The organism is Cupriavidus basilensis (genome assembly GCF_008801925.2).
GTDB classification, from domain to species: domain Bacteria; phylum Pseudomonadota; class Gammaproteobacteria; order Burkholderiales; family Burkholderiaceae; genus Cupriavidus; species Cupriavidus basilensis.
This window is the reverse complement of sequence record NZ_CP062805.1, coordinates 230,250-425,364: the sequence shown is the minus strand read 5'-3', so window position 1 is coordinate 425,364 and position 195,115 is coordinate 230,250. Positions and strand designations below refer to the sequence as shown.

The 195,115-nt window shown below is 61.1% G+C and carries 190 protein-coding genes, 8 pseudogenes and 1 other annotated feature (1 of these 199 running past the window's edge); of the genes and pseudogenes, 112 read left to right on the top strand and 86 right to left on the bottom strand.

Annotated features, from left to right (window positions below; all coding sequences use genetic code 11):
* Positions 1-363: 363 nt before the first annotated feature.
* The 13 genes from F7R26_RS37550 to F7R26_RS37490 form a co-directional block, all read right to left on the bottom strand.
* Positions 364-2,091, bottom strand: a complete 1,728-nt coding sequence (locus F7R26_RS37550; RefSeq protein WP_058698213.1) for an ATP-dependent helicase — start codon at positions 2,089-2,091, stop codon at positions 364-366.
* Positions 2,092-2,346: 255 nt separating this feature from the next.
* Positions 2,347-3,192: a hypothetical protein gene (locus tag F7R26_RS37545; protein WP_058698212.1), complete on the bottom strand. Its 846-nt coding sequence runs from the start codon at positions 3,190-3,192 to the stop codon at positions 2,347-2,349.
* A gap of 57 nt (positions 3,193-3,249) precedes the next feature.
* Positions 3,250-3,867 carry an IncC plasmid conjugative DNA transfer DtrJ family protein gene (locus F7R26_RS37540; RefSeq protein WP_058698211.1) on the bottom strand — a complete coding sequence of 206 codons (618 nt, stop codon included), beginning with the start codon at positions 3,865-3,867 and terminating at the stop codon, positions 3,250-3,252.
* A gap of 3 nt (positions 3,868-3,870) precedes the next feature.
* Entirely contained in the window at positions 3,871-4,164 is a 294-nt protein-coding gene (locus F7R26_RS41285) for a hypothetical protein (RefSeq protein WP_233528063.1), read from the bottom strand.
* Positions 4,139-4,645: a hypothetical protein gene (locus F7R26_RS37530; protein ID WP_058698210.1), complete on the bottom strand. Its 507-nt coding sequence runs from the start codon at positions 4,643-4,645 to the stop codon at positions 4,139-4,141. Before F7R26_RS37530 ends, F7R26_RS41285 begins: the two co-directional genes overlap by 26 nt.
* A gap of 7 nt (positions 4,646-4,652) precedes the next feature.
* Positions 4,653-6,509, bottom strand: a complete 1,857-nt coding sequence (gene traD, locus F7R26_RS37525; RefSeq protein WP_058698209.1) for a conjugative transfer system coupling protein TraD — start codon at positions 6,507-6,509, stop codon at positions 4,653-4,655.
* Complete coding sequence (locus F7R26_RS37520; RefSeq protein ID WP_058698256.1) at positions 6,509-7,768, bottom strand: TraI domain-containing protein; 1,260 nt, start codon at positions 7,766-7,768, stop codon at positions 6,509-6,511. The genes traD and F7R26_RS37520 overlap by 1 nt, the downstream gene beginning before the upstream one ends.
* On the bottom strand, positions 7,768-8,817 hold the full coding sequence (locus F7R26_RS37515) for a type IV secretion system protein (RefSeq protein ID WP_058698208.1): 1,050 nt from the start codon (positions 8,815-8,817) through the stop codon (positions 7,768-7,770). The genes F7R26_RS37520 and F7R26_RS37515 overlap by 1 nt, the downstream gene beginning before the upstream one ends.
* Entirely contained in the window at positions 8,814-9,551 is a 738-nt protein-coding gene (locus F7R26_RS37510; protein ID WP_070940838.1) for a TrbJ/VirB5 family protein, read from the bottom strand. The genes F7R26_RS37515 and F7R26_RS37510 overlap by 4 nt, the downstream gene beginning before the upstream one ends.
* A gap of 11 nt (positions 9,552-9,562) precedes the next feature.
* The gene (locus F7R26_RS37505; RefSeq protein WP_058698206.1) at positions 9,563-12,016 is read right to left on the bottom strand and encodes a VirB4 family type IV secretion system protein; all 2,454 of its coding nucleotides are present in this window, start codon (positions 12,014-12,016) and stop codon (positions 9,563-9,565) included.
* Entirely contained in the window at positions 12,010-12,339 is a 330-nt protein-coding gene (locus tag F7R26_RS37500) for a VirB3 family type IV secretion system protein (protein WP_058698205.1), read from the bottom strand. Before F7R26_RS37500 ends, F7R26_RS37505 begins: the two co-directional genes overlap by 7 nt.
* 1 nt (position 12,340) lies before the next feature.
* Complete coding sequence (locus F7R26_RS37495; protein WP_058698204.1) at positions 12,341-12,688, bottom strand: hypothetical protein; 348 nt, start codon at positions 12,686-12,688, stop codon at positions 12,341-12,343.
* 17 nt (positions 12,689-12,705) lie between these two features.
* Positions 12,706-13,758, bottom strand: coding sequence for a CpaF family protein (locus F7R26_RS37490; protein WP_058698203.1), 1,053 nt, complete (start codon positions 13,756-13,758; stop codon positions 12,706-12,708).
* A 442-nt stretch (positions 13,759-14,200) separates the two neighbouring features.
* On the opposite strand from F7R26_RS37490, the gene F7R26_RS37485 reads away from it, so the two are divergent.
* The 16 genes from F7R26_RS37485 (at position 14,201) to pilV (ending at position 29,372) form a co-directional block, all read left to right on the top strand.
* Positions 14,201-14,908 carry a VirB8/TrbF family protein gene (locus F7R26_RS37485; RefSeq protein ID WP_058698202.1) on the top strand — a complete coding sequence of 236 codons (708 nt, stop codon included), beginning with the start codon at positions 14,201-14,203 and terminating at the stop codon, positions 14,906-14,908.
* Between the two features lie 16 nt (positions 14,909-14,924).
* A complete protein-coding gene (locus F7R26_RS37480) occupies positions 14,925-15,824 on the top strand; it encodes a TrbG/VirB9 family P-type conjugative transfer protein (protein ID WP_058698201.1) in 900 nt (299 codons plus the stop codon).
* Positions 15,824-17,053: a TraB/TrbI/VirB10 family type IV secretion system protein gene (locus F7R26_RS37475; protein WP_058698200.1), complete on the top strand. Its 1,230-nt coding sequence runs from the start codon at positions 15,824-15,826 to the stop codon at positions 17,051-17,053. The genes F7R26_RS37480 and F7R26_RS37475 overlap by 1 nt, the downstream gene beginning before the upstream one ends.
* 4 nt (positions 17,054-17,057) lie before the next feature.
* Positions 17,058-17,840: a transglycosylase SLT domain-containing protein gene (locus F7R26_RS37470; protein WP_058698199.1), complete on the top strand. Its 783-nt coding sequence runs from the start codon at positions 17,058-17,060 to the stop codon at positions 17,838-17,840.
* Positions 17,837-19,102: a TrbG/VirB9 family P-type conjugative transfer protein gene (locus tag F7R26_RS37465; RefSeq protein ID WP_058698198.1), complete on the top strand. Its 1,266-nt coding sequence runs from the start codon at positions 17,837-17,839 to the stop codon at positions 19,100-19,102. The genes F7R26_RS37470 and F7R26_RS37465 overlap by 4 nt, the downstream gene beginning before the upstream one ends.
* Positions 19,102-19,536 (top strand): lytic transglycosylase domain-containing protein, encoded by a 435-nt coding sequence (locus F7R26_RS37460; RefSeq protein WP_058698197.1) that lies wholly within the window; start codon positions 19,102-19,104, stop codon positions 19,534-19,536. Before F7R26_RS37465 ends, F7R26_RS37460 begins: the two co-directional genes overlap by 1 nt.
* A gap of 28 nt (positions 19,537-19,564) precedes the next feature.
* Complete coding sequence (locus tag F7R26_RS37455; RefSeq protein ID WP_058698196.1) at positions 19,565-20,107, top strand: toxin co-regulated pilus biosynthesis Q family protein; 543 nt, start codon at positions 19,565-19,567, stop codon at positions 20,105-20,107.
* A gap of 2 nt (positions 20,108-20,109) precedes the next feature.
* Positions 20,110-21,765, top strand: a complete 1,656-nt coding sequence (locus F7R26_RS37450; protein ID WP_241754816.1) for a type II secretion system protein GspD — start codon at positions 20,110-20,112, stop codon at positions 21,763-21,765.
* Between the two features lie 15 nt (positions 21,766-21,780).
* Entirely contained in the window at positions 21,781-22,449 is a 669-nt protein-coding gene (pilP, locus tag F7R26_RS37445) for a type IV pilus biogenesis protein PilP (RefSeq protein WP_081050309.1), read from the top strand.
* Positions 22,450-22,452: 3 nt separating this feature from the next.
* On the top strand, positions 22,453-23,715 hold the full coding sequence (pilO2, locus tag F7R26_RS37440; protein WP_058698194.1) for a type 4b pilus protein PilO2: 1,263 nt from the start codon (positions 22,453-22,455) through the stop codon (positions 23,713-23,715).
* Entirely contained in the window at positions 23,712-25,514 is a 1,803-nt protein-coding gene (locus F7R26_RS37435; protein WP_058698193.1) for a GspE/PulE family protein, read from the top strand. The genes pilO2 and F7R26_RS37435 overlap by 4 nt, the downstream gene beginning before the upstream one ends.
* The gene (locus F7R26_RS37430) at positions 25,511-26,551 is read left to right on the top strand and encodes a type II secretion system F family protein (protein ID WP_058698192.1); all 1,041 of its coding nucleotides are present in this window, start codon (positions 25,511-25,513) and stop codon (positions 26,549-26,551) included. The genes F7R26_RS37435 and F7R26_RS37430 overlap by 4 nt, the downstream gene beginning before the upstream one ends.
* 36 nt (positions 26,552-26,587) lie before the next feature.
* Positions 26,588-27,088, top strand: coding sequence for a prepilin type IV pili (locus tag F7R26_RS37425; protein ID WP_058698191.1), 501 nt, complete (start codon positions 26,588-26,590; stop codon positions 27,086-27,088).
* Positions 27,089-27,294: 206 nt separating this feature from the next.
* Positions 27,295-27,468, top strand: a complete 174-nt coding sequence (locus F7R26_RS41280; RefSeq protein WP_234788237.1) for a hypothetical protein — start codon at positions 27,295-27,297, stop codon at positions 27,466-27,468.
* Between the two features lie 169 nt (positions 27,469-27,637).
* Positions 27,638-28,117 carry a hypothetical protein gene (locus F7R26_RS37415; RefSeq protein WP_058698190.1) on the top strand — a complete coding sequence of 160 codons (480 nt, stop codon included), beginning with the start codon at positions 27,638-27,640 and terminating at the stop codon, positions 28,115-28,117.
* 7 nt (positions 28,118-28,124) lie between these two features.
* On the top strand, positions 28,125-29,372 hold the full coding sequence (gene pilV / locus F7R26_RS37410; protein WP_058698189.1) for a shufflon system plasmid conjugative transfer pilus tip adhesin PilV: 1,248 nt from the start codon (positions 28,125-28,127) through the stop codon (positions 29,370-29,372).
* 701 nt (positions 29,373-30,073) lie between these two features.
* On the opposite strand, the gene F7R26_RS37405 is transcribed toward pilV, so the two are convergent.
* From F7R26_RS37405 to F7R26_RS37395, 3 genes are all read right to left on the bottom strand, one after another.
* Positions 30,074-31,087 (bottom strand): CAP domain-containing protein, encoded by a 1,014-nt coding sequence (locus tag F7R26_RS37405; protein WP_058698188.1) that lies wholly within the window; start codon positions 31,085-31,087, stop codon positions 30,074-30,076.
* Between the two features lie 530 nt (positions 31,088-31,617).
* The gene (locus tag F7R26_RS37400) at positions 31,618-32,793 is read right to left on the bottom strand and encodes a FlhC family transcriptional regulator (protein ID WP_058698187.1); all 1,176 of its coding nucleotides are present in this window, start codon (positions 32,791-32,793) and stop codon (positions 31,618-31,620) included.
* 12 nt (positions 32,794-32,805) lie between these two features.
* Positions 32,806-34,014 (bottom strand): coiled-coil domain-containing protein, encoded by a 1,209-nt coding sequence (locus F7R26_RS37395; protein ID WP_058698186.1) that lies wholly within the window; start codon positions 34,012-34,014, stop codon positions 32,806-32,808.
* A 597-nt stretch (positions 34,015-34,611) separates the two neighbouring features.
* On the opposite strand from F7R26_RS37395, the gene F7R26_RS37390 reads away from it, so the two are divergent.
* The 8 genes from F7R26_RS37390 (at position 34,612) to F7R26_RS37355 (ending at position 41,146) form a co-directional block, all read left to right on the top strand.
* Positions 34,612-34,920, top strand: a complete 309-nt coding sequence (locus tag F7R26_RS37390; RefSeq protein ID WP_058698185.1) for a hypothetical protein — start codon at positions 34,612-34,614, stop codon at positions 34,918-34,920.
* A 96-nt stretch (positions 34,921-35,016) separates the two neighbouring features.
* Positions 35,017-35,445 carry a hypothetical protein gene (locus F7R26_RS37385; RefSeq protein ID WP_058698184.1) on the top strand — a complete coding sequence of 143 codons (429 nt, stop codon included), beginning with the start codon at positions 35,017-35,019 and terminating at the stop codon, positions 35,443-35,445.
* A 3-nt stretch (positions 35,446-35,448) separates the two neighbouring features.
* Complete coding sequence (locus F7R26_RS37380; RefSeq protein ID WP_058698183.1) at positions 35,449-36,249, top strand: hypothetical protein; 801 nt, start codon at positions 35,449-35,451, stop codon at positions 36,247-36,249.
* Between the two features lie 12 nt (positions 36,250-36,261).
* The gene (locus F7R26_RS37375; protein WP_058698182.1) at positions 36,262-36,831 is read left to right on the top strand and encodes a single-stranded DNA-binding protein; all 570 of its coding nucleotides are present in this window, start codon (positions 36,262-36,264) and stop codon (positions 36,829-36,831) included.
* Positions 36,832-37,043: 212 nt separating this feature from the next.
* Positions 37,044-38,120: a primase-helicase zinc-binding domain-containing protein gene (locus F7R26_RS37370; protein WP_058698181.1), complete on the top strand. Its 1,077-nt coding sequence runs from the start codon at positions 37,044-37,046 to the stop codon at positions 38,118-38,120.
* 103 nt (positions 38,121-38,223) lie between these two features.
* The gene (locus F7R26_RS37365; RefSeq protein WP_058698180.1) at positions 38,224-38,433 is read left to right on the top strand and encodes a hypothetical protein; all 210 of its coding nucleotides are present in this window, start codon (positions 38,224-38,226) and stop codon (positions 38,431-38,433) included.
* A gap of 153 nt (positions 38,434-38,586) precedes the next feature.
* Positions 38,587-39,810, top strand: a complete 1,224-nt coding sequence (locus F7R26_RS37360; protein WP_116318649.1) for an ISL3 family transposase — start codon at positions 38,587-38,589, stop codon at positions 39,808-39,810.
* 1,000 nt (positions 39,811-40,810) lie between these two features.
* Positions 40,811-41,146: a reverse transcriptase family protein gene (locus tag F7R26_RS37355; protein WP_176844252.1), complete on the top strand. Its 336-nt coding sequence runs from the start codon at positions 40,811-40,813 to the stop codon at positions 41,144-41,146.
* 8 nt (positions 41,147-41,154) lie between these two features.
* On the opposite strand, the gene F7R26_RS37350 is transcribed toward F7R26_RS37355, so the two are convergent.
* The 3 genes from F7R26_RS37350 to F7R26_RS37340 all read right to left on the bottom strand — a co-directional run bounded on the left by F7R26_RS37350 (position 41,155) and on the right by F7R26_RS37340 (position 44,036).
* Positions 41,155-43,227, bottom strand: a complete 2,073-nt coding sequence (locus F7R26_RS37350) for a recombinase family protein (RefSeq protein WP_058698177.1) — start codon at positions 43,225-43,227, stop codon at positions 41,155-41,157.
* A 136-nt stretch (positions 43,228-43,363) separates the two neighbouring features.
* Entirely contained in the window at positions 43,364-43,696 is a 333-nt protein-coding gene (locus F7R26_RS37345) for a DUF6788 family protein (RefSeq protein WP_058698176.1), read from the bottom strand.
* 52 nt (positions 43,697-43,748) lie between these two features.
* Positions 43,749-44,036 (bottom strand): DUF5372 family protein, encoded by a 288-nt coding sequence (locus F7R26_RS37340; protein ID WP_058698175.1) that lies wholly within the window; start codon positions 44,034-44,036, stop codon positions 43,749-43,751.
* A gap of 29 nt (positions 44,037-44,065) precedes the next feature.
* Here F7R26_RS37340 and ltrA point away from each other — a divergent pair.
* Positions 44,066-45,088: pseudogene (gene ltrA / locus F7R26_RS37335) on the top strand (group II intron reverse transcriptase/maturase); the annotation flags it as partial.
* Between the two features lie 83 nt (positions 45,089-45,171).
* Here ltrA and F7R26_RS41555 read toward each other — a convergent pair.
* The 3 genes from F7R26_RS41555 to F7R26_RS37325 all read right to left on the bottom strand — a co-directional run bounded on the left by F7R26_RS41555 (position 45,172) and on the right by F7R26_RS37325 (position 46,883).
* Positions 45,172-45,297, bottom strand: a complete 126-nt coding sequence (locus tag F7R26_RS41555; protein ID WP_256333827.1) for a hypothetical protein — start codon at positions 45,295-45,297, stop codon at positions 45,172-45,174.
* A gap of 90 nt (positions 45,298-45,387) precedes the next feature.
* Positions 45,388-45,870, bottom strand: coding sequence for a hypothetical protein (locus F7R26_RS37330; protein ID WP_143010732.1), 483 nt, complete (start codon positions 45,868-45,870; stop codon positions 45,388-45,390).
* 11 nt (positions 45,871-45,881) lie between these two features.
* A complete protein-coding gene (locus F7R26_RS37325) occupies positions 45,882-46,883 on the bottom strand; it encodes a PRTRC system protein D (RefSeq protein ID WP_058698174.1) in 1,002 nt (333 codons plus the stop codon).
* Positions 46,884-47,995: 1,112 nt separating this feature from the next.
* On the opposite strand from F7R26_RS37325, the gene F7R26_RS37320 reads away from it, so the two are divergent.
* Positions 47,996-49,147, top strand: a complete 1,152-nt coding sequence (locus F7R26_RS37320) for an integrase domain-containing protein (RefSeq protein WP_058698173.1) — start codon at positions 47,996-47,998, stop codon at positions 49,145-49,147.
* Positions 49,148-50,275: 1,128 nt separating this feature from the next.
* On the opposite strand, the gene F7R26_RS37315 is transcribed toward F7R26_RS37320, so the two are convergent.
* The 7 genes and pseudogenes from F7R26_RS37315 to F7R26_RS37285 form a co-directional block, all read right to left on the bottom strand.
* A complete protein-coding gene (locus F7R26_RS37315) occupies positions 50,276-50,428 on the bottom strand; it encodes a hypothetical protein (protein WP_158577659.1) in 153 nt (50 codons plus the stop codon).
* Positions 50,429-50,480: 52 nt separating this feature from the next.
* Positions 50,481-51,071, bottom strand: coding sequence for a hypothetical protein (locus tag F7R26_RS37310; RefSeq protein WP_058698171.1), 591 nt, complete (start codon positions 51,069-51,071; stop codon positions 50,481-50,483).
* Positions 51,072-51,125: 54 nt separating this feature from the next.
* On the bottom strand, positions 51,126-51,398 hold the full coding sequence (locus F7R26_RS37305; protein ID WP_058698170.1) for a hypothetical protein: 273 nt from the start codon (positions 51,396-51,398) through the stop codon (positions 51,126-51,128).
* A 485-nt stretch (positions 51,399-51,883) separates the two neighbouring features.
* Positions 51,884-51,997: pseudogene (locus F7R26_RS37300) on the bottom strand (DUF5131 family protein); the annotation flags it as partial.
* Positions 51,998-52,590: 593 nt separating this feature from the next.
* Complete coding sequence (locus F7R26_RS37295) at positions 52,591-53,034, bottom strand: DNA translocase FtsK (RefSeq protein WP_058698168.1); 444 nt, start codon at positions 53,032-53,034, stop codon at positions 52,591-52,593.
* Complete coding sequence (locus tag F7R26_RS37290) at positions 53,024-53,641, bottom strand: DUF1173 family protein (RefSeq protein ID WP_081050304.1); 618 nt, start codon at positions 53,639-53,641, stop codon at positions 53,024-53,026. Before F7R26_RS37290 ends, F7R26_RS37295 begins: the two co-directional genes overlap by 11 nt.
* Complete coding sequence (locus F7R26_RS37285; protein ID WP_058698167.1) at positions 53,641-54,090, bottom strand: hypothetical protein; 450 nt, start codon at positions 54,088-54,090, stop codon at positions 53,641-53,643. The genes F7R26_RS37290 and F7R26_RS37285 overlap by 1 nt, the downstream gene beginning before the upstream one ends.
* Before the next feature lie 158 nt (positions 54,091-54,248).
* Here F7R26_RS37285 and F7R26_RS37280 point away from each other — a divergent pair, with 158 nt between their 5' ends.
* The 26 genes from F7R26_RS37280 (at position 54,249) to F7R26_RS37160 (ending at position 77,179) form a co-directional block, all read left to right on the top strand.
* Positions 54,249-54,764 (top strand): hypothetical protein, encoded by a 516-nt coding sequence (locus F7R26_RS37280; protein ID WP_058698166.1) that lies wholly within the window; start codon positions 54,249-54,251, stop codon positions 54,762-54,764.
* Between the two features lie 165 nt (positions 54,765-54,929).
* A complete protein-coding gene (locus F7R26_RS37275; protein WP_058698165.1) occupies positions 54,930-55,139 on the top strand; it encodes a hypothetical protein in 210 nt (69 codons plus the stop codon).
* A gap of 88 nt (positions 55,140-55,227) precedes the next feature.
* Positions 55,228-55,710, top strand: a complete 483-nt coding sequence (locus F7R26_RS37270; protein ID WP_058698164.1) for a hypothetical protein — start codon at positions 55,228-55,230, stop codon at positions 55,708-55,710.
* Between the two features lie 12 nt (positions 55,711-55,722).
* Positions 55,723-56,508, top strand: coding sequence for a hypothetical protein (locus F7R26_RS37265; protein WP_058698163.1), 786 nt, complete (start codon positions 55,723-55,725; stop codon positions 56,506-56,508).
* Positions 56,509-56,825: 317 nt separating this feature from the next.
* Positions 56,826-57,062, top strand: a complete 237-nt coding sequence (locus F7R26_RS40810; protein WP_058698162.1) for a hypothetical protein — start codon at positions 56,826-56,828, stop codon at positions 57,060-57,062.
* A gap of 70 nt (positions 57,063-57,132) precedes the next feature.
* Complete coding sequence (locus F7R26_RS37260) at positions 57,133-60,237, top strand: DEAD/DEAH box helicase (protein WP_058698253.1); 3,105 nt, start codon at positions 57,133-57,135, stop codon at positions 60,235-60,237.
* The gene (locus F7R26_RS37255; RefSeq protein ID WP_058698161.1) at positions 60,234-60,479 is read left to right on the top strand and encodes a hypothetical protein; all 246 of its coding nucleotides are present in this window, start codon (positions 60,234-60,236) and stop codon (positions 60,477-60,479) included. Before F7R26_RS37260 ends, F7R26_RS37255 begins: the two co-directional genes overlap by 4 nt.
* 644 nt (positions 60,480-61,123) lie before the next feature.
* Complete coding sequence (locus F7R26_RS37250) at positions 61,124-61,441, top strand: DUF5983 family protein (protein WP_143010731.1); 318 nt, start codon at positions 61,124-61,126, stop codon at positions 61,439-61,441.
* 391 nt (positions 61,442-61,832) lie between these two features.
* On the top strand, positions 61,833-63,500 hold the full coding sequence (locus F7R26_RS37245; protein ID WP_058698159.1) for a PRTRC system ParB family protein: 1,668 nt from the start codon (positions 61,833-61,835) through the stop codon (positions 63,498-63,500).
* A gap of 62 nt (positions 63,501-63,562) precedes the next feature.
* Entirely contained in the window at positions 63,563-64,003 is a 441-nt protein-coding gene (locus tag F7R26_RS37240) for a PRTRC system protein E (RefSeq protein ID WP_058698158.1), read from the top strand.
* 11 nt (positions 64,004-64,014) lie between these two features.
* A complete protein-coding gene (locus F7R26_RS37235) occupies positions 64,015-64,239 on the top strand; it encodes a PRTRC system protein C (RefSeq protein ID WP_058698157.1) in 225 nt (74 codons plus the stop codon).
* A gap of 93 nt (positions 64,240-64,332) precedes the next feature.
* Positions 64,333-65,475: a PRTRC system protein F gene (locus F7R26_RS37230; protein WP_081050303.1), complete on the top strand. Its 1,143-nt coding sequence runs from the start codon at positions 64,333-64,335 to the stop codon at positions 65,473-65,475.
* A gap of 9 nt (positions 65,476-65,484) precedes the next feature.
* Complete coding sequence (locus F7R26_RS37225) at positions 65,485-66,207, top strand: PRTRC system protein B (RefSeq protein ID WP_058698155.1); 723 nt, start codon at positions 65,485-65,487, stop codon at positions 66,205-66,207.
* A gap of 2 nt (positions 66,208-66,209) precedes the next feature.
* On the top strand, positions 66,210-66,851 hold the full coding sequence (locus tag F7R26_RS37220) for a PRTRC system protein A (RefSeq protein ID WP_058698154.1): 642 nt from the start codon (positions 66,210-66,212) through the stop codon (positions 66,849-66,851).
* Complete coding sequence (locus F7R26_RS37215) at positions 66,848-67,648, top strand: PRTRC system ThiF family protein (protein ID WP_058698153.1); 801 nt, start codon at positions 66,848-66,850, stop codon at positions 67,646-67,648. Before F7R26_RS37220 ends, F7R26_RS37215 begins: the two co-directional genes overlap by 4 nt.
* A gap of 173 nt (positions 67,649-67,821) precedes the next feature.
* Entirely contained in the window at positions 67,822-68,547 is a 726-nt protein-coding gene (locus tag F7R26_RS37210; RefSeq protein ID WP_116318648.1) for a hypothetical protein, read from the top strand.
* A 159-nt stretch (positions 68,548-68,706) separates the two neighbouring features.
* Positions 68,707-69,180, top strand: coding sequence for an outer membrane lipoprotein (locus F7R26_RS37205; RefSeq protein WP_070940837.1), 474 nt, complete (start codon positions 68,707-68,709; stop codon positions 69,178-69,180).
* Positions 69,181-69,265: 85 nt separating this feature from the next.
* Positions 69,266-69,670, top strand: a complete 405-nt coding sequence (locus F7R26_RS37200) for a hypothetical protein (protein WP_058698151.1) — start codon at positions 69,266-69,268, stop codon at positions 69,668-69,670.
* Positions 69,671-69,850: 180 nt separating this feature from the next.
* Positions 69,851-70,231, top strand: a complete 381-nt coding sequence (locus F7R26_RS37195) for a hypothetical protein (protein ID WP_058698150.1) — start codon at positions 69,851-69,853, stop codon at positions 70,229-70,231.
* A 9-nt stretch (positions 70,232-70,240) separates the two neighbouring features.
* Positions 70,241-70,711 carry a hypothetical protein gene (locus F7R26_RS37190; RefSeq protein WP_081050302.1) on the top strand — a complete coding sequence of 157 codons (471 nt, stop codon included), beginning with the start codon at positions 70,241-70,243 and terminating at the stop codon, positions 70,709-70,711.
* Between the two features lie 265 nt (positions 70,712-70,976).
* Positions 70,977-71,369 carry a hypothetical protein gene (locus F7R26_RS37185; RefSeq protein ID WP_058698149.1) on the top strand — a complete coding sequence of 131 codons (393 nt, stop codon included), beginning with the start codon at positions 70,977-70,979 and terminating at the stop codon, positions 71,367-71,369.
* Positions 71,370-71,437: 68 nt separating this feature from the next.
* On the top strand, positions 71,438-72,997 hold the full coding sequence (locus F7R26_RS37180; RefSeq protein WP_058698148.1) for a hypothetical protein: 1,560 nt from the start codon (positions 71,438-71,440) through the stop codon (positions 72,995-72,997).
* A 266-nt stretch (positions 72,998-73,263) separates the two neighbouring features.
* Positions 73,264-74,289 (top strand): ATP-binding protein, encoded by a 1,026-nt coding sequence (locus F7R26_RS37175; RefSeq protein ID WP_058698147.1) that lies wholly within the window; start codon positions 73,264-73,266, stop codon positions 74,287-74,289.
* Between the two features lie 107 nt (positions 74,290-74,396).
* Positions 74,397-75,314, top strand: coding sequence for a DUF3150 domain-containing protein (locus F7R26_RS37170; RefSeq protein WP_058698146.1), 918 nt, complete (start codon positions 74,397-74,399; stop codon positions 75,312-75,314).
* A gap of 7 nt (positions 75,315-75,321) precedes the next feature.
* Complete coding sequence (locus F7R26_RS37165; RefSeq protein ID WP_058698250.1) at positions 75,322-76,488, top strand: vWA domain-containing protein; 1,167 nt, start codon at positions 75,322-75,324, stop codon at positions 76,486-76,488.
* A 328-nt stretch (positions 76,489-76,816) separates the two neighbouring features.
* Complete coding sequence (locus F7R26_RS37160) at positions 76,817-77,179, top strand: hypothetical protein (RefSeq protein ID WP_058698145.1); 363 nt, start codon at positions 76,817-76,819, stop codon at positions 77,177-77,179.
* Between the two features lie 109 nt (positions 77,180-77,288).
* Here the strand turns inward: F7R26_RS37160 and F7R26_RS37155 are convergent, their stop codons facing one another.
* The 3 genes from F7R26_RS37155 to F7R26_RS37145 are packed head-to-tail and all read right to left on the bottom strand — an operon-like array spanning position 77,289 to position 78,925.
* The gene (locus F7R26_RS37155; RefSeq protein WP_058698144.1) at positions 77,289-77,696 is read right to left on the bottom strand and encodes a bactofilin family protein; all 408 of its coding nucleotides are present in this window, start codon (positions 77,694-77,696) and stop codon (positions 77,289-77,291) included.
* Positions 77,697-77,704: 8 nt separating this feature from the next.
* Positions 77,705-78,304, bottom strand: coding sequence for a hypothetical protein (locus F7R26_RS37150; RefSeq protein WP_058698143.1), 600 nt, complete (start codon positions 78,302-78,304; stop codon positions 77,705-77,707).
* Between the two features lie 15 nt (positions 78,305-78,319).
* Positions 78,320-78,925, bottom strand: coding sequence for a hypothetical protein (locus tag F7R26_RS37145; RefSeq protein ID WP_143010730.1), 606 nt, complete (start codon positions 78,923-78,925; stop codon positions 78,320-78,322).
* Positions 78,926-79,417: 492 nt separating this feature from the next.
* On the opposite strand from F7R26_RS37145, the gene F7R26_RS42030 reads away from it, so the two are divergent.
* The 10 genes from F7R26_RS42030 (at position 79,418) to F7R26_RS37100 (ending at position 87,505) form a co-directional block, all read left to right on the top strand.
* Entirely contained in the window at positions 79,418-79,879 is a 462-nt protein-coding gene (locus F7R26_RS42030) for a DUF7696 family protein (protein ID WP_423766619.1), read from the top strand.
* Positions 79,828-81,120 (top strand): recombination directionality factor, encoded by a 1,293-nt coding sequence (locus tag F7R26_RS37140; RefSeq protein ID WP_058698141.1) that lies wholly within the window; start codon positions 79,828-79,830, stop codon positions 81,118-81,120. The genes F7R26_RS42030 and F7R26_RS37140 overlap by 52 nt, the downstream gene beginning before the upstream one ends.
* 106 nt (positions 81,121-81,226) lie before the next feature.
* Entirely contained in the window at positions 81,227-82,639 is a 1,413-nt protein-coding gene (locus tag F7R26_RS37135; protein WP_058698140.1) for a metallophosphoesterase family protein, read from the top strand.
* 164 nt (positions 82,640-82,803) lie between these two features.
* Positions 82,804-83,316 (top strand): hypothetical protein, encoded by a 513-nt coding sequence (locus F7R26_RS37130; RefSeq protein WP_058698139.1) that lies wholly within the window; start codon positions 82,804-82,806, stop codon positions 83,314-83,316.
* On the top strand, positions 83,304-85,631 hold the full coding sequence (locus tag F7R26_RS37125; protein ID WP_058698138.1) for an AAA family ATPase: 2,328 nt from the start codon (positions 83,304-83,306) through the stop codon (positions 85,629-85,631). The genes F7R26_RS37130 and F7R26_RS37125 overlap by 13 nt, the downstream gene beginning before the upstream one ends.
* A gap of 181 nt (positions 85,632-85,812) precedes the next feature.
* Positions 85,813-86,046, top strand: coding sequence for a hypothetical protein (locus tag F7R26_RS37120; protein WP_058698137.1), 234 nt, complete (start codon positions 85,813-85,815; stop codon positions 86,044-86,046).
* A gap of 49 nt (positions 86,047-86,095) precedes the next feature.
* A complete protein-coding gene (locus tag F7R26_RS37115) occupies positions 86,096-86,533 on the top strand; it encodes a DUF29 domain-containing protein (RefSeq protein ID WP_058698136.1) in 438 nt (145 codons plus the stop codon).
* 14 nt (positions 86,534-86,547) lie between these two features.
* Positions 86,548-86,727: a hypothetical protein gene (locus tag F7R26_RS37110; protein WP_058698135.1), complete on the top strand. Its 180-nt coding sequence runs from the start codon at positions 86,548-86,550 to the stop codon at positions 86,725-86,727.
* Positions 86,728-86,740: 13 nt separating this feature from the next.
* Positions 86,741-87,211: a hypothetical protein gene (locus F7R26_RS37105; RefSeq protein WP_081050300.1), complete on the top strand. Its 471-nt coding sequence runs from the start codon at positions 86,741-86,743 to the stop codon at positions 87,209-87,211.
* A 15-nt stretch (positions 87,212-87,226) separates the two neighbouring features.
* On the top strand, positions 87,227-87,505 hold the full coding sequence (locus tag F7R26_RS37100; protein WP_058698133.1) for a hypothetical protein: 279 nt from the start codon (positions 87,227-87,229) through the stop codon (positions 87,503-87,505).
* Positions 87,506-88,145: 640 nt separating this feature from the next.
* Here the strand turns inward: F7R26_RS37100 and F7R26_RS37095 are convergent.
* The 5 genes from F7R26_RS37095 to F7R26_RS37075 form a co-directional block, all read right to left on the bottom strand.
* Complete coding sequence (locus F7R26_RS37095; RefSeq protein ID WP_143010729.1) at positions 88,146-88,700, bottom strand: DUF6283 family protein; 555 nt, start codon at positions 88,698-88,700, stop codon at positions 88,146-88,148.
* A 16-nt stretch (positions 88,701-88,716) separates the two neighbouring features.
* On the bottom strand, positions 88,717-89,322 hold the full coding sequence (locus tag F7R26_RS37090) for a hypothetical protein (protein WP_201025223.1): 606 nt from the start codon (positions 89,320-89,322) through the stop codon (positions 88,717-88,719).
* An 844-nt stretch (positions 89,323-90,166) separates the two neighbouring features.
* Positions 90,167-90,598, bottom strand: a complete 432-nt coding sequence (locus tag F7R26_RS37085) for an HU family DNA-binding protein (RefSeq protein WP_058698129.1) — start codon at positions 90,596-90,598, stop codon at positions 90,167-90,169.
* A gap of 131 nt (positions 90,599-90,729) precedes the next feature.
* A complete protein-coding gene (locus F7R26_RS37080; RefSeq protein WP_058698128.1) occupies positions 90,730-90,981 on the bottom strand; it encodes a hypothetical protein in 252 nt (83 codons plus the stop codon).
* An 8-nt stretch (positions 90,982-90,989) separates the two neighbouring features.
* Positions 90,990-91,952, bottom strand: coding sequence for a tyrosine-type recombinase/integrase (locus F7R26_RS37075; RefSeq protein ID WP_070940836.1), 963 nt, complete (start codon positions 91,950-91,952; stop codon positions 90,990-90,992).
* Between the two features lie 576 nt (positions 91,953-92,528).
* Here F7R26_RS37075 and F7R26_RS37070 point away from each other — a divergent pair.
* The 3 genes from F7R26_RS37070 to F7R26_RS37060 all read left to right on the top strand — a co-directional run bounded on the left by F7R26_RS37070 (position 92,529) and on the right by F7R26_RS37060 (position 93,424).
* On the top strand, positions 92,529-92,759 hold the full coding sequence (locus F7R26_RS37070) for an XRE family transcriptional regulator (protein WP_233528059.1): 231 nt from the start codon (positions 92,529-92,531) through the stop codon (positions 92,757-92,759).
* Positions 92,760-92,782: 23 nt separating this feature from the next.
* A complete protein-coding gene (locus F7R26_RS41550) occupies positions 92,783-93,136 on the top strand; it encodes a DUF2188 domain-containing protein (RefSeq protein WP_327077464.1) in 354 nt (117 codons plus the stop codon).
* Positions 93,137-93,202: 66 nt separating this feature from the next.
* Positions 93,203-93,424 (top strand): DUF2188 domain-containing protein, encoded by a 222-nt coding sequence (locus F7R26_RS37060; protein WP_081050298.1) that lies wholly within the window; start codon positions 93,203-93,205, stop codon positions 93,422-93,424.
* Between the two features lie 84 nt (positions 93,425-93,508).
* Here F7R26_RS37060 and F7R26_RS37055 read toward each other — a convergent pair whose 3' ends face one another.
* Positions 93,509-93,841 carry a hypothetical protein gene (locus F7R26_RS37055; protein WP_233528058.1) on the bottom strand — a complete coding sequence of 111 codons (333 nt, stop codon included), beginning with the start codon at positions 93,839-93,841 and terminating at the stop codon, positions 93,509-93,511.
* Positions 93,838-94,611, bottom strand: a complete 774-nt coding sequence (locus tag F7R26_RS37050) for a DUF6884 domain-containing protein (RefSeq protein WP_058698126.1) — start codon at positions 94,609-94,611, stop codon at positions 93,838-93,840. Before F7R26_RS37050 ends, F7R26_RS37055 begins: the two co-directional genes overlap by 4 nt.
* Before the next feature lie 281 nt (positions 94,612-94,892).
* Here F7R26_RS37050 and F7R26_RS37045 point away from each other — a divergent pair, with 281 nt between their 5' ends.
* The 3 genes from F7R26_RS37045 (at position 94,893) to F7R26_RS37035 (ending at position 96,677) form a co-directional block, all read left to right on the top strand.
* The gene (locus tag F7R26_RS37045; protein WP_233528056.1) at positions 94,893-95,879 is read left to right on the top strand and encodes a DNA-binding protein; all 987 of its coding nucleotides are present in this window, start codon (positions 94,893-94,895) and stop codon (positions 95,877-95,879) included.
* Between the two features lie 305 nt (positions 95,880-96,184).
* Positions 96,185-96,358, top strand: a complete 174-nt coding sequence (locus F7R26_RS37040; protein WP_233528055.1) for a toxin HicA — start codon at positions 96,185-96,187, stop codon at positions 96,356-96,358.
* Positions 96,348-96,677 carry a type II toxin-antitoxin system HicB family antitoxin gene (locus F7R26_RS37035; protein ID WP_058698124.1) on the top strand — a complete coding sequence of 110 codons (330 nt, stop codon included), beginning with the start codon at positions 96,348-96,350 and terminating at the stop codon, positions 96,675-96,677. The genes F7R26_RS37040 and F7R26_RS37035 overlap by 11 nt, the downstream gene beginning before the upstream one ends.
* A 352-nt stretch (positions 96,678-97,029) precedes the next feature.
* Here the strand turns inward: F7R26_RS37035 and F7R26_RS37030 are convergent, their stop codons facing one another.
* Positions 97,030-98,559, bottom strand: coding sequence for an IS3 family transposase (locus F7R26_RS37030; RefSeq protein WP_058698951.1), 1,530 nt, complete (start codon positions 98,557-98,559; stop codon positions 97,030-97,032).
* A 728-nt stretch (positions 98,560-99,287) separates the two neighbouring features.
* On the opposite strand from F7R26_RS37030, the gene F7R26_RS37025 reads away from it, so the two are divergent.
* From F7R26_RS37025 to F7R26_RS37005, 5 genes are all read left to right on the top strand, one after another.
* Entirely contained in the window at positions 99,288-99,437 is a 150-nt protein-coding gene (locus F7R26_RS37025) for a hypothetical protein (protein WP_158577658.1), read from the top strand.
* Positions 99,438-99,540: 103 nt separating this feature from the next.
* Positions 99,541-100,320 carry a DUF3800 domain-containing protein gene (locus tag F7R26_RS37020; protein WP_058697666.1) on the top strand — a complete coding sequence of 260 codons (780 nt, stop codon included), beginning with the start codon at positions 99,541-99,543 and terminating at the stop codon, positions 100,318-100,320.
* Positions 100,321-100,562: 242 nt separating this feature from the next.
* Positions 100,563-101,267, top strand: coding sequence for a translesion DNA synthesis-associated protein ImuA (gene imuA / locus F7R26_RS37015; protein WP_058697665.1), 705 nt, complete (start codon positions 100,563-100,565; stop codon positions 101,265-101,267).
* Positions 101,194-102,657, top strand: coding sequence for a Y-family DNA polymerase (locus F7R26_RS37010; protein WP_058697664.1), 1,464 nt, complete (start codon positions 101,194-101,196; stop codon positions 102,655-102,657). Before imuA ends, F7R26_RS37010 begins: the two co-directional genes overlap by 74 nt.
* Positions 102,658-102,662: 5 nt before the next feature.
* Positions 102,663-105,812: an error-prone DNA polymerase gene (locus F7R26_RS37005; RefSeq protein ID WP_058697663.1), complete on the top strand. Its 3,150-nt coding sequence runs from the start codon at positions 102,663-102,665 to the stop codon at positions 105,810-105,812.
* Between the two features lie 20 nt (positions 105,813-105,832).
* Here F7R26_RS37005 and F7R26_RS37000 read toward each other — a convergent pair whose 3' ends face one another.
* Together F7R26_RS37000 and F7R26_RS36995 are read right to left on the bottom strand one after the other, a co-directional pair.
* Positions 105,833-106,285: a zinc-finger-containing protein gene (locus F7R26_RS37000; RefSeq protein WP_058697662.1), complete on the bottom strand. Its 453-nt coding sequence runs from the start codon at positions 106,283-106,285 to the stop codon at positions 105,833-105,835.
* A gap of 63 nt (positions 106,286-106,348) precedes the next feature.
* Positions 106,349-106,780: pseudogene (locus tag F7R26_RS36995) on the bottom strand (SOS response-associated peptidase family protein); the annotation flags it as partial.
* Positions 106,781-107,165: 385 nt separating this feature from the next.
* Between F7R26_RS36995 and F7R26_RS36990 the strand changes: the two are divergent.
* Genes F7R26_RS36990 through F7R26_RS36975 form a run of 4 tightly spaced genes read left to right on the top strand, consistent with a single transcriptional unit; the run spans position 107,166 to position 112,276 of the window.
* Positions 107,166-108,329 carry a tyrosine-type recombinase/integrase gene (locus F7R26_RS36990; RefSeq protein ID WP_058697660.1) on the top strand — a complete coding sequence of 388 codons (1,164 nt, stop codon included), beginning with the start codon at positions 107,166-107,168 and terminating at the stop codon, positions 108,327-108,329.
* Positions 108,316-109,992 (top strand): hypothetical protein, encoded by a 1,677-nt coding sequence (locus F7R26_RS36985; protein WP_058697659.1) that lies wholly within the window; start codon positions 108,316-108,318, stop codon positions 109,990-109,992. Before F7R26_RS36990 ends, F7R26_RS36985 begins: the two co-directional genes overlap by 14 nt.
* A complete protein-coding gene (locus tag F7R26_RS36980; protein WP_143010704.1) occupies positions 109,989-111,866 on the top strand; it encodes a site-specific integrase in 1,878 nt (625 codons plus the stop codon). The genes F7R26_RS36985 and F7R26_RS36980 overlap by 4 nt, the downstream gene beginning before the upstream one ends.
* A complete protein-coding gene (locus tag F7R26_RS36975) occupies positions 111,863-112,276 on the top strand; it encodes a hypothetical protein (RefSeq protein ID WP_058697657.1) in 414 nt (137 codons plus the stop codon). Before F7R26_RS36980 ends, F7R26_RS36975 begins: the two co-directional genes overlap by 4 nt.
* A 302-nt stretch (positions 112,277-112,578) precedes the next feature.
* On the opposite strand, the gene panP is transcribed toward F7R26_RS36975, so the two are convergent.
* Entirely contained in the window at positions 112,579-114,228 is a 1,650-nt protein-coding gene (gene panP, locus F7R26_RS36970; protein ID WP_058697656.1) for a pyridoxal-dependent aspartate 1-decarboxylase PanP, read from the bottom strand.
* Positions 114,229-114,278: 50 nt separating this feature from the next.
* Positions 114,279-115,208 (bottom strand): LysR family transcriptional regulator, encoded by a 930-nt coding sequence (locus F7R26_RS36965; protein ID WP_058697655.1) that lies wholly within the window; start codon positions 115,206-115,208, stop codon positions 114,279-114,281.
* 190 nt (positions 115,209-115,398) lie between these two features.
* Between F7R26_RS36965 and F7R26_RS36960 the strand changes: the two genes are divergently transcribed.
* The 7 genes from F7R26_RS36960 (at position 115,399) to F7R26_RS36935 (ending at position 122,420) form a co-directional block, all read left to right on the top strand.
* On the top strand, positions 115,399-116,322 hold the full coding sequence (locus F7R26_RS36960; protein WP_058697654.1) for a dihydrodipicolinate synthase family protein: 924 nt from the start codon (positions 115,399-115,401) through the stop codon (positions 116,320-116,322).
* Positions 116,323-116,601: 279 nt separating this feature from the next.
* A complete protein-coding gene (locus F7R26_RS36955; RefSeq protein WP_233528069.1) occupies positions 116,602-118,020 on the top strand; it encodes an MFS transporter in 1,419 nt (472 codons plus the stop codon).
* Positions 118,021-118,200: 180 nt separating this feature from the next.
* Positions 118,201-119,301, top strand: coding sequence for a porin (locus F7R26_RS36950; RefSeq protein ID WP_058697652.1), 1,101 nt, complete (start codon positions 118,201-118,203; stop codon positions 119,299-119,301).
* A gap of 130 nt (positions 119,302-119,431) precedes the next feature.
* Positions 119,432-120,397, top strand: coding sequence for a Bug family tripartite tricarboxylate transporter substrate binding protein (locus tag F7R26_RS36945; protein ID WP_058697651.1), 966 nt, complete (start codon positions 119,432-119,434; stop codon positions 120,395-120,397).
* Positions 120,398-120,417: 20 nt separating this feature from the next.
* Positions 120,418-120,567, top strand: a complete 150-nt coding sequence (locus F7R26_RS41665; protein WP_327077297.1) for a hypothetical protein — start codon at positions 120,418-120,420, stop codon at positions 120,565-120,567.
* Positions 120,568-120,591: 24 nt separating this feature from the next.
* Complete coding sequence (locus F7R26_RS41660) at positions 120,592-120,789, top strand: hypothetical protein (protein ID WP_327077295.1); 198 nt, start codon at positions 120,592-120,594, stop codon at positions 120,787-120,789.
* A gap of 185 nt (positions 120,790-120,974) precedes the next feature.
* A complete protein-coding gene (locus F7R26_RS36935) occupies positions 120,975-122,420 on the top strand; it encodes an IS1182 family transposase (protein WP_058697650.1) in 1,446 nt (481 codons plus the stop codon).
* Between the two features lie 335 nt (positions 122,421-122,755).
* Here F7R26_RS36935 and F7R26_RS36930 read toward each other — a convergent pair whose 3' ends face one another.
* Complete coding sequence (locus tag F7R26_RS36930) at positions 122,756-123,223, bottom strand: hypothetical protein (protein WP_234788184.1); 468 nt, start codon at positions 123,221-123,223, stop codon at positions 122,756-122,758.
* Positions 123,224-123,730: 507 nt separating this feature from the next.
* Here F7R26_RS36930 and ligD point away from each other — a divergent pair.
* The 3 genes from ligD to F7R26_RS36915 are packed head-to-tail and all read left to right on the top strand — an operon-like array spanning position 123,731 to position 127,987.
* Entirely contained in the window at positions 123,731-126,253 is a 2,523-nt protein-coding gene (gene ligD, locus F7R26_RS36925; RefSeq protein ID WP_058697649.1) for a DNA ligase D, read from the top strand.
* Positions 126,254-126,284: 31 nt separating this feature from the next.
* On the top strand, positions 126,285-127,175 hold the full coding sequence (ku, locus tag F7R26_RS36920) for a non-homologous end joining protein Ku (protein ID WP_058697648.1): 891 nt from the start codon (positions 126,285-126,287) through the stop codon (positions 127,173-127,175).
* Positions 127,172-127,987, top strand: coding sequence for a tetratricopeptide repeat protein (locus F7R26_RS36915; protein ID WP_058697647.1), 816 nt, complete (start codon positions 127,172-127,174; stop codon positions 127,985-127,987). Before ku ends, F7R26_RS36915 begins: the two co-directional genes overlap by 4 nt.
* 526 nt (positions 127,988-128,513) lie before the next feature.
* Here the strand turns inward: F7R26_RS36915 and F7R26_RS36910 are convergent.
* From F7R26_RS36910 to F7R26_RS36900, 3 genes are all read right to left on the bottom strand, one after another.
* A complete protein-coding gene (locus tag F7R26_RS36910) occupies positions 128,514-128,828 on the bottom strand; it encodes an H-NS histone family protein (protein WP_058697646.1) in 315 nt (104 codons plus the stop codon).
* Positions 128,829-129,357: 529 nt separating this feature from the next.
* On the bottom strand, positions 129,358-129,828 hold the full coding sequence (locus F7R26_RS36905) for a hypothetical protein (RefSeq protein ID WP_058697645.1): 471 nt from the start codon (positions 129,826-129,828) through the stop codon (positions 129,358-129,360).
* 299 nt (positions 129,829-130,127) lie between these two features.
* The gene (locus F7R26_RS36900) at positions 130,128-130,298 is read right to left on the bottom strand and encodes a hypothetical protein (protein WP_158577657.1); all 171 of its coding nucleotides are present in this window, start codon (positions 130,296-130,298) and stop codon (positions 130,128-130,130) included.
* 201 nt (positions 130,299-130,499) lie between these two features.
* Here F7R26_RS36900 and F7R26_RS36895 point away from each other — a divergent pair, with 201 nt between their 5' ends.
* The 3 genes from F7R26_RS36895 (at position 130,500) to rpoD (ending at position 134,112) form a co-directional block, all read left to right on the top strand.
* Positions 130,500-130,700: a hypothetical protein gene (locus F7R26_RS36895; protein WP_081050240.1), complete on the top strand. Its 201-nt coding sequence runs from the start codon at positions 130,500-130,502 to the stop codon at positions 130,698-130,700.
* A gap of 364 nt (positions 130,701-131,064) precedes the next feature.
* Positions 131,065-131,439: a hypothetical protein gene (locus tag F7R26_RS36890; RefSeq protein ID WP_058697644.1), complete on the top strand. Its 375-nt coding sequence runs from the start codon at positions 131,065-131,067 to the stop codon at positions 131,437-131,439.
* A gap of 642 nt (positions 131,440-132,081) precedes the next feature.
* Positions 132,082-134,112 carry an RNA polymerase sigma factor RpoD gene (gene rpoD, locus F7R26_RS36885; RefSeq protein ID WP_171514463.1) on the top strand — a complete coding sequence of 677 codons (2,031 nt, stop codon included), beginning with the start codon at positions 132,082-132,084 and terminating at the stop codon, positions 134,110-134,112.
* A 109-nt stretch (positions 134,113-134,221) separates the two neighbouring features.
* On the opposite strand, the gene F7R26_RS36880 is transcribed toward rpoD, so the two are convergent.
* Both F7R26_RS36880 and F7R26_RS36875 read right to left on the bottom strand, forming a co-directional pair.
* Complete coding sequence (locus F7R26_RS36880; protein WP_013954359.1) at positions 134,222-134,425, bottom strand: cold-shock protein; 204 nt, start codon at positions 134,423-134,425, stop codon at positions 134,222-134,224.
* 73 nt (positions 134,426-134,498) lie between these two features.
* Positions 134,499-134,783, bottom strand: coding sequence for a hypothetical protein (locus F7R26_RS36875; RefSeq protein WP_143010703.1), 285 nt, complete (start codon positions 134,781-134,783; stop codon positions 134,499-134,501).
* Between the two features lie 715 nt (positions 134,784-135,498).
* Here F7R26_RS36875 and yfcF (F7R26_RS36870) point away from each other — a divergent pair.
* Positions 135,499-136,131 carry a glutathione transferase gene (gene yfcF / locus F7R26_RS36870; RefSeq protein WP_081050239.1) on the top strand — a complete coding sequence of 211 codons (633 nt, stop codon included), beginning with the start codon at positions 135,499-135,501 and terminating at the stop codon, positions 136,129-136,131.
* Between the two features lie 233 nt (positions 136,132-136,364).
* On the opposite strand, the gene F7R26_RS36865 is transcribed toward yfcF (F7R26_RS36870), so the two are convergent.
* From F7R26_RS36865 to F7R26_RS36855, 3 genes are all read right to left on the bottom strand, one after another.
* Complete coding sequence (locus F7R26_RS36865) at positions 136,365-137,393, bottom strand: ComEC/Rec2 family competence protein (protein ID WP_058697642.1); 1,029 nt, start codon at positions 137,391-137,393, stop codon at positions 136,365-136,367.
* Between the two features lie 17 nt (positions 137,394-137,410).
* Positions 137,411-139,996, bottom strand: a complete 2,586-nt coding sequence (locus F7R26_RS36860; RefSeq protein WP_058697641.1) for a hypothetical protein — start codon at positions 139,994-139,996, stop codon at positions 137,411-137,413.
* Positions 139,997-140,244: 248 nt separating this feature from the next.
* The gene (locus tag F7R26_RS36855; protein WP_058697640.1) at positions 140,245-140,610 is read right to left on the bottom strand and encodes a hypothetical protein; all 366 of its coding nucleotides are present in this window, start codon (positions 140,608-140,610) and stop codon (positions 140,245-140,247) included.
* 392 nt (positions 140,611-141,002) lie between these two features.
* On the opposite strand from F7R26_RS36855, the gene F7R26_RS36850 reads away from it, so the two are divergent.
* Positions 141,003-141,152, top strand: coding sequence for a hypothetical protein (locus F7R26_RS36850; protein WP_158577656.1), 150 nt, complete (start codon positions 141,003-141,005; stop codon positions 141,150-141,152).
* Positions 141,153-141,405: 253 nt separating this feature from the next.
* Positions 141,406-142,589 (top strand): IS3 family transposase gene (locus tag F7R26_RS36845; RefSeq protein WP_412459403.1). Its coding sequence is split into 2 segments (ribosomal slippage): positions 141,406-141,646 and positions 141,646-142,589, totalling 1,185 coding nucleotides; the frame shifts between segments, so codons are not numbered across the junction.
* Positions 141,633-141,749: a sequence feature (AL1L pseudoknot), on the top strand. (Overlaps the previous gene by 117 nt.)
* Before the next feature lie 319 nt (positions 142,590-142,908).
* On the opposite strand, the gene F7R26_RS36840 is transcribed toward F7R26_RS36845, so the two are convergent.
* Positions 142,909-143,049 (bottom strand): hypothetical protein, encoded by a 141-nt coding sequence (locus tag F7R26_RS36840; RefSeq protein WP_158577655.1) that lies wholly within the window; start codon positions 143,047-143,049, stop codon positions 142,909-142,911.
* A 142-nt stretch (positions 143,050-143,191) separates the two neighbouring features.
* Here F7R26_RS36840 and F7R26_RS36835 point away from each other — a divergent pair, with 142 nt between their 5' ends.
* Both F7R26_RS36835 and F7R26_RS36830 read left to right on the top strand, forming a co-directional pair.
* Positions 143,192-144,343 (top strand): PIN domain-containing protein, encoded by a 1,152-nt coding sequence (locus F7R26_RS36835; protein ID WP_058697637.1) that lies wholly within the window; start codon positions 143,192-143,194, stop codon positions 144,341-144,343.
* A 603-nt stretch (positions 144,344-144,946) separates the two neighbouring features.
* Positions 144,947-145,342: a hypothetical protein gene (locus F7R26_RS36830; protein WP_058697685.1), complete on the top strand. Its 396-nt coding sequence runs from the start codon at positions 144,947-144,949 to the stop codon at positions 145,340-145,342.
* 4 nt (positions 145,343-145,346) lie between these two features.
* On the opposite strand, the gene F7R26_RS36825 is transcribed toward F7R26_RS36830, so the two are convergent.
* The 9 genes from F7R26_RS36825 to F7R26_RS41895 form a co-directional block, all read right to left on the bottom strand.
* On the bottom strand, positions 145,347-146,270 hold the full coding sequence (locus F7R26_RS36825; protein ID WP_058697636.1) for a hypothetical protein: 924 nt from the start codon (positions 146,268-146,270) through the stop codon (positions 145,347-145,349).
* Positions 146,267-148,222, bottom strand: coding sequence for an ORC-CDC6 family AAA ATPase (locus F7R26_RS36820; RefSeq protein WP_070940829.1), 1,956 nt, complete (start codon positions 148,220-148,222; stop codon positions 146,267-146,269). The genes F7R26_RS36825 and F7R26_RS36820 overlap by 4 nt, the downstream gene beginning before the upstream one ends.
* Positions 148,223-148,230: 8 nt before the next feature.
* On the bottom strand, positions 148,231-149,124 hold the full coding sequence (locus tag F7R26_RS36815; protein ID WP_058697634.1) for a phosphoribosyltransferase-like protein: 894 nt from the start codon (positions 149,122-149,124) through the stop codon (positions 148,231-148,233).
* 11 nt (positions 149,125-149,135) lie between these two features.
* Positions 149,136-150,395, bottom strand: coding sequence for an HsdM family class I SAM-dependent methyltransferase (locus F7R26_RS36810; protein WP_158577654.1), 1,260 nt, complete (start codon positions 150,393-150,395; stop codon positions 149,136-149,138).
* Between the two features lie 339 nt (positions 150,396-150,734).
* Entirely contained in the window at positions 150,735-150,932 is a 198-nt protein-coding gene (locus F7R26_RS36805) for an H-NS family nucleoid-associated regulatory protein (RefSeq protein WP_233528051.1), read from the bottom strand.
* Positions 150,933-151,163: 231 nt separating this feature from the next.
* Complete coding sequence (locus F7R26_RS36800) at positions 151,164-153,638, bottom strand: DEAD/DEAH box helicase (RefSeq protein WP_058697632.1); 2,475 nt, start codon at positions 153,636-153,638, stop codon at positions 151,164-151,166.
* A gap of 155 nt (positions 153,639-153,793) precedes the next feature.
* Positions 153,794-154,507 (bottom strand): RES domain-containing protein, encoded by a 714-nt coding sequence (locus tag F7R26_RS36795; protein WP_116318646.1) that lies wholly within the window; start codon positions 154,505-154,507, stop codon positions 153,794-153,796.
* Positions 154,507-155,127, bottom strand: a complete 621-nt coding sequence (locus F7R26_RS36790; RefSeq protein WP_058697631.1) for a hypothetical protein — start codon at positions 155,125-155,127, stop codon at positions 154,507-154,509. The genes F7R26_RS36795 and F7R26_RS36790 overlap by 1 nt, the downstream gene beginning before the upstream one ends.
* A gap of 11 nt (positions 155,128-155,138) precedes the next feature.
* Positions 155,139-155,783, bottom strand: a complete 645-nt coding sequence (locus F7R26_RS41895; protein WP_081050237.1) for a single-stranded DNA-binding protein — start codon at positions 155,781-155,783, stop codon at positions 155,139-155,141.
* 656 nt (positions 155,784-156,439) lie between these two features.
* Here F7R26_RS41895 and F7R26_RS36780 point away from each other — a divergent pair.
* Positions 156,440-156,631 (top strand): hypothetical protein, encoded by a 192-nt coding sequence (locus F7R26_RS36780; RefSeq protein ID WP_081050236.1) that lies wholly within the window; start codon positions 156,440-156,442, stop codon positions 156,629-156,631.
* Between the two features lie 319 nt (positions 156,632-156,950).
* Here the strand turns inward: F7R26_RS36780 and F7R26_RS36775 are convergent, their stop codons facing one another.
* From F7R26_RS36775 to F7R26_RS36750, 6 genes are all read right to left on the bottom strand, one after another.
* Positions 156,951-157,943: a hypothetical protein gene (locus F7R26_RS36775; RefSeq protein ID WP_150984231.1), complete on the bottom strand. Its 993-nt coding sequence runs from the start codon at positions 157,941-157,943 to the stop codon at positions 156,951-156,953.
* A 410-nt stretch (positions 157,944-158,353) separates the two neighbouring features.
* Positions 158,354-158,608 (bottom strand): H-NS histone family protein, encoded by a 255-nt coding sequence (locus F7R26_RS36770; RefSeq protein ID WP_058697629.1) that lies wholly within the window; start codon positions 158,606-158,608, stop codon positions 158,354-158,356.
* On the bottom strand, positions 158,592-159,770 hold the full coding sequence (locus tag F7R26_RS36765; RefSeq protein ID WP_058697628.1) for a DNA-binding protein: 1,179 nt from the start codon (positions 159,768-159,770) through the stop codon (positions 158,592-158,594). The genes F7R26_RS36770 and F7R26_RS36765 overlap by 17 nt, the downstream gene beginning before the upstream one ends.
* 258 nt (positions 159,771-160,028) lie before the next feature.
* Positions 160,029-161,471 (bottom strand): hypothetical protein, encoded by a 1,443-nt coding sequence (locus tag F7R26_RS36760; protein WP_058697627.1) that lies wholly within the window; start codon positions 161,469-161,471, stop codon positions 160,029-160,031.
* Between the two features lies 1 nt (position 161,472).
* Positions 161,473-162,453, bottom strand: coding sequence for an ATP-binding protein (locus F7R26_RS36755; RefSeq protein WP_150984232.1), 981 nt, complete (start codon positions 162,451-162,453; stop codon positions 161,473-161,475).
* 3 nt (positions 162,454-162,456) lie between these two features.
* On the bottom strand, positions 162,457-164,502 hold the full coding sequence (locus tag F7R26_RS36750) for a hypothetical protein (RefSeq protein ID WP_058697625.1): 2,046 nt from the start codon (positions 164,500-164,502) through the stop codon (positions 162,457-162,459).
* 224 nt (positions 164,503-164,726) lie between these two features.
* Between F7R26_RS36750 and F7R26_RS36745 the strand changes: the two genes are divergently transcribed.
* Positions 164,727-165,977: a tyrosine-type recombinase/integrase gene (locus tag F7R26_RS36745; RefSeq protein ID WP_416351388.1), complete on the top strand. Its 1,251-nt coding sequence runs from the start codon at positions 164,727-164,729 to the stop codon at positions 165,975-165,977.
* Between the two features lie 791 nt (positions 165,978-166,768).
* Positions 166,769-167,029, top strand: coding sequence for a hypothetical protein (locus F7R26_RS36740; protein ID WP_058697623.1), 261 nt, complete (start codon positions 166,769-166,771; stop codon positions 167,027-167,029).
* A 225-nt stretch (positions 167,030-167,254) separates the two neighbouring features.
* Here F7R26_RS36740 and tnpC read toward each other — a convergent pair whose 3' ends face one another.
* The 3 genes from tnpC to tnpA are packed head-to-tail and all read right to left on the bottom strand — an operon-like array spanning position 167,255 to position 169,749.
* Positions 167,255-168,862: an IS66 family transposase gene (gene tnpC / locus F7R26_RS36735; protein WP_058697683.1), complete on the bottom strand. Its 1,608-nt coding sequence runs from the start codon at positions 168,860-168,862 to the stop codon at positions 167,255-167,257.
* 57 nt (positions 168,863-168,919) lie between these two features.
* Positions 168,920-169,273, bottom strand: a complete 354-nt coding sequence (gene tnpB, locus F7R26_RS36730) for an IS66 family insertion sequence element accessory protein TnpB (protein ID WP_058697622.1) — start codon at positions 169,271-169,273, stop codon at positions 168,920-168,922.
* Positions 169,273-169,749 carry an IS66-like element accessory protein TnpA gene (tnpA, locus tag F7R26_RS36725; protein WP_058697621.1) on the bottom strand — a complete coding sequence of 159 codons (477 nt, stop codon included), beginning with the start codon at positions 169,747-169,749 and terminating at the stop codon, positions 169,273-169,275. Before tnpA ends, tnpB begins: the two co-directional genes overlap by 1 nt.
* A gap of 102 nt (positions 169,750-169,851) precedes the next feature.
* Here tnpA and F7R26_RS36720 point away from each other — a divergent pair.
* Positions 169,852-170,091: pseudogene (locus tag F7R26_RS36720) on the top strand (DUF3307 domain-containing protein); the annotation flags it as partial.
* Between the two features lie 388 nt (positions 170,092-170,479).
* On the opposite strand, the pseudogene F7R26_RS41265 reads toward F7R26_RS36720, so the two are convergent.
* A pseudogene (locus F7R26_RS41265) lies at positions 170,480-170,732 on the bottom strand (aminotransferase class V-fold PLP-dependent enzyme); the annotation flags it as partial.
* A 129-nt stretch (positions 170,733-170,861) separates the two neighbouring features.
* Positions 170,862-171,728 carry an alpha/beta fold hydrolase gene (locus tag F7R26_RS36715; protein WP_058697620.1) on the bottom strand — a complete coding sequence of 289 codons (867 nt, stop codon included), beginning with the start codon at positions 171,726-171,728 and terminating at the stop codon, positions 170,862-170,864.
* 105 nt (positions 171,729-171,833) lie between these two features.
* On the opposite strand from F7R26_RS36715, the gene F7R26_RS36710 reads away from it, so the two are divergent.
* The 4 genes and pseudogenes from F7R26_RS36710 to F7R26_RS36700 all read left to right on the top strand — a co-directional run bounded on the left by F7R26_RS36710 (position 171,834) and on the right by F7R26_RS36700 (position 174,235).
* Complete coding sequence (locus F7R26_RS36710; RefSeq protein ID WP_058697619.1) at positions 171,834-172,697, top strand: LysR substrate-binding domain-containing protein; 864 nt, start codon at positions 171,834-171,836, stop codon at positions 172,695-172,697.
* A gap of 72 nt (positions 172,698-172,769) precedes the next feature.
* Positions 172,770-172,944 (top strand): annotated as a pseudogene (locus tag F7R26_RS41260) (tyrosine-type recombinase/integrase); the annotation flags it as partial.
* 314 nt (positions 172,945-173,258) lie between these two features.
* Positions 173,259-173,610 (top strand): annotated as a pseudogene (locus tag F7R26_RS42025) (transposase); the annotation flags it as partial.
* A gap of 316 nt (positions 173,611-173,926) precedes the next feature.
* Positions 173,927-174,235, top strand: coding sequence for an EthD family reductase (locus F7R26_RS36700; protein WP_058697618.1), 309 nt, complete (start codon positions 173,927-173,929; stop codon positions 174,233-174,235).
* Positions 174,236-174,637: 402 nt separating this feature from the next.
* Here F7R26_RS36700 and F7R26_RS36695 read toward each other — a convergent pair whose 3' ends face one another.
* The 3 genes from F7R26_RS36695 to F7R26_RS36685 all read right to left on the bottom strand — a co-directional run bounded on the left by F7R26_RS36695 (position 174,638) and on the right by F7R26_RS36685 (position 177,096).
* Entirely contained in the window at positions 174,638-175,294 is a 657-nt protein-coding gene (locus F7R26_RS36695) for a 3-oxoacid CoA-transferase subunit B (protein WP_058697617.1), read from the bottom strand.
* On the bottom strand, positions 175,278-176,009 hold the full coding sequence (locus F7R26_RS36690; RefSeq protein ID WP_058697682.1) for a CoA transferase subunit A: 732 nt from the start codon (positions 176,007-176,009) through the stop codon (positions 175,278-175,280). The genes F7R26_RS36695 and F7R26_RS36690 overlap by 17 nt, the downstream gene beginning before the upstream one ends.
* Before the next feature lie 187 nt (positions 176,010-176,196).
* Complete coding sequence (locus F7R26_RS36685) at positions 176,197-177,096, bottom strand: LysR family transcriptional regulator (protein WP_058697616.1); 900 nt, start codon at positions 177,094-177,096, stop codon at positions 176,197-176,199.
* Between the two features lie 182 nt (positions 177,097-177,278).
* On the opposite strand from F7R26_RS36685, the gene F7R26_RS36680 reads away from it, so the two are divergent.
* From F7R26_RS36680 to F7R26_RS36670, 3 genes are read left to right on the top strand one after another with little or no spacing between them, the layout of a single operon-like run.
* Positions 177,279-178,670 (top strand): GntP family permease, encoded by a 1,392-nt coding sequence (locus F7R26_RS36680; protein WP_058697615.1) that lies wholly within the window; start codon positions 177,279-177,281, stop codon positions 178,668-178,670.
* A 54-nt stretch (positions 178,671-178,724) separates the two neighbouring features.
* The gene (locus F7R26_RS36675; protein ID WP_058697614.1) at positions 178,725-179,540 is read left to right on the top strand and encodes an enoyl-CoA hydratase/isomerase family protein; all 816 of its coding nucleotides are present in this window, start codon (positions 178,725-178,727) and stop codon (positions 179,538-179,540) included.
* A 10-nt stretch (positions 179,541-179,550) separates the two neighbouring features.
* The gene (locus tag F7R26_RS36670) at positions 179,551-180,435 is read left to right on the top strand and encodes an NAD(P)-dependent oxidoreductase (RefSeq protein WP_058697613.1); all 885 of its coding nucleotides are present in this window, start codon (positions 179,551-179,553) and stop codon (positions 180,433-180,435) included.
* A gap of 328 nt (positions 180,436-180,763) precedes the next feature.
* On the opposite strand, the gene F7R26_RS36665 is transcribed toward F7R26_RS36670, so the two are convergent.
* Positions 180,764-181,258, bottom strand: a complete 495-nt coding sequence (locus F7R26_RS36665) for a LysR substrate-binding domain-containing protein (protein WP_233528047.1) — start codon at positions 181,256-181,258, stop codon at positions 180,764-180,766.
* 214 nt (positions 181,259-181,472) lie between these two features.
* On the opposite strand from F7R26_RS36665, the gene F7R26_RS36660 reads away from it, so the two are divergent.
* From F7R26_RS36660 to F7R26_RS36645, 4 genes are all read left to right on the top strand, one after another.
* Positions 181,473-182,672 carry an MFS transporter gene (locus tag F7R26_RS36660; RefSeq protein ID WP_058697681.1) on the top strand — a complete coding sequence of 400 codons (1,200 nt, stop codon included), beginning with the start codon at positions 181,473-181,475 and terminating at the stop codon, positions 182,670-182,672.
* Between the two features lie 27 nt (positions 182,673-182,699).
* The gene (locus tag F7R26_RS36655) at positions 182,700-182,843 is read left to right on the top strand and encodes a hypothetical protein (RefSeq protein ID WP_176844242.1); all 144 of its coding nucleotides are present in this window, start codon (positions 182,700-182,702) and stop codon (positions 182,841-182,843) included.
* A 493-nt stretch (positions 182,844-183,336) separates the two neighbouring features.
* The gene (locus F7R26_RS36650) at positions 183,337-183,468 is read left to right on the top strand and encodes an Lrp/AsnC ligand binding domain-containing protein (RefSeq protein WP_327077274.1); all 132 of its coding nucleotides are present in this window, start codon (positions 183,337-183,339) and stop codon (positions 183,466-183,468) included.
* 370 nt (positions 183,469-183,838) lie between these two features.
* On the top strand, positions 183,839-184,990 hold the full coding sequence (locus tag F7R26_RS36645) for an NADH:flavin oxidoreductase/NADH oxidase (protein ID WP_058697611.1): 1,152 nt from the start codon (positions 183,839-183,841) through the stop codon (positions 184,988-184,990).
* Between the two features lie 149 nt (positions 184,991-185,139).
* Here the strand turns inward: F7R26_RS36645 and yghU are convergent, their stop codons facing one another.
* From yghU to F7R26_RS36620, 6 genes and pseudogenes are all read right to left on the bottom strand, one after another.
* A complete protein-coding gene (gene yghU / locus F7R26_RS36640) occupies positions 185,140-186,003 on the bottom strand; it encodes a glutathione-dependent disulfide-bond oxidoreductase (protein WP_058697610.1) in 864 nt (287 codons plus the stop codon).
* 48 nt (positions 186,004-186,051) lie between these two features.
* Positions 186,052-186,708 (bottom strand): glutathione transferase, encoded by a 657-nt coding sequence (yfcF, locus tag F7R26_RS36635; protein WP_058697609.1) that lies wholly within the window; start codon positions 186,706-186,708, stop codon positions 186,052-186,054.
* Positions 186,709-186,748: 40 nt separating this feature from the next.
* Positions 186,749-187,849 (bottom strand): Gfo/Idh/MocA family protein, encoded by a 1,101-nt coding sequence (locus F7R26_RS36630; RefSeq protein WP_058697608.1) that lies wholly within the window; start codon positions 187,847-187,849, stop codon positions 186,749-186,751.
* Positions 187,850-188,088: 239 nt separating this feature from the next.
* Complete coding sequence (locus tag F7R26_RS36625) at positions 188,089-189,309, bottom strand: MFS transporter (RefSeq protein ID WP_058697607.1); 1,221 nt, start codon at positions 189,307-189,309, stop codon at positions 188,089-188,091.
* Between the two features lie 164 nt (positions 189,310-189,473).
* Positions 189,474-189,662: pseudogene (locus tag F7R26_RS41890) on the bottom strand (PLP-dependent aminotransferase family protein); the annotation flags it as partial.
* Positions 189,647-190,660: a transcriptional regulator GcvA gene (locus tag F7R26_RS36620; protein WP_233528046.1), complete on the bottom strand. Its 1,014-nt coding sequence runs from the start codon at positions 190,658-190,660 to the stop codon at positions 189,647-189,649. The gene F7R26_RS36620 and the pseudogene F7R26_RS41890, both read right to left, overlap by 16 nt.
* Positions 190,661-190,950: 290 nt before the next feature.
* Between F7R26_RS36620 and F7R26_RS36615 the strand changes: the two genes are divergently transcribed.
* Positions 190,951-192,630, top strand: a complete 1,680-nt coding sequence (locus F7R26_RS36615; RefSeq protein ID WP_058697606.1) for a sigma-54 interaction domain-containing protein — start codon at positions 190,951-190,953, stop codon at positions 192,628-192,630.
* 195 nt (positions 192,631-192,825) lie between these two features.
* Here F7R26_RS36615 and F7R26_RS36610 read toward each other — a convergent pair whose 3' ends face one another.
* Both F7R26_RS36610 and F7R26_RS36605 read right to left on the bottom strand, forming a co-directional pair.
* Positions 192,826-193,479, bottom strand: a complete 654-nt coding sequence (locus F7R26_RS36610; protein WP_058697605.1) for a DsbA family protein — start codon at positions 193,477-193,479, stop codon at positions 192,826-192,828.
* A gap of 15 nt (positions 193,480-193,494) precedes the next feature.
* Positions 193,495-194,163: a DsbA family oxidoreductase gene (locus F7R26_RS36605; protein ID WP_058697604.1), complete on the bottom strand. Its 669-nt coding sequence runs from the start codon at positions 194,161-194,163 to the stop codon at positions 193,495-193,497.
* Positions 194,164-194,403: 240 nt separating this feature from the next.
* Between F7R26_RS36605 and F7R26_RS36600 the strand changes: the two genes are divergently transcribed.
* Positions 194,404-195,115, top strand: partial view of an FAD binding domain-containing protein gene (locus F7R26_RS36600; RefSeq protein WP_081050232.1) — the 5' portion only. It continues 491 nt past the right edge of the window; the window shows 712 of its 1,203 coding nt (coding positions 1-712); it begins with the start codon at positions 194,404-194,406; its stop codon lies off the right edge, out of view.

The window sequence follows — 195,115 nt, the reverse complement described above, 5'->3', positions numbered from 1 at the left end:
CTTCTTCTTCGGGCAATAGGAAGCCCGTCGAAGCGATATCTCATCTTCTTCGATCAATGCGCAAACTTGTGGGGAGCATTGACAACGAAGGGTGGGCTTCATAAACTCAGACTGTCTTGTTGTTGGACGAGTCAAGAGGGTTTTGAAGCCCGCTACGCCTTTTGTCAATGCCGATTAAAAGCCTGGAGCATGCGGACTCCAGGCTTTTTTCGCTTATGAGGATGCCTACGGGCTCAACAACCCCTCCTTGAAATCCGAGTGCCACCGCTACGCACAAAAATGAAGTGCCGGACGGCTATGGCACGCGCGATGGCAGGGAGCTCGCAACCATCAGACGCCACGAACGATCGGTTGCTTAATAAATCAAGTTAGCCCGGCTTCAACAACGAACCGGGACGTGGGGTTCTTCTTTGCCGTAGAAATCTGCAGCCAGTCGCGGGCGCGCGTGAGGGCAACGTAGAAAAGTCGCCGCTCCTCACTCTCCGGACTGGCTTCGTCCGGAACGATGGTTTCCTCGGCCCGGATCACAACAACAGCCGACCATTCGCGCCCCTTGGAGGCATGCATGGTCGTCAGCACCAAGGCGTCGTCGGCCGGCTCGTTATTCTTTTGGCGCAGAAACAGCACGCGTTCCGAGAATGGACCGTTCAGCCGCGTCAGGACGTCATATGCGGTATTGATAGCGCGCTTGCCCGGCTCGTCCGCCACAAACTTGAGCATCCATTCGCGCACGCCATCGAGAACGAGGGAAAGGAACTCGCGTTCACAGAGCGCTTGCCATTCCGCCAGCTTCTTCAGGAAATCGCGATACTTGTCGACTGTTGGTTCTGCGATCCCGGCCTGCACCAGGTCCTTTTTTCGCGGAATCGATCCCTCCGGCTTCGCCGTAGTCTGCGTGTGTAGCAGCTGCAGCTCATGCGAGCTGATTCCGGCGAAACCTAGCAGGGCATCGATGCCAGAGCTCTTGGACTTCTGAATCAGTTCCAGCAGGTCCCCCATCAACGCTGCCTCCGGGCGATCGAGGATAGAGCGGCCGGTTGCCCGGTAGTACTTGATACCGTGCGAGCGGCAGACGGCCTCCAATGGATCGAGAATGCGGTTCGTCCGCGCCAGCACGGCCGCCGTTTTGCCAGCCCGCAAAACCGGTGTCAGCGCCTCAACGGCTGAAACGGCTTCCTTGTACTCGTCCTCAAATCGCTTGAACTCGATAGCGCCGCCAGGCCCGCGATGGGCTACCAGCTCCTTCAGGATACGGTCCTTGTTGTTTCGAATGACACGATCCGCGATGTCCAGGATCTCAGTGTGTGAGCGGTAGTTCTTCCCGAGGATGACGGACCGTGCGTCGAACTCTTTGATGAATACCTCCATGCCCCGAAATCCGAGCGCACTTCGAAATCCGTAGATCGATTGATCATCGTCCCCGACCACCGTCACTATCGAACCGGCCTCCGCGTGCAGCGCCGTCCAGCGTGATTGCAAGCTGTCGCAATCCTGGTACTCATCGACCAGCAGGTACGTCATACGGTAGGGCGCAATGGTTCCGCTTTGCATCCCAGCTACAGCCAACCGCAGCATGTCCTGAAAGTCGATCTTGCCGTTCCGGGCCAGGGCGCTCTGATAGGCCTCATACAATTGAGCCTCCACAGTTCCTGAAGGCGGGTCGGCCAGTTGCATCTTGGCGCGCTCAATCGCAGCGATCGCATCCTCGACCTTCCCATCAAATCCCCCTTCCTGCAGGATCTGCCCGACGATAGCGAATCGAACGCCGTCGTGGACGATATCGGTGAGCTTGCCGGTTCCCTTCCCGAGTTGCTTATAGGCCAGCGAATGGAAGGTGCCCGCGAGCAGTCGCTTCTTGGCATCGGCCCCGGCTAGCGCCAGGATACGGTCACGCAATTCGACCGCAGCGTCCTTGCTGAACGTTACCGCGCCCACCGTCACGTCTGGGTTGGCGAGCAGCACGGCTGCCTTCGCCGCAATCGTCGCCGTCTTTCCGGCGCCTGGCACGGCCACGGCGACGCAGTGCTGACGCAGGTCGACCACCTCGCGCTGGGCGGGGTTCAGTCCTTCCAATACCTTTTCGAGCGACATGGCGATCGCAGTGTGGCAGTAAGTGGCACTTGGTGCCGGTTCAAAACAGCAAGTACCCCGAAGTGGTACCTCGGGGCAGATGTCGACGTCTGTTGATACGTTCGAAAGTGAGATCATGTCTCACGTGGTCCCACTAGCCATCACCAAGTGGCACTGCGTCCCACAGAGTGCCAATCCTCTTACTTCTAAACGGAGGGTAGAAACTAGGGCTTGGTGGGACTTGGTGTGACTGAGCGGGACCGTGCAGGCGGACAGTCAGACGCCGCGAACGGTGGTCATCAGCTTCAGGTGTGTCGTATAGCAGCGGAGGCCGAGCGGCTGGAACTTTCGCAGGAACCTCGTGACCTCGTCATTGACGTCCGTCATGTCGCGGATCCCGTTCCAGACCATGAAATCGAACTGGTCCATGGTTTGGTCGAACTTGATGAGGACCTGAAGCGCTCGGACGGCAAAGCGAGAGTAGGCCTGGACCTCCAGCTCGACGGACGGCCGCGTAATCGTCGGTTCGAAAACGATGTCGTCCTTGGCCCGCATCTCCTGCTCGCGTTGCTGGCGGTAGGCGGTTGCGACGCGCAGCTGCTCGTCGACATAGTCCTCGAGCTTTGCCAACTCACGCTCCAGGAACGTTTCGATGGTCGATAATTCGCTGCGCGAGAAGGTCGACTGACCGAAGCGCTGCAGGTTGAGCGACATGCGGTTCATGTACGGCCACCATTGCTCGAACAGCGGCCGCAGTCGGGTGTGATTCAACTTCAGTCCGACGGCCACGACAGCCGCGCCAGCGAGCTCGCGCTCGAGAATTTGACGACCCAGTTCGCGACGCCGGCGAACGATGGCTTGGCGGTCTGCCGGCGAGAGTTCGCGGAACAGCTTGCGGGTGCGCTCGACCTCTGCCTTCTTCTTCTCCAGGTCAGCCGTTGAAATGATGCCTTCCTTCCGCAGGGCGTCGGCAGACGCCTCCATCTCAAGCAGCTCCGACTCGACGTCATCGGGCCGATCCGCGGTGCCGGCAACGTCGACCGCAACAGCGGCCAGTGGCTGATCAAGCAGTTCGCTGACCGTAGCGGGCAGCTCGGCAGGGATTAGATCGGTAGTGGTCATAATTTCTCCTTGGATGGCCAGCCACTTGGCCTTTGGCATTCAGAAAGATGGTGTCGACTACTTGCCGACATGAAATGACGCCGCAAGGCGCCAGCTGAGCAAGCCGACCAGGCAGACGCCTAAGGTCCACCAGTAGGCCAGCAGGGAAATCGGAAGCAGCAGGGCGGATGCACCGAAGCCGAAGCACAGCAGCAAGCCATGTGCGGCGACATGGAACGTCACCGGGTTCGCGAACCCAGCGCCGGCGGCTCGGATCCTTCTCGACACGGCGCCGTCGTTGAGCAGCGCAGCAAGCAGCACCATGCCGCCAAACAGCCAGTAATGCGCAACCGCCGACCGATAGACCGCTCGATAGATGGTCAACCAGAAGTGCCGCATCCAACCACGCCCAAATTCGGATGCGCCGGCATCGGGTAGCGCCGTGTTCGCATCCGAGCCGGAGAACGATGCGCGCAACGCACCAGACCGGACAAACCATCGATCAAAGCGGTCGTTAGCCAACATCGTTGCCTTGTCCGCCTTGGGCTGTCCGAGCACATGTTCAACCGAACCCTGTTCCGCTTCACTCACTTCGAATACGGCATCGTCCTGTATGAACGGAGCGATGGCACATATCATCAGCGGCGCGGCTAGCATCCACATCCGAACATGGGAGACGAATCGACTGTTGGCCATGGCTCAGATCCAGTGCAGAGCGAGCAGAACAGGCAGCGCAGGGATCGCAGCGAGCGCGCCCCAGAACAATGCCGGCTTACGCGCCGCAATGCCAATCAGCGCGAAGCACGGGGCCGCGTTGCCGAGCAGGAATGCGCTTGGTATCGGGGTATCCGCATTCCCTGCGGAAATCCACGCCTGCATTTCGAACGCGAGTGCCTCGTCGACGCGAAAGAGCCGTGCGGCGATCCGCGGCTGGGTCTTGCGCAGCGAAGCGAGCGATTGCCTCGCCTTAGTATGCAAAGTCTCGAGCGACATCGTAGTTCTCGAAGTAGCGGGTAAAGCTGTACCCGGTCAGCACGCGTGCGGCCAACTGGAATGCTGCGCATCGCTGCGTCACATTCCCGGGAACTGGTTCGTCTACCACCTGGCAGACGTAGCCGATGGGCTGGCGTTGCTCGAAAGAGGGGATCGACTCGTGATAGGGATACCAAACGTTGTACTTCTCGCCCTTGAATGCGGCGTAGCGCTTGGCGTAGAGATCGTGGGCACGGCCGAACAGACCTTTCATGAAGGCCGCGTTGGCGTCACCATGCTTTCGAGCGGCGCGCCAGGCGGCGATAGCGTCTGTTAGCATCTCCTTGACCAACGGGTCTTCACGCACGCGGAAGTTCACGCCGATGTATTCGACTACCCGCGTGCATACGTCGTCCAGGTCTGGCGAGACGATGAAAACGGGCGAGAGCTTCGCGGAGAGTTTGTATTCCTTGGCGATTTGTCGGAACAGGCTGGTGCGCATTGACCTTTTAACCTTGGATAATTGGAATTCGACCCTGGTAGACGGAGCCACCGGAGATACGCAGGAAGTACTGCAGGTTGGGCAACTGCATGATCAACTCATGCGGAATCAATGGCGCTTTCTCAAGCTGGGTCGAACGTGACACGGAACCGCTGAACTCCCCGACATGCGCCTCGGTGCCAGTGCTTGTGCTGCTCGACACCACGACATTCCGGATGGCCGTGGTGCCAGCCTTCTCGCAGAACCACTCGGCCGTGTCGATATCTTCCAATCGTAAGACGAGCTGGTTGTTCAGATTGCCTAAAACCTGCTGCATCTTCGCCACGTTTCCCAGTTTGGCGGTGAAGTCCGAGCGTGTCTGGTAGGCGACGAATGCCTTGAAGCCTGCGCCACGGCCCTTGTTCAGGATCTGCAGCATCTGCTCGTTGATCGCCTCGGCTGCCTCGTCGACGATCAGGACGATCTCTGGAGGCTTCTTGTAGAAGTTGTAAATGGAACCGGCGACGGAAGCGATGTCGGCTAGCAGCATCGACATGACAGCCTGGGCCACCATAGAGTTGGAGAGCGAATCCGCACCGACATAGAGCACCGCCTTCTGCTTGATGACCTTATCGATGTCCCAGATCTCACGGTCATCGTCGAAGTCGTCTGCCTTTGGCGCCAGCATGAGGCCCGTCTCGCCGGTGGCCAGCATCTGGAGCAACGGCAGGGCAGAGGCGATGATGCGGCCGTAGTGGTCCCGATCGTGCTGGAACGTGGCGATGAGGCCATCGATAGCCTCGTGGCCATTCCCCTTGTCGGAGAAGCGCTCGATGTAGAGCCGGGCCATCCCGTCCAAGCGCGTGCCGCCTGGGCGCTGGCCGGCCTGTTGCATGTAGCCCATCACCTCCTCTTCCCAATCCGGCTTGCCGGCTTCAGGGAAGAAGCGCTGCAGGGCCCGATCCAGAAGATTGTTAATGCCGTTCTGGGCGTATTGAAGGATTGACCGCAGGTTCGGCTTGTCGCCGACGTAGAGTTCGCCCTTTACCGCGCGGTCGATGAACAAGAATGCGAACTGGCGGAAGGGTCCTTCCTCCATCAGCTGGGCGATGCGAGTTGGGATTTCCGAGGGTTGAGACCAATTTTCTAACGGGTTCAGGCGGATGGACTGCGAGGGAGCGGCCTGCTTCCAGTAGAGAAATTTGCGCCCAGTGCGCTCACACTCGCGCTTGACACGTGCGACCCACTCGCCGTCATTTTTCGGGTCGATGACGATTAAAACGTCGTTGGGATTGTGGATGACCTGGGTCGAAATGACCTCGTAGGTCCGGGTCTTGCCTGAGCCGGTCGTCCCGCTTACCGATGTATGGCCGGGCATCGCCTTGTAGTGAAAGGGCACCTGGATCTTCTTCGGCTCCATGCCGTGTATCCATGATTTGCCCTGGGGCGAATGGTCGGCAATGCTGCCCGCAGGCGCGAGCAGTTTCTCGACGCGCTCCACTATAGGCTGCGGCAGCCACCGCGGCAAGCCGGGAATATCGCTTGACGGCATGCGAAGGATGTCGTGCGCGATCTGGCAATGCTTCTGTGTCCACTCAAAGCCAGTGCCAAGATACATGGCATCGTCGGTCTTTCGTATGCGAGCGCTCAGCGCGAGGAGCGCCTCGATCGGAAGGACCGCAAGCCACTTGGTGGAGATGGCCAGCCGAAACTTCAGCGCGCGCCAAACCTGTGTAGACCGGAACAGCAGCATGCCAACGCAGAACAGGGAAAAATACCCGGCGCTCGGCATATCGCTTAGCAACATCAAAGCTGCGGCAAGAAGCCACCCGATCGCGGCCCGGAATTCATAAATGGGCCGAAAGTGATTGATGTAGTGGTGCATCACTCGCTGCTCTCTGGGGATTGCGGAGGGGACGCAATGAGGTTCGCCACCTTGTCAACCAGAAGGATGTCTTGGCCGACGATCTTGTAGAGCAGCTGGAACTTGCGAAGGTTGTCGATGAGCGTCTCGGACGCGATGCCGTAATTGCCGAGCATGCGCTTGCTAATTGCCAGCTTGTTATCGACCCACGATACTTTCACCTTTCCCGCTGACACGTCCTGTGCTAGCGCCCTGAAGAACTCGCGCATCAGGTTGGACGCACCCTCCAAGGCTTCCTTGAAGGGGTCGGCAGCCTGATCGGGGCGCAGCGACTTGGTGCCGTCGAGTTGTACGATGCTTCGCGCTACCTCGCGTTGCGTGCCTTCGGCTGTCTCGGCTTGAGACTGGGCTTCGCCAGTTCCAGGGCCTGCTTCCTTCTCCATCTGCGACACCACCACGGTGCTCGCGTTCTCCGGGCCGGGTGTCGAATCGGCTTGCGCCGGTGCTGGTGGGGCGGGTGCCTTGATCTGGGTCGAATCTACCGCGGCGGCTAGCGCTTCGACACTCGGTGCAGGCGTCCTGTCGGGCGCAAAGGCGGCGCGGCGGGCTTTGATCTCGAACTGTGTCACTGTGTCGATGGCCTGCCGGACAACCTTTTGAAGCAAGGTCTCGAGTCCGGTCGGTCGAGGCTCGGGGTTGATGGCGCCAAAAAGATCAGCGAGGACCTGGCCGTCGAACTGTGCGAGCCGGTCCGCACCAAGAATCTCGCGCGCCAGCAACGCGGTGCGCATGCGCTCCAGTGGGAGCACCGCATCGCGACGGGTGACGCGATACGTGTCATCGCTTAGCCACGGACCGAAAGCTCCATGCACGGCGGGGATCCACTCCGCCCCATCCCTATCCCGAAAGAATTTGAAGTGTCGGCATGACTCATCAAGGCGGGAGCAGCAGGCGGCGAGAAACAGCGCATACAGGTATTGCGGTTCCAACTGCCTGCGCCGTTCGGACGTCTGATTGGCCGCGAACTTTTGTGCGCCAGACAGGCGCATGGCGAAGTAGGCCGCCTCAACCGTTGCCCGGAACGCACCACCGGCCTCGGCGTGCTCGTTGTGGCGCAGCGGCATGCTGGAGAACCACGTCGCACAACGCTCCAGCACATCAAGCCACTTGCTGTTGAAGTCCGCGCCATCCGCTTCGTTGGCGTACTGTCGGATGAGCGCGACGCGGTCTGCCTGGGAGGAAAGGAGATCGGAAGCGGAAAGGTGAATGTGAGGGGTCATCATTTCCCTGCCAACTTCCTGCCGAGGTTCCAGGCTCCGCGCCCAAACATCTTCATGCCACCGGTGCCACTCACCCCGCCACCAGTTCCGAAGAGAGATCCGGCGATCTTCGGAATCTCCAGCGCGACAAAGCCCAATAGGATGGCAATACTGAGTGCGTAGCTTGCAGCAAGAAGCGTGTCCGTGCCGATGTTGCCAACGTCTGAGACGATGCTGAGCAGTGTGGCGCTCACCAGCTGAGAGATGATGGCGGCGACCACCATATACATCGATCCTGTAACCATGTAGTCCAGCCACGCTGTGAAGTATTTTCGGGAGACGTCCGCCATGCCAAATGCGACGGCTAGTGGGCCCACCACGATGCCTACGGCTACCTGCAGGTGACCCACCAGAATGAACCACGAGTAGATCAAGGCCGCAATCAGCACCGCAATGAATGCCAAGCCGAACAGAATCGCTGAGACGACGGCATCAATCAGTTTGAGTGGGTTGGCGAACCCCGCGAGTAGTGTCCTCAGCACGGAGTCGTAGAAGCTACCTCCGGTCCTTGCCAACGAGATTGGGACGTTGTAGATGTCTACCCCCCCGTTGATAGCTTGGGCGAGATCGTTGAACCAAACAAACAGCCCGGGCGCAAAGCTGGTGTAGCTGGCGTAGAGAGACGCGAAGATGCCAACTACCAGAAAGGTCTCAAAGAGATCCGTCCACGCGGATACTGCGTCGCTCGTTGCCGCGAATCGTAGGCCGGCGAAGACGAGGGTGATTACCCCGAGTCCGAATGCGATCTTGTTGGCGTCAGGTCGCGTCCGCTCGCTGAGCCAAACTGCAGCCTGGATGAGCCCGCTTCGCAGGCCGTTCATCTTGTCCAGCGCCTTCTTGATGCCTTGACCGACCTCACCAGGTGCGCCAGCACTTGCAGCCGTGGCGCTATCCCCACTGCTGATCGCTTCCTGCGCGACGGCAACGCAGGAAAAGAGGGTGAGGAAGCTGAAGACGAGCGCGGTGAGCATCGCACAGAGGCTGTGTCGGATCAGCGAGGCGTGGCTCATTTCAGGTTCAGGATGCGCTGACGTTGCTGTTCGCGTTCTGCCTGCAGCCGGCGCGCGACGTCTACCGACTCGGCCTCGACGGCCAGTGCCTTTTGATCCTTGTCGGCGTCTGACTGCGTCTTGGCGCTCATGATCTGCAGCAGATCGGAGTTCTGGTTTGCGAGGACATCCAGCATCTCATTCGTCGCTTCGGCAGCAGCTTGTGCCGTTCCAGTCAGCTTCATTTCCTTCTGGATCTTCTGGCGTCGCTTCGCCTGGGTCTGCACGTTCTTGACGACGCTGTTGCCCAGGTTGAACAGGTTCTTCGCGGTCTTGTCGCCGTTGGTGAGAAGCGTGCGCTGATCTTCAAGCCACTGACCGCTGGATTTGCCGGATGCGGCCACCATGCTCTGAACCTTGCTCAGGTAGTCGGCATTCTCGGAAACCGTGCCATAGAGATCCTTCAGCGTCACGCCGTAGACGTCGTATTTGCCGATGTCGTCCTTGATGGCGTCCAGCTGTTCAGCCAGGTGCACGGGGTCCATGCCGGTGGCCTGCAGCAGCTGGTTGGCCATCATCCGGTATTGATAGGCAATGTTTGTGTTCTCGTAGATCTCCGTTTTCAGCGATTGCAGGGCGGTCCGCGTCGTCTGGACCAGATTGGCCACATCGATAACGGGAAGCCCGCTGGCGTGGGCCACCGACGAAACAAGAAGGGATGCCGCGACCGCGGCCTTGATGAACCACTTGTTCACTGGAACTTTCCTTAGACGGATCGCGCGAGCATTTCGCGCACGTAGCTTTGCTGCCAGTCGGGTGCACCCGACGCGTAATGACGATCAAGAATCGATTGCGCGACACCATCCGAGCGCAACATCGCCACCATCTCGTCGGAGAACGGGCTTTGCAGCATCCGGGTCTGGGAGCGCGTGATCCACAGATAGTCGCGATTCGGTACTGCATCGTTGACCATCTGGATCTGGTCATCGGTCAGGCCGAACTTCTCCTTGTAAAGGTCCTTGCTGGTGTTCGCCTGGCTGTTCGGTAGGTAGATGAAGTTGCCGACGTTCTCTTTCAGGATCTCGAAGTCGGCAACCCGGGCCAGTTGTTTGAGCGATTGCGTCGCACCCCAGAGCGCCGCATTGAGCTTGCGGATGGTCACGATCCACATTTCGAACCGCTCGTAGAACCGTTTGTTGGTGAAGAAGAAGCCCAGCTCTTCCACCTCGATGATCGTGTATCGCGTGCCGAGGCTCTGGCTGATGCGATAAAACGCATAGTCCATGAACAGCGCGCCCGCCCGCGGATAGTTCAGGAACAGATCCCCCATCTCGATGGACAGGTTGTCGCTGATCTCGAACGCGTCTTCGGCATGGTCGAAGAAATGCCCGTACTGTCCGCCTTGCAGCCAGATTTGCAGACGTTCCCGCAAGCTGTCGTGCAGCAGCGTTGCGAGCCGGCCCAGGGTCCAGCTCTCTCGCCCATATCCGGCAAGGATTTTCACTGCCTCGAAGATATCCTGGCGTTGCTGGGGTGAAAGCGTGAAGGAGTCGTCCTCAATGGCCAGCGTCACCCACTCGGAGACGTAGGTGAAGTTCATAGGATCGGCCAACAACGACAGCGGATTGACCCGAGTCGCCGCTTCGAACTTGCCGGTGATGTCGATGAACTTCCCGCCACTCAGGAGCGCCGTGATGCGAGTGGATCTGTCCTTGTCGAATCGGATGCGGCGAGCTTCGTGCCTGCCAGCCTGGGAAACCAGGAAGTTCAGGAACACGGACTTACCCGCACCGATTGGGCCAATGACGATCAGGTGGGCATTTCCACCGGGCTGGTGCAGGTCGACACGCTGCGCGGTGCGATGGCGGGTGGGCAGGCAGGTCAGCGGTGGCACTTCCTTGCCTGCCTTGTCCGAGAGCCAGTCGTTGCGCGAGGGGCCGGGCATGACCGATCGGACCGGGGCGAGGTCGGAAACCGCGGGCGTCTCGACGAACTGCAGTCGGCGCTGCTTGTCCCAGCGGCCGGGCAGGGTAGAGTTCCAGGCGGCCATCAGATTGGCTTTCTCGCGGATTGCCCCGAAGCCAGCGTTGGTGAGCGCCCCAACCACCTCGCTGACCGAGTCCTCGACGGCCGCCTCGGAATCACCGTAGACGATGATGGAGATGTTGGCAAAGCCGTGCTGCGTGTTCTTGGCCGTTAGCCGCTGGAGCGCTTTGCCAGCTTCCTTGGCCAGTTCCTCGCGGCCCTCGTCGTTCTCGGCCTCTTCCTTGGCGAAGTACTGCTTCAGGATGGAGCGGATGTTGAGCGCTGCCATCTTGTAGAAGCGCCTCACCTTTTCGATGTAGGCCGCAGCGCGAGCCGTGTCGAGGAATCGATACATGATGCAGACATCGAGCTCGGCGTCGAGCTGCATCAGGCTGTCCAGTGCCGCTTCCTGAAAGCTCATCCATTCCTTAACGGCGACGATTGCCGCGTACCGCTTGCCATGGGCGGACTCGAACAACAGGCGCTCGGCGCCGACGGTCACTTCGGATTCGGTCAGGTGGGTGTCGAGCAGCGTCACCGGGTAGCGAATGCGCCTCGGCGGAACGCTCGGATTGGCAGCCTGGTGCAGGGCGGCGTAGCTTTCCTGCATGACAAGGCGGCGCGTGCGCAGACGCGGCACGCCGCCGGTGAAGGCGTCGAGCATCGACTCGAAGCGACGCGCATCGGTCGAGATCTTCTCCAGATCAAAGGCAAAGGCGCTGCGCGCGAAGAGCGTGTCCTTCGTCGCCTCGAAGATCGCCGCGTAGATGGACTTGCCACCGACCGTCATGTGGAAACCGGCCTTGTCGAAGAACTTCGCGATGCCGCTCTCCGGCGTGTAAGCGAGTGCCAGCGAGTGGGCATTGTGGAAGTACTTGCCGGTCGTCATGTGCGCCCGGTTAAGGGCGTCCAGACGCTCGTCGGCCTGCGAGGCGAACTCTCCTTCAACGTAGTCGCGAGCGCGCCGATGGCTGATCTTCCACCACGCGGTAATCCGGTTGTCGAACGTACGGCATGCCTGGTCCAGCTGATTGCGCGCAGACGTGATGTCATTGCTGTCGGGGCTGTCGGCGTCCACACCCTGAAACGCGTAGGAAGCGAGTAGCGACCCATCCTTGTTGAGGACGAGTTCCGGCGTAATCGATGTCAGCCACGGCACCAACTCATAGAGGGGACGGCGCTTTAACTTCAGCATGGCAGGTCGCTGTCAAAGCCGTAGGGACGGCGAAAGAGGGTATGCAGCTTGCCGTGCCACGGGGTGGACTCGTACAGATCGCCGTAATGGTTATAGACGTTCAGAATTTGGTTCCACCATGGATCCCGGGTCGTGAGCCAGCGCAAGAGCGCATGAAACGCCATGCCCATCAGCACCACCGCGACGGGGATCTTCCAGCCGCTGCGGAACGTCACGTACACCAGCAGAGCGACCACCGTGCCGTTGGCGATGGCCAGTCCGCGCACGGCCCCGCCGATTTGGCGAGGGCGGGATAGCCCAATGCTGACGTGGTGTTCGCGCATATCAGAATCCGGAGCACTGGGCAGCAACGCCGAGCGTCTTCATGATCGCCGGGGCTGCAGCGGCAAGACCGATACCGATACAGATCACCGAGACGAACTTCATGATGGTCGACTCGGAGTTGGCGATACCGATAGCGCCCAGGACGATCAGGATCAGACCGGCGACAAAGAGGTACTTCGTGTTGATGAACGTGGCGATGCCGCAGATGAATTCGCCGAGGTTGCCGAGGAACCCGTAGTCGGCCGCGACGGCGGATGTGGCCACGCTCAGCATGCCGACCAGGACCAGCATCGACGGGGCGTACTTGCGCGCCGTCTTGGCGGCACATTGAACAAACGGGGAAGACATTGGAGAGACTCCTTGGTTTAGAAAACGCGTTCGATGTCGTAGTCGTTGTTGCGGAAGCCCTTGATCTCGATGATTTCCGAGACGTGCCGCATTTCGCCGGTGCGGCGCATATGCACCACGTAGTTAAAGCACTCAGCGATGAGCTTGCGCATGTCATCCAGTTCCCAACGAGAGCCTGGCGGGATGCCAAGCATCGCCAGGCTTTCCATGCGGGAGAGGGCCGAGCGGGCGTTGTTCGCGTGTAGCGACGCCATGCCGCCGTCGTGACCCGTGTTCAGCGCTTGCAGCAGGTCGAACGCCTCCCCGCCGCGGACTTCGCCAACGAGGATGCGGTCGGGGCGGAATCGCAGGGCGAGCGCGACCAGCTGTTGGGTGGTCACGTTCTTGTCGGTGTTGGAGAGCAGGCGGACCGTATTGGGTACCCGCGTTTTGAGTTCCATCGTGTCCTCGATGGTCAGGACACGCTCGCCGTCGGGAATGTTCTCGACCAGTGCGTTCAAGAATGTGGTCTTGCCGGAAGATGTGCCGCCGGCGACTAGGATGTTCTTCCGCTGCAGGACAAGCTCAATGAGGGCATCCTTGAGCGCTTCATCTTCGACAGAGCCCGTGAATATGGGCTGATCGGTGTGTTTGCTGCAGGCGTGCCGGGACGAGAAGGCCCCCGCCTTCACATAGTCGCTAAGAGAGAGATTGGTCTCGCGGTGCCGGCGGATGCTCAGCGCATGGCCGTCAATGGCTGTGGGCTGCATGACGGCGGCGATCCGAAGCCCTTTGTGGCCCGCATTGATGATGCCTTGTGCGGTGCCCCGCACCGCAGACTTCTGCACCGAGGAAGCCAGGGAGCGAACAGCACCTTCCAACTTTGCGGGCTCGATCCTCACGTCCAATCGCGTCATCTCGCCGCGCCGCTCCACCCAGATGCTGTCGTGCCTGTTGACCATGACCTCGGCCACATCGGACGCATCGATGTAGGCGCGTATTGGCGCGAGCGATTCAAAGAACATCGCGACCGCGCTTTCTTCGAGCTGGCTGAGTTGCAATATGGGGTGGTTGGAGACTGAGGATTCCATGCCCGCTATTGTTGGCGGGCGATGTATCGTGTGGCGCGTTGAAAGATATACGACTTTTGCCAGCTTTCTACGGTTCTTCGGCACGGCTCTGATCTGAGCCAACGCCTTGGTGTGGTGCGAAGAGGAAAGTCTGAGCATGCTCATGCTGTTTTCGCGGAAAGGGATACCAAAACCATCGGCTTTCCGGGTAATCCTCCTTCGGGGCAGTTGGATATAGGGTGCGACGGGAGAGGCAGCATCAAACGACGCCTCTAGCCGGCTCCCAAAGCCCGTCGCAGGATCCAGGCGTCGCTACAGCGTCCGGAGGTCTCTCAAGTGTCCTGCGTGATCTGGCGAGATCGCGGAGATTCTCGGAAAGCCGCGCAAAATCGCATGGCTTTCTGCGACCTGAAGGGGTGACTTCACTGCTTAAATTGGCGGCATCCCAAAGGACTGCCGCAGCATGCGCTTCTTCCGCAAAGATTCCGACAATGCCAAGCCCCTCGCCGTTGCGCCAGGGATGTATGGCAATGAAAGCCCCGAGCAGCTGATCTTCGATCGCACCACAAGAATCTCCGTGGAGCGCAACCATTGGAAGGTCGCAACCCTCGGCCTGGGCTGCATTGCGTTGGCGGCGATCATGACGCGTGAACCGCCGCCTTCGGTCGTGAAGGCTGTAGGCGTGTCGGCGGATGCGAGCGGCAAGCCGATCGTGCGAGAGCTTGAGGCGTTCCAGCCGGAAGGCATTCAGTTGCAATGGGCCCTCAAGGATCTCGTGACGCGCTGGTTCACCATCGAACCGATCCTGACAACCCAGGTCGAGGACTCACGGATGGCGCGCAACCTGCGTTCTGTCCGCGAACAGATGATCGGATCCTCTCGCAAGCAGTTCGAGGATTGGGTGGCAGAGGATGAACCGTTTCGGCAAGTCGGTGCGTCGGCAACCCTTGTCCGCGAAGTCAAGGTAACCAATGTGGCCGTCCTGCCCGACAGTACCGTCGCGGTGGAATTCATTACCACCACGACGGAGGACGGCTACAAGCCGCGCAAGATGCGGTACGCGATGACGTTCCGCTACCAGGTAAAACCGCCGACGAGCGACGCCGTGCTTGGCACGAATCCATTCGGTGTCCATCCCGTTTTCTTCAGCCTCCAGAAATCGCCGGCATGAAGCCGGGTCTACGCTCATGGATATCCGCAAGTCATCCCCGCTGAGTTCCCTGGTTGCCGCCGCTGTGATGGCGCTGACTCTTGCCATACCGGACGCGCACGCCGCCGATAAGCCGGTGCGCCGGGTCGGCGCCAGTGTCGCGGGCCTCGGCATCGGCGACATTAGCGACGCCATGAACCCGGCCAACCCCTTTAACGGCGGCGTAGAGCCGATCGCGCTGCCGGGTGACTCCCGCCTCGTCGTCTTTACCTACAACCGCGACCAGATCTTTCGTGTGCTGAGCGCGCCGCTGAAGATGACCACGATCGAGTTCCCCGAGGACGAGCAGATCGTTGGCGAGCCGGCGTGGGGTGAGAGCGTTCGTTGGGACTACGAAACCGATGGCCTGAACCATCTGTACGTGAAGCCCCAAGCGGCGGGTCTGGTGAATACCCTTTCAGTGAACACCAACAAGCGCAGCTACGAGTTCACGCTCGTATCGTCGCCGTTGGGCGGCATCTTCTACCAGAAAGTGCGCTTTCGTATCCCCACGACGTTTGCGGCCAAGGCCAAGGCGCGTAGTGATGCGAGAGGCGAGCGGGGCGAGGGGAGAGCTGATCTGGAGGGCGTTCGCAATCCGGATGCCCTTGCCGTAGGGCCTGAGCAGCTCAATTTCGAGTATTCCATCTCGGGCAGCGCCAGCTTCAAGCCGGAGGCAGCCTTTGATGATGGCAAGGCGGTGTGGCTGCGGATACCGAAGGGCGCGGACTGGCCGGTGCCGCTGGCCAAGGACGGCAGCGACTATGTGGTCGTGAACTTCATACGCCGTGGCGACTTTCTGGTCGTACAGCGGCTGGCGGAAGCCATCGCCCTGCGCTCCGGGAGCGAGGAGGTCAAGGTCGAGCGCGGTCGCCGGCGCATCCTGGGGCTGTTCTGATGCGCGATCGCACATCGTCCACCGGTGTCTCCGATGTGACGGATGCGCAGGAGCGCACCGTCAAGGGAAAGCTGCCGCGCAACATCGTCATGGCGCTGGGCGTGATCGCCGCCTTGCTGGTGGGCGGGCTCGGCTACTACTTCCAGTCGGTCAGCGAAGAGCAGTCCGATGCCAAGGCCGAGCAGGATCGGGCGGAGCAGCTGCGCCAACGGGCCAGCAGCGGCGACAACGGGCAGACGCTCGAGGCCACGATTCGTGATCAGGCGGCCAAGGCGCGTGCTGAAGCGGAGCGCCAACGCGCACTGGCAGTGAAGCCGGACACAGGCAGCGCGCCAGTGATGACGGCGAAGGATCTTGCCGCCCCGGCCAAAGCTGCAGCATCCGATGCGAAGAAGAACGAAGAAGACGATATCTTCACGGCCTCGATCTTCAAGAAGGGCATGCGCAAGTCCCAACTCGGGCAGGCCAAGGTGCCGGCCGGGCTTGCTGATCTGACCGATCCCGCGCAGATGCGGGCGCTGCAGCAAGCCGCCGTGGCCCGTGCCAGCACTGCCAACGGGGCGCCGGAAGCGCCGGAACTGGCCGTCTCGCCGGACAAGCAGTTTCTCCGCGAAGCAGGTGCCATGACGACCTTGCGCACCGGCTTCGACGGCAAGCTCCCGAAGTGCACGCTGAGCCGAGGCTTCGTCATCCCGGCAACGTTCGCGGGCGGCCTCAATTCGGACAAGCCGGGCGAATTCCGCGCGACCGTCTCGCAGGACGTCTACGACACGGTGAATGGGCGGTGCAAGGTGATCCCAGCCGGCAGCACCCTGGTAGGTGCCTACAGCGCCGAGGTCACGATCGGCCAGGAGCGCATCCTCGCCGCGTTCGTCCGTATGCAGTTGCCCAATGGGAAGACGGTGCCCCTCATGGGTATGCAAGGGGCGGACCCAAACGGGCACTCCGGCATCAGTGGAGACGTCAACAACCATTTCTGGAAGATCTTCAGTGGCGCCCTGGTTATCGGTGTCCTTCAGCAACGCTTTAATGACAGCAACACAGCCACAACCGTGGGACCGTCTGGCCTGACGACGTACGGCAATGCTGCCGGCCAGATTGCAGCGCAAACCGCATCCACCATCCTGAACCGCAACCAGAGCATCCGTCCGACGATCACGACCGAGCCGGGCCAGAAGATGATGGTGCAAGTCAAGCACGACATGGTGCTGGAGGCATATCGTGACTAAGACCATGCTCGCCCTGACCACGCTGGTACTCGCCGGCGCGGCACAGGCCGCAATGATTCAGGCTGTGATCAGCCCGAACGCCTTGGTAGTGCATGCCGATGGAAAAGACCGGCTGCACACCATCGCCGGAAAACCGGTCCTGTATTGCGGCCTCGACGCGTTTCTAGGCTGGTCGGCCAGGCTGGTTGGCGCATTGATCGAGCCCGGGGCCGAGGAAGGTCCAGTCGTCCAACTCGGCGGGAAGGCCGTGCCGATCGCTGTCCTCCTCGCACGCGAAGGCTGGCTGCGGCCGCCCATCCTCACCGAAGCAGCCCAAGAAGCGCTCGCGGAGCGCCGTGGCGGGTGGGGTTGCGCGCCGAAGACCGAGCCGTTTTCTCAGATGGGCCAACGAGTCGATCCCAAGATTACGGCTGGCATCGCGATGAATGAATCGGCATACCGCGGCCGCCCTTGGCCGTGGACCTTGAACGTCGCGGGGCGCGGCATGTTCTTCGCCACGCGCGAGGAAGCGTACGCGGCGGTCAACCGCCTGCTGGCCAGCCAGCGCTGCGATTTTGATGTCGGTCTTATGCAGGTGAACTGGTGCTATCACGGCAAGCGCTTCTCGTCGCCTTGGGAAGCGCTCGCACCGGCGACCAATATCCGCGTAGCGGAGGACATCCTGGCCGAAAACCTGCGGCGCAGCGGCTCCCCGATGAAGGCCGTGGCCTGGTACCACAGCGCCAATCCGGAGCGCGGCGGGCCGTACTTCGCTCGTTTCATGAACCACGTCGCCCAATTCCGATGATCAGGTCGCTTCTTCTCTCCGCGCTGGTGTTGATGGCGAGCGCTCACGCAGCGACCGACACCGAGCCGCTGGACTTCGATTACCAGGTCGTTGCGCGGGCTGCGGATCGGCCTGCCCTGATCTTCAATGACGGGCTCTCGACGTATATCCAACCGCGGCCGGGCCAAGTGGTGCAGGCTGACGGTGCCGCGCAGAACGGCCCGTACTGGGTGGTCGATGGTGTTCCCGATGTGGTGCGCTATTCGGCCAACGGCCAGGCGGTCGTGGCGCGTTGGAAGCGAGCCAACGGCTTTACGTCCGAGCCGGCCAATCCGCTGGGCGATCTGCCGCGCGCGGCGATCTCGGGCAGGCTGGCTTTGATCGGCAGCTATACGGGCTTGCCACTGGTGCGCGCGGGACGGTCGTCCCTGCCATTGGCGCAAATGGTCAAGTCTATTGCGCCTGCCGGTTGGACCGGCACGGCGCAGAAGGACATTCCGCTGACGGATGACGTCTCGATTGAGCTGCAGGGTGGCGAGAACTGGCTCCAGGCGCTCGCGCGGGTCCTCGATCGCCGCGATCTTTACGCCGAAGTGGATTTCACTCGCCGCAACATCGCACTGCGCGTTGCGCCTCCGAAGAGCTTCTCGGTGATGGGTGAAGCGTCGGCCGCGGGGACGGGTGGGCTGGTGCAAGCTTCTGCGACAGCAGCCCATATGGAGCCGGGCGGCCCAACAGAAGCCGCAGCGTCGGTGCCGGTGGCCGGAACGCCTTTGCCGGAGGGCCCGACCCTGGCATCGGCCTTCGGTGCCGTCGCAATCCGCGACAACAAGCAGGGTCGCATCGAGATTCGGCTCGAGCAGGAGCCCAGGGACCTGGTGTTGCGCGACGAGACCGATAGCAAGATCTGGACGAAGTGGGATGAGGCCCAGCGCGTGCTGTCCTTTGCCACCGTCGACCGGTTTACGGCGATAGCGGACGGAAAGTCCGTGAGTGTGCAGCGCGTGCCGGAGATTGACTACGTCTTCCCGCGAGAGAACGGCGCCGGGTTGGAAATGGCTTTCGAAAAGGACGGCACGACCTACCTGAGCTTCGCCAAATCGATGGTCAGCGTGTCGGTCTTCGGCGATGACCACCAGCGCAACGGTGAGCAAAAGGACCGCTACTACAAATTCAACGGCATTGCGGCGCGATTGACGGTGATCGCCGACGGAAACGTGGTCTACGTGGATCGCGTGCCGCAAGTGCGGTTCAAAGAGCAACCCGGGAAGGTGGCGCTGTGATGATTCGCAGGATCGGAGCGCTGATCGTCACCTCACTGCTGGCTGGGACTGCCTATGCCGACTGCCTGGACGATGCCGCCGTATTCCACGGTGTCAGCCCGCCGCTGCTGCGGAGCATCGCCATCCAAGAGTCCGGCATGAGGCCGTGGGTGACTAACCGAAATACGAACGGCTCAGAGGATATTGGGCTCTTGCAAATCAACTCGATTCACTTGCCGCGGCTGAGCAAGTACGGCATTACGCGGGCCCACCTCTTCGATGGCTGCGTGAATGCCTACGTCGGCGCCTGGATTCTGCGCGAGAACATCCAGCGCTTCGGCCCGACATGGAAGGCGGTTGGCGCATACAACGCCGCGTCGCCCGACAAGCAGTTGCGGTACGCCAACCAGATCCATGCCCGGTGGCAGGCGCTGCAACGTGCCGCATTGCGGTAGTCCATTCCGTTCATTCGAAAGCATAGCTATGCGCCAATCCAACCGAACCATCCGCATCGCCGGGGCTATTGCCTCGCTGGTCACCAGTCTGTGCGTCACGCCGGCCGCCAACGCTTCCAAGGCACCCAGCGCGCATCCAGCACAACAACTGTCGAGCGATGGGTGGCAGTCGTTGCAGCCCGAGCGCACCAGCAAGGCCGCCGGCGGGGAGGCACTGCTGGCCGCTGTGTCGCCCATGAGGACCACTGTAACAGGCAGCGCCGTGTTGGGCTCCGGTGACACCTCGCCCGCTGCGGCGGCCGTCGCGCCGGTGGCTCATGAGTTCAGACTCCTCAAAGGGGAGCCCCTCCAACAACAGCTTCAAGGCTGGGCTACCCGGGCTGGCTGGACAGTGGCATGGAACGTCCCGGACGGTTGGATCGTCCCCGGCGACAAAGCTTACGGCAGTGACTTCGAAACGGCCGTCAAGCGTGTCGTCGAAGAGCTCGCGAGCAATGGTGCGGACGTGGTCGGCGATAGCTGGCGCGGCAACCGCACGGTGATCATCAGCCAAAACGGAATAGTGCAATGAGTATGCGAAGGAAACGCTTTACGGCGGCTGCCGTGGCGGCCGCCACGTTGATGTCCGGCTGCGGCGTGATCGAAACACGCAATGTACAAACTGCGATCGGCAGTGAGGCCAACGCGCACTATGCCGATGCGCCGCGCAGCCGGCCGGTGTTCCGTGTGCATGAGGGCGCATGGCTGATGGGAGAGAAGGTTCGCGCAAGCAAGCCACAACCGGACATTTACAGCAAGCATGTGGTGTTCAAAGGCAGCATCGGCTCGCTGACCGAGGCCGCCAACTGGATCGCGCAAAGCGTCGGTGTGCGCGCCACCGTGGACGCGTCGGCGCTGCCAGTCATCCCGGCTCAAGTACAACCGGCATCCGGGCCACGACCAAGTGGGCCTATCCCGATGGGTGGGGCTCCGCGTGTGGTGGACCTGGGTGCTCCGCTGGCCGGCGGAGCCTCGGTATCGGCGAATGGCGCAAGCATGGCGCCGGCATTGCCGTTGACCCTGCGCTATGAAGGCAATTTCAAAGGATTTCTGGAGGTGCTTGAGGCGCATTTTGTCGCGTGGTCTCGCTATAACGACGGCACCGTGACGTTCTTCAGGACCGAGACGCGTACCTACATGCTTCCGAGCCTTGCGGACTCCTCATCCATGGCCGGATCGATCACCACCTCGGACAGCAGTTCCGGCGGCATGTCCGGTGCCAGCAGCAATGGCAGCGGTGCTGGCGGGACCGGCGCGGGTAGGAGCGGTCAGTCGACGAACATGTCGGTCGAGATGAAGCCCTGGGAAACACTCCAGCACACGGCAAAGGCGGTTGCCGGCGCCAGTGCTGAGGTCGTTGTTGACAAGAACTTGGGCACTTTGACGGTCACTGGCGACCCCGTACAGTGCGATCGCGTCGAGCAGTTCGTGAAGAGCCTGGCTGCCATGTATGGCAAGCAGGTTGCCATCGATGTGCAGGTCTATGAAGTCCGCGTAACGCGCGAGGACAACTACGGCCTGAACCTGTCGCTCGCTTACCAAAGCTCGAGCGGCCACACCGGCGTCTCCTTCAGCTCGCCCAGCACGCCGACTATCTCCGGCAGCGCCTCGCCCATGAACCTGGGCGCAACGATCATGAGCGGCCCCCTGGCAGGAAGCAAGGCCGTGGTCCAGGCGCTCTCCAGCCTCGGCAACGTGTCGCAGGTGGTGTCGCGCTCAGGCGTCACCCAGAACGGCAAGGTGCTCGCCCTGCAGACGGCAACCCTGCAGGACTACGTGCCGCAGTCGCAGACGACGTTGGCAGCGAATGTCGGCTCGACCAGTTCCATCCAGACAGGCACCGTGACCTATGGCTTTACCAGCGCGTTCCTGCCCAAGGTCGTCGATGGCCGGATCCTGATGAACTTCGATATGACGTTGTCGGACCTGCTTCCGCTGCAGCGGTTCAACGCAGGCGGCGACGCGAATCAGACCAGCGTGCAGCTGCGCACCATGCCGACCAATCGCTTCGCGCAGTCGGTAAGCCTCAAGCCGGGCGAATCCCTGGTGCTGACAGGCCTGCGCAATCAGAAGGCAGCGACGACCAACAACGGCGTCGGTGAGCCATGGATGGCTGCTCTTGGTGGCGGTGTCGGCGCCACCAGGGGAGACACGGTCATCGCAATCGTGATCTCGGCTCGCCTCCTGTAACACAGAGACAACACTATGCAGAAACGCGCATTGAATCTTCGTTGGGCTGCGGCTGCCTTGACCATCGCCGTTGCTTGTCTGTCGGCGACCGCCACGACCACTGCGGCTCTCGCGTCGCCCAATCCGGCTGCTGCCGCAGTTGCCTCAGTTGGGGCTGCCCACGTGACCTCGCCCCCGGCTTCCAGTCCGACGGCGAAATCGGTCACGGATCCTACCGCAGCGATCGCTGCAGCGAGTGCGACTGCAGGCACCACTGCAGGCGCTCCGGTCGAAGCCACCCAGCCGTCTCGGAACACGGATGCGCCGGAGCTGGCCACCCTGCAGTCGCAGCTCGCGCTGTGGAAGGCCCGTGCGGAGATCGCCAAGTACAAGGCGGAAGTGAAGCGCGCGGAGGACTCGATCACGGCCGCACCTGCGGGGGCGCCGCAGCCAGGCGGGGCACCTTCAATTTCGCTGACCGGTCCGATGCCGACGGGTGGGGCCAGCCCAAGGCTGTCAGATGGGACACGCCTCGTGTCGCTACGCGCCTTCGACGGCCACTACAACGCCATTCTCGATGTCGACGGGCGTACCGTGCCGGTTCAAGCCGGTGACACGCTGGATGGCGGCTGGAAGGTGGTGAGCATCGATGACGCCGGCGTGAGGCTTGCCAACGGCAAGCGCGTGCGCACGCTGAGGCCCTGAGCCATGGCCGAGATCCTGTCATTCCCCGGGCTGAAGGGCGGCTTTGCTATTGGGTTGTCCTGGCTGCACGAGGAGGCACAGCCTACCAATAGCGCCTTGCGTGCAAGCGCTCTGGAGCTTGGCCGCAATGTTCGTTGGGGCGTGGTCCATGAAAGCGCCGAAGGTGCGGTCCAAAGTGGCTTCTGCGAACCCATGGCCGGCGCGAAGCCTGCTGGGCTAAAGCCGCTCGCCGCCATCGTGGCGAGCCAGCATCGTCAGCCATGGATGGGCCTCTTTCACCTGCAAGGCAGCCGCTGCTGGTATGTGGCGGTCAGACAAGGCCATGCCGTCATTACCGGTGGAGATCAAGTCGGCACTCTGGAAGAGTTGACTGCAGTCCGCGCGCAGCATCGGGCGCTTGGCGAATGGACGGAGGTTGAGGGGACGCTGCGCGACCTGGCGGCGATGGCGCGTGCGTCGAAGGGCGTGTCGGCCATGCGGGACGTCCTGACGGGGCCATGGAAGTCGACCGCTTACGTCGCGGCGGCGATCGCGGGGACAGCCGCGCTCGCCGGGGGCGGGTGGTATTGGTATGACCAACAGCAAAAGGCGGAGCGCGAAGCCCAGCTGATGCGTCAACGCGCAATCGCCGCCGCGCAGCGTGCCAATGAGGCCGCGCAGCAACGGGTGTTGCCTTGGGTGGAAGAGGCCGCGCCGGCGGCCTTCCTTCAGGCATGCCGCCGTGCGTGGGACAACCAGGCGCTCGCTGAGGCTGGGTGGACGCTCGCCGGATGGCACTGCAAGCGAGCCACCTCGACGACCATGACGATCGAAACGAACTGGAAGCGGGATGGCGGGATCGCCGCCAATGCGCCGGGTGTGCTCACGTCGGACGGCAATCAGGCGAATGCCTCGTCAAATGTCCCGGCTGCCTTTCTGCCTTCGGCGTCGGCTGTTCATTCCGTTGCGGATGCACAGCGGTCAATGTGGACCTACGCGCACGGCAGTGGCGTGGGCTTGCAGTTGACCATGCCGCCCGCGCTGCCTCCGTCAAATGGCAATCCACCGGTTGATCCCTGGCTTTCCATGACAGCAGATATCTCGTTCGGCGCACCGCCTTGGCTCGGCACGGGCGGAGGTCTTGATGCCGTGCCTGGCTTGCGGCTCACGGAAGTCAGCTACGACGCAGCCACTCAGGCATGGAAGGGAACCGGGAAGCTATACGCACTGCGGGACGGTGCATCGCCGCCGGTAGCGGCCAATCACAACGTCGGAAAACCACGATGATCGGGACCATTTCGCGCCTGTGGCGCAATCCGAGCCGAGATCCTGCCCGTTTCACGGCAATTGCCTTGCGGGCCGAGCCGTCGGTGAAATCCGACGTGCTGACCTTGCCGCCGCCACCGGATGTGTTGGCGCCCCATATCCTCTATCCGAAGACCATTCCGGCAACCTTCGACCGCGTTGCCTGCAACATGAACCGCCTGACGGCTGAGCAAGCGGCGGCTCTGCGTCAGCGCGCGTCCGAGAGCGGACTCTATGTCGAGAATCTCGTCGAGGAGTTCGGCCTCACCAATGATGAAGTGCAGCAGGTGCTGGCGGTGCACGGTTGCGAAATCTACGTGGACGCGCGGCACTTTGGTACGCCTCGCTTCCTTACCTGGGAAGCGAAGCTGCGGCGCAGCGGTGCGGCGCCACAAGTGCGCAAGGTGTCCGCGCAGGAACTCTCGGTATTGCGGCAGCAGCGCGGTACAGGCCTGTTGCAGGATGCAGACCTGCATACGTTGAGCCTGGCGCGCCGGCTGATTGCCGATTGCGCCGTGCTGGTCGCCTCGGATATCCACATCCTGGTCCGTGAGCACCATACCGAGATCCAGGTGCGGGTCAAAGGGGACCTGCGCACGGTCGCCGCCCTGTCCATGCGCAGGGAAGAGGGGGAGCGACTGATCCGGGCAATGTACACGGGCTTGGCCACCGTGAAGGCCGCTACCTACAATCCGCTGGACGTCCAGGATGCGCAGATTGCCGGCGACGCGCTGCCCGGCACGGGCCTTTCCAGTGTGCGGATCGTCCGCGGGCCGGCCTATCCGGTGGAGAGCGGCGGTGGCTTTCTCGTGGCGCGCCTGCAATACCGGGAACATCACCAGGGAGCCAAGAAGTCCGAAGCGCTCGAGGCGGCGAAGCGATTGGACCTTCGGATGCCAGAGAGTCCGATGGGCGATTTCAAGCTCGGCGAGATGGGATACACGCCCTTACAGGTGGAACTGATCTCGCAGTTACTTCGTCGGCCCATGGGGGTGATCGTCGTGACGGGCCCAACCGGCAGCGGCAAGACGACGACGCTCTTCGAGTGCACCCGCCACCAGGCCCGTCTATTCCCCCAGAAGCGGCTGGTCACGATCGAGAACCCGACCGAGTACCCGATGGACTGGGCGATCCAGCTTGTCACGGAAAGCGAACGCTTTCCGGAGATGCTGCGCATGACACTGCGGATGGACCCGGATGCCGTACTGCTGGGCGAAATCCGTGGTGTTGAAGAGGCGATCGCAACGCTGCAGGCCGCGGCCACTGGTCACCTGGTACTGACCACCCTGCACGTGACCGATCCGTTCGAAACCTTCTTGCGGCTCGTCATGCTCGACCACGTGCGTCTGGCGATGGACGTGATCTGCAATCACAACCAGGTCATCGGTCTGATTGCGCAACGGATCGTCCCGTTGCTTTGCTCGGAATGCTGCGTGCCAATTGAAAGCGCGGCAGAACCGCTGCCGGACTACATGATGCGTGCGATGCGCTCTTGGGGGGATCTGTTTGGCGTGCGCGTTCGCGGCGCAGGGTGCGAACACTGCCATGGCGAAGGCATTGTCGGTCAGCAGGCAGTGGCAGAGGTCGTAGTGACCAACGAGGCGCTGATGCAAGACTGCATCAACGACGGGGTGTTGGCGGCGAGGCGCAACCACAGGGCGCGGCCCGGCTCCGACAAGCCGATGATCGCTCACGCCATGGACCTGGTCCTGGCCGGCCGGCTCGATCCGGTTGACGCCGAGCGAAATGTCGATGCCATTCCGATGCGGGAGCAAGTGTGAACGGATTGTCCTGGGGAATGCGGCGGCGCCTGTATCAGCAGGCATCCAGCCAGTTGGAGAATGGGCTGACTCTCGCGCAGGTTCTGGAGGATTTCCGCGAACGGCAAGCTCGGCGCGGCAGAAAGCGCGCGGCCGAGGCGGCGAACGAGGTGGGTCGCCAGGTACGCGACGGCAAGACACTGATGGCGGCAATGGGCGCAAGCCTTAGCGATCTCGAGCGCAGCGTGCTGGACGCGGGTGAGAGGGCGGGGCAATTGCCGGAAGCGATGCGGCTCGTGCTGGACGTTCGGGACCTGACGACACGCCTTCGTCAGAAGCTACAGGCGAGCTTCTTCGCGCCAACGGTGTATCTCGTGACGCTCTACGTGGTCTTGCTGCTGATCGGGGGATACATCGTCCCGCAGTTCCTCGATGTACTGCCGCTCCAAAGATGGACGGACTGGGCCTATGCGATGTACTGGATGGGGCAGTTGGCGGTGGGGTGGCCAGCGCCAGTGATTTTCGGCGGGATCGGTGCATATGCCGGCTGGAGTTGGTGGGCGCTGTCTCGATGGACGGGGCCGGGCAGGCGAGTCTGTGACCGGCACGTGTTCCCGTTCACGGCGTACCGAGAGATTACTGGCTTCACCTGGCTGATGTCCTTCGTCGCACTGTTGCGGGCGAACGTACCTGACACCGTTGCGCTGGAGGGACAGATCAGCTCGGCGTCGCCCTGGCTGGCGTCACGGCTGCGGCCGATCCGTCTTGGGCTTGCTGATGGTCTGGACCTGGCGGAGGCCATGCGTCAGGCCGGCAATGGATTCCCGTCCTTGGATCTAATCGACGAAATCGGCGCATATGCGGGCTTCGATGACTTCACCGAAAAGATCACGGTGGCCGTGCGCCAAAACGCTGAGGTCATCGAGCGGCAGTTGCTCGCCAAAGGGATGGTCATGTCCGCGATCTTCACCGGGTTGATGTTCCTGGCCTTCGTGGTGCTGCAGCTCGGCTCCAACTCTCTCTCATCGATCCTCACGTCCTCGATGGGACAGTTCTAACAAACGGCTTATTTCAAACTCAAAAAGGGGTATCGAATGGATGGAATTCTCGGGCGCATCGTCGCCATTGTCTTGGGCCTGCTCGCACTGGTTGGCATTGCCTACGCGGGTTACAACGGCTTTCAGACCCATAAAGCCGGTGTAGTCGCGACCAACCTCACGCAGCTGATTACGAACGCTCGTGCCGGATTCTCGCAAGGGAACAACGGGTATACCAACTTCACGACGGCGAACATCGCGGCCATGGTTACTGGCGGCATGTTTCCGACGGACATGGTGCGCGGTACGACGCTGGTCGATCCGTGGGGCAATGCAGTGACGCTTTCGTCCGCCAACAATGGCTCGCAGGGCGTGATCACCTTCGGCGGCGGCAACGCACAGACCGCAAAGCAATGCGTAAGCGCAGCCGTGGGTCTCAAGGACTATGTGACGCTGACAGTCGGCTCGACGACGTTCAACCAGGCCAACCTTCCCGACCAGGCGACCGCCGGCGCGGCCTGTAGCGCCACGGCGACCTTCGCTCTGACATTCCAGTGAGTAAGGCGAGCGTGCGGCTACAGCGACCGCTTCTGCATCGGTATCACATCCACGATGGAAGGCAACGTAATCGAGCATGGCACTTTAGGGGTATGACGTGGATGGGATTCTTGGTCGGATCATCGCGATTGTTCTGGGCCAGTTGGCACTCATTGGTAGTTTCCTACGCGGGGTACAACCGCATCCAGAGCCACAAGGCCGGGGCAGTGGCAACCAACATTGCACAGCTGAGCACGATTGCCCGCGCAGGGTTCTCGCAGGGCTACGACGGCTCCACCGAACTTCACGACGGCGATCGTTCCGTCGATGATTACCGGCGGGTGTTCCCGACGGACATGGTTCGCAGCACCACGCTGCTCGATTCCTGGGGCATGCCATGACGCTGTCTTCTGCCAACGGTGGCTCGCAAGGGGTAATTCAGTTTGGTGAAGGCGGCGGTCGGACCGCAAAGCAGGGCGTGAGCGCGGCCCTGCTTCTCAAGGACTGCCGCCTTTACGCTCACCTTCCAGTGAGGTCGAGGGCCCGTGCTGGTTCCTCAGGAGAAATGTCATGGGTTACCTGATCATGCCCATCGCCACGGTCCTGTTTTGTCTTGGATTCGTGGCGCAGCTCGCGCAGTTGTCGCAAGCGGCGCCCGGTGCCGGTGTGCCCGGTCGCATGGAATCGGTGGCAACCATCACCGCACAGCAGGCGCAGGCCTACGGCGCAGCCTGCGTAGCTACGGCCGGCGCGACGCCCGGCCTGGTCGGAGCAAGTGTCACGCCGGTGCTGCCGGCGGGCATGGTGACTCCTGCCGGCGCGGGCTGCATGGCCGTGGCCAACCCAGCTGGGGGGCGGGACGTGTACGGCTATGTGCGCGTGTCCTCAGGGGCGGGCGCGTCGCTGCTCGGCACCACCCAAGGCAGCCTGGCGTGGTTCCGCGTCCGAAGTCAGGGCACGGGCGTCAATCTTGCAACCGGCATGGCGTACAGCGTGCCGGCGAACATTCCCGTTGGGGCGCTGGTCCACTGGGTCCAGCTGAACACCTGAGAAACGCATGGAAGCGATACTCGGATATCTCATCGCGCTGATGCTCTCGATGCTGAGCCTTGCCGGCTTCGCGACGTGGGCGAAAGCCGGCGTCACGAACGTGCAGACCGCAGCCGCGGCGAGCCAGATGCTGGTTTTCGATAAGGCCGCCCTGCAGTTCGTGCAGGACGAAGCCGCAACGCTGGTCGCCCAGGCCACGGCGAGTGTGCCGGTGTCGGTCACGCCGGCGATGCTAGTCAATGGTGGCTATCTGCCCGCTGGTTTCTCAGTGACGAACGTGTTCGGGCAGACGTGGTTGCTCCAGGTCATGCAGCCAACGCCAAACAACCTGCAGGCGCTTGTCACATCGCAGGGCGGCCGTGCCATCACAGACACGCGCCAGCTGGTGCAGATCGCTGCGCAAGCCGGTGCGCAGGGCGGCTTCGTACCATACGCAGGGCAGAACGGAGACCCGACGATGGTGCCAACCAGGGCCTATGGGGCGTACGGCGCGTGGCAGGTGCCGCTGGCGAACTACACCAACCCGGGGAGTGGCCGGCTGGCTTCGTTGTTGGCCTTCACCGGAGCGCAGGCCAATAACGGGTATCTGTACCGGGTCCAGGTACCGGGGCATCCCGAGCTGAACCAGATGCAGACATCGCTCGACCTGGGCGGCAATGACGTCAACAACGCAAGGCGGGTGTCGGCAAACACATCCCTCACAAGCAACGGTGAGACATACCTGACCAGCACCGGAAGCCCAGGCAGCGCATGCGGTGTCGACAAATCGATCCGGACGAGCACAACGGGAACGGGGCTCGTGATTTGCTTCGGCGGCATTTGGCAGCCGATCGGCACGGCCGTCACGAATGTGACCGACGGTACGTGGTGCGGAAACAATGGCCAGCTTGCCACGAGCGGTACAAACGTCGGCTACATCTGCAAAGGGAACCGGTATGTCGCGTTGACCAACGGGTTGGGGAACTTGTCGATCACGCGGAAATTCGAGAACGTATCGGATGGAATGACGTTCTCTAAGGACAACTGCCCTGGCGGCACCGCTTGGGCGATGTACACACCAAGGCAGGAAATGGTGAATATCACTGGAACCGTAATGCCGCCCATTCAAGGAACGTACTTCTCAGTGAACGACTATGGCACCTACTGGTACGCGCAGGCAAGCGCCATGTCGCCAGCGGCTTGGTATAGCGGCAACGATACCGGGGCTCTTGGAGGGCAACTGCTGGGCACCGTCACGACAGGCTGCATGTACTAGAAGCAAGATCGATCTATGAAGCGCATTCTTTTGGCGAGCGTTCTCGCTGCCGAATTCTCAACAGCGGCCGCACAGTTGTACACGTTTCCGGCGTCACCAATGACAGTGGCAGACTGTCCTGCCGGGAAGATCTGGCTCGTCCAGAATGGTCTGGCCACTTGCGGCGCTCCGGCACCGCCCCCGCCGCCACCACCTCCACCACCGCCTCCACCACCGCCAAACACGGTGACGTTTGTGCTTGTTGCTGGCGGCTTTGCGGCGGGTGGCGGCGTGCCGGTTCCAGCGGCTACCCCGTACGCATACTCGTACACATCCCGGCAAGGTTTCGGGGGCAGTAATGTAGAGTATGTGCTGTTCGGCAGTGTCCCCTACGATCAGTTGAAAGCTTCTGGCGGATACGCAGCATTGACGTCTGCGCTGGTCACCGTGAGAAATCCGGGGGCGTCGACGGTCGTGAACGGGTGGGTCATCACTCATGGCACACCGTCAATGCAGTTTCAAGCCGTTACTGGGCCTGGGTTCGACTCGGCCTTGACCGGCGGCGGCAGCAACGGCCCAGGGACGTGCTTCACTTGGACATACCTGGCGCCGGCCAGTGTTTGTAATAACGGCGCTACAGTGCAGTGAGACTAGCCCGCGGAAGAAGAGAAAATGGCCCGCATCGATGCGGGCCATTTCCAATTTTGCAGCTTGGCGCTACGTCAGTATACCGTGAAGCTCCAAGACTTGCTGATGGCTACGCCGTTGCGAGCGCCCGCGAAAGTTGCGGTGTAAGTGCCAGCCGAGAGCGGTTGGGTAGGGAGAAGGAAGGCCACTCCACTGTAGACGTAGGGATCCGAGATAGCCGAAGCGACTGAGCTCGGCTTCGCGGCGCTGGCAACCAGAACTCTGGCGGGAACTGCGTTACCCGCTGGGCCCGTGAGGATAAAGTTTGAGACCGTCAGCACGTCACTTGCATTGGGAGCTGGAACCCTGAACATGACAGGGTGGCCTGCGCTCGGCAGATCTGGTGCCGGGCTTGGCGACTCGGCGGTGGCGGTGAATGTTCCTGGGACGCTTTCGGCGTCGATTGGAGAATAAGCAAAGGCGTTCGTCGCCATTTGCTGTCCACCCCACTGCGGGAGGCCATATCCGCTGCCGTTTGCACCGGTCTTTACGCCAAAATTCATAACGCAATAACCGTCACGAATGGAAAGGCCGATCGTCTCCTGGTTGCTGGTGATGCCCTGCAGGTGATACACCGAGTTCCTAAAGTCCGCCAGGCAGCCGATGGAACCATCTGCCGCTTGGCTGATCCACTGGTCCTTCGAGGCACCCGCGGCTACGCCCTGTTCGTAAGGAGTTGCACCGGTAAAGCCGGGCTTGCCGGCAGTTTCGTCGTGGCCAACCGCAGAATTTGCTTTCAGGTACGCGACGTGGTTGTCCGCGGCAACATCGAGGGCTGTATCTTGCTTCAGGGCACCGACGCCCATCTTGATCCGATAGTCGCTCAGGGCATTGAACGCTGCCAGACGCAGGTCGCCACTGGGGTACGAAGGGGCGGAGACCGTTGTCGCCGGCGGCACCGACGTCGGAGCCTGCGGAACCGTTGGCGTGGTTGGTGTACTCGGCTCCTGCTTGGAGCCACCGTCGTCGCCACCACCACCGCCACATGCGGCCAAAGTGAGCGCCGTGGCCGTGGCCAGGACCGAGAAAGCGAATTTGGAGTTTTGCATTTTTCTTCTCTGATTTTGAATCGGCCGGGGATCGGTCCGTTATTTTTAGCTTAACGTCCGGGGCGCAAAGTCAAGTCCGCGCCCAGCCTTCGGCCGGCGTGAGCATACACGAAGGGGAACACCATCTAGACGACAAACTAAAGCCAACTTTGACCCCCTGAAGGTGGGGCTTCAGCATCAGTGGTGTAAGGGGTCCGGCCGCAGTGGTTGCAAATATGGTGCTGCCGCATGGAGAGGAACCGTTGTTCGCGCCACAGGCGGATGCTGCGCGATCCGCAATAGCAGGCCATGCCAATATTCGTTGCGCATTCGGGATGCTTCTCGCAGTACTGCTGAAGCTTTGGGGTCTCCCTTGACGGCAGCAGATACAGCAGGAAGAGGCCGATGTAATGCGTGCAGAAGCAGATCAACGCCCACTTCCAGCCGCTTCATCCCCATTGCCGCGCGAGCATGTATGCCAGGACCGGGGGCACTACAAAGACGAGAACGAATAGAATAGCGGTACTCATCATCCTTCAGTCCTCTTTGATCTATTTGTGCCGGCGCGCCGCGCCATTTGGACCGCCAAGTAGCCCACTGCAGCCGGGGCAGGAGAATGCGTGGCTGAGTTCAATACGGGGCGCCGCGTTTGCAATGAGATAGGGGGTCCGACATACCCTGCAAGGTGCCAATTCCAATTGCGCATCGGTGGACATGGTTCGGCAAATGTGACATGCCCGATCGGCAGAGATCTTGGACGAAGTTCCGAAGAATTTTTCAAAAAGATCGTAGGCTGCGATGAATGCCTCCGGAACATTGGCGCCGAACGCCAATGCAATGCGATACAGCGTGACGATGGTCGTCGCCTGAAGGCGATGGGTAGGATGTTCGAAGTACCAGGCGGTCGACGTCGGTAGCTGACCGGAGGGAGAGGATTTTCCGTGGATCAGGTGGAACAGCTTGCGGGTACGTGTCGAGGTTATGCCCAGCAGCGATGTGATAGTCGAGGCGCGGCAGTAGCTTCGGACCATCATTTCGCTGTAGACCTTCTTCTGGAATGGCTCCAACCGGAGGTTCGTCCAGCTGTTCTTCGTCGCCAAGCGATCGGCGCGCAGCGGGGTGGAGGTCAGGAAGTGATGCCCTTTCGAATCGGTCCCCAGCCGACTGGAATCAAAGTCGATCCAGAAAGTCTTGCTATGCAGGCGCCAACGGAAAATCGGGAAGTCCACCCGCGCAATGGCCGTGTCAAGGACGTGCTGCGGGAGCGAACGCAGATACTCTGCTAGCTCCTTGGTGATCCCGAGAAGCGGCGCGGCCAGAATGCTGACGTGGAGCAACTCGACCATCAGCCAAATGTAATGGCGATTGTTGTAGAACAAGCGAAGCTTGTCGTCGTTGGTCCAGCCAGGTAACTGAGAACGCAGTGTGTCGACGGCCAGTGTGGTCGTTGTGTTTTCACTCAAGCAACGCCAGTCCTGTACCTCGGAGAGCGTCGGCACGACAACGAGGAACGGGGTGCCCATCAAATCGCGTTGCGTGGCCTCCGCCTTGCGGACCTTGTCGACGCCACCTTTGCCAATATGCAGCATCTGCTCAAGCTCAGGGTGCGCGCCGAGCAGTTCCGCAAGGTGATCGGTGAGGTGATAGTTTGCCGACCGAATCCGATCGCATGTCATCCTGGTGAGTCGCAAACGCTCAAACTCGGCGGTGGGGGAGTGCTGTAGCATAGCTCTTTGCTCTCATCGGGCATTCAGGGCCGAGCGAATGTCGGCGTGGAGACGTGAGACGATGCTGTCGAGCACCGTCAAGGCCGGGCGGAATTCGGAAACGTCTCCGGCCATCTGTACGGCGAGCTGCACCGACGCGAATGTCGAAACGACTTGCTCGAATTCCGTCACCAGTTTGGCGAGTTCATCACGGGCGCGCGCACGCTTATCCAGGACGGACGAGCGTTCTGCGATTTCGTCCTCAATCTGCTGGCGCCGCGACTGGATATCGGCCAGCTCTGCCTTTGCCGCGGAGAGTTCGTCATTCTTGGCGGCCAGGGCGTCTTCCAGGGAGGCGTAGCCTAGCGGAACCACTTGCACTTCAACGGTTTCCGGGCGGGTATTGGCCTTCGAGAACGCCATGCGGTCCTGCAGCTCTCGCTTCTCGCGCTCCAGATCATCGATCTGCATCCGGATAGCGCTGTAGCTCAAGTTTTGCCGGGTCATCTCCTCCCGTACGTGACTCAGCGCTTCCCGATCCGCGTCGCGTTCTGACGCCAATCGTCCGAGCTCAGTGTTGAGGCGCCTAATCTCAAAATCCTTGTCGGCATTCTCGGAAACCGTACTTGCAAGTTCCGCTGTCGCGATGTCCAACTTGGTTTGGACGTCGATAACCTCCTCCTCCTGCTTACGAAGCCGCTCGACGAACTTGCGAATGTCCTTGCGATGGTAGGCCGGGTCGTTCTCCTTGAATTCGATGACCGCGTCAATTTCCTCCGCGGAGTAGTCACGCCGGCGTAGAACCATAAGTTCACCAATATTGAGCTTCGAAAGCGCGCCGTTGTGCTGAAGAAAGCGATGGTAGAGACTCAGGTATAGCTGTGCCTGGCTACGAGTGAGGTCGAGTGCGTCCTCAGCGATGGTGAAGAACATCTCCCGCGCGCGTGACCGTGCCGCTCGGGTGTCGCCATACTCAGCAGCGACGATTTCCGTCGTTGATTCATGCATGAGCTGAAGGTCCGCCCCAAGGTCCTGGAGCAGACGAGAGATCTTGTCCTTCGTGCGCTGAATGTTTCGGACACATTGAAGAAGACGGCTGAATGCGTCCTCGTTGACTGGGACAGTCCCGAGCGCATTGCGTAAGGCTATCTCCGCTCGGGAGACCTCAGGTTGCACAGGGAAATTCACGATGTCTGCCCGCACGGCAGGAACGTCTTCAGTTTTGATTTTTTTCTGCGGCATTTTTCGCTCACTTGGAAGGAACCTGACAACCAGCGTTACGGCCCAGAAGCGTTGTCAAGTCCTCATGGAGAGTACGGAACGTGCGACGCCTTTTGGTCAGCAAAAGCTCTTCATTTAGGGGTGTCATTTGCCGGGACAGGTGCAAAGCTGGTTGCTTATGCTTCGCTTATCGGTACCGTTTGCCCGGGAATTTAGGGGTTTACCCCTAACGTTAGGGGTCGATATTAGACATTCGAAAAACAGAAATAAACAAACCTTAATTTGCGGACGCGACCTCAAACCATGAGCATGCTCATGCGTTTTTCCCGGAAAGCCACCGTGTTTTGGTTAGCTTTCTGCCTACCTTCCTTGATCCTCTGTCGTTAGGATCGTGACAAACCTGCGTTCAGACGCATCGACCTAGTGCGCGCCGAATGGCGGCAGCGCTCAATCTCATAGTCCCCCGCCCACGCCAGCGTGCTTTCGCCATGCGCTACTGCATGCCGCAAGCGCGTTGAAGCGCAGCTGTTCCTCCAGAGATTCCTTGCTCCCTCGGAGCATCGAACCATCGCCTGGCATCTGCCAGGAAATCCCTTGCAACGTTTCTGGAGAGAAACTATGGAATCCTTTGTCACGAATCTCATCAAGCGTCCATTCAAATTCTTCATGCTCTGCATGGTGTTGTACATGGCGTCGCAGTCGTTCATCGTCGGTGCCTTTGTGACCGTCGTTGGACTGTCATTCCTGTATCACCGGGCCATGGTCTGGAACAAGGCCGTGCCCGCAGCGCCGAAGGTTTCGATGCCGGATACCCAATCCAAATCGAAGCACGAATCGCATCAAGTGGGAGATCCGCTCGAGCAACCGTATGAACGCTCGGCTGTGGTGACGCCGCTTCGTCGAGCGGGAACGCACGACCGTTCCTGATCCGTTGCCGCCTCTCTGAGGCGGCGCTTTCCACCTGTCGCGGGTACCCGTTATCCGCCGGCTGGCGGGTCTCCGGGTGCCTGTCCGGAGACCATCATGGAAACGACAACAGCGGGATGGCAGCTCGACTTCTTCGGTGAGGCGGCCGCCATCGTAGTGCCCCCTCCCAAGCTCGACCCGTTGCCCGACCCTTCTCTCTGGAGCAAGGCGGTGCGCGAGAAAATGGTCGACGCTCTCATCAGCCTCGCCTGCGATAGCCGGCGCGGCGACAACATGCCGGAGTCCCTCATCGACTGTGCCGAGATGCTGCGTGCCCGCATGCGCAATCGGCCTCTCGATCTGGAGGAATACTCGATGACGCTCGGCTGGATCTTTGGCTACTGGAATGGCGCGTTGCCATATAGCTACGTCTGCGCAGTATCCGGGGTCGACCCTGAGACCCTGCAAGACGTGATTCTCAATCATGCCAGGCTGCGTTGCGACCTCGATGTGGTCCGACGTTTGTGCTGTGGCTCCCTTCTTTAGACCATGACTTGGCTCAATCTCATCAAGCGTGTGGCCGGTGTTCTGAGCGCGGAACACAGAGGGTCATCCTCTCCCAGCACGATCCCGGTCGGCACGGGCGCCGCCAACGAGCGGCAGTTCTATGTTCACGGCGTCCCCCATCTGCTTCGGGACGAAGGTGATCGCGTGATCCACTTCGTTGGGGGCTTTCATCATCGGCTGCAAAGCACGCCGTATGGCGACAAGCTGCTGCCGGAGGTGATCCCTCGTTGGAAACAGGTCAGCGTGCATCCAGGCGAAGCGCTGGAGAAGGTCGCGGCTGACGTCATTTTTCAAGCCGAGCGCGAACTCACGCCGGACGTGCCGACAAGTAGTGACGCGCCAGCAGGAGGGCGCCGCTTTCAGCCAACGCGTAGCTTGGATGGCGCCCAGCCATCGCGCAGCAAACGCGAAGACGGCGAGCGGGAAGGGGGCGGAAGCGCCTCCTCTGAAAAGGGTTCCTCTTCCGCCTACACCGTGGGCAAGCTCATCGAGTGGGGCGAAATGGAGTTCCCCAACCGTAAGTCTGGCGGGCCTCGTACCTACACTTCGTTTGCCGTCAAGCTGTACACGAGTGCCGGCGAGAAGACCCTGCAGGGCGAAGGTCTGAAGGACGCTCTCGCAGAAGCCGGTTGCAAGCTGGGTGACCGTGTTGCGGTCAAACGCCTGCGCAAGGAAAAGGTGCCAGCCTTCGATAAGAAGACTGGCGATCCCATTAAGGACCCAAGGACCGGAGAGCAGAAGCTCTGGGACAGGTGGGTCTGGAACATCAATCTCGTTCATTGAATAGGAAGCACCATGGCATCCGTCAACAAAGTCATCCTCCTGGGCAACCTCGGGGCAGATCCTGAAACTCGTTACATGCCCAGTGGCGACGCGGTGACAAACATCCGTATTGCGACCACCGATCGCTACAAGGACAAGCAGTCCGGCGAAATGAAGGAAGCCACCGAATGGCATCGCATTTCGTTCTTCGGCAAGCTGGCAGAAATTGCTGGTCAGTACCTGCGCAAGGGTTCGCCGGTCTACATCGAAGGCCGCATTCGTACGCGCAAGTGGCAGGATCAGTCCGGCCAGGACAAGTACAGTACCGAGATCGTCGCCGATCAAATGCAGATGCTCAGTGGTCGCGCGGGTGTCAACGATGACGACGGCGATGCCGGCGCAGAGCGAGCGGATTCGCAGCAGCGTCGTGGGAGCGAGCAGCGCTCGGCTCCGCCAACGCAACGCTCGGGCGCGGCGCGTCAGCAGCCTGCGCAACCGCCGTCGGGTGGATTCGGCGGATTCGACGACAATGAGATTCCCTTCGCGCGACCTGCAGTGCTCGATGGCATTCCCTTCCGCAACGATGGCGCGCCGATGTACTGACGCGCTCCTCCAAGAAGTGCCTCTTTGAACTAACTGCTACCGGCTTGCCCGGTAGCAGCGGTGCCTTTCTCGGCCGCTCGGCCAAATCCCCATATTCCCCTCAGCTAAACGCAATGCTGAAAAGACCTTCTGGCCTCGGCCGGGATGTCTTTTGAGCAAGCGTTCCTTCGCCTGTCTCAGGCATCGACCAACCCTCCACCTGGAGCCATCCCATGAAAGAACTGAGTGATATCGTAAAAAGCTGGACGCCCGCTCAATGGGACGCTCTGGTGAGGCAGTACGTGCCAGCGGAAGTCCTGACGGACAACTTCTGGCGAGGACGCCCAGGTCCGTGCCCCCTCTGTGGTGGCCATGACCGCTTTACCTATGACAACAAACGCGGCCGCGGCGATTGGGTCTGCCGGAAGTGCAATGCAGGGAATCCGAAAGCCGGCGACGGCCTCGAGCTCGTGCGTTGCTACACCGGCATGACCTACTCGGAACTGTGGCGGGACTTGAATGGCGAGCGGGCTGTGCCGATCGACCCCCCCTTTACGAGGCCAAATTCAGCTCGCCGGGGGAAAGCAGTAGATCCCGCCACCAAGATGCGGCGTATTGCGAAGCAGTGGGAAGCTGCTGCCGGGCTGGTGCCTGGCGATCACGCCATGCGCTATCTTGCTGCCCGGGTTCCTGGCCTGCGCGCGCCGCGGCCAACGGCCTTGCGCCTGGCGGTGCAGGACTATTGGTATGAAGGCCAGCTTGTTGGCCGCTACCCGACCATCGTTGCGCAATTCACACGGCCAGATGGGCGCATGGCCACGGTGCATCGCACGTCGCTCGACCCGCGACAGCCCGCCAAGGCGACGATAATCACTGCGGATGGGGAGATCCTCCCGGCCAAGCGCAATGGTGTGTCTGCGTTGCCGCTGACCGGTGGTGCAGTGCGTCTGATGCAACCGCGCGATGGTGAAGTTGGTGTCGCGGAAGGGCTGGAGAGCGCCTATGCGGCGTACATGCTCTTCGGCGTGCCGGCATGGAATTGCCTCAACCGGGTACTGCTGAGTCAGTTTGTGGTGCCGCCGGACCTGGGCATCCGCACGGTCCACATCTTCGCGGATTTTGACAGGATCGACCCGAAGACCCGAAAGTCCCCAGGCATGGCCGACGCGCTCGCGTTGGAAAAGCGGTTGCGCGCCGAAGGGCTGCACACCGTCATGCATCGACCAAAGGTTCGTGGAACCGACTTCTGCGATCAATGGCGCACCGAGTACCAGTTGCGCCTGATGTCTCAACAGGCTGTTACCGCCTGATCAGTTCGCCACCAGCCGGTGGCGCCTTACCTAACCTCTGCCCTGTGGGTCCTTCCCACAGGGAAGGAGTCCCCCCTTGGCAGGCTCTCCGAGGAGAAAAGCAATGCCGCAAAAGGGTTTCACAGCAATCATCAATAAACTGCATATCCAAGCTATGCGTGCGACCGCCGCTACGGAAGTTCAGGCCGGACAATCGGAAGCGCAATTCTTCGATGTGTACCGCCGAGAGCCGTCCGGTGGCTTCACGTTCCTAGACCGGAAGTTCTCGTTCGATTCCGCCCTCGACTACTGTTTGGCGCCGACTCTTCACTGAGAGGCCATCCCATTCACAAAAAAGCCCAGCAAACTGCTGGGCTTTTTTTTGGTTCTTCGCCGATCTGCGTGACCGTTTAGAAACAAAAAGGGCCAACACGCCCACCACTGTTATCTTGGAGTTGCGACACAACAAGAATCAGGAAGGTGGAGGTTGGCCCCACGCGATTGTATGGCCCAGCTCGGCTGCTGGGAAGGCTATCGCATGCGCGATAGTTGGGAAGAGACCCGCAATGGGCAGCGTATTTGCATCATCCGGCTGGAACCTAAGGGGCGCCGTAGGCGGTGCTGCGATGGCTGTGGTCGGGGCGTTAGCAGTATCCATGATCGGGTAGAGCGGCGCGTGCGGGATCTGCCTGTGTTCGAGATTCCGGTGGAGCTGATCGTGCCGCGACTTCGTCTGGCTTGCCGGCGATGTGGCCCGAAGCTGGAGCGCCTGGACTGGCTCGCGCCCTATGCGCGGGTTACGACGCGGCTTGCGGCCAGCGTAGCGCAACTGTGCAAGGTCATGTCGTTGCGCCATGTCGCGGCCTTCTACCGGTTGGCCTGGACCACGGTCAAGCGCATCGATCTGCGCCATCTTGAGCGGGAATTGGGACCGGTCGATCTGAGCGGGGTCACGGTGATCGCGATGGACGAGTTTGCGATCCAGAAGGGCCATCGCTATGCCACAGTCATCGTCGAGCCGTCGAGCAAGCGGGTACTCTGGGTCGGGCGCGGTCGCTCCCGAGAGGAAATCCGGCCCTTCTTCAAGCTGCTTGGCCCTGAAGGCTGTGCCCGGCTTCGCGCCGCGGTGATGGACATGAATACCGCCTACGACCTGGAAGTGCGGATGCACTGCCCGCAAGCGGAGGTTGTCTATGACCTGTTCCACGTGGTGGCCAAGTACGGTCGTGAGGTCATCGACCGCGTCAGGGTGGATGAGGCTAATCGGCTGCGCGGCGACAAGACCGCTCGTCAGGTGGTGAAGTCTTCTCGTTGGTTACTGCTGCGCAATCGGGAGAACGTCACGCGTGAGGCCGATCAGATCCGGCTTGATGAAATACTGGCTGCCAACCAAGCGCTGATGACCGTCTACGTGCTCAAGGACGATCTCAAGACGCTCTGGACATATCGGCATCCCGGCTACGCCCGGCGCTTCTGGCAAGGGTGGTACGAGCGCGCAATGGCCAGCGGCATCGCACCTCTGTGCCTGTTCGCCAAACGCCTCAAGCCATATTTACCCGGCATCCTGGCTCACAGCCGCTGGCCGTTGGGAACCAATCTGGTGGAAGGCATCAATAACCGGATCAAGGTCATCAAACGGATGGCCTATGGCTTCCGCGATGACCATTACTTCTTCCTGAAGATCCGGGCGGCCTTCCCCGGAAATCGGTGAAGAACCTTTTTTTTTTGGTGCGCCCGGCAGGGCGCACTCACTTGAGGGTGCAAGTCCCTTACACACCCGGCAAGGGGAAGTGTTAGCCAGAGACAAGGGTTTCCCGGGCGACTGGGAGTCTGAAGGAAGTCCGAGGCAAAGCGCTGGCCTGACGAACAGGAAGCGGATGAGGCGTCGTATCGGGGTGAGGTAGCCAAAATTGCCAAAGCCCAGTACTTGCACGGAACGGTGCGGCGTATATCCGACAGGCATAAGCGTGAAGGTGGGTGCGTCATACCCGGGGAGATCTGCACCGCTGCCATGGTGCTACCGACGTCGAGAGGCGTCGGGATGGCGGTGTAGAAGTCAGCAGAGGCCATATTGTGCGCTGAGCAGCGCGTTGTTCGGGAGGGTTCAAGTCCCTCTGACGCTCAGATGAGGGGCGTCATATCCAAAAGCGGGGGTAATGCCTCGCTGGCCGGAGAGAGAAGGCAGGTATGGAGATGCCTAACCGGGCACGAAGGCGAAAGCCGGAGACAGCCAAGGCAGACCTGGAGCCACCTTCCCGTAGGTCTCCGGAGGGCAGGGTGTCCACCGCGAGGTGGAATCCGAAGGGCATGAGGAGAAGTACCGGGCCGTAGTCGATGGGGGCTGCCCCGATGACGAACCGGTCGGCCAAAGGTGGGGCAAGGTCGAGCCCGCAGTATGGGGGCGAAGGCGTTCTCATTCACCCACCGCACCAAGGTGTTTGCGGACGGCACGGTACGGAAGAACAGCGTGTGACCTCAGGAGGACTGGCACAGTCTGCGGGTGGCACCGCGGGAAGTGAGCCTATAAGCGAGGAGCGAAGTGGCGAGCGGTGCTGTGCCAGTAGTCGGACGGCTGAGTAGTACCTGAAGCGTGGCCAAAACCACGTGACCGAGCGATCGGCGACAGAAGTGGGTCGGGGAAGGCAGCCGGCGAAGATGATTGGGAAGAGCCCGGACGACAGTGAGTAAGGACACGGAGGAGGATCAGTTCCATGAGTGAAATACCCGTACATCCGCGCCCGAGGAGACTGTCTGACTGGATCAACCCGATGGAAGCAAGGAAGGTCCACTCATTAATTGACAAGGTTTTTCAACGGAAGAATCTGGAAGTCGCCTGGGAGCGAGTCCGGGCCAACCGGGGCAGTGGCGGTGTCGATGGAATCAGCGTGGCAGACTTTGCCGAACAGGCGGACCAGCATCTGGACCGTCTGCAGGCAGAACTGCGTGCGCGGACCTATCAGCCGCAACCGGTCCGGCAGGTCTCGATCCCGAAAGTCGGCAAACCGGGGGAGTTCCGCAATCTCGGCATACCGACGGTGATCTCATAATGCACCTCTCACAGTTGAGTGTGGGAATGTTGCCCCCGAAGATGCCCTGAAGTGCGCACCCAGTCCCGCAGTTGCTGTTCCTTGACGGGATCCAGCGTGATCCACCATGGGCCCCGCCCGTCGAGCTTACGAGCGTGGACGACTTGGCGCTCAATCCAGTAATACACGACGTGTGGACTGATGCCCAGTCGGTGAGCGAGTTGCTGAACCGTGAGTTCGTCAGGCCGCATGAAGTTGGTCGCCGCAATCCCGTACCGGAAGCGGATCCATTTGACCATGGAGAGCGTGAACGATTTGCCAGTTGAACTGCGCAGGCCTTCCTGATTGAGGTGCGCAGCGATTTGCGGGTCGGACAAATGTTGCGACAGTTTGCGCACGTGCTCGACGGTTGCAGTGGGATAGCGCATCGCGTCGGCGACCGGCTTGGGCAAAGTCACGGTGGTGTCGGTACAGGTGCCGCCCTGCCAACGCACGTGTAGGACCACCTGTCTGGTTGCGGGAAGTTTCTCGACCGTAATGTCCCGGATGAGCAGTCGCAGCATGCGCTTGCGATCCTTCGCCGGGGTCGCCGGAGCACGCCAGAGGCGCGGCAGATTGCGCGCCAGTGCGAGGATCTGGGCCTTCTGTTCGGGTGTGGCAACGCGCGCCTTCTGGCTCTGGAACTGGGCGGCTTCCGTCTTGATCGCTGCGAGGCGAAGCATCGCGTCATTCCAGCGCCGCTCGAGGGTGCCCGTGACCAGACGGTTGGCGGGATCGCATTCCTGATAGCGACGCTCGGCAAGAGCGACTTCATACTCGGCGCGTTCGATGCGCATATGCCACTGACGCATGATGGCCTGATCCCGCTGCTCGAGTTCGTTCAGGGCGGTCACGGCGAGTTCGAGTTCGGCTGGCCGCAGGGCCGCGAGCATCGCTTCGCCGATCGCGTTGTCGAGCAGGTCGCTGCGCACGCTCATGCAATCTCTGGTCGCTAAACCCTGGCGGCGCTGCGCATTGCACAAGTACATTGGGTAGATGCCACCGTTACCCTGGTAGCGCACGGTCAGCGCCCGACCACAGCAGCCACAGATCAGCATCCCCTGAAGCAGCGCCAATCCTTCACGCGCCGGACCGCTGAGCACGGTGCCTTCACCGTTGGTCCGGTTGCCCGCCAGGCGTGCCTGGTTCCGCTCAAACTCCTCCGGGCTGATGTATCCCTCGTGATGGTCGGGTAGATGGACGCGCCAGTCTGCCTTGGGTACCGGCTGCACGCGCTTATGCACCTCCCCCTGTGGCGTGATGCGCTGGCGGTACTGGTACCGTCCAAAGACATAAATGCCCGCATACGAAGGATTCTTGATCAGGCCGATCACGCGCTCATGGCTCAGGCGCCCCCAGATGAGCCGGCCCGCCCAGGCGCCGCCATAGGCGCGCTTCGGAAAGCGCAGGCCATCTTCGGCAAAGCGCTTGACGACCGCGTATGCGCTGCCGGTCTCTCGAAAGAGACGAAACACCAACTGCACGGCGCCGCGCACCTCGTCATCGGGATCCAGGACGATGTGGCCTTCGTCGTCATAGCACAACCCAACCGGGAGCGGAAAGCGCAGCTCACCCTTCTGCGCCTTGTTGAGCTTGCCGCCTTGGAGGCGCCCGCGCAAAAAGTGCAGTTCCGCCTGTGCCATTGTGCCTTTGAGACCGAGCAGCAGGCCGTCGTTGAAGTCGCCTGGGTCGTAACAGCCATCGGCGTCGATTACCAGGGTATGGGTGAGGGCGCACAACTCGAGCAGGCGATGCCAGTCCAGATTCGAGCGCGCCAGGCGCGAGACCTCCAGCGCAAACACGGCGCCCACGTGCCCCATCGAGACATCTGCCACCAGCGTCTTGAAGTCCTCGCGGCCCGTCATCTGCGCGCCTGACTGACCGAGGTCCCGATCCAGGATCCGGATCGACGTTTGTGGCCAGCCCAATGCCAGCGCTTTGTCGCGCAACGCATACTGGCGCTCCGTGCTCTCCTGATGGTGTCGCACCTGGGCCAGCGTCGATTGGCGGATATAGATGTACGCCGGCTTGCTCTGATGTTGGGGGGTGATCTTGGTGTTCATCGACGGCCTCCTCGGTCAACTCCAGCGCGGGCTCTGCGATGAGCCAGGCTTCGAGCATGTTGGCGATGAGTACGCCGGCCGATTGCAGGTCGATGGAGTTGGTGAGCGACAGCGGCGACTGGCTCACCGACGCCCCTTATAGCGCCTCGCGGCGGCGTAATAGTTCGCGATTGATCTCGCAGATCTCCTCGATGATCTCGCGGACCCGGTGATAGTTCGCCAGGTGTTCGGTGACGTCGGCGTAATCGGCCTGTGGCACGTAGTCCATTTGTGGTCGGCGCCCGGGAAAACTCACCGACAAGTAGTACTTGGGGCCATGACCTGGGCCATCGGCGCACTTGCAGCCGGGCTTGCCGCAGCGCTTGTAGCGTTCGATGAGCGAGCCCCGCAAGAGCGTGTCCAACGCCGGCATTTGCTTGAGCAATTGCGCGCGACGCCTGCGTAATGTTGACGACGGAATATCTTCCATTGGCGGACCACGTTAAAAACTGGTCTGATAGTAGGGCAATGAAATGCATTGATCAAGCTCCTTTGGTTGATGACTTCTTGGAGGACGAAGCGGCAAGCTGGTCGATCAACGCGATCAGCTCCAGCAGCATGCCCAGATCGAAGCGAGACACAGGGATCTCGCAATCGTCTTCGACGGCAGGCGCGCCCCAGTCGGTCCATTCGCGGGCAATGCTGAAGCTGCCGCGCTCGACATGACCCAGTAGCAATGTGTCGACGCCTGTCACCCGGCGCGTCTTCAGGACCGGAAAACGCTGGCCCCGGAGCGGATGAAACGGATGGCGGATCTCAGCCCATCCCAAATGCTCGTTGAGCGCTTGTGCAGTTCGCGCTGACCGTCCCCTCTGCGCTCGACAGGTTCGTCCAGCAGGCAGTGTTGCAGGTGCTGCAAAGGCAGTGGGACCCGACGTTCTCGGACTCCAGTTACGGCTTCCGTCCGGGACGCTCGGCGCATCAGGCCGTGGAGCGCGCACAGGGCTACATCCAGGCAGGGCATCGCTGGGTTGTAGACCTCGACCTCGAGAAATTTTTCGATCGCGTGAACCACGATATCCTGATGAGCCGGGTGGCGAAGCGGGTCAGCGACAGGCGCGTCCTGAAGCTGATCCGCTCCTTCCTGACGGCAGGTGTGCTGGAGAACGGGCTGGTTGGTGCAACGGACGAGGGCACGCCCCAGGGCGGTCCGCTGTCACCGTTGTTATCCAATCTGTTGCTCGACGATCTAGACCGCGAGCTTGAGCGACGCGGACTGCGCTTCGTGAGGTACGCAGACGACTGTAACGTCTACGTGCGCAGCGAACGCGCGGGCCAACGGGTGATGGGTGGGCTGAAAGCCTTCCTCACCAGCAAGCTGAAGTTGAAGGTCAACGAGGCGAAGAGCGCGGTCGCCCGGCCACACACTCGGAAGTTTCTGGGCTTCACCTTCTTGGGGCGGGAGCAGGTCAGAAGGCGCATCGCGCCCAAGGCCCTGGCTCGCTTCAAGGATCGGGTCCGGGAACTGACGCAACGCTCGCGCGGGATCAGCGTCGACCAGTTGATCGGCACGCTGAAACGATATCTGACGGGCTGGCGTGGCTACTTTGGTTTCTGTGAAACGCCCAGCGTGCTCAAGCAACTGGATGAATGGACCCGACGCCGCCTACGCTGCTTCTTCTGGACGCAGTGGAAGCGTGGCCGGACCCGATTCCGGGAGCTAGTTGCGCGAGGCGTGGACCGCAACCTTGCCGCACAAACGGCGGGTTCGCCCCACGGTGTCTGGCGCCTAAGCCACAGCCCGGCACTGAACAAGGCGCTGTCGAATCGTTACTTCCGCTCGTTGGGCCTTCCGTCGCTGGGACCATCGCCGATCAACTGATCCGAACCGCCGTGTACGGACCCGTATGCACGGTGGTGTGGGAGGAGGCAGGCCGCGAGGCCTGCCCCTATCCCGATCGAAGATCAGCCGCGCTTTCGGTTTTTGACGCCGTTGTAGACGACCAGGACGGCCTCCAGAAGACACCACCCAATCAGGACAGTGAAGACGAAGCGGTTAATGCCTTGAGTCGTGGACAGGTATTCAAACATGGCTCGGTATCCTCCTGTTTTCTCTGAATGCTATTAGGTTGCCACATGAAGAGGCGGAGTCAAGCGCCGCCGTGCGCCGCAGATTCTCGCTTAGCCGAATCGCGCCATTGCGTCATTGAGCGCACCGAGATCCAGTCCCGCAAGCGGATCAGGACCGTCCGCGGCAGGCTCAGATGCGGGCGCCGGTGTAGCCCGTGGCCGCTCCTGTGCATGGGCTGAGGCAACCTGCGGTCGATCCGCAGCAAGCCGGCCTGCCGCAGCCGGCGACAATGGCAGGATCGCGGCTACTGTAGCGTATGGTGCGGCGGTCTCCCGCTCCCTCGCTCCTGAGGGTTCGGGGTGAGCCAGCAGCGGTGGAGGCGGTACCGGTGCTGCAACGGTCGGCGTCGTTGCAGCAGTGGGAGGACGCAGCAGCGTGTCGGGACCAGCGCTGAGCACAAGCTGCAGCCCCCGTTGCGCGAGCAGTTTAAGCATGAACGCCCGCTCCCGAGCTCCCGGGAACTGCCGCAGATACGCGAGCAGATCAGGAGCCGAGTCGGCGGACAGCGTCACGGTCATCTGGAGCTTGTCCATGGCGGGCGTCCTCAGGCGGCCTTGGCGACTTGCCGTGCGGAACCGATGGTATAGAAGCCGCGAACGTTGGCGAAGCAGGGCGCGTCCATGATGTGGATCACGTTGTGCGGGAAGGCAGCACGAATTGTCGGGGCGTAGAGCTGGGCCCCGCCACCAGTCAGGATGATTGCCCGGATATCGTCGGTGCGGCCGACGCGTGCCTGGATTTCCTTGACCGGCTGATGGGTGACGGCCATGGCCTCTGCCAGGTAGGGCGAAACGTCCAGATCCTGACCGAAAAACACCATTGGCTTGGCGTCGCGGATGGCCTTGTCGATGCGTTCGATGCTGTCGGTGGGATGCCCACGGTCAGCCGAGATGAGGCTTGCCACCTGTTGGTAGATGCGCGCGACGCCTCCAGGCACCCCGCCGCTTCGCGTGTCGTCCATGGTGTAGCCACGCGCCACCACCCAATCGGTTGTGAAGTAGCCGACATCGATCACCAGGTATGCGTTCTCAGGGTCGTACTTCTTGCCGTTTTGCTGGATGTACGTAATCAGCGTGCCCAGCGGCTGCGGCAGCGGGAGCACGCTGTTGATGTGAACGTCGCCCCACCCAAAGTTATGGGTGCCGGTGAAACGGTCCTTGAGGTAGGCAGCGTACTTCAGCGTATTGTGCACCGGCAGGCCCAGGACGAGCCGATCAACTTCCATGGCATTGGCATAGTGCAGCGAGCCGGCGAGCAGGGCAGCGTAGTTGGGTGTCGTTACATAATCCTCAGACAGGGAGCGACCGGTATGGACATGAGCGGCGCTCAGCGAAACATCGGGTCCGACCTCGTATCGCGCACCATCGACCTCCACATTCACTACGTTTCGAGCCCGGAAGATGCCGCCGGTATGCGCGGTGAGAGAGGACGTTGCGGCAATGGGTGCCAGCGAGGGGAACATGTTGGTTGCGATGTCCGAGCCAAGCGGAAAGGCGGACTTGGTGTTGCCGTAGCCAACATCGATTGCGACGGTCGAGATTCTCATTTGTGCTCCTTGGCGATTCATTGAAGTGGATGGCTCCGATGTGTCGAATGTCCTTCGTGTTCCGAGCAAGTGGGACTTTGTACCTCCGAGCCCCATTCACTCGCCTCAGGTCGGTGGGAGCATCTGGGACTTGGTCGGACTTTGTCGGTCTTGCTTTGAGAGCGTCGGATTAGATGGCACATCGACATAGCCCACTCTACCGTCGGAAAATCGAAGTCAAGTCGCCGAAAGCTCGCGATTTTGCAGTGGCAAACGTTGCCGTTTGGCCCATGCCTGGTATATGCTTCGAGCACTTACCGCGTCCCCGACGCATCGACCTCGCCGCCAGTTGCGCGGCAAATCCAGCACGCAAAACCCCGACATTCGGGCCTTGCGATCGCCAGTTGTTCACGCCGGAAATTGAAACGGCATTTTTTTCAATTAAATCAAATGGACCGTGTCGGATAGTGAGGACACCGGACACCGCGATACCAAGCCGATTGGCGGTCTGTTCGTGAAAATAGACCGCAGTGTGGACAATTCCGAAGCCGGACACCGGACAGGTGCTCTGTGGAATTTCCACGAATGCCCGACGCCCTTTCAGCCGCTTGGCTGGGCGCGGATCACGAAGCCCGACACACCGCAGCAGGGATGATCCGGCTTTGGGGCGGGGAGCTGTTTGCGTACCGAACGAGCGGTGGACGCAGGCTTCTGAGCAATATCGACCCGGGGGGCGCTACCGGTACCAGAACGGCGCAACAAGTAATCACTCATCACGGCATCGGCCGGCTGCACCAGGACGAAATCCCTGGCGCCGTCAGGCTGGCATCCATTGATGCACCGGATAGGGTGGCCGCGCAGCGGCGTGCAAGGCGAAGGCCTGCGCCCGCACTGCGGACAGTCACGACGCATTGCTTCCATGCTCAGGGCTGATCGGTTTGGCATCGCTAAAGGACAGGAAGGTAGTGGCAAGACCGGCTGGGTGGGCTGGAAAGCTGGGGGTGGTACCCCGGAGCACCGAGGGGACAAAGCCGGATCGGGGGTCGGCGCTGTCCAGCAGCGAGCTGCGAGGTCCCATGGCGGACACTCGCCCGTGGCCGCACGCGCGAAGCGCAAAAGTTCGAGAACGCCGTATGACTAAGACTATCAACCTGCGCCCCATCATTAACCAATACAACCTGCCGGAGAGATTCAAGGCTGAGTTCGCAGTACTGGCTGCGGAACACTTGCACCTGCCGCATAGCGGGACGCGAGTTAGCGGCAGATCGCTGTCGCAGATGTCACAGCGACAGCGCGTGCAGGCACTTCTCGCCATGTTCGTGGAGCTGCGCAGCATTGGTGGCATGGCCGTAACCTCGCCCTACAGCATTCGGCAGAAGCACATCCGCTGGCTGGTCCAGTATTGGGTGGAGGAGCGCAAGCTGAACGTGGGAACGGTGGAGCTACGCCTCACCCACCTGCGTGCGCTGATGTCATGGATGGGGAAGACCAACGTGGTCGGCCGAATCGAAGACTATGTGCAGCGACCGGCCGGATACGAGCGCAGCTATGTTGCGCGCGAAGACCGTTCGTGGGATGGCAAGGGCATTGATGCGGCGGCGAAGATCGCCGAGATCGCGGTCACGGACGCCCACGTCGCACTGCAGCTCAAGCTGGAAGCTGGCTTTGGCCTGCGAGCAAAGGAAAGCTGGCGATTGCGGCCTGCTTTGGACGTCCTGCCATCGGGAATGCTGCTCGTGCATGACGGCACAAAAGGCGGGCGCGCCCGCCGGGTCCCGATAGAGTTCGGCTGGCAGTACGAGTTGCTCGGGCAAGCGGCAACACTTGCATACGTCACGAATCCGGAGCGAGGCACGCTGATGCCTGCTTCCTTCTCCCAGACTCGGTGGCGCCGACGCTTCTATACCGTTCTGGAGAAGCACGGAATCACCAAAGACGGCGACGGTGTGACGGCGCACGGGCTGCGTCACCAATACCTGCAGCAGATGTATAAGCGGGAGAGCGGCCAGCCGGCGGCTGTGAAGGGGAGCGGGCCAGTTGTTGATGTGGAGGCACACCGCGAAGCGATGCGCAAGGTGGTGGAGGCCGCTGGCCACAGCCGGGCGACCAAAGCGAATGCCTATCTTTCTACCTATTCCACCCAGTTGAGCTTGGGTAAGAAGGAACCCACTCTGAATGAGGTCAAGGCCGCTATCTTGGCCGCCGATGGCAACAAAGCAGTGGCTGCGCGGCAGCTTGGGATTTCAAGGACCAAGCTTTATCGAATTCTCGCGAAGGAGGGCTGAGGCCGGGACTGCTCTTCGGAAGCGGGCTCTTATCCGACGCTGGTCGGCCGGCCTTCCGGCCAGTATCGGCAAACGCTCGATCGCGAAGGTATGAGCATGCTCATACTGTTTTCCCAGAATGCTCGCAGGAGAAGGGTCGCTTTTACCGAAAAGCCGCGTCGCTCCATCGAGCAAAATCTAGCGAGGGCTCGATCCAGCGCTGCCGCGAGCGGCACGTTGCCATTTCTGTTGCGGCAACTGGGGGGTCTTTGAGCTAGCAAAGCTATCTGGACTGGGGCTGGCTGGTTCTTTCCATACTCGTACTCACGGCGGTCCTTGCGATCCCTTTTGCAGGAACTGGTAGCGCCATGGCCTGCACTTGGGTCGTTTCGTCCGGTATCGCTTTGCCTTATCGAACCGCGACAATCGACTGCGTGCAAAGCCAGCGTACGGCCGCAAGAGCTCATCCAACAACCGTGAAGGTCGGTGCGCTGTGGAACGCGAGTTGGGGACGATCGTGCGTAGGCTGCCGCCAGCGCGACCAAGGAGCCGGCCGCGCGGACAAGCTCCTGTACAGCGTCTGGAGCCGGCACCGCCTTTGCCGAGTCGGCGCTGGCCAGCCAGGCGAATGAAACGCGCCCGCGCTGGCCGCTCGCCCGGATGCCGGCATGGGCGGTGGCAAGTCCATCGGGGACATTCGCATCGACTTTGGCAGCGATGGGAAGGGATCCACGCCGGCAAAGTGAACCAGTTCTGCGATGCTCACTACACTGTATGCAGGTGCCGCATCATTGCGCGCGATGTAGGCTGCGGCTGGTGCGCAAAAGTCGGCATTCATCCGCGACGCTGGCGCGCTGCGGGGGCGAATCCGCTTCCCTGATTTCGTCCGGAAGGCCTGCCAGCCTAAAGCTCTCGGCCTGCGACGCCTTGTCGCCAAAGTCGGCGCTGGATGCCAGGTGCCACGGTCGAGCCCAGCGCCACGTCCATAGTCGCGCAAGCTGCCTCGCTCACCGGCAGGCAACCGCTCTTCCTCGTAGAAGTCGCTGTCCCGCGGCAGCGCGCGAGCGGCATCAGCCGCCCCCCGAGTGAGGTGTTCGCAGACCAGAGCGCCGTTCGCGTCTGGGCGGAGTGCATGACCGCATATGCGCATTAGCACAGAATTCGGGTGTGGCTGGCCTTGGTGATGACCGGCTGCTGGCCATGAGCGAATACGTAAGCACAGGCTGGTGCCGGTAAGTCCTTGGCGCCGACCTTGGTCGGTGCGAGGAAGAAGAGGATCGAGAGGGCGGGCGGCCGCAGCATTTGGATTTCCAGATCAAAGTAGCGCTTCCAGCTTGCCGCAGGCCGGGCGAAGTCAAGGTTCGGTGCTATCCGGAAGGCTGTCCACGGCTCGGGCGACGAACTCTTCTAGAATTGGGAACGGCCATTCGTCGTTCTCCTTCGCCTCTTCAGCGATGATCGCAGTCAGGGCGGGTACGTGTTCGAACCGGACCATTGGGGCACCATCGATATAGATAACCTTGGATCGCCGAACAACCTTACGATAGCGGCCGGCATCCTCGATGACGGTCTCCGGCGGCGAGACGTGCTTGAACTGAAAACCCGGCTGCGCCAACGCTGCGGCCATGGCTGCGAATTTCGGCCCGTTCGTTGCCCAATCGGTGGTAGTCGATGCGAGCAGGTTCAGGAAATAGGGGATGTCGGACGAGGTCAGCTCACGCCGGGCGAGCATGGAAATCGTCTGCTGGTCTGCCGGCCGGTGTTCCACCCGGGAGTTCCAGATCGCGCGCAACTGCGCAGAAGCGGTGTCCGTGTCGGTGGATTCCAGGCGGACTGGCGACGTTGAGATACCGCATTCCTCACAGACGACGACAGCCTGCAGACGGCCGGCGATGAAGAGGGGGGCGCCATCGCAGTGGGCGCAGTTGAGCAGGCCGGTTGGCATGGCAAGGTCCGGGTGGAGAAGCCGGAATTATGCCTTGCACCGGCCGGCTGCCCGTTAAGATCGCTCGTCGGGCTGTTCGAATACCGGCTCGTTGATGGCGAGGTATCGCGTCGAAGTGCTGAGCAGGCCGCGGCGCGCCGTGCCCTGGAAGCCCTGCAGCATTTCGCTGTGGTCGCGAAGCGTCCGGCCGATCTGCCAGAACTCGTTGAGCCAGTGACCCTCAGGCCCCATCGAACCGCCGTGGCGGCCGGTTGCGATCGCGCCGCGGATGGCTAGGACGGTCTCAGGCTTCGGGTATTCGGATTGGTCGTTTTCGAACTGCTGCATTGCTACCTTGGTTGATTGGCCCAGTGCAGGGCCGGGTGGAGGTGGAACCCGGCGGCCTCTCGAAACAACTCGGCGGCACGGCGGATATATTGAAGAATCCATTCTGAGACGAGCCTGCGTCGGCCAATACGTCCAGCGCCGAGGCCAGTTCGAACCGTGCCGCGGAACGGTTCGATGACCCGGTCGCCTGGTTCGGTGAGAAAGCGGACAAAGAACTCAGGAATTGCCGTCGGCTGCATGGTGCCATGAAGTGGCAACCCGAGCGCTACGGCTTCCTGCCGTACTGCACCGCTGGCCCCGCTCGAGCACATTTCGCGATAGTCGGCCCGGTGTGGGCTCGCCAAAGGACCGGGGCCGGATTCGGTAGGCGCCATCACCATAGACGGTGGTTCTGCGCTCCCCGCCGGCGTCCATCAGGCGCTGGTGACATGCCGTGTGCGCCTCCAGCACACGCAGGTTGTTGGCGCGGACGCTGGCCGGGTCGTTCGTGAGCCAGAGTACTCGGCATAGCAGTTGTCGCAGCCCGGGCCCACTTTCGGGCACCCCTGCCACGGTTTCCAGCTGTGGTCTGCCCACTCGATACGGGTGTTCTCACTCATGCTGGCACATCCTCGAACATGTCGATGGTACGGCGTGTCGCGTTCGGGCTGGCCGTCCTCGGCGAGCAGTATTTGACCGATATAGGCCGATCCGAGACCACAGTAAGGGTAATCGGTCTCGGTCCAGCCATCTTCGAAGTCCGCAGGAGTCCGATAGGGGCCGACCAGCTCGTAGCGCGGCTCCGCGCAGTCGCCCTCGATGTCCCGGCGCTCACGTTTGGTGGCGACGAGCGCGGCCTCGGCGTCATCGGCTTGAATGACGGCGCGGTAGACGATCTCAGTGTTGTAGAGCGGCATTGGTGAATCCTCCTTGCCTACCAGGCTTTCGTGGATGGTGAATGCTTTAGTGGACCGCCTGAACTATCGTGAACCTAGCGTAGCGCGCGCGACCCGAAGTCACGCAAGGAGTGAACCATGTGGACTTGCACGAAGTGCCGTCTCTCGGTGATGTTTAACACGGCAGACCCACAGCTGGACGAACGCGGTTTCTTTTTCACCTGCCTTGGGTGTGAACATAGAAATCCGCTCGCCCGGGTTGGACCAACGCACAGGGGCGACGATGATCCCCTGTATCTCGCTCAAGTCGTGGATGCCTAAGGCTCACCAGAGTCCAGCGCCGCCCCGCTTGCCCTGAAGCATCGGACCGGGAACTCGAAGAGCGTCGCGCAGGCGCACTGGTCGCCGCAACGAGCCGAGACGGTTGTCTCTTCAGCCAGGCCATAGCGAATGGCAGAGGCCCGAAGGTGGGCCGCGTCGATGCAATCTTCGGTAAGCGCGGCCAACACCTCCTGCGCAAAGCCGTTCAGGCGCGCAAGTTCCGCGCCGATAGGGCCGTGGATGTAGAGGTAAAGGCCGTTCTGCATCTTGCGAACGGCCATCGTTTCGGCGGCCATGCGGGCCAACAGTGCTTCCGCAGCCTCCCAGCCAATGCGCAGATGGCGCTGGATTAGCGCCACCGACGCGGCGCGGTGTTGGTGGACCAGTTCCATTGCCCTATGGAACAATTCTCCATCCATCGCTGCGTGTTCAGCCTGCATGGGTGGCCTCCGAGGCTGTCCCGACAGGGGACGGCAGCCGAACCGCGGAAAGCGGTTGCGCGGGAGCGTTCCATTCGACGAACGGCACGCTGGCGGCGCGGTAGTGCTGGCGCTTTGCCGCCATTCGGGTGACGTACTCCGGGTTGCCAGCCATTCCCAGCACTTCGATTACCACCTCCGGCGATGTGTCGGTCAGCACGAAATCGGGATGAACCGGCGCGTTGACGATGTGCCGGAGCGGTTTGCGGAAGGCGCGCCGCTGTGCCACCAGGTGGTCCGCCATCGCCACCTCGTGCGCCGAGTCGCAAGGCAGAAACTGCGCGTTGGTGAGCATCGCGGCCGCGTCCGCGATCGTCAGGTAGTTCGACTTGGATCGTTCGAACAGCAGGATCGCCACACAACGCTGATCAGGTTGACCCGCCCCCGCGAGCGCCGTGCCATGGGAGCGCCGCCAGCGGGCGAGCAGGAAAATATCTCGGTGGCGCCGTATCACTAGCGTCGGGCGGAGCGTGGAGGTCTTGCCCGCGCCGGCGTAAGCCTTGACCTTGAGGGCGTCGCCGCCCTTCACCGCGTCAACGACGGCGTCCCGCTCGTCGGTCGGGGCCATTAGACCACCTCCAGCGCGGCTTGGCGGTTCACGGATTCCCACGCGCGGCGTCGGATCTCGGCGTGGCCGGCGTCGGCCTCGGCCACCCGGCGTGCCCGGTCACCGCTCAGTTCGTCGACGATGTAGATGAAATTGGTTGCGGTAGTCGGGCCGGGCCAGGACAGCCACTTCGCGCGGATCTGCGCCTTGCCGGCTTCCGGCAACGAAAAGAATCGGGTACGGGCCTTGCGCCACACGCGGGCCTCGAACGCACGCTGGCTCGCTTCGAACCTGTCCGCTTGCCGTTGCCGGCGATCAATCTCTTCGTCGGCTTGGTGCTGCTCCGCGGCGACGTGCTCGGGGAAGAGCGGGTATCGGTCGCGCTCGCGCTGCTGCTTGCGCGCGAAAGCGGCCTGCCGGCGGGCGTTGAACTCGATGGGGGTGTAGCGCCCGAAGCGGGTGAAGCGCATGGTAACGAGGTATCGAATGGTCTATGACCAAGATACCGGCGCCATCGCGAAGTCAAGGCCGCCGGCCGGCGAGATTCGCCAAACACATTCTCAAGGCGCCCGTGGCGGGAGTTGCGCCCGAAAGCTATAGAATTTGGGGTATCTTTTCGGGAAATCCCATGTCATCACCCCAGACCCCCGCCGTTCGCGAGGTTTCCCTCGGCGCGCGGCCCAAGAGCGAACGCGAGTTCATCCCGCCCGGCGACCCGCAATACGCGGAAATCGCGATGCTTGATGCCTTCACGTTCAAGCGCTATCTCGACCGGACGTTCTGGTACCCGAGGCGGGAAGTGCTGCGCTTCGAGGTTCGGGCGATGCCGTCGCCGACCGGCAGCATCTACGACGTCGTGGCGCTGGTCGCGTCGGGGGAGGGCGAGGCGTGGTTTTCTGAGGCCGCAGTGCCCGCACGATGGGACTATGTCGCCATCAGCGAAACCAGTCACGGCCTGTCGAAGATGCAGACCGCCAAGCTGAAGGCAGAGGGCAAGCTGCCCGCTGACTATGAGCCGTTCGGGGACGATGGGCCGGTGCTGGATCACTCCAACCTGGAGAACCCGGAAGAGGTTGACCTGCGCCGGTGGGATGTGGTGAACCGCGTGCGCGAGGCAAGCCGGCAGCGACGCGCGACAGGTTGAGCCGCAGCTGGGGGGACTTGTCCCCGAGCGACGATTCGCAGTAATATCCGCCCGATTCTTCGCGCTTTCAGCGCATCGACCCTGCCGGTGTACCGGCCATCTTTTTTTTCCACCCATTGGGGCTTTGCCCAATGGGGAAGGCTCCATTCTTTTTTGGAGCCTTGCATGGTTGTCTCCTCCCGTATCAGCGCTCTGGCTGTCTTTGCGACGGTCATCAACCTGTTCGCGGTCCTGTATTTTCTTATCTTCACCGCCGACGATCGCCTTGCGATGATGCAAGTGCACTTCGTTGCCGAAATCGAGTTTCTGGTCCTGATCAGTTGGCTTCTTGCGAAGCTGTCGATTGCGGAGCAGAAGCCTTCCATTGCAGGCTGACCCATCGCGGGCGCCTGCCAATCCATCCACTACCCACCGGGGAAACGTCCCCGGTGGGGCGTTTCTCCAACTCGCTTGAGGAAACGCTATGTTCATCCACTCTCTTTCCATCGAAGTCGGGCCGGTGCCTGCCGATGAATCCTGCGCGCAGGTCGGGCACCCCGACTATGAGGCGAAATCTCGCCTGGAATGCGCGGTCTACATCCGTCAGCTGAAGCGGGTCTTTGGCAATCCGGATCCGCTCACGCTCACGTTTGAGCGCCGCGGATTTGCGCACGACCTCGGCCGTTACCATGAAGTGGTTGCCATCATGACGGCTGCGGGCGCGGATCTATTCGACGAAGCCAAGGTCCCGACGGGCTGGGATGCGATAGCGCGCGCGGAGCTCACATGGCTGCGCCTACAAGCACGGTGGCGCGAGCAGGTCGTTGCCGGAGCTGTCGACATGACGGAAGTGCCGGCCGTGTTCTGCAGCACCACGATTCCGGATTTCCCTGATCACCCGGTTTCGGCCTGGTGGGCGATGGGCTTCTCGCCCTTGCCCGCTGGTCCGGCGATCTCCCTGCACTAATTTGGAGGCCGCATGTACAACGAAATCATTGAGCGCTTCGTCAGGGCCCAGGAGGCGGCATGTGCAGCCTATCGTTCGGCTGCGAGCTTCGAGCGCGAGTGCCTGGCAGGCATCCCCGGGAACAGCCACACTGTGGAGATTCGCTCCGAGTATGGAACGGCCAGGGAGCTTGAAAGCTTCTGCTCTTCGCTTGCCGGCAATGTGGTCAACCGCGCTCGCCGCGAGTTTGCTCCTGCGGGAACACGTCTGGACATCGACGATACCAAAGAGCATGAGCACGCGGGCCTGGACATCGGCAAGGCGCTCAAGGCTGGGAAGATCCCCGACATTGACGGGCTGTGGGCGTCGCTTCATGACCGCTATGGCGGGAGTGGCGGCAAGGAACTGGCCTACCAGCAAGCTGCGCAGCGGATCATCAAAGGCTTCTGGCTCAACCGGCGCAATGAGGTTCAGCGCACCGCGTCAGCGGTGATTCTGCGCATGCGAGTGACTTCGGAAGGCTGCTACGGGCGATCGTGCAGGAAGGTGGGCTACTACAGCTGCCAGACTGCCGCGGATTGCCTGCAGGGCCTCACCGCTTTTGCTGCCAAAGCGGGTCACTCGTCGCTGGCCAGTGGCCTCTCGCGTATCAATGTCCACAACATTGAGTACAACTACCGCGAGAAGCAAAGCCATCCTGGGCTTGACATCGTCTTCTTCAAAGACGGGTGGGAGTTCAAGTTTTCCCACCAGGTGGCCGAGGCGTTGATGCTGTTCATCGGCGAATTTGGCGCTGCGTTCATGGAAGAGACGGCCTGACACGCGATGTAAGCTACCGATGGTGAGACGCGGATTCCCGTCACCGGCCATGCCAAATCTGAGAAGCCATTCGAGCCGGCGATGCACCCGATCTCGATGACTTCCGGGAAACGTCTGCGCCGCATCTATGGGGCCAACGGACACGCCATGGCCGTTCAGTAAACGGCCCAGACACTCCCACGGGCCCTTGGGCTAGCCAGCAGTATGGCAGCCCGGCGCACAGCCACGGCGATGCGGATGCGTTTGGTGGCGATATCGGAACAGGTCGACGGCGCCGAACATCCGATGCGGCAACTGCATTTCGGCTCGCTGGAGCGGTGATAGCCGCCTTCTTCGCGCTGGCAGTGTTTGCGCGCTGCATGAGCCACGCGCCGCTGGCAAGTTGCCTGGCAAGGTGCCACGCAAGCGATCCATTCCAGCCGCAGCAGCGTCAGACCCTCCCTGGCCTCAACAACATCCAGTTAAACGAGTACTGGGAGTTGCGCTTCGCACTTCCGATCGCGGGCACGTTGCTGGCCTTCGTCCAGCAGCAGGCTGGCACCTACCGAGTTTGAATGGCGGATTTCGCATTCGATCCACTACATGCCTCGTCTTTGATGGGGCGTTTTTCTTATGGGACCTATCATGACCAATTGGTACGAGCCCTTACGGGCTATTGTGAGCCTCGGCTCGCAAGCCGAAAAAGTCGCGCACATGGGCGAGTTGCACGCGGCGCGTAAGCGCCATCTTTCGCAGTTCTTCACCCCGGATGTGATCGCCCGCCTGATGTGGGGTGTGGTGGCCGACTGGTTGCCGGATCGGAAGGTGTCCATCCTGGACAATTCTGTCGGGTCCGGCCGTCTGCTGCAGTTTGCAGATCCGGTCAGGTACAGCCTCTTTGGTGTGGACGTGCACAAACCAACGATCGAGATAATTCAACAAGCAATCGAGGCAGCCGGCTTCGACGGCAGCTTTCGGCACGCTGGGATGGAGGATATTCATCCGCGCAGATTCGATATCGCGCTAATAAATCCCCCGTTCTCGATTCATCTGGAGTCGCCACACCTGCAGCCCTACGACTGCACGACATGGGGCCGGTTTGGCCCGCGTACCAGCGCGCTGAGCCATGAGTACGCACTTGCCCAGGCACTCGACGCCTCACAAGTCGTGGTCGCCTTGCTTCCGACCACGTTTGTCGACAAGTTTGCTGATGGGTCGATTCCGCATGGCGAGCCATATAGCGATGCCTCGCGTCGCGTGGTGGGTGCATTCGACCTACCCGCGAACGCGTTTCGTGAGGAAGGCGCCGAAGTGCGCACCTCCATCGCCGTGTTTGCTCGCTACCGCGTGCGGGGAGGCATTCTGCGCCAGCCGGTGCGGGATCTGTCGACACCGTTGCCGAAGCTCCAGCTGGAGTGGGACGAGCGGCGATATGGAGAGCCGAAGCTGGCACACCAGCTGCTGGACGATCACGGTCCCGCTATCACGCGGCCTGTAACCTCGCAGAAACGGGTACGCATCTCGCATGACGGCCGCCGGATCATCCTCGGCTTCGAGTGCGGATTCACCGAGGCGATGGTGCTCAACCATGTGTTGGAACGCCGAATCGTATCGCAGGAAGGTCAGCGGCTACCGAGCGGCTTTTGCTATGCGGGCACGGGTCGGCTGGATCTGGAAACCTACCTCGTGCAGGCAGATCCGATCGCTGCGCTTCGCGAGCTCGTGAGGCTGGTGAAGCGCGCAGGCGGCGAGCCGGAGTTCGCGCCGGGCTTTCTGGAGCATTTGCACCAGCGGCTGCGCCGCAGTGCGCGGCAGGCGCTGCCTCTGCGCCATGCCGTTTGGACAACGGGCGTCGGCGCCGTGAACATGCTCGTTGCGGTCGCGACCAAGACGCATGTGGTCGACACCACCGTCTGGGGAAGCCCGATTATCAAAGCTGGCCAGGCAGTGCAGTTTGCCCGGCAGGCAGATGGTCGATATGAGTACGAGGTGCGCGGGAAGCGCTACGTCGTCTCGTTGGACGAAATCACCACCCGATACAGTGTCGAGAAATCGGCGCAGGCCTGGGAAATCGTCCATGAAGGGCTGCAACGCCGTTATCCGCAACAGGCCAACCAGCTGCGCAAGCGGCTGCTGGCGTTGGGAATCGACAAGTGGTTGGACTGGCAATTCCAGCAGGAAGACCTGGTCGAGCTGCTGATGAAGCCCAACGGCGCAGTAGCGGCATGGGAGCAGGGCTGTGGCAAGTCGCGGCTCGCTGCGGCACTGATCCTGCTGTCCGGGGTTCGGCATGGCCTGATCGTGGTGGAAGCCAGACTGGTCCCGGAGATGCGCGCGGAACTGGGGCAAATTCTGCCGGCGTCGGATGTTCACGTGATCGAGTCGCCGGAAGACCTGAGTACGCTGGGACGAATCAACCTGATCGCCTACGAACGGCTTCGCATGCCGGTATGCCGGAAGGCGTCGCGGCGTGTCACCTATGCCCATCGGCTGCGCCGGCGTATCAGTCTGCTGGTGGCAGACGAGGGCGAGCGGTTGTCGAACCCGACCAGTGACCAGAGCCGCGCGCTATGGCAGCTGTCGGCCAGACGCCGCTATATCCTGACAGGCAGCCCGATCGCCAACTATCCGCGTGACATCTTCGGACTGATCGCGTTCACGGGTGGCGACGGCACTGCGGCCCAGCCGTACGGCTACCGGCGCGGCTACCTCGAGGCGAACTGGCTGGCCACGGCGCAGCATGCCGAACGAGGTATCGACCGCTTCCGCAGTGATTTTGTGGTGCTGGAGTGGGTGACCTGGGAATTTGCGGAGAGCCTGCAGGACGGGGCGAAGCGCGAAGTGCCGAAGATTGGCAATCTCCCGCGGTATCGCCAGATGCTGGCGCCGCACGTGAAGCGTCGCTTGGTCTGCGAGCCCGACGTGTCGCGGTACATCCAGATCGAGCCACCAGCTGTGGAGGTGGTCGAGACGGACTGGGATCCTGCTCACCTGTCGCTCTACCTGCGTACGGCGGACGAGTTTGCCGAATGGTACCGGGACGTCCGCAAGGATGGCCGGCCGAACAATCTGATTGCCATTCTTGCCAGGATCCGTGCGGTGCATTTCGCCGCCAACTACCCGCAGCACGGGGTAGACGGTGTCGGCGGGCTGGCGCAGCTCACCAGCAAGCAACGCGCCGTGGTTAAACGGCTGGTGGCAATTGCCGCCGAAGGGAAGCAGGCCATCCTGTTTGCCGAGAACCCGGGGGTTATCGACCTCATCGCCAGTCAGCTGAAGGCGAAGGGGGTGGAGACCGTGCCGTTCCATGGTGGCATTCCGATTGCGAAGCGCGTGGCCGACAAGGACAAGCGGTTCGTCGGCGGCAACGCCACAGGGCTTCTTTGTACCAAGGCGTCCGGCCGGGCTGGCTACAACCTGCCCAATGCTGACTACGTCCTCTTCTATGATCGTTCGTGGACGTGGCGCATCGAGTATCAGGCGATGCGGCGCGCGCTGCGGTGGAACCGGAAAGGGCAGTTAAAGGTGGTGTATTTCCATCTGCCGGGAAGCGTCGATTGCTATCAGGACCAGATGGTGGCGCACAAACGGGACGCCATGGAGGCTGGTCTGGACTGGGCGACGCCGGAACTCGAAGACGAGGCGTTCCTGCACATGGACACGCTGTTAGACCATTTTGTTGAAGATCTCGCCAAGCTGCACGGCCGCAAGGTCCGGGATCAACGCGAGCTGCTTAAGGAGGCGGCATGAAGACTGACGACTGCAGGATCGCCATTGGCGATGGCTTGGCGACGATCAAGTGCCGCGGCACCCGCGGTACCACCGTGGCAAGGATCCTGGGTACCGTCGAGGCAGACGGGATGGAGGTGATCTGCCTGGATCGGCTGGTGCATGGCATTTTTGAATCGGAGCTGGACGGCTGGCAAGTTGCCGGCGCGGTCACCACGCTGCTGTCGCGGCCCATCGGCCCGCGGCATGGCGTGCACCACTAATCGAATCGCCTGGTCGCGCGCGGCCGGGCTTTCGCTCGTACCTGACTCGACCGAGTCAATATCAGGCGAAAGACGAAAGAAATTGGCGAGCGTTTGGGCGACAGCGAAAGCTGTTCGCCCCATGCTGGTTTCGGCAGCCCCCGCTACGGAAACCCTCTCGCACTTGCTCCCAGCCCTCCCTTCCAGAGGGCATTTTTTTTTGAACAACCGCAGGAGCCAATCCGTTGCTACGATCATCAGGTCGGGTGGGCTAGCGTGGGCCTATTGATCCGGAGGGCTGACTTCGGATACTCTCTTACCACTTTCCGCGTCCCAGACGCATCGATCCGGCACCGCAAGGTGCCAGCTTCTGCAGTACGGTGGCCGCCGGGCCAGTCCATCCATTCCATCCCGCCGGGAACCACGTTCCCGGTGCGGCAACGGGTTCCCCATTCCTCTTCGGAGAACCCCAATGCTATACCCAACTGCTGTCGCCCTTCGCAAGATCCGTACGGCTCGCAGTCCGCGCACGTACTTTGTCCGGTTGAAATGGCTGAAATCACCGAGTCCATCCGGGCTTCCGGTGTCTACCAACCCATCCTACTTCGCCCTATCAACGGACGATGCGTTCGATTTCAAGCTCGTCGCTGGAGAGCAGCGCTACCGTGACGTCGCTCTCCGCTGAATTACGATTGGGAATCACAATGAAAAAATTGCCGGTTAACGACTACTTGACGCTTTCCGCCTTCCACCTATCGGAAGAGACTTTTTGCTGCTTTGGACAAGAGCCCGTTTTGGCTAACAACTTTGCGAGCTATTTTGTGGAGGTCATCAACGTCTACGCACCTTCTGCTAGACACTATGCAATACCAGAGGACCTGGAGAAGGTAATGCAATACGCGATGTCACTTGGCATCACGTTGCTGCATTTCGATGTCACGGCCGACGAGATAGAGGTTTTGCCGCGGTATGAGTGGTCGTAGCCGTTTCACGCCATGGTAAGAATTGAGGTGCCAATGCATGTTCGTGCTGTAAGGCGCAGAAGCCATGTAGGCGCGGCAAGCGGCCGCCAGCTGTCACCAAAACTTTTACGTTTTCCTCAAGGCCGCCTTCCATACGAACCTGGTCTGTGCCTGGTTGTTATTCGCCGCCACGTGGCAGCAACCATTTTGCGGGATCTTGCTACGCAAGCCAATATTGGCTATCCTCACATCACTTTCCGCGTCCCAGACGCATCGACCCCGCACCGCAAGGTGCCAGCTTCTGCAGTACGGTGGCCGCCCGCTTAGCCGGGCCAGTCCATCCATTCCATCCCACCGGGAACCCGTTCCCGGTGCGGCAACGGGTTCCCCATTGCTCTCCGGAGAATCCACAATGCAATTTCCATCTGCTGTTGCCCTTCGCAAGATCCGTACTGGCCGTAATCCGCGCATGTACTTCGATCCGGTCGAAATGGCTGAACTCACCGAGTCCATCCGGACTTCCGGTGTCTACCAGCCCATCCTGCTTCGCCCCATCGAAGACGACGAGTTCGAGTTCGAGCTCATCGCAGGCGAGCGTCGCTACCGCGGTGCCGTGGAGGCCCACGGCATCGACTGGGTGATTCCCGCCCTCGTCAAAGTAATGACCGACGACGAGGCCGACCGAGCGGCGCTCATCGAGAACGCCCAGCGCGCGAACATGTCGCCGTCTGAAGAGGCCGTTGCCGCCTCGAAGATCGTCGGCCATTGCAAAGGGGATCGCGAGGAAGCCGCCAGGCTCCTGGGCTGGTCCCGCGCGACGCTGGATAAGCGCCTTGCTCTCATGAATTGCAGCCCGGATGTTCAGGCGGCACTGAATGAGCGCAAGATTCAACTCGGTCACGCCGAGTTGCTCGCCACACTCGCCAAGGACAAGCAGGACAAGCTCCTGCCGGTCATCCTCAGCGAGAAGAAGGCGGTGTCGGAGTTGAAGAAAACGATCGAGGCGGCTGCGTGCAGCCTGGAAGTGGCGATCTTCGACAAGACCGACTGCGCCACGTGCCCGCACAACTCCTCGTTGCAAACGGAGATGTTTGGCGAGGCGATCGCTACCGGCAACTGCACCAACAAAGCCTGCTACGCCGAGAAGACCGACCGTAAGCTCGAGGGCATCGTCTACGGGCTCAAGGAAGAGTATCCGATCGTGCGCATCATCCGGTCCGGCGACAACCATACCCGCATTCAGCTGAAGGTGGATGGACCAACCGGGGTCGGTGAGGAACAGGCCAAAGCTTGCCATGCCTGCCAGAACTTCGGTGCCGCGGTCAGCGGTCTGCCGGATTCCATGGGCAAGGTCTATAGCGGCCAGTGCTTCGACACGGCATGCAATCAGAAGAAGGTAGCGGCCCGAATCAAGGCGGAGCGTGATGCGGCCAAGGCGCCTGCTGTCAAGCAGACCGCCGGCAAGACGGCTGCGGCAACGAAGGGCGACAAGTCGTCCGCGGCTGCCGAGAAGCCGGCCACGGTGATCAGCGAGTCGGAGAGGGTGAAGCAGTACCGCACCGAGCTCTGGCGCAAGGCGCTGCGCAAGGAAGTTGCGCAGAACGCTGAACAGGCCAATGCCTACCTGCTGGCCGTCGCCCTGAACGGTCTGTCGCGCAACATTGGCGGCGACGTGATGGGCAAGTTCTTCGAGAAGCTCACCGAGCAGAAGTCGTCCTCGACCCTGCAAGGTTGTCTCACGGCCGTCCATGCCATGGACGCGGGCCGTCGCCAGCAGCTGACGATCGGCATGACGGTGGCGGCAATCGACGGCATGGAGGTGAACAACCTCCGGGAACTGTGCCGGTACCACAAGCTCGACCTGCGCGATCACTGGAACCTGCAGAAATCGCAGGACTTCCTGGAGATGCTGACCAAGTCCGAGATGAAGGTCCTGGCTGACGAACTTGGCATCCGCAAGGTGCTGGGAGATGGCTTTGCCAAGCTGTTCGGCAAATCAAAGGCTGAAGTTGTTGCTGGACTTCTGTCCGTCGACGGCTTCGACTACACCGGCAAGGTCCCCAAGGTCCTCGGCTACTAAGCTTCTTTCCAATCGGAGGCGCCAGGGCGTCCTCCGCCTCATTCATTTCCCAAGGATTCACTATGTTCACTGAATTGGCTGCGCTCGTTCGCGCGAGCGAAAAGGTCGTCGTCACGCTCACTACGCAAGGCGACACTATGTCTGTCGTTGTCGTGCCCGTTGTCAAGGACGCTGCGGATGCTGCGCTGAGCACCCCCTTGGCGCTGTCGGCGACACCGGCGGAGCTTGATGAAGGTTTCGCCGCCGCGATTGCAGGAGTCAGCGCTGCGCGTCAGTCGCTGGCTGAGCAGGTCGAGGCCACCAGGTCCATCCTGGAGGCGGCCAAGACCTCGCAGTCGACCAAAGCCACGAAGGCCCTGACCACGGCGGCGGCGCCGACGGCATCCGAAACGTCCGAGGAGGACGATGACAACGACAAGCCGGAAGGCAGTGTTGGCGCGCAGGCAACGGCGAACGACGGCGCGGCCAAGACGGCCGGCACCGACCTCGCATCGCTGCTGTAAAGGAGACTGGCATGGCACTCGAGGTTAAGAAGCTCACGCGCGAGTTCTCCTATAACGGCATGACGCTGATGGACCCCGGTCCGCAGTTCACGCCCCAGCAGGTGCGCGACGTCTATTCCGCCCAGTACCCCGAGCTGACCACTGCCGCAGTGGATGGCCCGGAGCACAAGGGGGAAGTCGCGCGCTACACGTTCGTCCGCGCTGCCGGCGCAAAGGGCGCTCATGCGCAAATCTGACCTCATGAAGGCACTGTCTACGGGTCAGTTTGCCTCCATCAACAAGGAGCCGCCCGAAAGGGCGGTTTTTATACATTCTGAGGAGACCCAACAATGTTGTTCGATCCTCGCTCGTTTGTTCCTGACATCCATCCGGGACAGCAACCCGCATGGACGCCACACCGACAGCATTCCACTGCCGGACGTCGACCTGCCCATGATTTTCTGACACTGCCGAAGCTTCCAGGCTCTGTTCCAGCCACTGCGCGCCTCACCTATGGCGATGAGTTAGAGGTTACAGATCTGGTGCTGGCGCAATTTGCGGCCGGCATCCTTCGGGCCAGTGATGTGTTGAACCCGACCAGTGCGGGGGATGCTTTCGCGCAGGCCATGTTCGCATGGCTGGGAAAACGAATCCCAGCGTGTCAGCGATTGCAGTTCGGCGCGAAATTATTCGATCGCGGCGCCGCCATGGACCAGGTCATGCAGTTCGGCTGGGAAGACGGGCTGGAAGCGCCGCTCTACCTGGCCATCGAACTGCCCGGCGAGGAGGTGTATGCGATCGGGGAAGCGCGGGCGCACGCCATGCGTGCGGCACACCCGTCGTTGCTCTTCACGGCAATGAACCTGATCAATGCCGCGTGCGGCAAGTCGCTGTTCGTTCGTACGCCTGACATGCTGCTGGACCAGTTCGCCCGCTGGCACTGGGATTACGACGCGACCCTGGCCGACGACGAGAACGCCCGGGAGTTCCTCAAGGAGAACTTCGGTGGCGAGGATGCCGACATCGAGCGCTATCTGCCGTCGGTGGTGCGCGCCGAGCTTGCACCGGACGACACCCTGCCAAGGTATGCGCAAGTCGACGCAGCTTCCGCGCATCTGCGTGAGCTGGGTCCGCGCAACTTGCGCGCTCTGGCGCGCATGCATAGTGGGTGGCTGGGCGAGTTTTGTACGGCGCTCGCCGACCTTCGGCTGCTGCTGGCGAGGGCGGGGGAGCAGTCGGCCATCGCCGGCGCCCAATGGGCAGAGCCGGCCTATTCGGCCGCGACCATCGCCTATCGTCCCAGTGACTATGTGTCGGAGATCCTGGACGACCACTATGAATGCCTGAACAACGCTGGCGACGCCACGATGTTCCAGTGTTTCATTCCTCTTGCAGACGATGCCGCCGCGATTCGCCAGCAGTTCCGCGATCTGGCAGACATGCTGCAAATCATCGGCGCGCTTGACCGCGTGCTCACACTCATTTCTTCATAGGAGGGCCCCATGGCCGAGATCCTGACCGCTTCGCGGTCGCATGATGTGGCCCTGCAAGGGGCCATTTTGCTTTATGGCCGCGCTGTCGGAGACTTTTCGTATGCCACCGCGCATCGAATCGAGCCGGACGGAAACAGCGGCCGCCCCGTGATCGGGGCCGGCACGCCGCTCAATCGGCTGGCGCTGATTCAAGCGGTGCGCCAGGTCGCCGAGGCCTCGTTGCCAAAGGGCGAATTCCTGACGCCCAATGTGCTGTCGATCAGCCCCGCCGCGGTGACGTGGTGGTGTCCGGCAGACCGTCGGCGCGTCTTTTTCAACTGCATGGAGCTTGGCGAGTGCAGCGCCGTGGTGCCGCATCCGGCCCTCGTCTTCCAGGCGTCGCACACGGGGTTCCGTGTCTTCGCACTGCCCGGGCAGGAGCGGCCGGTGCCGGCAACGGTGCTTTACGAGCCGCCTTACTTCAACACGTGGGACAACGGGAAGATCTGCATTGGGAGCGCACATGTGCCAAGGCAGATCGACGTCACCTCCATTGCAGGCTGGGAATCCGGGTTCTTCAACTCGGCATTTACCCATCCCAACCACGGCGGCCAGCGCGTGAAGTACAAGCGCGGCGCCTACGCCTTCTGGAAGGACATGCTTGATGGGAAGTTCCCGGACTACCCGAGGCAGGTTTTCATCCCCATGAAACATACGCTGGCCGATCTGATCGCCGGCAAATTGGACAATTGATCATGCATCCTGCCGATGTGACCCTGCAACAATCCTTCCCGTCCATCATGGTTCCGCGCCTTTCCAGGCTCGAACCCATGACCCGGGCGGGGGAACGGCTGCTCATCGCAGCCAACGGCGTGTTCCTCGAGATCACGCGCCCTTGGCTAAGGGTCGTTCGCCGGCTTGGCGGTTTTCAGCATCGCACGGCTATCCCGTATGGCAACGCGAGCGAAGAGACGGATCTACTGTGCGGCCGCATTCCCGCACGATTGATCGGCGAGTTTGCCGAATTGGCGCGCGCCGCGTATCCCAAGGAAACGGGTGCGTGGGTGGTGTGGAATACCAAGGACCCTGCCTTCAGGCTGGTTCCGGTGCAGATCCTCGAGCACAGTGCGGGTCACCTGAAGTATGACCGGCCAGTGTTGGCAGACGGTGACGTGCTGGTGGTGGACTGCCATTCCCATGGCCGATCACCTGCATTCTTCTCGCCCACGGACGATGAAGACGACCGGCACGACGTGAAGTTTGCGTTTGTGTTGGGCAACTGCGCCGCGGCTGTGCCTTCTTTGGCCCTCCGGCTTTGTGCCAAGGGAATCTTCGAGGTCATCGAGACGGTGCCGGCAGAGTGGTATGCGGCGGCGTCCTTGGAGGTATTGGCATGATCGAGCATCGTATTCCGGAGATCATGACCCGGCGCGCCTGGAATGTCGTCGTCGTCGGTGCTGGCGGTACCGGCAGCGCCTTGCTACCCAATCTGGCGCGGCTGCATCACGCCATGCTCGAACTGGGCCACCCCGGTGGCATCGAGTGCACGGTCTACGATGATGATACGGTCAGCGAGACCAATGTCGGCCGTCAGGGCTTCTATCCCGTGGACGTCGGTCAGCCCAAGGCGACTTTGCTGGTCAACCGGCTCAACAATCTGATGGGAACGCGCTGGGAAGCGCGCGTCTGTCGCGTTGGTAGCCGGGATCGCTTTACCTGCGACATGGTGGTCGGCTGCGTCGACACACGGAAGGCTCGCAAGGCCATCCTGGGCGCGATGAGCCGGGGGATCGGTGGCTACTATCTTGACTGCGGCAACGAGTCGGACAGTGGCCAGGTCATCCTCGGCCAGGTTCGCGGCAAGGCCGCTGAGCGCCTGCCTCACGTGGGCGATCTCTTTCCGGAGCTGTTGGACCCGAAGGGGGACAAGAAGGACACGGCTCCGTCGTGCTCCATGGCCGAAGCACTTAGCAAGCAGTCGCTGGTCATCAATCAGGCGATGGCGGTGCAAGCGTACAACCTGCTGTGGACGCTGTTTCGCACGGGTACCTTGCAGTACTGCGGCGCGTTTGTGAATCTGGCGGTGGGTCGCACGAATCCGCTGCCAGTGGATCCCCAGGCTTGGGAACGATTCGGGTATCACCTCCCCGAGCCGAAGCGGCGTGCGAAACCCGCCCCGCGCCAAGCCGTTTGAGCCCGCCATCCCCGCTTTCCTTGGGAATGGCTTCTTTCATCGGCGAGTTCCGGTTGCATTAACCTGGGGCCCGTTTGAACGTAACACTCGCGCCGCTGGCGCGAACCACCTTCATCAACCCGTTGGGGCACTAGCCCTGCGGGCGTGCTCCATCTCTTACCTTGGAGCACTTCATGAGCAATTCTTCAAACACGCTGCGCGCTTATCGTCGCATCTTCGTGACCGGGAGCTGGCTGCCAGACAACACCGCGGTCGGCGCCTGCTGGAATGGCACGATGTGGAACGGCTTTCCGGTCCCTATGTTCACACGCGAAGACGGCGACGGACTGTGTGCGGTCATGCCGAACCTTGTCTACGTGGAGCGCCGGCAGGCGTTCCTCTTCGACGAAAATCAGCAAGTTGAATGGTTTCGTCCCTCGATCGCCGTGGTGGACGGCAAGGAACAGCACCTCTACGCAATCGGCGATAGCTGGTGTTGGCAGTTCGCGGACTACGCGGACGATCCGAACGTGCAGAACTGGCTTGCGGGTAGCTACCTGCAACTTCACCTGCGACCAAGTGTGCGGGCGTGGATCCAGGAACTCGCATGGGCGAATGGCCAGTCGGTGGAGCACCACGCCGAATTTCTTCTGGCGTGTTTCTGTGAAGAGCGCAGAGACGGGCGGTCCAAGTTCGATCTATCAGGTTTCGAGGCGACAGCGTCGCGCGCGCAGCATGCAACACCCGTTTCGGATGGCGATGCTGTGCGCGTGCGCAGTGGACCGTGGCTCAACGTCGTAGACGCTTTGTTGTCGCTTGTCGCAGCAGAAGACGGCGGCGAGCCATCGAGGCTTTCGCGCGAGATGTTTGCAGAAACCGTTCTGCATGGTCTCGCTCGCGAGCTCGGCGGTGTGGCGTAGCCGGACCTCTCCACATTCGGCGCCGACCCTGCTACCATTGCGGCACCTACCGCGTCTCAGACGCATCGACCCCTTCCGGTTGTATAGCCGGACATCTCTTCTCTCCCCTACGGGCCTTCCTGCCCGTGGGCATGTTGGCCGATTTTTCTTGAGGCCATCATGTTCAAGCGATTCTTCCTGCTTTTCCTTTGCTGCGCCATTTTCACCGGCTGCGCTGCACAGCCGACTTCGCCGAACACCTATCGGGGTTCCGAAGCGCTGCGCCGTGGTAGTGCCGAAACCGTCACCGTCCTCCGGGTCCGTCCCGTCACGATTGTCGACAGCGACGGATTGATGTCCGCAAACACCGGCGTGCCTGGCGTTCTTGGTGCCGTTGTCGGCGCGGTCCTTGGCGCTCGCGTCATTGGCAACGGCAACGGTCGTTATCTGGCTGGCGCCTTGTCGGGCAGCGTCTCCGCGGTGATCGTGCAGACGGCAGCCAACCATCTGAGCCGCCGCAATGGCGTTGAGGTCATTGTCCGCACGGACAACGGCCGGCAGATCGTTGTCACCCAGGATGCCGATCAGCAGTTCGTCACCGGCGAGCAGCTGTACCTTGTCTCGGGTGCCGGCGGTCTTCGCCTGACTCGCTAACGGGCTCCAGTCGTAGCCTTATCTGTTTCACCCTTGCCTCGCGGGCCTCCCGCACGGGGGGCTTTGTCGCGAACTGGAGTTCACCATGTTCGACGTTGCACAAGCCTCTCCTATCACCATCATCCCCACCGAAACGAAAGGGAAATACATCTTTGAAGTCGCGGATGCCATCCGTCGTCAACTGTGCAGTGCTGGGCTCGAGCCGGAATGGCTCAATGCTGCCAACTTCATGGATGACGACAACGAAGCCTTGTACGGTCCGAAGTCGTCCCGTCAGTGGCCCCAGTTCGGTGCGCGTGAACGGCTTGCCGTCTCCGTGCATCGCGGCTGGTCGGAAGGGTGGGCGGTCTTCGTTGACCGCGTCGGTTATACCGGCGATGCGTCCAACCTGGTCACCACTGCCCAGAAACTGTTGGTCGGCAAGACGCTGTCCGAGCGCCAAGCTTGGGCCACCGTCAGGGCGATCACCAAGATGTTCGATATTGCCTGATATCCGGGCCTATCCATTCGCAAGCCCGAGAGGGCTTGCCCAACCCCTCGGGGTTCGGCAAGTCGCTTTCACCCGCGTTATCGACGCATCGACCCACTGTCCGGCAACTCCGGACCAACCCATTGCGGGACACTCGTCCCGACAAGGGAGGGGATGTCCCCATCTGATTCGAGGATATCCATGAAGCTTCCCAAGTCTTTTCTTCGTCCCCACGCTCCCGGCAATCCGGCAGCATGCCAGGCGCTGCGTCGCGACGCATGCCGCATGCTGCGCCGCTTTGCCGGTGACATGTCCTTGCGCCCACGCGATTACACGATCCGCGAGCATCGGCAACGCCGGCGCGCGGTGGCCGTGTTCGCGCTTCAGACGGAATCGTTGCTGCTCGAGATCCAGCATCCGCCAGGCGCCGAAGGCATTCGTATGTCCTACCGGACGTGCCGCGGTCGCAATGACCTCAGCGGTGGCCGCAACAACGCCATCCACTTGCCTTCGCTCTCCACCGATGATGGCTATACCAATCTGCTGACCACGCTTCGCGTGGTTGCCGGTCGGCGCAGCTGAGGGATCATCATGACGACTCCTATTAAGGTCACATTCACATCGACGGCAGGCGAGGAGATAAACGGTCAGGCGCAGTTCGAGCCGATGTCTGAGCTCGTGACGCTACCCTCACAATTGCTTGAGCATGTACAGCGAGCCAGGGCTGCATGTGATGGGCATGCCCTCGTCGCACATGAGGACGGGTATCGCTATCCGCTGCAGCCGGTTGAAGATGGTGTCTACCAGCTTGACCGCTCGCGTCGGCATCGGCAAAGGCTACTGGAGCAAGCTTGGAAGGCTGTTACGGCGCCAACCAAGGATCAGCGGCAGCAGTCTGGCCGCTTTGCACACACGCTGTCAGCCGCTGCGCTCATCGGCGCCAGCGTTTACGTAGGGTATAGCAATGTATGGATGCTGGTCGCCCTAACCGACGTTCTTAGCCTCGTCGGCGTTGGCGCTGTACTATTTCTCGTAGGCGCAGTTCTTTCCAAAGGAGATTGAGTTATGACTCTCGGCCTTTTTGTATTGATTCTCGGCGGTGCCATCTCGGTCTTCCTGCTCTGGGCAGACCGAAACGGTCGTCGTGTACACAAGGACTAAGCGCCGTTTCGTCCACGCCCAGCCATCTGCGCGTCGCAAGGCCGAAAACGCCGATCCAATCGGCTCACCGCATGAACGCACTCCATACAAGGGGTGCGATTTCATTTCCAGACCCACACGGGCGTCGTCCCGATGGGGCGGCTCCCTCCCAAAGGAGTATCCCCCAATGGACGACATCGTCTATGGCGCTGGCTCGGCCAGCTATCCTGCCGGCGTGCTGTTGCGCGTCGGCCTTTATGACTCGAACCTGCGCCCGGCACTGCGACTGGTCTGCGCTGACGATGGCATGCCCTATGCCTCGCTCAGCGTGAACTTGCCGGAGGCGCCATTGCTCGCCGGCGAATTCTGCGTGGCGGCCGACTGGAACCTCCCCGCGGACTTGAAAGCGGCGTTGCTTGCCACCGGCAGGTTCGCGGACACAGGCCGCGGTATCGAAGGCTGTGGCCAGGGCGGCGCCATCTGGCGCATTACGTGTCCCGCGCTGCTGTCGCAGCTGGGGGCTGCCCGCATCGTCGGCAGCCGGTCCCGTCCGACCCCGAGCATGGCCGCCTTCGCTTAGCGCTACATCCCATTCCAACCCTTTCGGGGCACGTCCCCGAAGGGGCGTGCTCCGTCTTGGAGCACATCATGTACGTCATTACCCTCGGCCAGCGAGCCGAAACTCGCACGACGCTCGCCGGCGTGCTGCATCTGCTTAACGACGACCGAAGCGAGACGGCCCAGCCGCGCTTCGAAGAGATCGCAGTGCGCCACGTGGAGGGCAGTAACATCCCCGTTGTGCGCCTGTCGCATGGCAAGCTCGGCGTTCGTCCTGCCGGAAGCGCCCGTTCGATTATCGCGCGGGTCATCGATGAGGTGGATCGCTTCATCGTGCGTGTGTGCGGAAAGATCCTGCGTCCGCAGGAAATGAGCCGCGCGTCCTGGGGTGCCGTGCTGGCGGCGGGCCGCTTGGCCTACTTTCCGGAGGAAGCCATCGACCTGTCACCAGGCGCGGCCGGACCGCTGTTCCAGACAGCGGATCTCTTCGAGGAGTCGGGGCCCTTCGACATTGCGCAATACGTGCAGTCCGAATTTGTCCGGCGTTTTGGCTATGGCACCAACGGGCCGTTGTACGACCCAGCTCAGATCCCGAACGCCCGTCATGAAGTGCACGTCGCGTACGCGCTCTTGCGAGGCGAAAAGATTCGTGATTGTGTGCTGAACACGTACCGCGACAATCCGCGCTTCGGGCAGTCCGACCTGGACTGGCTGCAGCCGCTGATCGCTGTGCCTGCACTGCGTGGCGCGCTGCCGGCCCATCACCTGCGGGCGCTCTGCCGTCTCCTGCGACTCGAGAAGATCGCTATCTCGCCGCAAAACGCGCCGAAGCTCCTGGCGATCGCTCGACGCGTCCCTGCCGACGGCACCGATGTGCACGTGGACGACGCCTTGTACGAGGCTGGCGTACTAGCACCGCGGCCCACCCCTGTGGCGCGCCCGGAAGAGGGGCAGGCCGCAGCGCCCGTCTCTGCGCTCGCCTCGCGAATTCATCACCTCATCTCGCAGCGGCAGTTCCATGCGAAGATGGATAAGGCGAAAGCGCAGCGCGAAGTGTTGGAGATCAGCCAGCGGCATTTCGATGATATTGCTACGCGGGCAGTGCATGCTCGCGTGTCGACCAGCTTCGACTGGCCCAACAAGGTTGCACTGGCGGTCCTCCAGCGGGACGTGGCCACGCTTCTGCACATCTTCGACAATCCGAAGGACTGGAACGTCGACTCCAAGCGTGCCTTGCGCGAAGAGCTCGAAGTGGACCTACTGCAATGCACCGCGTCGGTTCGTCGCCAGCGCATCTTTGAGATGTGCGGCTTCTCACCGACGGAGCAACAACGCTGGGAGCAGCAGGCGGCAGCCGCGAAAGCCAACCGGCTCGCGGTGCAGGACTTCGAGGATGCGCGCAGGCGTGCTGAGGCGTCCAGCTGGCGGCTTGAGACCGGGAAGGTGCTCAATGGCCGCGAGTACGTGGACTTTTGCATCGCCGAGGGCTTCTCGGAGATCGTCGACGTGCCGCGCGGCAGGGCGCGCGAGTATCGCATCCGCGATCCGCGCCGCAGCATGTCGCGACGCCTGCGCGCCAAGGACGGCACGCTGGCATATGCCAAGGCAGTGATCGCGCAGACCAACGCGCCAGTCGCCCTTGCAGCTTGACTATTACCCCTGGCCTACGGGCCGGGGGATTTTCCTGGAAACACATAGCATAAGTGTGAGCTTTCGCCGGCGCCGAGCATCGCGTCGCAGGTTAGTCTTTCTCAACCGCAAGCTGTGTTCGCACTGAACCGAATCAGTCCAAACACAGTTTTACCCGCGTCTCTGACGCATCGACCCACCGCCGGCATGCCGGCCCATCTCTTGAACCTTCCCACAGGGACCGCTCCCTGTGCGGACGGGCCTGTGGGATCTCCGTAAGGAATCCCATGGAACTGAATCCCCCCCAACTGCAAAAGCTGCTCGCCGCCTGCATTCCGGCCACGTTGCCGGTCCTCGTCACGGGCGCTCCCGGCATCGGCAAGAGCGATATTGTCGCCGGGGCCGCTATGGATGCTGGACACGACCTGCTTATCTCCCACCCCGTAGTCGAAGATCCGACCGATTCGAAGGGCTTGCCCTTCCCGTCATCGGACGGCGCCCACGCACGCTTCCTGCCCTTCGGGGATCTGGAGCGCGCGCTGGGTGCCAGGCGTCCGCTGGTCTGGTTTATCGACGACCTGGGCCAGGCCACGCCTGCCGTTCAGGCCGCCAAGATGCAACTGCTGCTGGCCCGCCGGATCGGCGAGCATGCTTTGCCGCCGTATGTCACCTTCGTTGCAGCGACCAATCGCCGCGTCGACAATGCCGGCGTTTCAAACATCCTGGATCCGCTGAAGTCACGCTTCGCGACCATCGTGGAACTGACGACTTCGGTCGAGGACTGGACGCGCTGGGCGGTGGCAACGAACCAACCGCCGGAGCTGATCGCGTTCTTACGCTTCAAGCCCGATTTGCTGCTGTCTGAGAACAGGACTCGCGAAATCGAGAACCTTCCCAGCCCCCGAAGCTGGGGAATGGTCGGCAAGCTGTCGAAGGTGGTCCCTGCCGAGCTCGAGCACGTGGCCTTCGCCGGCGCGGTCGGGGAGGGTGCTGCAACGGAGTTTGTCTCGTTCAAGCGCCTCTTCCGCGAGATGCCGTCTCCGGATGGCGTGCTCGCGGCGCCCGCTACCGCACCGATCCCGACCGATATCGCGGTGCAGTACGGCATTGCCACGGCGCTCGCGCGCCTGGCCAACGCCAACAACTTCGATCGCGTGATGGTCTATGCGAATCGGCTCCACGAAGCGGGGCTCGGCGAGTTTGCCGTGCTCCTTGTGCGGGACGCCGTGGAGCGCGATGCGTCGATCGCCAGTACCCCTGCATTCATCGTGGCGCAGGGCGGCCCGATCGGGGCTCACATCCGCGGCCAGTAAAGCCGCATTTCTGCAACAGCACCACATCTGCCGGCCGGCTCGGGTCTTCCCGAGTCGGCCTTTTCTTTTCGCTGCCGCTTTGCGGCACATCCCAGTGAGGATTCATCATGAACATTACCAATCTGACGTCTCGCGTCATGCTCTCGACCCTCAACATCTCGCTCTGGCGCGCGCGTCGTTTCGACACCCGTGCCACGCAGGAGGTGGAGGCTAAGCACGAGGCCAAGGACATTGGTCGCTTCAACAAGCGGCTACTGACCGACGGTGCAACGTCCTACAAGGAGGTCTGCGCCATCGGCAATCGTGCACGCTCGCTGTTCGATAGCCACTCACTGGACTACGATCAGCTGGGCGTGCGTCTGCTGCCGACAACTGTCTATATGGAGGTCGCGGAGAAGCTGCGTGCCCTGCGGGACGAGTTTGACGGCGCCAAGGCACAGTTTCTGGCCGACTATCCTCGTCTGAAGGACGAAGCGCGCGTCGCGCTCAACGGTCTCTTCGACGAGGCGGATTATCCGACCGAGGCAGAGCTGCGCAAGAAGTTCGGTATCCGCTTCTCCGTGCTGCCTTTCCCCGATGCTAGCCAGTTCGGCATCGATCTGCCTCCCGACGTGCTGCAAGGCATCCGCGATGAGATGGATGCGCGGGTCATGGGAGCTGTGAAAACGGCCAACAATGACCTGGTCGGCCGTCTGTATGAGGCCGTGCAACACTTCGCCAACCGCCTGTACGGGGAGGGCAACGTGCGGCTTGACGTGGCCGACAAGGTGCGCGAGCTGAGCACGCTACTGCCGAAGCTGAACTTCTCCGAAGACCCCGTGCTCGCGGACCTCCTCGCCACGACCCAGGACCAGCTTGCCTGCTACACCGGAGCGCAGCTGAAGGATGACCCGCTGCTGCGGCTGAATGTGGCTGAGCGCGCGATGGAAATCGAAGCGCAGATGGCCGCATTCATGGGTGGCCCGCCGCCGGCGATGACGCGCGAGCAGAGCGACATGCCCATGCTGCAATTGCTTGCTGCGTGAGGTTGCCATGCATGCGCGAATCGTGAAGCAACGCGCGGCGCTGGTGCTATCGCAACCGTTCTTCGGTGCGCTGGCCCTGCGTCTGGCCCTCGTTGAGGATCCTGCCTGCCAGAGCCTGTGGGTCGATGGCGTGCGCCTGGGCTACAACCCAGCGTATGTCGCGTCCCTGGATGACCTCGAGCTGCGGGGCGTCCTCGCGCACGAAGTGCTCCACGTGGCCAATGGCCATTGTTGGCGCATGGGGGCGCGGGATCAGGAGCGGTGGAACCGCGCGTGTGACTACGCGGTGAACCCGCTGGTGCTCAACGCCCAGTTCAAGCTGCCTCAGGGCGTCTTGCTGGATGGGCGATACCTGGGCAAGTCGGCGGAGGAAATCTACGCGATGCTGCGACAGGAAGAATCGTCGCAGCAGCCGGATGCCGAGGCTGGCAGCGGCTCGGGAACTGAACCGTCACCGCAAGCCAGTGGCCAGCAGCCAGCACCACCGTCGACAGGATGTGGCGAGGTGCGGCAATACACGGGCGCCGACCGGCCGGCGGTAGAGGGCGAATGGCGCGTAGCTGTGAATCAGGCTGCGAAAGCGGCCAAGATGCGCGGCGCGTTGCCTGGCGACCTTGAGCACCTGGTGGAAGCCGCGCTACGTCCGTCCGTCGATTGGCGAGCGGTGCTGCACCGCTTCGCCGCCCAGGCGGCCAGGTCAGACTACAGCTGGAAGGTGCCCAACCGTCGCTATGCGCATCTGGGTCTCTACCTGCCGTCGTTGTACTCGGAAGCGGTCGGAGACGCGGTGTTCGTCAGAGACTCCAGCGGCTCGGTGTTTGACGAGACGCAGCGGCAGTTTGCGGCGGAGATTATTGCGGTGCACCAACACCTGCAGCCGGCCCGGCTCATCGTTATCGATTGCGATACGCGGGTCACGCAGGTCCAGATCTTCGAGCGTGACGAGGTGGTTGATCTCCGGCCGTTGAAGGGCGGCGGGGGGACCAGCTTTAAGCCGCCATTCGTATGGCTGGAGCAGGAGGGCATCGAGCCCGCTTTCCTTGTCTACCTCACCGACCTGTACGGTCCATTCCCTGCCGCGGCGCCTGCCTATCCAGCCCTCTGGGCTTCAGTCACGCCGTTGGATCGCATCGCCGCACCACCTTTCGGTGAATGCGTAGAGGTCATCGTTTGACCCAAGCCCTGGCTACGGCCGGGGCACTATCTGCGGAACGAAGTCACTACTGAGCTGTCAACTCATGTAACCCCTCAAGCGAGCCACAGACGTGCCGATGGTGGATACCGAAGTGGTCGTAGCAGGCTCCAGCCCCGGCGCTTTTCTTTTTTGGATTCCTATGTCAGCAAGCATTGCCCAATCCGAAGCATGTGGTCGGACTATTCGCGTAGCCGAAACAACGGCAGGTGCCAGTCGCAGTGAGCGGCTGGACCGTTGCCAAAGGCGGCGCGCGTGTTGCCGGCATGGGACGCCAGAAGAGCGAGCTTTGGAGCCCCAGCTTCTTGTGATGGACGTCGACCGCCTGCCGAAGCATGGCATGGCGCTGCGTGTCGACGAGTGGTTTTCAGTTGTCCGCAACGGAAATTTCTTGCCGTTTGACGACTGGCTCCCGATTGTTGCAATGCCGGTGCAATCTGCGGTGGCGGGCATGCGATTGCCGCAAGGCAATGTCGCGTTCGAATTGCGCCACGGCAAGCAATACGCGATCGAAGACTCGGCGCATGGCGCCAGGACGTTTCAATGCATCATTGACGGCCGCGTGCCGCTTGTGGCCTTCATTGACGAGCCAGGCTACCGGGGACCGTGGATCACGGTCCGAAATCTCTTTACTATCGAAGAGATGGTGAGCATGCGAGAACTGCGCGAATGAGAAAGGAAAGGGCCCAACGCGTCTGCGTGTCGGGCCCTTGTTCTTTACCGGTTTTGGCAGAAAGACGCCGTTTATGTGCGAGCTTTCCGGAAAATTGCTTTGAGCATGCTCATACTTTTACCGCCGGCTCGGCCTCCGCCGTCGGCGCGGCGGCTGTGATTGTCGCCTCCGGACCGTCGCCATAGGTGAGAGCGGGAATCCGCGAGATAGTCCCCTCCAGGGCTGCAGAGCTACCAAGCCGGATGGTACCGGCATAGGCAATCCGGCCTTTCACGCGGCCATTGATATGCAAGGAAATCCGGGCCGCCACATCTCCCTCGACGGTGCCATCGATCAGCACGTGATCGCCTTCAACGGTGCCGCGAATCAGCCCTTCCGCACCGATATGGACCAAGCCTCGGGATGAACGCAAATCGCCATCGACCAGGCCAAAGCAGCTAACGCCGTGATCGCAGGCCACGTGCCCGTGGATACTGAGTCCTGCCTGAATCAAACTGAAGGTTCTTTGCTGGGTCATGTCGGGAATCAGAACAGTTTGATCTCGTTTCCGCGGCTGGATGCCGGGGTTACCTGCGCGGTCTGTGGGGGGGAGGCCGGTTGCAGCCTGGTGGGCGCCGGCGCAGCCATGTTCTGCTTCGGGACTTGCGCCTTGGGCGCTTGGGGCTTCGCCCGGTTCTCGGCAGCGGCTGCTGAGCTCGCCGCAGGCGCGGGCGCGGACACGGCCGGCGCAGCTGACGGCGAGGGGACAGGCGTGGGCTCAGCAGCGGCTGGCTGCGCGACGCTTGGCTGCGACGCGGGCCATTCGTGGCCGCCATCTTCGGCTGGTCCAATGGCCGCTGGCAAAGCGGCAGCCGTCGACGACTCGGGGCGCTTGTGCGTGTCGCCCGACGCGAGCCATCGACCTCCGCCGAAGGCGAGAACGGCAATCAGCACAATGCCAAGGCCCCGCCAATGGATCGGCTTGATACGCGCCCAGGCAGGCACTGCCTCGTTCCCGGACGGCGTGTGAGTTGGGGGCAGCGCCGACGAGGCGCTAAGGCTGGCGGCACCGGACGGGGCCAGTTCGATCGTGACGGGCGGCTCCGCATAGTGCGCGTGCAGGCGTTCGATTTCGTTGATGTCCATACTGTCTTTCAGGTTTCAGGCTTGATCGATCAGCTTTCCGTCGGGGGAGAAGCAGTCGTTGTCGGGGATGCAAAGCCGGTGGATCGCACGGATTTGTCTGGCAGCGCCAAAAATCGCCTCGTCCTTCTCAGCGTCGGTAATAGACTGGGCCATGTATGCCCCGAGCGCACGGTGGAAGAGTCTGTCGTGCTGGTTAAGCAGTCGGATCAGCCGTCCGGCTAGCGAGTGTGTCACCACGAGCTGCCGTTGGTCGAATCTAAGGCTGAGATGGCGCCTTGGCTGCCGCTCAATCCATTGCAGCCTCGCGTCCATCCATTCCTGCGCCGCTCGGAAGGCCTCGTCCAGGGCGAGGATCTTGCCTTTGCTGGCCACCGAGAACTTCGACGTGATGAAGTTGTAGTCGCTGCGCAGGAAGTTCCGTACGAAGTCGGTGCAGTAGGACACTTCTGTGCCGCTGTCCGTTTGAGGAACGATCTTTGCGACGCGTCCCTCGCTGAGCATCCGCCGGATGGGCTTGGGTCCGGCGTCGGATGCGGTGGTGTCAGAAGGCGCGTCCCGCGACGATATCAGCGGTATAGGATGCGGCTCGCCATCGGGCAGATGATGGGAAGGTTCGGCCATGTTCCATGTGGTGGGATCTCTCTCAGCAGGCATTCTGAGACACAACGCTGCACAGATGCCTGGAGAAAGCGACACATAATTGGCGAGCTTTCTGACTTTTTTCCGGGTGCTGATGTGCCACAATTCACTCACACCTCGCGTCACTGACGCATCGACCCTGACTCCTGGCGAGTCCATCTTCTGCTCCAAGTCGTGCCATTTGCGCACGCGCCGACCGGCTGGCTACCGGTGTGGATATTCCTTGTGATAAGTGTTTTCGCCGAACACTTCCCTCATCAGCTCGTAATACGCGTCTTTCGCTGTGCCTCTTCATAAGTGCACGCTGGACACCGTTCGAGCCTGGGACCATGTGGCGTCTCTCTCCAGGCCCCTCCTAGGCAGAACGGCTGACGTCGAGCCGATCCGTGAACCTGCGGCCGAACCTGTGGGTTCGCGAAATGGGTTGTTGTGCAGCGTGACCATGCTGCACGAGGACGACTTTACGTCCTCAGCATGAGCGGCGGGCGATTAGCACGCTGCTCCCTGAGTGCCACGCCCCCGGAAGGGGCGTGGCATGCAGGTCTCTCGAACAAAGCTCGCTCTCCGGCGCATCCGGGACGCGGGCTTTCTTTGTTTGTGAGAAGCCTGTTTCGGGGAGATGTCATGCACCACGATTCCGAGATTTCCGCCGCCATCGCGGCAATGCTGGTTCGTCGGCGTCCGATGTACAAGGACATGCCGGCAGCCTGGCGCAACCTTTGTGAGGCGGCACACGTCGCAAGTCTTCCGGAAGCCGCTCGTGCGGCCTTCCTTTCCACCGTAACGACCCAGCGCGGGGCAGACACAGCCTTGCGCCTACGGGAGCATGGTGCGTCCATCCGGGCGAACGTCGTTCGATTTCTCTCAGAAAGGAGAATGAACGCATGCATGCACCCATTACCTACAGCGGCTTCGACGGACCGAGAAGCCTTCTAGAAGAGCGGCCCATGCGGCCGCCTATCATCGGCAAGATCCGGCCGGGAATCAAAGTCCTGACTCGCAAGGCCCGGGAGAATCCCGAAGCCGTGCGAATCCATGACGCGATGCTTGCCCAAGGGCATTCATTTGAGTCGATCGGCATCCAGATCGAGCGCAAGACCCAATTGCGCAACGCCCTCGTGCCGAAGAACGTGCCATGGTTTACCTGTCGAGGATCGGACTTCGCGAATCCTGCCGTAGCCGACGACATCCTACAGCGCTACGGCGAAGACCGCGGCGATGGCAATGGCCTGAAGCTATGGCGCTTCCCCGTGGTGTTCGCCTTCGATGACTGGCTGCGCAACATGCCAAATGAGCTGGTGACGTACACGGCCAGCGGCAGGCAGTTCTTTTCGGAGTACGGACCGGACGGCTTGCGCTACTGCAAGACCTACGCGCTGGTGCAACGCGATGCGCGAGCCAATCGTGCGAAGCGCGTGTGGGGTGGTCGACCTGTCATCCTCCGTCAGGACGATGCTATCCCGGACGGCCGGTGCGATCCACACAGCTGCCCGCAGTACCAACAAGGCTTCTGCAATCTGTCTGCCTCGTTCTTGTTCGCAGTTCCGAGCACTCGGGGCCTGGGCTTGATCGAATTGCCGACAACGTCAATTTATGTCCTGCAGAAGGCGCACGCGGCCATGCAGACTGTCGCGCTGGCACGTGGGCGTCTGGTCGGGGTCCAGTTCTTTCTGAGCAAGCAGGAGGTCGAGATCAGCCGGATCGAGCCTGAATCCGGCAAGCCGGTTCGGCAGATGCAGTGGCTCATCACCCTCGATGCGGATCTCGATCTGGCCGGGCTGCTTGACGGCTCCGATCGGCCGGAGCTCGCGCATGTCGAAGCCGCGCAACACGCGATCGCAGCGCTCGAGGGCACACCGGAAGTGTCGCAGCAGCGTGAGTCTTCAGGCGATTCTCCGCCAGAGGATGAGCGTGCGTTGCCCGACGCGCAGGCCCAGCACGCGGCCGATGAAGACCTGGCCGCGGAGTTCAACGAGCTCGCCGGGCGCCTCGGCTTCGGCAACGAGCAGGATCGCATGGATCTGCGTGTATTTCTGCAGAACAGCTTTGGCGCCGGATGGACGAAGCGGCCCGAAGCGGTTCGGCAGGTGGTGAACGACATGCGCATTGCGTTGGCGAATAACCCGGTCGCATACCGCGAGCAGGTGAAGGCTATCGCCGCCGAGATCTCTCCCTGAGCCTGGCCTGCGTGCCGGCTCGACTTATGGACGCCCGATGGTGTCCATGCTTCCTTTCGCTTCGCTGGCCAATCCGGCGGCACATTCCCTATCCATAGGAGGTTCCATGCTCAACGAAGGCGAAAGCCTGCGTCTGGGTCATTTCTCAGACCTGCACTACTCGCCCAGCCATCTGGCCGAGGCGGACCATTGCTTTGGCTTTGCGGTCGACGATGCGATTGCGTCGGGCTGCCACGTCGGGGTCGTGTCGGGAGATTCCACCGATCATCGTCTTGACGCGCACACGCCAGCGTTGTCCGCGCTCGCACGGCAGATTCACCGGCTGTCGGCCCACATGCCCGTCCTGCTCCTGCAGGGCACTTACAGTCATGAGCCACCGGGCACGCTGGACCTGTTCCGACTCATCGGTGCGCACCATCCCGTATACGTAGCCGATCGCATCCATCAGGTCGCGCTGTGCGCGGGGCAGTTTGTACCGTCGGACGGCCCGGTTTTCTCGCCCGCGGAAATCGACGTGCTGATGGCCCAGCACGGCATGCCCGAAGTGGTCTTCACCTGCGTGCCGACCGTCAACAAGGCGGTACTGGCTGCTGCCGCCGGCGTGGCCAACGCAGCGACGGCGGTGGGCGACCAGCTTGCCCACTACCTGGCCGCGGCTGGCGCTATCAATCGCCAATGGCGGTCATGGGGCGTGCGCACGGTCGGCGTGTCGCACGGCACGGTGAACGGCTGCCAGACCGAGCACGGCGTACCCATGGCCGGCTTCGACCATGAGTTCACCATTGGCGCGCTGTTCGAGGCCGAGTGTGACGCCTTCATGCTTGGCCATATCCACCGCGCTCAGCAATGGGAGCGGGAGGGCAGGGTAGTGGCATATCCCGGCTCCATCGGGCGATTCCACTACGGCGAGATCGGGGAGAAGGGATACCTGCAGTGGCAGGTGACCCCCGGACATGCCACGGCCTCGTTGGTGGCCACGCCTGCACGCGCGACGGTGTGTGTGGACTTCGATGGCCCGCCGGACATGGCAAGGCTCGCCGACATTGCCATGGAAGCCGCTGAGAAGTTCGTGCGCATTCGTTGGACGGTCAACGAGGAGCATCGTCAACTGGTCGACCGTGACGCGGTTCTAGCGCTGTTCGGAGAAAGCGCCGAGGTCAAGATCGAGACGCGCGTCTTGCCGGCCGTGCGTAGCCGCGCTGAAGGCATCAGCCGGGCGGCCAGTCTGCCGGAAAAGCTCTCCCGCTGGGGTGAGCTGACCGGCGTTGACACTGCCCCGTTGGTAGACCGTTTGACCATGCTGGAAACGCTCGATGCACAGTCGATCGCGGACGGCGTGCTCGCCCAACTGCGCGAGGCTGGTGCGCATGAGCATCCCCGAGCGGAAGTGACACCAAGCGGTGTTGAACGCTCCGACCCGAGCCCGGACCCCGTGGCGGTTCTCGCGTCGGCGCCGCTGGCCGACCAGTCAAGTATGGACTGGCTCACCGATGACCTGTTCGCGGGGCAACCCGCCTAACCCTCTGAACATGCGAGCCCTGTTCCGACAGCCGTGAGTGGCTGTCGAAACCCGGTTTCACCCGCGTCGTTGACGCATCGACCAGCAGTATCCATTTCTTTTCTATCTACCCAGACGTGGTGCTTCCCGTCCGGGGCGCGCTCCGTCCTACCCTGGAGTGCAACATGATTCTCTATCACGCCGGTCCGAAGTGGCTCCATGTTGAGGAAAGTGCCATGACCCGCACGGATCTGGCCAAGCGGTTGTGCGAGAACCACCAGTTCACGCAATGCATGATGTATGAGCCGTTCGGCCGCGGCCGCGGCGCAGTGATTGCCAAGCGCGATCACATACTGGTCATGGCGATTGCCACCGACGGTGGCAACACCTGGTACTCCGTGGCACCGTCCAAGGAGCTGCAAGACGTTATCTGGTCTTTTTCGAACGGCTTTGCCGGACAGTGGAGCGCATTGGAGCTCAGGGCCATGACAGGCCTGGACGACTGGAAGGCGCTTCTGCAAATGGCCGGAGTTCAGTTTGCGGCGGCGGTGCGTTCGGTCGAACGCGCAATCGCGGGCCAGCCGGAGCAGGATGTGCCGGCCGCGGCCGAGATGCCGGTGTTTGATGGCGGCGCCATGGAGCTCCCGTCTGACTATCTCCACTCCTTTGGCGCGGAGGTCCTCGAATGCGCCCATTGAAACTGACCCTCGCCGGCTTCCACGGTATCCGCGATGGCATGCACCGGGACAGCGTTACGGTGGATCTGACCGATCTGCCGGCTGGCCTGATTGCAATTGTCGGCCCCAACGGCGCCGGCAAGACCACGATCATGGACAACCTGCATCCGTATCCGCTCATGCCGAGCCACGCAACGAAGATGTCGGCCGACGCTTTCTCGTACTGGGACCACCTCTGTGCCCCGCGCGCGGAGAAGGACCTGGAATGGGAGCACGGCGGCAAGGTTTACCGGTCGGCATTCGCGTTTCGCAACCCGGGCAAGAGCCGCAAGGCGGAGTACTACCTGTTCGAGAAGAGCGCGACGGGCGACTGGAGCCCGGTGCAACTGTCTGACGGCACCGTTTCCGATGGCAAGGCCGACACGTACGGCCGCTGCCTTGACTCGGTTCTGGGATCGGCCGAAGCCTTCTTCACCAGTGTGTTTTCCGCGCAGAACCGGCGGCCGCTGGCAAGCTACCAGCCCGCCGAGATCAAGAAGCTGCTCGCCGAGCTGCTCGGGATCGATCACCTGCGCGAGCTGTCCGCGAAAGCGGGCGACGTGGCCAAGGCGCTGAGCCGTGCTCTGGATGGGCTGCAGCGGGATGTACTTGTGCTGTCTGGCAAGCGCGACACCGTGGCAGCGATGACCAGGGAGATTCAGGAGATCGACCAGGCCCTTGCTGCTGAGCGGACGCATCGTACGGAGCGGCTCAACCGTGGCAGCAAGCTGGAGCAGGAACGCGCCACGCTGGCTGCCAAGCAGGCGGCATCGGCCGGCACTGAAGCCCGGTTGCGCGAGTTGCATCAGCGCAAGCGGGAGTTGATGGCACGTGGCCAGCAGCTTGCCATGGACGATCGCACGGCGATTGCGAAGGCGACTGCGCGGCAGCGGGACCTTGAGCATACCCTGGCGACGAGCCAGGCAACCCTTGCGCAATCCGAGGCGATCACCGCCGCGGGCGCGCAACAAGATGGCGTGCAGATGGCCCTTGGCCGTCGGCAAGCGGAACTTGCCGAACGGCAGCGGGAGCTGGCCGAAGTCGAAGCGCTTGCGACGCGGCATGCGGGGCTGGTAAGTGAGCTGCGCGGGATGGAGCAGCGCGGCTCGGTGGCGGCACAGCTGGCGCGGACCCTCAAGGCCCAGACCGATGTCATGGATACCGTGCCTTGCAGCGGCCACCCAATGCACAGCCAGTGTCCGTTGCTTGCGCAAGCCCGCGAGGCCAAAGGCCAGTACGAAGCCCAGGCTATCGTGGTGACCAATCTGCGTACCAGCTACAGGGATAAGCAGGAAGCCCTGAGGCCAATGGACGCGGCATTGCAGCGCCTGCCGGCGGCTCGTGAAGCGGTGGCATCCCTGCAGCGAGACATCGCGCGAGACAATCAGCAGCTTCAACGCCTGACTGCCCTGGCGGCTCAGAGACCGTTGCTTGACACCGCCGCCGCTGCGCTTGGGAAGGCACGGGGCGACCTGGCAGCCCTGGCGCAGGAGGAGACTGAACGGAAGGACCGGCTCGTCCGGGATCTCCAGGATGTTGAATCCCAGCTGGCTGTGATGCAACGAGAGGTTGACACGCTGGCCGTAACCGATGTGACGGGCCTGATTGCGGACCTCGACCGCGACATTGCGGGCGTCCGGGAAGGGGTCAGCGCGGCCGACGGCAAGATCGAAACATTGATCCGCCGTCAAAGTGCGCTGGCCACTGAACGTGACCGGATCGAGCGGGAGCTTGGTGGTTTGCCGGGGCTTGAGTCGCAGGTGCAACGCCTGTCCGACGAAATCGCGCAGTGGAAGCTGCTCGGCAAGGGGCTCGGCAACGACGGCGTGATCGCGTTGTCGATCGATGATGCGGGGCCAGCCATTACCGGCATCGTCAATGACTTGCTGCTCGCCTGCTATGGGCCGCGATTCACAATCGCGATCCGGACGCAAACGACGCTGGCTAGCGGGGAAGCCCGGGAGGGGTTCTCGATTGCGGTACTGGATGCCGATAACGATAGCTCGAAGGAGTTTTCCGTGATCAGCGGCGGCCAGAAGGTGTGGATCAACGAATGCCTGACGCGCGGTATCGCCCTGTATCGGGCGCAACACGCGCGGCAGTCCTTTCAGACGCTGTTCACTGATGAAGCGGACGGTCCGCTGGATCCGGAGCGCAAGCGCGCCTTCATGAAGATGAAGCGTGAAGTGTTGCGGGTTGGCGGATATGAACGGGAATTCTTCATCTCCCAGACGCCGGAGCTGGTTGATGAGGCCGATGGCATGATCGACGTCACGGCGCTTGCTGCCGGGGCGTAATCGCCTTCTCTATTTCAATCCATGGCCGGTTCCGAAAGGGACCGGCTTTTCCATTTCTTCTGACAGAAAACTGGAGCAACCATGGGTGAGGGGCCCAGCTTTCATAGCTCGGACGGCTCCAAGGCGGCATGGGAGAGCCGTGTGCTATTCTTGGTGCACAAGTGCACCTAAGCGCGAAGTTATGAACGAAGTCAAAGAGGATAACGGCGCGGAGCTGCGTGCGCTGATCGTGCAAGCCGGCATCACCCAGGTGGAAGCGCTGGCGTTGGTCAACAAGGGGCAAGCCTTTCCGATTTCCCTGTCCACTTGGAAATCATATCTGGCAGCACCGGACAGTACGCGGCGGCGTAATTGCCCGGATGCGGTCATCAATCACGCCAGGAAGACGATCGGGAAGCCAAGCGAGCGCGCTTGACGTGGTGCACGTGTGCACCTGGCATTAAGCCACATTTGATGGAGCCGTCATGGGTACGGCCTATGAGAAGGATGTGGTGGCCTGGGCAGGCGAGCAGGCCGCACTGCTGCGTGGGGGCAAGCTGTCGGCCATCGACGTTCGGCACATTGCAGACGAGATCGAGGACGTGGGCAAGAGCGAACAACGCGAATTGGCAAGCCGCATGTCCGTGCTGCTGGCGCACCTGCTGAAGTGGCAGTTTCAGCCTTCCCGCCGCAGCAAGAGTTGGCAGTTCAACATTCGCACACAGCGCAAGGAAGTTGCCTACGTGCTGAATGAAGCCCCAAGCTTGCGGGGTAAGTTCAGCGATGCTGCGTGGCTCGACATCGTATGGTCAAAGGCCCGCAGCATCGCGAGCAATGAGACCGGCCTGGATCTCGATGTCTTCCCGGAAGCGTTGCCTTGGGCTGTTGATGACGTGCTCTCGCAAGATTTCCACCCTGAATAACGGAAAAGCAAAGCATGGCACAGACCCTCGATGCTTTCATCGCCGAGCTGCGCAGCGATGTGGAGCGATTCGAGCAGGCTTACCGCGCGCGCGTGGTTGAGAAGCCGGATCAGTATCCGCTGAGCCTGCCGGATGGCCAGGAAGGGTTGTGGTTCGAGTTCTTCTTGGACTTCGTGACCAACGATAACGTTTGAGACGGAAAAGAAATTGAACAACGTCATCCTGACACCGGCGATAGTGGCAGCTCTTGTGAGCGACTGTCTTGGAACAGTGAAGGTTCTTGGAATCGTTGGTCGGTGCCGAACGGGAAAGACCTTGTCGTTGAAGCAGTGGACGGAAGAAACACGTGCACAAGATGGCTTGCGAGTTGCGTATGCCGACAGCCAGACGCTACTGATGAGTGAGAAGGTTGAGGTCGATTTCGAAGGCAAGGTGCGGGGTGCTACGGTAGGTCACTACCCGATGTTCGATTTTAACGGTGCTGATATTGTGGTCGTGGATGAGCCGCTGCAGAACCGGGAACTTGTGGAGAGGCTGTTTGCACACGTCGATCCCAGCGGGGGCGCTTTCATGCACCGGCTGATGGTACTGCCACTCCAGACTGAGGATTCCATTGAGCGCTTTGGCATCCCACGTTCGGCGGTTCGGCTGTACTCGGTCGCCGGTCTGCCGCTCTAACATAGGAAAAGAGCGATGCTCCTGCACTACGAGACCGAAGCCGATGCGCACGCGGCGGCGATGCGATTGCGCGCCATGGGGCCACATGCGCGGCGGCTACTCGAAGAGTGCGTGGAAACGCAGGAACTGAAGCGCAAGAAGGTATCAGCTGCGGCGCAGATGCTGTCCGACTCCGGTTTCATTTTCATCCGGGACAGCGGCGATATGTGGCAAGCAGAAGTCACGCTCAGTCCATCGCTGGCAGGGGAGGAAGCACTAGAGGCTCTAGAGTGGAACGAAGAGCGCTTGCGATGACGATGCTGCGATCGAAGCCGATGTACCGCGAAACGGATAAGAGCAATGGGTGCGAGCGATGGATTGGATGTGGGGGATGAGTTAGAAGCGAAAGCGACATCTAGGACTGGAGTCGAAGACGGTAAGCCCGTATTGCTCCACAAGGGGGGCAAACACTACAAAGTCGTTTTCTGTGGGCCACCACGGTTGTAGTCGTCGATGAGACGGGGACCAAGCAATGAGATTGATCGCGTGGATGCCTTCCTTACGACCTTCCATTGGCATCTGTTGGAGGTTGGGTCGCGCATGCACAGCAGTTGAGGCTCATGATGTTCGAGGAGCCAGAGCTGCCGCCGCCTGAGCGTGTGCCGCGTCAAGACGCAATTGGAAGCGGCGCAGGCCGCATTTGATCGGGCGGTACGGGAACACGGTGCCGATTCCTGCGTCGAGCTTCAATTCATGGCGGAGGTCCTCGCGCCGGTGCCGGATCTGCTACTGCGCTCCCGGTATCGCGCGGCTGTCCTGAAGCAGCGCGGTTGACAGGAAAAGGGGCAAGCGCGACGAGCGGCTCACGGCAAACACCAGTTCAGGTTGACGGCGAGACTATCGTAAGCGCTCGTTTGAGCACACCAACACCAGTTAGCGCTGGGTATTGAGACGGCTACTGACTCTCCAAAGATTTTGTAGAAGCCACAACTTTCCGACTTTGGATCGTCATTCGTGTAGGCGTGCCGTCAATCGCGCGTGCTGCTTGCCCCGTTGAAGAGTGAGGCGATCCCACGGGGCGGCAATGCTGAATAACGCTGGCGTTGGATCCCCCGATCTTGACTGCCGACTCATCTCCTTTGGCCTCGTCTTCAAAATTCGACGTCGCACGCAGCTTGTCCAGCACTTCCCGATAGTTGTCATGCAGTTCCGGCCAGTCCTCGCCAGGCTCTAGTGCTGCTGGATCAAGCCGACCGGAGACCACTGCCAGGCGCACCGCGGGATGGCGGTGTCCGACTTTCGCCAGCCATCCAGCGCACGCGAACTCCTCTCCTTGCCGGGATTGATGACACGCAAAGATACTGGCTCCAAAGTCCGGCCCCATGCCCCGGTGGTCAGGGCATGTATCAGCCAGCTTTTCGGCCAGCTCGAGATCGAAGTTTGGAATGTCTCCCGCACCCGCAGCGCGACGCCAGGGACACGATGCACAAGGTTTGCCTGGTGTTTTCATAGTTCAACTCTTGCCCTTACTCTCCAGCTGGGACGTACTCCGGAAATCCAACTTCTTGCGTCCAGAAATGCAGGCGCGGCCAGGCAGCGACACCGTTACGCTCGCGAATCGCGCAAAAGCCGGCGTGAGCGAGTCCGTGTACTCCAATGTAGGCGCGCATCTGCAGCGCCAGCCGGATTGCCTCACCATCACCACCGTACTCGTCGTCTCGAACAATCTCTTCGCCGGGCAGCCCCAATTCGGTACCCGCTGCCCAAGCCCATGCAGTGGCTTCTGGATCCGAGCATTGAATGACTGCACGATAGAGGGGATCGTCCGGATACACACCTGCCTCATCGACGACCTTCAGCATTTCGCGATGACCTGCATAGAGGTTTCCGTTCATAAGTGATCGGAAGCGCCGTGGTGTAATGGCCAGATGCCCCGCTTCGTGCAGAATTGTCGAAATCCGGCACGCAGGATCTACATGTAGCGCACCCTGCGCGATGCAGCATCCTTCGGAGAAGCCGGTTGCGCCGTCTTCGTATCGGGCAGGAACCCCGATTCCATTGAGGAAATGCATCACCCTGTCACGCGTTTCCGGGGCGTCAATTTGATAGTCCGGTGACAAGCTTGTCCGCATAAGTGATTCTCTTCCCCCCGCCGAATTTGCTTACCTGGACCGTATTGTAGCCGGTAGAATCCCCTGTCAAGCGAACCGCTTTTAGCCGTTCGAGTGGCCGCATTTCCGACAGTTCAAACACCGTGTAGCGGGTCAATATAGGTCCGCTGCCAGGCAACGCACGACGTTGCGAGCGACTGTGGTCGACCGACGACGCTTACGCGAACGCGCCGGGATATGCGACCGATTGGCGTTGGCACACGTTAAATCAGGCGCTATCGTGCAATGGCCGTCACGAACGGTGTCGCGCCGGATGATCCTTCCCTTGCCGCGTGCCGGGACTGACTGCATAGAAAAGGCCATGGAACACATCGCGGGATCGCTACCGTGATGGGCGACCCGACGTTTGAGCTTTGGCTTCCCCGTGACGACCGCACAGGCATGAGCGAGATGCAAGCTAAGCTAACGGAGCGCGAAGTCATCGACCATCTCTTTCGGATGGCGACGACGAGACTTCGATGGCACCTCCGAAATTTTGCCCTACCCGTGTGGAAGGAATGGCGAAATCTGACTGAGTGCTTTGCGTTGTCTGATCACGTCTACACGCAGTATGGATGCCTGAAGGGGATGGGGCGCGATGAAATCGCCCGGCGCACTTCATACAAGGATCGCCTCGGGCTAACCCTTGAGTACGACATCGATGCGTTGCGCTTGCGGAGGTGCTTTTCGAGGACCTGCCGGCAACCGGGGCTGGCATGGCGGCAAGTTGCTACGCCGCAGCCCTCGCCCTTCTAAGTAGGGATCCAATGCAAAAAAGCCCCGAAATCGCGAGTCGGGGCTTTTTTGTTCGCGGGAATCGTCGCGATTACGCTGCGGCGTCCTTCAGCTTCTTCAGCGGACGCACCTTGACCTTGACGCTGGCCGGCTTGGCCGCAAACCATTGTTCCTGGCCGGTGAACGGGTTCTTGCCGAACCGCTTCTTTGTGGCCGGCACCTGGATGGCCGCCACTTTGAACAGACCCGGCAGGGTGAATTCGCCGGCGCCCTTCTTATGGATCGCGCTCACCATGGTGTTTTCGAGGTGGGACAGCACAGTCTGAACGGTCTTCTTGTCCAGCTCGGTCTGGGTGACCAGGTGGGCGAGTAGGCTCGACTTGTTGAACGTGTCCTTCAGAGGCTTGGCGACCGGGGCGGCTGCGGCAGCCTTCTTGGCCGGAGCGGCCTTCTTTGCCGGAGCAGCTTTCTTTGCTGCGGTCTTCGTTGCAGTCTTTGCTACGGGTTTCGCTTTCGTGGCCATAGTCGTGTCTGGTTAGAAAAAAATGCGCGCCTGTAAGCGATTTAGGGTGGCGCACCGGCGAAGAATAGCAAAAGCAGGCGCGTATGCAAGAGGGAGGGCCCGATATCGTGTGCGCGCCAAGGGTTGCTCGATCAGCCGATCCTGAGCGCGCGGGAAGCGCGCCGGATGCGTGCAGCTGCCGCTCTCGCGGAGTCGCCCACTGCATGCCAGTCGTGGTGCCACCATGCGATAACGCTGGCAGCGGCCACGGTGTCCTCGGCACGGACGACGGCAATGACTTCCTCCGCGACGGCGGCCCACCAGGCCGCACCCTCACCGTCGCTCGCCCTTGGGTCGATCGCACGGCGGTAAATGACCTTCACAGTGTCCAGTGGAATATCCATGATCTTCCTTATTTGGCCTTTGCTGGCGCGTCAGGCGAGCTATCTTGGTGCATTGGCTCGTCCGCTGCCGGCAGTGTCGCAGCAATTCGGTCACAAGTGCGATGGCTGGCCAGCCCCAACATGCGGCTGACCTCATCACGTGAGCTGCCTGCCAGGAGATGGCGCCGGCAGAAGGTATTGCGCAACGTGCGGGGGCTTGGCTCTGCACCGGAGAACCCCATTGCGGCAAGTGCTGTGGCCACGATCCGACCGAAGCTCATGTCGGTGATCGGTCGACCATCGGGGGTGAGCGTGAATAGTAGGTCGCCCTCGACGGGGAGGATCGAGCGGCGCGCGCACCAAGTCCGCAATACAGGTATCGCGAAGTCGGCGAGGTGAACCGTGTGCGCGTCCCGTGCGCCGTGCGCCGACACAAAAAGATAGGGCGGGCTCGCATCCGGAATCAGATCCCTCAAACGCGCTGCTCGCGCTTCCCCCGCTGTAATACCCGTTGCGAGGAATGTCGCGACGATCGCGCGGCTGCGCAAGCCGGCCAGATCCTCGGCAGGCGATAGCAGATAGGCCTGTAGCCGCGCATCCTCAGCCTCATCAAGGAACAGGGGTGTGGGTTCTTCGTCTGGCCAGCGCTCAGCAAAGAGAAGTGCGGCCGCTGGGTTGTCCTGCCGCACGCCGGCGAAGACCAGATGCCGGCACAGGCGGTCCAGCAGCTTCACATACCGCATGCGGGTAGCCTGGGAGTACGACCGGCCGTCGGTCGTCTGCCAGAACGCGTCGACATCGGCGGTGCCAAATGAGGCGATGGTCGAGCCCCTGGTCATCACGTGTCGGCGGAAATGCTCGAACATTGCCTGATGTTGGACGATCGAGCGTGCTGAGAAGGGGCGGCGATCTGCGCCGGCCGCCTCACGCGCCTGCCAGTCGCGATAAGCCTGGGTCGGGTTGCTGAGCCAGAGGGAGTCCATTTGCGCCATACCCGCTGTTATATACTGAAATTATCTCATCTCCCACTCGTGCCGCCGCTTCGCGGCGTGTATTGCTTCCAAGAGAGGGTTCGGAACCGCGGCCTGCCATAGCAGTTGCGGCGCGCGGCAAGTTTTGCGCGGGTGCAGGCATAGCGTGGATAGGTGGCATCCAGCATGTCCGCGATCCGCTCCAAGCGGAGCTCCTGCGTGAAGCAGCACGCGAGCAGGCATTCCCAGGCGCAGTAGCGCATGATTTCCTGTAACAGCGCATACCGCTATTCGGGCGGAAACTGGAGATTGCCGACCTTCGCCCACACCTTCAGACCTGCATGGGCTAACGCCACGAGTTTGTCGGGCGGGGCTGGCCAGTTTCCTTCGGCATAGAGGGCCGCCACAGCGTTGTGGAGTATAATTTCACGTTCATGAAACAATCGTGACGAGCAGCTTCCACGCTGACCTCTCTTCTTCACGGGACGGGCCTCCATGCCGCGACCACTACCTGATCCGACGCCGCCTTCGCGCGCGACAATTCGCGCCATTCACCAACTGGGCGAGCGCATTCGAGCCACGCGGGCAGGGGAGGGGATGCCGATTGACCAGGCGGCAAGGCATTGCGCTGTCTCGATCGGCATGCTGTCCAAGCTGGAGAACGGCAAGGGCGTCAATCTCGAGCACGCCCTGCGTGTGCTGGACGGCCTGGGTTTGACGATGCTGGTCGTACCCAAGGCGCATGCGCCTTGGCTCGAACAGGCAGCGGCTCATGCGGCCAAGATCGGCGATGCGGCCAGGGATCAGCATGCCTGGCTGGAAGGCTAGAGACGCCGATCAGGACGGGCGTCATGCCCGGGTGCGGTCTTCGACCGGTACGGAAATGCCATTCGCTTGGCATGCTGACGCGCCTTATGCCTTGCTGGGCCATCCGATTCAGTGCCGATCCTGTGGGCGGCTTTTCCCCGGCTGCGGCGTGGGCGGCCGCCCATGCGTGCGGGGAAAATCGGCGAAGAAGCGCTCGTTGGGGCGGTCGCATTCGAGGGCACGGACGGCGGTCACACTTCCCTAGCGAGGAAGAGGCCATTGCCGCCGGGACAGAAAAGGCCAACCAAGACAAGGTCGAACTGCTGATCCATGGTCGGGACGGTCAGCTCCGCGAGCGCAACTCTTTCGGCAACGATCCACGCTCGATCAAGGGGTGATACGCTTCCCCCACGGGGTGGCATCTGGCGTCGCGGCATGGCCTGCGGCGATCTTTGGAGCTTCTGATGCCTGCAAACAGTATTAGCGTCGTGCCGGCCGAACATCAGTGGGCGCTACAAATAGACGGCACACCGGAGCCGCGTCAGTTGTTCCCCACGCTAGAAGCCGCGATTTGTGCCGGCTGGGCCAGAGCTCGTCGAGAGAATATCGAGCTTCACATCCAGCCGCTAGCTGGCAGCGTACGACTGCGCGCGGAGAGCGTCAATCCGGCGGACGTGGTTGGATAGGGCAGTCCGACATGGCGGCTATCGCCCGCCTCGGACGAGGCGGATATCGCTGGCAGCTGTGGCAGGGCACGCACCGTTGGCACGTTAGACGCACGGTCTGCCATAGCGGTTGCGGCGCGCACGCAGACGCGCTCGCGTGCACGCATAACGTGGGTACCGCCCATCCAGCATCTCGGCAATCTCCCGCAGGCTATCCCATTGCGTCGGATTGCACTCGAGCAAACTCCCGTAGGCGCAGTAGCGCAGGATCTCGTGGAGCAGGGCGTAGCGCTTTGGCTCCGGGAAATGCAGATTGCCTTCCTTGGCCCACGCCTTGTAGCCGGCGTGCGTGAGGGCCAATAGCTGGCCAGCTGTGCCATCGAGATTCTCGCTGAGCGCCTTCGCCTCCTGGTGCAGCGCTTTTTCGAATTCGCTCACGCGGCCTCCTGCAGCGGGTGAAGATCCGCCACGCCGACCCAGCGAGGGCCAATGCTGGTGCGACCGCGGATGATTTCCTCGACCTCCGCGTCGGCGGTCGGTCCGGATGGGCCTTGGAACAAGGCAAGCACACGGGCCTTGACGGCGGGCAGGTAAGGGGCCGCCCGGTAGATCAGGCCAGTCACGGCACCGGCTTCGATCCAGCCGTAGCGCCGGTAGAGCGGCGTGCCATTGGGGTGATGGCCCATCGGCTCGTTGAACCTCGGCGCAAGACCGTCGAGAAACGCGCCGAGTTGTGAGCGTTGCATGCCGATGCCGCCGGTCGTTTCCTGAAAGGCCGGCAGCGTGGTGTTGTATTGGCGAGCGAGCGCGGCGCGCATGACACGGCGGTACTCCTTGCCGCCGGCCAGCAACACCTTGCCGACCTGGGCTGGCCAGTTCGCCGATCCCGCGAATGCCGGCAGATCGGCCAACATCGCGTCGGCACGCTGCGCGGTCATGCGCTGGTCGTAGGGATCGATCACCGCGTGCGGATCCAGGAAGCCGTGACGTGCGGAGAGGATCAGGACATTCGGTCTAGCCTCCCGTCGCAGGTGCGCCCGATAGGAGTCGTACATCACGCCTTGGTAGAGGTCAATGGCACGCGCCTGCCGGTCGAGCTTCGTGCCGGAACAGGCAAGTAGCAGTAGCGCCGACGCGCTGGCGGGATGGACGCGGCCCGACGAGGTCGGGAACAGGGGGAGCTGCGTTTGGTGGGAGAGCATTGGCATCGTTGTCGAAGGGATGCTTTCACTCTATCGGCACCAACGCGAAGTCAAGGAGCGACGCCCGAACGGTTGGCGCTAGATTTCGCGCTTTCGATTCCGCATCCATTCCGCCGGAAATCGAGTACCTCGGGTCGTTGCGGCCCCTTGCGACGGGGCGCCTACCAGTCTCGAGGTAGACCCTTGGCCGCTCGCGGCCTTTCCACCCAGCCTGTTCGGCGGCCGAGCGGCTCGGCGGCGTCTGCCGGGGCCATGCACCCGTTTCCCCCTTCACCGTCGTTTCGTACTTGTTTTTCGTATCGTATCGTATTATTTTCAATACGATATCAACGGAGCACGAGCAATACGAAATGGCACGTCCGGGCATCACCTACGAGCAAGTGGCCGCGGTTGCCGAGGCGCTGGTCGCCCAACAGCTAAAGCCAACGCTGACCGCGGTGCGCGAGCGGTTGGGCAGCGGCAGCATGAACACGATTCATCGGTACTGGTCGACCTGGCAGGAACAGCAGCAGAAGCGGCCACCACGCAAGCTCAGCGAACCGAATTCACGCCTCCTTGCCGCGCTGGGCGCCGAGTTGTCCAAAGTCGCCGAGGAAGCGGCCGCCGAAGCGGAGGCCGCCCTGGCGCAGGCGATGAATGAGCTCGCCGCGATGGCAGCGAACGGCGAAGCGCTTGAAAAGGAGCGAGACGACCTGGCGCAGCAGCTCTTGGAAGTGACGACCGATCGCGATACCGTCGCGGGCAGGGCGAACGAGCAGGCCGACGAAATTGAGCGTCTGCAGCAAGGGGCGGCACGCCAACAGGAGGAGTTGGCACGCGTACGGCGCGCGCTGGCACAAGCGGAACTGCGCCTGGAAGCAGTGTCTCGCCTGGAGGACGAAGTGGTCGCGGTACGGGGTCAATGGGGGAGCGAGCAGGCTTTGCGCGCCGCGGCCGAGAAGGCCGCGGCCGTTGCCGAAGCCCAGCGCGCGGCAGAAGAGGCGGCTCGCCAACGCGCTGAAGCGCGCTTGAGTAGCGCCGAGACGCGGGAAGGGCAAGCACGCCAGGAACTGACAGAGGTGCACGCCGCGCATCAGTCCACGCGGGACAAGCTAATCGAAGCGGTCAGCCTGGCCGCTGAGGCACAGGCCGAGCTGAGAGCGTTGCGTGCTCACTTGGAGGCCAAGGGCGCGGAGACGTCCGCCGTTGGGAGTCAGCAACCGGACGAAGCGAGCGCGAACGCAACGGGGGCCGACGAAAGCAAACCGCCGGCGCGACCCCGTCGGCGGCGCTAACGGCGATCGGCATCTCCAGCTCGGGTCCTTGGGTGGTCGTATAGCAGAGCCGGGCGCTGCGTGAGCCTCTGCACTTGAGGCAAGCGGTTCTCGCTTCGGTGTTAAACACCCGCCTTTCAACCGCCCCGCGCGGCCGGCGCGCACGGCTCGACTGGGTTTTGCCGGGTAAGGCGTTCTGAGCCGTTCGCGCACTTTGATTTTCAAATGGTTGCACTATTGATACCACGCTGTCATGACAGACACCCGTAAGATCTTGGCGCAGATGCGCCAGGAGCCTGCCAGCCAATGTGCGGTTTTCGAACCTCATGAAGGTGTGCGAAGAATATTTCGGTACCGCCAGGCAATCGGGCACTAGCCATGCAGTGTTTAAAACACCTTGGCCGGGCGACCCACGTGTGAACATTCAGAATGACAAGGGGAAAGCCAACCAAGTGCTGAAGGCGATTGAGAAGCTGCACGAGGGAAAAAATGCCAACTGACCACTATACGTACCGAGTAACCTGGTCGACCGAGGACCAGGAGCACGTCGGGCTATGCGCAGAGTTCCCGTCATTGTCTTGGCTCGCCTCCACGCCTGAAGACGCCTTGGCCGGTATCCGGCAGGTCGTGGCGGAAGCCGTTGCCGACATGAAGTCCGGCGGCGAAGAAGTCCCCGTTCCGCTGGCGGACAAGCAATATAGCGGCGTCCTATCGCTTCGCATCCCGCCGGAGTTGCATCGTTCCTTGGCGACGCAGGCGGCGGAGCAAGGCGTCAGCCTTAACCGGCTCGTCAGCGCTCGCCTGGCTGTTCTGGCATAGGTAATGCCAGTCAAATTATCCCGGCGAAAGCGGCCTGGGCGCCATGCTACATCCTGCCATAAGTGATTTATACGGCATATGACGCATTCTTGGTGGGTCGGGATGGTGTTGCGTGACCCTTGGCAAGAGCCGATGCAGCGGTTTTCAAGGTCAAAAGACGGCTTGCAGAGGAAAAAGCCAATGGCCCGCTGTTGCGCGATGGTAGTCGCCGCATCTGTTGCGCAGAATCGCCTGGAAAGCCTTGAACTACTGTGGCCGACCGCCGCCACAGCGCAACACTTCAAAACATACCAGTTGTCAAAGCTAAGTTGAAATGTCCGGGTCGGGGGTGCGGATGAATTCTTGGACTGAGTTAAGTTGCGATTCCAAGGTGGCGCCGGTATTCGACCGGACTCATGCCGCGCAGCGACAATTTGATGCGCCGCTCGTTGTACCACTGGATGTAAGAGTTTAGCTCGTGCATGAATCCTTCTACCGTCGTGCCAGCCCAGTTGCGACAGTAGTACATCTCATTTTTCAGGCGACCGAAGAAGCCTTCGCAGGCTGCGTTGTCAGGTGAGCAGCCCTTTCGCGACATGGAACGGATGAGACCAGCCGCCTTGATGCGCTGCAGCCATCCCGGCCAACGATAGTGCGAGCCCCTATCACTGTGTACTACGGGGCTGTCGCCATCGGTGAGCGTGGTGATGGCGCCGTCGAGCATGCTATTGACCAATTGTGCGTCAGGCCTCGTGCCGATAGACCAACTTACAACCTTGCCGTCAAAGCAATCGATCATGGGCGATAGATACACCTTGCCAGCTGGAAGCTGGAATTCGGTGATGTCTGTCAGCCATTTTTGATTTGGCGCCTGCGAATGGAAATCCCTAGCAATCAGGTTCTCGGGGGCAGCGCCAATCTCCCCGCTGTAGGAACTGTACCGACGACGAGGCCGACGGACAGTAAGCTGCTCCTCCGCCATCAATTTGCGCACGACCTTTTCGGAGATCCGAATATCTCGCTGACGCAGCATCGCGTGGATACGACGGTACCCATAGCAGCGATGGTTGCTGTCAAAGATCTCGACCATGGCCTTACGTACATCGCCGTACTTATCGCGCAGCCTCAAGCCTGTCTTGTGATAGAAGTAGCTACTGCGCGCAAGCCCGACGACGCGAAGAAGCTCAGGCAACGGATACGTAGCTTTCAAGGCATCAACCACCTGTGTCTTCTCCCTGTTTGTCAGGGTCAGGGAGTTGATGCCTTGGTCTTTTTTTATTAGATCGCCCGCCTGCGCCAGGATGTCGCGCTCAAGTTGCAGCTGGCGTACCTGCTGTTCGAGCTGCGCGATTCTTTCCAGCAACGCTGCATGCTCGTCTTCAGGCGAGGCCAATTTACGTTTGCGCATAGATCGATATGCCTCGTCTCCGAGCAGTTGATCTTTCCACTTGTACAGCATCGGTCGGCTTACTCCAACCTTTTTCGCTACTTCCTCCGCTGAGCCCCGGCGGGCGCAAAGGTCAGTGACTGCCTGACGTCTCTGCTCGGACGCAAACGGCGCACTGGTGTTTGTGCTCGTGACCATGCGACGCGAGCCAGGGCGCAGCTCCTCAATCCAGCGGGCCAGCATTTCGGTGCTGGGATACCCGAGGGCTCTGCGGGTACCAACTAGAGAGCAGCCATGACCGAAGTAGTGATCCACCGCCACGCTTTTTTGCTCCAGCGTGTATCGATGCCTTGGACGGCGGTGCTCGGGCAGGTCCCCCAGTGCCTGGTAAAGGTTGACCCACCGCTTCAGGTTCTTACCCGACGGATAGCCCAGCTCACGAACGACCGTTGCCGTCTTTCCTCCATACTTTAAATACAGCTTGACCGCCCTGATGCGATCCTCGTACGAATACATGAACTACCTCCAAGTAGTCCAAGAATTCATCCGCACCCCCGAACCGGACATTACAACTTTGCCGCTACACCAGTAGTTCGCATAAAAAGATTTATGTTAAATCATTCAGTGCGACCGGGCACAGCACGCACATAACAGCGCAGCGTGGACCTCTTCCTGGCTTCTTTCCATAAATGGAGGCCTGCGGTACGCGCTATCAAATGACCAGCAAATAGAAGCGCTTCTTCTAACTTACTGAAATTATTAGCATTTATATCAGAGAGAGGCTCGTAGCTTCGAGGTCGTGAAGTAAGCTATCAAATTAGTTAGCGATTGTGACAGCGCCGGCCGCAAGTTCATCGTGAGGCCGCGACAAAAGGCCTCTAGCCGCTGGCTGTCACTCTAAACGCACGAGCCTGGCGCGCCGACTTCGACGCCGGTCGCCGCGACCTCCGACCAGGCACTCGCCTGGAGGAGTGGCTGCATCGAGGGCAAGGCCGTGCGAGGTTGTGCCATGAGCTGCTGCAGCGAAGACCATACCACCGTGGTGGAAGGGCTGCGGCTGGAGGAACTGCTCAATCGTTCAACTACCGTTGCAAAGACTTTCTGGTCCGAAGGGGAACGTTTCTGCCATAAGAAGTGGCAGCCCAGGAACAGAAGATTGGTCGCCCCTCGAGAAGTCCCAGAAGGGCAAGCCAGTAAAACTCCTGCCACGCATTCTTCCAGATTTATGAGCCCACACAAGGCCGATGGCCGACCCCTTGTTCAGCGTGGACACCAAGGACTTCGACATCGACAAGTGTCGGTTCGCCCTGATCGCCAGCAGCGCGTTGCAGATCGTGATCGGCGTGACGGGGCGCCCACTACAGACGCCTGCCGCCATTTCCGACAACGGATAGGGCACGTCCGTCCGGCCAAGTAGCGTCCATAGCGAGATCATTTTGAAGCCCGGCCCTTTGGTGTGCCTCATAATGGCACCCTCATATAACCAACGCATCACGCATGACCTCCAGCTTTCGCGTCTATATCGACGAGTCGGGCGACGAAGGATTTGTGTTCCTTCCCAACGAGCAAGGTAGTTCGAGGTGGTTCGTCCAGTCCGCCACGGTAGTTCGCACTGTGAACGACCTAGCAATGGTGCAACTCGTCAAGAACGCTAGGGAGCTACTGAGGAAGCCTGCTAAATCGCCCCTGCATTTTCGCAACCTGCGGCATGAGCACCGGGTGCCTCTGGCGCGCATGATTGGGGAGGCGCCACTGCGGCACGTGCATGTGCTGGTCCACAAGCCCTCAATCGCCGACCCGGAGGTTTTTCAGCAGGAGGCGTTTTCCTTATACCGCTACACGATCCGCCTTTTGCTGGAACGCGTGAGCTGGCTGTGCAGGGATACCGCGCGCCCTGGTGAGGGTGATGGTAAGGCCGAACTGATTTTCTCGAACCGATCGGCGATGTCCTATGCCGACCTCCATCATTACCTTGTGCGACTGCAGGGCCGGGAAGACTGCCGCATCCATTGGGACAGCCTCGACCTTGATGGCGTGCGCGCAGTGAATCACGACCAGTTGGCAGGCCTGCAGGTCGCCGACGCCGTGGCGACGAGCGCGTTCTACGCAGTCCACAGAAATCAGTATGGGGAGACGGAAGACCGATACCTGCGCATGCTCGCACGCAACCTGTATCGGCGCAATGGACAGGTGGACGGCTACGGCTTGAAGTTTTGGTGCGGCGACGCAGAAGATGGGGAGCGTCGGCGTGTGATCGCCGCGGTGCGCGACGACTGAGAAAAGACGGTTGCAGGCCCCGGATTCGAGGATCCCACCCAAAACGGGCTGCCGTCTTTCGACGACCTCTACAAGCTCCGCGCTTGCCTGCAACACCCAAATTATACGAGCCCTGATGCGATTTTCGCAACAGGGCTGGTTGGCCGCTGGTGGCAGCGATCGCGCGATGGAACCGCTCATGTGACGGATAATGCAGGTGAATACTGTATAAATATACAGTACACTGGGGGCAGGAGCTCGCCATGCTAACCGTCGCCCCAGAATCCATTCATCCGTCACTTTGGCTTGCCTCGCAGCTTGCTCGGGGCAACGCACGCACCGTTCCAACCGGGTATCCGTCGCTCGACAAGGAGCTTCCGGGCGGCGGCTGGCCGATCGGTTGCCTGACGGAGTTGCTGCAGCGCCAGCCGGGTATCGGCGAGTTGCGCTTGCTACGCCCTGCTCTCGTCGCGCGCTCGAACCGCCCTGTCGCGCTTCTGGCACCGCCGCACGCGCCTCAAGCGTTGGCGCTCGCCAACTGGGGCGTCCCGTCCGCGCAGACTCTCTGGATCGAAACCCGGCACACCGCTGACGCCCTGTGGGCCGCGGAGCAGATCTTGCGCGCCGGGACCTGCGGAGCGCTCGTCTTTTGGCAGTCGCACCTGCGTAACGATGCGCTTCGGCGTCTGCATCTTGCCGCCCAAGCCTCCGATGTCCTTTTCTTCGTGGTTCGTCCGACGGCCTGTGCACGCGATGCCTCGCCGGCGCCGCTGCGCCTGACATTGGAGCCCGCATCGGACGGAATTCGTGTGCAGTTCGTTAAGCGTCGAGGCCCGCAGCAGGAATCGCCGCTCCACATAGCGCTGCAGCCCTCCCCCATTCTGTTGTATCGCCATGCTGCGCCTGTGGATCTGCCTGCGCCTGTCGTCCCTGCCCCTCGAAGTATTCCGACCGAACTGGTCCACTGAGCTAGCGGTTGCTGTCCTGGACAGGGAGCGCGTGCATATGGCGTCGCCGCTGGCCATTGCGGCCGGCGTGAAGCCGGCAATGCGCCGCGGTGGCGTACAGACGATCGCACCGCAGACCATTCTCTTTGACCGCGATGGTTGCGCAGAACTGGCGGCGCTCGAGCGTGTCATGATGGCGATGCTGCAGTTCTCGCCCAATGTCGCTGCGTCCGAGGAGGCGGCGGTGCTTGTCGACATCAGCACCACGCTGCGACTATTCGGCGGCGTCCGCAAGCTGCGGCAACGGATGCTGGCGGCCGTCAGGGCAATGGGGTTCAGTCCTGTCGCGGGATGCGCACCAACCGCCGAAGGCGCTTGGCTACTTGCGCGCTCTGGTGGCGGAACGGCATTAAGTATGCCCACATTGGTGCGAGCGCTGGTCGGCATCCCCGTTGCGATCCTGCCGGCGGCGCGGCCGTTTGATGAGTGGCTGGACGGACTCGGCTGTCGGACGCTAGGAGACCTGCGCCGGCTGCCGCGCGCAGGCCTGCAGCGCCGATGCGGCGCCGCCATCCTTGAGGCGTTGGATCGCGCCCATGGGGAAGCACCTGAAGTCTTCGAATGGGTCGAAGCTCCCCCATCGTTTGACGCCGCGGTGGATCTTCCGGATAGGATGGACAACGCTGAGTCCGCCCTTGCCTACACTCGCGGCTTGCTGGTACAGATGGTCGGCTGGCTAACCGCCCGGCACCTGGCCATCAAGCGGTTTGCGGTCGAACTGCGCCACGAGCGCGGCCCCGCTGCCATCGCACCAACGAAGATTGAGATTGCGCTGGCCGAGCCCAACTGGCATGAAGAGCATTTGGTTCGCCTGCTCAAAGAGCGTCTGACGCGGCTGACTGTCGAGGCGCCGATGATTGCCGTCGCGGTGTCTGCCATCGAGACCGAGCCGGTGGCACCCCCCAGCGATTCATTGTTTCCAGAACCGGGCGGCACGCCGGCGGACCATGCACGCCTGCTTGAGTTGCTGGTGGCACGCCTCGGCGCTGACAATGTCCGCCAACCGTGCTTGCGTGCAGACTACCGCCCGGAAGTCGCCAACAGCTGGCAGTCTGCCACTGACAAGCCGCCCAGCGCAACGTTGCCCGCAGGCCTGCCACGTCCTGTTTGGCTGCTCGGCAAGCCGGTGCCGCTGATTGAACGCGACCACCGTCCCTTCTACGGATCGCCACTGCGTATCGTCTCACCGCCTGAGCGCATCGAGTCGGGCTGGTGGGGCGGCCAGCTGGTGACACGCGACTATTTCGTTGCGGAGGCGAAGGACCACACCTGCTACTGGATCTTTCAGGAACGCATGGGCAGCCGAGAAGGCGATGAGGCTCGGTGGTATCTGCATGGCCTCTTCGGCTGAAAACCATGGACATCAACGCCAAGGCAGGTCTGCCCGCCTACGCGGAACTGCACTGCCGCTCCAACTTCTCCTTCCTCGCCGGCGCCTCACGGCCGGAAGAGCTCGCTGAGCGCGCCGCTCAGTTGGGCTACCACGCGCTCGCCATCACGGACGAGTGCTCGCTAGCGGGCATCGTTCGTGCCCACACAGAGGCCAGGAATGCCGGCCTTCGCCTTGTAATTGGCGCCTGGTTCCGGCTGCAGAACGCCGACGGCTCTCCCGCGCTCTCATTCCTTGCGCTTGCCCGTAACCGCGAAGGTTATGGCAACTTGTGCGAACTGATCACGCTCGCGCGCATGCGCGCCGCCAAGGGTTCCTATGTGCTGACCCCACGCGACTTGGCCGCGCCCGAAGCGCCGTCCGAGCATCTGAAGGGGCTGCCAGATTGCTTGATCGTGTTCACGCCGGACTATGGCGTGGCGGCCGAGAAGCTGGAGGCGCAATCGGCATGGGTGAGCGCGACTTTTGCTGGCAGGGCGTGGATGGGATTGAGCCTGCTCTACAAGCCGATGGACGATATCCACCGCGGCACGGTCGAAGCGGCCGCGGCGCGACATCACCTGCGCATCGTCGCCACTGGCAACGTCACCATGCACGTACGCTCGCGCAAGCCGATGCATGACGTGCTGACTGCCATCCGTGTGCATCGCCCGGTTCCCGAATGTGGGTATGACCTCCTGCCTAACGCCGAGCAGCACCTGCGCTCCCGCTTGCGACTCGCCAACATTTACCCGCACCGCTACCTGACGGAGTCGGTCCACATTGCAAACCTGTGTCAATTTTCGCTGGACGAGCTCCGTTACGAGTATCCCGAAGAAGTGGTGCCGGATGGCGTCACGCCGTCCGACTATCTGCGGGGCGAAGCCTATGTCGGCGCGCACCGTCGCTATCCGGACGGCATCCCCCTTGCCGTCCAGCAGCAACTCGAACATGAATTCGCACTGATCCGCGACATGTCGTATGAACCCTATTTCCTGACGGTCTACGACATCGTGCGGTTCGCCCGCTCCAACGGCATTCTCTGCCAGGGTCGCGGGTCCGCAGCCAATTCCGCCGTCTGCTACTGTCTCGGCATTACCGAAGTTGACCCGGCACGCGGCAACCTGCTGTTCGAGCGGTTCATTTCAAAAGAGCGCGCCGAGCCGCCCGATATCGACGTCGACTTCGAGCATCAGCGCCGCGAGGAGGTGATCCAGTACCTGTATCGCAAGTACGGGAGGGACCGCGCGGCACTGGCTGCCGCGGTGACCACCTACCGGCCTCGCAGCGCGCTGCGCGACACAGGCAAGGCATTAGGTGTGGATCCCGCGATCGTCGACCTGGTCGCGAAATCTCACCATTGGTTCGACAGCAAAGCGGATCTCCTTAAGCGTTTTGGCGAAAGCGGCGTGGATACGGAAGCGGCATTGTCCCAACGCTGGGCACACATGGCCGTGTCGCTGCTTGGCTTCCCGCGGCATCTCTCCCAGCACACAGGAGGTTTTGTGCTCGCGCGTGGCAAGCTTTCCAGGCTGGTGCCAATCGAGAACGCGGCCATGGCCGATCGCAGCGTGATCCAGTGGGACAAGGACGACCTTGACGCCTTGGGGTTGCTCAAGGTTGATGTCCTCGCGCTCGGCATGCTGTCTGCGATCCGGCGAGCCCTGGATCTGGTGACGCAACAACGCGGAGAAGCCTTTGAGCTGCAGGACATTCCAGCGGAAGATCCGAAGACCTACGAGATGATTTCGCGGGCGGATACGGTGGGCGTGTTCCAGATTGAGTCGCGCGCCCAGATGTCGATGCTGCCCCGCTTGAAGCCGCGCACCTTCTATGACCTCGTCATCGAAGTGGCGATCGTTCGGCCGGGCCCGGTTCAGGGTGGCATGGTGCATCCCTACCTGCGTCGCCGGCAGGGCTTGGAGCCGGTCAGCTATCCGAGCCCGGAGATGGAGCAAGCCCTGTCCCGCACGCTGGGTGTACCGATCTTTCAGGAACAGGTGATGCAGGTAGCCATGCTGGCGGCAGGCTTCTCAGCTGGGGAAGCGGATCAACTGCGTCGCGCCATGGCCGCCTGGAAGCGAAAAGGTGGGTTGGAGCGATACCACGAACGCATCGTGACGGGCATGCTCGAGCGCGGCTACGATCTGGAGTTCGCGGAGAGCATCTTCCGGCAGATCCAGGGCTTCGGCGAGTACGGCTTTCCGGAAAGCCATGCAGCAAGCTTCGCACTTCTCGTCTACGCGAGTGCGTGGCTCAAGTGCCACGAGCCTGACGCCTTCCTCTGCGCCATGCTGAATAGCCAGCCGATGGGCTTCTACACGCCATCCCAGCTGGTGCAGGACGCCAAGCGCCATGGCGTCACGGTTCTTCCTGTTGATGTGACAGTGAGTGGCTGGGACGCCAGCCTGGAAAGTCATGAAGGCTCGGTGCTGGCTGTACGCCTGGGCCTCTCGCAGCTGAGGGGCATGCGCCGCGAAGCGGCCGAACGCATCGAAACGGCACGCGCACTCCGGCCCTTCGCCTCCGTCAAGGTTCTTGCTCGCAGAGCGTCGCTAGACCGGCACGATGTCAATGTACTGGCCGCTGGCAATGCGTTGATTGGCCTTACGGGTAGTCGACGCCAGGCGATGTGGCAGGCGGCTGCAGCGGTACCTGACAAGGATCTGCTGCGGCCCGCGGATCTGGACGAGCCAATGCCCGAACTCTCACAGCCAACGGAAGGCGAGGAGATCGTCAGCGACTATCGCTCGCTCGGCCTCACGCTGAACCGCCACCCGCTTGCCCTGCTCCGCCACAAGCTTGCTGCATTGCGCTTTGTGCCCGCCGACGTGCTTGCCACCTACGCGACGCGGCAGATTGCCCGTGGCTGCGGAATCGTGACCGTACGGCAGCGGCCGAGCACGGCGAATGGCGTGGTCTTCTTGTCATTGGAGGACGAGACCGGTACCGTCAGCGTCATCGTCTGGCCGTCCGTGATGGAGAAGTACCGACGCGAGGTATTGACGGCCTCCCTACTCGGTGTCTATGGCCAGTGGCAATGCGAAGGCGAGGTGCGGCACCTGATCGCGCAACGCTTTGTCGACTTGTCGCCCATGCTTGGATCCCTGGACACCGCGAGCAGGAATTTCTGCTAACAGTATCCTCGTTGCCCTCATCAGGAACCCGAAGGCTCTCGCCCACGTGAGGCCTGGAACTCGGCGATGCATTGGATGGCCTGTTCGCACTGCTCAAGCGAAAGGGCATGGATGCTGGGACTGTCGACTGGAATGCGGAGCGATGCAATCAGCCACTTCATTGCCTTGCCCCTCGCCTCAAAGGCATTGACACCGTCGCGCCGCATCTTCGCAGTGACCAACGGATCGAGGGCATCGTGCAGTCGGCTCTTCTTTTCGCGCAATGCCGCGTCGGCCAATCTTCCAAGCGGGGTGTGTTGCTTGCTTCGCGCACGCACGCCGATCCACGCCTGGCACGGGGAGCAGATCCACACAGGCCCGTGGTCCTCCAAATACGGGTATGCCTCTTCTCCCACGCGGGCAAGAACCGCCTTCCCGCCGCAGTAATCGCAGAGGGGCTGAGGAGGAGCAGGTATCGGTCGGCCAACACGCATCAATGACCCTGAGTTGCCAGGAGGTGAGCGATTCTACGACATGGAATCGGGATTCTTCGTTCCCTACGCTGCCAACCGGTGCTCGTAGTAGGGCTGGTTCCGGTCGTCCAGGATTGCATCGAGCGCGGCCAAGTTCTTCGCGTCGGGATTCAACCAGGCTTCCACATGCTCGGGCTTGACTGGCACGATACAACGATCATGCCCTGCGGCCGACACCTCAGCGGGCGGCTCGTCGGTAATGGCAGCGAAGGAATAGAGATCGGCCTCGCCCTCTCCTCCTTTGCTGATCGACCATAGACACGCCACCAACATGTCCTGCTGCGGCTCGGGCCTGAACTCCAAAACCACGCTCTCTTGCTGCTCGCCAGGTGCCAGCTCTCGCTGCTCCATCCGATGCCGTGCGACATTTTCGTAGAAAGCATTGACGATCATGATGCCGTGTCGATAGCCGTATAGCTGTCGCCATGCCTTCTTCAAATTGTCGCGTCTGGCGTTGTTCTGGAACCTTGTATCTGTTAGGAATTTTACTAGTCTTTCCAAGACGAGTAGCCGGTGGGGGCGCGGGGGAGGGAAAAATGGGTCGGAGGGTTGTGGATAACTTCACTCTCGCGCGCTGGCGAAGACTGGAGGCGGTCGTGGTCCTTCGTGCAGTTGCTGAATACGCCAAGCAGGATGGGCAATTTAGACCACGGCAGAGCCATGGCACAACTCGCTGGCACGCGAACGTGGACGGCGTGGACTACGAAATCCTGTGCACGGGACCCCGGTTCCTAGATACACGTGCGAACCGAGGCGGTGGAGGTGCGGTCGATCTGGTAATGCACCTGATGCGGCTCGACTTCAAGCGCGCCGTAGCAGTGTTGAAGGCCAAGCAGCTCTGATGCGTCTTGTCGCATCGACTGAGGATCTTGTTATGGGCGGGCGGCCCTACCCCGGCTTCCCAATCCTCCTATGGGACAGCATGGAGAGCTGCGCGGAAGCCAACGAATTCCTGCGCCACTACCTGCTCCGCGGTGCTATCGGCTCGCGTAATTCTTGGGAACCGACAGGGCGTTCTCTTTACGACTACTTCAGCTTCCTTCAGGCGCACGACCTGCGTTGGGACGACGTAGATCGCGGAGAGAAAAAAACGCTGCTCGCCGCCTATCGAGACTACTGCTTCAAAACTGCGGGTCTCCAACGCAATACTGTACGGAACCGTCTCTTATACGTGTGCGAGTTCTATTCCTTCGCACAGCAGAGGGGCTGGATCAAGCAGCTTCCTTTTGGCTATGAGACGCGACGAACGATGCGTACGGGGGGCTTTCTCGCGCATGCCGATGGAAGTGGCGGAACGAAAGCCGTGCGCGATGTGATGCCGAGGGCTCGCAAGGACCTGCCTCAATATCTCACCCTCACACAAGTCCATGCCCTATTGACTGCAGCCGCTAACCCTCATCATCGCATGATTATTAGGCTTGCCGTGGGCTCTGGCCTGCGCCGGGAGGAACTGGCCTCCTTCCCGCGCGCCTATGTCTTCGATCCAGACCTTGCCGGACGGCCAGAGCGCAACATCCGTGTCCACCTTGATCCTGAGGATGGCCAAGGGATGCAGACCAAAGGCAACAAGCCGCGCTCAATCTACATCGGCCGGCGGCTGATGAAGGACCTGAACCACTACGCAATCCATGAGCGCGGCCTGCGCTCCTCGCTAAGCGGGGCGCCGCAAAAGGCGCTGTTCCTCAATCAGTTCGGCGAGCGGTTTACGGACGATGGAAAAAGTCTGAATCGTATTATCAAGGAGATCGGCAGGAAGGCCGGCGTTCGCGTGTGGGCTCACCTTCTGCGCCATACGTACGCGACTCACACCCTCGTCTCGCTCCAGCGGGTCCGCGACCGAAGCCGAATCGAACCCCTGGTGTTTCTGAAGCAGCAGTTGGGCCACGCCTCAGTGCAGACCACGATGGTGTACCTGCATCTGGTCAATGAATTGGCTGACGAGGCTGTGCTGGCGTACGACGACGAACTCAATGACCTGGCGGATGCGCTGAATGGGCAAGCGTAAGACCTTCTTCAAGACGGATCTGACAATTCCTCAGATAGAGCATGAGCGCGATGCTGAGGGGAGGATCGTCATCACCGCGGCAGCAATGCCTCCGAGCTGCACTGAAGTGAGATTCGGACGGAACACCACCAGGCTCCGGACATTCGAGTTCGCCCCTTGGTACGGCGTCGGCATTGACCCGATCACCTATGCCTGTCAGCGGCAGGTTGAGCGCTTCCTCGGCAAGCAGGACTCAGACGTCCAGGTGACGACTGTCGTGGGCTACTGCAAACTAGGCCTCGCGAGATTTTTGACGCACCTAACCATGCTCGGCACCGCAAACGGCCGACCGATGCGCCTGACCGACATCACCCGCGACACCATAGATAGCTACCTGCTCTTTCTCCGAGACCAAGGCATCGCCACGGACTCGCAGCGAACGGCGTACAGCTATACCAAGTCCGTCTTGCAGGCCTTGGGACGGCGAGGACTGGTCCACGTGATCGAACGCGGCAGTGAAGCCACGTTCCCCAGCAACCCCTTCCCCGGCTCGACACGCGGAGGCAAAGGGGAGCGCCCGCTATCTGCCACCGAGAAGAAGGCCTTCACGCTTGCCGTGAGGACGGCGGTGCAGCCACTGTTTGGAGAGGACGCAGAACCCACGGCAACACTAGCAGCCTATGCCCTGCTGGTCGTAGCCTTGCACACGGGTCGGAACACCACGCCATTGCTAGAGATGCCGATGAACTGCCTGCGCGCGCATCCAAAGGAAGGAATAGAGTTTCTGGTCGTGTTCAAGCGCCGAGGTTACTCCTCCACCAAGGTGGCGCTGCGCGCATCCAATTCCGTGATGCGTGTTGTGGAATCTACGCCGACACTGCGCTCCACGGTAGCTGGGTTGATTCGCCGCGTTCTTGCGCTGACGGCTGGCCTGCGCCGTGAGGCGCCGGAAGACATTCGTGATCGAGTATGGCTGTATCGACGAAGTAGGGACAGTGAAAGTCGCGTCAGCGCACTGACGCACGGCACCCTCGAAGAGGCAATCAAAAAGCTGGTCAGGACGTACGACCTCCGGGGCGATGACGGCGAGCCGATGCGGATCAACGTCAGCCGGCTGCGCAAGACCTTCGTCAACCGCGTGTACGAGATTCTGGACGGCGATGTCGTCGCCACCGCGACCGCGGCTGGGAACTCACTCGTCGTCACCATGCGCAACTACCTGCGACCTAGCGAAGATGCCCGCAAAAACTGGCGCTTCATGGGCCTGGTGCTGGTCGAGGAGCTTTTGACAAACACCCTCGGTGCCACTGAACGAACGCCGGTTGGCCGGTGCTCGGACACCACCGCCGGCGAGTATGCCCCAAAACGAAACGGCGACCTTTGCCAAAGCTTTCTGAACTGTCTTCGCTGCCGCAACTACGTCGTCACCGGCGATGACCTATGGCGGTTGTTCTCGTTTTACTTTCGGATCTTGCGCGAGCGCCCGCGCGTGGATAAGCGCCGCTGGGACCACCACCTTGCCCACATCCCTCGTCTGATCGACCGCGACGTCATCCAAGCCGGCCTTCGCCGCAAGTTGTTCAAGCCTGAGCAGGTGAATGCCGCCCGAGAACGGGCACGACACGATCCTCACCCCCTCTGGGCCAGCCCCACAATCATCAACGAATTGAATTCACTGGCGTGATGTCCCTAGCCAGAAGAGCGCTGGACCAGGAGCCTGTCGGCCAGCCAATCCTTGATCAGGACAACCTCGCCGCCACCATCATCTCGACTTGCACGATCAACGGCAAGGTGGTCATCCTCAGCCGGTACGGCGACCCAAAGTGGCGGCTCGTCGGGCAGCCTACGAACAAGGGAGCGTCGGAACAGTACGTAGACTTCAACGCCATACCCGCGGGCTGGCGGGCCACGATGAAGGCGATCTTGTGGCACTACATGCGCCGCGGACGCGAGGGAAAGAAAAGGCCGTCGCCTCGCGCCGTGACGAAGCTCCTTGTGGACGCCAAGTCATTCCTGCAGCACTTGGTGCGATTGAACATCACTAGGCTGGCCGATGTCACGCCCTTCGCGTGCTCGCTGTTCGTTGACTTCTGCAGACAGCATCGCCAGCGGCAAGGTTCCGCCAGAGCGGGAGAACTGCTGAAAGCCTCCTCGCTTGGACAGCTATACGGCGCTGTCGAGGCGCTCCATGAGTTGAGTCAGTACACGAGGGATGTAATGCCTGACCATCCTTGGGCCGGCACGTCGGCCACCCACTTGGCCGGTCTGACCGGTCAAGGAACGGGGTTTCGGGGAGGCAAGACCCCGCTTATGCCGGACGATGTGTTCACCACTCTCTTTCAGCGCGCCTGGTCATTGGTTGAAGCAGCCGATGATCTTCTTGATGTCCGCGATGAGATCTTGATCCTGCGGCAGGCGGCCGGCGGGAAGACACCGGCCGAGGGTATTTTCGTCCGAAGTCGGGGCTGGGCGGACATGTGGGAGTTCAACAAGGCGGTGATCGAACTGCGCACCGCCTGCTACATCGTCGTGGCGAGCCTTTCCGGGTGCCGCAACCATGAACTCGGCTTTGTCCAAAGGGGAGCCTGCTACGCCACGGAGGCGGCCGCAGACGACAAGGGTGAGCCCCGGACTTACAACTGGATGCGTTCGCAATCCACCAAGACAGGCGAAGGCCGCGCAGAGTGGATGGTTCCTGAGGCGGTTGTGACTGCGCTGAAGGTGATGGAGCGGTGGTCTGCTCCCTATCGGGCCGTGATCGAGGCCGAGATCGAAGCTCTTCGTTCGCAGAACCCCCTGGACCCTGAGCTTGCCGAGGCGCAACTGCATATGAACGCCGTCTTCGTGGCCATGACGCCGAACAGAGGCAACCAGGTGCGCACGATGTCACTAGGGGCGTGGAACAAGGCGTTGAAATCGTTTGCGCAGAATTGCGGCTTGGATTGGGACTTGGCCAGCCATCACTTTCGCCGGAAGTTCGCAAGCTATGCCGCCCGGAGTCAGTTCGGAGACCTGCGGTACTTACGATCACACTTCAAGCATTGGTCGATGGACATGACGCTAGGCTACGCTCTCAACGAGTCACAGGAGATTGCCCTCTACGCCGAGATCCAGACTGAACTCGACGACATCAAGAATGAAGTCGTGGAAGGCTGGCTGCGACCCGGCACCGCCCTAGCCGGTGGATACGGTCGAAATATCGTGTCCTGGCGGGGCGGCCAGGCCGTGACCATTTTCAAAGACCACCGCCAGATGGTTCGGTCGTTGGCGGAAAGTACGTCCATCCGCAGCAACGGGCATGCGTGGTGCACAGCCGACGATAACCGGTGTGTCGGCAATGATCTAGAGCGCACGCGTTGCAGCGGCTGCAATAACGCGGTCATCGGGCCAGAGTACGCTCCGCTCTATCGGGGCCTCCATGATCATCTGCAGGAGGTGCTAGCCTGTGATGACATCGGCGAAGGCGGACGAAATCTGGTCCGCCGAGACATGCAGCGTTGTCGCGATGTGTTGGTGACCCTGAGTCAGGGGGACAATTCGGAGTCTGCCGCGCCATGAGCAAACAACGCAAGCCAGCAGATCAGCGCGAGAAGGATCTACGCCTGGCGATGTTTCGAATCCAGCAAGGTCGTGCTCGCCACACCAAGGCGAAGAAGCTTACCATCAGCGCAGTTGCCGAAGAGGCTGGGGTGACCGGTCCGCTCATCCACAACCACTACCCCAAGATCGCTGAAGCCATTCGACTAGCCCAAGGTCGCGACAGTCGCGCTCAGCGCAACGCAAAGCAACTGGAGCTAAAGGCGGCACGTGACAAAACTCGTGAGCTTCGGCAGGAGATTGCAAACCTCCGCTCGGATGTGAGTCGGCTGGCATCGATCAACGAGGTATTGCTCGCTGAGAATGCCATGCTACGGTCGCGGCTGGGCGATTCCGACGTGGTGCCGATGGTCAAGCGACGTCAAAACTGACGCCCACGGCTTCGCAGGCTGATCATGCCGCTACGAAACCATACCAAGCGCGGAACAGACTCCGATAATTGTTGGTCCGGATACCAATTCACAGACATCGCCGTTTGTGCCGTTGGCGGAAGTCGCTTTCCGGCCATGAAGAGCCGTTCGATTTTTCATACCGAGCGTCCGCTGCCGATCGCGATGCGGCCGCAGAGAGAGCCGTCTATCAGCACAAGCTGAATTGTAGGCTCCGCTGTACCCTCGGCCGTAGGTGTCAGTGAGAGACGGTCGACGACTGGCGCTCGCCAACTGCAAATGCCTCACGCGTCCGGCGCCACCGCCAGTGCCATCAGCGGCGCCATGCATGGGCTGGCCGCCGCCAGCGCGCGCTGTTCGTCGAGGATGTCCTGCAGGATGGCATGCGTCGTATCCGGGTTGGCCAGCACCACGCGGAAAACGGCAATCGGGCGGCCACTCCACTGTGTCGACGTCAACTGCGTGCGCGATACGAATGAGCGGCCGGCATCGCGCTGCATTTCCTGAATGCTGATGGTCAGCGCATCCAGCGCGTCCAGCATCTTCTCGCGCCTGCCGGCCGAAGCGGTTGCCAGCGCGGCACGCACGGTCTCGGGCACATGGCGATAGGTCAGGATGCAAAGCTGCGGGTGGCTGTCGAGCTCGAAATCCGGCTGCTGCACTATCAGGGATGCAAAGTAGCGGGCGTTATCGATGCTACGTTCGATCAACTGCGCCAACCCCTTGCGACCGAGCAGATGAAAGTTCGCATAGAGCATGATCGCCGCCGCGCCGCGCGATCCTTCGAGCGTATGGCGCCCCAGGTCCACCGAGCCCTTGCGCACGATGTAGTTCGCATGCTGGATGATGTCCTGCGTCCACGCCGCGTGCCGGAACAGCACCATGCCGGCGCCCATCGGCACGTAGAACTGCTTGTGCGCATCGATGACGACGGAATCGGCACGCTCGATGCCCGCGAAGCGCCAGCGCTCGCGCTCCGACAGCAGTGTTGCGCCGCCCCATGCGGCATCCACGTGGAAATGGCAGCCGGCCTCCTGAGCAACATCCGCGATCGCGTCGAGCGGATCGACCGCGCCCGTCTCGGTCGTCCCCGCTATGCCGACGATCGCCATCGGCCGGATGTTGCGCTGCTGCAGGTCACGCATGGTATCGCGCAGCAGGTCGATGCGCATGCGACCGTCTGCATCGACCCCGACCGGCACGAGATTGTCGCGCCCGATGCCAAGGACATCGGCTGCCTTTCGCAACGAGTAGTGCCCGCGCTCTGAGACGACGACCGCAAGCCCGTCATGGCCGTAATGGCGCAGCGCAGCCACCAGTCCGGCGCGATGGATGCCGGCGAAGCCATCACGCGCGCCCAGCAAGTTGTTGCGGCTCGCCCATAGCGCGGTGAGGTTGGCAACCGTGCCGCCGGAGCAGATCGCGCCGAGCGCGTGGTCGGCATCGTGCAACCATCTCGCATAGAACGCGGTGTCCTGGGCAAACACCAGCTTGTGCAGCATGCCGATGACCTTGCGCTCAAGCCCAGTCAGCGCGCCGGACGTCTCGAGCTTCACGACGTTCTGGTTCAGCGCTGCCACCACCTTGGCCAGCGAGGGCATGAACGACGGCAGCGACGACGTCATGTGTCCGACGAACGTGGGCGATGCCACGGGCATCACGTGCCGAAACACGTCGTTGAGCAGATGATCGGCATGCGCTTGCGGCGATGTCGGCGTCTCGGGCAGCTCAACCGACGCGAATACAGCCTCGCGTGTAGCGCACGCGCCAACCGGATCAAAATGCTCACCCGCAAAGAAATCCGCCGGATGCTCGGCGATCCATCGCTCGAGCGATTCGAATGCACCCCGATCCGCGTCGAACCAGCGCAAGGGGCAGTCGTCGCCCCCGTCCGTGCTTTGTGAGGTCCCTTCGCGAGAGATGTCCGGCTTCATTTGCATTACCCAATGTTGATCGGTACCAGATCCAGGTGTCGCAGGACCTCTCAAGTTGAGACCTCGAGGCCACGTCCGGTCGACTCCGGTCCCCCGAATTGCGCAATCTCACGGACAAGCTGCATGACGGTGCGGCACGCTAGCGTGAGTTCACCATGGCGCGACATGGCCAACGCAATATGGCGGGTGATCTGCGGATTGATGATCTTCGATGCCTGCAAGCGGCAATCCCGGCCGGCGTTGGAAATCGCATACGGCCCCAGCAGCGCGTACATGCCCCCGTCGGCGACGATATGGGTCTGCAGGCTTAGCGAATCGGCCTCCACTGCGACATTCAGCGCAACACCATGCTCCAGTGCCAATTGATCCAATCGGTCGCGCCAGCTATTGGGTCGGCAGAACATTACCAGGGGAAGGTTGTGCAGCGCGGAAAACTGTACGGTGGGGTTGGCGGTCACGCGGTCTCCCTCGGCGCCCACAAGGTAGGTCACAGTTTCGACTAAGTACACGTCGCCGTGCTTTGGCATCGGACTATGGCGGAACAGAATAGCCAGATCGACGTGTCCAGCTTCCAGCCAGTTCTCCAGTTGCGCGCCTTGCCCCTCGCGAACACTGAGTTGCACCAGGGGGTAGCGCTCCTTCAAGCGGTAATAAAGCGTGCTGACCAGTGGATGCGCCATGGAAGGCAGGATTCCGATGCGAACTGTGCCGATAGGCTTGCCTGAGGTCGAGTGGATGTCGTTGACCAGTTGGTCCGTGCCTGCCACCCACGCCCGGACCTTGGGCGCCACGCGCTCTCCGAATTCGGTAAGCACCACCCCGCGACCCGTGCGCTGGAATAGACGCCCCCCGCACTCCTGCTCAAGTTCATTGAGTTGGCGGCTGATGTGGGGCTGACTCGTGCCATAGGACTGAGCCACCTTGCTCAGACTGCCCAGGTCGGCAGCCGCCAGGAACAGTTTCCATGCGGAGTAGTTCATCGCTTGCCTTGGCTTCCATGCTATACGGAATCAGTATATCTGAAATATCCAGCATGGCACTTCCGGTATGCCATGGCGACTCCTAGACTGCCTCACATGCCCGCCGCCGTTATGGAGACACTAGCAGCGGCAGGCTCTCCGGGCAAAGCATCCGGCACCCGGTGAACCCCATACTCATACAGGAAGTGACATGAAAGATATCGACCTCCGCGGCCTCAATCCTGCCCCGGTTACGCCCTTCACCCGCGACGGCGCGGTGGACTACGCCGCCTGCAAGAAGCTGGGCGCCTGGCTCGGCAGCATCGATGGCGTGAAGAGCCTGACCGTGCTCGGCCACGCTGGCGAAGGCACCTTTCTGACGCAGGCGGAGCAGATGAAGGTCATCGAAACCTTCGTCGAGGCAGTCAATGGCGCCATTCCCATCATCGCCGGCATCACGTTGGAAGGCACCGAGGTGGCCGCCGAGGAAGCCAAGCGCGCGGTCCAGGCGGGCGCGTCCGCCGGCCTGCTCTACCCCTCGCACGGCTGGCTGCGCTTCGGCTACCAGAAGGGCGCACCTCAGGACAAGTACCGCCAGGTGTTTGAGACCAGTGGGCTGCCGCTGATCCTGTTCCAGTACCCCGATGCAACCAAGTGCACCTACGACCTGGAGACCCAGCTTGACATCGCGGCGCAGCCCGGCGTATTCGCGATGAAGAACGGCGTGCGCAACATGCGCCGCTGGGACACCGAGATCCCCGTGATTCGTCGCGAGCGCCCTGATCTGCAGATTCTGAGCTGTCACGACGAGTATCTGCTGCACACCATGTTTGACGTGGACGGTCTGCTGGTGGGCTACGGCAACATCGCGCCGGAACTTCTGGTCGAGCTAATCAAGGCCGGCAAGGCACGGGACTACAAGGCCGCCCGCGCCATCCACGATCGCCTGCTGCCTGTCACGAAGAACGTCTACCACCGCGGCTCGCACATGGAAGGCACTGTGGCGCTGAAGCATGCGCTGGTTGCCCGCGGCATCCTGGAACACGCCACCGTGCGTTCTCCGCTGCTGCCGCTCGCCCCGGGTGCTGACATTGAAATCGCAAACGCGATGCGCGCCGCCGGCATCGTAGGCTGAACGGTGGCCAGGCGCAGCCATCCGGCTGCGCCTGCTAGCCGCGTCAGTGTTTTTCCCATTTTGCTGTAGCCAGCAGGCATGCACAACGGGAGGAATACGAGGCTTCACGCTGACCTGAGCTTCTGGGCTGCCCCCTGTCGCGGACTTCCAGTGGCTCTTGGGGTGCGAAAGACCGTGGCGACGGCAGAAGCGGATGACGCAAAAATAATGATGGCCGGTGCTCGCACACCATGAGCCAGTCAACTTGGAGACAGCATGGACACCACTACGGTCGCACCCATGTACAGCGGCAGGAACGATGCGGCAAGCAGTGCGCCATTTGATCCGCAGCAGCGGGCAGCGCAACTTCTCTTTCGCATCGAGAATGTTCCCTTTAGCAGGTGGCACACCAAAGCCCGCATTGTTATGGGCAGTGCTACCCTGTTCGATGCATTCGACGCACTGTCCTTGGCGTTTGTCATGCCGGTCCTGGTTGGGCTTTGGCACTTATCGCCGGGCGAGATCGGCGTCCTGATCGCTGCCGGGTACCTTGGGCAGGTCATCGGCGCACTATGCTTCGGGTGGCTTGCCGAGCGCCTGGGCCGGGTGCCGAGTGCCACCGTAACCGTGGCCCTGATGTCGGTCATGAGTGTGGCGTGCGCCTTTGCCGGCAACTTTCACATGCTGTTCCTGTGCCGCTTCATCCAGGGCATTGGTGTCGGCGGCGAGGTACCGGTTGCGGCAACCTATATCAATGAACTGTCGCAAGCCCATGGCCGCGGCCGCTTTTTCCTGCTCTATGAACTGATCTTCCCTGTTGGCCTAATGCTGGCGGCCCAGGTAGGTGCCTTCTTGGTTCCTCGCTTTGGCTGGGAGTACATGTTCCTGGTTGGCGGGATACCCGGCTTGGTCGTGGCACTGCTGATCATGCGGCTGCCGGAATCACCACGATGGCTGATCGCCAAAGGCCGGTTCGACGACGCAGAGCGCGTGATCGGCGAAATCGAGGCCAGCACCCCCAAGCGAAACCTCGATCCGCAGCACAACGCCGCAGAGATGGACCGGCGCATCTCGGAACTGTACGGGGGCCTCCATTCGCAGAAAAAGGGCAACTGGAAGGAGCTGTTCTCGCCGTTCTATCGTGGCCGTACGGTGGTGGTATGGCTGCTATGGGCGAGTTCCTATTTCGTTGCAAATGGCATCAACAACTGGTTGCCGAGTCTGTACAAGACGGTCTATCACCTGCCATTGCAGGAGTCGCTGCACATGGCCTCGCTCTCCAACGTGCTCAGCACCTGTGCCGTTCTTGTCTGCGCACTCTCGGTGGACCGCGTGGGTCGTCGTCGCTGGGCCATGGGGTGTTTCGTGGTCAGCGGCATACTGCTCGCCGTCCTCGGAGCGTTCGGCGCCGCCAGCCCCTGGTCGGTCATGCTGCTTGCATCCTCAGCTTATGCCGTGATGGGTTCGGCGACGGTGCTGCTGTACCTGTACACGCCGGAAATCTATCCCACGCGTATCCGTGCGATCGGAACCGGCCTGGCGACGTCATGGCTACGAGCTGCCTCCGCCACCGCACCGACCGTTGTCGGCATGGTACTGACGGGACAGGGTATTGCCACCGTCTTCCTGATGTTTGCGGGCGCCTGCGTGGTCGGCCTTGTCGCGGCCAGCCGAATGACCGAAACCACCAACCGCCCGCTGGAAGAGATTTCACCCTGACTGGCTGACCTGCCAAACGCAGCAGCGCAGACCGCTGCCGTCAGACGCTTCACGGCGATCATCGGACCCAGTATCCCTTGCAGCCGTGCACTCGAAACGTATCGAGCGCACGGTGCTGGGGGGAGACCGCTCGCCTGCCTTCACAAGTTTGTAACGACTCGCCATAACAAGGAGACACCCATGAGGAGTTGCGGGAAATGGTACGCGGGCCTTCTTTGCGCCGCACCGATGTTCGCTTCGGCACAATCAGTGACGCTTTACGGCCTCGGCGACACCGGGGTCGAGTATGTGAACAATATTGGTGCCAGCAAAGACAGTGTCGTGCGGATGCCGAACCTGACTGCCACCGTGCCTTCGCGCTGGGGGATGCGCGGGACTGAAGACCTTGGGGGAGGCCTGAAATCCGTCTTCGTCCTGGAATCCGGCTTTGCCCCGGACTCCGGATCGTCAAATCAGGGGGGACGCTTGTTCGGTCGCCAGGCCTTTGTGGGGCTGAGCAATCAGTGGGGACAACTCTCCTTCGGCCGTCAGTGGACGATGACCTTCTGGTCAACGCTGGACTCTGACGTACTGGGGCCCAACATCTACGGCGCCAACTCGTTGGATAGTTATCGACCCAATGCCCGCGCCGATAATGCCATCGCCTACAAGGGTACATTCGGCGGATTGACTGTCGGCGCGACATACAGCCTCGGGCGCGACACAGTCAATGCTGGCCAGAACCCCGCGGGAACCAACTGCGCCGGAGAGAATCCCGCCGACAGCAAGGCCTGCCGTGAATGGTCAGTGATGCTGCGGTATGACGCAAGCTGGTGGGGCCTGGCAACTGCATACGATTCCTTGCGCGGAGGCGCCGGTGCTGCAGCAGGGCTGGTGAACAGCGGCCTCAAGGACGATCGCCTGCACTTTGGTGGCTACATGGTCCTGTCCAGGACGAAGCTTGGCATCGGTGGCACCTTCCGGAACAATGAGGGCAGCACCACGTCCCATAGCCAGTTGTACTATGCGGGCCTGGCCTACGACATCACGCCCGCCTTCAATCTCGCGGGGCAGATCTACTATCTGGGATTCAACCATAGTGCCAACAAGGCATGGCTCGCGGCCCTGCGCGGTGCCTACGCCTTCTCCAAGCGGACCTCCGCCTATCTTACGACTGGCTTCATTGATAACCGGGGCCAACTGGCCATGTCGGTCAGCAGTGGCAGCGCCGTCGGAACCAGCGCGCCGGCACCGGGCGGCAACCAGTTTGGTGCGATGATTGGCATAAAGCATGTCTTCTGAGTCGGCGCCATACCTGTTTATGGCAAGAGCAAGAGCTCAGGCGAAAGCATCGGATGCAAGAATCCCTTCTCTGGACGCTCGCCAGTCGAGGCAGAGCGGCAAGCATGCAAGTCAATATCAGGAGACGACAATGAGAAGTATTTTGAGAGCGCTAGTGGCCACAAGCTTTGGTCTTGCCGCCACGCTGGCTCTCGGCCAGAGCTACCCCAACAAGCCCGTCAGAATCGTTGTGCCGTACCCCGCTGGTGGAACAGTGGACGCTGTTACGCGGGTTGTTGCGCAACGCCTAAGCGAAAACCTCGGCCAGCAATTTATTGTCGATAACCGGCCCGGAGCCAGCGGAACGCTGGGCAGCAAGTTGGTAGCGACCTCGGCGCCAGACGGTTACACCCTACTTGTGCAGGCATCGACCTTCGTGGCCACGCCGATGCTGATGAGCGCAACGACCTATGACATCGAAAAGGACTTCACGGCGATCACACAACTGGGTAGCGTCCCAATGCTCGTGACGGCGCATCCCAGTGTTCCAGCAAAGGACCTCAAGGAGTTCATGGCCGCCATCCGCAAGGAGCCCGGGAAGTACACCTTTGGAACTTCAGCAGTCGGCTCGGCTAGCCACCTGGCCGAAGAAGCGATCAAGCACGACGGGAAGCTCCAGTTCGAGATCATCCCCTACAAGGGTACGGCTCCGGCGTTGACGGAAGTCATGGGCGGCCACATCAATGCCATGGTGGATGCCTTGCCATCGACGCTGCCCCATGTGAAGAGTGGAAAGCTGAAGCCGCTTGCAGTCACTAGTGCGAAGCGCATTGCCGCGTTGCCGAACGTTCCGACGGTTGCAGAGTCGGGATTGACCGGCTTCGAGATGGTTTCCTGGTACGGCTTGTGGGGACCTGCGAGAATGCCCGCCGAACTGACTCAACGCATTCGGAATGAAGTCGCGAAGGCATTGGCTTCGGAAAAAGCGGTCAAGGTATTGGGCGAGTATGGATTCAGCGCCACGACGTCCCAGCCGGCGGACTTCACCGCATACATTAGGCAGGAGAAGGCCAGATTCAGCACCCTGATCAGGGAGGCAAATATCAAGCTCGACTGAGCGGCATTTGGAGAGCCACGATGAGCACATATACCGCACGCGACCGGGCCAGCACGGTGGAACACATCCATGGTCGCGGTGCCGGCACGCTTGAGTTGGACTACGAGACCGCATGGCAGGACGCGATCGAACTGGAGCAACTCGGCCGTCAATACGGTGTCGACGTGTAGTATCGCGCCGTCGAGCATGTCTCCGTGGCATCCCCCGAAGCATTGGTGCACGGCCTGCGCATGGAGAAGCCCACATTCAGGCAGCGCTACCTCTACTGCAGGTTCGACATGGCCGCGCTGTCTGAGGATACGCTGCGCAATCTGGAGGAGCTTGCCATTGAACACGGCGACTACCTCATGGCCGGTCACCTCTTTACGGAGGAAACGCTGACCTGGGTGTGAGCGGCCGGATTCACATGCCGGTCCTCGGCCGCCGCAGGAATTCCCCTTTGAGCAGGATCGGTGACTGCAATACCACGGTCATTGGACATTGAGCTCGCGTTCGCGGATGACCGAGAGGGGTCGAGGCTGTGTGAAAACGTCTCGATCACCTAGACTGAGTCAACGCATTCAGACTGGGGGATCGGATGAAGCGATTCATAGAGGGAGAAGACCGCAAGCAAGCTACCCTGCTTCCAGAATGCCTCGATGATTTCATCGCCGAGGACAACCCCACCAGGATCATCGACGCGTTTGTTGAAGAACTGGATCTCGAGTCGCTCGGGTTCGAAGGTACCAATCCCTCGACTACAGGTCGCCCTTCATATCATCCTGCTGTCCTGTTAAAGATATACATCTATGGTTACCTCAACCGGGTCCACTCCAGCCGCCGTCTGGAACGCGAATGCCAACGCAATATAGAACTGATGTGGCTTACCGGTCGACTGGCGCCGGACTTCAAGACGATTGCAGACTTTCGGCGGGATAACGGCACGGGCATTCGCAATGTCTGCCGTCGCTTCGTTGTACTGTGCCGAGATCTTAAGTTGTTCTCACAGGCCCTGGTCGCCATCGACGGCAGCAAGTTCAAGGCAGTCAATACTCGGGACCGCAATTTCACCGCTGGCAAGGTCGACAAGCGCCAGCAGCAAATTGAGGAAAGCATCCAGCGGTATCTGAGCGCGCTGGAGACTGCGGATCGCACGCAGCCTGCGGAGGTAGAACTCAAGACAACTCGACTGCGCGAGAAGATTGTGCAACTGCGTCAACAGATGCATAGCCTTGACCAGATAAAGGAAGAGCTCAAGACGCTGCCAGATGGTCAGATCTCGATGACCGATCCTGATGCGCGCTCGATGGCGACAAGTGGCAAGGGCTCTGGAATGGTCGGCTACAACGTACAGATGGCCGTAGATGCCAAGCATCATCTGATCGTTGCTCATGAGGTCACCAATATCGGCAATGATCGGGCGCAACTCAGCTCGATGGCTCGAGCTGCTCGCGATGCGATGGGTAAGACCAGGCTTAAAGCCATAGCTGATCGTGGCTACTTCAGTGCGCAGGAGATCAAAGCATGCGCGGATACGGGCATTGCTGCCATCTTGCCCAAGCCAGCAAGGTCCAGCGCGAAGGTAGGTGGTCGATTCGTTCGGGCGGACTTCATCTACATTGCCCGAGACGATGAATATCAATGTCCCGCCGGAGAACGTGCGATATACCGCTTCACCAGAGAAGAACACGGACTGCAGCTACGCCGCTATTGGAGTAGTGCATGTCCTCAGTGCACGATGCGGTCGCAATGCACGCCGAGTCCGTACCGGCGCATCTCCAGATGGGAGCATGAGGAAGTGCTGGAGGCCGTCCAGCGCCGGCTCGACAAGATGCCGGATGCAATGACGGTTCGCAGGCGAACCGTCGAGCATGTCTTCGGAACCTTCAAACATTGGATGGGCTACACGCACTTCTTGACGCGCACGCTGCCGAATGTAGGAACTGAAATGAGCCTGCATGTTCTGGCGTACAACCTGAAGCGCGTCCTTCGAATTCTCGGGTTCTCGAAAACAATGAAGGCCATGCGCCTGGTGGGTGCGTAAGCACCCATTTGCGCGCAAAAGATGGGGCTGAAGATCGCTCTCAGGGGCCCCATTAGCGCTGTTCCCACCCGTTTCGACGCCGCCGACGACCGGATTGGCCGAAAATTCGATAAGGCAGGCTACGCCCCGGAGGGGGCGCGCATTGGTGCGATTCGAGAGACGTTTCCACACGGCCTCGGTCGATCAGAGACGATCGCCTTCCCAACTCTGCCTGAGAGTAGGAGCAGCCGCTGAGTTGAACTGGCGTCAATCCTTCGAGTACCGCAGCGAAGTTGGCGCGCCGGCCGCACCGCTGGCCATAGGCCCACAAAGGATTCAACCTCAGAACGAAAGGGTTAGGGAAAAGAGTTAGCCGCCCTAAGTGGTTGATTGGAACAAAAATTTTTCCACCTAACTGTTAGCAACGTTCCCAAAGCGTTGTATGTACCGGGTTTCTGTCGCTCCATCGCGGGCGTCCACCCCGGCATCCTGCATTGATAGCGCATCGGGATCACAACTCGCTGGCCATCCTGCACCACCATCACGGGCGCGTAGTGGCCCGGGAAAATACGCGAGTCTCGATCCAGCAAATCAGTTCGCTGCAGGTCTGCTAGATTGCGCTGCGCCCTCGCGATCTTGTCAGTCGCGACGCGTTGATCGTTTTCCGCCTTCTTTGTCGGCTTGCCTGCCAATGCGCGCTCGGCGGCAGTCAGCCGTGTCTTCTGCTGGAACAGCTCCGTCTCCAAGGCTATCGCCTGATCTTTGTCACCCGCCGCAACAAGGTCGGCGACAGCGCGCTCCTTGTCGTTCGTGGCAGACGGCACGCATTGCTTTAGGCAGTTTGGACCAGCCGCCGTCTCTGCGCTTCTCCCAGAAGAGTTCGACAAAATGCTCAAAACTGTCAGAGGCCCCGAATTCCCGAACGTACTTTCGATAGCTGGCGTGAATCTGCGCGGAATAGCACATCGCTGTCACCGTGGCGTTGTGGCTAAAGAAGCCATTCTAGTGGCGGCGGCCTGACCCTGCAGGGGCACGCCCTTAACGGGTGAGCATGCCGGTTGCAAGGCAGGCCTTCCGGGTGGACGTGTAAGACGCTGCCTTCTACAGGGCATTGAGATAGCGGCCTAGACTGCAGAAATATGGCAACCCGAGGAGCCGACATGTCAAACGTTTATGTAGTGCCACGCGGCGACCGACGGAAGGTTGAGGTAGGTGCCGCATAGTTAACTTATGTTGGGACGCAGCGATTGGCTCCGGGACGATGCTGGCATAAAGACAGAGGGGCCAAGCGGATCGTCCACGGAAGGGAGCGATCCGGATGCGAAACGCCTATGGCAACGACACCAGGGATGTCAAAGGTTAGAGCGCGCACCGCGGAGCGGTTGCCCGACCTCGACCGCTATCAGAAGAAGCGCAACTTCAGCGTCACCCCAGAGCCGGCGGGAACACGAAAACGGCGCAAGAATGCCGAACAGTTGCGTTTCGTGATCCAGAAGCATTGGGCGCGGCGGCTGCACTACGATTTCAGGCTCGAACTCGATGGCGTGCTGCTCAGCTGGGCGGTGCCCAAGGGGCCTTGCTACGATCCCAGCGAAAAGCGTATCGCGGTCCATGTGGAGGACCACCCGCTCGACTATATCAACTTCGAGGGTGAAATCCCGGCTAAACAGTATGGCGCCGGCTCGGTGATCGTCTGGGATCGTGGCACGTGGGAGCCAATCGGCGATCCGCGTGAAGGTATGGCCGCAGGCAAGTTGCTCTTTGAACTTTACGGAGAAAAGTTGGCCGGCCGTTGGGAACTGGTACGCATCGCCAAGCCCGGCGACAGCTCAGAGCAGTGGTTCCTCTTCAAGAAGCGAGATGCCTGGGCGCGACCGCTGGCAGAGTTTGACGTGTTGGCAGCTTTCCCGGATAGCGTCATCAAAAAACCGCTGGGTGCGCTGACCCAAGCGTCGACGGGCTCTACTGAAATGGCGTCCGATACCGCCATCGTGAACGCCCCGCTCGTCCCCTTGCCGGCAAAGCTCGGGCCGCAGCTCGCCACCCCGGCACCCGCACTTCCGACTGGTACCGGGTGGGTCATCGAAACAAAGTTCGATGGCTACAGAATCTTGGCCAGAATCGAGGATGCCCGAGTAGCGCTCTTTACTCGTAATGGCCATGACTGGACGCGCAAGCTGGGATCCCTGGCGGCAGAGATCGAGACGCTAGACATCTCGGAAGGCTGGCTGGATGGCGAGATCGTCGTGCTTCGCGATGGCATGCCGGATTTCAATGCCTTGCAGAACGCAATCGATGGGCATCGCAACGACGCAATCGTCTTCTTCGGCTTCGACCTACCCTTCTGGGAAGGCCGGGATTTGCGCAATGTGCCCCTGACCCAGCGGCGCGCGAAGCTGGCGGAGCTTGTCGGAGATCGCTCCGAACGGGTGCGCTTTAGCGAGGCCTTCGATGCTTCCCCAGTGCAGATCTTCCAGGCGGCGTGCCAGCTCGGTCTCGAAGGCTTGATGTTCAAGCGGGCCGACGCCTCCTATGTTTCCGCACGCACCCAGACCTGGCTGAAGGCCAAATGCAAACTGCGCCAGGAGTTTGTGATTGGCGGGTTTTCGGACCGCAGTGGTGCAACAGCCGAGGTAGGCAAGCTATTGCTTGGCGTATATGCGGATGGAGAACTCCGTTACGTCGGCGGCGTTGGAACCGGCTGGGACAGCGCGACGGCAACAGAACTCAGAAGACGCTTGACCACCTTGGAAACTGAGCGAAGTCCCTTTTCGACGGAGGCGCGTTCCAGCCGGCGATGGGGCGGAGGCCGGGAAGGCGTTGTACGTTGGGTGAAACCGACCCTCGTTGCAGAAGTCGAGTTTTCCGAGTGGACCCCTGAAGGCCAGGTACGCCAAGCCTCGTTCAAGGGCCTGCGCGCCGATCATCCGGCTAAGTCGACCCGGCGAGAGGCGATCCAGACTGCCGTGACGCCGCACGGCGTCAGCGCTATCAAGGTCTCCAATCCGGACCGTGTCATCGACAAATCCACAGGCATCACGAAGGTCGAGCTGGTTCGCTACTACGCGAGCGTGGCGGAGCGGATGCTGCCCCACCTCAAGGATCGGCCGCTATCCTTGGTGCGCGCGCCGGAGGGCATCGATGCCCCGACCTTCTTTCAGAAGCACGCGGAAACGGCGATGCCTGGCCTCACCGAGCAGCTCCCGTCCCTTTGGCCCGGCCATGCCGCATTACTCACTGCTGATTCGGCAGACGCAATCGTCGCCGCTGCCCAGATGAATGTGCTTGAGTTTCATACGTGGAATTCGACGGCCCACCACATAGATCGTCCGGATCGAGTCATTTTCGACCTCGATCCTGGCGAAGGGATTGCATGGGAGACGATGATCGAGGCCGCCATGCTGGTGCACACGCTGCTGGATGAGCTGGGGCTGCAGTCCTGGTTGAAAACGAGCGGCGGCAAGGGGCTGCACGTCGTCGTGCCATTGGCGCCGCAGCGTTCCTACGACGAAGTGAAGGCGTTTTCGCGTGCCGCCGTCAAACACTTGGCGGCCACTCTGCCCCAGCGCTTCACCGCCCGCTCTGGGGCGGCTAACCGCAAGGGGCGGATTTTTGTGGATTATCTGCGCAATGGCTTCTCCCAGACCACCGCAGCCGCGTTCTCGGCGCGAGCGCGGCCAGGACTCGGTGTCTCCATGCCGGTGTTCTGGGAGCAGCTTACCAAGCTGAAAAGTGGCGCACAGTGGACTATCCGCGATGCCCGCGAATACCTCAGTTTCCAAGTGGCGGATCCCTGGCAGTCTTACTGGGAGGCACCCCAAAATTTGACCGCAGCCATCGAACGATTAAGCTAAATGCTGGCGCATCTGCGCTGTGGAGTATCCAATGCCTGCACGATCCCTCGCCTCTTTGTCGCTGTCTTTCGGCCTGGTGTCCATCCCCGTCAAACTCTACACCGCCACCGAGACAAGCTCTGCTGTGCGCTTCAACTTACTGAGCAAAGAAGGCGCACGGCTGAAACAACAGTACGTTTCCGAGCAGACCCAAAAGGTTGTCGACCGTGCAGACATGGTGAAGGGCTACGAGTTTGAGAAAGACCGCTTCGTGACGTTCTCCCCCGATGAACTCAAAGCCTTGGAAGAGAGTGCCAGCCACATGGTCGATATCGTTGCGTTCATTCCCGAGCGCAGCGTGGATCCGCTGTATTTCGACAAGGCGTACTTCATCGCTCCAGATAAGCGCGGCGGTAAGCCTTACAGCCTTTTACGCGAAGCCATGTCGAAGACCGGTCGCTGTGCCATTGCGAAGTGGGCCTCGAAAGGCAAATCGCATATCGTGCAGATCCGACCGGTCGAGGGCGGCCTGGTGTTCCAGCAACTGTTGTTCGCGGATGAAGTGCGCAACATCGCCGAACTGCATATCGAGGAAGTGGCAGTCTCAGATGCGGAGCTAAAGCTGGCGATCCAGCTGATCGAGCAAGCCTCGGAAGACCAATACGATCCGGCCCAGTACAAGGACGAGGAGAAAGTCAGGATTCTCGCCGCCATCGACGCAAAGATCGCCGGCAAGCAGATCGTATCGCCCGAACCAGTTGAAGTCACCGCCGGCGGGCAGGTCATCGATCTGATGGATGCACTTCGCGCGAGTCTGTCCAAGAAAGGGCTGCCCGCGACAAAAGCCAAAGCCGCCGAGCCATCAACTCGCAGAGCCGGTAAGCGGGGCACAGCGCCTTCCGAGCCGACACCGATCCGACGCACCACTAAGAAGTCGGCATGAGCCACGGCGAAGGGTTGACCAGGCGCGAGCTGGAGACGCGCCTGGGCGCTTCGCGCCGGCTGATCTCCAGCCTGGTAGCCGCCGGGCTGGTCACGCCTGCACGAGGCCCACGCGGCCAGTACGTCTTCTCCTTTCGGGACGTGGTTCTGATTCGTACCGCCGAATCCCTGCACAGGTCGAGCGTTGCGCCTGCACGGATTCTGCGGGCGCTGCGTCGTCTCGAACGGCTCACACCGAACCGACACCTATCGGCCCTGCGAATCTCCGCAAGCAGCGGCAACGTATCGGCATGGGACCGGCACGGCGCGTGGCTGGTTGAGAGCGGCCAACGGCTGATCGAGTTCGGGCCGGATGAAGCCGATGTGCGAGTCGTTGATTTAACGCGAATGCGTGCCAACGAACCGACCGCCGAGGAATCCTTTGCGCAAGCCTATGCACTTGAACCTGTCGACGCCAATGCGGCTGAAGCGGCCTACCGACGCGCCTTAGAGATCTCGCCAGGAATGCTGAACGCCTACCTGAACCTTGGGTGCATGCTGGCAGACCAACAACGATTCGACGAAGCCATCATGCTCTATGAGGGGGCGTTGTCCGTCCTTCCGAACGCGCCGCAATTGCATTTCAACCTGGGGGTTGCACGCGAGGATGTCGGCGCCCCGCAGTCAGCTCTGGCAGCGTACGAGCGATGCATCGAACTTGCACCGGACGACGCCGATGCCCACTACAACGCAGCGCGTTTGCATCAGGAACTGGGCCACTTCCAGAAGGCGCTGCGACACTTCAACGCATTCCGGAGGCTCGACCGTCCATAAAGCCAAGCCGCGGCATTATTCGGCGACCAACCTGATGCGTCGCCCCAAGAGGGCCGCATAAGGCACGTATCGAAAGAGGCTCAATTGATCACTTCCACGTGCAAAAGTGATGACCGCTCCATTCTAGTAAGACGCGGGAGCCTTCTGCTGAAAAAAGCGCGTTAAATTCGGACTAATTCAGACTTAAGCGTTTCTTGCGACGTCATATCATGCCTGGGTAGTCCTGCTACCGCCCGCTTCGCCGCCCTGGTGACGCGGGCTCTTTTTTGGGTAAAGCGAGCCCGTGCGCAACAGTGGGCAGGCCGATTGCCTGGTGCGGGGCGACTGGGCGATACTGGGCGCGGGAAACTCCACAAGTTTCCCGATTTCTTCATGGACGTTCTGCGGCTCTCTGCTACCGGTCGAGAGCCGTCTTTTTTCGGTCATCGCCCGATTTGACCGCGTGTGTTGCGCGGTCCGCCGCGGGGTGGCCATTCCCATGACGAGTTGCCTGCCCCGACCCGCTCACATTGGCGTTGCAAACAGCTCATTCCTGCTGGATAAGGAAACGCTCGGGCCGCTTGCCCAGCCAAGCCGGCGTCCGGCCACGTCCCGACCAGGTCTTGCCGGTTTTGGGATCCATATACTTCGGCGGCAGCGGCGCTTTCTCGGTGGCAGCGGACGCTGTACCGGCAGGCCGGCCCCGACGACGCCGCGGCGCCACGTCTTCCGGCGACAGCTCATACCGAGTCATCAGCTCGCGAATCTGCTCGATGACGCCAGCGACCTCAGTTGAACGCGCCTCTTCGAGCTGGGCTTCCAACGCTTGCTTCCGCGCCATCAATTCTTGATACGTTGCCATCTTCGCCTCCAATTGTTCAGTCGCTTTTGACTTATACGCATTCTAAAGTCGGCCTGCAAGGTATTCGTTCTCTACCTTCATACGGAACTTAACATTCCATTCACTTTAATGAATATTCGTATGGGCCTGTGACAGCGGTCGGCGGCGAATAAAGTGACACGAAGATATCGCCCTCCCCAGGAATGGCGGCCATTCGCCCCAAAGCCGTAGCTCGCAGAAATAGGTACGCTCGGCGGCGTGAAATCCCATTGGGCGATGTAATGGAGCTCGGCGCAAGCGATCCGCATACAACGAAGGCTTCACGATGAAGTCGCCGCTGCGCATCTGCGGTTGAATGGTGGGCCTCCCGTGAGTCGAACACGGCACCAACGGATGAGTCCGCTGCTCGAACCAGGCATGAGCTAGAGGCCTAATTGGAAGGGGGAAAGCTGTCAGCACAAAGTTTGTCGGGCCTCAGCTTTCCTCAGCAGTGCTCCTACCTTGCGCCAATCGGCTGGTTGCGGATAGGCGTTACCAGCCGATGCAAGGATCACACCGACGCTTCAGGCGAAGCTACAGCTGGAACCACCTTCTTCGCCGAAGCCCGTTTCTTCGTCACGGATTTCACTGCTGCCGCCTTCGGCGCTGCTTTCGCGGCGACCTTGCCCTTGATACCGGGTGCGGCCTTTTTCGCGGCCTCTTTCGTTGCGGCAGCTTTGTTGCTCGTCGCCTTCTTGGCGCCTGCAGCCTTGGCCTTCTTCGCCGCGAGCTTGTCCTTTGCGGCTTGCTTTTCAAAGCGGGCCGCGGCCTTTGCGGCTTCCACGGCCTGGGCAATTTCGCGCTTTGCCGCTTCAATTGCCTTCTTCGTGTCGGCGCGCAACTTCAGCAAGCGCTTCTTCGCTGCCTGAGCCTCACGGGCGAGCACGCTAGCCTTTTTCGTCGGCACTGTCATCTTCTTCGCGGCAGACCTTTTCTTCGTGACTGCCTCTGCAAGAACAGTTCTTTTAGTTGCTGCGACCATGTTGATTACCCGTTAGTTGTGGAGAGCGGAGTATAACCGCAGGGCTGGCGTACCTAATAGCGGTCTGGCTTGTCCTTGTGGGCGCGACGCCTTTGGCAGCCTGGCGCAATTAGCGGCGGCCAAAAAGCGGCATCACGATTGAGCCAATACGGCGCTCTGGCGCAATTGGCGGAAACGACTCATCATTCGCGCCGGCTTCTCACGTCGTTGCCCACCCCTTCCTCTGCTGCTAGCCTGCGCAGCGGACACCGCTACTCTCGATCATTTCGGCGCCGCCTTCCGGCGTTCAGCCGGGGGCATCACGAGGTAGCCAATCGCGCGACGCTCGAGTTGAGCGAGGGGTCACCATGATCAGGCCGTAGTGGCGTGCCTGACCGCTCTTCCACATAGGCTCCGAACAGAGGGTCGGAGATGATCGGCACGCCGCCGATGGTAGGTGCGCGCAACATCGCCTGGTTGCGTTGCTTCATGCTGCTGCGTTGCCGCATTCTTTTGGCTTGATGCCGGCGACAAAGAAGTTTATTGTGGCCGCTCGGTGTACGCTTCCCCGCCCTCCTCGCACCAATCCACCATTGCCCCGGCCACTGTCCACATTGTCGACTGGGGAATCTATCTCGCGGCAGCAGTAGTAGTAGTTCGTTTTTCCAAACCACGACAACGGAGGCCGACATATGCTAAGCCCGCATGAGATCGCCGCGCTACTGCTGCTCGGCGACGAGGAGGAGATCGACGACCTCGAACCTGAGCAATTGGACACCTTGTTGGCTCACAAGCTGGTCACGATGGAACATGGTCATGCCAGCGGCAATGCCTATCCTCGCCTGACAAGTCAGGGGCATTCCATTCTCGAAGCGGTGCGCCGAATTCGGTAGTCAGTCAGCTTTAGCCCAAAAGCAGACGACCGTCGCGGCCGAAGCCGCGAACTGGTTGATAAGCTGTGGCTTCCTGGCGTGTGGCGCCTGTGGCTGGATCCTGGTGCATTGTTCGGTGTCACATTGCCGTGGCAGCGGCTGGCGCGGGCGGCTGCGTGTTGCGCCTATGATCTTTCCCCCGCTTCCCCCGTTCCGCGGCTCCCGTGCCCAGACGCGGACCTCCAGCATATTGCTCGGTTCAACCTGCTCCCATGACGGGACCTGACAAAGACGGCCGCTCCCCGCTTACAATGCTGCTATGCAATATGGATCAGGGCTGAAGAAGCGCGAATAGCCACACGCCCTGTATGTAGTGGAGGAGAAAATGGCGACAGCTCTGGCTGGGACGAAAAGCGAGGCGCTGAAGCTCCTGGAAACAGAGGGAGTAACGGTCGTGGATTTGAACTACGAGTCTGGTTGGCAAGATGCGATTGAGCTTGGCAGGCGGGGTGAAAAGCTCGGTGTACACGTCCAGTATCGCGGCCATGAGAGCATTGCCGTTAGCTCCCCGGCGGCGCTCGTTGGCGGGCTGATTCGCCCGAAGTTGACCTTCCGTCAGCGCAATCTTTACTGCCAATTTGAGCTCAGCAAGCTGCCAACGGGTGAGCTAGAGCGCCTGGAGGCAAAGGCGGCCAGGCTTGGCGATTACATCCTCGCGGGACACCTAACAAGGGATGTCGATGCGGTGTGGTCGGAGTAACGCATCGCCAGGCAGCCTTGGTGAAGCCGAGATCAGATTCAGCTCCCCGAGTCACGCCTTGATGCTCTGCCCCGCCCCAACAGACCCGCATGGGGACGAGCACGGCCAGTGTAGTCGTACCTAGCCACGGGCCTTTCTACCGGAGCAGCTCAAAGATCTCTTTTGCGTGCTCAAGGTGGCGCCTTCTGCTCTGACAGCGTCGATGCCTTCGATTTGATCGCAGCCGGAGGAGGCCTGAGCCTCGGCAGCCTGCGACTAGCGCTGAAATCGCGGGAGGATGCTGAGCTCGCCGAGTGCTTGTGTCCGAAGGTGCACGGTGCCGGTCCGGACGATTTCCGGACGTGCCCTTCGCGAAACAGGTGATGGTATCGCCCGTGAGCACCGATACGGGATATGCGCCTCGTCGAGCGCGGTGGCAACGAGCTCGAGCATGCTGGTGAACTGCGAGAACAGGAGAATCTTTCGACCTTCCTCGACGAGGCAACACTACCCACCGCATATTGCGGCGCACAACGTCGTCCGGTATTATTCAAAATTCCCCCATTCTGCGCACACCGGATTCCGCGAGAGGCATTCTGACCTCGACTGTCCGTGCGTCATTCCACGATTTCGTTCGCACCCCGACAGGCTTGAACAGCCGTCATGTCCGCGACGATCGTCGGCCAACCTGTCGAGGAGAGTGTATTGGCAAATCCAGTTCGCGACGATTCAGCATCCCGCACGATCGCGGTCACGTCAAAGACCGGCCGCCGCTCTCCAAAAGGAAAGATCCAGGCGGTCGCAACACCGCTGGACATCGCGTCCATGGCGCGCCAGGACGAGGAGCGTCAACGCCAGATGCGCGCGCTGATCGCGCTTGGCCGTGAGCGCGGCTATCTCACCCACGCGGACATCAACGATCACCTGCCCGACAACTTTACGCAAACTGCTGCGATGGAGACGATCGTCAGCACATTCAGCGACATGGGGGTGGCCGTGTACGAGCAGGCGCCGGACGCGGAGACGCTCCTGTTAAGCGATGCCGCGCCTGCCGCGGCATCCGACGATCAGGCGGATGAGGAAGCGGAAGCTGCACTGTCGACCGTCGATTCCGAATTCGGCCGCACTACTGATCCGGTCCGGATGTACATGCGAGAAATGGGCGCCAGTGAACTGCTGACTCGCGCCGGCGAAATCGAGATCGCAAAACGCGTCGAAGGCGGCCTGCAGGACATGATTCAGGCGATCGCCGCGTGTCCGTCAGTCGTGTCCACGATTCTTGCCGATGCGGACCGCATCGTTGCCGGCGAACTGCGTATCGACGAACTGGTCGATGGCATCAGCGACGACGTGAACGAAAGCGAAATGGCGCTAGAGTCCGATGACGTTCAAGTGGAAGCAGACGCCTCCGACGATGACCCGGATGGTGATGACGCTGAAACGGACGCCGCGGATCCGGAGAAAGCGAACGCAGCCCGCCTCGAACAACTCACGATCGACAGTCTTGCGATTTTCGCGCGCGTGCGTGTACTGTTCGAGCAGTTGCCGGATGCACCCGTTACTGGGAAAGCCCGTTCCGCAGCCGTTGCGCAATTGCGCTTGGAGATCCAGCGTGAACTGGCTCCGATCCGCTTTACGGCCAAGACTATCGACCGCCTGTGTGCCAGTGTGCACGAACAGGTTACCGAGGTTCGTGCAATCGAGCGCAGCATCCTGGAGATCGCCGTCGACCGTTGCGGCATGCCACGCGAGGCGTTTGTCGAGTCGTTCCCGGGCCACGAGACCGACCTTGAATGGACCAGCCATCTGGCGGCGACTTCGCGGCAGTTTGGCGCAGCGCTCGAGCGACATCTGCCGGCCATTCAGGCCGGCCAGCAGAAACTCATAGACATCGAGGCCGGGGTCTCGCTGCCGCTCCAGCAGCTCAAGCGGATCAACCGCCAGATGAGCGCCGCGGAGTTGAAAATGCGGCAGGCCAAGCGAGAACTGATCGAAGCGAATCTTCGTCTTGTCATTTCAATCGCCAAGAAATACGTGAACCGCGGCATGCAGTTCCTGGATCTAATCCAGGAAGGCAATATCGGCCTGATGAAGGCGGTGGACAAGTTCGAATACCGGCGCGGCTGGAAGTTTTCGACGTACGCCACTTGGTGGGTCCGGCAGGCTGTCACGCGTGCGCTTGCCGATCAGGCGCGAACCATTCGTGTGCCGGTCCACATGATCGAGATGATCAACAAGCTGAATCGGATTTCGCGCGAATTCCTGCAACAGACGGGACAGGAAGCGCATCCCTCCGTCCTCGCCGAGCGCATGGAGATGTCCGAGGAAAAAGTGCGCAGTATCCTCAGGATCGCGAGGCAACCTGTCTCGCTCGAGACCCCTGTGGGCGACGACGCCGACGCGACGCTCGGCGACATGATTGAGGATGTCTCTGCGAGTTCACCGGCTGAGGCCGTGATTCACGCGAACATGCGCGCCGCGATCGATGAGGCACTCGACGGGTTATCGCCGCGCGAGGCCAAGGTCCTGCGGATGCGATTCGGGCTCGATACGATCTCGGACCACACGCTTGAAGAGGTCGGCAAGCAGTTCGACCTGACCCGCGAGCGGATCCGTCAGATTGAGAGCAAGGCGATGCGCAAGCTGATGCATCCCAGTCGTGCTGACAAGTTGAGGCCCTTTCTCGAGCGCTGAGCAAAGGCGAGGAGTACGCGCCCCCTTTCGACGCCCTACTCCAGACCCACAGCGATCACGCATCGGCCCGATCGCTGCCCTGGCAGGACGCGTTTGCTGCGCGGAGAACTTACAGCGGTTTGATGTTCGCTGCCTGTTTCCCCTTGGGGCCTTGCTTGACTTCAAAACTGACCTTCTGGCCCTCCTGAAGTGATTTGAAGCCATTTCCCTGAACCTCGGAGAAGTGCGCGAACAGGTCATCGCCGCCGTCGTCCGGCGTGATGAAACCAAAACCCTTCGCATCGTTAAACCACTTGACGGTACCTGTTGCCATGTTCTGAATGTTCCAAGGAAGACTAGTTGTAGATGACGCCACCGGCCTGCGCCAGACGTGCGGCTATCTTGTATCACAGGTGAGCCGTCGCAGACAATCCAGGTTTTTTCGAACGGGCTCCGACGAGCTGTACCATGACGTTGTGCGCGAAGGTTTGCGTCAACTCGCCGGTCAGCGTGGTTTCGACTTCCCCGGCCACCTGAACGCGACCGGTTGCCGCAGCGTGCGATCGCGCTGCAGCAGAATGCGATGTTCGTACAGCCACCGTTTGAGATCCCGCAGCAAGCCATTGCGATCCTGTTTGCCCGAGATCGCCCTTGAACCAGCGCACCACATAGCGGCGCTGATGCTCCGTCATCGCGCCGAAGCCGAGTGCCCGATACGCGCAGGTCTGTGCTCGACCAGCGTGTCGATGTGACATCATAAGGCGCGTACAGCGTGCCGAGATCGGGCGGCTCAATGCCCAGTTGCTCGCCCGGGTGTTGCCTGAGATTGCGCGGTACGTACCGGCAGGCCTCGGTGCGCCCCGACTGCAGTGAAGCGAATGTTATCGCCGAGGGCATCGAGCGCCGTCCCAGCGCGGATGGTGACTGGGCAGACTACGCGAACACCGGTCTAAGCACCGACGCCCGCGGAGTTACCGATCGCTGTGGGAGCAGATCCACGGCCCCGGCTCATGGATCGCCAACCCGTGAGTGAGCCTGGTGGAGTTCAGGTTTCAGACATGAGCATCAACCCACGCCCTCGCCCAGACGAGGCCTTCCGCGACTGCCCGCTGGAAGCTCGGGTAGAAGCCAATCGGATCGGAGGTCTCCAGCACTTGGGTGCCCTTCTCTACGGCCCCCGAAGCTTCGAACGAGCCGTCCCCCATGGGCTTCGCAAAGCCTCGAATGGTGTATCCCCCGTAGGTCTCTGTTGCCATAGTCCCCCCCGTCCGTTTCGGAGGATCGTAGCATGACGAAACAAACGCCCCATCCCGGCCATAAGCGGTCCCTCCACATTGTCAGCGCGAAGCGGTCACTCGCCGTATATCATCAAGGCTCCGCACGAGCGGACCCGCCAAGGAGATCACGTTGAAGGAAAATAGTCTTCGCCTATATGCCGATGCTCAGTTTGCTAGCCCCTACGCCATGTCGGCTTTTGTGGCTCTTCACGAAAAGCGATTGCCATTTGAACTTTCGACTGTGGATCTCGGCAGTCGTGCAAACTATGACGAGAGCTATACAGCCAAGTCGTTGACCCAGCGCGTACCCACGCTGATGCATGGGGACTTCGCTTTGTCGGAATCGTCAGCAATCACGGAGTTCCTTGACGATGCTTTTCCGGAAACGCCCGTATATCCCCAAGACAGATATCTTCGCGCGAGGGCACGCCAGGTGCAAGCCTGGCTCCGCAGCGATCTGATGCCCATCCGACAGGAACGCTCAACTGAGGTGGTGTTCTACGGGGTGTCCGGACCGGCGCTTACCCCTGCGGCCCATGCAGCGGTGCAGAAGTTGTTTCGTGCGGCCGAGGCTTTGCTCTCTGGAGATGCGCCAAATCTCTTTGGGGCTTGGTGCATCGCCGACACAGATTTGGCGTTAATGCTGAATCGCCTCATCCTGAATGGCGATCCGGTACCAACAAGGTTAATGGACTACGCTGCGCGTCAGTGGGAGAGGCCCTCCGTGCAGCGATGGGTTGGACTGAAACGTCCTCCGCTTTGAATGTGCGAAGCCAGACAAGAGTTGACTTTGCGGCTCCAGTCCAATGCTGCTGGCAACCTGACTCTTGTTTCGGCTCGATGTCCGCTCGTCAGAAAAGCGAACGGCGGAGATGGGTTGCGCCGACCGCCGCCTTCCATTCAGCTGACGCCAGTCGACCCGAAGAGTCAGTCAGTTCCTAGCCGAAGCGGCCGTTCCCCGATTACGATCGAAGGGGGAGACTGGTCCCGTGGGCTTCAGAGTGAAACTTCGACAAACTGCTCGCCGGCCATCGGATAGAGGGGCTTGAAGCTCGGCCACCCTTCCGGTTTGAGGCGCCATCTCGAGGTGTGCGGCACGTCGTAGTTGAAGAAGATCTCTGGGTGCTTGCCTTTGGCAATCAGCCGCGCGATCAGCTCGTTGTCGGGATGCCGGTACTTCTTTCCGCTCGTGCTAATCAAGAATCGCGAGCACCGGAGGGACGTCAGGAGATCCAGGTCAGTATTGGCCTTGCTGCCATGGTGAGACACCTTGAGCAGATCGATCGGCTCTTGCTTCGAGTGATGGACCGCGAGCCCAGCCTTCACCACTTCGGCGAACGCGTCTGCGGCCAACAACATGCGCTTGTCGCCGAACTGCAGTAGTAGAGCAATACTGCTGCCGTTGGGAGTGGAGCTATCGGACCGGGACTTTGACTTGGACAACTGTGAGAAGTCTCCTGGGGGCCAAGGGTCCTTGCGTCCCAGTCGGTCACCGGGGCCTGCGGGCGGCTCCGTCGGCGGCAACTCGGGATTCGCCCATTCCTCCGACAGCTTCTTCAGCGCCAAGGCATCTGGTGACAGCACCCGCACCTGTAGCTTGCCTTCAAGGATGACCTCCTTACACGATTGTTGGATCGTGCCCCTATCCGGAAACGCGTGATTCCAGGGAAGATTCCGGCGCCGGATCAACTTCGACAGAGCGTCGCCTTCACTCGGACCAAGCCTGTCTGCCTGTCGCAGGTGTTGATAGCCGTTGAACCATACGTCCGCGATGTCGAGCCACTCGGGCGGGTCGCTCAGCAGTTCGATCATCCCCTCGATGTGATCGAGGTCATAATGCGTCACCACCAGAGCCTCCAGTCGAAGCCGGCCGTTGACGCATAGCGGCTTCAGTACGGCCAGCAGCGCTTCCCGGGTGCCAGCGGGTCCGCCGTCGACTAGCACATGGCGAGGCCGGTCCGGGTTGCCGTAGCTGACGAGCAGCGCGTCGCCGTGTTCGGCTTGGATGGCTCTGATTCGAAACATGCGCTTCTCCACTCCGCTCATTTGTTGCCGAGCACCGTGTCGGCATCGCCGAATGCCACCAGGGCCAGGCCAAGCGCGATCTCGTCCGCCAGGAATTTGCGCCGCAGCGTGCCCATGATCTCCCCGACCAGAACAGGTGTCGGTGACTTCGCCGCACTGAGAAACCCAATCGCTAGATCCCGTGCCGCCCGATTGGCATGGCGACCTAGCACGTCCGTCATCGCCGCTACGACCATGCGCGCGCCATGCCTCAACAACACCGTCGGCAAGGTGCCCCCCGGCAGGTCTCCGTAGCCGGTGCTGCATCCAATGGTGATTGCCACGGGCGCCCCCATCCCGACATGCATCCGGGATATCCCCGCCAGGTTGAGGCCGACCTCTTCTTCCAAAAAGAGTTGGGTATTCTCCATGTGGACCACGAGCAGCAGCAGCGACGGGGACTGTTCGGCGACGCGGGCCTTCCAATGGGCCCAGGTTGGAAGCCTTTGAACCCCCAAGGACTTTTCGATGTCGGCGAGTCGAACCACCGCGTGTGGAGCGACGTCTTCGTCTTTGAAGTCATCGGCGCGGTCGCTTGCCGCGAAGGCGACGGTAGACAAGTCCTTGATCTCCAGTCGCGTCCGTGCTCCTGGTGCGGCCGGTCTCCACAGAGGCGCGGGAAGTCCAGGCTTCCATGTGTGTCGTTCGACGATCGCGGACACGCCGACAAAGCCCATGGGGCACAGCTGCACGGCGGCCTCCCGAATGGGACATCCCGGAATGGCATGTCCGCTCTTCAGGCATCCGTGGCGTTGTGAGCACAGTTCCGCATCGCTCGACTCCGGCACTGTGCCTTCATAAAGATACTCGATCGGGAAAAAGGCATTGCTCTGCGTCACCAGCTGGACGCGTGTCAGTTGGCCCGGCCAGGTGGGCACGAGCTCGCGGAGGCTGGACAACAGCAGGGAACCCTGATTGGCCAGGTCAAGCAGCATCGGCGCAAGCGGCGTTTCGGGGTCCACCACGGCCTGTTGAAGGATAGCCAACAGCTTTTTGCGGGCCTTCTCGGTGTCCGTATCGGTCAGCGGGGAGAAGATCGCTTCGCCCTCGGCGGTAATCAATGCGACGCTGGGCTGGTTCCCGAGGCTGTCGTTGACCAGCAGGGCCAAGTCGAAGTTCTGCTTCTTGCGATGAACGGGCGTCACGACATTCTCGATGAAGAAGTGGATCGCCTCTCCAGGGGCTGATTGAAGGCGAGCGGTCTGGAGAATGCGCGCGCCGTCGCTCACCACGAGGCGCAGATCGACGGGACCGTTCCTGATCTCGCGAGAAAACGTGACAGCCTCGGAATCCCCCGTCCTTCTCACGGTCAGCGGCCGAGTGACCGGAGCACTTCCGATCTCAAGCAGGTGGACCATCAAAACTTTACTGTCGCCGTCCCACTCGACCTGCTGTTCCGGGAAAGCCGGGCGAAGGCTGTGCAACGGCGTCCTGAGTCGGATATCGACGACGATGTCCACCACGCCATGAAGAGGCCAAGTCTCGAGCTCCCGATGGCCCTGCCGGACACGGGAATCCAGCACCCTCTCCATGGGTGGAACGTGACGCTTGGCGTCGGTGCCCGGCCGTTCGCCATCGATCGTCGGCAAAAATGGCGTGAGCTCGGGGGCATCCAGCAAGACCTCTGGCGACGGGGCTGCTCGCTGCGCATGGGTCAATCCGAGGTAATCGCCGCGCCTCTCCTTGATCAAACTCTGGCGCAGGAATCGGGCGCTACCCACGATAAACGTTTGAGTTGATGCCAAGATTCGGCCGCTGGCATTCGATTGAGCATTGGCTTCCTCAATGGCGTCTCCGAGGGGCAGTCCAAACTCACCCCATGACGTCAGCTGAAGTCGGAGCCATTCGGTGATCTGTCCGTCATCGACGTCGACATGAATCACGCACTGCGCGCTGAACCGGTCCCGCAGACTCTCGATCTGGGCCAGCAGATTTCCCCCCTGCCTGCCATACAAGATCACGACCCGAGCCGCGACCATATCGCCCAGTGCCGCCAACGATTCGGCAACGACGATGTCGGCGACCTTGGCATCAGGACGCCAGACGACGTGGCGAGGCAATACCTCGTCGCTGCGAAGGCGATCGAGCGCGAACCGAGTGCCTGCGATGACGCGCAGCGGCGATTGCTCGGTCGCAGTCAATGGGAAACGGGGTCGAGTGTTCCGTGGCCAGTCCGCGAAGACGCGCTCAGGCCCCACGACCGTCGAGAGCTCAAGGGCGACCGAATTGACGGTTTCGGCATGTCCTGGCCAACTCCATACCGACCTGACCACCTTGATGCACAGCGGCCCGCGACGATTCAGCGACGCGAACGCCCGGGCAATAGAGATGGCGACCAGCGGATCCACCCACTTGTCGGCCTCCATCACGCTCGCGTCGCCGCCCCACTTGGCGAGACCACTCTTTGGCACCGCACGTTCCAGCGCGTCACGCGCGTCGCCAGGGTCGTTCCACCAGGTCCAATCATTGCTTTCGAACAGAATACCGAGCCCCGCCCGCGCGGCGGGGCCAAGGTAGGCGTCCTCTTCGCCCAGCCATTGGATGTCCTTGTCTTTCTTGTCCATTCGGAAGTGCCAGAGATCCCTCCGCCTAAATCATGCGGGGAAGGTGAAGGCCAATTGAGCCAGAGAGCCCCGGCTGTAAGGCAGTCGACCTCGCGCCGTCTGGAAAATTTTCCAGGCCGCCATGAAGGCCATGCAACGTACGCCGTTAAGCCATAGGCTGGGCACCGCGTGAGCTTCTAGTTCGCTTGGGGCAGGACGGATGCGCCTAACGTAGCCCGTTCAAAAGCTCTTGAACGGGCTACGGGGCATCATTGCGATGCTCGCTTGTCGGCGGTGAAGTAGAGATAGAGTAGCCCAACGGGAGCTACGAAAACCGCAAAAACCCAGCAGAACGCCATAGTGATGTACTTGGCAAGGAGCATCAAGAACGCGTTCATGAAGAAGGCGTTGTTACCAAGGATATAGCTGACAACACCTTCGTAGACAAAGCGTGAGTAGGGGTAGAGAAGCGAGCTCACACTTAGGAAGAGCACCATCGCGAGTGACATCCACTCACTCTTGCTATGGCTCCAGGCAAATATGAAGATCGCTGGGAAGATGAGGCCGAACAGGAAGTGGCGAATATAGCTTTGGAGCGAAAGGCCGCCAAACGACTTAACAAGTGCGGGATGCATGTGCTTACAATGATAGTTTGCTTGTACGGCGACAATTGCGCCTAAGCATGTAGTACGGCAAATCTTGCAAGGCTTTCATACCTCTTCGGTAGGGGGTAGTGAGTTCCTGCTCAAGTAATGAGCACCTCGGCACTGCTCACACCGATATTTTGATAATTGAGCGTCGGTGGACCGTACTGCACCGGACGCTCTTTGCACTTCGGCCCGATCCTGCCGCCAGCTTATCCCCAAGCGATGCTGGAGGACATCAAGCTTTTTCGCCAATGAGCAAGCGTGCCCAGGCTTCGCCGGCTCGCGCAGCGCCTAACATCGACAGTCATCGTTTTCGCACAACCGAATTCTGTACGTTCTCGTCGCGCGCTGTCGCCAAGATCCAGGCTGGCGACTGAACGATGCGTTCGGGCAAGCTACAAAATGGCTTCAAACATCGGCCGGAAGAACAATTTCCTGCAGCGATTCTTGAAGCAACTTTGTTACCGTCATCGCTCAATCGGCGTGCCGGCGGAGCAGCAGCAGGAAAAAAATCGTGCAAACTGACATGAATCGTTGGTTTGCATAATTTTGTTCCTGGATTTTGCAGCATTTTGTTCCCGACCCCAATGGGCAGTTTGCCTGGCACGCTGGAGAACGCACGCGGGCGGTAAGCGCGGCAGGCTCCGCTAGCTCGCGCAGCGCCAGCGGTCAGCGATGGGCACCGTTTTCGCACAATGAACCGCCCCGGGTTTTGAGGAGGCTCCAACTCTTGAGAGCAAGCAGAACAAGTATTCCCCCGAAGTCCGCGAGCGAGCCGTTCGCCTGGTGCTGGCACAACGTGGAGAGCATCCGTCGCTGTGGGCGGCGGTCAACGCCATCGCCCCGAAGATTGGCTGCTCGGGCCATACCTTGCTGAAATGGGTTGAGCGTGAGGAGATTGACCGTGGGCAGCGGGATGGCGTCACGACTGTCGAGCGTGAGCGCCTCAGGGAGCTAGAGCGGGAGAACAAAGAGCTGCGCCGTGCCAATGAGATCCTGAAGCTGGCCAGCGCGTTTTTCGCCCAGGCGGAGCTCGACCGCCGGCTCAAGTCCTGAAGACCTTCGTCGATGAACATCGCGATGTCTTCGGGGTCGAGCCGATCTGCAAAGTCTTGCAGATTGCCCCGTCGTGCTACCGGCGCCATGCCGCTCGGCTTCGCGATCCGTCGCGACGCAGCGCCCGGGCGATTCGTGATGAGCGGCTGAGGCCCGAGATCAAGCGGGTCTGGGAGGACAACATGCAGGTCTATGGTGCGGACAAAGTCTGGAAACAGATGAACCGGGAAGGCATGGCAGTGGCGCGCTGCACGGTCGAACGACTGATGAAGCAGCTTGGCCTGGAGGGGGTGTGCCGGGGCAAGAAGAAGCGCACCACGGTGGCCGACGACTCGGTGCCGTGCCCGCTGGATCGCGTCAAGCGCCAGTTCCACGCCACACGGCCCAACCAACTGTGGGTGAGTGATTTCACCTATGTTTCAACCTGGCAGGGCTGGCTATACGTGGCCTTCGTGATCGACGTGTTCGCCCGGTGTATTGTTGGCTGGCGCGTCAGCACTTCGATGACCACGGACTTCGTACTGGATGCCTTGGAACAGGCACTTTACGCGCGTCAGCCCGACAATGATGGGACACTTATCCACCACTCGGACAGGGGGTCGCAATACGTCAGCATTCGCTATACCGAGCGGCTCTCGGAGGCCGGTATTGAACCATCGGTCGGCAGCCGTGGCGACTCCTACGATAATGCGCTGGCTGAAACCATCAATGGCCTGTACAAGGCCGAACTGATCCACAAGCGTGGCCCCTGGAAAACCCGTGAGGCCGTGGAGCTTGCAACCCTGGAATGGGTGGCCTGGTTCAACAACCACCGCCTGATGGAACACCTCGGCTATATCCCGCCGGCCGAAGCTGAGGCAAACTACTACCGGCAACTTAGCGACACCGCTGCCGCGCCGGCATCAACTTAAACCAAACAGCCTCCTCGATACCCGGGGCGGTTCACAATCCAATTCTGTTCGTGGTCGTCTCTCAAGCGGTGGTGGCTTTGACTTTGGTGCAATTTGCGACGGTTCCCGAACTCAATTGCGTTGCGGGTAGGGCCAGATACCATTTCACACCGTAATGAAAGGCATCAGTTGCAGCGGACTAAGCAGAATTCCGGAAGCAAAGCCAAACACAAAATTTAAGAAAAACAGCTACTCACCCTCCAGAGTCCAGTCGTAAATTGCATTGGGATGAAGACTACCCCGCCAGCAGCGTCCGGGAAGCAGTCCTGCAGCACGCCGGTCATCCCTCGACGCGGCCCGCGGTCGGGCTGTAGTTGGCGCACAGGATGTCGATGGTCAGCGCGTAGACGGCTCGCCCGAACCGGGTACAGCTACTTCCTGTCGGGGCCTCACGCTGGTGCACCCAGAAGATGCGGGCCATGTCCGAATCGCATCGCCTCGGTGGATCACAAAGGCAATAGCATGGAACCTACCCCCGACATTACTATCTAGGTGCAGTCGGGCATGAGCGCGGCGCTGCTCCTGTACCATACCAAGACTATATCACTTGAAACTCTGAGAAAGTGCATAAAGAGGAACTCAAAGACTGGCTGGCCCGCGGCCGTGTCGGGGCGATTGCCATCGACACGAACGTGTTCGATGAGGAAGGGCAAAACATCCATGATGGCAACCTCCCGTTGCTTCGGCAAGTCGAGCAGGCCGGCAAGCGGCTGTTGGTTCCGGACGTTATTGCTCGGGAAATGGAAAGTCATCTGCGGGAAAAGTTTGGCCAGGAGAAAGCCTTCGACTCGAAGGTCCTGAAGCATCTAAAGAAATTTGCCGCCGACGAGGTGGTCAGCGCTGTCGCGCGCGCCATCCACGAGCATGATCGGGATGCGAAGAAGGCGCTCGACGCCTTCTTCGCGAATGTGACGGCGACAGTGATTCAAGCTTCCGACTACACGTCGCTTGAGTCGGTGATGGATCGATACTTCGCTTCGGAGCCGCCATTTGAGCCAGGCGGAAAAAAGAAAGCTGAGTTTCCGGACGCAATCGCTCTGCTCAGCCTCGAAGGATGGGCGAATAAGAACGATACGAAAGTGCTTTGCGTTACGAAGGACGGCGACTGGGAGCGCTACAGCAATCAGTCTGATCGCCTACTCATCACACCTGAACTCGAAGATGTTCTCGCAGCTTTGGTCCTTGTACGGGGCGAAAAGTTGCCCGATCGTGTCCGCGCTGCCGCCGCCATCTGGCTTGAGTCGGAAGCCGCCAAAGAGAAAATTGAAGCCAGCATCCAGTTCCACCTTGATGACCACTCTCCCTTCGTCGATGCCGACTCATATTGCGGTTTTAACGACGAGGTCGTCGAACTCTATCCAAAGCGCGGCTCGCTTGCGATTGATGCGGCAAATGTGGCAGTGCTCTCCGCCGACCATAGCGACGCAGTCATTTCGGTATCTGTCGACTTCGTCGCAAAGGGGAGATTTTCCTTCGACTTCTTTGTTCCCGACTCAATCGACAAGGATGACGTACCGGTTGGCCACGCCTATGCGACGAGTGAAACCGAGGTGAGAGCCGATCTTTCGATCGGGCTCTATCTCGAGGATTTCGCGGCAGACGAAACCCAGGTGCTGTCGGCGGACGACGTTACGGAGATCACTGTCAAGATGTCGGGCCTTCACTTCGACGTTGGGACGATCGGTCCGGACTATTCGAACGATGCACCGGACTAGAGTGCCTTGGGTCGGACGCTCAGTAAGACGCATCCGAACCGCAGAGAACGGTCGGCCCGGGGCGCTCGCAGTTCCGCAGCTCCATCCTGCCAAGATTGGTCAGAAAGAGGTGCTCGGCGCCTTCCCCTCCGATATGTCGGTTCGCGGCAGAGGGGCGGTCATTACTGAACCAGCCCGTGGACGGCTGCATCGAGTCGCGAACCGCCACCCAAGCTCCGTAGATCGCCAGGATCGAGGCAGACAGCGGACCAATTTATGTTTTAGTATCTCTGGCGAGGTCGAGTATGAAACGAAGGCGCAAGGACGCACTCCATCGGGTACTGGCGCACGATCGCTTAAGGCTGAAAGTGGCGCGGCGCGATCGGAAAATTTGACAAGGAACAATGCGGAGATTTCCGCTATTCGCCCGCCAGCTGTCAACAGGTGAACGTGTACGACTTGGAGCAGATCCGCGGGCTGCACCCCCGCAGTGCGCAGAGACGTTGATTAGTATTCTAGAAAGGTTCTACGCCTCGATTCTGTTACCGTAGACCCTTCAGACTTTATTGGAGAATAAGATTGAGCAACCCGTCCTTTGCAAAGCGCATCGCCGAGATGAACGCGATGTACAAGCTGCCGGCGCAGCCGACGCCGGCTCTGCCGGCGGACCCAGCCGATCGGCTGCGCAAGTTCAAGACAACCCTCCTGGATGAGGTAAACGAGATCGACGAGATCATCGCGGCCTGTGAAAGTAAGGCTGAGCCCATCGATGTGCTGGTCGCGGTCGCTGACCTGCTGGGTGACGTGATTGTCTACTGCCGATCAGAAGCGCTGAAGTACGGAATCCCACTCGAGGATGTCTTGAGCGTGATCATGGATAGCAATGAGAGCAAGCTGGGGGCTGACGGCAAGCCCATCTACGACAGCAATGGGAAGTTCCTGAAGGGGCCGAACTATTGGAAGCCGGAGTCGAAAATCAAGGAACTGCTTCAAGCGGCGATTGGCAGCGCCAAGACCTGACGCGTCAACCGGCCGTAGCGGTTGGGGCCGCGTCGTCGCCGCGGTCCACCGTCACTGTGAAGCGGTGCCAGAGATCCACTCCCGTCGACCGCTTTTGCTTGCGGCGCGGATGATCGAAGAGCAAACCAACTTGCTCAGGATAGACACTCGCAAAAATCGCTGACGCAATGCCGCAGGGCTTAGGGCCGATCGGCGCGACAAACATCCGTCTGTCGGTGCCGAGAGCGTCGCGTGTTCGCTCAAGGCACTCGAACGCCGCTTCCGGGTCGTTGGCCGAGCAGTAGTCGAGTTGCAGCTTGTGCTGCTCCAACGCCGGCAGGTGCGGGATGATAGCGTCGAGCTCCCACCCGGGATGGTAGGCGGGTATACCGAAAACCAGCTTGACGTCCTTCGAGGTGATCATCTGGTACTCTTCGAGTGCTCGGTCAAGTCTTTCAGGCTCGAAGCCCAGGAAGAAGACACCAGCTTCGACTTCCTCGCTGGACAGATCGACAATCGCGTTGGGGATGGCAACATAGCCGCGCGTCGGTTCGGACAGGGCGAACTGGTCGGCGCCTTTGCTAACCCGCGTGTATTCCCCCGGTTCGACGTAGATGATATTCACTGTCGTCGCGCCACTGGCCAGCAACGCGTTGGCGGCGCAGAACAGCTCCGCGAAGCCGAGCGTAGTGGCTTCCAGAAACACTTTGCGCCAGTCGTATCCACTGAGCAACTCAACTGCCAGGTCACTCGGTTTCGTTTCGCCGCCGACTGTAAGGGACATGTCTTCGACACCAAAACTGAGCATCACGCGGGCGTCCTTCGGCGCGCACCCGCATGCCGACTCACCGCGCTCATCAAGCTCCTCGCCGTGCAACAGGACGATGTCGTCTGGAAGACTGAGGTCGGCGGCGCTGCTTCCAGAGACTGAAAAGAACCGGACCCTCATGACAACAGCAGGCCGAGCTGAAGCGCATCGGTATCCGACAGCTGGCGCGCAAGCCCGCGCGCGAGATCGCGGTACTCATTCTCGTTGCCCATGATAAGCATGTGAAACTGCTCCACTGATATTTCTAGCTTGCGCTTTCGTCTGTAGCTGATCTGAAAGTATGGCGCGTAGATTGGATTCAGCTGATAGTCCACGATATCCTGGCCAACCCCCGATTTGGATTTGGTTTCCAATTGCTCGACCAAAACCCCGTGCCGTAGCGCCTCCGCGATGAATGCTAGCTCGTCACCCTGCAAAGGACGGCCGCCAGAGTTGATTGTGAACTGATTTTGCTCAGGCTCGCTCATCGCAGGGCTGGCTTGCAGTGCTCTGAAAATGCTTCCTAACCTGAGCACAAACACTCGTAACTGCTCGCCGAAACGCCCGAAGGTACGGATTTCCTTGATCAGCTGTTCGGAGGCGTCATAGGCCGCCCGGCATTGAATATCAACTGCATAGGGTGGTTCAATCTGATCGCGCAGCTCTGCGACCTCGAGAGTTTTGTAGCAAAGGATTAGAAAATTCCGAAGGTTGTTGTTCGACATCGTGCAAAGCGTGTCGAAGCCACTGTACAGCGGACATTCGCGGGCGAATGGCCGATACAGCTCCAAAATCGCCCCGAAGAGATTGTTGTGTATCCATGTGGACTCGAAGGAGCCTTTGCGGTTCTTGGAGAATTTCTTGAGCTCCGCCAGAACATTGTCTGGAAGCAGCGTTTCCCGGTTTAACAACGCGGGGAGCGTCACCAACGCTTCCGCAGGCGCACCTTCAAACAGGAAGTCCTCAACAGCCAAATTGCTCCTGCGATCCTTGAGTGCCTTGCTTATCCGGCGATAAAGGCTTTCCTTCAGCGTCTGAACTTGAAGCGCGTTCGCTGCAATTTGCTTGTCAGTGACGTCGGGAAATCGCGTGCGCATGTCCGCGACGACCTCCCTTTGGTACTGGGGCTTCTGGCGCTCGGCTAGACGTGCATGGGAACAAACAACGTCGAGCAACTCACTATCAAATCGCCCAGCCGCAATGTCCAGGTTGCCGAGGAAAACCTCGGCAAAGAATGGCATGGCAGCTCCGCTAAGCTCCAGATAGTAGTCGAGGTCAACCAACCGGTAGTCGTGGGTGGCGTTAATCGACTCGGGGCCGGACGTATCGTTGTTGGAGGGATGTTCCTTTGACGTGAAGTTGATGATCAGCGGTCGCTGGCTGTGTTTTAGGAACGAGTTCAGGACATGCCGCTGATATGGCACGAGGTTTTCGATTTCATCTACGTAAACAAAGACAGAAAGCGTTGCCAACGAAGCTTTTGCGCGGAGGTCACCCACCAACGACAAAATGAAGTCTCGCCCGGGTGGCAGGACGGGACAGTCCATCGCTTTCACATTGGAAACCCACGTCGTGAACTTGCGTCTTATCGACTCTAGGTATTGGACCAACTGCCGAACGCCTGTTGGCGCATCGTCCAAGTAGTCGGCGGCGCTAGGAAGCGTGAGAGCCGCGAGGTCGTCCGAATTAAAATTCGGAAAAGAACTGTTGGCAATGGCTTCGACCGCACGGAGCAACTCGGTGGCGATGACGAGCCCGAAGTAGCTTTCAAAGACGACGCTCCACTCGGTGTCCTCTATGCCTCGATGCTTGAGCGAGCTGCAGAACTGGGTGTCGACACGCCAGTAGATCCCGATATGGTCGATAGCGTCTGCAGGAATGTCCTTCCTGCGTTTCGAGAACGCCGTGTGGTAATCGAAATATTTCAGCAGCATGGTCTTGCCACAACCACGCTTGCCAGTGATGTAGGCCGACTTGGTGGCCGTCGTCAGTGCCAATCGGTCGAAATAGGGTGGAATAAAGAATTCACCCCATACATCGGCGTCATGTTCCTCGGCGCGCGTGCGCGCTAGCATGGAGGCGTTAATTTGCATGGTCAAGCTCACCGTTCAACCAGCGGCTTCCAACTCGGGGAGACGTCCCAAAGTAGCTGAATCGAATCATCCGGCACTCCGTGCTCAAACGCGACCAGTGCCCCGATATTGCCATAGCCGTTGCCGCCATTTCCGTTCGCAAAAGGTTGATTGCGCTTGTGCACGTCATCATAGACTTCCAGCGGGGATTTCTCATAGCTCCATTGCCCGGTCTCAATCCACTTTTGAGACAGAGATTGAAAGCACATGTCTGCGGTCAGGAGCTCGCCATAAATTAGCGGCACGTTCGGGAACTCCTTCTTTAGATGCTCGCAAGCCGTCTTGTGAGCCATCGCAACAGCGATCGCGACGCGCCCATGAGAAAAATCGATATCCCATCCCCGCAGGAAGTTCGCAAGCTGGACGCCTGTATATGTTCCGTCGTCTACGACGATGAATCGTTCATCTGGCGGCAAGACTTTGACGTCAGAGGGATACTGCTTGTCTATACCATACCGCTGGTTAATCAACCTGGCGATCAGGTCACCGCTCTTTCCGGGCTGGGTTGGCAAGCCGAAAGTCGGAAGCGACGGCGGACCGCAGTAGAAGGTCAGACCAGCGTGGCGTTTAAGCGCATCATTCCACGCAACGTTCTCCCGCAGGCCTAGCTGATCGACAAAGTGGATGGTCGCCTGTTTCAGGGCCTGCCGCATGGAAGACTGCAACTGCTCGTTAGTACGAAAAATCAGGTTTCGTAGGATCAGCCAGGCTAGTGTCTTTTCTTCCGGCGCTTGAAATTGTTTGACCCACTGCTTGATGCGCTCAACGCTAAGGGGGGACCGCACGCCTGTGCGACTAAGCCAGTGAACCGCCCGCTCGACGGAAAGCTGGTCGAAGCTACCGATTTGAGGAATCTGCGACATCGTGAGTCAGGTTAGAACTGAATCTCGAACAAGTTGGTCTTCGACATAAACCTTGCAGCCACACCATGCGCGGAAGAAGCCAGGGCATGCCTACCCAGATCGCTGTCGAAGAACCGATACAGGCGCTCGCGATGTTCATCCATCGCACGCAACGCAAAGATGCAATCGCTAATAACGCATGGTCCGTGAACTACCAAGGCTAGTCGGTCTTCAAGGGATCGGCCCACGCGAGCAAGCAAAATGTCGCCCGGCAGCGCCAGCCGGGCCTCTTCCAACATTTGCTGAGCTTTGCGTTCGCTAAGCGCAAAGCGCTTAGGCACGACCCTCACGGCGTGCTCGCCTAGCGGTTCTGAAAAGTCGCCGAGGTGGAACACCGGAGCCGGGAACGCTGAAATTGACGATGAACAGACTGTCCCTCGCACGACGTCCGTCAATGCTTGGCGTACGGACATCCGCATCGGCCCTTCGCCACTTCGCTGAGGTGACACGACTCGCGCATGAAAGGTGAAATCGAGCCGTTTGACAGCCGCTTCCTGCAGGATCTCGATCGGCACGCTGAGTTGCCCGTCGGAATCCATCTGCCTAAGCGTCACTTGATTCGTCTCGCCGGCGCTCTTAGACAGCACGGCGAGGTAGGTTTGAGCCTCAGTGCCCTTGAACACTCCACGCGGTAGCTGAACCACCTGCTCAATCAAATGTTGTCGAAGCAGGGTCTTTCGCACTCCGGAGAATCGTTCGGCGGTGATAAGGCCGTCAGGAAGGATCAGCCCAAGCTTTCCGTTTTTGCGCAATAGGCGCAAGTTCTGAGCAAGGAAGAGAAGGTCTGCGCCGGCGTCGTGCAGCGAGGCAAGCGTGCCTGACAATCCGGCATCCTCTAGAATTTTGCCAAAATCAGATCGCCACTTGGGCCGAATGTACGGCGGGTTGCAGACTGCCACGTCCACCGTGCCGGGAGCCAAGCCAATCTTGTCGGATAGCGCAGCGTCGAGCACGTCGTGGACATAATGACTGTGTCGGCGGCCGGTCCCGACCATGTCGGCATCCAGGGCCTTCGGAGCGCGGCTGTCGACGTCGACTGTCACCAACTGGGCTTTGTGCCAGCGAGTCGCGGCAGCGGTGCACAAGGAGCCAGAGCCAGAGCCCAACTCAAGAACTAGCTTCGGCTTGGCTACCTCGATCCTATCAACCAATGATTGGCTGACAATGGGCGTGGTGTAGTACCGCCCCCAAGGGTCGGATGTATGACCTGCTCGAGCCAGAACTTGACCCATACCACTTGTTGACGTAGCCATCTCCCTCGTCTGTCACAGCACTGTTATTCTGTGGAGTCGCTACAATTCCAGTGCGGCATGTCCGTAGCAAGACGTGCTAGTGTATCCTAGTTAATGCTCACGATCGGCGACCTCGCGCGCGTTGAACGTTGGAACTGCATTCACGCGTCCAGATTGTGACAACTTCTGCAGAACATTAATCGTGCATTGAAGCGAGCTTCGCTAAACCGCCCGGGCCATGGCACCCCATTGAGGGGCGCCCGGGATTCGAAAGGAGTCCGCCAATCCTCGGCAACCTGAAATCTTCAGCACCCCGGTACCCCGCTCTGTGCGAACGCCTTATCCGACCCGGAAAAACTCCACGCTCTGCCCCGCATTGACCGCCCGCTTGAGCCACGACGGCATCTCGCCCTGCCCGTCCCAGGGCAGCCCTTCCGCGTTGCGATAGCAGACCACCGGCGGTGAGGGTGGCAGCGGGGGCGGATCAAAGCACCCCGCCGCCTCCAGTTCCTCCAGTGTCAACCCATAGTCGGCCATCTGCGCCTGGATTCAGCGGATCGAGTCCGCCCGCTCAGCTTTTGCTGCCATCGTTGCCGTCATCCGAGTGGCCGGGCAGCGTCCCTGCGAAGGTATCGAATCGACATCGGCCGCGCGCCAGCGTCAGGTGATGTCCGCCGACGGAATTCCCTGCGGCCAGGCGCGCAGGGCTGATGCCCGTGTAATCAGCTCCAGGGCGCCGGGCGGGGAGGCCGAAGTCACCGCCATGAACTACGGCTTCATCGCTGGCAGACTTCCGACAATCTGGGCACCAGCAACGCCGCACTCATTCAACCGCCGGCCAACCGTTGCTGGATCGGTGAAGAGCGGCCCATCGAAGGTAAGGCTTAGCACAACCTGCCGCAGACGATCGATGATGCTCATCAGCACCGCTTCGCTCAGCAGGCGAGGACCGAAGCCAATGTCCTCTGCCCGGTCGGCTGCCGTGACATTGGTCGCAAACACCGGTACTGGCTTGGGTGTACCTGGGGCCAGCGAATCATCACACCACTGCATGCTGAGGACGAGTTGCGCTGCCTCTGTCTTGAAGATGGGCGCAGTCTTCTCGCTTTTCGCTTCAATGCAGAGCCCGCAGTCATCGAACAGCCAGAGAACATCCGGTCCCCGACCGGTCTCCTTCTCCGGGCGATTGGAGGTCGCGCCGAGCAGTTCGCCTAGTTCATGCAGACCACGCTCGACGACCTCTGCCGAATTGCCGTACGAAAGCTTCGCACGGACCTCGTCCAATCGCGCCACAGCTGCATTGGCAGAGGCAAAGCTGCTGAACGCCTGGCACACGGCAATTGCCTGATTGGTCAGCCGCGCGAACTTGCGATCTGCGACCTGCTCCGGTCGCGGAAACTTGGTGTTCGCTGCGAAGACGGCCTTGTACGTCTCCGCCGCTTGGGCGGGACTGAACTGATTGAGATACGTCGCAACCCAATAGAGGATCTCGGCCTTCTGGATAGGATGCAATTGGGACGCGTTCGCCGCCTCCCGCAAGCGGGTGACCGCCCCCTGGAAGTTCTTGGCTTTGGCCAGCATCCACGCTTCCCGCATCGCCACCGCAGCCGCTTCGAATGGAGTCAGTGCAGCTGGTCTGGGCTGCCTTGCCTGAACTTTGACGCGCACACGGTGCGCTTCCTTCCAGCCCTCATTGCGGCCCAGCAGGGCCTGCCCCATCTCCGCGATCACGGCGGAAATAGGCCTGCCCTTTCCCGCGTTCTGTGCAAGTTCTCGACCGAGATCCAGTTGCAGACGCGTCCGCGCTTCAAGAAGCGCGACGACGTTCTTGCGGCCGATGAATGCCGCGATGTCGGGGCCAACCAACAGGACCGCCGCATAGTCCGCGCTCGACCGGACTGCGCGCCCCAGTGCCTGCTCGAACTTGTTGACAGTTCTGACTTCGTACTCGGGACTGTCCTTCTGACGGAAAGCATCGGCTTGGTCGGTGATGCGCTCACCGCTCGGGATACCGTCGATCACCAGAATGCGGCAAGCGTCGTCGGGCAAGTCGACGCCATCAAAGCGCTGCGCAAAAACGACATAGTTGCCGATCGTGGTGCGAAGCCGCTCCAGTGCGCCGGCGAACTCGGTGTCCTGAGACAACGTGGCACCAGCATCGGTCCAGGTCTTCGCTTGTGCCGCCGAGGTTGTCAGCACGACGACGTTGGTCTGCTTGGAAAGTTGGGCGCAGACGGCGGCGATCTCCTCCTTCTTGCATTCTGCACTGATGAGGGATGTCGGCAGGATCATGCGCTCACCGGCCCCCTCATCTTCAGCCGGCTCGACAATGCGCCCGTACGCCGCTGGGTCGCAACCCAGCACGGCAATCAGCCCCGAGATATCCTTGATACTGGCCGACATGAACAGCCGGTGCTTGGCTCCGGCATAGGCGGACACCTCCTCAACCGGCGGGACCTGCAGCACAATTTCGGCGGACACGCCCGAAATGCAGCAGCGCGCCAGTTCGAGATAGCGCGCGATGTTTGGCCAGGTGAACCGCAGCGACTTTTCCGTCTTGTGAGGATCCAGTATCTGTGCCACCTGACCGCACACCTGTGCCCAGATCCAGTACGGCACTTCATACAGGGAAGCGACATCATTCTTCATGATGCCGGCCCACGTCGCAGCATCGGTTGGTTCGCACAAGGGCCTAAGCAAAGTCCGGAGCTGATCGAGACACTCTGCCGGCACTTGGACGGTATAGTACTTTCGCACACGTTCGGTGCCAGCATGCACGTCATCGAGCACGATGGCCGAGGGCCGGATCGCCTGGCTCTCGAAGACTGAGCCGCTTGTGAACAGCTTGTCGTACGTGCAAGCAAGAATGGCATCACCGCTCATGGCCGCGTAGGGAAGGCCGGTGCCAAAGGTGGAGACACTCACGCCAATTGCCTGCCCAGTGGCGACAACTTGTTCGACAAGCTGCCTTGTCGGGCACAGATAGACGACGGGCTCCCCCTTGTACTTGCGGCGCATCATCTCCGCATAGATCAGGCCGAGGATGGTCTTACCCGAGCCCGTGCTGAGCTTCATGATCACGTCGCGCTGTACGAGCTGCAGATCCAACGCAGCGAGCGCTGCAAGCTGCGCCGGGCGCAAGCCCGTATGGGTAGCCCTTCTATCCAGTTGCTTGAACAATTCGGCAAGCGTCGCCGGCACTTCAGCCGCCGTCGTCTTCGCCAACGATCCGAAATCAAACATCCACTGACTCCTTTATCCGATTCCTATTCCAGCCAAGCCGCCATTCGTGTGGGCCGTTCTGCATAGCATGAGCCGAGCAATGGACCCGTCCCGGCATCACCATAGCTGTCGTAGCCATGCCGCACCCCGCAACCGCTGCACATGGGAGAGCCGACTCATCGGTCCACCGTAAATCCCCCCTCGAAGGGCTCCGCGTAGCTGCTGTCCCTCCGGAGCGCGTTGAACTCGGGCATTTCAGAGAAGCGCACGACCTGCACATCGACCTGGCGGCGCCATTGCCCCAGTGAGCCGGATTGCACAGCCAGCGCAAGATGGCCCTTATGCTTACGCGACGGATAGCGAAAACCGATCGGTGCGCCGCCGTCGGCAAAGCTCGCCAGGACGTCGAACATCCGCAGGCCGAACCACTGACACCAGTCGTATTCGCCCTCGTGGATGCGATCATAAATGCCCAGCTTGCTGAGAACGGTGCCGTCAAGATCGAGGATGGGGATATCCGCTTGCACGGTGAAGGTCGCGATCAGGCCCGTCTCCGCAATGGCTCGGGGGATATAGAACGTGCCCGGCTGCGTGATGTCGTTCGTGCAGAAGCCGGATTCCCACAGTGCAGTCGTGAGATCCTGGGCGGCATACATCCAGTAGATCGGGTAACGCCCTCCCTCACCGGCCAATGCGGCGGGCGGTCCGAATCGGTAGGTGCGCTCCACGTGTGGCGGGATGACCGCGGCCGGATGCCGGACGGCGCGGACAATCCGGGTGCCGGCCGGCACGAAGACCACCGCGCCGTCCAGCGCCCGACGCAAATGGTCAAGGGTAGGAAGAGTAGCGGCAATCGAAGCCGGTACGACAAATTCTCTTGGTATCAACATCAACTGATCAGATCCGAACTGCGCGAGGACAGCGCGGCCAGCTGCGTGATCACCCTGCCCTGCCGCTCGCTTGCGGCTTGAGCAAGGTGGCCACGCTGCGCAGCAGTTAGCGCCGCTCGCGATTCGAACGCCCTGCCCGCCAGCAACTCGGCCGGCGTCAGGTCGTCGAAGGCGTCAACCGGCGTCACCCAGAACGCATGGATTTCGCTGCTCGGCAGGTTTTTCATCTGGCGCAGGACCGGAGTCAGCAACTCGGGCACCGGCGGCGCGAATTGCCAGGCCGGGAATGCGCGGCCAATCGCCTTGCCGCGGGGGGTGACACAATAAAAGCGTGCATCCTCCACCGCGCGATACAGCGTCGCCTGCGACATGGCCACCAGACCTTGCGCAATGACCTCCGAGGGCTTCAGATATGACACGGCGAGGCGGTCTTCGACTGCCGCCGCCGAGGCGGGGCTGGAGAGCGTTGCCGTCAGGCACTGGCGCACAATGGCCATTACGCGGGCACGCTCGCCAGCGTCGATGGTCTGCTCCAGTTGCTCGTCAATGTCGTGGACCAATTTCTCGACCAGTTGGGGGCCGGGTGCGACGGCAGCCGGCGCGTGAAAACGCGGTGTCATATCAAACTCCTTCAAATGACCGCAACCGGCGGGGCAAAGGCCGGGTGAATCGTCGCCTCCCGGTCGGCGTGGTGGCACGACACTACATGACCAGCGAGGAAGGACCGGACCTGAGCGGCCAAAGCAGAAAGGCGGTGCGTCCGCCGGGATTCCGCAATCGAGGCGCGAAGAGCGCTGCGCACAAGACGGCGAACGACTGCCGTCAATCTGGCCGGAACGTGTCCTCCCAGCAGGTCTAGATACAGGAGTGCGCGCGTCTCCCTGGTGTCATACCCGAATTCGACGACATCCCTCAGAAGTCGCCAGTAACGGTGGGCCACTGCGAGGCGGATGTTCGCGACCGGCGCGTCGGACGGCAGGCACCGTACTTCGGGACCCTCGCCCAGCTGGCCCACCAGGATGACGCGATTGACCTTAGGCTTCGCCGGCGTCTCCAGACCCGGATCCGCTTCCCCGCGCACCTCGGCGGCGATCTCGATCGTCCGCGGGCCGAGCAGCTTCCGATAAAGCGCACTGAGCGCGGCGACATCGGCCTCGTAGACGGGCTCGCGGTCGTCTGCTTTGTTCACCCCCGCTTCCCGAAGCCTCTCGAGAAGCGTGTCCGGCTCGATACGCATGCGGGCGGCCAGATCGGCCACACTAGAATAGGAACTCATGTCAGAGGCAGACGAACTGTGGATGATTCCCAGAGGCTACTCAATTTTCTCAACATTCGCAAGATTCTCACTGAGAAAATTTAGCAAACGTCATTTAGCGAAAGAGCTGCGCCGAACAATGAGTTCTATCATTCACAATCCGTCGCCGGCTCAAGGTTGACGCCGCTGACCATGGCCCGCAGCCGACTTTCCAGCATCAAGCGCAGACACGTTCGTGCCCCCTTGTCTTCCTCGACGCCCATCTCGAGCAACGTTCCCGCTCTGCGGCTAAGCAGTGGAGGTCGGGCCCGGCAAGTTCTACCCCGCGGGGTCTCCTGCGCCGTTGATCGAGGGGGCGATCCAAGGCGATGAGTTGCCGACCTATGGCAGAACCTGGCGCACCCGGCTACATGCCATGAGGTTTCCGGAATACAAGGGCGGCCTGAATTCACTACCGCCGAATCGGTGGCCAAGCCCACCCGAGAGTCGCCCCCGCCCTTATGCGCTGAAGAGCATAAGGGCGCATCTTGGCCGCAGGCCTTGAACGTTCGGCGTACCCTACCGGCAGGTTCCTCGCACCGATGCATTCACTGCCGTTCTCATCGTCCTCCGTGGCACTCGATCCACGGACCAGCGGTCGGAGTTTCCGTCTTCCGACGCCGACAAAGGAGGCCGACGTGCTGAGTCCGCACGAAATCGCCGCGCTACTGCTGATTGGCGATGCGCAGGGGATTGATGACCTCGAGCCAGATCAATTAGATGGCCAAAAACTGGTCACGATCGAGCGCGGACATGCCCGCGGCCATGCTTACCCTCGTCTGACGCGTCAAGGACAGTCCATGCTCGAGGCCGTGCGAAGCAGTCGGTAAGACTATCCCTGGGCCGAGGGCGGCGCAATTTCGTCGCGCCTTGCCCGGCTGGTTCCGGACTGCGGGCAACCGGTTCGGCACAACAACCGCTAGCCACCTTGGCATGGTCAGCGGACGATATCGTGCCTTATCTCTGTGCCCGGGCAACGCCAGCCTCACGTTCTTCCTGGCCCAGCACTGCAACTAACCGTCGCCAACCAGGAATGGCTGAAGCGGCAACGGCTGTAGCCGGTTCCGGTCGCTCGAGCAGCGACCCGGTCGGGCATCCGAAGGTCCGCTCGCTCAGTTGCGGAGCGTTCCGACCATCATTTTGGTGTCCTTAGTATTCGGACAGATAACCGGTACCGTACTTTCGCTCAAACTCGCTCATGTATTTTTTCCATAGACCAAGACGCTTCATTTCTTGGATACACTCCTCTCGATTTGACATCGTCGCTCGATAGCGGTCCGTTAGGGCGAAATTCAATACTGCCTCAGGAGTTTTGTAAGCATCAGATCGCACGATAGTCTCACTGAACATTGTGTGATGTGCTACCGACCGCAGGAACCCATCAAACCCAAGCGTACCTAGAAGTTTTTTGTTTGCATCCAGCGCGATCTTTCGAAGCAAATGAGAGCAGAGAATCGCTTGGGTAGGTTCGATAAAAACATCCTCGTTGATCACGTACTTTCGAAGACCGTTGGATGCCTTGTCCAAGAGGTTACTCACCAGCTTATGTACGTCTGCATCAGAAGAATGTTTGACAAGTGCGCGCGACGCACGCCCGTTTCGATGAGCGATGCAGTTTCGACAAAGTCGAAAGTACCTTACCACCTTTAAGATCGGATCGATCGACCTTCCGTCCCATCCGTTTTTGGCATAGAAAGCGCGCAGTCGTTCTTCCGAGTCGTCATCATCATCATTTTCTTCGCCGTCGTTAATATTTGTTTCCTCTATAATTGTCGGTGTCGCTTTATTCATTCCGATATGCCTGGATGACTCTGTGGCCGAATAAAATCGATGCAACTCCGCTTTCGTCCCGATGAGGAAGTCATCAAATGCTGAGAAGACAGAGATTAGGGCAAAGGCTGAGATGGAAGCGTGAGTTCTTCGCTGAATGTCTATTGACATATCTCTGACAGGCGGGGTATTCCAAGACGGATGCGCAAGCTTTATAAGATCGTGCAACTTGTCTGAATCCTGCGGCTCAGCCGAATGACGAACTAACAACAATGCGGAGGAGAGGGCTACCTTCAGGTAAATATTCAGATCTTCATGAAAATAATGGAAACCGCGATATGGGTCGAGTTGAGCATTCGATATATCAATCATTAGAGTTTTTCTGGTTGTTCGGCCGCCTGCAATATAGCCCTTGGCGGTGGCCCGATGGTAGGGGTCATCGTACTTTCCGTGCATTTCCTGACGACGACCTGCAGAAAGTGTCAATCTATCAATGACTTACAAATGCCACGTGGTGATCCAAGGCGCAGAGAGACCGTGCAAGAGGTGGCTCAGCGGTCCGCTACCGCCATTTTTTACAAAAAGTACGATGACCCAGCTAACGCGCTTTTGGACATCATCAGTGCGATTCGCTCCACGCGCGGCCCAGGACATCGCCGCTTGGTCTGCTGGCCCTCCTCAAGGTCTTCCAGAGGGACACCCGGGATTCCCAAATCCGCCATATCCTCTGTAAACCTATGATTGGAAAGGAAAATATATCCCTCGCAGCAGCCGAGCTTCGTTTATCCGGCCCGAAAAAACTCCACGCTCTGCCCTGCATTGACCGCGCGCTTCAGCCAGGACGGCATCTCGCCCTGCCCATCCCAGGTCAGTCCCTCGGCATTGCGGTAGCAGACCACGGGCGGCGGAGGCGGTGGGGGCGGGGGCGGCGGATCGAAGCACCCCGCCGCTTTTAGCTCTTCCATCGTCAGCCCATAGTCGGCCATCTGATCCTGGATCCAGCGGATCGCCGCCGCCCGCTCAGTCTTTGCTGTCATCGCTGCTGTCGCTTCTGTGACTGCTCTCGCTGCCATCTTCCGGGGTGAGGGAGGCCGTCGGCGCCCCCTGATTTTCGTCCAGTTGTTCGCCCGGCTTTTCGTTTAGCCGGCTCCCGGCCTTGCGCCGCCGCGCACCACCGTCTCGCTCAGGCGGCGCCAGCCGCAACTCTGCCAGCAGCTGCCGCACCAGCGCCGCTTCGGCCTCGGCGCGCTCGGCCCGGCGCTGCGCCGCCGCGAGCTCCGCCTGCACGGTGTCCAGGTCGCTGACGGATTTGCGCTGCGCCTGCTCGGCCACCGCGAGCCGATCGGCTAGCGCCGCGGCCTGCGCTTCCAGCTTAGCCCGGCCCTCCGCCTGCGCCACGGCCGCATCACGCGCCTCGCCGCGTGCCGCCGCCAGTTCACCGCGCAACGCTTCGGCCGTGCGTTCGCTCTGCTGGCGCGCCGTGCGCTCGGCGTCGAGTTCGCGCAAGCTGCGCCGCTCGCTGGCTTCGGCGCGTTCCTGCGCGAGCGTTACCGCCTCGCGCGCCCGCTCCAGCTCGGTCGAGAATTGGGTGCGCAGCGCGTCCAGCTGGCGCCGGCCCGCCTCCAGTTCCGTCCGCCCCGCCTCGAGCCGGGCCTGCGTGGCGGCGTGGGCCTGTCGCTCGGCGGCCAGCTCCGCCTGCACGGTGTCGTGCGCCTGCCGGGCTTCGGCCAGCTGGGCCGCGATCGCCGCAGCATCCTCGCGTGCGGCCGCCGTCTCCGCGCGCGCCGCATCCCGCTCGGCTTCCGCTTCGCTCGCGGCGTGACGCGCCTCCGCGCGCAGCGTCGCCAGCTCGGCGGACGCGGCCTCGTTGGCCGCCTGCCAGATCGTCTGCACCGCATTGGCGGCGATCGACTTGAGCGCCTCCGGCAGGTCCGGATGGTCGATGGTGACGCGCGTGCGCCCGCGCAACTCCTGCCAGAACGCCTGCAGCACCTCCGCCGGCGTGCCCATGCTGCCCTTGCGCACCAGGCTGTAGAGCTTGTTGGCGGTGGGCGTGACGCCGTAGCGGAAGAACAGCAGGCCGCAGACCTCGCGGTACAACGCGCGGGTCTCGGGGAAGCGACTGCGTAGCTCGGCAATGTCGTTGGCCATGGCGGTCTGCAGCGCGGCGTCGGTCAGATCCAGGTCGGCAGCGGGCATAGGGAGAAAAAAACAGAAATGTTGATAAATATTACTACGTAATACGTTATATATACAATTTTCTTGGCGATACTTTAGACATAACTGCGCTTATGTCTATAATTGCGAAGCTAGCTGTGACTTTTTAGACCCCCGCGTTGGTTTGCACAATTTTGTTAGCGTTTTCTGCACAATTTTGTTCCGAGCCCCCTGGGCCGAAACTCTGGCCGCAATGCGTCGCAAGCCAACGGGCTTCACGTTGCTCACGGTACGTTGCGTTCAGATCCGGGGTCGCCCCCGACGCACATTCGCTTCTGCCCTCGTCCACTTGATCAGCAAGAGGCCATCGTCGGTTTCGCACAGGCGGACGCAAAACTTGGAATCGTCCCGCTCAAGCGGATCGACACCCCGATCGATGTCATCTAGCCAAGTGGTCAACGCATCGAACGTCAGCTCGATTTCCCACGTGACCGCCATATCGAGCACTGCGGTTAGCGTCGACTCCCAGACCCACTCGCAGCAGGTCCAGACGTCCTGATCGGCATATAGGTAACCCGCCGGCGCTACCGCTGCCTCCCGTGTATAGCGGATGAGGCCCAAGTCGCGCATCGCGTGAGAAACGCTGCAGAAGCGCCGCCGTTCCTGCTCCGCCGGCCGATTGGAGAGCGCCAGGTCCGAACGGCCCCAGCCGAGTTGAAGTTCGTTGAGCGCGATATCGTATGGGCAGATCAGGCCCCAGCGGGGCCCCTCCTCTGGACGCACGCTGACCCAGCGCGAAAGCCGTCCCTCCTTAGTCAGCCTCCACCGACAGCGACAGGTGCCATGGCGAGCCTGTCGGTCTTGCATGGCATTCAGGCGCGTGACAAACGAAGACGGATTCGCCGAAGCGGCGTTGATGCGTATATAGAAGTGAAGAACGTCGGCAAAGCTGAGGTGGCTCGACCTGAGGCGGCCGAGCTGGATTTTCGCTTGCCGCGCAAACGCGTGGCTTTCCAGACTCCACCGATCACCGGCTTCGGTAAGGAGCGGTTCGATGTCCTCGGGCGGGGGCTCAAGCGCGCGCAGCTGACCGAACGCTTGGTCGAGGGAGACGGCCCCCGGCATGCCATCGTTGCCCGACGACCAGATCTCGCCGAGCGACATGCGCGCGGCAGCGACGCTCGCCCGTGCGACCCAGCCGGCGAGCGACGCAACACGCCCCGGCTCTCGGGCGGGAAAGCCGGCATCAATGCCGTGCGGCCACGTCCTGCAGCGTTGCCGCATCACGAACTCCAACGCGCCCACACGCTGCGACACGAGCCTGGCGGTGTGCTTCTGCGCCCAGGTCGTTTTCAGCTCGCTCAGGTGAAATGGGCACCGCGAAAGCCACCCAAGCTGATGCAGGTAGCTGTGGTAGCCGTGCTGCACACAGGTCTCGCAATAGCGGATGGCACGTCGCTCGCGACTATCGGGAGGCGGGCCATAACGGCCGACATCGATGAACCGTATGGAAGGCGAGAAAACGTCTTCGACAAGCGGCGCGGTCTCACCCAGCACGGACGCCAGGCGCCTGATTTCGTCGATCGGAAGCGGCGTGCTGCTATCGGGCTCCACACTCAAAAACTCCGCGCATTTTCGGACGTTGATGCCATTCAGTGCGCAGAAGCGGGCGACGAACGACAGCCTCGACTCGTACGGACGGAGGTTTCCCGGCCACCAGTTCACCGATGGGTAGGCCGCCATGTCAACTACCCGTCGAGATGATCCTCATGTGGTCCGGGAAGTTCGCTTTAGCGAGTTCTCGCAACCAGCTCTCATAGGAGGTCACGTCGGCCCAGTCTTCGCCCCGCGCCAGTTGGAAGAGTATCGCCTCGGTGGCTTTCGCGACATGCTGCATTGGAAATTCGAAATGCCCGCGCGCAGATTGGGGCGAAAGCTCCATCAGCGCTTTCCACAGCAGCGCCGCGCATTCGGCGAGCCGGCGCCCGGCCGCATAATCCGCCGGCGCGAAGTGCGCCAGGTACGGAACGCCGCTGCTTGGCGGCCACTCGGAGTCGATATCGTAGCCGTTGAGCACGTACCCGATCTCCTCGGGCGAGCGCAGGCCGTGGAAGCGCGCATGCGCTGCCATAAAGCGCGCGGCGACGTGAGCGTTGCCCGTGATGGCCATATATTCGTGGCGATAGTTCAACTGGTGTGAGCCGACTGAAAATACGCTGAGTAAATAGCCCTCGTAATCGAGCTCATTTTGCAGGCCGACCAGCCACTTCCACTCCCGCAACGTCAGATCCTGCGCTTCGTCGATAAGCAGCACCATGTAGTTCCGTTGCGCGTTGTTCGCAATGGCGATGAAGCGTTGCTTGCACAGGTATATGCCTTCGGCTTTCTTCGGCGGCTTTGCCGGGTTGGCGAATTCGAAACGCGAGGCGAGTAAGAGCTGGTGCCAGAATCCCGCTTCACTACTGTGACTGTCGGGGCGGCGATTCCACACCACCAGGGGCATGACGGCCTTGAAGCGCTCCTGCAATTCGTTTGCAACGTACCACTGCACACAGCGGGACTTGCCTAGGCGTGACGCACCATAGATATAGCCGCCGGGGCGCTGCTGGTCGATCCATTCGCCGATTTGCTCGATCATTTCGTGCATGGGCGGTGTATACACCGCGTATTGCTTCGTCACGATGCAGTGCCGCGGATCGATGCGCTCGGGCAGTGAGAAGGACATGGCTTACCTCGACTGCGCCATTCGACGCGGAGGCAGCGTAGGACCCGCAGAAGGCTTCAGCGGGTCCGCGGCGCCAGACTGCGCGCGTCTTGCCGTCGGCTCCGAAGCGGCCCCCTTGCTACCCTTTGAAGAACTGCTGCCTGCCTTGGCCCGAGCCATTGCTACATCCAGCATGGAAGGCCCGATTGATGAATCGGCTGCGGCTGCCAGTATGCGCCGTGCCTCGAGGTAGGCCGGATGGACCGGCAAGCGGTTGTGCGCCTGACTCTCCACGTAGCGCATGAAGACATCGATGGCGTCGACGCCTGCCGGAATCGCAAACTTTCCGTGAGAGCACGCCTGGCAAATTGCAGCACGTAGCGACAGGCTGTGCGGCGACATGTTCCAAGGCGGTGCTGCCCGCAACACGCCGAGTGACATACCGTCCAGCGTGGAGGCAAGCGCCACCCGGCAGTCATCCTCCTTGTGGCAGACCACCCAGATCTCGGAGCCGACAAGGTCGTGCCGGTTGTGCAGCACGTCGTTGGTATAACGGCCGTAATGGAACTCAACGAACGGGGCACGCCCGCTCTTAGCGCCCCCGCGCACGATGCAGCGCTTGCGGATGCTGAATAGCGTGTCCACGACAGCGGGGTCGGCTCGCCGGAAGCTCTGCTGGGAATGGTGGTACAAGAACTTCGCATACGCGAGCGGCGTGCGGTTACCAATCCCGCTGTGCGGTGTCGCGTTGTAGTTGGCAATGAGCACGTTCAGCAGCTCTTCCGCATATTCGTACTGGAATCGACTCGCCAGGGCGACCTCTTCCGGCTGTCTTCCCTTGCGGTCCTGGAAATTTGCGCCGGTGGTGTTGGAAAGACGCTGGAATCCCTGTCCGGCCAGATTGCGGAAAAACGTCTCGATGAACGGGCGGTCATCCTTGCTTCGACGTTTCGAGAACGAGGTCTTCGGGTCCAGTAGCGTGGAGCCGACGCTGTCGCGCAGCGCATCCCGCACGTGCTGACAAGTCTCGGCAAGCGCACCATCTACGCTGGTCTCGTCCCAGCATAGCCCGACGAAATCGCTACCCAGAGCGGAAAGAAGCCCGGCTTCAGGCAGATACGGCGTATCGCAAAAACTGACCGGGCGCAGGCACCATCTGCCCAATGCCCGCTTCAGCGCGCGCATGACGTCATCTTTCGATATTTCCCGTCTCACGCTGAAGTAGTACCCTAGCACCGCGCGCGAAACGACCTCCAGGATCACAACGACCCAGAGACGATGAACGATCTTCTCCTTGAAACCGCCCCCCATCAGGGGAAGCGACACGCAGAAACGTCCGTCTAGCTTGTGCGCGTCCATTTCGACGCGTTGCATGAACCTCTGCACCGGCCGCCCGGTTCCGTCACCGGACCTCAGCTTCACAGCCAAATTCGGCCCGCCACTCGCCGCGGCCAGCGCCCTTGGGTTGGCCGACAGCACCTTGTCGATATACCGACAGATCGAAGAGTAGCCAAGGCTCAATGTGTTGAACGGCCATTCGTTTCGCGCTTCGTACCCGAAGCCACGCAATTGGTCCAGAAACCACGCGCAATGACGCCTTCTCGACTGTTTAGTTTCGACTAGTCGCTTGGCTGAGGCGCTCGCGAGGATACGCGCCTCAAATGCCTGACGAAGCGCCGGCTGACTGTCCAGCAGCGCCTGCATCGCGCCCGCAGCACCGCGGCCGAACTGGTCGACATGGACCTTCGTGCTACGACGGTATGGCTTGACTCGGAGCCATGGCACAAGCCCGCGCCAGCCATAAGGACGCCCGTCGGGATGCGTCTCAAGGCAGCGCTCCCGGATGAGACGATAGGCCTGACTTGTGCCAAGCGACGTCAGCCGCCTGATGCTTTCGCCCGAGGCACCGGAAAGATACAGCGAAACCGCCTGCTTTCTCGCAAGGTACAGGACGCGTCGGTCACCAGTAAGCGCTCCCTCATCGGGGCTGGCCCAGTGGGAAGTGTCGACGGTTCGCCCGTCTATCCTCCGGCGGGAGCAACAGGAATTGTCGTCAATACCCTCTTCCATGCGACGCTCCAAAATCGGCCGATCGCCCCAGAGGCGATGGTTATAAACCTTAGGGCACATTTGGGAAAAATCGCACGACGAGAATGGAACAAACGTTGGCAAAGATACAAAATTGCTTCGAATGTTCGCCGGGAGAACAAAATGGTGCAGAATTTCGTGAAGTAAATTTGTTCTCGCACGCCCGGGCGGCGTCGATTTCACGGCCACGTCTCGGATACAAAATTGTGCAAACTAACGACCGTGGAATCGCCCGCCCTTCCGCCCGCCCCACCTACGTCCGCCCCCTCGCCGCCCTACCCACTCCGCTGGAGCAGTTACGGCTGCCGTCGGCGCTGTCCGGGCACGACGGCAGCAACCGAGCGCCCGCCACGGCCACCCGCATCGCGGCGACCGACGACCTGTCCGCCGTGACCGCCTGGCTCGCGCGCTACGCCGACAGCGCGGCGACGGTGACCGTTTATCGCCGCGAGGTGGAGCGGCTGATCCTGTGGGCCGTGCTACAGCTCGGCAAGCCGCTGTCTTCCCTGACGCACGAGGACCTGCTCGTCTATGAGCGCTTTCTGGCCGATCCGCAGCCGGCCGCCCGCTGGGTCCTGGCCGGCAGCAAGAAGCTCGCGCGCAGCCATCCGGACTGGCGCCCGTTCGCCGGGCCGCTGTCGCCCGGCAGCGTGCGCCAGGCGCTGGTGATCCTGAACGCGCTGTTCGCCTGGCTCACCGAGGCGGGCTACGTGGCCGGTAACCCGCTCGCCCTCGCCCGCCGTCGGCGCGCGCCAACCAAGGCGCGCATCACCCGCTATCTGAGCCACGACATGTGGGCGATCGTCAAAGACACGGTCGAAGCGATGCCAACCGAAAACGCGCGAGAACGCCTGCATGCGGCGCGCTGCCGCTGGGTGCTGACCGTGCTCTATCTGGGCGGCTTGCGTGCGTCGGAGGTGACGGCCACCCCCATGGGGGCGTTCTTCTGCCGCCGCGATGCCCAGGGCATCGAGCGCTGGTGGCTGGAGGTGACCGGCAAAGGCAGCAAGACGCGGCTGGTGCCGGCGACCGACGAGCTGATTGCCGAACTGGCGCGCTACCGCCGCGCCCACGCATTGCCGCCGACTCCGCAGTTCGGGGAGACGCGGCCACTGGTGCTGCCGGTGATTGGAAAAGCGGACAGCGAGAAACCGCTGTCACGCGGAGCGCTGCACCTGATCCTGAAAGAGGTGTTTGGCATGGCCGCGGCGCGCCTGCGCGCGCGGGGGCCGGAATGGGAAGCACAGGCCGCGGTGCTGGCCAGTGCCTCGGCCCATTGGCTGCGCCACACCGCTGGCTCGCATATGACCGACCAGCAGGTCGACCTGCGCTTTGTGCGGGACAACTTCGGGCACAGCTCGCTGTCGACGACGAGCGGCTACCTGCACAGCGAGGAGGATGCGCGGCATGAGGCCACGCAGGAGCGGCATCGGATTGGTTGGGGAAGCAAGAAATAGCAACCGGGCGCCGTATCATCACCATCGTGAAATTTCGGCGCCATCCCATTGATGCAAGCTTCCCGTTCAAGTCTTCGGGCGCATCAAGGTGATTAATTGCATTTTATAAGAGCCGCTTACGGGACATGAGGAGGCGGGTCGAACGCGCGCATTGGCGGCGGCGTCTCGTCGAAGCGCTCTACTTCTGTTGAGGATCGCCATTCGTGCGAGCCACGCTCAACATTCATGCGAACGTAGCAATTTTTCGCTCAGCATTCGTGCGACTGTATCTTTCCCATGCGAAACAAGGTCCCGGTGGCGTGAAGTGTAGTAATCGCGCTCCCTGTGCGAAGTAATGTTGATTCGCGCGCTTAATCACGCAGAACGTATCATCTTTACTTCCGCAGTTCGGAGAAATCGTGTCCCCTGCGCGACTACTCTCACTCTGCGGCAAGGCCACCTCACATTCGGAGTTCTCGGCTGCGATTGCAGCCTTATTTTGGAATGTTTCGCGCGAACGCTCCTTTTAATCACCCCGAGCGAATCCGCGTAGTCAGAGCGAAAAGTAGTAAAGATGACACGAGGTGACGGACCCGCGATCGTTTCAGAATTACTTCGCGCCTCACGAAAGTGCCAGGATTACTACTCGAAAAATCGTAGCAATGTTGATACGGACGCCCACACAAGAAACGCTAACTTATTGATTTAATTGGCCTTGTGCTCAGCCACTGACGAACTACTTTTATTACACTTCACGCCCGGTAACGTCGCCACACCGGAGTGTTACCGGGTAACGATCATGAGGAGTGCAGATGGCGCAGACGACAGCACAGCGGCAGGCCGCCTATCGGGCAAGGCGCGCGACGGCGGGCAAGGACGGCAACGGAGAGCGGCGGCTGGATATGTGGGTCAGTACGGAAGCCGACCTTGCTCTCGCCCGGCTGGCGCACCGTTACACGGTAACAAAGCGTCAGATGCTGGAGCGGCTGATCGCACGAGCGGACGACGCGATCGTGCGCAGGCTCAATCCGGATTCGGAGCAGTGGGATCTCTATTTCAACGTCCCCCGCTAGCGCCTCGCTGTTACCGGGTAACGAGGGGCTTCTCTCCGTGTGATGGAGTCCCCGACTTGGGGGCAACTGCGTATTCCGGTGAACGTGACCGCCGATTCCGGATGAACGTGACCGATTTTCCCGGCTGTCCGGAATGGCCGATCACGATGCCGGAATGGCCGGTCACGATACCGGAATCGGCGGTCACGTTGAACCGGAATACCCAGGCAACTATCGACCCGCCGCTCAGGCAGGGTGCGGCGGCGCGGTTTGCCGCCGGGGGAAGTTGAACGGCAACAGGTCGCTGATGTCAGCCTCCAGCGCGCGCTGTGGCAGCTCTGTGAGCACGTGGAGCAGATAAGCATACGGCTCGACCTCACAGGCGCGGCACGTAAGCATCAGGCTGTAGATCATGGCGCTCGCCTTCGCCCCCGCGACAGTGTCTGCAAAGAGCCATGCCTTTCGCCCTGTGCAGAATGGGCGGATGTCACGTTCGACCGGATTGTTATCGATGGGCGCACGCCCATCGATAACATATCGGCTCAGGTATTCCCACTGGTTGCGCGCGTAGGCGATGGCCTTGCCCAGCAGGCTTTCCGGCAGTACCTGCGGCGCCTGCTGGTCCAGCCATGCCTTGAGGGCTTCCAGCAGCGGCACGCTGTGCTGTTGACGCAGCCGGTACGTGTAGTTGACGCGCGTTTCGCCTTCGGGCAGGTCTGCCTTGGCGAGCGTCTCGACCTGATACAGGGCCTGGAAGTACTCGAGCGCCTTTAGTACTCGAGCGCTGGGCTTTTTCTGCCCCTTTTGCGCATCAACGAACATTCTCCTCGCGTGCGCAACACAGCCAAAGTGGGTAACGCCTTCGAGCGTGCGCCAGGCGCTGTAGCCATCGGTCATTAGCATGCCCTCGTAGCCGGCGAGAAACGCCTGCGGATACTCCTGTCCGCGCCCCGGCTGGTAGTCGAACAGCACCACCGGATGCTCGCAGTCCTCCGCGCTGCGATACACCCACATGTACGATTTGCTCTGCGCGGCCTTGCCTTCCTCCTTGAGCACCTGCACCGTCGTCTCGTCGCCATGGATCAGTGGCTGCGACAGCAGCGTGCGGCGCAGCGCCTCGTACAGCCGGCTGTAGTGCAGTTGCGCAGGCCGGATGATCCAGTTGGCCAGTGTGCCGCGGCCAACTTCGATGCCGGCGCGACCCAGCGCGTCTTCCATCCGATAGAGCGGCGTGCCATCAACGTACTTGCCGGTGGTCACCGTTGCCAGCATCGCTGGGCTGGCGTTGCTGCCCGGCAGTGGTTGCGCCGGCATCGGCGCAGTCAACACCGGCGTGCGTTCGGCATTGCGCTCGCAGTGCCGACACGCGTATTTGAAGCGGACGTGCTGCAGAACGGAGACCTTTGCTTCGATGTGCAACTGCTCGCTGACTTCCTCGCCCATGCGGTGCATCGAACCCTGGCAACATGGGCAGATCTTCTGGTCCTCGGTCAGGTCGTACTCGATTCGCTGGCGCGGCATGTCCGCCGGCAGCGGCTTGCGGCCACGTTTGCGGCCTGCGGGCTTATCAGGCTCTGGCAGCCCCGTGTCTGGCGGCGCGAGCGCGTCATCCTCATCGTCGTCGGCCGGCTCCGCAGTGGCCATTTGTTCGGCTTCGTCGAACACTCGGTCCTTGAGCTTCTCGCTGCTTGGTGCGAAGCGTTTGGACTGTGCGAGGCGGAACTGTTCCTCAAGGAGCTTGATGCGCTCGTTCAGCTCGGCGATGTGCTGGGCGTTGGTGGCAGCCTTCGCTTCGAGCTCGCGGATATAGGCCTGGGCGGCCGGCGGCAATTGGGAGAGGTCGTGTTCGTTCATGCTGAACACGATAGTGCAGCCATGGCGCAATCGGGTATACGTCACCCCGAACGACCATCAAGCCGTGTGCTGATATTTGCGTGACGGGTGGCGCTTCACCGCGTCCACGTCGATGCCGTCCAGCAGCCAGTGCAACTGCTCGGTTGTCAGCTCGATCACCGCCTGCTGGCGCCGTGGCCACACGAAGCGGTCTTCCTCCAGGCGCTTGAGCAGCAACCAGAAGCCGTTGCGGTCCCACAGCAACAGCTTGATGCGGTTGCGCCGACGGTTATGAAAGGCATAGACGGCGCGGGCAAACGGATCAAGCTGCATCGACTGTTCGACCAGGGCAACCAACCCGTTGATCCCGAGGCGGAAATCCACCGCATTGCGGTGCAGGTAGACCTGTACGTTAGCGTCGAATCGGAACATCAACGCGCTCCCAGCGCTTCGATCATCGCCTTCACCAGCGCAACGTCCTGTCCGCCGCATTCAAGTTCGACCGTCACGCCGTTGGGCAGCCGCGCCGTCAGTAGTGCAGGTTTCAGCGACGGTCGTACCGATGGTTGGGTGGAAGCAGGCGCCTGGGCTGGCAGGCATTCCCGCGCCAGCGGCGACTCCGGAACTCGCTTTACCCCGCTAATCTCGATGACCGGTACGAACGCTGGCACTGCAAGCTCCGCGCTGTCGGCCGCCGCGGCTTCCGTTGCCGCTTGGTGCAGCCGAATCCACTTGCGCAACTGGTTCGTATTGATGCCGACCTTGAGCGCCATCCCAGCTACCGATACCCCTGGCCGCAGACACGCCTCGACCAGTTGGCGCTTATCCCTGGGGTCAAAGTCTCGCTTCCCGTTGGAGCGAACACGGGTCACTCTCAGCGGCGGAACTTCACATTCGTTGTCCATCATGCTTGCGTCCGCAAATGGTGGTTGCGGACGCAAGCCTGCCCACTCTCAGCCACAAAAGCTAGGTGCGCTTAATTTCGCGCTTACGGTGGTTATGCCCACGCGGGCTTGCATGGCCTGTGTACCGCGGTGCTGCTCGCCGGCTTCGGTATGGCCTACTGGCTCTGGCTAGGGATCACCGACGCTGTCGTTCACTACATGATCGATCGCTGGAAGGTGCGTCTCGGCCGACGCGCCAAATTGACACCGAATCTGCCGCAGTTCTGGTGGGCATTTGGCCTGGACCAGTACGCGCACGTGCTGACCTATCTTGCCATCGTCTGGCTGGTTGGGAGGCTGGACTGAAAGCGCTGAGACCCCCTGCCAGCGACGCGCAGGGGGGACCAGGGCTGGTAGCTGGAAATCGTCGGTCGCAGGCGACAAGCCAAGACCCCGGTGCCTGTGACCGACTCGGTGATTGCCGAGCTCGCCCGCGACTGACGCGCGCATAAGGTGGCGCCGACGACCGGCCAGCGAAGTGACCACGCGGCTCACTGTCGACGAGCACGCCGATCACCAACACGATTATGTCGCGAACAGATAGGGCGCGGCGGAGAGAGCGTTCTTGAAAATCAAGGGTCCCGAGCGCGTCGTGCCAGGGACCGCGTACTTCCATTTTCCGCTTACGCCTTGGCGTAGGTGCCGGCGGACATGACCTCAACGGCAACGAAGGGCTGGACGCGTGCTGGCCTGTAGACGCTGCGAGCGTGTCGAGGTAGATAAGGCCGTCGGAACCGACCTCCAGGTACGTCACCTCGAAACCCCGCCGCTCCAGTTCTCGGCGAGTGTCAAGCACGGCCGTGTGCTCGGGGCGAACGGTCACTAGATGCCGCCGCTCGATCGAACTGCGCAGCGCCCTTGATCGCCAAGTTATTCCCCCCGGTCGCGCCCGAGGTCCAGATGATCTCGCGCGGGTCGGCGCCAAGCAACTGCACCAAGTAGCGGCGTCTGGCACGTCGGAAGGCAGTTGTGCCAGACGACTTGTTACTATCGTCCGGCAAGCCAGACTGTATGCCCGCTAGAGGCCGCCCCCGTAGGCGAGAGAAGCCCATGTGTGCCCTGGACGCAAGGCCCCTCTAGCCAGTAGCCAACCCGGCAACCGCCCGATTGAACGCGCCTGGGTTGGCAATATTCATGCCGTGAGATGCTCCGGCAATTGTCTGACGCTCAGCGCGCCCGATCCATTCTTGAAGCTTCTCGACCGTGCTACGGAACATGCGCGGACTCTTTTGCCCGTCGATCAGCAACGTTCGACACTGGATTTCACGGGCGGCTTCACGTGTGTAGGCGGGCAACGGGTCAAGCAGCTGCTTCGGCAGTGTGGGCGCATTATCGAGCGCCATCCTGCGGAAGCTCTGGGAACTCTTGCTCCAAAAGCCAGGCATGGTTACCGAGTCTACAAACAGATTCAGACCGGCATCGAATTCGCCCTGCTCAATCAGTTCTGCGGCCTTCGCTCTCAACGCGTGGGTGGCCGGCGGCAATTTTCCGGCCTCTGCTTGCGGCGTTGCCTGCACTGGGCCGCCCGGATCAGCGAGGGTGAGCGTCTTCACCAAGTGAGGGTATTCGCGCGCCAGGTGAAACGCGATGCAACCGCCGCGCGAGTGCCCGACCAGATGGACCGGCTCCAGACCCAGCGCCGCGATGAACTCCGCAATTTCAGCGACGTGCGCCTCCCAACTGAAGGCGCCGCGTCCGAATGCACCGGTTTCCGGCCAATAGTGGCCCAAGCTCGGAGCGAAGCAGTGGAAGTTCTTCGATAACGAAGCGAGCTGCGGGTCCCAATAGCGGAAATCGCACAGCGACCCGTGCACGAATACCATTGGCTCGCCGCTTCCAGCTTCCACGTATGGAACGGCGATGCCAGAGGCGGTGGAAACAAAAGAGGGTTGTGGCCAGGCACCGGCAAGAGCCAGCGTAGTAAGGGGCGCTCGGGCATTCATGTCTAACTCCTTTTCGCAGACTTTGCTGCACCGCACCCAAAAAGAAAATCGCATAATATTGATGGAATCTTTCAGATTTTCTGATACCTGTACAAGAGAAAGCGCATGAGCACTGAGCGGAAAGCCCTCGACGTCGACGTTCTCACCATGATCATCGCCGTCGCAGATACGGGCACGATCAGCCGAGCGGGCGACCTCGTGCATCGCTCGCAATCGGCGGTGAGCATGCAGATCAAAACGCTGGAATCGGCCCTCGGCAAGGCGCTCTTCGTGCGCAAGCCGCGCAGCGTGATTCCGACGCAGGACGGAGAGGTCCTTCTGACGTATGCGCGCCGGATCATTGCACTACGCGATGAGGCATGGGCAGCGGTCGTGCGACCGGACGTCACTGGCCGCGTGGTGATCGGCGTACCTGACGATTACGCGACCTCACTGTTTCCGCCGATTCTCAAGAAGTTCTCGGCCAGCTATCCCAAGGTCGAAATCCAGGTGATCGGGCTACCCAGCGTCGCGCTAGCCCCGATGCTGCGAGACGGCACGGTAGATCTCGTCTGCGCGACACGTGTCAAAGGGCTGACCGGTGAGTTCTTGCGGCATGAGCCCATGGTGTGGGCAGCCGCCCCAGGCTCCACTGATATCTGGCGAGAGCGGCCGCTACCCATTGCCGTGTTTCTGCCTGGAAGCGTCGCACGCGAGAAGGCGATTCGAAGCCTTGAGCGCGTAAAGATTGCGTATCGAACCTCATATGAGAGTCCGAGTCTGCTGGGCCTGCTAACGATGGCCCGAGCCGGCCTCGCCATTACCCCACTGGCACGGTGTGCGGTGCCGCCTGACTTTACGTTGCTCGGGTCTGCGCAGGGACTGCCTGAGATTGGCACGCTCGAGATCATACTTGCGCGGAGTGTCAAGTCGAACCGGCCCCCCTGCGATTTTCTCGCGGAACGTATTGTCGCTGAGCTACACGCATAAACGCGCTGCGATGGCGTTCGCCCCAGATATACGAGTGCGTGGGAAAGTTGGGGAGAACGATGTCGAAAGAGGGCCGTGCTGCAACTGGATAAGCCACTCTCGTCACTGACTCATGAGGACATGCTCGCCTACGAGCGCTTCTTGGCCGACCCGCAACCGGCGGCATGCTGGGTGCTGGCCGGTACTAGGAAGAACGCTCGCGGGTGGTCACCCTAATCGGCGCCCGTTTGCCGGGCCGTTGACCGCCAAGGCGCGTCAGTATGGCTTTGATGAAGCTCAAGAATCGCAGGACATGTTCCTGCGGCAGTTCGACAAACTACGCGCGAATCGGATCATTCCATAGTCGCCGGCTCAATTGCGGTTCCCTATGCGCGCAACTGAGCGCAGGACGTCAGCTTCCGCCGGCAAAAACTATCGTTCCTCACCAAGCCCCCTTCGCCTTCTTCCCACGCGTTTCCGAGATTCTGGGCTGCACGCGGGTTTCCCTTCCGGCATCGCCTCACCCGTCAATGCGGGGGCACACGGACTCTTGCTCATACATCGATCTGAAGTGACTGGCTAACGGTCAAGTCTTGCAGCCAACTTGTAGCGAGCCTGGAGCAGGCAATCGAACGCGCGGTGTAAGACTGCCCGGTGTGGCCGGTGACCGAGGCATGGATGGCCTTGCAGGATGTCAGCCTGATTGCTCCAGTAACCGTAGTCGCCGAGCTTGGCGATTAGCGACGCTTCTCCGATGCGCCGCAACGGATGGCGTATTCGGGCCTGGTGCCAAGCGAGCATTCCAGCGGCAAACGAGACCGACGAGGCGGCATAACCAAGGCCGGCAATAGCCACGTGCGGCGGGTGTTCGTCGAGGCCGCCTGGACGTCATCCGGCGCGCAAGACGGCCGTTCTCCAACGGCGCGCAGACCAGTAGATTGCATAGTGCATGCCTCAGTGGCCGCTTTGTCTCGTTTCCATCACATACATAGTTTTCAGGTTGCGGCACACGCAACGCAATCTTGCGCAGCGGGCCAATTCTCTCTGACAGCATTGGCGCCTAACCTTTAAGACATCACCGTGATTTGAGCGCGACCCGAACCCGAGCTGGCGCACGCTGATCGGTTCGAGGCACGGCATGGACGCCAAGCAAGGACCAAGTCACGACAGCCTGAACCCGCAACGGTCGGCTGCTAGTCCTTGCATTGATCGCTGTGCTGTGCAAACTCACGTTTTTTAGGGAAACTACGATGGCAAAGTTGGTGGTGCTATACAAGAAGCCTGCAGACACGGCGGCGTTCGATTCATATTACTTCTCGACCCATGTTCCAATCGCCAAGAAAATCCCCGGCCTGCGACGCTACGAGGTCAGCAGCGGCCCAGTTTCAAGCCCTGCCGGCGATTCGCCGTTTCACCTGATTGCAGTGCTGAGCTTCGATTCGCTGGCTGCGCTCCAGCAGGCGATGGCTTCCCGTGAGGGCGCCGCCGCGGCAGCTGACGTCGGCAACTTTGCCCCGTCCGGCGTTGACATGCTCATATTCGACACCAAGGAAGTTTAGCCTGGGTTTTACGGCCCACTTTCTTTGAGAGGAGGTGGGTTGTACCCGCTATCAAGATAAACATCGCGATGCAGGAGGTCCCGGGGGCAAGCCGCATGTCAAATGGCACCACAGCTGGCGCGGGACCCGTCATTCGCGCCACATGGAGCGTGACCTACAGACTGGTTGTTTGCCGCGCGCTCAGGGCTCCATACAGTGGGCACATGGCTCCTCGTCAGCATCCGCAGCGTCTTCGAAGGTATGCTGATTCTGCAGCTAGCTGTGCATCACCTCGCATCGGATCAACATCGTTGCCGCCGGCTCCTCGTCACCGCCGGCATGGCCGGCTTTGGCTGACACATCGCAGATATACTTGCCGGGAGACAAGGCATCCGCATTCATCTTCAGACGTTCAGTACCTCGTTATACGGATAGAAAAGAACCGCTGGCATCGAAGCTCAGTGTTGGCTCAGTCCTCGCCTGGAGCACATCCCTGGAAACGCCCGGGGCCATCTCTCGGACGATGAGGCCGGCGCCAGTCACATCGATGACCGCCAGGTCGGTGATGATGCGGTTGACCACTCCCGCTCCGGTGAGCGGCAATGAACAGCGCTCCAGGATCTTCATCTCGCCATCGCGCGTGTTGTGTTCCATAACCACCACGACGCGGCGCACTCCACCGACGAGGTCCATCGCGCCACCCATGCCCTTGACCATCTTTCCCGGAATCATCCAGTTTGCCAGGTCCCCAGCCGCGCTGACCTGCATGCCTCCCAGGATCGTAAGATCCATATGACCGCCGCGGATCATCGCGAAAGACATCGATGAGGAACAGATGGATGCGCCTGGCGCCATCGTGATGGTTTGCTTGGCGGCATCGATCAGGTCAGGATCGATCTCGTCTTCATACGGAGGTGGTCCAATGCCGATCAAGCCATTCTCTGATTGAAGCCATACCTGCATGCCGTCCGGCACGTGCTGAACTATCTTCGTTGGCAACCCAATGCCCAGATTGACATAGTCCCCGTCGCGAAGTTCGGCGGCCGCCTTCGCGGCCATCTGGTCATGCGTCCACGCCATGTCTTGCCTCCTTGTTGTCGCGCGAGCGGAAGCTCTTGCGTTCGATACGTTTCTCCGGATTAGGAACAACAACCAGACGGTCGACAAAGATGCCGGGCAGATGGATCTCGTCGGGATCGAGCTGACCGACTTCCACAAGCTCTTCCACTTCCACCACCGTGATGCGCCCGGCCATCGCAACTTCCGGATTGAAGTTGCGGGCGGTACGGCCGAACATGAGATTGCCGGCACGGTCGGCGACTCGCGCCTTCACCAGCGCAATATCGGCCTTGAGGCCGCGCTCCATGACGTAGCGCTCGCCATCGAACTCGCGTACTTCCTTGTTGTCGGCCACGACGGTACCAACGCCCGTCCGTGTGTAGAACGCCGGAATGCCAGCGCCGCCAGCGCGCAGCCTCTCCGCCAATGTGCCCTGAGGATTGAATTCGAGCGCCAGTTCGCCGCTGAGGTACTGGCGCGCGAACTCCTTGTTCTCGCCTACATAGGACGCGATCATTTTGCTGATCTGACGAGTCTGGAGCAGCAGGCCCAGTCCAAAATCGTCAACGCCGGCGTTATTGCTGATACAGGTGAGACCGGTCACGCCGGTATCGCGCAATGCGCAGATCAGGGCCGCCGGAATGCCACAAAGCCCGAATCCTCCGACTGCTATGGTCTGTCTGTCCTCGACAATGCCATCGAGCGCGTCCATGGCGCTTCTGAATAGTTTGTTCATCTCCGTCACCATCCACTTCTGACAAGGGGTTCTGACAGATCAGTCGAGGAAGTCCGCCGACGTCGCTGTCGTGCTGCCCATTATTGTTCGTGCTTTTTTCAACAACAACGGCAACGAACGCAAGGTCGTTGTGCGCAGATGCACAAAGGATGACGGGAGGGTTGGGCGAAAGCGGTGTTGCGGCTAACTATCGCCGAAACTCGTCCGGGTGACGGGAAACGACTTCGCGAATGAAGTCCCACACACAGCGGATACGCCTGATCCGGAACAGGTCTTCGGGCGCGGCGATCCACAAAGTGCGCGTAATCAGCGGCTGGTCAGGGAAGATGCTGACGAGATCTGAGCCGGTGCCAGCGACATAAGGCGTCAGCAGGACCAGGCCCATCCCCGCTGCGGCGGCGGCCCGCTGGGCCAGGACGCTCGTCGTGGTGAAGTGCCGTCTGGGACTCGGCGTCAGCTCTTCGAGGATGCGATACCGCTCGCTGACCGAGCCGTCGTGGACGTAGTCCACGAACGCGTGCTCGGCAACATCGGCAAGCGCCCCGATCGCAGGGCGGGCCTTCAGATACGCCGGCGAGCCATAGAGGAAGTAGTCCACTTCAGCCAGGCGCGCCGTCGTATAGCGGCCGACCTGCGGCGGCTCCAGCGTCACCAGGATCTCGACCTCGCGCGTCACGAGGCTGGGAAACTGGGGCTGCGCCATCAACTCGACATGCAGATCGGGATGCCGGGCATGGAGATCCACCAGGCTGGGCGCCAGCACGTTGATGCCAAACGCCTCTGGCGTGCCAACCCGAACCGTGCCGACGACGTCGCCCGACTGGCCCTCGCTCTCTTCGATGGCGCCGAGCAACGCATTCTCCATCCGCTCCGCATGCGGAACCAGCGCCTTGCCGGCGTCGGTGAGGGAATAGCCATTGCGACGCCGGTCGAACAGCACCGTGCCCAGGCTTTCTTCCAGACGGTCAATCCGACGTGACACGGTCGAGTGCTCAACACCGAGCTTTTCCCCGGTCAGGGAAATCTTCCCGTTCCGCGCAAGTTCGAGAAAGAACCTGAAGTCGTTCCATTCCGGATGTTTCCGCATGGCATTTCCATATGTGCATGGACGCACAGTAATCTTGCATATTTGCCGTTGTCGTGCAAAAAAGCAATACACATAATCTCCAACACCTCGAGCCGACCCCGCCGGAACCAGACAGGGCGCGCCAGCGTAGCGACCGCCGCACTCGTTGCTCGAGGATCCCAAAATAAGTGTTGGAGACACCCATGTCCGTCGTTGTCGCGCTCGCCGCCCTGGCGTGCCTGATGGTGGCCGCCTATCGCGGCTACAGCGTCATCCTGTTCGCCCCGCTGGCCGCGCTGGGCGCTGTGCTGCTGACCGATCCGTCAGCGATCGCGCCGGTCTTCTCCGGCGTCTTCATGGAGAAGATGGTCGGCTTTGTGAAGTTGTACTTTCCCGTGTTCATGCTCGGCGCCGTGTTCGGCAAGGTGATCGAACTGGCAGGCTTTTCCGAATCGATCGTCGCCACCGCGATCCGGTATATCGGCTCTGCGCGCGCCAACCTGGTCATTGTGGCCGTCTGCGCACTGCTGACCTACGGTGGCGTGTCGGTGTTCGTGGTGGTGTTCGCGGTCTATCCGTTTGCCGCCGAGCTCTACCGTCAGGGCAATATCCCGAAGCGATTGATGCCGGGCGCCATCGCGCTGGGCGCATTCTCGTTCACGATGGATTCGCTGCCGGGCACGCCGCAGATCCAGAACATTATCCCGACCACCTTCTTCAAGACCACTTCGTGGGCCGCGCCGATGCTCGGCATTCTGGGGTCCCTGTTCCTTGTCCTGGTCGGCCTGTTCTATCTGGAATCCCGCCGGCGCGCCGCAGCCAAGCGCGGCGAGGGCTACGGCACTAACCTCCTCAATGAGCCGCAACGAGTGGAAAGAAGCAAGCTGCCTTCGCCGCTGCTGGCCATCCTGCCGCTGATTGTGGTCGGCGTGTCGAACTTCTGGCTCACGCGCCTGATTCCGCTCTGGTACGGCCACGCCCACAGCGTGTCGTTGCCGGGCTTGTCGAAGCCGGTCGAAACCAAGGTCGCAAGCGTGACCGCGATCTGGGCCGTGGAAGGTGCGCTGGTCCTGGGCATCGTCGTGGTGCTCGTGACGGCCTTCGGCGCGGTGCGCCGGCACTTTGCGGAAGGCACCAGGGCAGCCGTCTCGGGCGCGCTATTGGCGTCGATGAATACCGCGTCAGAGTACGGATTCGGTGGCGTGATTGCCGCGCTGCCAGGCTTCCTCGTGGTCAGCGACGCGCTGCGCGGCATTCCGGACCCGCTTGTGAACGCGGCCATTTCCGTCAGCACGCTGGCCGGCATCACCGGCTCGGCATCGGGCGGCATGAGCATCGCGCTGGCCGCAATGTCCGAAGCGTTCATTCAGGGTGCGCACGCCGCGCAGATTCCGCTGGAGGTACTGCATCGCGTGGTCTCGATGGCCAGCGGTGGCATGGACACGCTGCCCCACAACGGCGCGGTCATCACGCTGCTGGCCGTCACCGGCCTCACGCACCGCGAATCGTATCGCGACATCTTCGCCATTACCTTGATCAAGACGCTTGCCGTGTTCTTCGTGATCGGGGTGTTCTACACAACCGGACTGCTCTGACGCGCCGGGCCCGCTTCCGGCTTCTCGCTGTTTATTCAAAGGATGAAAGCTGCCATGAATCATCGCACCTTGTATCAGGACTACCAGAACATTGCATTCGACCGTCCCGCCACGGGCGTACTTCGCCTGACCCTCAACAAGCCCGAGCGCATGAATGCACTGGATTCGCGTGGACATGCCGAGCTGGCCGAAGTCTGGAAGGGGATCGACAGCGACCCGGAGGTCAGCGCGGTCGTCCTGTGCGGCGCAGGCCGGGCCTTCTCCGCCGGTGGCGACTTCGAGATGATTCGCGAGATGACGGAGGACTTCGACGTCCGGACCCGTGTCTGGCGTGAAGCCCGGGACCTGGTCTACAACATCATCAACTGCTCGAAGCCGATCGTCTCGGCCATTCACGGTCCTGCGGTCGGCGCGGGACTGGTGGCCGCCCTGCTCGCGGACATCTCGATCGCGGCCAGATCCGCACGCATCGTCGACGGCCATACCCGGCTGGGTGTCGCGGCGGGAGACCACGCAGCCATCGTGTGGCCCCTGCTCTGCGGCATGGCAAAAGCGAAATACCACCTGTTGCTCTGCGAGCCGCTCAATGGCGAAGAGGCGGAATCGATCGGGCTGGTTTCGCTGTGCGTCGACGAGGCCGCGCTTCAGGACAAGGCGGTGGAAGTGGCCACACGGCTCGCATCGGGGGCTCCGTCGGCGATTCGCTGGAGCAAGTATGCGTTGAACAACTGGCTGCGTCAGGCCGGCCCGATTTTCGACACCTCGCTGGCACTGGAATTTATCGGCTTTGGCGGTCCCGAGGCACGCGAAGGGCTGGCCTCCCTGCAGGAAAAGCGCGCGCCGGCATTCTCGCAGCGCTCTTCGGTCTGAAGGAGATGAAATGATGGAAATGAAGAGGGTGGCCTTTGTCGGCGCTGGAAGCATGGGCGCGCCCATGGCTCGCTGTGCGCGGCGCGCAGGATTCGATCTCATCGTCTGCGATCGGAATCAGGCCGTGCTCGACGCCTTTTCGGGCGAGGGAGCGCGCGTGACAACCTCGGTGGCGGAATGTGCCTCTGCAGATGCGATCATCGTCCTGCTAGCCAACGACGCTCAGATCCTGGAAGCGATGCTCGGGCCGGGCGGACTTGCAGACGCCTTTCCGGCGGGACACCAGCCAGTCGTTTGCATGATGAGCACGACCTTGCCCGATACGCTCCAGACCATCAGCGCCGGCTTGCGTGCTTCCGGGGCACGCCTCATCGATGCGCCCGTCAGCGGTGGGATCGTGGGCGCAGAACAAGCCACGCTCACGGTCATGATGGGGGGCGATCCAGAAGATGTGGCTGCTGTGATGCCGTTGATGAGATCGATGGGAAAAAACATCTTCCACTGCGGGGCCCTTGGCTCTGGCGAGGTTGTGAAAATCATCAACAACATGCTTTGTATCGCAAACATGTTCCTGACGGCTGAAGCCATCGACCTGGCGGAACGCTATGGCGTCAGCTTTGAGAGCCTCGCCCCCATTCTGAATGTCAGTACCGGACGCAATTTTCTTACCGAAGATGCCGGGATTGGCCGAAGCCAGTACGCCGCATGGGCCCGATCCGAAGCCGCATTCACTTCACTTCACAATGTCGTCAGCAAGGACCTGCACCTGGCAAAGAAGCTGGCGGATACGACCGGTATCGATTTGCGGTTACTGGATCGGGTCTCCCAGTATCTCGACAGCACCGATAGCCAGGCAATGCAACGATGGATGCGCCATGGTCACGTAGTTGCTTGAACCACGCTCATCTGAGGTGATGAAGACGCGGCTTGCGCCGTTCGAGGCATTGCCACTTCGCGGATTCGATCACGCGCTTTGCGCGTGGTCTAGGGTTGGCGCGCAGCGCCGACCGGAGCAGCGCAGAGCAGGAGATCGACGCAATGAACGGTCTGCACCAGCAACTTGAGACAGCAAATGAGCCGTACTGGCCCGCCATGTATTTTCATGATCGTGAAACTATGTCAGTTTGGGTGATGGTCACCTAAGGCAGGAGGGCCGTACCGACTGGCACGCACCTCTGCTAGCCGCATACAGGATGTAGGCTTGTACCGGGCGACATGGAGCGTTAGGTCTTCCGGCTGAACAGGCCAAGAATGAAATCGCGCGCATGAACGATGCGTGGATTGCGCATCGAGGCCTTGTTCCATACCAGATAGAGGTTGTTGGTCGGCGCGTCCTTGGCTCGGGTGACGGAAACCAGTCGTCCCGACGCCAGCGCCTCGGTGCACTGATAGTCGGGCAACACGCTCCACCCCTGTCCCTTGACGACCAGGTCCTGGATGATGCGCAAATCGGGGATGGTCAGCGCGGCCTGCAATGTCGGCGCAAATTGGAACATGGCCGCCCAGATCGGCCGGATCAATGGCAAATCCTCGTCATAGGCAATGAGCGGGAGCGCCGGAACGTCCGAAGATGGTCGAGGTGGCTCATGGCGTCGACTTATCGCCGCTGGCAACACGCTCGCGACGAAGATCAGGTAGTGTGACCGCGGCCTGTATGAAGCAGCGTCCACTTGCCTACCGTCGCACGCCAGCCGGGCTCCCGACAGTATCTCACCCATAAGAATATTTATCCAAGTCCTTAAAATTGATTCCTCCGTACTCGGAGCAGAGGTCAAGAAACGCTGCTCGGATGACAGCATCAGCTCGCCCAGCAGCAATAAGAATAATTATCCATAGACAAAAAAATAATAATTTTATCTATTTATGCAAGCGCTCTACGATTCGTATCAGTTGCGGCGTCAAGCCGCCCTCAAGGACAGTCGAGAGAGATCCATGCCATTTGTTGTTTACATCTTCACGCTCAGTGCGTTTGCACTGGGCCTCGCGGAGTTCGTTCCCATCGGCCTGACCGACGTCATGGCACACAGCCTGAACGTCGATATTGAGCAAGCCGGAAGCGCTGTGACGACGTACGCGCTGGGCGCGACCTTTGCCGCGCCAGTCCTGACGGCTTTGACGGCCGGATGGACGCGCAAGTGCACCATGCTGATGACCGTCTTAGTCTTCACCGTCGGCAGCCTGGCCGCGGCCGTCGCTACCAATCTGTCCACCTTGCTGATCGCGCGTTTCGTCGCTGGAATGGGGCACGGCCTGTTCCTAGCGGTTGCCTCCAGCACGGCAGCTCGTCTTGTGGGAGCGAAGAAGGCCAGCAGCGCTGTGGCCGTCGTATTCGGTGGCTTCACGATCGCCATGGCAATCGGCGTCCCGGTCAGCACTTACCTGGGCGGCACGATCTCCTGGCGCCCGGTGCTCGGCGCGATCGGGGCATTCGGTGCATTGGGCTTCCTGGGCTTACTGCTGGGCATGAAGGAGCCTCCGCAAACGCAGGGGCATGAAGGTTCGGACTCCGTCGGCCAGGCGTTGAAGGCGATCGTCGACCCCGTTCTGCTCTTCGCCGCCCTCGTGACGGTCCTGGGCTATGCCGGCTCGTTTACCGCCTACACCTACATCGCACCGCTGCTTACGAAGGTCACGCACGTCAGCAGCCAAACGGTCGGCATCTTTATGCTGGTCTATGGCGTGCTTGCCGCGATTGGCAACGTGATCGGGGGCAAGCTTACCGACCGACTCGGGGTAAACCGGGCAAGCGTAGCCTTGATCGCCGGCATTACCACCATCGCACTGGGCATGTGGGCGCTTGCCTCGTCATCCCCCGCAATGGGCATTCTTGTCGCGCTGCTGGGCATGTTCACCTTCGCTGCAGTGCCGGCCCTGCAAGCCCGTCTGGTCGGCGTCGCCGAGCAGCATGCTCCCCACGCCCATGGCGTGGCCGCCGGCCTGAACATCGCCGGCTTCAACTCTGGTATCGCGCTCGGTTCCCTGGTCGGCGGCATGACCCTCGGCACCCTGGGCGTTTCCTACACCGGCATCGCGGGCGCCGTGATCTCCACCCTCGGTTTGATGGTACTGCTTGTGCAACTGGCTCGCAGCGGGGGCGTTGACTACCGCGCGGTGGCCGGGACGGGTCACTAAGGCGCCGACACCAATCGAGCAGCATGGATGCTCAATAACGGCTATGACTTAGCCCTGGCCGAACAGGCCATCGCAGGCGGCAAGGCCGACCTGGACGCCTTCGGCCGGTCCGTATCAACAACCCCGATCTTGTCGAACGCCTGCACCATGGAACGCTGCTGGCCCGGGTGAACACCGACTGGTTGGATGGCGGCGCACAGGGCTACACTGACTACCCGACGCTGGAGAATCAAAGCTCCTGAGTACGGCTACCGAGTCGAGCTTAGGAGACTGGTCTGTCGTGCGAGGGTTTAAGGTGCGCCGGGCCAGGAACTCTACGCCGTCGATGTGCTCGGCCAGGCTCGCGCAGTCGCGGAAGGCCTGGTGCATCTGCGCGCCCCAAGCGCCGTGGTGGCAAGATCCTCATTGAGGCCGAGCTGAATCACCACGTCGTGGGCGGCGAGCTGCTTGGACGCCTTCCAGAGCTCCTGGTCGTATGCACCTAATGGGACCCGCGATAACCGGACACCAGCCAGGCGGTACAGAGGCCACGCACACTGTCGAGCTCACGCTGTATTATCGGCAGGCGAACCAGTGCCTGAATGCCTGTCAGGAATGTTCGCTGCTCGGCTGCTGCCAAACCCCATGCACCAGTAGCCTCGCTTGAGTAACCACGCGGGCCGCCGTGGTGGTGCCCGATATGGGCGCGTACCAGCACTTCCTGAGCAGGACACTGACCCGCATCCGGGGCGTTGAGCACATACGGTCCAGCTTTGCACTCAAGACCGTGCAGAACCGTACGTCCCCGATACTCTAGCGCGGGCCGGCGGCCAGCGGATGCTGGCACATCGCGGATCAGCCGAAGCCGCCCTATGGACACTACGGCTATTTTCAGCAGCGCCGCGCATCAGACTCTGCGCAATCTGCTCTACCACGGGCTGTCTCTGCGAACGACACACTGTAGTTTCTGCCGACACATGTGTCTTTCAGACGATTACCGGCTCTTCCTTCATCCGTAGCGGAACGCAAGCGTTGGTATCTGGCATGACGCTTGCTCAAGTAGCTCGCGCGGCCAAACTGGCTGACCCCATCTGACCTTTCAAAACCCGAACTTTTTCAAACCCACCTCTACGATGAAACCTCGCTTGATTCGAGGTCATATCTTGGTGTGGGCGTGTCTATCCTGAATGGAGAATCCTCCTTTGTCACCAGCCCTTTTCACCCCCCTTCGCGTGCGGAATCTTGATCTCCCGAATCGCATCGTCATTTCCCCGATGTGCCAGTACTCGGCTACCGATGGTTGCATGAGTGACTGGCACCTGATCCATCTCGGACAGCTATCCCTCTCCGGGGCCGCGCTCTTGACAATCGAAGCAACTGCTGTGGTGCCGGAGGGCCGCATTAGTTACGGCGACGTCGGTCTCTACAATGACGCAACAGAATCCTCCATGGCCAGGACCCTCGAAGGCGTGCGACGCTGGTCAGATATGCCCATTGCCATCCAACTGGCCCACGCTGGCCGCAAGGCTTCGACAGACATCCCGTGGCTTGGACGCAGTCAGATTCAGCCGGATCATGAAAACGGCTGGCAAACTGAGGCCCCATCTGCCATTCCGTTGGATTCCTCCTATCTGCCACCAACCGCTCTCGACAAGGACGGCCTAAAGCGGGTGCGAGATGCATTCGCCGCCGCGGCCAGACGCGCCGCCCGGCTCGGCATCGATGCCGTCCAGATTCACGCTGCGCATGGCTATCTCCTACACACGTTCCTGTCGCCACTTTCGAATCAGCGCACAGACGAATATGGGGGATCTCTGGAGAACCGCGCCCGCTTTCCGCTGGAAGTCCTCGACGCGGTTCGGGATGCCTTTCCTTCCGACCGCGCCGTTTCGGTCCGCATCTCGGCGACCGACTGGGTTGAAGGGGGCTTCACGCTCGATGAGGCTGTCGCCTTTTCGCAGATGCTCGAAGCCCGCGGGGCGGATGCCATTAACGTGTCGACTGGCGGCCTGCATCCCGCTCAGAAAATTGTGCTCGCGCCGGGCTACCAGGTGCCGCATGCACGCGCCGTCAAGGCCGCGGTGAAGATTCCGGTGGTCGCCGTCGGCCTAATCTCCGAACCCACCCATGCAGATGCGATTGTCGCCGCCGGCGACGCCGACCTGATCGGCCTGGCCCGGACGGTGATCTACGATCCGCGATGGCCGTGGCATGCCGCCGCCGCGCTTGGTGGAACGGCTACCGCTGTCCCCCAGTATCTGCGCTGTGTCCCGCAACTGCATCGCAACGCATTTCGGGCGCAGCACCAACATTCCTTTCTGAATGAGCAGGTGAGCTGAGGCATCGCAACCGGCGGAGCATCCTGTCCGTTCGGGATGCCCCGCCGGCCGCTCCTCAAGATCAGCAGGAACATCAGCAACCCCGCCAGCAGGAGCGACGAGTGACCACAGTACTTCTCACACGCTTCCTGGCATGAACCCGGACGATCTCAGCGCACCGCCCCCAGCTTGTCCTGTGTTCGGGTCTCAAAATCGCTGGCGTCATGGCGCTCATGCAACTGGCCGGCAGCCTCTCCGCTCAAGCGGTTGACCATGCGGCCCCGCTTTACCGCCGGCCGTTCCAGAATGGAATCAGCCCAGCGCCGCACGTGCCGGTAGTCTTGCACCGACAAGAACTCGGCGCCGTCGTAGAGCCAGCCATTCACCAGTCCCCCATACCACGGAAATGTCGCGATGTCGGCAATCGTGTATTGGCCGCCTGCCAGGTATTCGGTTTGCGCCAGCCGCTGGTCGAGCACATCGAGCAAGCGCTTGGCCTCCATGGCAAAGCGGTCGATTGCATACTCGATCTTGGTCGGGGCATAGGCATAGAAGTGTCCGAATCCGCCACCGACATAAGGGGCGCTTCCCATTTGCCAAAACAGCCACGACAGACATTCGGCGCGCGCGGCGGCGTCGGTCGGGAGGAACTCGCCGAACTTTTCGGCCAGATAAAGCAGGATTGCCCCGGACTCAAAGATTCGCAAGGGCTCAGCGCCGGAACGATCGACCAGTGCCGGGATCTTCGAGTTTGGATTGACCGCGACAAAACCGGTGCCGAACTGCTCGCCCTGGCCGATCCGGATCGGCCAGGCATCATACTCCGCGGCGGCGTGACCCAGCACCAGCAACTCCTCCAGCAGGATCGTTACCTTCTGGCCGTTCGGGGTAGCAAGCGAGTACAACTGCAGCGGATGACGGCCGACCGGCAACGCCTGTTCGCGGGTAGCGCCGGCAATCGGCCGATTCAAACTGACACCGCTCCTGTTCCAGGTCCAGACTTTGGGCGGCATGTAATCGGGAGGATTGTTCATTTCGTCACTCCGGGTGGCAACGGGTCTGTCGATGTCACACCGGCAGATTCACTCATGCCTGTACACAGGCAGCGGGTCGGGAGCCGGCCGTTTCAAATTGATCCAGCGTTGCACGGACGGTCGTTGCCACTGGTGCCCAGCGTAGTCGACCAGTCGTTGCGGAACAGGATCGCCACTCAGGATCAGGCGATTGAGCATGATGGCCAGCTCCAGGTCGGCCACACTCCATTCACCGAACAGTTGTGGCGCGCCGGCAGGGACCAGCCTGTCAGCGATGGCGAACAGCTTGTTCGCAGCCTCTTCTGCTTCGCTATCCAAGGGCTCTGCCCAAGTCTTGCAGAAGAGCCTGTCCGACGTACGGGCACGCCTGAGCGGCATCAGGTCCGTACGCAGCCACGACTGGACCTGCCGCGCCCGCGCCCGCTGCTGCGGATCTCGGGGATATAGCGCTGTCCCCGCGAACACCTCGTCGATGTACTCCGTAATGGCGGAAGACTCGGACAACGCGAATTCACCATGGACCAGAGTAGGCACCTTGCTTGTCAGTGACGCGGCTGCATAGGCGGGCGTATGCTGCGCTTTCCTGCCGAGGTCGATGGTGCATAGGTCAAATGGCAACCCCTTCTCGTGCAGGGCAACAAACACCGGCATTGCAAATGGGCTGACGAAGTTAGCATCTACGTAGAGCTGCAATCTGGCAGACATATGCAGATCCCTCCTCTCGGCTTGGCGAGCTTGGCTGAATTCAGGACAGCATGATGGAGACGCCGCCAGCGTTGGCGGATTCCAGCAGCGCATCCAGGACGCGCTGCGTTTTCTGCGCCACCTCTGGCCAGAACGGATCGCGTTTACCCGACAGGACGAGTTCGGCGAACGTCCGGTACAGGTTCGACTCCTGCGCGGTCGTGTGGTTGTTGCTGTACTCCGGCAGCGAGATCGTACGCTCGTGTTTCTCCAGGTTGAAGAAGCATCCGTTCCCGCCGAAGCTGTCGTTGCCTACCGTAAACGAGATCTCATTTCCGTAGTGCGGCAATACAAAGTCCTTCAGGTGCAAGTAGCCATTCAATCCGCTGATGTAGGCCCACTGCTGGCGGCTGGTGTTGAAAGCGTTGTAGAGCGTCGCCGAAACCCCATTGCCAAAGAACAGTTCACCCGAGAATTCGACAGGCGTCACACCTGAGCCGTCGGGTCGTTGCACGCCTTGCAGGATGCGGCCACGCACTTCAACAGGCAGGTCGTAGTTCAGGGCGAAGAGGATAAGCCGAATGTTGTACCAACCCACATCACCAAGGCAGCCGGCTGGTTCCGTCAGGCAGTTGCGCTGAATCCATCCGTCATCTCCAATGAAGCTGAAATGCGTGGCAATACGGCGAATCTCGCCAACACTGATGCCGTCATCAAGCACTGAGCGCATCGCCTGCAAGCGCGTCGAGTGCTGGAACATGACGCCGTCCATTACCTGCACGCCGGAGGCGTTGGCCGCATCGATGATCCGCTGCAGGTCGGCCGCCGTGATACCGCAAGGCTTCTCGATCACGATATGCTTGCCTGCCTGCGCCGCTTTGACCGCCCATTCGGTCCGGACGGCGGTCGGAAGCGGAATATAGAGGGCGTCGATGTCCTGACGCGCGATCAGCGCCTCGTACCCTTCGACTGCTTCCACGGCGTAAGGCGTGGGCACCGACGCCTGACATTCATCGATGAACCGTTGTGCGCTCTCAGCCGAGCGGCTACCGACCGCGACAATACGGCTGTTACCGGCATTAATGATTGCATGCCAGTTCTTCTTTGCGATGCTCGCAGAGCCTAGGATGCCCCAGTGGCAAGTTCCTTCAGCGGTGGTCATTACCCGCGTTCTCCTGATGACTAGGGATGTACAGATGATAGCCATGCCGTCTGCGCCGGCAAAATGAACTTTCTTTGTCGTCTTGTGAGTAAAACTTGACCATCGATGATTGCGTGGAAGACTGGGCCATGTGCGTTCGGTACAATGGAAACGCGTACTGCCTGACAGGCCTGCACGAACGATAATGCTCGCGAAGTCGTCAAACTGCGCGAGCGTGGGCAATCAGTGAGTTCGTCGTTCTAGCGGCTGTGACACTGAACATTGGAAACCAGACGCTGCGCGGCGAAAGTGAGCGTACCAGCGATGGCAGCCATGAGGATCGATAGTCCAATCAGAGACGCGTCAAGCCCCAGCCGGTCTGCTGCAACCCCAAGACCAAGCACGGGAACAATGCCGCCGAGATAGGCAATAGTGAAGAAGGATGAAATCATTCCTGCCCGGCGCACAGACGTCGTCATGGCATTGACGACCAGCAGAGCGGACATGAAGGTAAGGCCCTGACCGAATCCACCGAGTACATCGCTTGCGATGAACAACAACCCGGAGGAAAACTTCACTGATGCTGCCAGCATCGCCAGGGCGGCGGTCACGAGAAGGGAACCCACCACAAGCCCTCTTTTAGGATCGATCCCAGTGAACGTAACTTGAGCAGCCGCTGATGCCGCAAAGAGCATGGCGACCCCAATGCCGCCAACGGCCGGCCCGTCCCATGGAAGAAAGGTATCAAAGAATGAAGGCGCCAGTGATGCAAAGAGACTGAAAAGGGTGTAGCCAATAAACGCGATGACCGCCACCGTGGCAAATTGCTTGACCTGATGCATGTCGGGCAAATGAAAGCGTAGACGCGGAAAGAAGCCGGCGATTGTTGAAGGTTGCCCGTGTCTCTGGCTGCCCAATGCCACAAGAGCCAGCAACAGCGCACCGCCCAGCACGCCGTAAGGCAGGTGCAGCGGGAATGGCAAGTCTTGCGCGATAAAACCACCAACCAGTGGTCCTAGGCCTAGGCCGACAATGGTCATCAATGACCCGATCGATGAAGCTTGCCTCAGTCGGTTTGGCGGCGAAGCCGCTACCAGTCCGGCCGTCGCTGACGTGGAAGCAATGCCTGCGGCGACTCCGATTGTGAAACGCCCGATCGAAAGAATCAGAAGATCCGGAGCGACTCCGGAAAGGACGAGTCCGGCAAGTGCGAGTGTCGCTGCCACCCGCAACGTCCGGATATGGCCAAGATGGTCGCTGAGATGACCGAGAAACAGCAATGCCAACAGCGTGCCGACCATGTAAGCGGTATAGGCAATCGTCACGCCGCCCGGCCCGATATGAAACACTTCTTCATATATGGGATATAACGGGCTGGCGACGGTTGCACCGGCCATGATGGCGCTCAGCGTGTAGGCCATGACAAGGAACTGCGTGTTGGCCCAGCGACCGCTGGTTCCTGAGTGTGTTTGCGTGTCCATTCCGAATTTCCCTGGTATCTGATCTGGTGACCAAGGATAGTCCGGCGACTCTGCGCGGTGAATGACGGTGGCGTGCAACGCTGCGTTGCATCAAAGGCAAGGCGTGATGCTCTGGCCGCCCGGCGCCGCGTAGTGCTTTGGCAGCATTCGGGACCAGCTCCGGCCCCTGGCGTCGGCCTGCGCTCCAGTAATGCTGCCAGTTTGCGCAATGCCTGCGATAACTGTGCGCGGTCCTGGGCGCCGCCCAGCGAAATGCGGATTGCATTCGGCGGATTGGAGCCTTCCCAGAATCCATCGGAAGGCGTTACCCTCAGGTCCTCCGCCAGCGCCGCCTGTGTCAGCTGATGCGTTGATCAGTATCCTGGCTCGGGGCTTCGCGGCTATGCTCCTTCTTTGCTTGTCGCATCACCTCACCGGCTTTCCCCGCTTTCCCCACAGCGTGCGGGCTTCGCGCGTACATCGCCTGAAATTGCCGAGTTTCCTCATGTAGCCACTTACGCAGCGCCTGGACCCTGAATGTCTCCAGCAAGGGTTGGGGGCAGATGAACCAATAGGCCCACGGGCTAGCCGCATCGATGTCGAACAAGCGGACGAGGCGTCCATTGACGACGTCCTGCATGGCCAACGAGCGCCGCACCAGCGCAACGCCCTGACCATCCATCGACGCCTGTATCAGGTGCGACGCATCCTGATACAGCACGCCGCGTCGCGGTTCTGTCCATCCTTCCAGGCCCGCGGCCAGGAACCAGGCCCTCCACATCTCGTAGTCGTGGCGTAGTAAGGTCACGCCAGCCAGGTCTTCAGGCGTCTTTGGCAAGTTCCCGCCATTGAACGTTGGGGCACAGGCCGGGAAAAAGACCTCGTCGAGCAGCGGCTCGACGAATAGCTCCGGATAATTGCCGTCCCCGAAACGCAGCACGACATCGACGTCATCACGGTTGAAATCGGTGAGCGTATGCGTGGACTGCAGTTCGACGTCGAGTTCGGGGTACTGCTCGATGAAGCGTCCAATGCGGGGCGTCAACCAGCGCGCGGCAAACGATGGGAGCAAGCTGATCACAAGACGCTTTTCGCGATCACCCGAGCGCATCGACTCGGTTGCCGACGCGATATCGAACAGAGAAGACCGGATTTGTTCCGCATAGCGCCGCCCGCGATCGGTCAACGTTATTCGCCTGCCATCCCGCTTGAACAGCGCGATGCCAAGGTCGGCTTCCAGTGAACGGATCTGATGACTGACGGCACTGTGGGTGACGAACAGTTCTTCCGCAGCCCGCGAGAAGCTCTCCAGGCGGGCTGCGGCCTCGAATACCTTCAGAGAGCTCAGATTTGGTAGTTGTCGCAAGTCCATGACGGGTCCTGGATGCACATGGTCAGTCTGCACGCCCAACATCAATGATCAGATTCTACCCAGCATCTACGGCCACACATTGGTGATCGATCGATTACATATGGTCAGAATGCGGAGTGAGGCTCCCATCGCAGGGTAGTAATTACCCTAACACTCTGGCACCGATGTTAATTTTCGCACGATAATTAATAGGCCGCACCGCTCAAAGCAGCGGGCGGCCGGCAACGCCCGGCAATGGCAATTGACGCAGTGGAGTCCATGACGGCGACTCGTGACCATGGTGAGAGACAATGAAGCGTGAAGCAGAAGGCATCCTCGTTCTCGATGCGGACGGGACCATGAAGTTCGCCAGCGGACTCGGGCACGACGCCTTGATCGCGGGTCACCTCGTCCGCCTTTGGCAGGACCGCATGCGGACTCCTCTCAAGCGCGTGTCTGCCATGACCGATTTGGAACACCCCATGACAATCGCCGCCATTCCATCACGGGACGCGGTGTGCTTCCTGATCTTTGCCTTACAGGAAGCCAACGAGCTGAGCGAATTCCTGGCGACTGTCGACTCGGCGGAAGACATTCTTCGCCACTTCATCACCGATCCCTACAAGGCCATGGTGGTGGTGGACACCGCGGGCAAGATCACGTACATGAGCCCGGTCCATGAACGGTTCTTTGGCCTCAAGCGCGGCGAGGCTCTGGGTCGGCATGTCACCACCGTGATCGAGAATACGAAGCTGCAAGAGGTCGCGGTGACTGGCAAAGGTCAGGTTGGCCAGCTACAGGAAATGAACGGCATCAAGCGCGTGGTGTCGCGCCTGCCGGTCCTGGATCGCAATCAGCGTGTCGTTGCCGCGATAGGACAGGTGATGTTCAAAGGGCCGGAAGCGATGCAGGCAGTGACGACCGAGTTGGCGCAAGTTCGTCAGGAACTGGATTTCTACCGCCGAGAGCTTTCCGGCATCGGAAATCGTACCTACGGGCTGGATCAGATTGTCGGGAGCAGCGACGCGGTGCGCCGGCTCAAGGAAGACATTCTGCGCGTGGCACCGCTGGACGTACCCGTCCTGCTAGCGGGGGAAAGTGGCTCGGGCAAGGAGTTGGTTGCCCATGCCATCCATATGCTGAGCCCGCGCAGCGACAAGCCACTGGTGCTAGTAAACTCCGCGGCGATGCCGCCGAACCTGGTGGAAAGTGAGCTGTTCGGGTACGAGCCCGGCGCCTTTACGGGCGCAGATCGCAAAGGGCGCAAAGGCAAGTTCGAAGCCGCCGATACCGGTACGCTGTTCCTGGATGAGATCGGCGACATGCCGGTCGACATGCAGGTCAAGCTGCTTCGGGTGCTGCAGGATGGGCAGTTCGAGCGTATCGGCGGGGAGCGGGCGCGGCATTCCGACTTCCGGCTGATTTCCGCGAGTAACCGCGATTTCAGTGCCATGATCGCCAAGTCAAGCTTCCGCCTGGATCTGTTCTATCGCATCAGCGCAGTGACATTGCGCCTGCCCGCTCTGCGTGATCGGCTGGAGGATATCCCCGAGTTGGCCGACAAGTTCCTGGAGGCGTTTGGCACCCGCCATGGTGCGCCAAAGAAGGCGATTTCCGACTCCGCAATCCGCTTCCTGCAATCTTGCGCATGGCCGGGCAACGTCCGGCAATTGCAGCATGCTATCGAACGGGCTGCGATCTTCTGCGACGGCCCGATTCTTTCCATCGCAGATTTCGGCAATCTGGAAAGCGCCGATTCGGTGCTGGCAATGGGCTCCGTGAGTAGCCTGCCACGGAACGGCGAGAACGCCAACCCGGACATGCGCAAAGCAATGGAGCGCGTCGAGTCCGAGATGATCCTGGAGGCGATGCGCCGTACTGGTGGCAACAAAAAGCGCGTTGCGGAAGAGCTTGGCATCTCGCGTTCGTATCTCTACAAGCGACTCAGGCTTATGGAGGATGCATTGACCAGCGAGCTCGCGACAAGATAGGGACAATCCGCTCTTTGTCGCTCGACAAGCCGTTTGTACAACGCCTTGGCCGATAAATGCCCCCAACCACTGTCTGTCGGGCTGACTACTAGTTGGCCCGAGGGGCAGCGACCTGCATGCGGCAAAGGAATTGCCTTGCAAAGTCGCCGCCCAAGGAGAGGCTGCTCAGACTTGCGGAGCGCGCCTTCCTTGGCGCTAGGTTTTCGAAGGCGTCAGCATGTCTGCAAGCGCTTTGCGGAACTGCTCTGGCTTCCCGAAATACCGGCCCAGGTGAAGCCTCGATACTTTCCCGTCCTGCTCAATTGCCAGGGTCGGGTAGCCGCGCCCATCCAACGCATCAAGAAAGCCTTGCGTATTCTTGAAGTGTTCATCAAGGCCGAGCGTAGCCGCTTCGTAGGCGCTGGTAAATGCCTTCGCATCCAGCCCGAGTTCGACGGCAATGCGCACCAGTTCCTCTGGGTCGGAAATATGCTTGCCTTCCACGTAATAGGCTGTCTGGAGCCGCTTTAGCATCTTCAGTCCCGCGCCGGCCAGCGACTCCGCAGCGAGCATCGCTGCTGTCGGCGGCCCGGAATCGAGCTTGACGTCATAGTCAAACTGGGTGCCTTGCTGATATGCTTCGCCAAACTTCAGCCCGCTCAGCGCAGTGATGCGCTCCTCGTGGGGACGGACGAAGTCGCGCCACTCAGGCGACATCATCTGCGCCTGGGGTCCAGCCAGCATGCCCCCGCTATGCGGGACCACCTTCAGGCCGGGCATCTCGTCCGCAACGCTCACGAGAGGTGCGAGCCCGTAGCACCATCCGCAATAGGGATCATAGACATAGTGAAGGGTTGCTTGCTTGTCCATTTCAGTTCTCCAGGTTCAAAGCGTCTCGAGTGCAGCAGATGTTTTGGCAGAAGCGGCTTGCAGGGCCTGCTCCATCACTGCCGGCGGTTGCGCACCACCGATCATTGCATCGCCGATCCGAATCGTCGGCACTGAGCGGACCCCACTCAGGCTCGCGCGCATCTCCTCGGCAATGACTTCAGCCTCCCCTTCCCCGCTCACCAGGTAATCGCGCACGGCCTTTTCGTCAAAGCCGACGGATGCTGCCAGCGGCGCCAGCACATCGATTAACCCGATGTTTTCGCCACGAGAGAAATACGCGGCGAAGATCGCCTCGAACAAGCCCTCGACCATAGTCGCACTGCCGGTGCGCTGAGCAAACGCCATCAGGCGGTGCGCGAGCCGGGTGTTGGGAGTGATCGCCACTGCGTCGTAGTTGAATGCCAACCCCACCCTCTTGCCTACAAGGGCGACCTCCGCATCCATGCTTTGGGAGCGCGACCAGCTGCCAAACTTCGCGGTCCGGTACGCCTTGCGGTCGACGCCGGCCTTGGGCATATCCGGATTGAGCTCGTAGGGTGAATAGGAAATCCTGGGCGCGACCTCGCTGTTCACGCGTTGCGTCGCGAGCTTGAGGTTCTGATGGCCGATCCAGCACCACGGGCAAATGAAGTCATAGGTGACCTGGATTTCAACGGGTTTCATGACCACTCCATGCGATTGATGATGGAGCTAGGTTAGGCTGTGCCGGCAATGAACAGAATGGCATGGCCGTGCAAACCTGCATTGCTCGTGCCACAACGCTGCGTGCAAGGCGGTTCTCCAACTGTCGTGGAGAATGTGTCCTTGCCTTCCCCGCAACACAGCCTTGCATTGCCACCCCATTCTGGATTCGGGCAGGCGCTTCTACGATTCACGCCATCCAATCGCAAATCGGAGCAACACATGGACGCGAATCGATCCTCGAATGCCCAGCCGCTGGCGCCCGCCGAGGGCAGGCCAACCATATCTGCGGGGAATCCGCGCAAGGCCCTGATCGCCGGCGGTTCGCTGGGCGGGCTGTTCATGGCGACCGCGCTGCGCGCCGTCGGGTGGGACGTGGAAGTCTTCGAGCGCTCTCCCTCAAACCTCATCAGCCGTGGGGGCGGCATCGTTCTACAGCCGGAAGTGCTGCGCGCCTTTTCATTTGCAGGCATTGTTCCCGACGGGGCCTTAGGCGTGCGATCCCACGACAGGCTCTACCTCGACGAAAGCGGAGACGTGATTCAGCGGCAACATTCCCCGCAGACTCAGACTTCCTGGAATACGCTCTATTCCACACTGCTCAAGAACTTCCCCAAGGAGCACTATCATCGGGGCGCCCAGCTCACCGGCGTCGAGCAGGACGAACATGGCGTATACGCCACCTTCTCCGATGGGCGCCGGGAAACCGGCGACTTGCTGATTGGCGCGGATGGGGCGAACTCTGTTGTGCGCAAGCTCATGCTCCCCGATGTGTCGCCGACCTATGCGGGCTATGTTGTATGGCGCGGATTGATCGAAGAAAATCGACTGCCTGAAGCCGCAAAGCCACTGCTTTACGAGAACTTCGTGTTCCAGCACGACCCAGGCTCCATGATGCTGCAGTACATGGTGCCCGGCGTCGACGGTTCGACCG

What these genes read in the sequence shown, in the direction of transcription:
- F7R26_RS36740 (WP_058697623.1), top strand. Translation starts at nt 166,769, where the DNA reads ATGGCGCAGACGACAGCACAGCGGCAGGCCGCCTATCGGGCAAGGCGC.
- F7R26_RS37310 (WP_058698171.1), bottom strand. Translation starts at nt 51,071, where the DNA reads ATGCCAACCGGCCTGCTCAACTGCGCCCACTGCGATGGCGCCCCCCTC.
- F7R26_RS37150 (WP_058698143.1), bottom strand. Translation starts at nt 78,304, where the DNA reads ATGGACATCAACGAAATCGAACGCCTGCACGCGCACTATGCGGAGCCG.
- F7R26_RS37235 (WP_058698157.1), top strand. Translation starts at nt 64,015, where the DNA reads ATGGCACTCGAGGTTAAGAAGCTCACGCGCGAGTTCTCCTATAACGGC.
- F7R26_RS36660 (WP_058697681.1), top strand. Translation starts at nt 181,473, where the DNA reads ATGCCATTTGTTGTTTACATCTTCACGCTCAGTGCGTTTGCACTGGGC.
- F7R26_RS37130 (WP_058698139.1), top strand. Translation starts at nt 82,804, where the DNA reads ATGATTCTCTATCACGCCGGTCCGAAGTGGCTCCATGTTGAGGAAAGT.
- tnpC (WP_058697683.1), bottom strand. Translation starts at nt 168,862, where the DNA reads ATGAACGAACACGACCTCTCCCAATTGCCGCCGGCCGCCCAGGCCTAT.
- F7R26_RS36865 (WP_058697642.1), bottom strand. Translation starts at nt 137,393, where the DNA reads ATGTTTCGAATCAGAGCCATCCAAGCCGAACACGGCGACGCGCTGCTC.
- F7R26_RS37415 (WP_058698190.1), top strand. Translation starts at nt 27,638, where the DNA reads ATGGGTTACCTGATCATGCCCATCGCCACGGTCCTGTTTTGTCTTGGA.
- F7R26_RS36790 (WP_058697631.1), bottom strand. Translation starts at nt 155,127, where the DNA reads ATGACACCGCGTTTTCACGCGCCGGCTGCCGTCGCACCCGGCCCCCAA.
- F7R26_RS37205 (WP_070940837.1), top strand. Translation starts at nt 68,707, where the DNA reads ATGTTCAAGCGATTCTTCCTGCTTTTCCTTTGCTGCGCCATTTTCACC.
- F7R26_RS37170 (WP_058698146.1), top strand. Translation starts at nt 74,397, where the DNA reads ATGAACATTACCAATCTGACGTCTCGCGTCATGCTCTCGACCCTCAAC.
- F7R26_RS36820 (WP_070940829.1), bottom strand. Translation starts at nt 148,222, where the DNA reads ATGCAAATTAACGCCTCCATGCTAGCGCGCACGCGCGCCGAGGAACAT.
- F7R26_RS37255 (WP_058698161.1), top strand. Translation starts at nt 60,234, where the DNA reads ATGAAGACTGACGACTGCAGGATCGCCATTGGCGATGGCTTGGCGACG.
- F7R26_RS37020 (WP_058697666.1), top strand. Translation starts at nt 99,541, where the DNA reads ATGACCTCCAGCTTTCGCGTCTATATCGACGAGTCGGGCGACGAAGGA.
- F7R26_RS36910 (WP_058697646.1), bottom strand. Translation starts at nt 128,828, where the DNA reads ATGGCAACGTATCAAGAATTGATGGCGCGGAAGCAAGCGTTGGAAGCC.
- F7R26_RS37260 (WP_058698253.1), top strand. Translation starts at nt 57,133, where the DNA reads ATGACCAATTGGTACGAGCCCTTACGGGCTATTGTGAGCCTCGGCTCG.
- F7R26_RS36800 (WP_058697632.1), bottom strand. Translation starts at nt 153,638, where the DNA reads ATGTTTGATTTCGGATCGTTGGCGAAGACGACGGCGGCTGAAGTGCCG.
- F7R26_RS36605 (WP_058697604.1), bottom strand. Translation starts at nt 194,163, where the DNA reads ATGAAACCCGTTGAAATCCAGGTCACCTATGACTTCATTTGCCCGTGG.
- F7R26_RS37185 (WP_058698149.1), top strand. Translation starts at nt 70,977, where the DNA reads ATGGACGACATCGTCTATGGCGCTGGCTCGGCCAGCTATCCTGCCGGC.
- F7R26_RS37085 (WP_058698129.1), bottom strand. Translation starts at nt 90,598, where the DNA reads ATGGCCACGAAAGCGAAACCCGTAGCAAAGACTGCAACGAAGACCGCA.
- F7R26_RS36615 (WP_058697606.1), top strand. Translation starts at nt 190,951, where the DNA reads ATGAAGCGTGAAGCAGAAGGCATCCTCGTTCTCGATGCGGACGGGACC.
- F7R26_RS36690 (WP_058697682.1), bottom strand. Translation starts at nt 176,009, where the DNA reads ATGAACAAACTATTCAGAAGCGCCATGGACGCGCTCGATGGCATTGTC.
- F7R26_RS36620 (WP_233528046.1), bottom strand. Translation starts at nt 190,660, where the DNA reads ATGGACTTGCGACAACTACCAAATCTGAGCTCTCTGAAGGTATTCGAG.
- F7R26_RS37500 (WP_058698205.1), bottom strand. Translation starts at nt 12,339, where the DNA reads ATGCGCGAACACCACGTCAGCATTGGGCTATCCCGCCCTCGCCAAATC.
- F7R26_RS37305 (WP_058698170.1), bottom strand. Translation starts at nt 51,398, where the DNA reads ATGCAGCAGTTCGAAAACGACCAATCCGAATACCCGAAGCCTGAGACC.
- F7R26_RS37460 (WP_058698197.1), top strand. Translation starts at nt 19,102, where the DNA reads ATGATTCGCAGGATCGGAGCGCTGATCGTCACCTCACTGCTGGCTGGG.
- traD (WP_058698209.1), bottom strand. Translation starts at nt 6,509, where the DNA reads ATGCACCACTACATCAATCACTTTCGGCCCATTTATGAATTCCGGGCC.
- F7R26_RS41285 (WP_233528063.1), bottom strand. Translation starts at nt 4,164, where the DNA reads ATGTCGCTCGAGACTTTGCATACTAAGGCGAGGCAATCGCTCGCTTCG.
- F7R26_RS36700 (WP_058697618.1), top strand. Translation starts at nt 173,927, where the DNA reads ATGGCAAAGTTGGTGGTGCTATACAAGAAGCCTGCAGACACGGCGGCG.
- F7R26_RS37400 (WP_058698187.1), bottom strand. Translation starts at nt 32,793, where the DNA reads ATGCTACAGCACTCCCCCACCGCCGAGTTTGAGCGTTTGCGACTCACC.
- F7R26_RS41550 (WP_327077464.1), top strand. Translation starts at nt 92,783, where the DNA reads ATGCCCGGGTGCGGTCTTCGACCGGTACGGAAATGCCATTCGCTTGGC.
- F7R26_RS37115 (WP_058698136.1), top strand. Translation starts at nt 86,096, where the DNA reads ATGGGTACGGCCTATGAGAAGGATGTGGTGGCCTGGGCAGGCGAGCAG.
- F7R26_RS37485 (WP_058698202.1), top strand. Translation starts at nt 14,201, where the DNA reads ATGCGCTTCTTCCGCAAAGATTCCGACAATGCCAAGCCCCTCGCCGTT.
- F7R26_RS37355 (WP_176844252.1), top strand. Translation starts at nt 40,811, where the DNA reads ATGAGTGAAATACCCGTACATCCGCGCCCGAGGAGACTGTCTGACTGG.
- F7R26_RS37345 (WP_058698176.1), bottom strand. Translation starts at nt 43,696, where the DNA reads ATGGAAGATATTCCGTCGTCAACATTACGCAGGCGTCGCGCGCAATTG.
- tnpB (WP_058697622.1), bottom strand. Translation starts at nt 169,273, where the DNA reads ATGTTCCGATTCGACGCTAACGTACAGGTCTACCTGCACCGCAATGCG.
- F7R26_RS37005 (WP_058697663.1), top strand. Translation starts at nt 102,663, where the DNA reads ATGGACATCAACGCCAAGGCAGGTCTGCCCGCCTACGCGGAACTGCAC.
- F7R26_RS37380 (WP_058698183.1), top strand. Translation starts at nt 35,449, where the DNA reads ATGACTTGGCTCAATCTCATCAAGCGTGTGGCCGGTGTTCTGAGCGCG.
- F7R26_RS37245 (WP_058698159.1), top strand. Translation starts at nt 61,833, where the DNA reads ATGCAATTTCCATCTGCTGTTGCCCTTCGCAAGATCCGTACTGGCCGT.
- F7R26_RS37225 (WP_058698155.1), top strand. Translation starts at nt 65,485, where the DNA reads ATGGCCGAGATCCTGACCGCTTCGCGGTCGCATGATGTGGCCCTGCAA.
- F7R26_RS37010 (WP_058697664.1), top strand. Translation starts at nt 101,194, where the DNA reads ATGCTGCGCCTGTGGATCTGCCTGCGCCTGTCGTCCCTGCCCCTCGAA.
- F7R26_RS37425 (WP_058698191.1), top strand. Translation starts at nt 26,588, where the DNA reads ATGGATGGAATTCTCGGGCGCATCGTCGCCATTGTCTTGGGCCTGCTC.
- rpoD (WP_171514463.1), top strand. Translation starts at nt 132,082, where the DNA reads ATGTCCGCGACGATCGTCGGCCAACCTGTCGAGGAGAGTGTATTGGCA.
- panP (WP_058697656.1), bottom strand. Translation starts at nt 114,228, where the DNA reads ATGAAGCCGGACATCTCTCGCGAAGGGACCTCACAAAGCACGGACGGG.
- F7R26_RS37515 (WP_058698208.1), bottom strand. Translation starts at nt 8,817, where the DNA reads ATGAGCCACGCCTCGCTGATCCGACACAGCCTCTGTGCGATGCTCACC.
- F7R26_RS36855 (WP_058697640.1), bottom strand. Translation starts at nt 140,610, where the DNA reads ATGCATCCCGCACTTGTTAAGTCGTTTGGCGGCCTTTCGCTCCAAAGC.
- F7R26_RS37145 (WP_143010730.1), bottom strand. Translation starts at nt 78,925, where the DNA reads ATGGCCGAACCTTCCCATCATCTGCCCGATGGCGAGCCGCATCCTATA.
- F7R26_RS37365 (WP_058698180.1), top strand. Translation starts at nt 38,224, where the DNA reads ATGCCGCAAAAGGGTTTCACAGCAATCATCAATAAACTGCATATCCAA.
- F7R26_RS36775 (WP_150984231.1), bottom strand. Translation starts at nt 157,943, where the DNA reads ATGATTGATATATCGAATGCTCAACTCGACCCATATCGCGGTTTCCAT.
- F7R26_RS41665 (WP_327077297.1), top strand. Translation starts at nt 120,418, where the DNA reads ATGAGCACATATACCGCACGCGACCGGGCCAGCACGGTGGAACACATC.
- F7R26_RS37160 (WP_058698145.1), top strand. Translation starts at nt 76,817, where the DNA reads ATGGACGTCGACCGCCTGCCGAAGCATGGCATGGCGCTGCGTGTCGAC.
- F7R26_RS37490 (WP_058698203.1), bottom strand. Translation starts at nt 13,758, where the DNA reads ATGGAATCCTCAGTCTCCAACCACCCCATATTGCAACTCAGCCAGCTC.
- F7R26_RS37470 (WP_058698199.1), top strand. Translation starts at nt 17,058, where the DNA reads ATGCTCGCCCTGACCACGCTGGTACTCGCCGGCGCGGCACAGGCCGCA.
- F7R26_RS37290 (WP_081050304.1), bottom strand. Translation starts at nt 53,641, where the DNA reads ATGGCCCCGACCGACGAGCGGGACGCCGTCGTTGACGCGGTGAAGGGC.
- F7R26_RS37075 (WP_070940836.1), bottom strand. Translation starts at nt 91,952, where the DNA reads ATGGCGCAAATGGACTCCCTCTGGCTCAGCAACCCGACCCAGGCTTAT.
- F7R26_RS37530 (WP_058698210.1), bottom strand. Translation starts at nt 4,645, where the DNA reads ATGCGCACCAGCCTGTTCCGACAAATCGCCAAGGAATACAAACTCTCC.
- F7R26_RS36695 (WP_058697617.1), bottom strand. Translation starts at nt 175,294, where the DNA reads ATGGCGTGGACGCATGACCAGATGGCCGCGAAGGCGGCCGCCGAACTT.
- F7R26_RS41555 (WP_256333827.1), bottom strand. Translation starts at nt 45,297, where the DNA reads ATGTTTGAATACCTGTCCACGACTCAAGGCATTAACCGCTTCGTCTTC.
- F7R26_RS37000 (WP_058697662.1), bottom strand. Translation starts at nt 106,285, where the DNA reads ATGCGTGTTGGCCGACCGATACCTGCTCCTCCTCAGCCCCTCTGCGAT.
- F7R26_RS36645 (WP_058697611.1), top strand. Translation starts at nt 183,839, where the DNA reads ATGGAGAATCCTCCTTTGTCACCAGCCCTTTTCACCCCCCTTCGCGTG.
- F7R26_RS37395 (WP_058698186.1), bottom strand. Translation starts at nt 34,014, where the DNA reads ATGCCGCAGAAAAAAATCAAAACTGAAGACGTTCCTGCCGTGCGGGCA.
- yfcF (WP_058697609.1), bottom strand. Translation starts at nt 186,708, where the DNA reads ATGTCTGCCAGATTGCAGCTCTACGTAGATGCTAACTTCGTCAGCCCA.
- F7R26_RS37320 (WP_058698173.1), top strand. Translation starts at nt 47,996, where the DNA reads ATGACTAAGACTATCAACCTGCGCCCCATCATTAACCAATACAACCTG.
- F7R26_RS36840 (WP_158577655.1), bottom strand. Translation starts at nt 143,049, where the DNA reads ATGGCCCGCATCTTCTGGGTGCACCAGCGTGAGGCCCCGACAGGAAGT.
- F7R26_RS37330 (WP_143010732.1), bottom strand. Translation starts at nt 45,870, where the DNA reads ATGGACAAGCTCCAGATGACCGTGACGCTGTCCGCCGACTCGGCTCCT.
- F7R26_RS37315 (WP_158577659.1), bottom strand. Translation starts at nt 50,428, where the DNA reads ATGCTGCGGCCGCCCGCCCTCTCGATCCTCTTCTTCCTCGCACCGACC.
- F7R26_RS37350 (WP_058698177.1), bottom strand. Translation starts at nt 43,227, where the DNA reads ATGAACACCAAGATCACCCCCCAACATCAGAGCAAGCCGGCGTACATC.
- F7R26_RS37120 (WP_058698137.1), top strand. Translation starts at nt 85,813, where the DNA reads ATGAACGAAGTCAAAGAGGATAACGGCGCGGAGCTGCGTGCGCTGATC.
- F7R26_RS36630 (WP_058697608.1), bottom strand. Translation starts at nt 187,849, where the DNA reads ATGACCACCGCTGAAGGAACTTGCCACTGGGGCATCCTAGGCTCTGCG.
- F7R26_RS36655 (WP_176844242.1), top strand. Translation starts at nt 182,700, where the DNA reads ATGCTCAATAACGGCTATGACTTAGCCCTGGCCGAACAGGCCATCGCA.
- F7R26_RS36755 (WP_150984232.1), bottom strand. Translation starts at nt 162,453, where the DNA reads ATGTCCTTCTCACTGCCCGAGCGCATCGATCCGCGGCACTGCATCGTG.
- F7R26_RS37475 (WP_058698200.1), top strand. Translation starts at nt 15,824, where the DNA reads ATGCGCGATCGCACATCGTCCACCGGTGTCTCCGATGTGACGGATGCG.
- F7R26_RS36670 (WP_058697613.1), top strand. Translation starts at nt 179,551, where the DNA reads ATGATGGAAATGAAGAGGGTGGCCTTTGTCGGCGCTGGAAGCATGGGC.
- F7R26_RS37155 (WP_058698144.1), bottom strand. Translation starts at nt 77,696, where the DNA reads ATGACCCAGCAAAGAACCTTCAGTTTGATTCAGGCAGGACTCAGTATC.
- F7R26_RS37210 (WP_116318648.1), top strand. Translation starts at nt 67,822, where the DNA reads ATGAGCAATTCTTCAAACACGCTGCGCGCTTATCGTCGCATCTTCGTG.
- F7R26_RS36960 (WP_058697654.1), top strand. Translation starts at nt 115,399, where the DNA reads ATGAAAGATATCGACCTCCGCGGCCTCAATCCTGCCCCGGTTACGCCC.
- F7R26_RS36795 (WP_116318646.1), bottom strand. Translation starts at nt 154,507, where the DNA reads ATGTTGATACCAAGAGAATTTGTCGTACCGGCTTCGATTGCCGCTACT.
- yghU (WP_058697610.1), bottom strand. Translation starts at nt 186,003, where the DNA reads ATGAACAATCCTCCCGATTACATGCCGCCCAAAGTCTGGACCTGGAAC.
- F7R26_RS36950 (WP_058697652.1), top strand. Translation starts at nt 118,201, where the DNA reads ATGAGGAGTTGCGGGAAATGGTACGCGGGCCTTCTTTGCGCCGCACCG.
- F7R26_RS36975 (WP_058697657.1), top strand. Translation starts at nt 111,863, where the DNA reads ATGAGCAAACAACGCAAGCCAGCAGATCAGCGCGAGAAGGATCTACGC.
- F7R26_RS37135 (WP_058698140.1), top strand. Translation starts at nt 81,227, where the DNA reads ATGCTCAACGAAGGCGAAAGCCTGCGTCTGGGTCATTTCTCAGACCTG.
- F7R26_RS37265 (WP_058698163.1), top strand. Translation starts at nt 55,723, where the DNA reads ATGTACAACGAAATCATTGAGCGCTTCGTCAGGGCCCAGGAGGCGGCA.
- F7R26_RS36890 (WP_058697644.1), top strand. Translation starts at nt 131,065, where the DNA reads ATGGCGACAGCTCTGGCTGGGACGAAAAGCGAGGCGCTGAAGCTCCTG.
- F7R26_RS37100 (WP_058698133.1), top strand. Translation starts at nt 87,227, where the DNA reads ATGCTCCTGCACTACGAGACCGAAGCCGATGCGCACGCGGCGGCGATG.
- F7R26_RS37200 (WP_058698151.1), top strand. Translation starts at nt 69,266, where the DNA reads ATGTTCGACGTTGCACAAGCCTCTCCTATCACCATCATCCCCACCGAA.
- pilV (WP_058698189.1), top strand. Translation starts at nt 28,125, where the DNA reads ATGGAAGCGATACTCGGATATCTCATCGCGCTGATGCTCTCGATGCTG.
- F7R26_RS36990 (WP_058697660.1), top strand. Translation starts at nt 107,166, where the DNA reads ATGCGTCTTGTCGCATCGACTGAGGATCTTGTTATGGGCGGGCGGCCC.
- F7R26_RS37325 (WP_058698174.1), bottom strand. Translation starts at nt 46,883, where the DNA reads ATGAGAATCTCGACCGTCGCAATCGATGTTGGCTACGGCAACACCAAG.
- F7R26_RS37520 (WP_058698256.1), bottom strand. Translation starts at nt 7,768, where the DNA reads ATGACCCCTCACATTCACCTTTCCGCTTCCGATCTCCTTTCCTCCCAG.
- F7R26_RS37165 (WP_058698250.1), top strand. Translation starts at nt 75,322, where the DNA reads ATGCATGCGCGAATCGTGAAGCAACGCGCGGCGCTGGTGCTATCGCAA.
- F7R26_RS37540 (WP_058698211.1), bottom strand. Translation starts at nt 3,867, where the DNA reads ATGGCCAACAGTCGATTCGTCTCCCATGTTCGGATGTGGATGCTAGCC.
- F7R26_RS36765 (WP_058697628.1), bottom strand. Translation starts at nt 159,770, where the DNA reads ATGCCCGCTGCCGACCTGGATCTGACCGACGCCGCGCTGCAGACCGCC.
- F7R26_RS37060 (WP_081050298.1), top strand. Translation starts at nt 93,203, where the DNA reads ATGCCTGCAAACAGTATTAGCGTCGTGCCGGCCGAACATCAGTGGGCG.
- F7R26_RS36905 (WP_058697645.1), bottom strand. Translation starts at nt 129,828, where the DNA reads ATGGTCGCAGCAACTAAAAGAACTGTTCTTGCAGAGGCAGTCACGAAG.
- F7R26_RS37030 (WP_058698951.1), bottom strand. Translation starts at nt 98,559, where the DNA reads ATGTATTCGTACGAGGATCGCATCAGGGCGGTCAAGCTGTATTTAAAG.
- F7R26_RS37240 (WP_058698158.1), top strand. Translation starts at nt 63,563, where the DNA reads ATGTTCACTGAATTGGCTGCGCTCGTTCGCGCGAGCGAAAAGGTCGTC.
- F7R26_RS37095 (WP_143010729.1), bottom strand. Translation starts at nt 88,700, where the DNA reads ATGAAAACACCAGGCAAACCTTGTGCATCGTGTCCCTGGCGTCGCGCT.
- F7R26_RS36825 (WP_058697636.1), bottom strand. Translation starts at nt 146,270, where the DNA reads ATGAGGGTCCGGTTCTTTTCAGTCTCTGGAAGCAGCGCCGCCGACCTC.
- F7R26_RS36625 (WP_058697607.1), bottom strand. Translation starts at nt 189,309, where the DNA reads ATGGACACGCAAACACACTCAGGAACCAGCGGTCGCTGGGCCAACACG.
- F7R26_RS37080 (WP_058698128.1), bottom strand. Translation starts at nt 90,981, where the DNA reads ATGGATATTCCACTGGACACTGTGAAGGTCATTTACCGCCGTGCGATC.
- F7R26_RS37545 (WP_058698212.1), bottom strand. Translation starts at nt 3,192, where the DNA reads ATGACCACTACCGATCTAATCCCTGCCGAGCTGCCCGCTACGGTCAGC.
- F7R26_RS41895 (WP_081050237.1), bottom strand. Translation starts at nt 155,783, where the DNA reads ATGAGTTCCTATTCTAGTGTGGCCGATCTGGCCGCCCGCATGCGTATC.
- F7R26_RS37390 (WP_058698185.1), top strand. Translation starts at nt 34,612, where the DNA reads ATGGAATCCTTTGTCACGAATCTCATCAAGCGTCCATTCAAATTCTTC.
- F7R26_RS36915 (WP_058697647.1), top strand. Translation starts at nt 127,172, where the DNA reads ATGAGCCACGGCGAAGGGTTGACCAGGCGCGAGCTGGAGACGCGCCTG.
- F7R26_RS36985 (WP_058697659.1), top strand. Translation starts at nt 108,316, where the DNA reads ATGGGCAAGCGTAAGACCTTCTTCAAGACGGATCTGACAATTCCTCAG.
- ligD (WP_058697649.1), top strand. Translation starts at nt 123,731, where the DNA reads ATGGCAACGACACCAGGGATGTCAAAGGTTAGAGCGCGCACCGCGGAG.
- F7R26_RS37495 (WP_058698204.1), bottom strand. Translation starts at nt 12,688, where the DNA reads ATGTCTTCCCCGTTTGTTCAATGTGCCGCCAAGACGGCGCGCAAGTAC.
- F7R26_RS37070 (WP_233528059.1), top strand. Translation starts at nt 92,529, where the DNA reads ATGCCGATTGACCAGGCGGCAAGGCATTGCGCTGTCTCGATCGGCATG.
- F7R26_RS37230 (WP_081050303.1), top strand. Translation starts at nt 64,333, where the DNA reads ATGTTGTTCGATCCTCGCTCGTTTGTTCCTGACATCCATCCGGGACAG.
- pilP (WP_081050309.1), top strand. Translation starts at nt 21,781, where the DNA reads ATGCAGAAACGCGCATTGAATCTTCGTTGGGCTGCGGCTGCCTTGACC.
- F7R26_RS37025 (WP_158577658.1), top strand. Translation starts at nt 99,288, where the DNA reads ATGGCCGACCCCTTGTTCAGCGTGGACACCAAGGACTTCGACATCGAC.
- F7R26_RS36750 (WP_058697625.1), bottom strand. Translation starts at nt 164,502, where the DNA reads ATGGAAGAGGGTATTGACGACAATTCCTGTTGCTCCCGCCGGAGGATA.
- ku (WP_058697648.1), top strand. Translation starts at nt 126,285, where the DNA reads ATGCCTGCACGATCCCTCGCCTCTTTGTCGCTGTCTTTCGGCCTGGTG.
- F7R26_RS37280 (WP_058698166.1), top strand. Translation starts at nt 54,249, where the DNA reads ATGTCATCACCCCAGACCCCCGCCGTTCGCGAGGTTTCCCTCGGCGCG.
- F7R26_RS36680 (WP_058697615.1), top strand. Translation starts at nt 177,279, where the DNA reads ATGTCCGTCGTTGTCGCGCTCGCCGCCCTGGCGTGCCTGATGGTGGCC.
- F7R26_RS36770 (WP_058697629.1), bottom strand. Translation starts at nt 158,608, where the DNA reads ATGACAGCAAAGACTGAGCGGGCGGCGGCGATCCGCTGGATCCAGGAT.
- F7R26_RS37090 (WP_201025223.1), bottom strand. Translation starts at nt 89,322, where the DNA reads ATGCGGACAAGCTTGTCACCGGACTATCAAATTGACGCCCCGGAAACG.
- F7R26_RS37275 (WP_058698165.1), top strand. Translation starts at nt 54,930, where the DNA reads ATGGTTGTCTCCTCCCGTATCAGCGCTCTGGCTGTCTTTGCGACGGTC.
- F7R26_RS37435 (WP_058698193.1), top strand. Translation starts at nt 23,712, where the DNA reads ATGATCGGGACCATTTCGCGCCTGTGGCGCAATCCGAGCCGAGATCCT.
- F7R26_RS36710 (WP_058697619.1), top strand. Translation starts at nt 171,834, where the DNA reads ATGAGCACTGAGCGGAAAGCCCTCGACGTCGACGTTCTCACCATGATC.
- F7R26_RS36880 (WP_013954359.1), bottom strand. Translation starts at nt 134,425, where the DNA reads ATGGCAACAGGTACCGTCAAGTGGTTTAACGATGCGAAGGGTTTTGGT.
- imuA (WP_058697665.1), top strand. Translation starts at nt 100,563, where the DNA reads ATGCTAACCGTCGCCCCAGAATCCATTCATCCGTCACTTTGGCTTGCC.
- F7R26_RS37455 (WP_058698196.1), top strand. Translation starts at nt 19,565, where the DNA reads ATGCGCCAATCCAACCGAACCATCCGCATCGCCGGGGCTATTGCCTCG.
- F7R26_RS37550 (WP_058698213.1), bottom strand. Translation starts at nt 2,091, where the DNA reads ATGTCGCTCGAAAAGGTATTGGAAGGACTGAACCCCGCCCAGCGCGAG.
- F7R26_RS37450 (WP_241754816.1), top strand. Translation starts at nt 20,110, where the DNA reads ATGCGAAGGAAACGCTTTACGGCGGCTGCCGTGGCGGCCGCCACGTTG.
- F7R26_RS36955 (WP_233528069.1), top strand. Translation starts at nt 116,602, where the DNA reads ATGTACAGCGGCAGGAACGATGCGGCAAGCAGTGCGCCATTTGATCCG.
- F7R26_RS36860 (WP_058697641.1), bottom strand. Translation starts at nt 139,996, where the DNA reads ATGGACAAGAAAGACAAGGACATCCAATGGCTGGGCGAAGAGGACGCC.
- F7R26_RS37370 (WP_058698181.1), top strand. Translation starts at nt 37,044, where the DNA reads ATGAAAGAACTGAGTGATATCGTAAAAAGCTGGACGCCCGCTCAATGG.
- F7R26_RS37465 (WP_058698198.1), top strand. Translation starts at nt 17,837, where the DNA reads ATGATCAGGTCGCTTCTTCTCTCCGCGCTGGTGTTGATGGCGAGCGCT.
- F7R26_RS36815 (WP_058697634.1), bottom strand. Translation starts at nt 149,124, where the DNA reads ATGTCGCAGATTCCTCAAATCGGTAGCTTCGACCAGCTTTCCGTCGAG.
- F7R26_RS36945 (WP_058697651.1), top strand. Translation starts at nt 119,432, where the DNA reads ATGAGAAGTATTTTGAGAGCGCTAGTGGCCACAAGCTTTGGTCTTGCC.
- F7R26_RS36685 (WP_058697616.1), bottom strand. Translation starts at nt 177,096, where the DNA reads ATGCGGAAACATCCGGAATGGAACGACTTCAGGTTCTTTCTCGAACTT.
- F7R26_RS37140 (WP_058698141.1), top strand. Translation starts at nt 79,828, where the DNA reads ATGCATGCACCCATTACCTACAGCGGCTTCGACGGACCGAGAAGCCTT.
- F7R26_RS36965 (WP_058697655.1), bottom strand. Translation starts at nt 115,208, where the DNA reads ATGAACTACTCCGCATGGAAACTGTTCCTGGCGGCTGCCGACCTGGGC.
- F7R26_RS37195 (WP_058698150.1), top strand. Translation starts at nt 69,851, where the DNA reads ATGAAGCTTCCCAAGTCTTTTCTTCGTCCCCACGCTCCCGGCAATCCG.
- F7R26_RS42030 (WP_423766619.1), top strand. Translation starts at nt 79,418, where the DNA reads ATGAGCGGCGGGCGATTAGCACGCTGCTCCCTGAGTGCCACGCCCCCG.
- F7R26_RS37040 (WP_233528055.1), top strand. Translation starts at nt 96,185, where the DNA reads ATGAAGGTGTGCGAAGAATATTTCGGTACCGCCAGGCAATCGGGCACT.
- F7R26_RS36895 (WP_081050240.1), top strand. Translation starts at nt 130,500, where the DNA reads ATGCTAAGCCCGCATGAGATCGCCGCGCTACTGCTGCTCGGCGACGAG.
- F7R26_RS37125 (WP_058698138.1), top strand. Translation starts at nt 83,304, where the DNA reads ATGCGCCCATTGAAACTGACCCTCGCCGGCTTCCACGGTATCCGCGAT.
- pilO2 (WP_058698194.1), top strand. Translation starts at nt 22,453, where the DNA reads ATGGCCGAGATCCTGTCATTCCCCGGGCTGAAGGGCGGCTTTGCTATT.
- F7R26_RS37215 (WP_058698153.1), top strand. Translation starts at nt 66,848, where the DNA reads ATGATCGAGCATCGTATTCCGGAGATCATGACCCGGCGCGCCTGGAAT.
- F7R26_RS37405 (WP_058698188.1), bottom strand. Translation starts at nt 31,087, where the DNA reads ATGCAAAACTCCAAATTCGCTTTCTCGGTCCTGGCCACGGCCACGGCG.
- F7R26_RS37480 (WP_058698201.1), top strand. Translation starts at nt 14,925, where the DNA reads ATGGATATCCGCAAGTCATCCCCGCTGAGTTCCCTGGTTGCCGCCGCT.
- F7R26_RS37375 (WP_058698182.1), top strand. Translation starts at nt 36,262, where the DNA reads ATGGCATCCGTCAACAAAGTCATCCTCCTGGGCAACCTCGGGGCAGAT.
- F7R26_RS36900 (WP_158577657.1), bottom strand. Translation starts at nt 130,298, where the DNA reads ATGAAGCAACGCAACCAGGCGATGTTGCGCGCACCTACCATCGGCGGC.
- F7R26_RS37035 (WP_058698124.1), top strand. Translation starts at nt 96,348, where the DNA reads ATGCCAACTGACCACTATACGTACCGAGTAACCTGGTCGACCGAGGAC.
- F7R26_RS36805 (WP_233528051.1), bottom strand. Translation starts at nt 150,932, where the DNA reads ATGGCCGACTATGGGTTGACACTGGAGGAACTGGAGGCGGCGGGGTGC.
- F7R26_RS37050 (WP_058698126.1), bottom strand. Translation starts at nt 94,611, where the DNA reads ATGCCAATGCTCTCCCACCAAACGCAGCTCCCCCTGTTCCCGACCTCG.
- F7R26_RS37505 (WP_058698206.1), bottom strand. Translation starts at nt 12,016, where the DNA reads ATGCTGAAGTTAAAGCGCCGTCCCCTCTATGAGTTGGTGCCGTGGCTG.
- F7R26_RS36760 (WP_058697627.1), bottom strand. Translation starts at nt 161,471, where the DNA reads ATGGCGGCCTACCCATCGGTGAACTGGTGGCCGGGAAACCTCCGTCCG.
- F7R26_RS37285 (WP_058698167.1), bottom strand. Translation starts at nt 54,090, where the DNA reads ATGCGCTTCACCCGCTTCGGGCGCTACACCCCCATCGAGTTCAACGCC.
- F7R26_RS36675 (WP_058697614.1), top strand. Translation starts at nt 178,725, where the DNA reads ATGAATCATCGCACCTTGTATCAGGACTACCAGAACATTGCATTCGAC.
- F7R26_RS36715 (WP_058697620.1), bottom strand. Translation starts at nt 171,728, where the DNA reads ATGAATGCCCGAGCGCCCCTTACTACGCTGGCTCTTGCCGGTGCCTGG.
- F7R26_RS37220 (WP_058698154.1), top strand. Translation starts at nt 66,210, where the DNA reads ATGCATCCTGCCGATGTGACCCTGCAACAATCCTTCCCGTCCATCATG.
- F7R26_RS37175 (WP_058698147.1), top strand. Translation starts at nt 73,264, where the DNA reads ATGGAACTGAATCCCCCCCAACTGCAAAAGCTGCTCGCCGCCTGCATT.
- F7R26_RS37180 (WP_058698148.1), top strand. Translation starts at nt 71,438, where the DNA reads ATGTACGTCATTACCCTCGGCCAGCGAGCCGAAACTCGCACGACGCTC.
- F7R26_RS36935 (WP_058697650.1), top strand. Translation starts at nt 120,975, where the DNA reads ATGAAGCGATTCATAGAGGGAGAAGACCGCAAGCAAGCTACCCTGCTT.
- F7R26_RS36875 (WP_143010703.1), bottom strand. Translation starts at nt 134,783, where the DNA reads ATGACGGAGCATCAGCGCCGCTATGTGGTGCGCTGGTTCAAGGGCGAT.
- F7R26_RS37295 (WP_058698168.1), bottom strand. Translation starts at nt 53,034, where the DNA reads ATGCAGGCTGAACACGCAGCGATGGATGGAGAATTGTTCCATAGGGCA.
- F7R26_RS37110 (WP_058698135.1), top strand. Translation starts at nt 86,548, where the DNA reads ATGGCACAGACCCTCGATGCTTTCATCGCCGAGCTGCGCAGCGATGTG.
- F7R26_RS36610 (WP_058697605.1), bottom strand. Translation starts at nt 193,479, where the DNA reads ATGGACAAGCAAGCAACCCTTCACTATGTCTATGATCCCTATTGCGGA.
- tnpA (WP_058697621.1), bottom strand. Translation starts at nt 169,749, where the DNA reads ATGATGGACAACGAATGTGAAGTTCCGCCGCTGAGAGTGACCCGTGTT.
- F7R26_RS36830 (WP_058697685.1), top strand. Translation starts at nt 144,947, where the DNA reads ATGTACAAGCTGCCGGCGCAGCCGACGCCGGCTCTGCCGGCGGACCCA.
- F7R26_RS37385 (WP_058698184.1), top strand. Translation starts at nt 35,017, where the DNA reads ATGGAAACGACAACAGCGGGATGGCAGCTCGACTTCTTCGGTGAGGCG.
- F7R26_RS36810 (WP_158577654.1), bottom strand. Translation starts at nt 150,395, where the DNA reads ATGGGTCAAGTTCTGGCTCGAGCAGGTCATACATCCGACCCTTGGGGG.
- F7R26_RS36850 (WP_158577656.1), top strand. Translation starts at nt 141,003, where the DNA reads ATGCGTTCGGGCAAGCTACAAAATGGCTTCAAACATCGGCCGGAAGAA.
- F7R26_RS37190 (WP_081050302.1), top strand. Translation starts at nt 70,241, where the DNA reads ATGACGACTCCTATTAAGGTCACATTCACATCGACGGCAGGCGAGGAG.
- F7R26_RS36665 (WP_233528047.1), bottom strand. Translation starts at nt 181,258, where the DNA reads ATGGGTGAGATACTGTCGGGAGCCCGGCTGGCGTGCGACGGTAGGCAA.
- F7R26_RS37270 (WP_058698164.1), top strand. Translation starts at nt 55,228, where the DNA reads ATGTTCATCCACTCTCTTTCCATCGAAGTCGGGCCGGTGCCTGCCGAT.